215 protein-coding genes (2 of these 215 running past the window's edge) are annotated in these 222,268 nt (G+C 67.9%); 119 read left to right on the top strand and 96 right to left on the bottom strand.

Annotated features, from left to right (window positions below):
• Both AC3WMR_RS15810 and AC3WMR_RS15805 read left to right on the top strand, forming a co-directional pair.
• A protein-coding gene (locus AC3WMR_RS15810) for a DMT family transporter (protein ID WP_492264261.1) crosses the window boundary here: on the top strand, nt 1-455 show its 3' portion. It extends 436 nt beyond the left edge of the window; only the last 455 of its 891 coding nucleotides appear in the window; its start codon lies off the left edge, out of view; it ends in the stop codon at nt 453-455.
• A gap of 3 nt (nt 456-458) precedes the next feature.
• Nucleotides 459-1,199: a B3/B4 domain-containing protein gene (locus AC3WMR_RS15805; RefSeq protein ID WP_492264262.1), complete on the top strand. Its 741-nt coding sequence runs from the start codon at nt 459-461 to the stop codon at nt 1,197-1,199.
• A 7-nt stretch (nt 1,200-1,206) separates the two neighbouring features.
• Here the strand turns inward: AC3WMR_RS15805 and AC3WMR_RS15800 are convergent, their stop codons facing one another.
• Nucleotides 1,207-1,683: a MarR family winged helix-turn-helix transcriptional regulator gene (locus AC3WMR_RS15800; protein WP_183006063.1), complete on the bottom strand. Its 477-nt coding sequence runs from the start codon at nt 1,681-1,683 to the stop codon at nt 1,207-1,209.
• Between the two features lie 234 nt (nt 1,684-1,917).
• Between AC3WMR_RS15800 and AC3WMR_RS15795 the strand changes: the two genes are divergently transcribed.
• Entirely contained in the window at nt 1,918-3,270 is a 1,353-nt protein-coding gene (locus AC3WMR_RS15795; RefSeq protein WP_492264506.1) for an MATE family efflux transporter, read from the top strand.
• 36 nt (nt 3,271-3,306) lie between these two features.
• Here the strand turns inward: AC3WMR_RS15795 and AC3WMR_RS15790 are convergent, their stop codons facing one another.
• On the bottom strand, nt 3,307-4,197 hold the full coding sequence (locus AC3WMR_RS15790) for a LysR family transcriptional regulator (protein WP_492264263.1): 891 nt from the start codon (nt 4,195-4,197) through the stop codon (nt 3,307-3,309).
• A gap of 123 nt (nt 4,198-4,320) precedes the next feature.
• On the opposite strand from AC3WMR_RS15790, the gene AC3WMR_RS15785 reads away from it, so the two are divergent.
• Both AC3WMR_RS15785 and AC3WMR_RS15780 read left to right on the top strand, forming a co-directional pair.
• A complete protein-coding gene (locus AC3WMR_RS15785; RefSeq protein ID WP_492264264.1) occupies nt 4,321-4,737 on the top strand; it encodes a sel1 repeat family protein in 417 nt (138 codons plus the stop codon).
• On the top strand, nt 4,734-5,504 hold the full coding sequence (locus AC3WMR_RS15780; protein ID WP_492264265.1) for a sulfite exporter TauE/SafE family protein: 771 nt from the start codon (nt 4,734-4,736) through the stop codon (nt 5,502-5,504). The genes AC3WMR_RS15785 and AC3WMR_RS15780 overlap by 4 nt, the downstream gene beginning before the upstream one ends.
• 19 nt (nt 5,505-5,523) lie before the next feature.
• Here the strand turns inward: AC3WMR_RS15780 and AC3WMR_RS15775 are convergent, their stop codons facing one another.
• The 3 genes from AC3WMR_RS15775 to AC3WMR_RS15765 form a co-directional block, all read right to left on the bottom strand.
• Nucleotides 5,524-6,384: an SDR family oxidoreductase gene (locus AC3WMR_RS15775; RefSeq protein ID WP_492264266.1), complete on the bottom strand. Its 861-nt coding sequence runs from the start codon at nt 6,382-6,384 to the stop codon at nt 5,524-5,526.
• Nucleotides 6,385-6,591: 207 nt separating this feature from the next.
• Nucleotides 6,592-6,747: a hypothetical protein gene (locus AC3WMR_RS15770; RefSeq protein WP_492264267.1), complete on the bottom strand. Its 156-nt coding sequence runs from the start codon at nt 6,745-6,747 to the stop codon at nt 6,592-6,594.
• A gap of 145 nt (nt 6,748-6,892) precedes the next feature.
• Complete coding sequence (locus tag AC3WMR_RS15765) at nt 6,893-7,780, bottom strand: LysR family transcriptional regulator (protein ID WP_492264268.1); 888 nt, start codon at nt 7,778-7,780, stop codon at nt 6,893-6,895.
• A 113-nt stretch (nt 7,781-7,893) separates the two neighbouring features.
• On the opposite strand from AC3WMR_RS15765, the gene AC3WMR_RS15760 reads away from it, so the two are divergent.
• Nucleotides 7,894-8,784, top strand: a complete 891-nt coding sequence (locus AC3WMR_RS15760; RefSeq protein WP_492264269.1) for an alpha/beta fold hydrolase — start codon at nt 7,894-7,896, stop codon at nt 8,782-8,784.
• A gap of 13 nt (nt 8,785-8,797) precedes the next feature.
• Here the strand turns inward: AC3WMR_RS15760 and AC3WMR_RS15755 are convergent, their stop codons facing one another.
• The 3 genes from AC3WMR_RS15755 to AC3WMR_RS15745 are packed head-to-tail and all read right to left on the bottom strand — an operon-like array spanning nt 8,798 to nt 11,589.
• Nucleotides 8,798-9,988 (bottom strand): DUF3734 domain-containing protein, encoded by a 1,191-nt coding sequence (locus tag AC3WMR_RS15755; RefSeq protein WP_492264507.1) that lies wholly within the window; start codon nt 9,986-9,988, stop codon nt 8,798-8,800.
• A gap of 20 nt (nt 9,989-10,008) precedes the next feature.
• Nucleotides 10,009-10,794, bottom strand: a complete 786-nt coding sequence (locus AC3WMR_RS15750; protein ID WP_492264270.1) for a 3-hydroxybutyrate dehydrogenase — start codon at nt 10,792-10,794, stop codon at nt 10,009-10,011.
• Between the two features lie 54 nt (nt 10,795-10,848).
• On the bottom strand, nt 10,849-11,589 hold the full coding sequence (locus AC3WMR_RS15745) for an acetoacetate decarboxylase (RefSeq protein ID WP_492264271.1): 741 nt from the start codon (nt 11,587-11,589) through the stop codon (nt 10,849-10,851).
• Between the two features lie 393 nt (nt 11,590-11,982).
• Here AC3WMR_RS15745 and AC3WMR_RS15740 point away from each other — a divergent pair, with 393 nt between their 5' ends.
• Nucleotides 11,983-12,315, top strand: coding sequence for a hypothetical protein (locus AC3WMR_RS15740; RefSeq protein WP_492264272.1), 333 nt, complete (start codon nt 11,983-11,985; stop codon nt 12,313-12,315).
• 57 nt (nt 12,316-12,372) lie between these two features.
• Here the strand turns inward: AC3WMR_RS15740 and AC3WMR_RS15735 are convergent, their stop codons facing one another.
• Both AC3WMR_RS15735 and AC3WMR_RS15730 read right to left on the bottom strand, forming a co-directional pair.
• Nucleotides 12,373-12,909 carry a GNAT family N-acetyltransferase gene (locus AC3WMR_RS15735; RefSeq protein ID WP_492264273.1) on the bottom strand — a complete coding sequence of 179 codons (537 nt, stop codon included), beginning with the start codon at nt 12,907-12,909 and terminating at the stop codon, nt 12,373-12,375.
• 9 nt (nt 12,910-12,918) lie between these two features.
• Nucleotides 12,919-13,491 carry a helix-turn-helix domain-containing protein gene (locus tag AC3WMR_RS15730; protein ID WP_492281575.1) on the bottom strand — a complete coding sequence of 191 codons (573 nt, stop codon included), beginning with the start codon at nt 13,489-13,491 and terminating at the stop codon, nt 12,919-12,921.
• A 106-nt stretch (nt 13,492-13,597) separates the two neighbouring features.
• On the opposite strand from AC3WMR_RS15730, the gene AC3WMR_RS15725 reads away from it, so the two are divergent.
• The 3 genes from AC3WMR_RS15725 to alkB all read left to right on the top strand — a co-directional run bounded on the left by AC3WMR_RS15725 (nt 13,598) and on the right by alkB (nt 16,597).
• The gene (locus AC3WMR_RS15725) at nt 13,598-15,139 is read left to right on the top strand and encodes a phospholipase D family protein (RefSeq protein ID WP_492264275.1); all 1,542 of its coding nucleotides are present in this window, start codon (nt 13,598-13,600) and stop codon (nt 15,137-15,139) included.
• 101 nt (nt 15,140-15,240) lie between these two features.
• The gene (locus AC3WMR_RS15720) at nt 15,241-15,936 is read left to right on the top strand and encodes a 2OG-Fe(II) oxygenase (protein WP_492264276.1); all 696 of its coding nucleotides are present in this window, start codon (nt 15,241-15,243) and stop codon (nt 15,934-15,936) included.
• A 1-nt stretch (nt 15,937) separates the two neighbouring features.
• Nucleotides 15,938-16,597, top strand: coding sequence for a DNA oxidative demethylase AlkB (gene alkB / locus AC3WMR_RS15715; protein ID WP_492264277.1), 660 nt, complete (start codon nt 15,938-15,940; stop codon nt 16,595-16,597).
• A 55-nt stretch (nt 16,598-16,652) separates the two neighbouring features.
• Here the strand turns inward: alkB and AC3WMR_RS15710 are convergent, their stop codons facing one another.
• Complete coding sequence (locus tag AC3WMR_RS15710) at nt 16,653-17,195, bottom strand: carboxymuconolactone decarboxylase family protein (RefSeq protein WP_492264278.1); 543 nt, start codon at nt 17,193-17,195, stop codon at nt 16,653-16,655.
• A gap of 116 nt (nt 17,196-17,311) precedes the next feature.
• Between AC3WMR_RS15710 and AC3WMR_RS15705 the strand changes: the two genes are divergently transcribed.
• The 3 genes from AC3WMR_RS15705 to AC3WMR_RS15695 all read left to right on the top strand — a co-directional run bounded on the left by AC3WMR_RS15705 (nt 17,312) and on the right by AC3WMR_RS15695 (nt 19,727).
• The gene (locus AC3WMR_RS15705; protein ID WP_492264279.1) at nt 17,312-18,181 is read left to right on the top strand and encodes an AraC family transcriptional regulator; all 870 of its coding nucleotides are present in this window, start codon (nt 17,312-17,314) and stop codon (nt 18,179-18,181) included.
• 70 nt (nt 18,182-18,251) lie between these two features.
• Nucleotides 18,252-19,244 carry a formylglycine-generating enzyme family protein gene (locus tag AC3WMR_RS15700; protein WP_492264280.1) on the top strand — a complete coding sequence of 331 codons (993 nt, stop codon included), beginning with the start codon at nt 18,252-18,254 and terminating at the stop codon, nt 19,242-19,244.
• A gap of 96 nt (nt 19,245-19,340) precedes the next feature.
• Nucleotides 19,341-19,727, top strand: coding sequence for a VOC family protein (locus tag AC3WMR_RS15695; protein WP_025139259.1), 387 nt, complete (start codon nt 19,341-19,343; stop codon nt 19,725-19,727).
• Nucleotides 19,728-19,789: 62 nt separating this feature from the next.
• Here the strand turns inward: AC3WMR_RS15695 and AC3WMR_RS15690 are convergent, their stop codons facing one another.
• A complete protein-coding gene (locus AC3WMR_RS15690; protein WP_025139258.1) occupies nt 19,790-20,329 on the bottom strand; it encodes an MgtC/SapB family protein in 540 nt (179 codons plus the stop codon).
• 95 nt (nt 20,330-20,424) lie between these two features.
• Nucleotides 20,425-22,053, bottom strand: a complete 1,629-nt coding sequence (gene rtcR, locus AC3WMR_RS15685) for an RNA repair transcriptional activator RtcR (RefSeq protein ID WP_492264281.1) — start codon at nt 22,051-22,053, stop codon at nt 20,425-20,427.
• A gap of 200 nt (nt 22,054-22,253) precedes the next feature.
• Here rtcR and AC3WMR_RS15680 point away from each other — a divergent pair, with 200 nt between their 5' ends.
• The 3 genes from AC3WMR_RS15680 to AC3WMR_RS15670 all read left to right on the top strand — a co-directional run bounded on the left by AC3WMR_RS15680 (nt 22,254) and on the right by AC3WMR_RS15670 (nt 25,526).
• Nucleotides 22,254-23,483 carry an RtcB family protein gene (locus tag AC3WMR_RS15680; RefSeq protein ID WP_492264282.1) on the top strand — a complete coding sequence of 410 codons (1,230 nt, stop codon included), beginning with the start codon at nt 22,254-22,256 and terminating at the stop codon, nt 23,481-23,483.
• Between the two features lie 56 nt (nt 23,484-23,539).
• The gene (gene rtcA / locus AC3WMR_RS15675) at nt 23,540-24,577 is read left to right on the top strand and encodes an RNA 3'-terminal phosphate cyclase (RefSeq protein ID WP_492264283.1); all 1,038 of its coding nucleotides are present in this window, start codon (nt 23,540-23,542) and stop codon (nt 24,575-24,577) included.
• A gap of 175 nt (nt 24,578-24,752) precedes the next feature.
• A complete protein-coding gene (locus AC3WMR_RS15670; RefSeq protein WP_492264284.1) occupies nt 24,753-25,526 on the top strand; it encodes a short-chain dehydrogenase/reductase in 774 nt (257 codons plus the stop codon).
• A gap of 75 nt (nt 25,527-25,601) precedes the next feature.
• Here the strand turns inward: AC3WMR_RS15670 and AC3WMR_RS15665 are convergent, their stop codons facing one another.
• On the bottom strand, nt 25,602-26,291 hold the full coding sequence (locus tag AC3WMR_RS15665; RefSeq protein WP_492264285.1) for an HAD family hydrolase: 690 nt from the start codon (nt 26,289-26,291) through the stop codon (nt 25,602-25,604).
• 248 nt (nt 26,292-26,539) lie between these two features.
• Here AC3WMR_RS15665 and AC3WMR_RS15660 point away from each other — a divergent pair, with 248 nt between their 5' ends.
• The gene (locus AC3WMR_RS15660; RefSeq protein ID WP_492264286.1) at nt 26,540-27,184 is read left to right on the top strand and encodes a DNA-3-methyladenine glycosylase family protein; all 645 of its coding nucleotides are present in this window, start codon (nt 26,540-26,542) and stop codon (nt 27,182-27,184) included.
• The gene (locus tag AC3WMR_RS15655) at nt 27,181-27,858 is read left to right on the top strand and encodes a 2OG-Fe(II) oxygenase (RefSeq protein ID WP_492264287.1); all 678 of its coding nucleotides are present in this window, start codon (nt 27,181-27,183) and stop codon (nt 27,856-27,858) included. Before AC3WMR_RS15660 ends, AC3WMR_RS15655 begins: the two co-directional genes overlap by 4 nt.
• On the opposite strand, the gene AC3WMR_RS15650 is transcribed toward AC3WMR_RS15655, so the two are convergent.
• Complete coding sequence (locus tag AC3WMR_RS15650) at nt 27,842-28,840, bottom strand: Bug family tripartite tricarboxylate transporter substrate binding protein (protein ID WP_492264288.1); 999 nt, start codon at nt 28,838-28,840, stop codon at nt 27,842-27,844. The two genes, AC3WMR_RS15655 and AC3WMR_RS15650, sit on opposite strands and share 17 nt — an antisense overlap.
• An 85-nt stretch (nt 28,841-28,925) precedes the next feature.
• On the opposite strand from AC3WMR_RS15650, the gene acnA reads away from it, so the two are divergent.
• From acnA to AC3WMR_RS15635, 3 genes are read left to right on the top strand one after another with little or no spacing between them, the layout of a single operon-like run.
• The gene (acnA, locus tag AC3WMR_RS15645; RefSeq protein WP_492264289.1) at nt 28,926-31,631 is read left to right on the top strand and encodes an aconitate hydratase AcnA; all 2,706 of its coding nucleotides are present in this window, start codon (nt 28,926-28,928) and stop codon (nt 31,629-31,631) included.
• A 24-nt stretch (nt 31,632-31,655) separates the two neighbouring features.
• Nucleotides 31,656-32,552, top strand: a complete 897-nt coding sequence (locus AC3WMR_RS15640; RefSeq protein ID WP_492264290.1) for a GntR family transcriptional regulator — start codon at nt 31,656-31,658, stop codon at nt 32,550-32,552.
• 50 nt (nt 32,553-32,602) lie between these two features.
• Nucleotides 32,603-33,658: a lactonase family protein gene (locus AC3WMR_RS15635; RefSeq protein ID WP_492264291.1), complete on the top strand. Its 1,056-nt coding sequence runs from the start codon at nt 32,603-32,605 to the stop codon at nt 33,656-33,658.
• Nucleotides 33,659-33,715: 57 nt separating this feature from the next.
• Here AC3WMR_RS15635 and AC3WMR_RS15630 read toward each other — a convergent pair whose 3' ends face one another.
• From AC3WMR_RS15630 to AC3WMR_RS15600, 7 genes are all read right to left on the bottom strand, one after another.
• Nucleotides 33,716-36,178, bottom strand: a complete 2,463-nt coding sequence (locus AC3WMR_RS15630) for a TonB-dependent siderophore receptor (protein ID WP_492264292.1) — start codon at nt 36,176-36,178, stop codon at nt 33,716-33,718.
• Between the two features lie 183 nt (nt 36,179-36,361).
• A complete protein-coding gene (locus AC3WMR_RS15625) occupies nt 36,362-37,315 on the bottom strand; it encodes a FecR domain-containing protein (RefSeq protein WP_492264293.1) in 954 nt (317 codons plus the stop codon).
• Nucleotides 37,312-37,833 carry a sigma-70 family RNA polymerase sigma factor gene (locus tag AC3WMR_RS15620; RefSeq protein WP_492264294.1) on the bottom strand — a complete coding sequence of 174 codons (522 nt, stop codon included), beginning with the start codon at nt 37,831-37,833 and terminating at the stop codon, nt 37,312-37,314. Before AC3WMR_RS15620 ends, AC3WMR_RS15625 begins: the two co-directional genes overlap by 4 nt.
• Nucleotides 37,834-37,905: 72 nt before the next feature.
• Nucleotides 37,906-40,377, bottom strand: a complete 2,472-nt coding sequence (locus AC3WMR_RS15615; protein WP_492264295.1) for a TonB-dependent siderophore receptor — start codon at nt 40,375-40,377, stop codon at nt 37,906-37,908.
• 109 nt (nt 40,378-40,486) lie between these two features.
• Nucleotides 40,487-41,500 (bottom strand): FecR domain-containing protein, encoded by a 1,014-nt coding sequence (locus tag AC3WMR_RS15610; protein ID WP_492264296.1) that lies wholly within the window; start codon nt 41,498-41,500, stop codon nt 40,487-40,489.
• Nucleotides 41,497-42,006 carry a sigma-70 family RNA polymerase sigma factor gene (locus AC3WMR_RS15605; RefSeq protein ID WP_175191191.1) on the bottom strand — a complete coding sequence of 170 codons (510 nt, stop codon included), beginning with the start codon at nt 42,004-42,006 and terminating at the stop codon, nt 41,497-41,499. Before AC3WMR_RS15605 ends, AC3WMR_RS15610 begins: the two co-directional genes overlap by 4 nt.
• A 146-nt stretch (nt 42,007-42,152) precedes the next feature.
• The gene (locus tag AC3WMR_RS15600; protein ID WP_492264297.1) at nt 42,153-42,953 is read right to left on the bottom strand and encodes a LysR family transcriptional regulator; all 801 of its coding nucleotides are present in this window, start codon (nt 42,951-42,953) and stop codon (nt 42,153-42,155) included.
• A gap of 113 nt (nt 42,954-43,066) precedes the next feature.
• Between AC3WMR_RS15600 and AC3WMR_RS15595 the strand changes: the two genes are divergently transcribed.
• Entirely contained in the window at nt 43,067-43,801 is a 735-nt protein-coding gene (locus AC3WMR_RS15595) for an SDR family oxidoreductase (protein WP_492264298.1), read from the top strand.
• Between the two features lie 45 nt (nt 43,802-43,846).
• Here AC3WMR_RS15595 and fhuE read toward each other — a convergent pair whose 3' ends face one another.
• The 4 genes from fhuE to AC3WMR_RS15575 form a co-directional block, all read right to left on the bottom strand.
• Entirely contained in the window at nt 43,847-46,168 is a 2,322-nt protein-coding gene (gene fhuE, locus AC3WMR_RS15590) for a ferric-rhodotorulic acid/ferric-coprogen receptor FhuE (protein WP_492264508.1), read from the bottom strand.
• A gap of 208 nt (nt 46,169-46,376) precedes the next feature.
• A complete protein-coding gene (locus AC3WMR_RS15585; RefSeq protein ID WP_492264299.1) occupies nt 46,377-47,381 on the bottom strand; it encodes a FecR family protein in 1,005 nt (334 codons plus the stop codon).
• Between the two features lie 52 nt (nt 47,382-47,433).
• Nucleotides 47,434-47,937: an RNA polymerase sigma factor gene (locus AC3WMR_RS15580; RefSeq protein ID WP_025139237.1), complete on the bottom strand. Its 504-nt coding sequence runs from the start codon at nt 47,935-47,937 to the stop codon at nt 47,434-47,436.
• 154 nt (nt 47,938-48,091) lie between these two features.
• A complete protein-coding gene (locus tag AC3WMR_RS15575; protein ID WP_025139236.1) occupies nt 48,092-48,334 on the bottom strand; it encodes a hypothetical protein in 243 nt (80 codons plus the stop codon).
• Between the two features lie 306 nt (nt 48,335-48,640).
• On the opposite strand from AC3WMR_RS15575, the gene AC3WMR_RS15570 reads away from it, so the two are divergent.
• Complete coding sequence (locus tag AC3WMR_RS15570) at nt 48,641-50,716, top strand: PTS sugar transporter subunit IIC/EAL domain-containing protein (protein ID WP_492264300.1); 2,076 nt, start codon at nt 48,641-48,643, stop codon at nt 50,714-50,716.
• On the opposite strand, the gene AC3WMR_RS15565 is transcribed toward AC3WMR_RS15570, so the two are convergent.
• Both AC3WMR_RS15565 and AC3WMR_RS15560 read right to left on the bottom strand, forming a co-directional pair.
• Complete coding sequence (locus tag AC3WMR_RS15565) at nt 50,709-51,551, bottom strand: prohibitin family protein (protein ID WP_175191481.1); 843 nt, start codon at nt 51,549-51,551, stop codon at nt 50,709-50,711. The genes AC3WMR_RS15570 and AC3WMR_RS15565 overlap by 8 nt on opposite strands.
• Nucleotides 51,552-51,883: 332 nt before the next feature.
• Nucleotides 51,884-52,513, bottom strand: a complete 630-nt coding sequence (locus AC3WMR_RS15560) for a DMP19 family protein (protein ID WP_492264301.1) — start codon at nt 52,511-52,513, stop codon at nt 51,884-51,886.
• A gap of 383 nt (nt 52,514-52,896) precedes the next feature.
• Between AC3WMR_RS15560 and AC3WMR_RS15555 the strand changes: the two genes are divergently transcribed.
• Both AC3WMR_RS15555 and AC3WMR_RS15550 read left to right on the top strand, forming a co-directional pair.
• Nucleotides 52,897-53,961, top strand: a complete 1,065-nt coding sequence (locus tag AC3WMR_RS15555) for a M4 family metallopeptidase (protein WP_492264302.1) — start codon at nt 52,897-52,899, stop codon at nt 53,959-53,961.
• Complete coding sequence (locus AC3WMR_RS15550) at nt 53,958-54,296, top strand: protealysin inhibitor emfourin (RefSeq protein ID WP_492264303.1); 339 nt, start codon at nt 53,958-53,960, stop codon at nt 54,294-54,296. Before AC3WMR_RS15555 ends, AC3WMR_RS15550 begins: the two co-directional genes overlap by 4 nt.
• A gap of 101 nt (nt 54,297-54,397) precedes the next feature.
• On the opposite strand, the gene AC3WMR_RS15545 is transcribed toward AC3WMR_RS15550, so the two are convergent.
• Nucleotides 54,398-55,633, bottom strand: coding sequence for an MFS transporter (locus tag AC3WMR_RS15545; RefSeq protein ID WP_492264304.1), 1,236 nt, complete (start codon nt 55,631-55,633; stop codon nt 54,398-54,400).
• An 86-nt stretch (nt 55,634-55,719) separates the two neighbouring features.
• Between AC3WMR_RS15545 and AC3WMR_RS15540 the strand changes: the two genes are divergently transcribed.
• Nucleotides 55,720-56,529, top strand: coding sequence for an AraC family transcriptional regulator (locus AC3WMR_RS15540; protein ID WP_492264305.1), 810 nt, complete (start codon nt 55,720-55,722; stop codon nt 56,527-56,529).
• Between the two features lie 67 nt (nt 56,530-56,596).
• Here AC3WMR_RS15540 and tam read toward each other — a convergent pair whose 3' ends face one another.
• Entirely contained in the window at nt 56,597-57,361 is a 765-nt protein-coding gene (gene tam / locus AC3WMR_RS15535; protein ID WP_492264306.1) for a trans-aconitate 2-methyltransferase, read from the bottom strand.
• A 158-nt stretch (nt 57,362-57,519) separates the two neighbouring features.
• On the bottom strand, nt 57,520-58,518 hold the full coding sequence (locus tag AC3WMR_RS15530; protein WP_025139226.1) for a TerC family protein: 999 nt from the start codon (nt 58,516-58,518) through the stop codon (nt 57,520-57,522).
• Nucleotides 58,519-58,625: 107 nt separating this feature from the next.
• On the opposite strand from AC3WMR_RS15530, the gene AC3WMR_RS15525 reads away from it, so the two are divergent.
• The 3 genes from AC3WMR_RS15525 to AC3WMR_RS15515 all read left to right on the top strand — a co-directional run bounded on the left by AC3WMR_RS15525 (nt 58,626) and on the right by AC3WMR_RS15515 (nt 60,672).
• Nucleotides 58,626-59,519: a LysR family transcriptional regulator gene (locus tag AC3WMR_RS15525; RefSeq protein ID WP_492264307.1), complete on the top strand. Its 894-nt coding sequence runs from the start codon at nt 58,626-58,628 to the stop codon at nt 59,517-59,519.
• 87 nt (nt 59,520-59,606) lie between these two features.
• Nucleotides 59,607-60,008 carry a hypothetical protein gene (locus AC3WMR_RS15520; protein WP_492264308.1) on the top strand — a complete coding sequence of 134 codons (402 nt, stop codon included), beginning with the start codon at nt 59,607-59,609 and terminating at the stop codon, nt 60,006-60,008.
• A gap of 49 nt (nt 60,009-60,057) precedes the next feature.
• On the top strand, nt 60,058-60,672 hold the full coding sequence (locus AC3WMR_RS15515; RefSeq protein ID WP_492264309.1) for a hypothetical protein: 615 nt from the start codon (nt 60,058-60,060) through the stop codon (nt 60,670-60,672).
• A gap of 64 nt (nt 60,673-60,736) precedes the next feature.
• On the opposite strand, the gene AC3WMR_RS15510 is transcribed toward AC3WMR_RS15515, so the two are convergent.
• Nucleotides 60,737-61,138 (bottom strand): hypothetical protein, encoded by a 402-nt coding sequence (locus AC3WMR_RS15510; RefSeq protein ID WP_492264310.1) that lies wholly within the window; start codon nt 61,136-61,138, stop codon nt 60,737-60,739.
• A gap of 71 nt (nt 61,139-61,209) precedes the next feature.
• Here AC3WMR_RS15510 and AC3WMR_RS15505 point away from each other — a divergent pair, with 71 nt between their 5' ends.
• From AC3WMR_RS15505 to AC3WMR_RS15495, 3 genes are read left to right on the top strand one after another with little or no spacing between them, the layout of a single operon-like run.
• Nucleotides 61,210-62,556 carry an XAC2610-related protein gene (locus AC3WMR_RS15505; protein WP_492264311.1) on the top strand — a complete coding sequence of 449 codons (1,347 nt, stop codon included), beginning with the start codon at nt 61,210-61,212 and terminating at the stop codon, nt 62,554-62,556.
• 10 nt (nt 62,557-62,566) lie between these two features.
• Entirely contained in the window at nt 62,567-63,157 is a 591-nt protein-coding gene (locus tag AC3WMR_RS15500) for an ElyC/SanA/YdcF family protein (protein WP_492264312.1), read from the top strand.
• Between the two features lie 39 nt (nt 63,158-63,196).
• The gene (locus AC3WMR_RS15495; protein WP_492264313.1) at nt 63,197-64,240 is read left to right on the top strand and encodes a histone deacetylase family protein; all 1,044 of its coding nucleotides are present in this window, start codon (nt 63,197-63,199) and stop codon (nt 64,238-64,240) included.
• Here the strand turns inward: AC3WMR_RS15495 and AC3WMR_RS15490 are convergent.
• Nucleotides 64,228-65,127, bottom strand: a complete 900-nt coding sequence (locus AC3WMR_RS15490; RefSeq protein WP_492264314.1) for a LysR substrate-binding domain-containing protein — start codon at nt 65,125-65,127, stop codon at nt 64,228-64,230. The genes AC3WMR_RS15495 and AC3WMR_RS15490 overlap by 13 nt on opposite strands.
• A 143-nt stretch (nt 65,128-65,270) precedes the next feature.
• On the opposite strand from AC3WMR_RS15490, the gene AC3WMR_RS15485 reads away from it, so the two are divergent.
• Both AC3WMR_RS15485 and AC3WMR_RS15480 read left to right on the top strand, forming a co-directional pair.
• Nucleotides 65,271-66,599, top strand: coding sequence for an aspartate aminotransferase family protein (locus tag AC3WMR_RS15485; RefSeq protein WP_492264315.1), 1,329 nt, complete (start codon nt 65,271-65,273; stop codon nt 66,597-66,599).
• Nucleotides 66,600-66,648: 49 nt separating this feature from the next.
• Nucleotides 66,649-67,668: an amino acid ABC transporter substrate-binding protein gene (locus AC3WMR_RS15480; RefSeq protein WP_492264509.1), complete on the top strand. Its 1,020-nt coding sequence runs from the start codon at nt 66,649-66,651 to the stop codon at nt 67,666-67,668.
• A gap of 16 nt (nt 67,669-67,684) precedes the next feature.
• Here AC3WMR_RS15480 and AC3WMR_RS15475 read toward each other — a convergent pair whose 3' ends face one another.
• Together AC3WMR_RS15475 and AC3WMR_RS15470 are read right to left on the bottom strand one after the other, a co-directional pair.
• Nucleotides 67,685-68,074, bottom strand: a complete 390-nt coding sequence (locus AC3WMR_RS15475) for a hypothetical protein (RefSeq protein ID WP_492264316.1) — start codon at nt 68,072-68,074, stop codon at nt 67,685-67,687.
• Nucleotides 68,067-69,401 (bottom strand): MFS transporter, encoded by a 1,335-nt coding sequence (locus AC3WMR_RS15470; RefSeq protein ID WP_492264317.1) that lies wholly within the window; start codon nt 69,399-69,401, stop codon nt 68,067-68,069. Before AC3WMR_RS15470 ends, AC3WMR_RS15475 begins: the two co-directional genes overlap by 8 nt.
• Nucleotides 69,402-69,625: 224 nt before the next feature.
• Between AC3WMR_RS15470 and cyoA the strand changes: the two genes are divergently transcribed.
• From cyoA to AC3WMR_RS15440, 6 genes are all read left to right on the top strand, one after another.
• Complete coding sequence (cyoA, locus tag AC3WMR_RS15465; protein ID WP_492264318.1) at nt 69,626-70,669, top strand: ubiquinol oxidase subunit II; 1,044 nt, start codon at nt 69,626-69,628, stop codon at nt 70,667-70,669.
• 59 nt (nt 70,670-70,728) lie between these two features.
• Nucleotides 70,729-72,732, top strand: a complete 2,004-nt coding sequence (cyoB, locus tag AC3WMR_RS15460; protein WP_492264319.1) for a cytochrome o ubiquinol oxidase subunit I — start codon at nt 70,729-70,731, stop codon at nt 72,730-72,732.
• Complete coding sequence (gene cyoC / locus AC3WMR_RS15455; protein WP_175191214.1) at nt 72,725-73,366, top strand: cytochrome o ubiquinol oxidase subunit III; 642 nt, start codon at nt 72,725-72,727, stop codon at nt 73,364-73,366. Before cyoB ends, cyoC begins: the two co-directional genes overlap by 8 nt.
• Nucleotides 73,363-73,764 (top strand): cytochrome o ubiquinol oxidase subunit IV, encoded by a 402-nt coding sequence (gene cyoD / locus AC3WMR_RS15450; protein WP_492264320.1) that lies wholly within the window; start codon nt 73,363-73,365, stop codon nt 73,762-73,764. The genes cyoC and cyoD overlap by 4 nt, the downstream gene beginning before the upstream one ends.
• A gap of 4 nt (nt 73,765-73,768) precedes the next feature.
• Nucleotides 73,769-74,581, top strand: coding sequence for an SURF1 family protein (locus AC3WMR_RS15445; protein ID WP_492264321.1), 813 nt, complete (start codon nt 73,769-73,771; stop codon nt 74,579-74,581).
• A gap of 198 nt (nt 74,582-74,779) precedes the next feature.
• Nucleotides 74,780-75,886, top strand: coding sequence for a porin (locus AC3WMR_RS15440; RefSeq protein WP_492264322.1), 1,107 nt, complete (start codon nt 74,780-74,782; stop codon nt 75,884-75,886).
• On the opposite strand, the gene AC3WMR_RS15435 is transcribed toward AC3WMR_RS15440, so the two are convergent.
• The gene (locus AC3WMR_RS15435) at nt 75,883-76,671 is read right to left on the bottom strand and encodes an AraC family transcriptional regulator (RefSeq protein WP_492264323.1); all 789 of its coding nucleotides are present in this window, start codon (nt 76,669-76,671) and stop codon (nt 75,883-75,885) included. The genes AC3WMR_RS15440 and AC3WMR_RS15435 overlap by 4 nt on opposite strands.
• Nucleotides 76,672-76,761: 90 nt before the next feature.
• Here AC3WMR_RS15435 and AC3WMR_RS15430 point away from each other — a divergent pair, with 90 nt between their 5' ends.
• Entirely contained in the window at nt 76,762-77,943 is a 1,182-nt protein-coding gene (locus AC3WMR_RS15430; RefSeq protein WP_492264324.1) for a multidrug effflux MFS transporter, read from the top strand.
• A 72-nt stretch (nt 77,944-78,015) separates the two neighbouring features.
• On the top strand, nt 78,016-79,332 hold the full coding sequence (locus AC3WMR_RS15425) for a ParB/Srx family N-terminal domain-containing protein (protein ID WP_492264325.1): 1,317 nt from the start codon (nt 78,016-78,018) through the stop codon (nt 79,330-79,332).
• Nucleotides 79,333-79,361: 29 nt separating this feature from the next.
• Here AC3WMR_RS15425 and AC3WMR_RS15420 read toward each other — a convergent pair whose 3' ends face one another.
• The gene (locus AC3WMR_RS15420; protein WP_492264326.1) at nt 79,362-79,970 is read right to left on the bottom strand and encodes a glutathione S-transferase family protein; all 609 of its coding nucleotides are present in this window, start codon (nt 79,968-79,970) and stop codon (nt 79,362-79,364) included.
• A 119-nt stretch (nt 79,971-80,089) separates the two neighbouring features.
• Between AC3WMR_RS15420 and AC3WMR_RS15415 the strand changes: the two genes are divergently transcribed.
• Nucleotides 80,090-81,073 (top strand): helix-turn-helix transcriptional regulator, encoded by a 984-nt coding sequence (locus tag AC3WMR_RS15415; RefSeq protein WP_492264327.1) that lies wholly within the window; start codon nt 80,090-80,092, stop codon nt 81,071-81,073.
• A gap of 78 nt (nt 81,074-81,151) precedes the next feature.
• On the opposite strand, the gene AC3WMR_RS15410 is transcribed toward AC3WMR_RS15415, so the two are convergent.
• Complete coding sequence (locus tag AC3WMR_RS15410) at nt 81,152-81,520, bottom strand: hypothetical protein (RefSeq protein ID WP_492264328.1); 369 nt, start codon at nt 81,518-81,520, stop codon at nt 81,152-81,154.
• Nucleotides 81,521-81,695: 175 nt separating this feature from the next.
• On the opposite strand from AC3WMR_RS15410, the gene gvpU reads away from it, so the two are divergent.
• The 4 genes from gvpU (at nt 81,696) to AC3WMR_RS15390 (ending at nt 85,157) form a co-directional block, all read left to right on the top strand.
• On the top strand, nt 81,696-82,151 hold the full coding sequence (gvpU, locus tag AC3WMR_RS15405) for a gas vesicle accessory protein GvpU (RefSeq protein WP_492264329.1): 456 nt from the start codon (nt 81,696-81,698) through the stop codon (nt 82,149-82,151).
• Between the two features lie 53 nt (nt 82,152-82,204).
• Entirely contained in the window at nt 82,205-82,855 is a 651-nt protein-coding gene (locus AC3WMR_RS15400) for a response regulator (protein WP_492264330.1), read from the top strand.
• A gap of 30 nt (nt 82,856-82,885) precedes the next feature.
• Nucleotides 82,886-83,572 carry a pentapeptide repeat-containing protein gene (locus AC3WMR_RS15395; protein WP_492264331.1) on the top strand — a complete coding sequence of 229 codons (687 nt, stop codon included), beginning with the start codon at nt 82,886-82,888 and terminating at the stop codon, nt 83,570-83,572.
• A 172-nt stretch (nt 83,573-83,744) separates the two neighbouring features.
• Nucleotides 83,745-85,157, top strand: a complete 1,413-nt coding sequence (locus AC3WMR_RS15390; RefSeq protein WP_492264332.1) for a DUF2252 domain-containing protein — start codon at nt 83,745-83,747, stop codon at nt 85,155-85,157.
• A 1-nt stretch (nt 85,158) separates the two neighbouring features.
• On the opposite strand, the gene AC3WMR_RS15385 is transcribed toward AC3WMR_RS15390, so the two are convergent.
• The 3 genes from AC3WMR_RS15385 to AC3WMR_RS15375 form a co-directional block, all read right to left on the bottom strand.
• Entirely contained in the window at nt 85,159-87,399 is a 2,241-nt protein-coding gene (locus tag AC3WMR_RS15385; RefSeq protein ID WP_492264333.1) for a phosphocholine-specific phospholipase C, read from the bottom strand.
• A 40-nt stretch (nt 87,400-87,439) separates the two neighbouring features.
• Entirely contained in the window at nt 87,440-87,604 is a 165-nt protein-coding gene (locus AC3WMR_RS15380; RefSeq protein WP_492264334.1) for a hypothetical protein, read from the bottom strand.
• 155 nt (nt 87,605-87,759) lie between these two features.
• The gene (locus AC3WMR_RS15375; protein WP_492264335.1) at nt 87,760-88,737 is read right to left on the bottom strand and encodes a GNAT family N-acetyltransferase; all 978 of its coding nucleotides are present in this window, start codon (nt 88,735-88,737) and stop codon (nt 87,760-87,762) included.
• A 72-nt stretch (nt 88,738-88,809) separates the two neighbouring features.
• Between AC3WMR_RS15375 and AC3WMR_RS15370 the strand changes: the two genes are divergently transcribed.
• Entirely contained in the window at nt 88,810-89,622 is an 813-nt protein-coding gene (locus AC3WMR_RS15370; RefSeq protein WP_492264336.1) for a metallophosphoesterase, read from the top strand.
• A 58-nt stretch (nt 89,623-89,680) separates the two neighbouring features.
• On the opposite strand, the gene AC3WMR_RS15365 is transcribed toward AC3WMR_RS15370, so the two are convergent.
• From AC3WMR_RS15365 to nirB, 3 genes are read right to left on the bottom strand one after another with little or no spacing between them, the layout of a single operon-like run.
• Nucleotides 89,681-90,946 (bottom strand): nitrate- and nitrite sensing domain-containing protein, encoded by a 1,266-nt coding sequence (locus tag AC3WMR_RS15365; protein ID WP_492264337.1) that lies wholly within the window; start codon nt 90,944-90,946, stop codon nt 89,681-89,683.
• A 4-nt stretch (nt 90,947-90,950) separates the two neighbouring features.
• Nucleotides 90,951-91,364 (bottom strand): nitrite reductase small subunit NirD, encoded by a 414-nt coding sequence (nirD, locus tag AC3WMR_RS15360; protein ID WP_492264338.1) that lies wholly within the window; start codon nt 91,362-91,364, stop codon nt 90,951-90,953.
• Nucleotides 91,364-93,937: a nitrite reductase large subunit NirB gene (nirB, locus tag AC3WMR_RS15355; RefSeq protein ID WP_492264339.1), complete on the bottom strand. Its 2,574-nt coding sequence runs from the start codon at nt 93,935-93,937 to the stop codon at nt 91,364-91,366. The genes nirD and nirB overlap by 1 nt, the downstream gene beginning before the upstream one ends.
• Nucleotides 93,938-94,351: 414 nt before the next feature.
• Here nirB and AC3WMR_RS15350 point away from each other — a divergent pair, with 414 nt between their 5' ends.
• Nucleotides 94,352-98,284, top strand: a complete 3,933-nt coding sequence (locus AC3WMR_RS15350; RefSeq protein ID WP_492264340.1) for a bifunctional nitrate reductase/sulfite reductase flavoprotein subunit alpha — start codon at nt 94,352-94,354, stop codon at nt 98,282-98,284.
• Here AC3WMR_RS15350 and AC3WMR_RS15345 read toward each other — a convergent pair.
• The 4 genes from AC3WMR_RS15345 to dkgB all read right to left on the bottom strand — a co-directional run bounded on the left by AC3WMR_RS15345 (nt 98,278) and on the right by dkgB (nt 102,026).
• Complete coding sequence (locus AC3WMR_RS15345) at nt 98,278-99,051, bottom strand: hypothetical protein (protein ID WP_492264341.1); 774 nt, start codon at nt 99,049-99,051, stop codon at nt 98,278-98,280. The two genes, AC3WMR_RS15350 and AC3WMR_RS15345, sit on opposite strands and share 7 nt — an antisense overlap.
• A gap of 27 nt (nt 99,052-99,078) precedes the next feature.
• Entirely contained in the window at nt 99,079-100,128 is a 1,050-nt protein-coding gene (locus AC3WMR_RS15340) for an NADP(H)-dependent aldo-keto reductase (protein ID WP_175191234.1), read from the bottom strand.
• A gap of 133 nt (nt 100,129-100,261) precedes the next feature.
• Entirely contained in the window at nt 100,262-101,152 is an 891-nt protein-coding gene (locus AC3WMR_RS15335; protein ID WP_492264342.1) for an NAD-dependent epimerase/dehydratase family protein, read from the bottom strand.
• Nucleotides 101,153-101,222: 70 nt separating this feature from the next.
• Complete coding sequence (gene dkgB / locus AC3WMR_RS15330) at nt 101,223-102,026, bottom strand: 2,5-didehydrogluconate reductase DkgB (protein ID WP_492264343.1); 804 nt, start codon at nt 102,024-102,026, stop codon at nt 101,223-101,225.
• Between the two features lie 101 nt (nt 102,027-102,127).
• On the opposite strand from dkgB, the gene AC3WMR_RS15325 reads away from it, so the two are divergent.
• The 3 genes from AC3WMR_RS15325 to AC3WMR_RS15315 all read left to right on the top strand — a co-directional run bounded on the left by AC3WMR_RS15325 (nt 102,128) and on the right by AC3WMR_RS15315 (nt 103,867).
• Complete coding sequence (locus AC3WMR_RS15325) at nt 102,128-103,030, top strand: LysR substrate-binding domain-containing protein (protein ID WP_492264344.1); 903 nt, start codon at nt 102,128-102,130, stop codon at nt 103,028-103,030.
• 122 nt (nt 103,031-103,152) lie between these two features.
• The gene (locus AC3WMR_RS15320) at nt 103,153-103,512 is read left to right on the top strand and encodes a translation initiation factor Sui1 (protein WP_492264345.1); all 360 of its coding nucleotides are present in this window, start codon (nt 103,153-103,155) and stop codon (nt 103,510-103,512) included.
• Between the two features lie 4 nt (nt 103,513-103,516).
• Nucleotides 103,517-103,867 carry a DOPA 4,5-dioxygenase family protein gene (locus AC3WMR_RS15315; RefSeq protein ID WP_492264346.1) on the top strand — a complete coding sequence of 117 codons (351 nt, stop codon included), beginning with the start codon at nt 103,517-103,519 and terminating at the stop codon, nt 103,865-103,867.
• A 30-nt stretch (nt 103,868-103,897) separates the two neighbouring features.
• Here AC3WMR_RS15315 and AC3WMR_RS15310 read toward each other — a convergent pair whose 3' ends face one another.
• The 3 genes from AC3WMR_RS15310 to AC3WMR_RS15300 form a co-directional block, all read right to left on the bottom strand.
• Nucleotides 103,898-107,278 carry a hypothetical protein gene (locus tag AC3WMR_RS15310; protein WP_492264347.1) on the bottom strand — a complete coding sequence of 1,127 codons (3,381 nt, stop codon included), beginning with the start codon at nt 107,276-107,278 and terminating at the stop codon, nt 103,898-103,900.
• A gap of 51 nt (nt 107,279-107,329) precedes the next feature.
• On the bottom strand, nt 107,330-108,214 hold the full coding sequence (locus AC3WMR_RS15305) for a type III secretion system chaperone (RefSeq protein WP_492264348.1): 885 nt from the start codon (nt 108,212-108,214) through the stop codon (nt 107,330-107,332).
• Nucleotides 108,215-108,282: 68 nt separating this feature from the next.
• Nucleotides 108,283-109,173, bottom strand: a complete 891-nt coding sequence (locus AC3WMR_RS15300; protein WP_492264349.1) for a LysR family transcriptional regulator — start codon at nt 109,171-109,173, stop codon at nt 108,283-108,285.
• Nucleotides 109,174-109,327: 154 nt separating this feature from the next.
• On the opposite strand from AC3WMR_RS15300, the gene AC3WMR_RS15295 reads away from it, so the two are divergent.
• On the top strand, nt 109,328-110,494 hold the full coding sequence (locus AC3WMR_RS15295) for a mandelate racemase/muconate lactonizing enzyme family protein (protein ID WP_492264350.1): 1,167 nt from the start codon (nt 109,328-109,330) through the stop codon (nt 110,492-110,494).
• 13 nt (nt 110,495-110,507) lie between these two features.
• Here AC3WMR_RS15295 and AC3WMR_RS15290 read toward each other — a convergent pair whose 3' ends face one another.
• The gene (locus AC3WMR_RS15290) at nt 110,508-111,341 is read right to left on the bottom strand and encodes an AraC family transcriptional regulator (protein ID WP_492281574.1); all 834 of its coding nucleotides are present in this window, start codon (nt 111,339-111,341) and stop codon (nt 110,508-110,510) included.
• Between the two features lie 176 nt (nt 111,342-111,517).
• Between AC3WMR_RS15290 and AC3WMR_RS15285 the strand changes: the two genes are divergently transcribed.
• From AC3WMR_RS15285 to AC3WMR_RS15275, 3 genes are all read left to right on the top strand, one after another.
• Nucleotides 111,518-112,435: a hypothetical protein gene (locus AC3WMR_RS15285; RefSeq protein ID WP_492264352.1), complete on the top strand. Its 918-nt coding sequence runs from the start codon at nt 111,518-111,520 to the stop codon at nt 112,433-112,435.
• Between the two features lie 121 nt (nt 112,436-112,556).
• Nucleotides 112,557-113,807, top strand: a complete 1,251-nt coding sequence (locus AC3WMR_RS15280) for an FAD-dependent oxidoreductase (protein WP_492264353.1) — start codon at nt 112,557-112,559, stop codon at nt 113,805-113,807.
• A 32-nt stretch (nt 113,808-113,839) separates the two neighbouring features.
• Nucleotides 113,840-114,298, top strand: a complete 459-nt coding sequence (locus AC3WMR_RS15275; RefSeq protein WP_492264354.1) for a lysozyme inhibitor LprI family protein — start codon at nt 113,840-113,842, stop codon at nt 114,296-114,298.
• Between the two features lie 77 nt (nt 114,299-114,375).
• On the opposite strand, the gene AC3WMR_RS15270 is transcribed toward AC3WMR_RS15275, so the two are convergent.
• The 4 genes from AC3WMR_RS15270 to AC3WMR_RS15255 form a co-directional block, all read right to left on the bottom strand.
• On the bottom strand, nt 114,376-115,887 hold the full coding sequence (locus AC3WMR_RS15270) for a tripartite tricarboxylate transporter permease (RefSeq protein ID WP_492264355.1): 1,512 nt from the start codon (nt 115,885-115,887) through the stop codon (nt 114,376-114,378).
• Nucleotides 115,888-115,900: 13 nt separating this feature from the next.
• Nucleotides 115,901-116,329: a tripartite tricarboxylate transporter TctB family protein gene (locus AC3WMR_RS15265; protein ID WP_025139177.1), complete on the bottom strand. Its 429-nt coding sequence runs from the start codon at nt 116,327-116,329 to the stop codon at nt 115,901-115,903.
• A gap of 401 nt (nt 116,330-116,730) precedes the next feature.
• Complete coding sequence (locus tag AC3WMR_RS15260) at nt 116,731-117,291, bottom strand: CHRD domain-containing protein (protein WP_492264356.1); 561 nt, start codon at nt 117,289-117,291, stop codon at nt 116,731-116,733.
• 111 nt (nt 117,292-117,402) lie between these two features.
• The gene (locus AC3WMR_RS15255) at nt 117,403-119,250 is read right to left on the bottom strand and encodes a methyl-accepting chemotaxis protein (protein ID WP_492264357.1); all 1,848 of its coding nucleotides are present in this window, start codon (nt 119,248-119,250) and stop codon (nt 117,403-117,405) included.
• A 181-nt stretch (nt 119,251-119,431) separates the two neighbouring features.
• Here AC3WMR_RS15255 and AC3WMR_RS15250 point away from each other — a divergent pair, with 181 nt between their 5' ends.
• The 4 genes from AC3WMR_RS15250 to AC3WMR_RS15235 all read left to right on the top strand — a co-directional run bounded on the left by AC3WMR_RS15250 (nt 119,432) and on the right by AC3WMR_RS15235 (nt 121,917).
• Nucleotides 119,432-120,487 (top strand): GGDEF domain-containing protein, encoded by a 1,056-nt coding sequence (locus AC3WMR_RS15250; RefSeq protein WP_492264358.1) that lies wholly within the window; start codon nt 119,432-119,434, stop codon nt 120,485-120,487.
• 92 nt (nt 120,488-120,579) lie between these two features.
• Nucleotides 120,580-120,894 carry an ArsR/SmtB family transcription factor gene (locus AC3WMR_RS15245; protein WP_175218278.1) on the top strand — a complete coding sequence of 105 codons (315 nt, stop codon included), beginning with the start codon at nt 120,580-120,582 and terminating at the stop codon, nt 120,892-120,894.
• Nucleotides 120,891-121,247, top strand: a complete 357-nt coding sequence (locus tag AC3WMR_RS15240; protein WP_492264359.1) for an SRPBCC family protein — start codon at nt 120,891-120,893, stop codon at nt 121,245-121,247. The genes AC3WMR_RS15245 and AC3WMR_RS15240 overlap by 4 nt, the downstream gene beginning before the upstream one ends.
• Nucleotides 121,248-121,311: 64 nt before the next feature.
• Complete coding sequence (locus AC3WMR_RS15235) at nt 121,312-121,917, top strand: ATP-dependent Clp protease proteolytic subunit (RefSeq protein WP_492264360.1); 606 nt, start codon at nt 121,312-121,314, stop codon at nt 121,915-121,917.
• A 45-nt stretch (nt 121,918-121,962) separates the two neighbouring features.
• On the opposite strand, the gene AC3WMR_RS15230 is transcribed toward AC3WMR_RS15235, so the two are convergent.
• Complete coding sequence (locus tag AC3WMR_RS15230; RefSeq protein WP_492264361.1) at nt 121,963-123,213, bottom strand: MFS transporter; 1,251 nt, start codon at nt 123,211-123,213, stop codon at nt 121,963-121,965.
• Nucleotides 123,214-123,455: 242 nt separating this feature from the next.
• On the opposite strand from AC3WMR_RS15230, the gene AC3WMR_RS15225 reads away from it, so the two are divergent.
• Nucleotides 123,456-123,965 (top strand): DUF1993 domain-containing protein, encoded by a 510-nt coding sequence (locus tag AC3WMR_RS15225; protein ID WP_492264362.1) that lies wholly within the window; start codon nt 123,456-123,458, stop codon nt 123,963-123,965.
• Between the two features lie 68 nt (nt 123,966-124,033).
• Here AC3WMR_RS15225 and AC3WMR_RS15220 read toward each other — a convergent pair whose 3' ends face one another.
• Nucleotides 124,034-124,258, bottom strand: coding sequence for a helix-turn-helix domain-containing protein (locus AC3WMR_RS15220; protein WP_492264363.1), 225 nt, complete (start codon nt 124,256-124,258; stop codon nt 124,034-124,036).
• A 56-nt stretch (nt 124,259-124,314) separates the two neighbouring features.
• On the opposite strand from AC3WMR_RS15220, the gene AC3WMR_RS15215 reads away from it, so the two are divergent.
• On the top strand, nt 124,315-124,473 hold the full coding sequence (locus AC3WMR_RS15215) for a hypothetical protein (RefSeq protein ID WP_492264364.1): 159 nt from the start codon (nt 124,315-124,317) through the stop codon (nt 124,471-124,473).
• Here AC3WMR_RS15215 and AC3WMR_RS15210 read toward each other — a convergent pair.
• Both AC3WMR_RS15210 and AC3WMR_RS15205 read right to left on the bottom strand, forming a co-directional pair.
• A complete protein-coding gene (locus AC3WMR_RS15210; protein ID WP_492264365.1) occupies nt 124,458-125,465 on the bottom strand; it encodes a Bug family tripartite tricarboxylate transporter substrate binding protein in 1,008 nt (335 codons plus the stop codon). The genes AC3WMR_RS15215 and AC3WMR_RS15210 overlap by 16 nt on opposite strands.
• Before the next feature lie 137 nt (nt 125,466-125,602).
• Nucleotides 125,603-126,538, bottom strand: coding sequence for a 4-hydroxy-tetrahydrodipicolinate synthase family protein (locus AC3WMR_RS15205; protein ID WP_175191257.1), 936 nt, complete (start codon nt 126,536-126,538; stop codon nt 125,603-125,605).
• Between the two features lie 230 nt (nt 126,539-126,768).
• On the opposite strand from AC3WMR_RS15205, the gene AC3WMR_RS15200 reads away from it, so the two are divergent.
• Nucleotides 126,769-129,093, top strand: coding sequence for a molybdopterin-dependent oxidoreductase (locus AC3WMR_RS15200; protein ID WP_492264366.1), 2,325 nt, complete (start codon nt 126,769-126,771; stop codon nt 129,091-129,093).
• Nucleotides 129,094-129,138: 45 nt separating this feature from the next.
• Here the strand turns inward: AC3WMR_RS15200 and AC3WMR_RS15195 are convergent, their stop codons facing one another.
• The 4 genes from AC3WMR_RS15195 to AC3WMR_RS15180 form a co-directional block, all read right to left on the bottom strand.
• Nucleotides 129,139-130,014, bottom strand: a complete 876-nt coding sequence (locus AC3WMR_RS15195) for an alpha/beta fold hydrolase (RefSeq protein WP_492264367.1) — start codon at nt 130,012-130,014, stop codon at nt 129,139-129,141.
• Nucleotides 130,011-130,460 carry an acetyltransferase gene (locus AC3WMR_RS15190; RefSeq protein WP_199167011.1) on the bottom strand — a complete coding sequence of 150 codons (450 nt, stop codon included), beginning with the start codon at nt 130,458-130,460 and terminating at the stop codon, nt 130,011-130,013. Before AC3WMR_RS15190 ends, AC3WMR_RS15195 begins: the two co-directional genes overlap by 4 nt.
• A gap of 69 nt (nt 130,461-130,529) precedes the next feature.
• Entirely contained in the window at nt 130,530-131,405 is an 876-nt protein-coding gene (locus AC3WMR_RS15185) for an NAD(P)-dependent oxidoreductase (RefSeq protein WP_492264368.1), read from the bottom strand.
• Nucleotides 131,406-131,468: 63 nt separating this feature from the next.
• Nucleotides 131,469-132,137 carry an ArsR/SmtB family transcription factor gene (locus AC3WMR_RS15180; protein ID WP_492264510.1) on the bottom strand — a complete coding sequence of 223 codons (669 nt, stop codon included), beginning with the start codon at nt 132,135-132,137 and terminating at the stop codon, nt 131,469-131,471.
• Between the two features lie 97 nt (nt 132,138-132,234).
• On the opposite strand from AC3WMR_RS15180, the gene AC3WMR_RS15175 reads away from it, so the two are divergent.
• Complete coding sequence (locus AC3WMR_RS15175; protein ID WP_492264369.1) at nt 132,235-133,659, top strand: MFS transporter; 1,425 nt, start codon at nt 132,235-132,237, stop codon at nt 133,657-133,659.
• Between the two features lie 10 nt (nt 133,660-133,669).
• On the opposite strand, the gene AC3WMR_RS15170 is transcribed toward AC3WMR_RS15175, so the two are convergent.
• On the bottom strand, nt 133,670-134,641 hold the full coding sequence (locus AC3WMR_RS15170) for a D-2-hydroxyacid dehydrogenase family protein (protein ID WP_492264370.1): 972 nt from the start codon (nt 134,639-134,641) through the stop codon (nt 133,670-133,672).
• Nucleotides 134,642-134,731: 90 nt separating this feature from the next.
• Here AC3WMR_RS15170 and AC3WMR_RS15165 point away from each other — a divergent pair, with 90 nt between their 5' ends.
• Entirely contained in the window at nt 134,732-135,631 is a 900-nt protein-coding gene (locus AC3WMR_RS15165; RefSeq protein ID WP_492264371.1) for a LysR family transcriptional regulator, read from the top strand.
• Between the two features lie 101 nt (nt 135,632-135,732).
• On the top strand, nt 135,733-136,518 hold the full coding sequence (locus tag AC3WMR_RS15160; RefSeq protein WP_492264372.1) for a hypothetical protein: 786 nt from the start codon (nt 135,733-135,735) through the stop codon (nt 136,516-136,518).
• A gap of 19 nt (nt 136,519-136,537) precedes the next feature.
• Here AC3WMR_RS15160 and AC3WMR_RS15155 read toward each other — a convergent pair whose 3' ends face one another.
• Entirely contained in the window at nt 136,538-137,299 is a 762-nt protein-coding gene (locus AC3WMR_RS15155; protein ID WP_025139155.1) for a class II aldolase/adducin family protein, read from the bottom strand.
• 60 nt (nt 137,300-137,359) lie between these two features.
• Nucleotides 137,360-138,805 carry a MocR-like pyridoxine biosynthesis transcription factor PdxR gene (gene pdxR / locus AC3WMR_RS15150; RefSeq protein WP_492264373.1) on the bottom strand — a complete coding sequence of 482 codons (1,446 nt, stop codon included), beginning with the start codon at nt 138,803-138,805 and terminating at the stop codon, nt 137,360-137,362.
• Between the two features lie 176 nt (nt 138,806-138,981).
• Between pdxR and AC3WMR_RS15145 the strand changes: the two genes are divergently transcribed.
• The 10 genes from AC3WMR_RS15145 (at nt 138,982) to AC3WMR_RS15100 (ending at nt 148,199) form a co-directional block, all read left to right on the top strand.
• On the top strand, nt 138,982-139,722 hold the full coding sequence (locus AC3WMR_RS15145; protein ID WP_492264374.1) for a sulfite exporter TauE/SafE family protein: 741 nt from the start codon (nt 138,982-138,984) through the stop codon (nt 139,720-139,722).
• A 151-nt stretch (nt 139,723-139,873) separates the two neighbouring features.
• Entirely contained in the window at nt 139,874-140,749 is an 876-nt protein-coding gene (locus AC3WMR_RS15140; protein WP_492264375.1) for a glycosyl transferase, read from the top strand.
• 190 nt (nt 140,750-140,939) lie between these two features.
• Nucleotides 140,940-142,325, top strand: coding sequence for an LLM class flavin-dependent oxidoreductase (locus tag AC3WMR_RS15135; protein ID WP_492264376.1), 1,386 nt, complete (start codon nt 140,940-140,942; stop codon nt 142,323-142,325).
• A gap of 33 nt (nt 142,326-142,358) precedes the next feature.
• On the top strand, nt 142,359-142,901 hold the full coding sequence (locus AC3WMR_RS15130) for a carboxymuconolactone decarboxylase family protein (protein ID WP_492264377.1): 543 nt from the start codon (nt 142,359-142,361) through the stop codon (nt 142,899-142,901).
• A gap of 37 nt (nt 142,902-142,938) precedes the next feature.
• A complete protein-coding gene (locus tag AC3WMR_RS15125) occupies nt 142,939-144,159 on the top strand; it encodes an ABC transporter substrate-binding protein (protein ID WP_492264378.1) in 1,221 nt (406 codons plus the stop codon).
• Complete coding sequence (locus AC3WMR_RS15120) at nt 144,160-144,939, top strand: ABC transporter ATP-binding protein (RefSeq protein WP_492264379.1); 780 nt, start codon at nt 144,160-144,162, stop codon at nt 144,937-144,939.
• Nucleotides 144,936-145,679, top strand: coding sequence for an ABC transporter ATP-binding protein (locus AC3WMR_RS15115; protein ID WP_492264380.1), 744 nt, complete (start codon nt 144,936-144,938; stop codon nt 145,677-145,679). The genes AC3WMR_RS15120 and AC3WMR_RS15115 overlap by 4 nt, the downstream gene beginning before the upstream one ends.
• Nucleotides 145,676-146,536, top strand: a complete 861-nt coding sequence (locus tag AC3WMR_RS15110) for a branched-chain amino acid ABC transporter permease (RefSeq protein WP_492264381.1) — start codon at nt 145,676-145,678, stop codon at nt 146,534-146,536. Before AC3WMR_RS15115 ends, AC3WMR_RS15110 begins: the two co-directional genes overlap by 4 nt.
• On the top strand, nt 146,533-147,414 hold the full coding sequence (locus AC3WMR_RS15105; protein WP_492264382.1) for a branched-chain amino acid ABC transporter permease: 882 nt from the start codon (nt 146,533-146,535) through the stop codon (nt 147,412-147,414). Before AC3WMR_RS15110 ends, AC3WMR_RS15105 begins: the two co-directional genes overlap by 4 nt.
• A gap of 44 nt (nt 147,415-147,458) precedes the next feature.
• Nucleotides 147,459-148,199 (top strand): hypothetical protein, encoded by a 741-nt coding sequence (locus AC3WMR_RS15100; protein ID WP_492264383.1) that lies wholly within the window; start codon nt 147,459-147,461, stop codon nt 148,197-148,199.
• Here AC3WMR_RS15100 and AC3WMR_RS15095 read toward each other — a convergent pair.
• Nucleotides 148,162-148,773, bottom strand: coding sequence for a TetR/AcrR family transcriptional regulator (locus AC3WMR_RS15095; protein ID WP_492264384.1), 612 nt, complete (start codon nt 148,771-148,773; stop codon nt 148,162-148,164). The genes AC3WMR_RS15100 and AC3WMR_RS15095 overlap by 38 nt on opposite strands.
• A gap of 189 nt (nt 148,774-148,962) precedes the next feature.
• On the opposite strand from AC3WMR_RS15095, the gene AC3WMR_RS15090 reads away from it, so the two are divergent.
• Complete coding sequence (locus AC3WMR_RS15090) at nt 148,963-150,192, top strand: hypothetical protein (protein WP_492264385.1); 1,230 nt, start codon at nt 148,963-148,965, stop codon at nt 150,190-150,192.
• Nucleotides 150,193-150,197: 5 nt separating this feature from the next.
• Here AC3WMR_RS15090 and AC3WMR_RS15085 read toward each other — a convergent pair whose 3' ends face one another.
• The 3 genes from AC3WMR_RS15085 to AC3WMR_RS15075 form a co-directional block, all read right to left on the bottom strand.
• Entirely contained in the window at nt 150,198-151,559 is a 1,362-nt protein-coding gene (locus AC3WMR_RS15085) for a hypothetical protein (RefSeq protein WP_492264386.1), read from the bottom strand.
• A 12-nt stretch (nt 151,560-151,571) separates the two neighbouring features.
• Nucleotides 151,572-152,051, bottom strand: a complete 480-nt coding sequence (locus AC3WMR_RS15080; RefSeq protein ID WP_492264387.1) for a type III secretion system chaperone — start codon at nt 152,049-152,051, stop codon at nt 151,572-151,574.
• Nucleotides 152,052-152,191: 140 nt separating this feature from the next.
• Complete coding sequence (locus AC3WMR_RS15075; RefSeq protein WP_492264388.1) at nt 152,192-153,328, bottom strand: FAD-dependent oxidoreductase; 1,137 nt, start codon at nt 153,326-153,328, stop codon at nt 152,192-152,194.
• Nucleotides 153,329-153,400: 72 nt separating this feature from the next.
• On the opposite strand from AC3WMR_RS15075, the gene AC3WMR_RS15070 reads away from it, so the two are divergent.
• Nucleotides 153,401-153,841 carry a MarR family winged helix-turn-helix transcriptional regulator gene (locus tag AC3WMR_RS15070; protein ID WP_492264389.1) on the top strand — a complete coding sequence of 147 codons (441 nt, stop codon included), beginning with the start codon at nt 153,401-153,403 and terminating at the stop codon, nt 153,839-153,841.
• On the opposite strand, the gene AC3WMR_RS15065 is transcribed toward AC3WMR_RS15070, so the two are convergent.
• The 4 genes from AC3WMR_RS15065 to AC3WMR_RS15050 form a co-directional block, all read right to left on the bottom strand.
• Nucleotides 153,832-154,236, bottom strand: a complete 405-nt coding sequence (locus AC3WMR_RS15065; RefSeq protein ID WP_175191281.1) for a PRC-barrel domain-containing protein — start codon at nt 154,234-154,236, stop codon at nt 153,832-153,834. The genes AC3WMR_RS15070 and AC3WMR_RS15065 overlap by 10 nt on opposite strands.
• A 66-nt stretch (nt 154,237-154,302) precedes the next feature.
• Nucleotides 154,303-154,611 (bottom strand): ElaB/YgaM/YqjD family protein, encoded by a 309-nt coding sequence (locus AC3WMR_RS15060; protein ID WP_492264390.1) that lies wholly within the window; start codon nt 154,609-154,611, stop codon nt 154,303-154,305.
• Between the two features lie 143 nt (nt 154,612-154,754).
• Nucleotides 154,755-156,524 carry a thiamine pyrophosphate-requiring protein gene (locus AC3WMR_RS15055; RefSeq protein WP_492264391.1) on the bottom strand — a complete coding sequence of 590 codons (1,770 nt, stop codon included), beginning with the start codon at nt 156,522-156,524 and terminating at the stop codon, nt 154,755-154,757.
• Nucleotides 156,525-156,722: 198 nt separating this feature from the next.
• Entirely contained in the window at nt 156,723-157,322 is a 600-nt protein-coding gene (locus tag AC3WMR_RS15050; protein ID WP_492264392.1) for a TetR/AcrR family transcriptional regulator, read from the bottom strand.
• 193 nt (nt 157,323-157,515) lie between these two features.
• Between AC3WMR_RS15050 and AC3WMR_RS15045 the strand changes: the two genes are divergently transcribed.
• From AC3WMR_RS15045 to AC3WMR_RS15025, 5 genes are all read left to right on the top strand, one after another.
• Nucleotides 157,516-158,571 (top strand): sugar phosphate isomerase/epimerase family protein, encoded by a 1,056-nt coding sequence (locus tag AC3WMR_RS15045; RefSeq protein ID WP_492264511.1) that lies wholly within the window; start codon nt 157,516-157,518, stop codon nt 158,569-158,571.
• Nucleotides 158,572-158,609: 38 nt separating this feature from the next.
• On the top strand, nt 158,610-159,494 hold the full coding sequence (locus AC3WMR_RS15040; RefSeq protein ID WP_492264393.1) for an alpha/beta fold hydrolase: 885 nt from the start codon (nt 158,610-158,612) through the stop codon (nt 159,492-159,494).
• A gap of 3 nt (nt 159,495-159,497) precedes the next feature.
• Nucleotides 159,498-160,415 (top strand): alpha/beta hydrolase, encoded by a 918-nt coding sequence (locus AC3WMR_RS15035; RefSeq protein WP_492264394.1) that lies wholly within the window; start codon nt 159,498-159,500, stop codon nt 160,413-160,415.
• 166 nt (nt 160,416-160,581) lie between these two features.
• Nucleotides 160,582-161,226 (top strand): hypothetical protein, encoded by a 645-nt coding sequence (locus tag AC3WMR_RS15030; RefSeq protein ID WP_492264395.1) that lies wholly within the window; start codon nt 160,582-160,584, stop codon nt 161,224-161,226.
• A complete protein-coding gene (locus tag AC3WMR_RS15025; RefSeq protein WP_492264396.1) occupies nt 161,219-162,325 on the top strand; it encodes a hypothetical protein in 1,107 nt (368 codons plus the stop codon). Before AC3WMR_RS15030 ends, AC3WMR_RS15025 begins: the two co-directional genes overlap by 8 nt.
• Nucleotides 162,326-162,341: 16 nt before the next feature.
• Here the strand turns inward: AC3WMR_RS15025 and dmeF are convergent, their stop codons facing one another.
• From dmeF to AC3WMR_RS15005, 4 genes are all read right to left on the bottom strand, one after another.
• On the bottom strand, nt 162,342-163,394 hold the full coding sequence (gene dmeF / locus AC3WMR_RS15020; protein ID WP_492264397.1) for a CDF family Co(II)/Ni(II) efflux transporter DmeF: 1,053 nt from the start codon (nt 163,392-163,394) through the stop codon (nt 162,342-162,344).
• Nucleotides 163,395-163,477: 83 nt separating this feature from the next.
• Nucleotides 163,478-163,750, bottom strand: coding sequence for a metal/formaldehyde-sensitive transcriptional repressor (locus AC3WMR_RS15015; RefSeq protein ID WP_025139120.1), 273 nt, complete (start codon nt 163,748-163,750; stop codon nt 163,478-163,480).
• A 38-nt stretch (nt 163,751-163,788) separates the two neighbouring features.
• Nucleotides 163,789-164,070, bottom strand: a complete 282-nt coding sequence (locus tag AC3WMR_RS15010; protein ID WP_492264398.1) for a hypothetical protein — start codon at nt 164,068-164,070, stop codon at nt 163,789-163,791.
• A 55-nt stretch (nt 164,071-164,125) separates the two neighbouring features.
• Nucleotides 164,126-165,763 (bottom strand): ABC transporter ATP-binding protein, encoded by a 1,638-nt coding sequence (locus tag AC3WMR_RS15005; RefSeq protein ID WP_492264399.1) that lies wholly within the window; start codon nt 165,761-165,763, stop codon nt 164,126-164,128.
• 199 nt (nt 165,764-165,962) lie between these two features.
• Here AC3WMR_RS15005 and AC3WMR_RS15000 point away from each other — a divergent pair, with 199 nt between their 5' ends.
• The 11 genes from AC3WMR_RS15000 (at nt 165,963) to AC3WMR_RS14950 (ending at nt 180,229) form a co-directional block, all read left to right on the top strand.
• On the top strand, nt 165,963-168,110 hold the full coding sequence (locus tag AC3WMR_RS15000) for a hydantoinase/oxoprolinase family protein (RefSeq protein WP_492264400.1): 2,148 nt from the start codon (nt 165,963-165,965) through the stop codon (nt 168,108-168,110).
• Nucleotides 168,107-169,810 (top strand): hydantoinase B/oxoprolinase family protein, encoded by a 1,704-nt coding sequence (locus AC3WMR_RS14995; protein WP_492264401.1) that lies wholly within the window; start codon nt 168,107-168,109, stop codon nt 169,808-169,810. The genes AC3WMR_RS15000 and AC3WMR_RS14995 overlap by 4 nt, the downstream gene beginning before the upstream one ends.
• 61 nt (nt 169,811-169,871) lie before the next feature.
• Nucleotides 169,872-171,458: an ABC transporter substrate-binding protein gene (locus AC3WMR_RS14990; protein WP_492264402.1), complete on the top strand. Its 1,587-nt coding sequence runs from the start codon at nt 169,872-169,874 to the stop codon at nt 171,456-171,458.
• A complete protein-coding gene (locus AC3WMR_RS14985; protein WP_492264403.1) occupies nt 171,455-172,435 on the top strand; it encodes an ABC transporter permease in 981 nt (326 codons plus the stop codon). The genes AC3WMR_RS14990 and AC3WMR_RS14985 overlap by 4 nt, the downstream gene beginning before the upstream one ends.
• Nucleotides 172,436-172,505: 70 nt before the next feature.
• Nucleotides 172,506-173,393, top strand: a complete 888-nt coding sequence (locus tag AC3WMR_RS14980) for an ABC transporter permease (RefSeq protein ID WP_492264404.1) — start codon at nt 172,506-172,508, stop codon at nt 173,391-173,393.
• A 111-nt stretch (nt 173,394-173,504) separates the two neighbouring features.
• Nucleotides 173,505-173,831: a DMT family transporter gene (locus AC3WMR_RS14975; protein WP_492264405.1), complete on the top strand. Its 327-nt coding sequence runs from the start codon at nt 173,505-173,507 to the stop codon at nt 173,829-173,831.
• A 141-nt stretch (nt 173,832-173,972) separates the two neighbouring features.
• On the top strand, nt 173,973-174,362 hold the full coding sequence (locus AC3WMR_RS14970) for a BlaI/MecI/CopY family transcriptional regulator (RefSeq protein WP_492264406.1): 390 nt from the start codon (nt 173,973-173,975) through the stop codon (nt 174,360-174,362).
• A complete protein-coding gene (locus tag AC3WMR_RS14965) occupies nt 174,359-176,059 on the top strand; it encodes a M56 family metallopeptidase (RefSeq protein ID WP_492264407.1) in 1,701 nt (566 codons plus the stop codon). Before AC3WMR_RS14970 ends, AC3WMR_RS14965 begins: the two co-directional genes overlap by 4 nt.
• A 33-nt stretch (nt 176,060-176,092) precedes the next feature.
• Nucleotides 176,093-176,923 carry a class D beta-lactamase gene (gene blaOXA, locus AC3WMR_RS14960; RefSeq protein WP_492264408.1) on the top strand — a complete coding sequence of 277 codons (831 nt, stop codon included), beginning with the start codon at nt 176,093-176,095 and terminating at the stop codon, nt 176,921-176,923.
• 8 nt (nt 176,924-176,931) lie between these two features.
• Entirely contained in the window at nt 176,932-178,068 is a 1,137-nt protein-coding gene (locus AC3WMR_RS14955) for an acyltransferase family protein (protein ID WP_492264409.1), read from the top strand.
• A 79-nt stretch (nt 178,069-178,147) separates the two neighbouring features.
• The gene (locus AC3WMR_RS14950) at nt 178,148-180,229 is read left to right on the top strand and encodes a DUF8189 domain-containing protein (protein ID WP_492264410.1); all 2,082 of its coding nucleotides are present in this window, start codon (nt 178,148-178,150) and stop codon (nt 180,227-180,229) included.
• Between the two features lie 28 nt (nt 180,230-180,257).
• On the opposite strand, the gene AC3WMR_RS14945 is transcribed toward AC3WMR_RS14950, so the two are convergent.
• Both AC3WMR_RS14945 and AC3WMR_RS14940 read right to left on the bottom strand, forming a co-directional pair.
• Entirely contained in the window at nt 180,258-183,104 is a 2,847-nt protein-coding gene (locus tag AC3WMR_RS14945) for an autotransporter outer membrane beta-barrel domain-containing protein (protein WP_492264411.1), read from the bottom strand.
• A 304-nt stretch (nt 183,105-183,408) separates the two neighbouring features.
• A complete protein-coding gene (locus tag AC3WMR_RS14940; protein WP_492264412.1) occupies nt 183,409-184,374 on the bottom strand; it encodes an SMP-30/gluconolactonase/LRE family protein in 966 nt (321 codons plus the stop codon).
• A 308-nt stretch (nt 184,375-184,682) separates the two neighbouring features.
• Between AC3WMR_RS14940 and AC3WMR_RS14935 the strand changes: the two genes are divergently transcribed.
• The 12 genes from AC3WMR_RS14935 (at nt 184,683) to AC3WMR_RS14880 (ending at nt 194,824) form a co-directional block, all read left to right on the top strand.
• On the top strand, nt 184,683-185,228 hold the full coding sequence (locus AC3WMR_RS14935) for an RNA polymerase sigma factor (RefSeq protein ID WP_025141280.1): 546 nt from the start codon (nt 184,683-184,685) through the stop codon (nt 185,226-185,228).
• Entirely contained in the window at nt 185,225-185,896 is a 672-nt protein-coding gene (locus tag AC3WMR_RS14930) for an anti-sigma factor (RefSeq protein ID WP_492264413.1), read from the top strand. The genes AC3WMR_RS14935 and AC3WMR_RS14930 overlap by 4 nt, the downstream gene beginning before the upstream one ends.
• A 59-nt stretch (nt 185,897-185,955) precedes the next feature.
• Nucleotides 185,956-186,852: an alpha/beta hydrolase gene (locus tag AC3WMR_RS14925; protein ID WP_492264414.1), complete on the top strand. Its 897-nt coding sequence runs from the start codon at nt 185,956-185,958 to the stop codon at nt 186,850-186,852.
• Between the two features lie 2 nt (nt 186,853-186,854).
• Entirely contained in the window at nt 186,855-187,601 is a 747-nt protein-coding gene (locus AC3WMR_RS14920; protein WP_492264415.1) for a hypothetical protein, read from the top strand.
• Nucleotides 187,602-187,686: 85 nt separating this feature from the next.
• Nucleotides 187,687-188,616 (top strand): acyl-CoA desaturase, encoded by a 930-nt coding sequence (locus AC3WMR_RS14915; RefSeq protein WP_492281573.1) that lies wholly within the window; start codon nt 187,687-187,689, stop codon nt 188,614-188,616.
• 2 nt (nt 188,617-188,618) lie between these two features.
• The gene (locus AC3WMR_RS14910) at nt 188,619-189,884 is read left to right on the top strand and encodes an NAD(P)/FAD-dependent oxidoreductase (protein WP_492264417.1); all 1,266 of its coding nucleotides are present in this window, start codon (nt 188,619-188,621) and stop codon (nt 189,882-189,884) included.
• Nucleotides 189,881-190,657 carry a DUF1365 domain-containing protein gene (locus AC3WMR_RS14905; protein ID WP_492264418.1) on the top strand — a complete coding sequence of 259 codons (777 nt, stop codon included), beginning with the start codon at nt 189,881-189,883 and terminating at the stop codon, nt 190,655-190,657. The genes AC3WMR_RS14910 and AC3WMR_RS14905 overlap by 4 nt, the downstream gene beginning before the upstream one ends.
• The gene (locus tag AC3WMR_RS14900) at nt 190,654-191,928 is read left to right on the top strand and encodes a class I SAM-dependent methyltransferase (RefSeq protein ID WP_492264419.1); all 1,275 of its coding nucleotides are present in this window, start codon (nt 190,654-190,656) and stop codon (nt 191,926-191,928) included. The genes AC3WMR_RS14905 and AC3WMR_RS14900 overlap by 4 nt, the downstream gene beginning before the upstream one ends.
• Nucleotides 191,928-192,440, top strand: a complete 513-nt coding sequence (locus AC3WMR_RS14895; RefSeq protein WP_492264512.1) for a DUF2878 domain-containing protein — start codon at nt 191,928-191,930, stop codon at nt 192,438-192,440. Before AC3WMR_RS14900 ends, AC3WMR_RS14895 begins: the two co-directional genes overlap by 1 nt.
• Nucleotides 192,437-193,204, top strand: a complete 768-nt coding sequence (locus tag AC3WMR_RS14890) for a DUF1295 domain-containing protein (protein WP_492264420.1) — start codon at nt 192,437-192,439, stop codon at nt 193,202-193,204. The genes AC3WMR_RS14895 and AC3WMR_RS14890 overlap by 4 nt, the downstream gene beginning before the upstream one ends.
• Before the next feature lie 11 nt (nt 193,205-193,215).
• A complete protein-coding gene (locus tag AC3WMR_RS14885; RefSeq protein ID WP_492264421.1) occupies nt 193,216-194,298 on the top strand; it encodes an SAM-dependent methyltransferase in 1,083 nt (360 codons plus the stop codon).
• Between the two features lie 13 nt (nt 194,299-194,311).
• Nucleotides 194,312-194,824, top strand: coding sequence for a lipocalin family protein (locus AC3WMR_RS14880; protein ID WP_492264513.1), 513 nt, complete (start codon nt 194,312-194,314; stop codon nt 194,822-194,824).
• A gap of 10 nt (nt 194,825-194,834) precedes the next feature.
• Here the strand turns inward: AC3WMR_RS14880 and AC3WMR_RS14875 are convergent, their stop codons facing one another.
• From AC3WMR_RS14875 to AC3WMR_RS14855, 5 genes are read right to left on the bottom strand one after another with little or no spacing between them, the layout of a single operon-like run.
• On the bottom strand, nt 194,835-195,533 hold the full coding sequence (locus AC3WMR_RS14875) for an ABC transporter ATP-binding protein (protein WP_492264422.1): 699 nt from the start codon (nt 195,531-195,533) through the stop codon (nt 194,835-194,837).
• Nucleotides 195,523-196,296, bottom strand: coding sequence for an ABC transporter ATP-binding protein (locus tag AC3WMR_RS14870; RefSeq protein WP_492264423.1), 774 nt, complete (start codon nt 196,294-196,296; stop codon nt 195,523-195,525). Before AC3WMR_RS14870 ends, AC3WMR_RS14875 begins: the two co-directional genes overlap by 11 nt.
• The gene (locus AC3WMR_RS14865) at nt 196,293-197,273 is read right to left on the bottom strand and encodes a branched-chain amino acid ABC transporter permease (RefSeq protein WP_492264424.1); all 981 of its coding nucleotides are present in this window, start codon (nt 197,271-197,273) and stop codon (nt 196,293-196,295) included. Before AC3WMR_RS14865 ends, AC3WMR_RS14870 begins: the two co-directional genes overlap by 4 nt.
• Nucleotides 197,257-198,132, bottom strand: coding sequence for a branched-chain amino acid ABC transporter permease (locus tag AC3WMR_RS14860; RefSeq protein ID WP_492264425.1), 876 nt, complete (start codon nt 198,130-198,132; stop codon nt 197,257-197,259). Before AC3WMR_RS14860 ends, AC3WMR_RS14865 begins: the two co-directional genes overlap by 17 nt.
• 4 nt (nt 198,133-198,136) lie before the next feature.
• A complete protein-coding gene (locus tag AC3WMR_RS14855; protein ID WP_492264426.1) occupies nt 198,137-199,282 on the bottom strand; it encodes an ABC transporter substrate-binding protein in 1,146 nt (381 codons plus the stop codon).
• Nucleotides 199,283-199,467: 185 nt separating this feature from the next.
• On the opposite strand from AC3WMR_RS14855, the gene AC3WMR_RS14850 reads away from it, so the two are divergent.
• The 3 genes from AC3WMR_RS14850 to AC3WMR_RS14840 all read left to right on the top strand — a co-directional run bounded on the left by AC3WMR_RS14850 (nt 199,468) and on the right by AC3WMR_RS14840 (nt 203,152).
• The gene (locus AC3WMR_RS14850) at nt 199,468-200,805 is read left to right on the top strand and encodes an LLM class flavin-dependent oxidoreductase (RefSeq protein WP_492264427.1); all 1,338 of its coding nucleotides are present in this window, start codon (nt 199,468-199,470) and stop codon (nt 200,803-200,805) included.
• Nucleotides 200,806-200,837: 32 nt separating this feature from the next.
• Complete coding sequence (locus tag AC3WMR_RS14845; RefSeq protein WP_492264428.1) at nt 200,838-201,245, top strand: OsmC family protein; 408 nt, start codon at nt 200,838-200,840, stop codon at nt 201,243-201,245.
• Between the two features lie 170 nt (nt 201,246-201,415).
• Nucleotides 201,416-203,152, top strand: coding sequence for a cytochrome c biogenesis protein DipZ (locus AC3WMR_RS14840; protein ID WP_492264429.1), 1,737 nt, complete (start codon nt 201,416-201,418; stop codon nt 203,150-203,152).
• On the opposite strand, the gene AC3WMR_RS14835 is transcribed toward AC3WMR_RS14840, so the two are convergent.
• From AC3WMR_RS14835 to AC3WMR_RS14820, 4 genes are all read right to left on the bottom strand, one after another.
• Entirely contained in the window at nt 203,139-204,140 is a 1,002-nt protein-coding gene (locus AC3WMR_RS14835) for a hypothetical protein (RefSeq protein WP_492264430.1), read from the bottom strand. The two genes, AC3WMR_RS14840 and AC3WMR_RS14835, sit on opposite strands and share 14 nt — an antisense overlap.
• Before the next feature lie 12 nt (nt 204,141-204,152).
• Nucleotides 204,153-205,193, bottom strand: coding sequence for a hypothetical protein (locus AC3WMR_RS14830; protein ID WP_492264431.1), 1,041 nt, complete (start codon nt 205,191-205,193; stop codon nt 204,153-204,155).
• Between the two features lie 221 nt (nt 205,194-205,414).
• Nucleotides 205,415-206,128: an ATP-binding cassette domain-containing protein gene (locus tag AC3WMR_RS14825; protein WP_492264432.1), complete on the bottom strand. Its 714-nt coding sequence runs from the start codon at nt 206,126-206,128 to the stop codon at nt 205,415-205,417.
• Nucleotides 206,129-206,307: 179 nt separating this feature from the next.
• Nucleotides 206,308-206,766, bottom strand: a complete 459-nt coding sequence (locus AC3WMR_RS14820; RefSeq protein ID WP_492264433.1) for a MaoC family dehydratase — start codon at nt 206,764-206,766, stop codon at nt 206,308-206,310.
• A gap of 142 nt (nt 206,767-206,908) precedes the next feature.
• On the opposite strand from AC3WMR_RS14820, the gene AC3WMR_RS14815 reads away from it, so the two are divergent.
• The 3 genes from AC3WMR_RS14815 to AC3WMR_RS14805 all read left to right on the top strand — a co-directional run bounded on the left by AC3WMR_RS14815 (nt 206,909) and on the right by AC3WMR_RS14805 (nt 208,941).
• Nucleotides 206,909-207,739 (top strand): AraC family transcriptional regulator, encoded by an 831-nt coding sequence (locus AC3WMR_RS14815; RefSeq protein WP_492264434.1) that lies wholly within the window; start codon nt 206,909-206,911, stop codon nt 207,737-207,739.
• 56 nt (nt 207,740-207,795) lie between these two features.
• Nucleotides 207,796-208,203: a DUF2000 family protein gene (locus AC3WMR_RS14810; protein ID WP_492264435.1), complete on the top strand. Its 408-nt coding sequence runs from the start codon at nt 207,796-207,798 to the stop codon at nt 208,201-208,203.
• Between the two features lie 63 nt (nt 208,204-208,266).
• Complete coding sequence (locus tag AC3WMR_RS14805) at nt 208,267-208,941, top strand: ankyrin repeat domain-containing protein (protein WP_492264436.1); 675 nt, start codon at nt 208,267-208,269, stop codon at nt 208,939-208,941.
• A gap of 40 nt (nt 208,942-208,981) precedes the next feature.
• On the opposite strand, the gene AC3WMR_RS14800 is transcribed toward AC3WMR_RS14805, so the two are convergent.
• Nucleotides 208,982-209,431 (bottom strand): response regulator, encoded by a 450-nt coding sequence (locus AC3WMR_RS14800; RefSeq protein WP_492264437.1) that lies wholly within the window; start codon nt 209,429-209,431, stop codon nt 208,982-208,984.
• Nucleotides 209,432-209,678: 247 nt separating this feature from the next.
• Between AC3WMR_RS14800 and AC3WMR_RS14795 the strand changes: the two genes are divergently transcribed.
• The 5 genes from AC3WMR_RS14795 to AC3WMR_RS14775 all read left to right on the top strand — a co-directional run bounded on the left by AC3WMR_RS14795 (nt 209,679) and on the right by AC3WMR_RS14775 (nt 217,701).
• On the top strand, nt 209,679-213,095 hold the full coding sequence (locus AC3WMR_RS14795) for a response regulator (RefSeq protein WP_492264438.1): 3,417 nt from the start codon (nt 209,679-209,681) through the stop codon (nt 213,093-213,095).
• Between the two features lie 15 nt (nt 213,096-213,110).
• On the top strand, nt 213,111-213,950 hold the full coding sequence (locus tag AC3WMR_RS14790; RefSeq protein WP_492264439.1) for a CheR family methyltransferase: 840 nt from the start codon (nt 213,111-213,113) through the stop codon (nt 213,948-213,950).
• On the top strand, nt 213,947-214,588 hold the full coding sequence (locus tag AC3WMR_RS14785) for a chemotaxis protein CheB (RefSeq protein WP_492264440.1): 642 nt from the start codon (nt 213,947-213,949) through the stop codon (nt 214,586-214,588). Before AC3WMR_RS14790 ends, AC3WMR_RS14785 begins: the two co-directional genes overlap by 4 nt.
• On the top strand, nt 214,585-215,700 hold the full coding sequence (locus tag AC3WMR_RS14780; protein ID WP_492264441.1) for a hybrid sensor histidine kinase/response regulator: 1,116 nt from the start codon (nt 214,585-214,587) through the stop codon (nt 215,698-215,700). The genes AC3WMR_RS14785 and AC3WMR_RS14780 overlap by 4 nt, the downstream gene beginning before the upstream one ends.
• A gap of 369 nt (nt 215,701-216,069) precedes the next feature.
• Nucleotides 216,070-217,701: an NRAMP family divalent metal transporter gene (locus AC3WMR_RS14775; RefSeq protein ID WP_492264442.1), complete on the top strand. Its 1,632-nt coding sequence runs from the start codon at nt 216,070-216,072 to the stop codon at nt 217,699-217,701.
• Nucleotides 217,702-217,833: 132 nt separating this feature from the next.
• On the opposite strand, the gene AC3WMR_RS14770 is transcribed toward AC3WMR_RS14775, so the two are convergent.
• Nucleotides 217,834-218,052: a hypothetical protein gene (locus tag AC3WMR_RS14770; RefSeq protein WP_492264443.1), complete on the bottom strand. Its 219-nt coding sequence runs from the start codon at nt 218,050-218,052 to the stop codon at nt 217,834-217,836.
• A 51-nt stretch (nt 218,053-218,103) separates the two neighbouring features.
• Nucleotides 218,104-218,892 carry an AraC family transcriptional regulator gene (locus AC3WMR_RS14765; RefSeq protein WP_492264444.1) on the bottom strand — a complete coding sequence of 263 codons (789 nt, stop codon included), beginning with the start codon at nt 218,890-218,892 and terminating at the stop codon, nt 218,104-218,106.
• Nucleotides 218,893-219,077: 185 nt separating this feature from the next.
• Here AC3WMR_RS14765 and AC3WMR_RS14760 point away from each other — a divergent pair, with 185 nt between their 5' ends.
• A complete protein-coding gene (locus AC3WMR_RS14760; RefSeq protein WP_492264445.1) occupies nt 219,078-220,046 on the top strand; it encodes a Bug family tripartite tricarboxylate transporter substrate binding protein in 969 nt (322 codons plus the stop codon).
• The gene (locus AC3WMR_RS14755; protein ID WP_492264446.1) at nt 220,039-220,917 is read left to right on the top strand and encodes a PhzF family phenazine biosynthesis protein; all 879 of its coding nucleotides are present in this window, start codon (nt 220,039-220,041) and stop codon (nt 220,915-220,917) included. Before AC3WMR_RS14760 ends, AC3WMR_RS14755 begins: the two co-directional genes overlap by 8 nt.
• Nucleotides 220,918-220,939: 22 nt before the next feature.
• On the opposite strand, the gene AC3WMR_RS14750 is transcribed toward AC3WMR_RS14755, so the two are convergent.
• The 3 genes from AC3WMR_RS14750 to AC3WMR_RS14740 all read right to left on the bottom strand — a co-directional run.
• A complete protein-coding gene (locus AC3WMR_RS14750) occupies nt 220,940-221,281 on the bottom strand; it encodes a hypothetical protein (protein WP_492264447.1) in 342 nt (113 codons plus the stop codon).
• Nucleotides 221,278-221,775, bottom strand: a complete 498-nt coding sequence (locus tag AC3WMR_RS14745) for a hypothetical protein (RefSeq protein WP_492264448.1) — start codon at nt 221,773-221,775, stop codon at nt 221,278-221,280. The genes AC3WMR_RS14750 and AC3WMR_RS14745 overlap by 4 nt, the downstream gene beginning before the upstream one ends.
• Before the next feature lie 86 nt (nt 221,776-221,861).
• On the bottom strand, nt 221,862-222,268 hold the 3' portion of the coding sequence (locus tag AC3WMR_RS14740) for a TetR/AcrR family transcriptional regulator (protein WP_492264449.1). Its footprint extends 181 nt past the window's final position; the window shows 407 of its 588 coding nt (coding positions 182-588); the start codon falls outside the window, past its right edge; its stop codon occupies nt 221,862-221,864.

Below are 222,268 nucleotides of genomic sequence, written 5' to 3'. Positions count from 1 at the left end.
ATGGTGGCGGGTCGCTGGCCGGCAACCTGCTGGTGCTGGGCGCCGTGCTGTGCGAGGGCCTGTTCATCCTGTTGCACAAGCGCCTGCGCACGCCGGTACCGCCGCTGGCGCTATCGGCGATCATGTCCGCGATCGGCCTGGCGGTCTGTGCGCCGGCCAGCCTGGCCGAAGCCCCCTGGACGCTGGCGGTTTCCGCCCATGCGCTGATCGCGGTAGCCTATTACGCGCTGGTGCCGACCGTGGGCGGCTTCCTGCTGTGGTACGCAGGGGCGGCGCGTGTCGCCGGGTCGGACGCCGCATTGTTCACCGCTGTCGCGCCGGTGTCGGCCGTGCTGCTGGCGGCCGTGCTGCTGGGCGAACGCCTGTCGGCCGGCCAGTTCTGGGGCATGGCCTGCGTGCTGGGTGCCGTCTTCATCCTGGGTTGGGCGCGCAAGCCCGCCGCCGTCACGAGGTAAGCCATGCTGTTCCGTCATGCAAGCGCCATCTGGCGCGATTATCCGCAACTGTCCGCCGGCGCGTTGCACCTGCGCGGCGTGCATGCGCAAGCCGTGGTCGCCGCCCATGCGGAGCCGTTCATCGAACGGGGCCGCGCGCGGCTGGCACAAGGCAGCGAATCGGAGCTGCCCGAGATCCAGGCATGGCGCCGCGCCTTTGCCGGCATGGGCGTCAAGCCCACGCAATACCGCTGCGCCTCGGAAGCGCTGCTGCGCCGCCTGCGCAAGGACGGGCCGCCGCCGCCGCTGCATCCGCTGATCGACCTGTGCAATGCCGTGTCGATGGCCTACGCCATTCCCATCGCGGTGCTGGACCTGCGGCATGTCGGATCGGCGCTGGAAGTGCGCCCCGCCGACGGCACCGAAACCTACCTGACGTTCAGCGACGACACGGAATATCCCGAACCCGGCGAGGTGACTTACGCCGACCCCGAAGGCCGCGCCCACGCGCGGCGCTGGACCAACCGGCAAAGCGGCTTGTCCGCGGTGCGGGACGACACGCGGGAAGTGCTGATCGTGGCCGAAGCGCTGCATGCGGACGCGGCCGGTGATGTCGCGCGTCTGGTCGACGAGCTGCGCGAGGTCCTGGCCCGGGTCTGGCAACCGCCGCAGCGGCATGCGCTGTTGACGGCACAGGCGCCGGCTTTCGAGGTGCAGCGGGAGGGGACTGCGGGCGCGGCGATGGCCGTGCCCGTGCAAGCGTGACGCGGCGCTAGCCCCGGCTGAACGCCAGCGCGAATTCGTCGGAAAAGATATCGGCCAGCGAATGGCGCAGCGCCGCGGCGCGCTCGGCGCCGTAGGCGGCTTCGAAGCGCTGCTGCGCGTCTTTCCACAGGCGCTTGGACTCGGCCAGCTTGGCGCGTCCGGCATCGGTAAGCGCCACGCGGCGGCTGCGGCCGTCGCGCTCGTCGCGCGCCATGCTGACGTAACCGTCGCGCTCAAGCGGCTTGAGGTTGTGCGCCAGCGCCGAGCGGTCCAGCACCATGGCGCGCGCCAGGTCGGTCATGGACGGCGTGCCGGCGCGCGCAATGTGCACCAGGATCGAATGTTGCGAGACCTTCAGGCCGCAGGGCGCCAGCACGGTGTCGTACAACTGCGAGACGCGGCGGGTGGCCTTGCGCAGGGCGGCGCCATTGCAGATGAGCGGGTCCTGGGGGATGGCGGAAACGGTGGGATCGACGTCAGACATGGTGGATTCGGACGGCTGGGTGTGGGGGAAAGGATCGCCTGCGGTCGCGGCGGGGGCCGAGGCGGCCAAGCCCATTACGCTACTGCGGCGCGAGATGGGAGTCTAGCCGATTCTTGACAGATATTGGCATATGCACGTAAATTTTCCGGACTCTCCTCTTACGGTCATCCCGTCCCCATGTCCGCCACTGCTGCCGCGTCCTCCCCCCGCCCCGCCAACGCGCGCCTGCAGGCGATGCTGCATGCGCCCATTGCGCCCACGCTGGCCCGGCTGGCGTGGCCCAACATCCTGATGATGCTGGCGCAGTCGGCCACCGGGCTGATCGAAACCTGGTTCCTCGCGCGGCTGGGCACGCCGGTGCTGGCCGGCGTGGCGCTGGTGGTGCCGGTGCTGATGCTGATGCAGAACATGTCGCAGGGTGCGATGGGCGGCGGCATCTCGGCCGCGGTGGCGCGCACGCTGGGCGCCGGCCGGCAGCAGGAAGCCGACCAGCTGGTATTGCACGCGGTGGTGCTGAACGCCGCGCTGGGCGCGCTGTTCTGCGTGCTGCTGCTGGCGTTCGGCCCGCAACTGTACCGGGCGCTGGGCGCCGAGGGCGCGGCGCTGGACGCGGCGCTGGCCTATTCCAACGTCATCTTCGGCGGCATCGTGCTGATGTGGCTGATGAACGCCTTCGCCAGCGTCATTCGCGGCACCGGCAACATGCTGGTGCCGGGCGCGGTCATCTGCGGCGGCGCGCTGCTGCTGGTGCCGCTGTCGCCGTGCCTGATCTTCGGCTGGGGCCCCTTCCCCGCGCTGGGCGTGGCGGGCGGCGGCTGGGCGCTGGTCACCTACTACGCGGTGGGCACGCTGCTGCTGGGCGGTTACTGCCTGAGCGGCCGCAACGCGGCGCGGCTGACGCGCAGCCGCCTGCACCTGAGCCTGATGCGCAGCATTCTCAGCGTCGGCGCGCTGGCCACGCTCAATCCGCTGTTGACCAACGGACTGGTGGCGCTGACGGCCGCACTGGTCGGCGCCTACGCCGGCACGGCGGCGGTGGCCGGTTACGGTATCGCGGTGCGGCTGGAATACCTGATGATTCCGCTGGCGTTCGGCCTGGGCGCGCCGATGGTCGCGATGGTGGGGTCCAATATCGGCGCCGGCCAGCCCGAACGGGCGCTGCGCATCGCGCTGACTGGCGGCGCGATGGCTTTCGTGCTGGCCGAGATCATCGGCCTGGCGGCGGCGTTCTTTCCCGACGCCTGGCTGCGGCTGTTCGGCGCGCAGGACCACATGCTGGAAGCCGGCGCGGCCTACCTGCGCATCGTCGGTCCGCTGTACGGCTTCTTTGCGCTGGGCTTTTCCATGTACTTTGCGTCGCAGGGCGCCGGGCGCCTGAAGTGGCCGCTGTGGGCAGGCTTCCTGCGCCTGCTGATCGGCGCGGGCCTGGGCGGCGCGGCCCTGCATTTCACGGGATCGCTGACCGTGTTCTTCGCGATCGCCGCGCTGGCCATGTGCGTGTACGGGCTGATCATCCTGGTGGCGGTGGCATCGGGCTCGTGGTTCGAACCTGGGCACCTGCGCAAGCCGGGGCTGGCGCGACGCTGACGCGCGGCCCCGCGCATCGTCACACCCCCCGGCGCGTCAGGCCTTGGGCGCGTCGCGCAGCGCGTACGCCACCAACTGCTGCGCATAGGCCGGCAGCACGCCGCGCACGCACAGCACCAGGTCGCGCACGGCCCACTCGTCCACCAGTGCCACGCGCCGCACGCCGGCCGCGCGGCCATAACGCACGGCCGCCACCCGCGGCATGATCGCGATGCCCACGCCCTGCCCCACCATTCGGCAGACCGCGTCGAAGCTGCGCAGGCGCACGCGGTAGGCCAGCACCTTGCCGCCGCGGCGCGCCTGGTGCGTGATGTGTTCCTGCAGCGCGCTGCCCTCGACCAGGCCGACGAATTCCTCATCCGCCACCTCGGCCAGCGTGACCGTGTCGCGCCCGGCCAGCGGATGATCGGCTGGCACCACCAGCGCCAGCGGATCATGGCGAAAGCGCAGCACCTGCAAGCCGTGCAGATCGGTGGAATCGGCCAGCACGCCGATGTCGCAGGTGCCGGCGCGCAGGGCATCGGCGATTTCAAAGCTGGTGCGCTCTTCCAGGTCGACCGACACGCGCGGGTGGTCTTTCAGGAATTCGCCCAGCACCTGCGGCAGGTATTCGCTGAGCGCGGTGGTGTTGCACAGCACCCGCACATGTCCCTTGAGGCCCTGCCCGTAGTGGTCCAGCTCGCCGCGCATGCGATCCATCTGCGCCAGCACCAGCCGCGCATGGTGAACCAGCGTGTGGCCGGCGGGCGTGGCCTGCACGCCGCGATGTTCGCGCAGCAGCAGCGGCACGCCCAGCGTGTCTTCCATGCCGCGGATGCGTTCGCTGGCGGACGCCAGCGTCATGTGCGACCGCGCGGCGCCCGCGGTGATGGAGCCGGTTTCCTGCACGTTCAGGAAGAGGCGAAGGTCGGTCAGGTCGAAGCGCATGAAAAAAGCGTAGCACGGCAGGCTCAGGCTATTCCATAGGCCAGCTACGCAAGATCCCGATGCGGATTTCCCGCAGGCCGGGCGCAGAATTCCTCCATTCATCACCGATGAAGGAGATTTCCCATGAAAAACTCAATCGCGCGACAGCGGCTGGCGCTCTGGCCGATGGTATTGCTGGTGGCCGTGGCACTGCATTCCTCAGGCCGGGCCGAAGGCTCCGCCGGCCTGTCGGCCTACACCTCCGCGGTACAGAAATACGCGCTGGCGCTGGAAGCCCAGACCCAGGGCGACTACCCCGCCATGCTGACCTGGCTGCGCGCCGCGGCGCGCGACGGCCACGCGCCCGCCCAGCGCATGCTGGGCATCGCGTTGCTTGGCGGTCCGGCGCTGTACGGCGCGGCGCAACCGGCCGATCTTTGCGAAGGACGCCAGTGGCTGCTGCGCGCCGCACGGCAAGACCCCGGCAGCGCCAATGATGTCGCCTACGCCCTGTTCGGCCGTCCGCGCGACGCCATGACCGCGCATTGCGAGGCCGCATGAGCCCTGCCGATTGGCTGGCCGGCGGCACGCCGGCGCTGCTGTCCGCGACCGTGGCCGTGTTTGTCCTGGCCGGCGTGGTGAAAGGCGTGGTGGGGCTGGGCCTGCCCACCATTTCCATGGCCATGCTGGCGCTGGTGATGGCGCCGGCGCAGGCCGCGGCGCTGTTGATCGTGCCGTCCCTGATCACCAACCTGTGGCAGGCGCGGCCATGGCCGACCTTCATGCGGATGCTGCGCCGCATCGGCGCCATGCAGGTCGGCGTCTGCGTCGGCACGATTGCCGGCTCGCTGTGGCTGGGCGCGCCTGCGGGCCATTGGGCCAGCGTCTGCCTGGGGTTTGCCCTGGTGGCGTATGCGGCCTGGGGCCTGTTCGGCACGCCGCCCGTGGTGCCGGCGCGGCACGAAGGCGTGCTGGGCGCGGCGGTGGGCGCGATCACCGGCGTCATCACCGCGGCGACCGGCGTGTTCGTGATTCCCGCCGTGCCCTACCTGCAGGCGCTGAACCTGGGCAAGGACGGCTTGATCCAGGCGATGGGCATTTCGTTTTCAGTGTCCACCGTGGCCCTGGCGGCGGGACTGTGGCTGACCGGCAGCTACACGCCGGGCGCGGCCGGCGCATCGGCGCTGATGCTGCTGCCCGCGCTGGCCGGCATGGCGTTGGGCCAATGGCTGCGCGGCCGGCTGTCGGCGCGCACCTTCAAACTGTGCTTCATGATCAGCCTGGCGCTGCTGGGCGCCTACCAGGTGGTGGAAGGCCTGGCCGGATAGGCGCCCACAGCGTCAGGCCTCAGGCGGCCAGGCGCCGCTCGTCGGCAAGGCGTCCATCGACCAGGCGCCGTTCATCGGCGATACCGATGGACACCGACATCTCGCGCCACCGCGCCAACTCCTGCTGCACCGACTGGATCTTGCCGCGCGCCTGGTCGAAGGCATCGCGGCCCAGGAACAGATGCAAAGGCGCGTACTGCGCGTCGGCGGCCTGGATCAAGGCACGCGCTGCCTTGGCCGGATCGCCCAGCGCGGATGGCGCCGCGCCCGCCCCGGGATGGCCAGCCCCGGGATGGCCCGCCTGCGCCTGGCCTGCGTCTGCCCGCAGCGCGCCGGGGTAGACCAGCGACACGCGCACGCCGTGCGGCGCCATCTCGGCCGCCAGCGCCTCGCTCAGGCCGCTGACCGCGAATTTGGTGGCGCAGAAGGCGCCCCAGCCGGCGCAGCCGCCGTCAAAGCCCAGGATCGAAGAAATGTTGAACACGTGGCCCGCGCGTTGCGCCCGCAGACGCGGCATCACCGCGCGCACCACGTTCAGCACGCCGAAGACGTTGATATCGAAATTGCCGCGCAGTTCCGCATCGGACAAGGTCTCCAGCGCCCCTGCCAGGCCATAGCCGGCATGGTTGACCACCACGTCGATGCGGCCGAAGCCGGCGATGACCGAATCGATCGCGCGGCGCACGCTGCGTTCATCGGCCAGGTCCACCGCCAGCGGCAGGAAGCGGCCGTCGAGCTTGGCCCCCACCGCGTCCAGCAAGGCATCGACGTCGTGGGAAGTGGCCGCCACCTTGTGGCCCTGATCGAGCAGCATCCTGACCAGCGCCAGGCCCAGGCCGCTGGATGCGCCCGTCACAAACCAGATTTTTTCGGTGTTCATGCGATCTCCCTCTACTTGCGGCGGCCGGCAACACGCCGGCCGCCCGCCTGGGTCTACGGACTCACGCGGAATCCATCGACCCTGAGCGTGAAAGGGATATTAAGAATCGCGCGGTGAAGCGTACAGGCTCGTTCTTGCGTGAAACCTGCCTATTTCTACAGGCTTGCCAGAATCGCCCCGCGACGGCCTGACGCGGCGGCGCAAGGTTCAGCCCAGCGCGCTGCGGTAGTGCTCGCTGTCGAAATGCGGCGCGGTATCGGCGGGCGGGGCCTCTGCCAGGGCGGCGGGCGCGGACGCGGCGGCGGCGTCTACGCCAAAAAGGGAGAGTTCAGCGGTGACCAATGCAAGCAGGAAATTCGCCATGTTGATTCCTTTGATTCATATGCCAGAACCGGCGGCGGCTGCGCCGGTCTTATAGAAGACATAGGCCTCATCTTGCTGACGGCGACGCGGTGCGTCCATTTGCTTGTCTCAATCGCGGCGATTGAAACAACGCAAGCCCGCGGCATCAGCGCGCAAACCGGCGCCGCTGCCCCGTCTGGCGCACCGCCGCGACCAGCGCCTGCACCGCCGGTTCAGCCGATCGCAAGAATGCGAAGAAGCGGGCATTGGGCAGCGCCGGCATGCCGTCCTCGCGCGTCAGCGCGCGCAGGCCCGGCCGAAGCTGGCTGCGCGCCACCGGCGCCACCGCGAACCCTGCTTGCGCCGCCGCCAGGCAGCCCGCCATGCTGGCGCTTTCAAAGGCCGGCAGCCACGCACGCCGCGCGCGGCCCAGCGCGCCGATGGCCGCCTCGCGATATACGCAGGGTTCCGGAAACACCGCCAGCGGCACCTGTGGACCTGGCTTCCAGGACTTGTCTTCGCCCCAGGCCCAGACCAGCTCTTCTTCCCACAGCAGTTCGCCGTCGTCCTGTACCCGCGCGCATTGCTTGCCAAATACCACGTCCAGCTTGCCACGCGTTTGCTGGCGCAGCAGATCCGCCGTGACGCCCACCTTCAGTTCGATCGACGCTTCGGGATGACCGCGGTGAAAGGCCTGCAGCACCTCGGCCAGCCAGGCGCCGGCAAAGTCTTCCGAGGACCCGATGCGCAGCCGTCCCTTCAGGCGCGCGCCGTTCAACCGGGCACGCGCCTCGCGCTCCAGGTCGACGATGTTGCGGGCATAGGCATAGAGCGTTTCACCCGCGGCGGTCAGTTCGAAGCTGCGCGTGGTGCGCTCCAGCAGGACGGAACCCGCCACCATTTCCAGGCGCTTGATGTGGCCGCTGACCGCCGACGGCGTCAACGCCAGGGCGTCGGCCGCCAAGGCGAAGCCGCCGTTGTCCACGACTTCGAGGAAGGTGCGCAGCAGCGTCAGGTCCAGCACAGCGCCGGTGGGTTCGGCAAGGGTGTCCATGGGTGAGTTTCCGCAATACATGATTTGTTGATAATAGTCGCCGATTATTCACCAATCATGACCATGCGCGCCGCTATCGTGACAGTCCCGATCCCGCAAATGAAGAAAGCGCCATGAATCCCTACGCCACGATCCGCACCCCGCGACTGGACATCGCCTACCTGGAATGGAATCCCGCCGGCACGCGCGCCGCCGTGCTGCTGCACGGCTGGCCTGACAGCCCGGAATGCTGGCGCACCGTGGCGCAGCGCCTGGCGGACGACGGCTACCGTGTGCTGTGCCCGGCGCTGCGCGGCTTCGGCCCCACGCGTTTCCGGGATGCCGGCACGCCGCGCAGCGGCGAACTGGCCGCGCTGGGCCGCGACCTGCTGGACTTCATTGCCGCGCTGGGGCTGGACCGGCCGCTGCTGGTCGGCCACGACTGGGGCGCGCGCGCCGCGTCCAACGCCTGCGGCCTGCAGCCAGGCGTGGCCTCGCAGCTGGCGCTGCTGTCCGTGGGCTACGGCACCAACGATCCGTCGCAGACCCTGCCACTGCCACAGGTGCGCAATTACTGGTACCACTGGTTCATGGCCACGCCGCGCGGTGCCGCCGCCGTGCGCGAAGACGCCCAGGCGTTCACCCGCTACATGTGGGACACCTGGTCTCCGCCCGGCTGGTACACCGATGCAGAATTCGCCGAGGCCGCGCGCGCCTTCGACAACCCGGACTGGGCCGACGTGGTGCTGCATTCGTACCGCCATCGCTGGGGCTTCGAGAGCGGCGACCCGGCCTACGCGGACGACGCCGCACGGCTGTCGCCCGCGCCGGTGCTGGCGGTGCCCACCCTGGTGCTGCACGGCGGCGCCGACACCTGCAACCTGCCGGCCACGTCCGAGGGACGGGCACACTATTTCAGCGCGGGCTACGAGCGCCGCGTGCTGGATGGCGTGGGCCATTTCCCCCAGCGCGAGGCGCCGCAGGCGGTGGCCGACGCCATCCTGAAGTTCTGCGCGATCTGCTGACCCGGTTCAGGGTTCATGCTTGCCGGTGGATATCGTGCGTGACAAAGCCCGCGTCGTTATCAGGCGGTGCCAGGCCATCTTTTGCCAGCAGGGTCTTGCGGATATCGGCCAGACCGGCCGCCCAGTGGTCGCGCATGGTCGATATGCCAAACTGCACATCCTTGTACTGATGCTCGTATGGCTTTTGCTGGTAGATCAGGTGCTGCACGTTGTAGCGACGACCGCAAGACAATACCTCGGCCTTCTGGCACCAGGGATCATGCTTGCGCACTTCCGGCGGCACTTGATCAAGCACGCGACGCATTACATTGCGCGATCGCTGTTCGCGCTGCAGCGCGTCGGTGACAAAGCGGGTACGGCTGGAGTATTGGATGTCCTTGGCCCGTTCGGCCACTTCGTCCAACGACGCCGGCAATGGCCCGCGAGCGCTCCACAGATCGACTTGAAAGGCCAGGGTATCGCGGCGGGGCGTGGCTCGCAGCACCTCCATGAGGGGTGTGTTGGACACGACGCCACCGTCCCAGTAGAACTCGCCGTCGATCTCTACCGGCGAAAACCCGGGCGGCAGCGCCCCCGACGCCATGAAGTGCTCGGGACGCAGCGTGATCCGGGTGTTGTCGAAGTACGCGAAGTTGCCGGTGCCCACATTGACCGCGCCGATCGACACCCGCGTCTCACCGGCATTGATCCGATCGAAGTCGCACAGTTCGAGCAGCGTCTCGCGCAAGGGTGCCGTATCGTAATAGCTGACCTTGTCCGGGGTCGTCGTCATGCCGGGCAACGGCGGCGGATAACGCGGCGTGAAAAAGCCGCGCTGCCCCTGCATGAACGCGCTGGCGGTCTGCGTGGCAGTGAGCAGCGAGCGCAAGTGCTCATGGCTGTTGAACAGCATATGCTCGAACAGCGCGGGCAGCGCCGGAAAGAAAGCCGGGCGGCAGATCCTTTCCCAGAACTGGCGCAAGCGCTCGACGCGCAGTTCGGGCGGATTGCCGGCGATCAGCGCGGTGTTCAGCGCGCCTATGGAGATACCCGCAATCCAGTTCAGGGGTATACCTGCCTCGTGCAAACCTTCGAACACGCCGGCCTGGTACGAACCAAGTGCGCCCCCTCCCTGCAGGACCAGCGCGATGGTTTCGTACGGCAGATCACCCGACGCAGCCGGATGGGCCGCGCCGCAGCGTTCCACGGCGGCCAACGCTGGCATCTCAATACGGGCACCTGATGTCATTGCATGTACCAGCCGTGGCTGACCACGAATGACTGGCCCGTGAACGCGGCGCTGGGGAACGCCGCCAGGAACAGCACGGTCTGCGCCACATCTTCCACTGTTGTGAAGACGCCATCGACCGTGTCGCCCAGCATGACCTTCTTGACCACCTCGTCTTCGCTGATGCCCAGTTCGCGGGCCTGTTCCGGAATCTGCTTGTCCACCAGCGGTGTACGGACAAAACCCGGGCAAACCACATGCGAACGCACATTGTGCGGCGCGCCTTCCTTGGCCAGCACCCGCGCCAAGCCCAGCAGCGCGTGCTTGGCGGCCACATAAGCCGACTTCAGCGGTGACGCTTCGTGCGAATGGACCGACCCCATGTAGATCACCACCCCGCCGCGATCCCCCTGGTACATGTGCTTGAGCACCGCCTTGGTCGTTAAGAACGCACCGTCCACATGAATCGCCTGCATCTTCTTCCAGTCCGAGAACGCGTAGTTCTCGATCGGGTTGACGATCTGGATGCCCGCGTTCGACACCAGAATGTCAATGGCACCAAAATTCGCGGCCACCTTGTCGATACCGCTATTTACCGCGTCTTCGTTGGTCACGTCCATCACCACGCCGACTGCCCGCCCGCCGGCCAGTTTGATTTGCTCGGCGACCGCGTTGGCGCCGTCCCGATTCAGATCGGCGATGGCAACCGATGCGCCTGCCTTGGCCAGTTCCAGCGCGATTTCCTTGCCAATGCCACTTGCGGCGCCGGTGACAACCGCTACTTTTCCGTTCAGATTTTTCATGCTCAATTCCTGTGTAGTGGGATAAGGTCCCTGAAGCGCAGCGATGCCGCGGTGCTATTTCGCGAGATAGTCGTGGACCACTTCGCCCAGGCCCAGCGTCAGGTCCGCGACCAGATGACGGGCTTCGATGATTTCGAGCACGGGCAGGTCTGCGACCGGCGCCAACGCATGGGGCGCCAATTGCAGCGAGGCAGGGCCCGTCCATGCCCCTTTCATCGTGATGTCTTGCAGGTAATAGCGCACCAGTTCGCAGATACGCGGCGAGCCGTCCACGTGCGGAATGATCTTGAGCAGGAAATTGGCGCCAGCCATGCGCTTTGCCTGGTCGGCGCTGTCGATTGCCTGGTGCTTGTAGCCCATGGTGCCCGTCGCCACGCGTACCGGGCCGTAGTCGAGCGTGCCCAGCAAAGTGTCGATGTGCGTTTCGAGGGTGGGGCTGGCAAGCTTTTTCGGAAAGCCCCAGAGTTCGCGACCCGCGGCGATGGGAGGATGGTCGTTCAGGTACATCGCCAGCGTATACCCGCCTTTCTGGCCGTTGAATTCAACTGGAATCACCTGCCCGCTCTCGGTGTAGTCTCCAAAACCGGTCGAATCCGGCATCCGGATGAATTCGTAATGCACGTAAGGATCGGTGACCTTGAGCGGTTCAGGCACGATTTGGCGCAACAGATCCATGTCGGTGCGGTAGGTGATGATCAGGAACTCGCGATTGACGAAACGGTAAGGCCCCATGGGAAAAGCCGGGCTTGTCAGCGGCATCGCGAACGCCCGGGAGCGGACTTCGTGTGAATTCATGCAAATTTCCTTGGCCGCTGCAGGAGGAACGGTTGCCCCATCCTAGGCTTGGGCGAATCGATTGTGCAATGCCGCATATGGGAAAGACTATTTCGAAATTCGTGTCAGTGCGGCCGGGAAAATCGCGCTTTTTTTGCGTGCCACGATGGCATTTTCCCTGGGCGGCGTCGGCCATGCAGGGGGGCAGATCCCGCATGGTCTCAATCGGTTTGACAGGGCCTTTTTGCGTCAATGAAATTGGCAGGAGGGTCCGCGACAAGCGCCGAACCCGCGAGCGCGCCGCGCCCGGCCCGGCAGGAAAGCAGCGAATGACGGATAATCCCGGGAGTTTCCCGCCGCGTTGCCGGCGGTTTTTCCTCGGGCGCCTCTGCCCGACAGCATTCGGAGTCAGCTATGTATCGCGGCATTGAGGCGATTGAACACTTCATGGAATCGGTCGGCCTGACCTGGCGTCCCGGCGCCACCCAAGGTGCCGACCTGCGCGTCAGCTACCGCATCGGCAACACCCGCCCATTGGGCATTGATTGCACGCTGGTGGAATTCCATTGCGATGCCAAGCGCCCCAAGGTCTGGGTGCCCGAATTCTCGCGCACCAGTTTCCACCAATGGTTCGAGGTGCCCTTCCAGGAATTCGAATTCACGCCGGGCGGCTCGATGTTGAAGATCAAGGCCGCCGCGCGCGGCAACGCGCCGCCCTACAGCGTCGGCATCAAGCCGCTGGCCTGACGCCCGCGGCGCCGGGCGGCGGCAAGCCGCCCCTGGCGCCGCGCGCAGCCCCCCTCGCTACACTTTCTTGTACATGATGGTCGTGCCGTCCACCTTGGACGGATCGCGCGCATCGCGGCTGAATCCCGGTATCACCCCCACCGTCACGTAGCCCAGCGAGCCGTACAACGGCTCGGCGCTGTCGCCCGTGCGGGTGTCCAGCGTGATCAGGCTGCGGCCACATTCCACCGCCAGTCTTTCCGCGTCCTGCATCAGGCGCCGCGCAATGCCGCGCCGCCGGAAGTCCGGGTGCACCAGCAGCTTGCGGATTTCGGCGCGGTGCGGCTGGTTGGGCGGCGTATCGCAATCGAGCTGCACGGAACCGGCCACGCGACCATCCTGCACGGCCACCAGCAGCGAGGCTTTGCCGGCCGCCACCGACGGCAGCACCTTGTCGCGCCAAAAGCCCTGCGCGTCTTCCTGCGTATAGGGCAACACGAAACTGACGCTGGCGCCGTCCTGCACGCAGGCCTGCAGCAGCGCGGCCAGGCCGGGCAGCAGATCGCGGGCCTGGTCCGCAGAGGGGCGAAGATATTCAAGCGTGGCAAGGGACATGACGAGGTCTCAAACAATGAAAAGCAGGTAACGGGCGCCGCAATGCGGCGGGGTATCGAAAGCGCTGGCGCCTTGCAGCTGGTAACGCAGGCAGTCGCCCGGCGCCAACGTGTAGGCCTGGCCATCGACGGTCAGGGACAGCTCGCCTTCCAGCATCACCAGATGGTGTTCCATGCCGGCGCGCGGTGACTGGTCATAGCGAATGTGGGCATCGGCGGCCAGCTCGCAGGCCAGCACCTCGCCGGCCAGCTTCTGCGACGGCGGCGATACCGACCGGCGCGTGAAGCCCGTGCTGTCGTCCACCCACAGCGCCTGCGCGGCGGCGGGCACCAGCGGCGCAAAATCGTCTTCGACCATGCGCATCAGCCGCGACATGGTCAGGCCATAGGCGCCGCACAGCTTGCCCAGCACGTTGGCGGTAGGGCTGACTTCGGCGTTTTCCAGGCGCGACAGCGTGGCGCGGCTGACACCGGCGCGGCCGGCCAGTTCGTCCAGCGACCAGCCGCGCGCCAGGCGCAACGCCTTCAGCCGGCAGGCCAGGCGCTGGTCCAGGTCAGGGTCTTGGGTCGGGGTGCCCGACATCGATAAATTTTCCATATATGGGAATTTCTCCCAAATACGGAAATCCGTCAAGCCCTGCCTTGCGCCGCCCCGACCGCCTTGTCGACAATTCGGCACAATACGGCGTATGCATACCGCCCGATTCGTCTCCCTGACCGTCCTGTGCCTTGGCTTCCTGACGGGCTGCAGCCTGCCGCCCCTGGACCATCGCAACGCCTCGCAGGCGCTCACCCCGGAAGCCTCCCGCGATACGCCGCTGGGCCGCGCCATCGCGCCGCTGGCTGCCGAGCACCCGGGCAAATCGGGTATCCACCCGCTGGCCGATGCCTATGACGCCTTCGCCGCGCGCATGATGCTGGCGCGCGCCGCCCAGCGCAGCCTGGACGTGCAGTACTACATCTGGCATGGCGACATGACCGGCACCATGCTGCTCGAAGCCCTGCACGAGGCCGCCGACCGCGGCGTGCGCGTGCGCCTGCTGCTGGACGACAACGGCACCGCCGGGCTGGACACGGTGCTGGCGGCGCTGGAAGCGCATCCGAATATCGAGGTGCGCCTGTACAACCCGTTCGTGGTGCGCTGGCCCAAGTTCGTCGGCTACCTGACCGACTTCCGGCGCCTGAACCGGCGCATGCACAACAAGTCGTTCACCGCCGACAACCAGGCCACCATCATCGGCGGCCGCAACATCGGCGACGAATACTTCGGCGCGGCCAACGGCGTGCTGTTCACCGACCTGGACGTGCTGGCCATCGGCGCGGCGGTGAACGACGTGTCGACCGACTTCGACCGCTACTGGGCCAGCGAATCGGCCTACCCGGTGGATCGCCTGCTCAAGCCCGCCGCCCCCGATGCGCTGGCCGAACTGGAACGTTCGGCCAGCACCGTCGAAAAGTCGCCCGAGGCCGCCGCCTACGCCGAGGCGATGCGCAAGCTGCCCTTCATCCAGCAGCTGCTGCGCGGCGAATTGGCGCTGGAATGGGCCGACACCCGCATGGTCAGCGACGACCCGCGCAAGACGCTGGGCACCGCGCCGCCCGAAGCCATGCTGCCGCACCAGCTGCACGAGATCGTCGGCACGCCCAAGGTGGACGTGGAACTGGTGTCGCCCTATTTCGTGCCCACGGCCAGCGGCACCGAGGCCTTCGTGAAACTGGCGCAAAGCGGCGTGAAGGTGCGCGTGCTGACCAATGCGCTGGAAGCCACCGACGTGGCCGTGGTGCATTCCGGCTATGCGTCGCGCCGCCGCGACCTGTTGGCCGGCGGCGTCGAGCTGTTCGAAATGAAGCGCCAGGCGGGCGCCGAGCGCAACAAGAGCCTGGGGCCGTTCGGCAGTTCAGGGTCGAGCCTGCACGCCAAGACCTTTGCGGTGGACGGGCATAGCGTGTTCGTCGGATCGTTCAATTTCGACCCGCGTTCGGCGCGGCTGAACACCGAACTGGGCTTTGTGATCGACAGCCCGACGCTGGCGCGCCGCATCGCCGACGCCTTCGACAACGAGATTCCGCTCACTGCCTACCGGGTGTGCCTGGACGACAAGGGCGCGCTCTACTGGCTGGAGCAGCGCGATGGCAAGACGATCCGCCACGACACCGAACCTGGCACCACGGCCTGGAAGCGCTTTTCGGTGTGGTTCGTGTCGCTGCTGCCGATCGAATCGTTGCTGTAGACCCACGTCACGAAGGCAACTTACGGAGTGCCGCGCCGGTTGCCGCGGCGTAGACTGAACCGTATCCCGTATCTGCTGTAGCGCCCTTTGTTCTAGCCACCATGAGCAAGCTCGACACCCTGGACTGGACCCGCATCACCGCCGACCTGGACGCGCACGGCCATGCCGTGGCGGCCAGCCTGTTGACACCCGCACAGTGCCAGGCGCTGGCCGCCGCCTATGGCGACGACGAGCGCTACCGCAGCCGCATCGTCATGAGTCGCCATGGCTTTGGCCGGGGCGAATACAAATACTTCGCCTACCCCTTGCCAAGGCTGCTGCACAACCTGCGCACCGCCCTGTACCCGCGCCTGGCGCCCATCGCCAACCGCTGGAACAAGCAGATGGGCATTGCCGTGCAGTACCCGGACGACCACGCCGCGTTCCTGGCGCGCTGCCACCAGGCCGGCCAGCGCCGGCCCACGCCGCTGATCCTGCAATACGGCCCGGGCGACTACAACTGCCTGCACCAGGACCTGTACGGCGAACACGTGTTTCCGCTGCAGGTGGCCGTGCTGCTGTCGCAACCGGACGCAGACTTCACCGGCGGTGAATTCGTCATGACCGAAACCGACAGCCACGGCCAGCGCGCCGAAGTGCTGCCGCTGCAACAGGGCGATGCGCTGGTCTTCACCGTCAACCAGCGTCCCGTGGCCGGCGCGCGCGGCTGGCGCCGCGTGGCCATGCGCCATGGCGTCAGCGCCTTGCGCGAAGGGCGTCGCCATACGCTGGGCGTGATCTTCCATGATGCGACCTGACATGGGCCCTACCCTGGATCTGTTCGGCGACGACGAGACCCCGCAATCGGGCCGTGACATGCTGGGCGCGCAATCGATGGTGCTGCGCGGCTACGCCCTGCCCGACGCGGCGGCGCTGCTGGCCGGCGTGGACACCGTGACGCAGCAGGCGCCGTTTCGCAACATGGTCACCCCGGGCGGCTACACCATGTCGGTGGCGCTGACCAACTGCGGCCGCTTTGGCTGGACGACGGACGCGCGCGGCTATCGCTACAGCCGCAACGACCCGTTGTCGGGCCAGCCCTGGCCCGACATGCCCGCCGCCTTCGACGACCTGGCGCGGCGCGCCGCCGCCGAAGCCGGCTTTCCCGGCTTTGCGCCGGATGCCTGCCTGGTCAACCGCTACGAACCCGGCTCGCGCCTGTCGCTGCACCAGGACAAGGACGAGCGCGACTATGGCTGGCCGATCGTCTCGGTCTCGCTGGGCATGCCGGCGGTGTTCCTGTTCGGCGGCCACGACCGCGCAGACAAGAGCCAGCGCGTGCCGCTGTTCCATGGCGACGTGGTCGTCTGGGGCGGCGTGGACCGGCTGCGCTTTCATGGCGTGATGCCGTTGAAAGATCATCCGCATCCGCTGCTGGGAAGCCGGCGGATCAACTTCACGATCCGCCGGGCCGGCTGAGGACTGGCACGGCGTGGTGCCCGGCCGGGTCCTCAAACCGGCACCCACCGTCCTGTCAGGCCGCGCGCAGCGCCACTTTCGGAAAGTCCACCGGCACGTCGAACGCCACGTTGACGTAGTTGGTGAACAGATTCAGCGCCACGTGCGCCAACAGCTCGACGATCTGGCTGTCGTCGAAACCGCCCTGGCGCAACGCGGCGATGTCGGCGTCGCGCAACTGGCCGCGGTCGCGCACCAGCTTCAACGCGAAATCCAGCGCCGCCGCGGTCTGCGGGTCGTCGGCGCGGCCGGCTTGCGCGGCAGCCATCTGCTCGGCGCTGGCGCCGGCCTTCTTGCCCAACGCCGTATGCGCGGCCAGGCAGTATTCGCAGCGGTTGCTGTCGGCTACGGCCACGGCGACCTTCTCGCCCAGTTGCGCAGGCAGCACGCCGCCGCCCAGGGCGCCGAACGCGGCCCATATGCTTTGCAGGGCGGCGGGCGAGTTGGCCACCGCGCGGAACATGTTGGGCGTGGCGCCGAACGCGCCATGGATCTGGCGCAGGATGTCGCGGCTGGCAGCCGGGGCAGAGGTGGCATCGACAAGCGGAATGCGGGACATGAGGGGTTCCTTGGGGTTGAAGGGCCAGACCGGAATGGCTGCTGGCTGGAACCCAGTATTCCGCAATCCGCAGTAGCATTGGATACCTTTCGTCCACGAAACATACCTATTCGTCCATGCCCGCGCCACCCCTACCTGTCGACCGCCTGTCCGCCCTGCTGGAGCAGTTCCGTGCCCGCGCCCGGCTGTTCCACAGCGGTCCGATGTGCGGGCTGACCCGCTTTGCCCCCGAGACCGGCCGCGGTTTCCTGCACGTATTGCGGCGCGGCCAGATGGAAGTGCGGCACCCGGCGCGCGCGGGCCTGCCGCGGCGGCTGGCGCTGACCGAACCGACGCTGCTGTTCTACCCGCGCCCGGTGCGGCACGATTTCCACAACCCGCCACAGGACGGTTCCGACTTCACCTGCGCCACGCTGGATTTCGACGGCGGCGCGCGCAACCCGCTGGTACGCGCGCTGCCAGCGCTGATCGCGCTGCCGCTGGCCCGTGTGCACGGCCTGGAACAGGCGCTGGCGCTGCTGTTCGCCGAAACCGAATCCGTGCGCTGCGGCCAGCGCCTGCTGGCCGACAGGTTGTTTGAAGTGGTGCTGATCCAACTGCTGAGCTGGCTGATCGACCATCCCGCCGAAGCCGGCATCCAGGCCGGATTGATGACGGGCCTGGCCGACCCCAGGCTGGCCCGCGCCCTGGTCGCCATGCACCAGACGCCCGGCGCGCCCTGGAGCCTGTCCGACCTGGCCGGCCACGCCGGCATGTCGCGTAGCGCCTTTGCCGCGGCGTTCAAGGATGCCGTGGGGCAGCCGCCGGCCGATTACCTGGCCGACTGGCGCCTGGCGCTGGCTCAGTCGCGGCTGCGCGACGGCCGCCCGGTCAAGGCGATTGCCGCGGAACTGGGCTACGCCAATGCCTCGGCCCTGTCGCGGGCATTCAGCCGAAAACTGGGCGCCTCGCCGCGTGCGTGGCTGGATTCAGTGGTTCCCGAGTGAGGGTTCGCCAGGGCTGGCGGCAACGATGCCGGGGGCCTACTATCTGCGCTTTCCTTTCTTGCGGCCCGTCATGCGCCTACCCATCGCCCTGGCATTGCTCTGTACGCTGGCCACCGTGCCGGCCTGGTCGGCCGAACCGCCTGCCCTGGTCGAAAATTCTCTGGGCATGACCTTCGTGCATGTGCCCGCCGGCACATTCCAGATGGGCAGCGACGAAACGCCCGAGGCCCTCGCGCGCGACTTCCCGCAGTACCCGAAAGAACGCATCGCCCAGCTGTTCGACGAAGCCCCGGTGCACACGGTGCGCATCACCCGTCCGTTCTACCTTGAACGCACCGAGGTCACCGTGGGCCAGTTCCGCCGCTTCATCGAGGCGTCCGGCTATGTGCCCGAATCCGAGGCCGACGGCACTGGCGGCTACGGCTACAACGCCGCCTACGACCCCGACAAGACCGAACGCGGCGACGCCTTCGAAGGGCGCGACACGCGCTATTCGTGGCGTAATCCCGGCTTTGCCCAAACGGATGAGCACCCCGTGGTCAACGTCAGCTGGAACGATGCCACCGCCCTGGCCCGCTGGCTCAGCCAGCAGGAAGGCCGCGTCTACCGCCTGCCCACCGAAGCCGAATGGGAATACGCCGCGCGGGCCGGCGGCCGTACCCGCTATCAACACGGCGACGATCCCGCCGGCCTGCCTGGCGTGGCCAATACCTTCGACGCGGACGCGGCGCCGCTGTGGCCCAAGTGGCAGGCCTTCGCGGCCACGCGCAGCGACGGCCACACCTTCACCGCGCCGGTCGCCACCTACGCCCCAAACGCCTTCGGCCTGTACGACATGCACGGCAATGCCTGGGAATGGGTAGCCGACTGGTACGGCGAAGACTATTACGCCCACTCGCCCCAGGACGACCCCCAAGGCCCGGCCAGCGGCAATGTGCGGGTGCGCCGCGGCGGCTCATGGCACACCTGGGCGCTGTACGTGCGGTCGGCCTACCGCAACTGGAATACGCCCGAAACACGCTATCCGCTGGTGGGTTTTCGCCTGTTGCGCGAAACCGACTGATGCCCGCGCTGCGAGCGCACCGGGGGGCCGTGACAACAGCCGCCAGCGTATAGCGGTTAGCATAGCCGCACATACCACTACAAAGAGAGTCCTGACATGCATTCGCTGGGCCGTCTCGTCCTGCTCGTCAACGATTACGACACCGCCATTTCTTTCTACCAGGACAAGCTGGGCATGGAGGTGTTCGTCGACATGGCCGTGGGCCAGCAACGCTTCGTGCACCTGCGGCTACCCGAACAGCCCTCGGTGGGCGTGTGGCTGTTGCAGGCCCAGACCCAGGCGCAACGCGACCGTGTGGGCGACCAGACCGGCGGCCAGCCGGTAGGCGTGTTCTACACCGACGACGTCGTGCGCGACCATGCCCGCTTCGCCGCCCGGGGCGTGCGGTTCACGCGCGAACCGGTGCACGACAATTTCGCCGTGTATGCGCACTTCATCGACCTGTACGGCAATGAGTTCGTGCTGGTGCAGTTGAAGAAGTAGGCGCCCATCTGGCGCGGATCGTCGCCGCCTTCTCTGCGCAGGTTGGCCGCTGTCCAACCCCTTCAGGCCTTGTCGCGTTCGACCAGGCCTTTTTCGTTTTCGATCACGCGCTTGGCGCCCTTGCCGGCAATGCGCGCTTCGACCCGCCGCAACACGGCCAGCACGAACAGCGCCATCAAGGTGCTGGCCACGGCCGTGGCCTCGCGGCCCATGCCCGCGGCCACGCCGATGGCCGCCGTCATCCAGATGCTGGCCGACGTGGTCAGGCCGCGGATCTCGCGTTCATTGCTGAGCTTGATGATCGCGCCCGCGCCCAGGAAACCGATGCCGGCGATGACGCCCTGCAACACCCGGCTCAGGTCGCCCACCTGCATGCCGTTCTGCAGCGGCACCAGCACGAAGATCGCCGCGCCCAGCGCCACCAGCATGTGGGTGCGCAAGCCGGCCGCCTTGCCGCTGCGCTCGCGCTCATAGCCCAGCAGACCGCCCAGGATGACCGCCATGCCCAGGCGCAACACGATGCGCGTGGCTTCGCCGACATCCGGGATATCGGCGAATTCGCTGCGCAAGGTGGTCCAGACTTCCAACCAGATTTCCGACATCGCCGTCTCCGGGCAAGGGGGTGAACGCTGAATGGCGCGGCAAGGGGCATCGCAGTGCCGGCCGGAACCAGCATAGCAGCGACAAGGATCTGGCCCTATAGGGGCGCCACCCAGGCCGCGTCCGTCCGCAACTGTTCCCAATGCAGCCCATGCTTGGCCAGGTACTTGCGCAGGCGATCCGCATCGTTGACCACGCTGCGTTCGGTGCGGGACGCCTGGAACAGCCGGCGGCCGGCGTCCGACAGGTTGCGGGCCTGCACGCAGACCTGCAGCACCGCTTGCAGTTGCAGCTGGTCAAACAGATCCATGGCGTCGACGCGCGCATCGCCCAGCAAGGCGCGCAGGTCCGGCGCAGCCGGCGTGGCCGGTGCGTCCTGCCCGTCGCGTTGCCACAGCCAGCGCAGCCGGGAAATCTCGGCCGCGACCAAATCCAGGCTGATGCGTCCGCCTTCGGCCAGCGTGGCCAGCCGTGCGATGCTGGACGAAAGATCGCGGAAGTTGCCGCGCCAGGGAGCATCCGAACTTTGCGCGAAGGCCAGGTAGGCCTGGCGGGCCTCGACGTTGAAACGCGCGGCCCGGTGATGCTCGGTGGCGTAGGCCGCCAGCAGGTGGTCGATGTTGGGTTCGATGTCTTCGGCCCGCGCGGCCAGGCCGGGCAGGTCATAGGTCCACATATTGATGCGGGCGTACAGGTCTTCGCGAAAGCGCCCCGCCGCGACCTCGCGCCGCAGGTCGCGGTTGGTGCCGGCGATCAGCTGGAAGTCGCTTTCGACCTCACGGTCAGCCCCCACGGGGTAGAAGCGGCGCTCTTCGATGGCCTTGAGCAGCATGGCCTGTTCGTCCACGCCCAATTCGCCGATTTCGTCCAGGAACAGCACGCCCTCGTGGGCGGTGCGCAGCAGGCCCGCGCGGTCCGCAGCCGCGCCGGTGTAGGCGCCCTTCTTGTGGCCGAACAAGGCCGCCGCGGCCGTGTCGCCCCGCAGGGTGGCGCAGTTGACCTCGACAAACGGCCCGGCGATATGGTGCCGGGCCTTTTTCAGTTCGAACATGCGGCGCGCCAGGAACGACTTGCCTGCGCCGGTGGGCCCGGCCAGCAGGATGGGCGCGCGCGAGCGCAAGGCCACGCGCTCGATCTCGGTGATGAGCGCATTGAACTTGGCGTTGCGCGTGGCGATGCCGCGTTTCAGGAAGTCGACCGCATCGCGCTGCTCGTCGGCAAAGCGCTGGGCGATCACGTCATAGCGCGACAGGTCCAGGTCGATCAGCGCCAGGTCGCCCGGCTGGCCCGGGCGCTGCCGCCGCGGCGGCGCCGTCTGCACCAGCACGCCGGGCAACACGCGCGATTCCACCAGCAGAAACTGACAGATCTGCGCCACGTGCGTGCCGGTGGTGATGTGGGCCCAGTATTCTTCGCGCTCGACGTCAAACGGATAGGCCCGCGCCCACTGGTACAGGCAGTGGTAGACCTCGCCGAAGTCCCAGGGGTCGACCAGCGCGACTTCGATCAGGTTGACGACGGTTTCCGGCGACACGGCCGCGATGTCGGCCTGGATCAGCTCGGCCAGCCGGCGGTGGCGGGCCGTGTACAGCAGTTCCATGCGGGCAATGACCCGGTCCTCGTGCTGGGTAAGCGCGACGGTGGGACGCCATTTTTCCCAACGGGCCGGCCCCGCCCCGGAATCGAGCTGCGTGCCGATGAACCCCACGACCACGATCGATTTCATTTTCTATATTTCTAGCTATATTTATAAGTTATCAGGATTCTAGACAGTCACCCCGCCGCAGGCAACCCCGCCGCAACACACATCAATCCCTTTCACATCAAAGGCTTGCAAGATTCATGCAGGCTATTTTCAAAAGCTGGCACGACGATTGCATAGATAGAAGCAGGCGGCGCGCAAGGCCCGCCGCCCCTCACTATGCAATGGAGAAGAACATGACGTACAAGCTGCACCAAGGCGCCCAGGGCGTTCCCGTGAAGATGTGGACCGAGGGCGTGCCGGTCGAGGCCGAAGCCCTCCAGCAACTGGAAAACGCCGCCCGCCTGCCCATCATCTACAAGCACATCGCGGCCATGCCGGACGTGCACTACGGCATCGGCGCCACGGTGGGTTCGGTGATCCCGACCATCAAGGCCGTGATTCCGGCCGCCGTGGGCGTGGACATCGGCTGCGGCATGATGGCGTGCAAGACCACGCTGCACGCCAACGACCTGCCGGACAACCTGGGCCCGCTGCGCGCGGCCATCGAGAAAGCCGTGCCGCACGGCATCTCGCCGCGCCGCGGCGGCCGCGACCAGGGGTCGTGGGAAACACCGCCCGATGAAACCGATATCGCCTGGCGCGCCCTGTCGCCCGAATTCGAGGCGCTGTGCCAGGACTACCCGCGCCTGCGCAACACCAACAACTACAAGCACCTGGGCACGCTGGGCACCGGCAACCACTTCATCGAGGTGTGCCTGGACGAAGCGGGGACGGTGTGGTTCATGCTGCACTCGGGGTCGCGCGGCGTCGGCAACGCCATCGGCACGATGTTCATCGAGCTGGCCAAGAAAGACGCCGAACAGCACCAGCGCAACCTGCCCGACCAGGACCTGGCGTACTTCGAGGAAGGCTCGAAGTACTTCGGCGACTATGTGCGCGCGGTGGGCTGGGCCCAGAAGTTCGCGCGCGCCAACCGTGAAGTGATGATGCATCGCCTGGTGGGCGCGGTGCGCTCGGTGATCAGCAAGCCGTTCGAGGCGCACATGGAAGCGGTGAACTGCCACCACAACTATGTCAGCCGCGAAACCCACTTCGGCGAAGAGGTGCTGCTGACCCGCAAGGGCGCGGTGAGCGCCAAGGCGGGCGAGCTGGGCATCATTCCGGGCAGCATGGGCGCCAAGAGCTACATCGTGCGCGGCAAGGGCAACCCGGAAAGCTTCATGAGCTGCAGCCACGGCGCCGGCCGCAAGATGAGCCGCACCAAGGCCAAGAAGCTGTACACGGTAGCCGACCAGGTGGCCGCGACCGAAGGCGTGGAATGCCGCAAGGACGCCAACGTGATCGACGAAATCCCGATGGCGTACAAGGACATCGACGCCGTGATGCAGGCGCAGCAGGACCTGGTGGAAGTGGTCTACACCCTGAAGCAGATCGTGTGCGTGAAGGGTTGAAAAAAACGGGGCTGAACCCGCCCGGTTGAACAAGACGTTGAACAAGAAGAATGGCAATGATTGAACTGGATGGTTCCGAAGGAGAAGGCGGCGGGCAGGTGCTGCGCACCGCGCTCGCGCTTTCCATGATTACCGGCATGCCGCTGCGCATCGAGCGCATCCGCGCCAAGCGTGCCAAGCCCGGCCTGATGCGCCAGCATCTGGCCTGCGTGCAGGCGGCGATGCAGATCAGCGGCGCCGAGTGCGAAGGCGCGGAACTCGGCTCGCAACAGCTGCGCTTCACGCCGGGCCCGATACGCGCGGGCGATTACCGCTACGCGATCGCCAGCGCCGGCAGCTGCATGCTGGTGTTGCAGACCGTGCTGCCGGCGCTGCTGCGGGCCGACGGCCCCAGCCGCCTGGAACTGCAGGGCGGCACGCATAACCCGCTGGCGCCGTCGTTCGATTTCCTGGCGCACGCCTATGCGCCGCTGGCGCGCAAGCTGGGCGCTGGGCTGGCGCTGGACCTGCGCCGCCGCGGCTTCTACCCGGCCGGTGGCGGCATGGTGATGGCCGAGATCACGCCTGCGGCAGGCGGTCTCGCGCCGGTGAATATCGCGCAGCGCGGCGCGGCGCAAAGCCTGTCCGCGGAATGCATCGTGGCGGGCCTGCCACGCGCCATTGCGCGGCGCGAACTGGACGTGCTGGCCGAGCAACTGAACTGGACGCAAGACCAGCTGCTGGTCGCCGCCTCGCACCAGAACGAAGGCCCTGGCAACGCGCTGACCGCGACGCTGGCGTACACCGACGTAACCGAGGTGTTCACCGCGTACGGCGCCAAGGGCGTCAACGCGGAAATGGTGGCTGGCACGCTGGCGCGCGAGGTCGGCGCGTATCTCGCCAGCAATGCGGCGCTGGGGCCGCACCTGGCCGACCAATGGCTGTTGCTGCTGGCGCTGGCGGTGCACGACAGCGGCCAACCGGCGCATTTCACCTGCACCGAGATCACGGGGCATACCAGCACGAATGCGTCGGTGATCGAACGCTTCCTGCCCGTGGCCATCCGCCATGCCGCGCAGGCGGGCGGGCATCGCGTCGATATTGCGCCGGCCTGAATGCCGGTGCAGACGGCATCCTGAATGCCGGCAGGCAGTTGCCTGGCAGCGGCCACGGCTGTTCCGGCAACAACATCTGGTTTACAACAGCGCTGTACGACACCGGGTTGCCCGGGGTCGATTTCCCACCGCGCCCCGGCATGTCGTCCGCGGACGCGACCGCGAGGAGCTTCGGATGGATTTGCAGCTGCAAGGCAAGCGCGTGCTGGTGACAGGCGCATCCAAGGGTATCGGCCTGGCCTGCGCCACGGTTTTTGCGCGCGAAGGCGCCGAGCCGATATTGGTCGCGCGCGACGCCGCGGCGCTGCAGGCTGCGGCCCAGGCGATCCAGGCGCAGACGGGCAAGGTGGTACGCACGCTGGCGCTGGACCTGGCCCAGGCGGGCGCCGCCGCGCGGGTGCTGGATGAGGCCGGCGCCGTGGACATCCTGGTCAACAACGCCGGCGCGGTGCCGGGCGGCGCGCTGGACCAGGTGGCCGATGACCGCTGGCGCGCAGGCTGGGAACTGAAGGTGCACGGCTACATCGACCTGGCCCGCCACTACTACCCGCTGATGCGGCAGGCCGGCGCGGGCGTCATCGCCAACGTCATCGGCATGGCCGGGTCGGCCCCGCGCGCCGACTACATCTGCGGCGCGGCCGCCAATGCCTCGCTGATCGCCTTCACGCGTGCCCTGGGCGGCGATGCGCCGCGCCACGGCGTGCGCGTGTTCGGCGTGAATCCGTCGCGCACCCGCACCGACCGCGTGCTGACGCTGGCCAAACAGCGGGCGCAAGCCCGCTGGGGAGATGAATCGCGCTGGGAAGAAACCTTGTCCGACCTGCCCTTCGGCCGCCTGATGCAAGCCGAGGAAGTGGCCGACATGGTGGTGTTCGGCGCATCGCCCCGGGCGGGGTATCTCAGCGGCACGGTCATCGACCTGGATGGCGGCGAGCAGTACGCCCGCTGATCCCGGCGGGCAGATCGATGGCCTGGACGGCGGCGCCACCCTGAGCGGGCGGGCTGCCGGATTTCACCCGGCGCGTCAGCGCGCCGCGGCCCAGCCGGCCAAGAGGGCCGGCAATTGCTTCATGTCGGTGAACACATGCGCCACGCCCACGCTGCGCAGGGCCTCGGGGCTGCTGTGGCCGTTGGCGTCCGGGCTATAGCCGAATACCGTCGCACCCGCCGCCACGCCGGCCGTGGCGCCGGTGACGGTGTCTTCGACCACCGCGCAGCGCGTCGGGTCCACGCCCAATGCGCTGGCGGCTGCCAGGTAGACGTCGGGAAACGGCTTGCTGCGCGGCATTTCATGGCCACTGAAGACTCGCTCGCCAAAGCAGTCGGCGATGCCGACCTTGGCCAGCTGCAATTCGACCTTGCGGCGGTCGGCACCCGAGGCGACGGCGATGCGGCCATCCAGCGCCTGGTGCAGGGCCCGCACCGCGTCCGGCGCGCCGGGAATTTCAAGCAGTTCGCGGTCCAGCGCGCCGTTACGGCGTTCGCGGAACTGCGCGAACCAGTCGGGCGACAAGGCCACGCCGGTCTTCGATTGAATCAGGGGTAGCTCGTCACGCACGGCCTTGCCGGTGAAGATGCGGGTGGCCTCTTCGAACGTGATCGCCCAACCCAGCTCGTTGAGCATGTCGGTCAGGACGCGGGCGGTGATGGGCTCGGAATCGACCAGCACGCCGTCGCAGTCGAACAGCACGGCGTCAAAAGGAAAATCAGTCATTGCGGGCAGCAGGGAAAAGGGTCCGGGAAGCCCTAGAGCATACTGCACCGCAGCAGACGGCCGCGATGGCAAGCACCGGAGTGCCAATTCCGGCGCGGGCCGCTATGCTGTCCTTCCCCTGCCACAGCCCGTCGTCCATGACGCCTCAGAAACCCACCCCCGCTGCCTCGCCGCCCAAGCCTGCCCGCCGACCTGCCCGCCTATCCGCCCGCAAAACGCCCGCAGCCGTTGCCGCCGCGGCGCCCCCGATGCCGCCGCCGCCTACCGCCCTGTACAGGCGTGCCGCCAAACATCTGGCTGCCCTGGACGACGACTGGGCCCGCCACGTCGCCGCCATCGGCCCGTGCCGCCACGAATCGCGGCCGGCGCGCGACCCTTACGAAGCCCTCGTGCGCGCCATCGCCTATCAGCAACTGCATGCGCGTGCCGGCGACGCGATCCTGGGGCGATTCCTGGCGCTGTATCCCGGCCGGGCGTTTCCGCCGCCCGCCAGGCTGCTGGGCACCGACCCGCAGGCCCAGCGCGACTGCGGCTTTTCGGCCTCCAAACTGGCTACCATCCGCGGCATCGCCCAGGCGGCGCTGGACGGCGTCATTCCCGGCCGCGACGAAGCGCTGGCGATGACGGACGATGCGCTGGTCGAACGCCTGGTGGCGCTGCGCGGCGTGGGCCGCTGGACGGTAGAGATGCTGCTGATCTACACGCTGGAACGCATGGACATCCTGCCGGTGGATGACTACGGCGTGCGCGAGGGCTATCGCCGCCTGAAACGGCTGGACAAGGCGCCCTCGCCCGCGCAGATGCGCACGATCGGCGAGGCCTTCAGCCCCTATCGCACCATCGCGGCGTGGTATCTGTGGCGCATGCCGGCAACGCCGACGGAGGCCGCATGAGCGCGATGGCTCAGGGCCTGGACCGCTACGACTGGGCACGCATCGAACAGGCGCTGGAAGCCGAAGGCTGGGCACTATTGCCCGCGCTGTTTACGCCAGCCCAGGCACGGGAATTAGCGCAGCGGCTCGACGACCCAAAGGGCAACGACAAGGCCGGCGGCCTCCACCGCTTACCTACCCCCGCCGGGCAAGGCGAACGCGCCTCGCTTGATGCGCCCTTGCCCACGGCGCTGGCAGGATTGCAGGCGGCGCTGCACGCGCGGCTTGAATCACTGGCGCAGACCTGGGCGCAGCGGCTGGGGCGCGACACGCACAGCCTGCCGCCGGCGCTGCCGAACCCCGCCGTGATCCACCGCCTGCGCGAAGGCGATTCCCATCCCTTGGAATACGACGCCGATGAATCGGCCTTTCCGCTGCGGCTGGTCGCCCTGCTGACCGCCCCGGGCCACGACTTCACGGGCGGCGAATTCGTCATGACCGAGCAACGCCCCCGCCAGCAATCGCGCCCCCTGGTGCTGCCGCTGGCCCTGGGCGACGCCGCCCTGATCACCGCCGCGCACCGCCCCATTCGCGGCGCGCAGGGCGACTACCGCGCGACCTTGCGCCACGCCATCAGCCGCGTGCGCAGCGGGGTGCGGGTGGGGCTGGAATTGGACCTCAATTCTCCGCCGTGATATGCCCGTCTGCCACGACCTTGGCGAACACGGCGGTCTGGGCCTGGATGAAATCGCGGAACGCGTCCGGCGTCATCGGCTGCACCTCGCCGCCCAGTTCGCGCAGGCTGGCCACCAGTTTTTCATCGCGCAGGCAGCGGTCGATGGCGGCGGCCAGTTGCTGGCGCACCGCGACGGGCGTGGCGGCCGGCACGAAAATGCCGAACCAGTTTTCCAGCGCGTAATCCTTGAGCGGTGCATATTCGGCCACGGCGGGAATGTCGGGCGCGAACGAGGCCCGCTTGGCCGACGTGACGGCCAGCGGCTTGACCTTGCCGCTCTTGATGAACGGCAGCGCGCCCGCCAGGCTCACGAAGGTCAGGTCGACACTGCCCGCGGCCACGTCCACCAGCTGCGCCGAGGCGCCCTTGTACGGCACGTGAACCATCTTGATGCCGGCCAGCGATTGCAGCAGTTCGCCGTTCAGGTGCTGAGGGTTGCCAACGCCGCTGGTGGCGTAGGTCAGGCGGTCCGGGTTGGCGCGGCCATAGGCCACCAGCTCCTGCACCGTGGCCACCGGCAGCTTGGGGCTGGCTACCAGCACGTTGGGCACGCGCGCCACCAGCGCAATCGGCGCCAGGTCGCGTTCGGGCTGGTATTGCATCTTGGCCTTGAACACCAGCGGATTGATGGCGGTTTCGCCTGCCGAGCCCAGCAGCAAGGTCGTGCCGTCGGGCGCTGAGCGCACCACCGTCTGCGCGCCCAGCATGCCGCTGGCGCCCGGCTTGTTCTCCACCACCACGCCCTGCGGCAGTTCGGCCCGCAGGCGTTCGGCCAGCAGGCGGCCCATGCCATCGACGCCGCCACCCGCGGCGAATGGCACGATCAGGGTGATGGGCCGGCCGCTGCCGACGCCTGGTGCGGCGGTGTCGGCGGCATGCAGCGGCGCAACGGCCGCCACGGTCAGGGCCGCGCTGGCGGCAAGGGTGCGGATGAAGGACATGTCTGTCTCCTGGGTGGCCTGCGTCGTGGCGGCCGGGTTTTTCCTTAATTGCATTTTATGCACTCAATATGCAAAACTGGCAGCTATGGAAAACACCAATGCTTCGCCGCGCCGCACCGGTTTCACGCTGGACGGCGTGGCCTATACCCATATCGATTCAGCCGCGACGGTCGGCCCCGACTACCACCGCCTGCCGGTGGTGCTGCGGCTGCTGCTGGAAAACGCGCTGCGCAACATGCAGGGCGTTGAGCGCGACGAGGCCGTGGCCGCGCTGATGGCCTGGCTGGCGCGCGGCACCAGCGAAGCCGAGATCGCGTTCCAGCCCGGCCGCGTGCTGATGCACGACACCACCAGCACGCCCGCGCTGGTCGACATCGCCGCCATGCGCGATGCGCTGGACGAGGCCGGGGTCGACCCGCGAGTGCTCAACCCGGTGCTGCCGGTGGACGTATCGGTGGATCATTCCCTGGCCGTGCAGGCCTATGCGCAGCCCGATGCGGCCACGCAGAACCTGGCGCTGGAACTGCGCCGCAATGCCGAGCGCTACCGCTTCCTGCGCTGGGCCTCGAAGGCCTTGTCGAACGTGCGCATCCACCCGCCCGGCACCGGCATCATGCACACCATCAACCTGGAGCAACTGGCCACCGTCGTGTGCCATGACGCCGGCGTGCTGCACCCGGACATGATGATCGGCACCGACAGCCACACGCCGATGATCAACGGCATCGGCGTGCTGGGCTGGGGTGTGGGCGGGCTGGAGGCGCAGACGGTGATGTTCGGCATGCCGACCCTGCTGCGCATTCCCGACGTGATCGGCGTACGCCTGACCGGGAAGCTGGACCCTGGCGTCACCGCCACCGACCTGGCGCTGACGGTGACGCAGCGCCTGCGCGCCATCCAGGTGTCGGGCGAATTCGTCGAATTCTTCGGCCCGGGCGTTGCGACGCTATCGGCCGGCAGCCGCTGCGTGGTCGCCAACATGGCGCCCGAGTACGGCGCCACCACCGGCTATTTCCCCATCGACGGCGCCACGCTGGACTACCTGCGCCAGACCGGCCGCGACGAGGCCCACATCGCGCGGGTGGGCGCCTACGCCGAAAGCGCCGGTATCGCGCTGGACCCGGCGGCCCACCCCCGCTATACCCGCGAGATCGAGATCGCACTGGACCAGGTGCAGATGCATGTGGCCGGCCCCAAGCGGCCGCAGGACCTGCACCCGTACCGCCAGACGCGCGAGATCCTGGCCGCGCTGGAGTTCCAACCGCAAGGCGCGCCGCAATCCGCGTCGTCAGCCGATCGCGCATCCACGCCGCCCGCCAATCCCGCATCCGCCCCAGCCCCCGCGCTGCCGCGCCACGCCATCGCCATCGCCGCCATCACCAGCTGCACCAACACCTCTGACCCGCGCCTGTTGATCGCCGCCGGCCTGTTGGCGCGCAAGGCCCGCCGCGCCGGGCTGACGGTGCCGGCCTGGGTCAAGACGTCGTTGGGCCCCGGCTCGCCCGCGGCTGCCGACTACCTGGCGCGCGCCGGCCTGGTGGACGACCTGGCCGCCGTGGGCTTTGACATCGTCGGCTACGGCTGCACCACCTGTATCGGCAACTCGGGCCCGCTGCCCCAGGCTGTGCAGGACGCCATGGCTGCCGGCGCCATCCACCCGGTGGCCGTGCTGTCCGGCAACCGCAATTTCACCGGCCGCATCCATCCCGACCTGGACCTGGGTTTTCTGATGTCGCCGCCGCTGGTCATCGCCTTTGCGCTGGCCGGCGATGCCGAACGCGATCTGTCGCGCGAACCGGTGCAGGTCGCACCCGACGGCCACGCCGTGTACCTGCGCGACCTGTGGCCCGACGACGCCGAGATCGACGCCGCGCTGGCGCAGGGCCTGCGGGCCGACGACTTTGCCCGCGCATTCCGGATAGCCAGCGCCAACCCGGAATGGCAGGCGCTGCAATCGCCGGACACACCGCGCTTTCCTTGGGACCCGGCATCGACCGCGCTGCGCCGCCCGCCCTTTGCCGCCGCCGGCCCCGCCAGCCAGTTGGGCCGCTACGCTGCCTGGCCGCTGCTGGTGCTGGGCGACGACGTCACCACCGACCACCTGTCGCCCGCCAGCGCGATTCCGCCGGACAGCCCGATCGCCGATTTCCTGGTCGCGCAAGGCGACGACCGCGACGACCTGAACGTGTTCGCCTCGCGCCGCGGCAACTGGGAAGTGATGATGCGCGCGGCCTTCTACAGCAAGAGCCTGGCCAACCTGCTGTGCCCCGGCGCCCCGGCAGGCCATACGCTGCACGCCCCCAGCGGCCGCCTCGAACCCATCTGGGAAGCCGCCGACCGCTATCGGCGCGACGGCGACGCGGTGGTGCTGCTGGCCGGCGAACGTTTCGGCACCGGCTCGTCGCGCGACTGGGCCGCCAAGGGCCAGCGGCTGCTGGGCATCCGCGCGGTGCTGGCAGTGAGCTTTGAACGCATCCACCGCTCGAACCTGATCGGCATGGGCATCCTGCCCCTGCGCCTGCCCGCGGGCGTCACGCCGCAGACCCTGAATATCCAGCCCGGCGACCGCATCGACATCGACTGCCCCGCCGACACCCTGGCGCCGCGTCAGGCCGTCGCGGTACGCGTGCTGCGCGCCGATGGCCGTCAGGAACCGCTGACCGCCACGGCCGCCGTGGAAACCCAATTGGAACTGCGTCTGTTGCGAATGGGCGGGGTGATTCCCGCTATCCTAGCGGATACCCTCGGCGCCCATGGACAGGCGCCGGCCGAACCGGGCCCAGGCAGCTGAGGCCCCCGCAACCCGGGCCATCCCATGAGCGCGCAGACCAACACCGTAAGCAAGATCCTGGAGCTGATCCGGCAAGACCGCCTGCCCGGCGGCGCCCATCTCACGGCGCAGAAACTGGCGGATCGCCTGCGCCTGTCGCGCTCGCCGGTCAATGACGCGCTGGGCATCCTGGAACAGCACGGCATCGTGGCGCGCAAACCCAACCGCGGCTACTTCCTGCTGCATGCCTATGACGCCCTGGCACAGGCGCCGATGGACCTGGCCCCGCCCGCCGCCGACGACATCGTCACGCAGCGCTATTTCCAGCTGGCCGACGAGCTGCTGCGGGGTGAACTGCCCATGCAGTGCAGCGAGGCGCTGCTGCGCAGCCGCTACGCGCTGACCCAGGCGCAGACCCAGGCCTTGCTGGCGCGCGTGGCGCAGGAAGGCTGGGCGCAGCGGCGCCCGGGCTACGGCTGGGAATTCTCGTCCATGATGACCACGCCTGACAGCCTGTTGCAGTCGTACCGGCTGCGCCTGGCGCTGGAGCCCGCGGCGTTGCTGGAGCCTGGCTTTCGCATCGACAAGCCGGTGCTGGAACGCTGCCGCGCCGCCGAACGCCACCTGCTGGACGGCGGCATCGCCACCGACACGGCCGACCAGCTGCACGACCGCGGCGTGCGCTTTCATGAGTCGCTGGTCGAGGCCTCGGGCAATCCGTTTTTCATCGACACCATCAAGCGCGTCAACCGCGTGCGCCGGCTGCTGTCGTACCGCTCGATGCAGGACCGCAGCCGCTACAAGCAGCACTGCGACCAGCACCTGGAAATTCTCGACCTGCTCGAACGCGAGCGCAACGAAGAGGCCGCCCAGGCGCTGGCCGCCCACCTGCGCAGCACGCTCGACAACCTGACCCGCATCAGCGGCATCCTCGCTTCGTAGGGCCTGCCTGGCATGGCCTTTTTCTTGTCTTACCGGAACAGGCCCTGGCCATGCACGTCTACATCGGTTCCCGCACCACCCGCGAACGCCATGCGCGCGGCGATGGCATCAGCGTCTTCGACTATGCGCCGGACACCGGCGCGCTGACGCCCACGCAGGTCGTTGGCGACCTGGTCAACCCGTCGTACCTGCTGCCGCACCCGTCGCTGCCCGTGCTGTACGCGGTGCACGGCGACCGCCGCGAGGTCAGCACGCTGCTGCGCGATGCGCGCAGCGGCCGGCTGACGCGTTGGCGCAGCCAGTCGTGCGACGGCCTGAACCCCGTGCACCTGGCGCTGGCGCCCTCGGGCCGCTACCTGATGGTGTCCAACCACCTGAGCGGCACGCTGGCCGTGCTGCCCGTGGCCGCCGACGGCAGCCTGGAGCCGGTTGCGCAGCAGATCGCCATGCCGGGCGAGCCGGGGCCGCACCGCAAGGAGCAGCCCCACGCCAAGCCGCATTACAACCTGGTGGACCCGACCGGACGTTACGTGATGGTGCCCGACAAGGGCCTGGACCGCGTGTTCCTGCATGCCTTGCACGACGACCGCGTGGGCGATCCGGCGATTCATGCCGCCACTGCGCGCGAAGGGGCTGGCCCGCGGCACGCGGTGTTTCATCCCTCGGCGCCGTGGGCCTATGTCATCAACGAACTGGACAACACCGTGACGGCCTACGCATTGGACGAACAGGCGCTGCGCCCCTTCCAGGTATTGCCTTCATTGCCCGATACGTACACCGGCAACAGCCGCGCCGCGGGCATCGCGATCGACGCGCGCGGCCGCCACCTGTATGTGTCGAACCGGGGCGACGACAGCATCGCGGTGTTCAAGGTGAATGCGCAGACCGGGCGCCTGGCCCCGGCGCAGCACGCCGCCACGCACGGCAGCACGCCGCGCTTTTTCACGCTGGCCCCCGACGGCCGCTTCCTCTTCGCGCTGAACGAAGACAGCGATACGCTGGAACGTTTCCGCGTGCATCCCGACGACGGTACGCTCGCCCATGACGGCGGCACACAGCCGGTCGGCAGCCCTGTCTGCATGGTGTTCGCGCCCAGATTGGCGTGAACACCATGGCGGGGTGCAGGGCGTCGAAAAACAGGGCCGGCCAGGCCCTGCACGCGCCTAGAAATCCATCGACGCCGACAGCATCAGCGTGCGCGGCACGCCTTGCGAAATCGTGCCGTACGACGCCACGCCGGACCAGTAGCCGCGATTGAACACGTTGACCACGTTGGCGCGCAGTGTCACGTCCTTGCCCTGGACCTTCGTCGCATAGCGCGCGCCCAGGTCGAAGGTGGTCCACGACGGCACCGATTGCGTGTTGGCCTGATTGACGTATTCCTTGCCGGTGTGAATCACGCCGCCCGTCACCGTCAGCCCCGCCACCCACGGCGTATCCCATTCGGCGCTCAGGTTCGCCATCACGGGCGGCACGCCCACCGGCTGGTTGCCCAGCACGGCGCGATTGCTGGAACGCGTCAATTCCGCGTCCAGCAGCGTCACGCCGCCCAACAGACGCAAGCCGCGCAGCGGCTCGCCCGACAGGTTCAGTTCCAGGCCGCGATTACGCTGCTCGCTGTCGGCAGCGTACACGTTGCCGGTCAACTGGCCGCTGGGCTTGGTGATCTCGAACGCGCTCAGGGTCAGCATGGCGCTGTCCAGGTCGACCTTGATGCCGACCTCTTTCTGCTTGGCCTTGTAAGGCTTGAACACCTGCCCCGCATTGCTGGCGGTAGCCGGCGCCACGTCGCCCTTGCTCAGGCCCTCGATGTAGTTGGCATACAGCGACACATTGCTCCACGGCTTGACCACCAGGCCGGCCAGCGGCGTGGTGGCGCTTTCGTCGTAGCTGAGCGTGCGCGCGCCGGTAGTGGCGTTGAAGTTGCGCGACTCGATGCGTTGCTGGCGCACGCCCAGCGTCAGTTGCGCGCGGTCGCCCAGGATGCTCATGGTGTCGGCCAGCGCGAAGCCGGTCAGGTCCGACGACGACACCTTGGGCAGGTTGGCGGGCGCGGGAATGAACTGCTCGGGCCGCGTCACGGGATGGTAGATGTTGGACGACAGCGGCGTGCCCTGCACGCTGGCCTGCAGGTTGCGGTCGCTGTACAGGCTGCCCATGAAACTGATGGCGTGGCGCACCGGCCCGGTGTCCAGCTTGGCGCGCAGGCCTGCGTTGTAGGTGCTGCGGTCGATCTGGAATTTGGAGTTGTTGGGCGTCACCAGCGTGTCGCCGGCCGCGTTGACGATGGTAGGCGTCTGGTCGGACAGGCGCGTCACGTACGTATCCGATCCCCCCGCGTCCGCGAACACGGTCAGGCGGTCGCTGATGTCGTATTCCACGCGCAAGAGCGCCGACTGGCCGTCGGACTTCCACCAGCCCCAGGGCTGGGTCGCATTGCGACGGCCATCCGGCGCATCGGGCACTTGCAGGCCCGAGGCCACCAGGAAGGGCCGCGTCGGCGCATCGACCTTTTCGTTCTGCATCAGCACGTCCAGCGACGCGCGCAGCCGCGTGCCCTGGTAGTCCAGCGACAAGGCGCCGATGTCCGTACGCGAATGCAGGTTATCCAGCGGCGTATCGCCCTGGCGGTGCATGGCGTTGACGCGCACGCCCCATTCGCCGTCATTGCCGAAACGCCGGCTCAGGTCCACACGGCCGCCGAACTGGGACGAGCCCACGTAGTCGGCCGACAGGCGCGTCAGGTCTTCGGGCAAGGCGCGCTTGGGCACCATGTTGATCACCCCACCCACGCCGCTGTTGGGCGACATGCCGTACAGCAGCGCCGCAGGGCCCTTCAATACTTCGACGCGTTCGATGTAGTCGGTGAACACGTGGTAGTTGGGCGCCACGCCATAAACGCCGTCGAAGGCGATCTCGCCCAGGTTGCCTTCGCCGATGGGAAAGCCGCGGATGTAGAACGAATCGGTCACGCCGCCGATCTGTCCGGTGAAGCGCACGGAAGAATCCACGTTCAGCGCATCGGCCAAGGTGACGGCCTGGCGGTTGGCCAGCAGGTCAGCCGTGTAGTTGGTGACGCTGAACGGCGTATCCATCACGTCCTGGTTGCCCAACAGGCCCAGCCGGCCGCCGCGCGCCACCTGGTTGCCGGCGTATTCGACGGGCAGGCCCGAGGGGCTCACGCCCGCCGCGGCCACGGTCACTGCGGGCAACGTCGTCACGCCGGCTTCCGGCGCCGGCAGCTTGCGCAGCGAATAGGCGCCGCCCCCTTGCTCGGCCAGCGCGTAGCCGGACCCGGCCAGCAGGCGTGCGAAGCCGTCGCGCACCGTATAGACGCCGTTCAGGCCGCTGCTGCGCTGCCCCGCCAGCACGGCCGGGTCGAACGACAGCGGCACGCCCGCCGCCGCGGCGAATTGCGCCAGCACGTCACCCAGCGGACCGGCGCCGATGGCGTAGGCCTTGCCGGCCGGGGCGCTGGCGGCATCGGCCGCGCGCACGGACGGCGCCGCGGTGGCTGCGAACAGCAACGCCACCCCCAGGCTGACGGCCCGCACCGCGCTCACCGCGGGCGATGGCGCGGCCGGGGTACGGTAAACGGACTGGGGATGCGAGCTTCGGGAAACCATGTGACGATCCTTCGTTAGGGGCTGGGCGTCGCGGCCGGGCCGCGATCATTCACCCGGTACACCGGACGAAGGCGAAAAAAGTGTCAGGAAATCGGCGATTAATTTGTAACGGGCCACCCGGCGTACCGGGCCGCTGCGCCATCAGCCGGCCCGCGCCTGGCGCGGCCTTGCCGCGCGGCCGGGTCAGCGCGCCGTGACGCTGACCCAGTACGGCGTGACCCGGCTGATCCGCACCGGCAGCGTCTTTTCCAGCAGGCGCAGGCCGGCGTCGATGTCGTGCAGCGGAAAGGCGCCCGACACCCGCAAATCGGCCACGGCCGGATCACAGCGCATAAAGCCGCGGCGATAGCGCGCCAGCTCGTCCACCAGATCGGCCAGCCGCCAGTTGGTCGCGGCCAGCATGCCGTGCTCCCACGAGGCCTGTCCGGCATCCGCGCCGGTGGCCGCGGCGACGTGCCCGGCATCGAACACCGTCTGCTGCATGGCCTGCAGCACGCGATGCGCGCCGCCGCCCGCCGGCCCGATATCCACGGCGCCTTCAAACACCGCGACGCGCACGCGGCTGCCTTCGTCGCGCACCAGGAAGCGCGTGCCCAGCGCCTGCACCGTGCCCTGCGCCGTGCGCACGATGAAGGGCCGGTGCACCGGCGACGGGTCCTTGCCGGTCGTCAGCAGGATTTCACCCGCCCGCAGCCACACGACACGCTGATCCGCGGCGTACAGGATGTCCACCGCCGTGGCGGTGTTCAAGATCAGTTGCGTGCCGTCAGCCAATTGCAGGCGGCGCTGCTCTCCGGCGGCCGTGCGCGCATCGGCCGCCCACTCGCGCCACGGCAGTTCACGCCAGGCCAGCCACGCGGCCGGCCCCAGCACCAGCAGGCCCGCCACGTTGCGCAGCACCTGGCGACGCCCCGGCCGGTCCAGCCCCCGCAAGGCCTGCGCCCCCAGGGCGGGCGGCACCTGCCCGAAACTGCGCAGCATGTCCTCGGCGCGGGCCCAGGCCGCGGCGTGCGCCGCGCTACGGCCGCGCCAGCGTTCAAAGGCGGCGTGGTCCGACGCCGACAGCGCTTCCGACTGGAACCGCACCAGCCAGCCGGCGGCCTCTTCCAGCAGTGCGCGGTCCGGCGCCGCCGTCATGCTGCGCTCGCGTGATAGGCTACCAGGCAGGCCGTCAGCGCCTTCTGCATGTGGCGCTTGACCGTGGCCAGCGACATGCGCTGCACCCGCGCGATGTCGGCATAGGCCATGCCGTCGAATTGCGAGGCCAGGAATATCTCGCGCGTCTTGGCGGGCAAGGTGCGCAGGGTGGCGTCGATGGCGTAAAGGGTTTCGAGGATCAGCGCCCGCACTTCCGGCGACGGCGCCTCGCAAGGCGGCAACTGCGCGGCGGCCGCCTGGTAGGCGTCTTCCAGCGCGCGGCGGCGCCAGTGATCCACCACCAGGCCCTTGGCGATGTGCGTCAGCAGCGCACGCGGTTCGGCCCCGCCGCCCTCGCGCACGCGCGCACCCATCAGGCGCACGAAGGTGTCATGCGCCAGGTCGGCGGCATCGAAGGAATTGCCTAGCTTCTTGCGCAGCCACCCGGACAGCCAGCCGTGGTGGTCGCGGTAGATCTGCGTGACAGCGTCGTTGGGCAGGGAGTCGGTCGAGGACACGGCGCGGCTCGCGATGAAATCTAAATGGGAATAATTATTATTTTATCCCATCGCGGCCGCCCCGCCCCCGCGCTACAGTTTCGGCGCGTAGCGCACCGTCAGCATCACATTGCGGGGCTCGCCGTAGTAGTTGTTGCTGCTGATCGTGTTGTAGGACGGCACGTAGTACTTCTTGTCGAACACGTTGTTCAGGTTCAGGCCGAAGCTGAGCTCGGACGTGGCCTGGTACCCCACGCGGGCATTCCACACGGAAAAGCCCGCCAGCGCGAACTTGCGGTCCGAGCTCAGCGTATGCGTCTGCGTGTTGACGCCGGCGCCCACGCTCAGGCGGTTCCAGTCACCCGGCAGCTTGTAGTTGGCCCACAGGCGCAGCATGTGCTTGGGCGTCCACGTGTTGAAGATCTTGCCCTGGTTGTCCGGGTCTTCCAGGTACTTGGTGGTGTTGTAGGTGTAGCCGGCGAACAGTTGCAGGCCCTGGATCACCTCGCCCGACACTTCCGCCTCGAAGCCCTGGCTGCGCACCTTGCCGGCCGCGCGCGAGCAATACCAACCGTCGCAGGCAAAGCCGTTGTCGTAGTCGGTCACCGAGCGGTTCTTGTGGTCGTAGCGGAACACGGCCAGCGCCACGTTGACGCGGCCATCGGCCAGCTCACCCTTCACGCCGGCTTCGTAATTGGCGCCTTCCACCGGCTTGAGCAACGCGCCCGATACGCTGCGATCGGTCTGCGGCTCGAACACGGACGTATAGCTGGTGTAGATCGACCAGTCGCGACTCAGGGCGTAGACGATGCCGGCGTAGGGAATGAAGCGGCCGGATTCCGTCGTGGCCGAGGTCTCGCCGGCCGACCGGTAAGTGAAGTCATACCAGCCCACGCGGCCGCCGCCGATCAACGACAGCGACTCGGTGGGCTTGACGCGCCACGTGCCGTAGATGCCCTTCTGCCGGATGTCGTAGGCGCTGCGGCTGTCGTAGCCGCTGGCGGCTGCGATGCTGTCGATATCCTGCCACGGCCGGTTGTGGTCGATGTCGAAGATATTGCCGTCGCTATTGCTCCAGGCCCGCGTGAAGCGGTCTTGCGTCGTGAGCTTGGAATAGTTCGCGCCCAGCACGACTTCCTGCTTCATGCCCAGCGCCGTGAAATCGCCGCTGACCGACATGTCCAGGCCGCGCTGCTTGCTGTCGAAGTCCACGCCGAAATTGCCATACGACAAACCGCTGCCATCGCGCTGCACGGCATTGGCCACGCGCTGGTGCACGGTGGTGTTCTTCTCGTTCATGGCAACGCCGCCCAGCTTGAAGCGCCAGGCCTCGCTGAAGCGGTGTTCCAGGTCGGCGTAGAACACGGTCTGGTCATTCTTGGCGCGGTTCCAGGTCGACCCCGTGTAGGTGGAACGCGGCAGGTCGATGTCGCCGCCATCGGCAAAGCGCGGAAAGCCCACGAACATGGGTCGCGAGCGGCTGAAGCGGTTGCTGACCGCGATGCCGGCGGTGGTGTCGGGGCTGATGTCGTAGTCCAGCGCCGCGTACAGGTTGCGGGTCTTGTCCCACACGTAATCGGTGTACGAATGGCTGCGGTCATCGTCCAGCACCACCCGGCCGCGCAGCGTGCCGGCTGCGTTCAACGGGCTGCCGGCGTCCAATTGCAGGCCATAGCGGTCCCACGAACCGACCTTGCCCGTGACCACCACCGACGGTTCGGCGCCGCCGCGTTTGCGCACCAGGTTGACGGCGCCGCCCGGGCTGCCGGCCCCTTGCAGCAGGCCGGCCGCGCCGCGCAGGATCTCGACGCGGTCGTAGAACACCAGCGAATCCTGTTCCCAGTTGCCCAGGCTGTAGTTATTGCGCAAGAGCGGCACGCCGTCGTATTGCAGCATGTCCACCGGAAAGCCGCGCGAGTTGATCGCGATGCCCGGACCCACGCCTTGCACGCCCACCATGCCGGTGGTGTTGTTGATCGCGTCCGGCAGGCTGGTCATGTCCTGGTCGTCCATGCGCTGGCGCGTCAGGATGGTGATGGACTGGGGAATGTCCTTCAACGCCTGCGTGGTCTTGCCGATGGTGGCCGCGGGCGAGGTATACGACCCCGTGCCATCGGTGGTGGCCTGATAGCTGCCGGTCACGGTCACCGGCGCCAGCGTCTGCGCCTGGCCCGTCCCTGCCTGGCGCAATCGATAGCCGCCCTCGCCGCGCGCCACGGCCTGCAATCCGGTCCCTGCCAGCAGGCGCGCAAGCGCCGCATCCACGGAATAGGCGCCCGACACGCCATCGGTGCGCGCGCCCTGCGTCAGCGCCGGGTCGGACGCCACCATCACGCCCGCCTGCATGCCGAAGGCGCCGAGCGCCGCGCCCAACGGGCCAGCAGGCACATTGAAGGACACCGTGCGCGCGGCCGGGGCGGCCTGGGCCTGGACGGACGCGGCGGGCCACACCGCCGCGACCAGCGGCAGGGCCAGCGACAGCGTCACGCACAGCCGCGTGCGCGGCAGGACGCCGCGGCGGGCGGCATTCGCGGCGCGGGCCGCGGAAAGGGGTTGGCAAGGCATGAAGAAGTCCTGGTTCACGAGGGAGGAATGCGGCCCGTCGAGCGGGCTGCTTTCCCTACATGAAGCGTGAGAACGCCGATCACGCCGTTCCGGTTACAAATCAATCGCGTCAGGCCAGGTGCACGTTGACCCAGTAGCGTGTGTAGCGCTGCACCCGCACCGGCAACACGTCCTGCAGCATCGACAGGACCTGGTCCGTGTCGGCCACCGGAAACGCGCCCACCACTCGCAGCGGCGCCGCCTCCGGCGCACAGCGCAGCACGCCGGGGCGGTAACGCCCCAGTTCGCGCAGGAAGTCGGCCAGCGGCATGGCATCGGCCAGCAGCATGCCATCCAGCCAGGCCGAGACGCCCGGCGCCAGCGCCGCCGGCACGAAATCGCCCGCGGCGGAAAACTCGGCCTGCCCGCCCGCCGGCACCCGCCGCAGCGCCGCGCCGGCCTGGCCGTTCGCGACATCCACCGCCCCTTCCAGCACGGCCACCCGGCCCCGTCCCGCGCCCAGGTCGCGCACCAGGAAGCGCGTGCCCACCGGCGTCAGCACGCCGGCGCGCGTACGCACAGTGAAGGGACGGCCCCGCGGGTCCTGTCCGGTGGCCACCAGGATTTCCCCTTCGCGCAGCACCAGCTCGCGCCGCGTATCCGTGTAGCGCAGGTCCACCGCGCTGTCGGCATTCAGTTCGACGCGGGTGCCGTCAGCCAGCACCACGCTGCGTCGTTCGCCCGTGCCGGTGCGCAGGTCGGCTGCCAGATTGCGCAGGGCCTCGCGGTCGTTGACGGCCCAGGCGCCCAGCCCGACGCCGGTCGCCGCCATCATCCAGCGGATGGCGTTGCGCCGCGCACGGATCAGCGGCGCCTGCTGCAGGGTGCGCGAGGCGACATCGGCGCCGGCCTGCTCGGCGCCCAGGGACACGCCCCGGGTCAGCGCGCCCAACCGTTGCCAGGCCAGGTCGTGGGCAGGCTGCGCCTGGCGCCAGCGCTCGAAGCGATCGCGCTCGGTGGGCGTTGCGCCATCGCGCAGGCGCGCCCACCAATCGGCCGCCTGGCGGATCACCTTGGGGTCGAGCTTGCCGGCTTCCGGCGCCAGCGGCCGGAGCAGACGGACGCTATCCAGCGGGCCGCTCACCCGTAGACCGCCGCGTAGCAACGCACCAGCGCTCGGGCCAGCGATTTCTGCACGGCGTTGGGCGTCAGGCCCAGGCGTTCGCCGATCTCGATGTTGGACAAGCCGTCGATCTGCGCCATCAGGAAAATGCGGCGGCTGGTCATGGGCAAGGTATCCAGCAGTTCGCAAACCTGTTCCAGCGCCTCGAGGATCAAGGCGCGCGACTCCACGGACGGTTCCACCGCCGCCGGTTGCAGGGCCAGGGATTCGGCATAGGCCGCTTCCAGCGCGGCGCGGCGCGCGCGCCCGATCAGCAGGCGATTGGCGATGGTGCGCAGGTAGGCGCGCGGCTCGCTCAAGGGCTGGGCGACGTTGGCGCGGATCAACCTTTCGAACGTGTCGTGGGCCACGTCGGCGGCATCGGACGCGTTGCCCAGCTTGCGATGCAGCACGGTGCGCAGCCAGGAGTGGTGCGCCTGATAAACGGACTGCACCTCGGCGTGAGGCGCTAGGGAAGTGGAGTGCATGACGGCCCGGCCCCAGCCGGGACCACCAGAGACGCGAATGTAATGGAAACCATTCTCATTATAGTCCGGCCGGACGCCTTGAACAGATCCCCCGCCGCAACCCGTGGCGCCAGTCTCGTGCGTCGCCGGCCAGACGGCCCGGGGGTTCAGGCCCGGATCGCGTTGCCGAGCTGCTCTGCAAGCAGCGCCAGCGCGGGCGTATCCAGCGCCTGTGCGGCAAAGCACAGGCCGACGCGGCGCGACAGCGCCAGGCCGTCCAGGGCGCGCGCCGCCACCCCGTCCTGCTGCTCCACCAGCGAGCGCGGCGCGATGCAGGCGCCCACGCCGGCCCCCGCCAATTCCAGCGCCAGGCGCAGGGACGCCGCCTGTGCGGCGGGCGTATTGGCGGCGGCGCCGTAGTACGGCAACAGGCGCTGATGGCTGGGGTGGTCGGGGCAGACGATCCAATCGGGCGCGACATCGGCCGGCGCGCCGACCGGGGACGCAATGGCGTACGGGTCGTTCCACAGCGGCAGGAACAGTTCGTCTTCGCAGCGCTCGTCTTCGGTGGCCAGCCGGGCATCGCCCGCACACCCCTCCAGCAGGCGCAATTGCAGGTTGGGCACGGCCTGCCGCGCCCGCGCCACGAAGGCGCGGATATGGGCGCCGGCTATCTCGCCTTCGATGCCGATGCGCAGTTCGGCCACGCGGGCATCCTGCCGGAACTGACGGGTCATGGATTCGGTCTGCGCCACCAGCCGGCGGGCCTGCGGGTACAGGATGCGGGCCGCGTCCGTGACGGACACGCCGCGCGCCTGGCGCTCGAACAACTGCGCGCCCAGCAGGCTTTCCAGGCTTTTGATGGTGCCCGACAAGGCCGGCTGGCTCAGGTGCAGGCGTTGCGCGGCGGCGGTGATGTTACGCTCTTCAAACACGGCAATGAAGGCGTTCAGCTGGCGGCTATCCATAAGTTTTCCCGATTGATGCGAGAAGAATAAACCATTTTTCAAGCGGGAAAAGCCGCCATACACTGGTTTTCAGTCATTCTGACATACGAATTACCGATACCTGGAGCCCCACCATGACCCCCCCCAAACTTCCTCTCGTCGTTGTCACCGGCGCCAGCTCGGGCATCGGCCAGGCCACCGCCCGCCTGTTCTCGTCCCACGGCCATCCGCTGTTGCTGCTGGCCCGCCGCCTGGCGCCGATGCAGGCCCTGAACCTGCCCGACACCCTGGCCCGCCAGGTCGACGTGACCGACCGCCAGGCGCTGGCCGCCGCCCTGCGCGAAGCCGAAGCCCAATACGGCCCGGCCGACGCCATCGTCAACAACGCCGGCGTCATGCTGCTGGGTGACATCACCCGCCAGGACCCGGAACAATGGGACCGCATGCTGGACGTCAACGTCAAAGGCCTGTTGAACGGCGTACATGCCGTGGCGGCCGGCATGGCCGAACGCGGCCGCGGCACCATCATCAACATCAGCTCGGTGGCCGGGCGCAAGACTTTCCCGAACCACGTGGCGTACGTAGGCACCAAATTCGCCGTGCATGGCTTGTCGGAAAACCTGCGCGAAGAACTGTCGCCGCACAACGTGCGGGTGGTCACCATCGCCCCCGGCGCGGTCGAAACCGAACTGCTGGGCCACACCACCGACGACGGCATCAAGAGCGGCTACGAGGCCTGGAAGGCCGACATGGGCGGCAAGGTTCTCGCAGCCGAAGACGTGGCCAACGCGGTGTACTACGCCTACTCGCAGCCCCCCGGCGTGTGCATCCGCGAGATCGTGCTGGCCGCGACGCGGCAGCAGGCGTAGGCCCTGCACCCGCGCCGGCCTGGCTGGCCGGCGCCTCTGCAAACGCTAGAACGTCGCCTTCAGGTTCAGGAACACGCTGCGCGGCTCGCCGTAGTACACCTGGTTGGCCACGCCGCCCAGGTAGTACTTCTTGTCGAACAGGTTGTTCACGTTCAGCTGCGCCGACAGGCGCGAATTGAAGTCGTAGCGCGCCATCAGGTTGAACAGCGCCGTGGCCTTCTGCTTGGCGGTCACGCTGCCCTCGTCCAGCTCGACGGTGCTGTACGTGCTGATCTGCCAGTTGACGCCGCCGCCGACGGTCAGCTTGTTCCAGGCGCCCGGCAGGCGATAGGTGGTGAACAGCATGGCGGTCGCGCGCGGGCGTTCGGTGTTGACCGACACGCCGTGCACGTCGCGGCTGGTGTAGTACGTGCCGCCCAGCGTGGTGTTCCAGCCCGGCGCCAGCTGGCCCGTCACTTCCATTTCAATACCGCGCGTGGTGACGCCGTCGGCCGTCTTGTAGGCGCCGTCGGTGGACCCCGGCACCATGTAGCCCGGGTCCGGCACACCGGTCTTGCTTTCCTTCACCTTGAACAGCGCCACCGACGCATTGAGGCGGCCGTCCAGGTATTCGCCCTTCACCCCCACTTCGTAGTTCTGCCCTTCCACCGGATCCAGGTAGTTGCCGCTGCGGTCACGGTAATCCTGGGGCTGGAAGATGTCGGTATAGCTGGCGTAGGCCGAATACGTGCTGTTGATGTCGTAGACGACGCCCGCGTAGGGAATCAGACGCGAGTCTTTCTGGTCGCGGGTCGGCGAGCGCGATTGCCACGTGGCATAGCGGCTGCCGGTGATCAGCGTCAGGCTGTCGGTCAGCGACCAGCGCGCGGCGGCGTACGCGCCGCGCTGGTGCGTGATGGTGTCGCGCAGCGTGGTCGTCGTCCAGTTGGGCTGCGCGTACGAGCCGTCCCAGTCGTAGAACGAGCCCGTGTCGGGCATCGCGCCCTCGCGGCCATAACTGTAGAAGTCTTCGCTGTAGCGGCTGCGCATGGCGCCCAGCACCAGCTCGTGGCGGCGTCCCAGCAGCTGGAACGGCCCCTTGACCTGCAGGTTCAGCGAGGTCTGCTGCGCATACGAATTCCAGTAACCCGGCAACGCCCCCAGGCCCTCGCCGGTGTCGCGGTCCGGCTGGCCGTACAGGTACAGCAGCTTGGCGTCGTACTTGCTCTTGCGCAGCGACCAATCGGCCTTGGCTTCCCAGTCATTGTCAAAGCGATGCGACAGCGACGCAAAGGTAGTGCGCTGCGTCGTGTGCCAATAGGTCCAGTCGGCCGCGGTGGTCTTGGACCGGCGCCAATCGGTCGGCGTCCCGTCGCTGAATACCACCGGCAGACTGCCCCAGGTGGTGCCGCGCGGCCGCTTGTCCTGCGAATCCATGCCCACGCTCAACGTGGTGGACGGCGTCAGGTCCGCATCGATCACCCCGTAGAACACCTTCTTGTCGGTGTGGTACAGGTCGATGTACGAATCCTTCTTCTGGTACAGCGCCACCATGCGTGCACGCACCGTGCCTTCCTGGTTCAGCGGCGTGCTCAGGTCGACCGAGCTGCGGAACTGGTTCCAAGAGCCCACGCCGGTGTTGATCGAGCCGGTGAATTCGCGGCTGTTGGCATGCTTGCGCACCAGGTTGATCGAGGCCGACGGATTGCCCGCGCCGGTCATCAGCCCCGTCGCGCCGCGCACCACTTCGATGCGGTCGTAGATGATCGAATCGTTGTCGGATTCGCCGTACATCGACAGGCCGATCGTGGTGGGCACGCCGTCGTACTGCAGGTTGTCGATGTAGAAGCCGCGCGACCAGAAATCGGTGCGGTCGCTGTCTTCGGCCACCACTTGCACGCCCACCACACTGCCCATCACCTCGTCCAGCGACCGCAGGTTCTGGTCGTCGATGCGCTGGCGCGTCACCACCGACACCGACTGCGGCGTTTCGCGCAGCGACAGCGACAGCCCGGTCGCGCTCGCCGTCGCCGGCGTGGTGTAGGACCCGGTTCCCTCGGTCACGGCCGGATCGCGCGCGCCCAGCACCGTCACCGGCGCCAGGCTGGCCACCTCGCCGTCGCGTGACAGGATGATGCTATCGCCCTGCCAGCGGTAGGCCACGCCCGTGCCTTGCAGCAGGCGGGCCAGCGATTGCTCGGGGCTGCCGCTCATGCGCAGGCCGGGGCTGCGCAATCCCGCGACCACCTCGGGCGCGTAGAACACGCGCTGGCGGGTCTGCGCGGCCCATTGCAGCAAGGCATCGCCCAGCGGCAAGGCGGCGATGTCCACCGCCACGGCCTGGGGTGGGGTTTGGGCTTGTACGGCGGAGCTGGCACCGAGTGCCATGGCCAGCGACAGCGTCAGGGAAGACAGGGCAAAGCGGGTGGCGGCGCGCGCGGGGCGCCAGACAGGAAGGTTCACGGTCAGCTGCGGATTCGGTTCAACGGCAAGAAGGAAAGTCCCCGAAGCGGGAACGCGGCGCGACGCGCCTTCTCACCTAGAACGATGCAGCGGCGAAAAAACCTGAATGCTTCGTCCGATTAATTTGTAACGGTCAACGCGCCGACACGTCGATCACGCCGTCTGCGGCGGGCGCCAGCTTCACCGGCGCCACCGCCGGCAAGGCGTCCAGCAGCGCTTCGGGGCGGTCCAGGCTGAACGACGCGGACACGCGCAGGCGCCCCGCCCGGCTGTCGGCCACGCGCAGAGGCGTGGCCAGGTAGCGGTTCATCTCGCTGACCACCTCGGTCAGCGGTGCATTCTTGAACACCACGCGCCCCGTCTGCCAGGCCAGCGCCGTGTCGACGTCGGTGGGCGCCGGCACGCCGATGGCGCCGCTGCCGGGCACGCGGATGCCATGGCCGCCGCGCAGCACCGCCAGGCCCAGGTTCCACCAATGGCCGCCGCTGACTTCCACCGTGCCGGAACGCACCAGCACCGTGACGACGTCCTCGTCGCGCCGAACATCGAACACCGTGCCGGTCACGCGGACCTCGCCGCTGCCGGCACGCACCAGGAATGGCCGCTCGGCATCGGGACTGACGGAAAAGAGAATCTCGCCGCCCTGCAATTCAACCTCGCGGCGGCCGGCGTAGAACTTGACCTCGGCCAGCGTGTTGCCGTTGATCTCGAGCACCGAGCCATCAGGCAGCGTGACCTGCTTGCGCTCGCCGCGGTCGGCACCGACCACGGTGGTGAAGGACGGCGCCTCGCCGGGCAGGCTCCACCACCCCGCCAGGGCCACCAGCGCCAGCAAGGCGCAGGCGAAGCCCACGCGCAACGGCGCAGGCAACGGCAACCATCGGCGCACCTTGGGCCGGGCCGGCACGGCCCCGCCCAGCAGGGCCTGGACGCGGTCTTGCGGCAGCCGCTCGGCCGCCTGCCCCAGCTGCTGCATGCGGTCGAAGTCGCGCGCGGCGTCCGGCTGCTCGCGGCGCCAGAGCGCGAAAGCGCGGCGCTCGCGGCGCGTCATGTCGCCCGAATGCCAGCGGGCAAACCACCAGGCGGCGGTAGCGGGCTGGCGCGGGTCGTCGGCATCGCGGGTAAAGGACTCGGTCATCGGTGGCTGCCGTCCGCGTCCGGGCGCGGATCCGTAGTGAAGGAAACCTGCGTCACGGCGCGTGCTCGCGCAGACGCTCCTGCACGTATTCGATCGCCCGCATGACGTAGCGTTCAATCATATTCTTGGATAGCCCCATGTAGGTGGCCACCTCGGCCTGGGTCCAGCCTTCGATGCGGTTCAGCACGAACGCTTGGCGGCACTTGGGCGGCAGTTCCGCCAGCACGCGGGCCAGGTCATCGGCCAGGCGCGCGGCGCGCAGCGGCGCATCGGGGTCGGACGCGGCCGGCTGGTCGTCTTCGGCCAGGTCATCGAGCGGCACGTGCTGCTCGCGCCCCTGGCGGCGCCAGCGGTCGATCAGGCGGTGCCCGGCCACCTGGAACAGATAGCCGCGGGCCTTGGCCGCCACGCTGCCGTCCGCCTTGAGCAGATGCTCGATCGCGTCGTGCGCGGCGTCTTCGGCGTCGTGCCGGTTGCCCGACCGGCGCGTCCAGGCGCCGATCAGCTCGTCATAGCAGGCGAGCCATCCGGGGCGGGACGAGGCGGGGCGGGACATGGGGCGATCCGGTAGCGTAGGGTGGGAACGCTGCGGATTTTACAAATAATTCTCATTATCGCAACTAGCGCCCGCGTTCCGCGCCCGCTACGGGCCGCTCGCACCGGTCATGTCACCCAGGGAAATCAGACGCATCTGATCTGGCGATTCAGTCCTAATAATCCATCGGCACATGGCTCTGGGCCGCACGCAGCTCCTGGATGTGCCGTTCGGCCTCTTCGCGTTCGGCCGCCGGCGGCAAGGCGCGCCAGCTCACCATGTTGCCCGGCGCCTTGGCCGGCATCCATCCCAGCACGCTGTACAGCGAAATCGCGGTACCGCCCGTGTCCAGCCTGGTCTCGTAATAGCCCTGCCGCTCCGGCGTCTTGTCGCCGGGCACCCACTCCAACTGAGACATCTTGTCGTCCTCTCGGTAACGCCCTTGCATGACACCGCCGTTCCCACGAAACGGACGCCGTCGAATTGATCGTATAGCGCTGCCTGCCTCCTGATAAGCGCACGATGCGCCGCCTTTTCAATTCTTGACAGAGGGGAATCCCTAGGATTTTTTCGAAACGCGATTGCTAAAGCGGGAACTCAGGCGCTAGGATGCCGCAAAGCATTCTTACAAAGCCCAGGTCGCCGGCACGATGCGGCCCCTGGGACAGCCCTCCCTCGGTTGCGGGCTTTTAAGGGCGACACCGGTATGCCGACATCGAGCTTCATGCGCTATCCGAAAGATCGGCTGGCGGCCCTGGCCGGCGCAAGCGCGCTGCGAGCCATCCGCGAAGGCCTGCTCTGGACGATGCCCTGCCTGCTGGTGGCCGCGCTGTTCCTCGTGCTGGCCATCGTGGCGCGCCAGCTGGGGTTGCCGCCCCACGTCGCCGATGTCCTGTCGGGGGTGCACGACAAGCTCAATGCCGTCATGCCAATGCTGGTCAGCACGTCGATCGGCTACATGCTGTCCATCCGCTACCGCGTGCCCAACCTGCCGGCCGCCTTCCTGTGCCTGTCGTACGTGGTGATCGCCGAGGGGTTGCTCGCGCCCTACCCGCACGCCGCCGCCACGCTGACCCTGTTCATCGCCATCATCGCGCCGCTGGGCACGGTGCCGCTCATGTCGTGGCTGCACCGGCGCCGCTGGACCCGCCTGGCGCCCGACGGCCTGATCGGCGAAAACGTGCGCGGCACACTGAACATGGTGATACCGGGACTGCTGGTCGCCGGGGTCGTCGTGCTGGTGCTGAGCGCGGTGCTGCGCGTGCCCGGCGTCACGCAGTTCAACATCCCTGTCGACCTGGCCTCGCTGGACAGCCCCTTCACCACCGGCCCGATGATGGCCGCGATGAACTCGATCTTCTGGTTCTTCGGCATCCACGGCTATCACGCCATGGCGCCCATCCTGGACGTGCTGGACCAGGCCACGTCGCTCAACGCCGCCAGCGCCGCCGCCGGCTATCAGGGCATGTATGCGCTGAACAGCACGCTGCTGGGGGCCTTTGCCTTCATCGGCGGCGCCGGCGCGACCCTGTCGCTGGTGGCCGCGATCCTGCTGTTCTCGCGCAGCGAATCGCTGCGCCTGCTGGCGCTGGCCAGCATCCCGGTGTCGCTTCTGAACGTCAACGAGATCCTGCTGTTCGGCCTGCCCCTGATCCTGAATCCGCGCCTCCTGATCCCGTTCGTGCTGGCGCCGGTGTGCAACGTCATCATTGCGCTGGCCGTGGTGCAGCTGGGCTGGCTGGACCCCGCCACCGTGACGTTGCCGCTGACCTCGCCGGTATTGCTCAACGCCTACCTGGGATCGGGCGGCCACCTGGGCGGCGTGGTATTGCAGGTGTTCCTGATTGCGCTGGGCACCTGCCTGTACGCGCCCTTCGTGGTGGCACTGGAACGCCAGCGCAAGGCCGATGCCACGGTCTATTTCAAGTCGCTGGACACCACCTTTCCGCGCCTGCAGGAAGAATCGCTGCTGTTCGCGCACGACCCCGTGGTGTCGACCTACGCCAACCGCGCGCGCCGCAGCGCCGAGATCTCGCGCATCCGTACCATCAGCGAATACGACTTCTATCTGGAATATCAGCCCCAGGTGTCGCTGCGCACCGGCCAGTGCACCGGCTGCGAGGCGCTGCTGCGCGCCACCGGCCCCGAAGGCACGCAGCAGGCGCCGCTGGAATTCCTGCGCTGGCTGGCGCAGGCCGACCTGATGCGCGAGGTGGACCTGTGGGTCGCCAAGCAGGCGGTGCTGCAATGCCAGGCCTGGCGCCGGGCCGGCTTCACGCTGCCGCTGACCATCAACGTCACCAGCAGCACGCTGACGTCGGCGTCGTACCTGGACAAGCTGGTGAAGGTGCTGGAACAGGCCCGCGGCCAGGTCTCGGTGGAACTGACCGAAGACGCGCTGGTGGAAGACGCCGAGGCGCTGCACACGGCGTTCGGCCGCCTGCACGGCATCGGCTGCCGCATCTACATCGACGACTTCGGCACCGGCTATTCGGCCCTGAGCTACCTGCACCAGTTCGAGATCGACGCGGTCAAGATCGACCGCAGCTTCGTGCTGGCCCAGCGCAGCGAACGCGGCGCGCAGGTGATGAGCGGCCTGCTGCGCTTTTGCGAAGCGCTGGACCTGCAGATCATTGTCGAAGGCGTGGAAACGCAGGAACAGATTTCGGCGCTGGAATCCAGCGCCGAAATCATCGTGCAAGGCTGGTTCTACAGCCGCGCGCTGCCGGGCGACAGCGTGGTGGAATTCGCGCGGCAGCGCATGCAGGTCGCCGCGCAGGACGCAGCCGCGCCTACTTGATGCCGATGAACGGCATGGCCGAACCGGGCACCTGCGTGGCCGGCAGCACGCCATCCCACTTCTCGACGGCGTTCAGGCTGACCAGGTTGGTGTTGGCGGCCAGGGCCTCGGCCTTGGCGCGGATGGACGCCGCTTCGGCTTCGCCGCGCATGCGGATGCCGTCGGCTTCGGCCGTGAACTGCTGGCGGCGCGCATCGGCTTCGGCCTTGGCCTTGACCACCTGGATCTCGGCGTTGATCATCGCCGTTTCCTTTTGCTGGCGCGTGGTTTCGATCTGCACCTGGGCCAGCATGCGCTGCTCGATGGAATGTTCGTAGGCCTGCGAGAAGCCCACTTCCTCGATCTGCACGCCCACCACCTGCACCGGCGCGCCTTCCATCGTCTTGAGCACGGCGTTGTTCACGTCCAGGCCCAGCTTCTGGCGTTCCTGGATGGCGCGCACGGCGGTGTACTGGCCGAACACGTTCTTGACCGCGTCGGGCGTCTTGCGTTCCAGCACGCGCATCTGCAGGTTGCCGATGGTGCCGTATTCGGAATACAGCTCGGCCACGTGTTCGGACGGCACGCGGTAGGTGACCGACACGCGCAGCGTGGCCGGTTGCTGGTCATAGCTGTAGGCTTCCAGCTTCTCGAACACGAAAGTGTGGTCGCGCACCGACACCATCATGACGCTGTCGATGAACGGCGTCTTGAAATCCAGGCCCGGCTCGGACACACGCACCAGCTTGCCGTTGCGCAGCACCACGCCACGTTCGCCCTGGTCCACCTGAAACCATGAGCCGAACGCGATGAACAGGATCAGCAGGAACAGCACGCCGGTGACCACGGCCACCATCAGGCTGCGCGGCTTGGCGGATTTGACGATCTGCAGGTCGGTCGGCTTCACTTGGAGTCCCTTTCTGATTTATTGCGTTTACGGTCCGAGAGCACGGCGGCGATGCCACGCGCGAGCAAATAAGCGACCACGGCCGCCCCAACCAAGATCAGGAAATAACGCATCTGGCATCCCCCCCCGGGATAGAAGCCAGCGATTCTAGCGCGACTCCGTCCCCGGAAATCGACAGAAAAGTTACGGTTGTTTCATCTTGTCAAAAGAGGATTCGAGGGCGCCGCAGGCAGGCCTGACAGGCGCGGCGCGGTGGCCAACACATCCCCGCGCAGGCGCAGCTAGGCGCCGTAATGCGCCAGCCCCAACCGAGCCAGATTGTCCGGGTACTCGAAATACGCCTCGTCCAGTTCCTGCATGCGCGCCTGTTCGTCTTCGGTCATCGCGCCGTAGATGTCGTTCAGTTGCACCACCTCGGGCGATTCCTCGAAGCGGTCGATCAGGCCACGCATGTCCGCCAGGATGGCATGCGTGCGCTCGGCCCCGATCTTCTTGAGCGCGCCCAGCGCCAGTTGGCAGGTGGGGTCGCCCCAGTTGCACAGGAACTGCATGAAGCCGCCGTTGTTGATGTCGGCTTCCATGCGCCACAACGCCACCAGCTCCTGGTCGCGCCGCGACAGGCGGTCCAACTGCCATCCGGCCGCCTGCAGCGTGGCCAGCGCGCGCTCGTAGACCGCATCCCACAGCAGGTCGCGCACGTTCAGCATGCCTTCGGCCGACGGCGCCAGCAGCGCCGGCCAGACCACGCCGTGGCCGTCGTCCACCAATTGCCACTGCGCGCGCTCGGCCGGGCTGCCTTTGTCCAGCCGGATGTGGCGGCGAATGGGTTCCTGCAGCGTGCGGCCATTGGCCAGGGTCAGGATGATGTGAGTGTCGGTCAGCGAGAGATCGCGGATGCGGTAGTCGGACATGCGGTGAATTCCTGAAAGGGGCAACATGGGTGGCGCGGGTTCGCCCGCGCGATTGCCGATACTTTGGCACAATCGCGGCGTATCAAGTTGCCGGACAGCGACTTCGGCGCCATGGAATTCTCTGCGCTCACCAACACCATTGCGATGCAGGCCGCGCGCAGGAAGGTGCTGCGCTTGAACCGCGTGCTGGAAGGCGATTAGGCGCCCGCCGTCGTCCACGCCGCACGGCCGCTGACCCCGGCGTCGCGAGGCTCATCGTTCCTCGCATCGCGCCGCACACTGTTACGCCTGTGCCCCGCCGCCCTCTGCTACCGTAAAGCGTGGGCCGAGCGCCCGCTCGCAGGCCGGGCGCCCCCCGCCCGGTCCTCAGACGGAGACCGACGATGCCCCGACCTTCCGAGTCCGCGCCGCTGATCGGCGTGATCCCGCCTTACGTGTTGGACCGTCTGGCGCAGCACGCCGATGCGCGGGTCAGCATGCCGGCGGTCAAGACCCTGATCATCGACCAGCAACAACGCGGCCTGCGCGAAATGGCCGAGCAGCCGCCGCGCGCGCGCCTGACCGAACCCCGCCCCAATGCCGCCGCCGGCACCCCGCAGCGCGCGGTGCATACGGCCGAAAACGGCACCACCCTGCCCGGCCGGCTGGTGCGCGCGGAAGGCGTGCCGGCCAGCGGCGACGCCGCGGTGGACGAGGCCTATGCGCACCTGGGCGCCACCTACAAATTGTTCTGGAACATCTATCACCGCGACTCCATCGACGGCAGCGGCTTGCCGCTGGTCGGCAGCGTGCACTACGGCGAAGACTACGACAATGCATTCTGGAACGGCGCGCAGATGGTGTTCGGCGACGGCGATGGCGAAGTCTTCAACCGCTTCACGGTCGCAGTGGACATCATCGGCCACGAGCTCACGCACGGCGTGATCGACACCGAAGCGGCGCTGGCCTATCAGGGCCAGTCCGGCGCGCTGAACGAATCACTGTGCGACGTGTTCGGCGTGCTGGTCAAACAGTACGCGCTGGGCCAGAACGCCCGCGAAGCCGACTGGCTGGTGGGCCAGGGCCTGTTCCTGCCCAAGGTGCAGGCGCGCGGACTGCGCTCGATGGCCGAACCCGGCACCGCCTATGACGACCCGATGCTCGGCAAGGACCCGCAACCCGCCCACATGAGCGCCTACGTCGACACGCCGCGCGACAACGGCGGCGTGCATATCAATTCCGGCATCCCCAATCGCGCCTTCTACCTGGCCGCCACCGCGCTGGACGGTCCGGCCTGGGCAGTGGCCGGCCGCATCTGGTACGACACGCTCTGCGACAAGCGGCTGCGCCACGATGCCGACTTCGTGGCGTTTGCGCGCCTGACCGTCGACATTGCCCGTACCCGCCACGACACGGCGGTCCACAAGGCCGTAGCCAGCGCCTGGGCCGCGGTGGGAGTACAGCCATGATCGACCTGCCCCCGCTGGAATTCGCGCTGCGCGTGAGCTTGACCCGTGAAGGCGGCCTGGCCTACCTGCCCGGCCTGGCGCAGCCGCGCAGCATCGACCTGGCCGCCTGCCCGCCCGGCCTGCGCGCACAGGTCTGCGAAGCGCTGCAACGCGCCGCACCGGTCGCGTCGCCGGAGTGCGGCGCGCAGGGGGGCGACCAGCGCTACTTCCATGTGGAATTGGTATTCAGGGATCCGGCCAATGGCGCGACCGCCAGCCTGGTGTTCGACGTCCCGGAAGCCGAGGCGCCCGACACCCTGGTGCAGCTTTGGCGCGGCCAGGGCGCCAGACCGTGATGGGGCGGTAGACCCGCCCGCGAACGGGTTGCGGGATCGACCCGGGGTCCGCTCCCGCGTGGCCCCGGCCACGTCCTCGGCATGTGTCTACACGCGTGTCGCTACCCTTGGCGCGCGTCGGCCTTCGCCGCCGCGCCATGCGGACGGAACTGCCCGATCTGAATGGCGCGGCCCGCCAGCAGCCCGCAGCCCGCCATCGCCAGGCACAGCGCTGCGCACAGGCCCAGCGCGACCGACCAGCTGCCCGACTGGTCATGCAGGGCCCCGACCAGCGCCGGGCCGCAGGCCGCGAACAGGTAGCCCACGCACTGTGCCATGCCCGACAACGCCGCCGCCTGCTGCGCGTGGCTGGCACGCAGACCGACGAACATCAGCCCCAGGATGATGCCGCCGCCGGTGCCCAGGCCCAGCAGCACGATCCACAGCACGGCCCAGGCGGGCGCCAGGATCAGGCCCGCCAGCGCCACGAAGGACGCGCCCGCCGAGCAGACCGCCGCGGCGCGCTGGTCTTTCATCCGGCGCACCACCGGCGCCAGGAACAGCGCCGGCCCCGCGGACATCAGTTGCAGCAGCCCATGCAGCGAGCCCGCCCGTTCGGCCGAATAGCCCGCGTCGCGCAGAATCGCCGGCAGCCAGCTGACGGCCACGTAGAACACGAAGGAATTGATGCCCAGGTACAGCGTCACCTGCCAGGCCAGCGGCGAATGCCACAGCCGCGGGCCATGTGGCGCATGCGCCGTGGTGGCCGCGGGTGGCGTGTGGTTGGCCAGTTGCGGCAGCCACAGCAGCACGCCGGCCAGCGGCACGACCAGCAGGCACAGCGACGAAAAGCGCCAGTCGCCACCGGCCAGGTTGGCCAGCGGCACCGCCAGCGCCGACGCGGCGCCGGCTGCGATGCTCATGGTCAGCACATAGGCCGAGGTCAGCCCGGCCACGCGCTGCGGGAAGTCGCGCTTGAGCAGGCTGGGCAACAGCACGTTGCCGATGGCGATGCCGGACCCGATGACGGCAGTGCCGGCGTAAAGCGCCCAGGCGGCGCCCTGGCTGCGCAGCGCGATGCCTGCGCCGATGATGACCAAGGCGGCGAACAGCGTGCGTTCCAGGCCGTAGCGCCGCGCCAGGCTGGCGACCCCGAGCGAAACGATGGCGAACGCCAGCAGCGGCAACGCGATCAGCATGCCGGCGGCGGACGACGACAGGCCGATCTGCTCGCGGATCAGGCCGATCAGCGGCGCGATGCCGGTGAACGGCGCGCGCAGGGCCATGGCGATGAAAAGAATGCCCACGATCAGCAAGACGGGGCGTTGGGAAGCGAGAGAGGGGGCAGGAGCATTCATGGCGACTAGCTTAAGCAATGGCGCCTCTGCTGAATTTCGAGATAATGACAAAATATCCTTAAATTCTGCCAAGCCCCCCCCGCGCCATGTATCCGCCTGATCAGCACAGTCCCTACTTCGACCCCGACACCCCGTCGCAATGGACCTATGCGATGCGGGTGGATGCGGCCCGCAACGAGCACGAATCGCCCACCCACATCCACCGCATGGGACAACTGGTGCTGTCGCTGCAAGGCGGGGTCACCAGCTTCGTGCCGCAGGGCCTGTGGATGGTGCCGCCGGGCAGCGCGGTCTGGATTCCGGGCGGCGTGCCGCACAGCAACCGCGTGACCGACAACGGCCGGGTCTGCTTCCTGTTCGTGCCGGCCGATACGCCCGGCCTGCCCGCCCGATGCTGCACGCTGGCGGTGACGCCGCTGGTGCGCGAAATGGTGGCCTACCTGGCCGACCTGCCGCCCGCCGCCACGGGCGAACCCGCCAATCGCCGGCTGGCCGGCGTGCTGGTCGACTTGCTGGCGCAGTTGCCCACCGAACAGCTGCACCTGCCGCTGTCCGACCACCCGCGCTTGCAGGAAATTGCGGCCGCCCTGCGCGCCGATCCCGCCGACCGCAGCACCGTGGCCGAATGGGGCCGCCGCCTGGCCATGAGCGAGCGCACGCTCGCGCGTCTGGTGCAGCAGGAGGTCGGCATGAGCTTCGGCCGCTGGCGCCAGCAGATGCACATCGTGATGGCGCTGCAACGCCTGTCATCGGGCGTGTCGGTGCAGCGCACGGCCGAAGACCTGGGCTATGAATCGGTCAGCGCCTTCATCACCATGTTCCGCAAGGCGCTGGGGCAGACGCCGGCGCGCTATTTCTCGGACAAGGCAGAAGAGCGCGGCGCGATGCAGGCGTAGGCACCGCAGTGCCAGTGGCCCGCAAATCGGCCATGCCGGGGCGCCAGCGCGGCGCCGCGGGCAGGCCTTACTTCGGCCCCGCCACCAGGAACAGCCGCGGGAACGGCAACAGCACGGTGCCGTCCGCCAGCGCCGGGTAGGCGCGTGAGATCTCGTCCAGGTAGCGCGCGAGGAAGGCCGCCTGCTCGTCGGCATCCAGCCGGTTCAGGTAGGGCCGCAGCGCCGTGCCCTTGAACCATTCCACCACCGCCTGCGCGCCCGCCAGCGGGTGCATGTAGGTCGTGCGCCACACATCCAGCCGGCCGCAATGCGGCTTGAGCAATTCGTAGTACCAGGCGGCGCTGTGGCGCGGCGGATGCTTGACCGTGCCGATCTTGGCGGCCCAGGGGCCGTCGGCAGCCACCTGGCGCGCCAACCGGTGGGCGGGTTCTTCCAGGTTGTCCGGCGTCTGCACCGCCAGGCTGCCGCCGGGGGCCAGCTTGCTGACCAGGCGCGGGTACAGCGTCGCGTGGTCGGGCACCCATTGCAGCGCGGCGTTGGCCAGGATCACGTCGTACTGTTGCGGCGGATTCCAGGTTTCGATGTCGGACAGTTCGAACGCGATGCCGGGCAGGCGCTTGCGCGCGGCCTGCACCATGTCGTCGGAACTGTCCATGCCGGTCACGGCGGCCTTCGGGTAGCGGCTGGCCAGCACTTCGGTGGAATTGCCCGGGCCGCAACCCAGGTCGACCGCGGTGGCGATGTCTTCATTGGGCAACGCGGCGACCAGGTCGCGCACCGGGCGCGTGCGTTCGTTTTCAAAGGCGGAATACTGTTTGGCGGACCAAGTCATGACGGCTCCTTGCGTGGGTCTGTGTACGCCCAGCACTCTACGCCGCACGATTCCATATGACAAATATATAGTCGACACATAATCAATATCGAACCGATATGACAAAAGCCCCGGGGCCCGCCAATTGGCGGGCCCCGGGGCGTTGACGCCTATCGCGATTACTCGGTCTTCAATTCAGGCTGCGACTGCCCCGAGCGGGTTTTCCACAGCGAGAACAGCACGCCGCCCGCGATCAAACCGAAGGTCACCGACAGCGACACCACCGCGGGGATCTTGCCGATGAAACCCACCAGGAAGATCTTGGTGCCGATGAACACGAGTACCAGCGACAGCGCGTACTTCAGGTAGTGGAAGCGGTGGATCATCGCCGCCAGCGCAAAGTACAGCGCACGCAGGCCCAGGATCGCGAAGATGTTGCTGGTGTACACGATGAACGGGTCGGTGGTGATGGCGAAGATCGCCGGCACCGAATCCACCGCAAACAGCAGGTCCACGAACTCGATCAATACCAGGGCCAGGAACAGCGGCGTGGCCCAACGCACCGGCTTGGACGTCGCCGGATCCGGCTCGCGCACCCAGAAGGCGTTGCCGCGCAGCCCGTCCGTCACCCGCATGCGGCGCTTGAGGAACTTCAGGATCGGGTTGGTGGCGATATCCGGCTCTTGATCCGCGATCATCCACATCTTGATGCCCGTGAACACCAGGAACGCGCCGAACAGATACATCAACCAGCCGAAGTTGCTGACCAGCGCGGCGCCCAGGCCGATCATGATGGCGCGCAGCACAATCACCCCCAGGATGCCCCAGAACAGCACGCGATGCTGGAACTGGCGCGGGATGGCGAAGAAGCTGAAGATCAACGCGATCACGAAGACGTTGTCCAGCGACAGCGACTTCTCGATCAGGAAGCCCGTGTAGTAGGCCATGCCGCTGGTCGGGCCCATCTGCCACCAGACCCAGCCGCCGAACAGCAGGGCAGCCGTGATGTAACCGGCCGACAGCAGCAGGCTTTCCCGCACGCCGATCTCGCGATCGTCCTTGTGCAGAACGCCCAGGTCAAAGGCCAGCAGGGCCGCGACGATGCCCATGAAGAGCAGCCAACTCCAGGCCGGCGTGCCGACGAAGTCGGTATGTAGAAAAGAGAGCAAGGCTTCCATGATGTTCCCGCTTGTGTTCGAAGGCACCCATGATCCGGATCTCGGCCCGCCGGAGAAATCAGCCTGAAAGTGAGTTATGGTTCGAAAAAACCGAAGTGAACTCCGCCATGCTCAATTACCGTCACCTGTATTACTTCTGGATGGTCGCCAAGGAAGGCGGCTTTTCCCGCGCCGCCGAACGCCTGGACATGGCCATCCAGACCATCAGCGCCCAGGTGCGCGAACTGGAAAAGAACCTGGGCCACCAGTTGCTGCGCCCAGCCGGCCGCGGCGTGGCGCTGACCGACGCGGGCCAGGCTGCCTTTGCCCGCGCCGAGGAAATCTTCCAGATCGGCCAGGAACTGCCGCAGGAAGTGCGCGCCGCCGCCACCAAGCCGGTCATCCGGCTGTCGGTGGGCCTGTCCGACGGCATTTCCAAGCTGGCCGCCCACGCGCTGCTGGGCCCCGTGCTGGATACCCCCGACCTGCGCCTGACCTGCCACGAAGGCGAGGTCGAGGAACTGCTGGGCGAACTGGCGCGCCATCACCTGGACCTGGTGCTGGCCGGCCAGGGCGCGCCGGCCAACCCCAACCTGCGCCTGACCAGCGACCGGCTGGTGTCTTCGCCGGTGGATTGGTACGGCCCCGCCCGGTGGGTGCGCAAGGCCGACACGCAGGACTTCCCGCGCTGCCTGGAACGCCTGCCCGTGCTGCTGCCCACCGGCCATTCGGTGCTGCGCCAGACGCTGGACCGCTGGTTCAATGAACAGGGCCTGCGGCCCAATGTGGTGGGCGAATTCGAAGACAGCGCCCTGATGTCGGTGTTTGCGGCCCGCGGCCTGGGGGTGTTTCCGCTCAGCCGCCTGGGCGGCGACGACGTGGGCCTGTTGCGCGGCCTGCGGCCGCTGGCGCGTTGCGACAGCGTGCACGAGGAAATCCACGGCATCCGCAACCGCCGGGGCCAGCATCACCCCCTGGTCCAGCAGATCCTGGCGCACGCCAAGACTTCGGTTTTTTCTTAATGATTGTCACAAAGACGCTGGTTTTTCGGGAAGGCAATCCGCTCTATCGTTGAGCTTCTTTTTTTGAATCCTCGGAGTACCACTGCAATGAAGAAAATCATCTGGCTCGCTTTCGCCGTGCTGGCCGCGCTATGGACCGGGCTGGTGGCGATCACGCTGCAGCTGGCGGACTGGGTGCTGGCCACGATCGCCACCGCGCAGGTGCCTGGCGCCGCGGCGCTGCAATCCACGCCCTGGCAGGCCCCCGCCTGGGCCGCGCCATGGACCGACGCCGGCCTCATCCAATCGCTGCAGGACAGCCTGGTCTGGCTGGTAGGCGCCCTGAACCAGGTGCTGCCGGCCGCCGGCAGCCTGGGCACCTGGATTGCCGTGCTGGGCTGGATCTTCTGGGGCTTCATCATGGCGGCCCTGCTGGTGCTGGCCCTGATCCTGCACTGGCTGGCGGGCAAGCGGGCGCAGGCCGACGGCCCCGGCCGCCAAGTGGTGTAATAAGGCAGGCGACGCGGCATCCCGGCGCGCTGCCTCCCAGGAGCGTACCGTGCCGTCCCGACTTGCCCGCGCCGCCAGCTTGCCCGCCGCCATCCTCATCACCGCGTTCGCGCCGGCCCACGCCAGCACGGGCGCCACGCCCTACGGCGTCGAGGTCTGCACGCTCACCGGCACGTCAGGGCAGTACAGCGTGCGGGTGCGCAACACCGGTACGGCGCCGCTGGCCCGCGCCGACGTCACCGGCGTGACACTGGACGCGGGCGGCCAGGCCCGGGGCAACATCAGCGTCAGCCTGACTGCCATTCCCCCCGGCAAATACGAAACCGCCATCCTGGCCCGGCACGGCGAATCGGCCGCGCTGGTCAGCATCGCCACCTACCAATCCGTCAACGGCGTCGAGACCCGGCAGCAGGAATTGTTTGCCGGCAAGGTCGCGCACGTCTCGCCCGGCTCGGCGCTGCAATACACGCTGGCGCCGCTGGCGGTGCGCGGCTGGACGGTGGCCTATGGCGGCCCCAATACCCCCAAGCTGGACGCGGGCAGCGCCGTGCTGCTGGCCTATCCGGCGCGCAGCGGCAAGAAAATGGATACGCGGCCGGAGACGGGCCGTGCGCCGGCCGAGGTCGTGCCCCTGGCGCCCTGCCCCGCGCCGCGCGGCAAATAGCGCACGCCGCCTAGTGCCGCTGTGGCGGCGGTAGGCGGCCTGGGCGGTGGCCCCGCCCGTTTGCCTACGTGCCGCTCAGCAGGTCGCGCTCGTTCAAGAGCGCATAGACGATCTCAGGGGTGTTATCGAAGCCGCGCCGGATGGCGGCCGGGATCGATGCGCGCGTCTTGCGGCACAGGCCGGGCTGCGCGTCGAGCTGGATGGCGATGCCGCGCGAGGTGCGCACTTCGTTGTCGCTGGGCGTGATGCGCACCACGATGCCCAGCTGCGCCTCGATGCGTCCCTGCATGGCACGCAGGTCTTCCAGGCTGGTGATGTTTTCCAGCCGCGCCACCAGGCGCTTTTCTTCTTCGCGGGTCAACTTGAGCACGCGCACGTCCGCCGCTGGATCGGCCAGCAGCCGTTCGCGGTCGCACTCACAGGCGCCTGGCGGGCATTCTTGACGGATGGGAAACGGAAAGTTCATGGCATACCAAACGCTATCCGTTGATTCTACAAGGCATAATTCGCCGAAACGAAAATCCGGGAGGCGGTATCTTGAAGACGTTCCTGCTCGCGGCCGCCCTGGCCACCCTCGGCGCCCCTGCCTGCGCGCGCGATATCCCCTACCCCATCAAGCCGGACCTGCCGGCCGTCGTCAGCATCACCGGCACCGGCAGCCAGACCGTCAGCGTGCGCGTACGCGGTGGCGCCCCGCAGACGCTGGCCACACTGGACGACGAGGCCGTCGACCAGATCCAGACCCGGGACATCAACCACGACGGCTACCGCGATCTGGTGATCGGCCAAAGCGGCGGCAGCACCCAGGTCTATGCGCGTCTGTTCCTGTATCGCCCGCAAGACGGCACCTTCCAGGAAATCCGGCATCCGGCGCCCGACGCCAGCCCCTGCCACCAGTTCGTCAACCCCGAATTCGACGCCAAACACGCCGCCTTCTCGGTGGGCTGCCGCTATGGCGCAGACAGCTATGGGTCCGAAGACTACGTGCTGCGCGCCGATGGCACGGCGCGTCCGGTGCGCTGGATGAGCCGCGCGCTGTTCGACCTGGAAGACGCCTCCTTCGACGTCAATACCCGTTTCGATGAACAGGGCGCGGTGGCGCACATCCAGATCGATGGCGAAGGCTCGCCCCTGGATGGCGACAGCCGCGTGCCGGTCAGCCGGCTGGACCTGTACGACGAACCCGACGTCAAGGCGCCGGCCGCGCAGACCGCCCAGGCCGGCGAACCGCTGAAGGTGGTGGCGCTGCGGCCACAGTGGCTGCAAGTGCGCTATCCAGCAGACCGGGCGGACGCGCCCCTGAAGTGGGTGCGCTACGCCGACCTGAAGATCGACAAGCATGCCTACGTGCCGCAGCAGCGCATGCCCACGCGCGGGTTGCAGCTGTCGGTGCGCGGCCACCTGGGCACGCAGCTTTACGAAGCCGGCGGCCGCTTCACGCTGTACGTGACGAACCTGGGCCCGGGCGCGGCCACCCTGGCATCGCCGCGCGTCTGGCTGCTGTTCAGCGATGCACAAGGGCGCCGCACCTTGCAGCCCTTGTACTCACGCCCGGCGGTCACGCTGGGACCGCCTGCGCCGCCGCCGGCCCCGGCTGTTGACCCCTACGCATCCCAGGCCGAAGACCGCCCCGCACCGCCGCCCGTGGCCGCGCCGCGCCACGTGGCGGACTGGGCCGACGACCCCGTGGTCTGGCGCGCGGGCGAAGACGGCAAGCCCCAATACCAGGTCAGCGCAGGCAACGGCCAGTATGTGCCGTTCTTTCCCGACCTGGCGCCGGGCCGCTACCGCCTGGCCGTCGTGCTGACCGACCCGGGCCTCCCGGAACCGGTCTATTCGAACGAGATCGAAGTCGACTACCCGTTCCCCAAACGCCCGTCTTGATGCACCGACCATGAACCGCAACGAGAAGACGGGTGCGATGCGATGGCTGTGCCGCGCCCTGGCCGCCGGGGGGGCCGTCGTGCTGATCGCCGCAGGCGCCGTGATCGCCACCGGCCTGCTGGCCAACGCCCCTGCCGCCGACGTCGCCGTCGTGTTGGGCAATACCGTTGCCGCTGACGGCAAGCCGTCGCCGCGCCTGGCGGCCCGGCTGGACCGCGCCTGCGACTGCGTGGCCGCCGAGCGCTGCAAGATCGTTTTCGTCAGCGGCGGCGTCGACCCGGACGGCCACGACGAGGCCGTCGTGATGCGCGACTACCTGCTGGCGCGCGGCGTCCCCGCCGCCCGCATCGTGGTGGACAGCCTGGGCAACGACAGCTGGGCCACGGCGCGCCATGCCAGCGCCTATATGCGCGAACACGGCTACACCAGCGCCCTGGCGGTGACGCAGTACTTCCACGTGCCGCGCACCATGCTGGCGCTCAAGCGCCAGGGCGTGGCGCAGGTGGGCGGCGCCTCGCCCCGGTTCTTCGAGGCGCGCGACCTGTATTCGATCCTGCGCGAGCTGCCGGCCTTGGCCTGGTACGCCGTCCGGCCGCTATAGTTTCGTTATTCCCTTCCCTTTTCTTGCGCAGGCAACCCCGTGCATATCTTCCACAACCCCGTCCACAGCAAACACGATGGCCGCCAGGAAATGTTCCGCGGCAAGCTGGTGCCCTGCCACGAAAAGCCGGCACGGCTGGAATATGTGCTGGACGCCCTGCGCCAGCGCGGCATCGGCGCGTTGCAGGCCCCGTCAGCGGCCGACATGGACCTGATCCGGCGCGTGCACCGCCCGCGCTACGTCGACTTTCTGCAAAGCGCCTGGGCCGACTGGATCGCGCTGGACCCGGCCAACGCCGACCTGGACATCCTGCCGTCGGTCTGGCCGGTGCGCGGCTTTCGCCACGACATCTCGCCCACCAACTTCGCCGCCCGCGTCGGCCTGTTCTCGTTCGACAGCGGCAGCCCCCTCACCGCCGGCACCTGGGAAGCCGCCACGGCGGGCGCGGCCTGCGCCATCGACGCCGCGCGCGCCGTCTCGGCCACCGGCGGCCCGCGCGCGGCCATGGCCCTGACGCGTCCGCCCGGCCACCATGCCGGCGCGGATTTCTTTGGCGGCTATTGCTTCCTGAACAACGCGGCCCTGGCCGCGCAAGCGCTGCGCGACGCTGGCGCCCCGCGTGTCGCGGTGCTGGACGTCGACTATCACCACGGCAACGGCACGCAGAGCATCTTCTACGAGCGCGGCGACGTGCTGACGGTCTCGGTGCACGGCGACCCCACCACCGAATATCCGTTCTTCCTGGGCTATGCCGACGAAGCCGGCCAAGGCGACGGCGCCGGCTGCAACCTGAACCTGCCGCTGGCTGCCGGCACCGACTTCGCCAACTGGACGCAGGCACTGGACACCGGCATCGACGCCATCCGCCGCTTCAAGGCGGACGCCGTCGTCATCGCCCTGGGCGTGGACACCTACGAAGGCGACCCGATCTCCAAGTTCAAGCTGCAAAGCGCAGACTACTTCCAGGTGGGCGCGCGGCTGGCGCAGCTGGGCCTGCCGGCGGTGTTCACGATGGAAGGCGGCTACGCGGTGGCCGAAGTCGGCATCAACGTCGCCAACGTGCTGGAAGGCTACGCGGGCTGAATGCCCGCGCGCATCCGCTGCCACAGCGCGTCGACCGCCGGACGCGCGTCGCTGCGGTCCCTGAACGCCAGGATCGCCACCTCGATATCCCAGGCGCGGTTGGCCAGCGGTTGCAGATCGGCGGCCGCCAGCCGCTGCAGCGCGCTGTCGGCCAGCCAGGCCACGCCCAGGCCCTGCGCGGCCATGTCGCCCAGCACATCCGACATCTCGGCTTCGAACAGCCGCACTCCGTGCAGCGGCTCGGGTCCGTTCTCAATCGCGGCATCGATCAGCCGTGCGAAATAGACGCCGGGCGAATACATCAACAATGGCACCGGGCGGGCAATGCTGCCGGGAAAATCCAGGCCGTCGCGGGCAATCAAGGCTGGCGACGCGTAGGGGCGAATCAGCTCCGTGCCCAACGCCAGGCTTTCGTAGCGCGCCAGGTCCAGCGGCAGGGGCTGCGCTACCTGGTGAAAGCAGATCAGCAGGTCGGCCGTGCCTGACGTAAAGGCCGACACGGTATCGTGCACGTTGCCCGTCTGCAGGCTGCAACTGAGCTGCTGCCCCGCGCTCCAGTCGCGCCACCACGTTGGCAGGTGCGTGGTCGCCAAGGCATATGACGTGGCCAGGCGCAACTGGTTGCGGGCCGGCACGGTGGCGATGCCGGCCCGCGCCTCGACCAGTTGATTGACCAGTTCGATCGCCGCGACGCGAAAGCGCTCGCCGGCCTCGGTCAGCTGGGTGGGAAATGCGGAACGATCGATCAGGCGTGCGCCGGCCCAGTTTTCCAGGCTCTGGATGCGGCGGCTGAATGCGGCCTGCGACAGATTGCGGGCCTCGGCCGCGCGCGTGAAATTGCGCAGCTCCGACAAGGTGATGAAGTCCTGCAGCCATCGGGTATCCATACTGATCCTTGCGCGATTCACATGGCCCATGCGTGCCATGCATGGCGGCGCATGCGTACTTCGCATTGGACGCCCGCGCCGCGCCGCCAGACACTGCGCCGGACGGTTCCGCATTGGAACCTGCCCACCGCCGGAGTGTAAACATGGATCAAACCCTGCGTGCCGCAGCTCGCGAATACCTCATCCGCTACGGCGGCGACACCTTTCCCAACCTGTTCAAGTCGGCCAAGGGCACGGTCGTGCGCGACGACACGGGCCGCGAAATCCTGGACTTCACGTCCGGCCAGATGTGCGCCACCATCGGCCACAACCACCCCGCCATTGTCGAGGCCGTGCACCGCGCGGGCGAAACCGCCTTCCACTTCTTCAGCGGCATGATCCCCGAGGCCGTGGCGCAACTGGCCGCGACGGTGGCGCGCGACTGGATGCCGACGGGCCTGACCAAGTCGATCTTCGTGAACACCGGCTCGGAAAGCAACGAGATCGCGCTGCGCATGGCCAAGATGTACAAGAGCGGCTTCGAGATCGTGGCCGTCGGCGGGTCGTGGCATGGCGTGACCAGCGGCGCCGGCTCGGTGTCGTATGCCAGCGACCGCAAGGGCTATGGCGTGCCGCCGGCCGGCGTGTTCGTCATGCCCGAGCCCAATACCTACCGGCCCTACATCGCCGGCCTGGACGGCGAGCAATCTGCCCTGGCCTGCCTGGAGATCGGCCTGAAGATGTTCGACATGGCGTCGGCCGGCCGGCCCGCGGCCATCATCGTCGAACCCGTGATCAGCGCAGGCGGCGTGCTGGTGCCGCCCAAGTCGTACATGCAGGCCTTGCGCCGCGCCGCCGACGAACGCGGCATGCTGCTGATCTTCGACGAAGCCCAGACCGCCTTCGGCCGCATTGGCCGCCGCACGGGCGCTGATCATTTCGACGTCACGCCCGACATCATCAGCGTGTCCAAGACCCTGGGCGGCGGTCTGCCGCTGGCCGCCACCATCACCACCCCGGCCATCGAGCAGGACGTGCACGAAAAGGGCTTCACCTTCTACACCAGCCACGTGTCGGACCCGCTGCCGGCCACCGTCGGCCTGGCCGTGCTGGAGACCCTGCGGCGCGAGCACCTGATCGAACGCGCCCGCCAGCAAGGCGATTACCTGCGCCGCGGCCTGCTGGAACTGCAGCAACGCCACGAAGCCATCGGCGACGTGCGCGGCCTGGGCCTGCTGCTGGGCGTGGAACTGGTGCGCGACCGCGGCACCCGCGAGCCCTACCACGAGCTGGGGGCCTTGACGACACAGCGCTGCTTTGAACTGGGCCTGTCGATGAACATTCGCCGGCGCCCCGAACGCGGTTCGGTGTGGCGCATCGCCCCGCCCCTGACCGTGAGCAACGAGGAAATCGACCGCGCCATCGCGATCCTGGACCAGGCGCTGACCGAAAGCCTGGATGCGATTGCCAAACCCCGCGCACTGACCGCGTAAACCGCCCTTGTGGGAACCGGGCCAGGCCCGGCAGGAGAATGCAATGCCGATGTTCCAATCTGTGTTCCGAACCACGGCCGGCGCCCTGGCGTTGGCCGTGTCCTGCCTGGCCCACGCCGGCCCCACCCTGGACACCGTCAAGAAGCGCGGCTACGTGCAATGCGGCGTGTCCACCGGCATCCAGGGTTTTTCCGCCCCCGACAGCAAGGGCAACTGGCAAGGCCTGGACGTCGATCTGTGCCGCGCCATCGCCGCCGCCGTCTTCAACGACGCCAGCAAGTTCCGCCTGTCGCCGCTGACCACCCAGGCCCGCTTCACCGCCCTGCAATCCGGTGAAGTGGACGTCCTGACCCGCAACGTCACGCCAACGCTGGCGCGCGACACCACGCTAGGCCTGCTCAGCGTGGCGGTCAACTACTACGACAGCCAGGGCGTGATGGTGGCCGCCAAGCTGGGCGTCAAGACACTGAGGGAACTGGACGGGGCCACGATCTGCGTGCAGCCTGGCACGGTGACCGAACTGGCCCTGGCCGACTGGTTTCGCGGCAAGAACCTGCACTTCAAGCCCGTGGTGATCGACAAGTACGACGAAATCGTGCGGGCCTTTTCCGCCGGTCGCTGCGATGCGTTCACGTCAGACAAATCTCAGTTGGCCGCCTCGCGCACCACGCTCGAGAATCCCGACAGCTACGTGATCCTGGACGAGAACATCGCCAAGAGCCCGCTCGGCCCCATGGTGCGCCAGGGCGACGAGAACTGGCTGAACGTGGTCCGCTGGACCTTCTATGCCTCGCTGGAAGCGGAAGAATTCGGCCTGACCTCGGCCAATGTGGACAGCCAATTGAAAAGCGCCAATCCCAACGTACAGCGCATCCTGGGGGTCACGCCCGGCATGGGCCGCAACCTGGGGGTGGACGACAAGTGGGCGTATTCGGTGATCAAGCAAGTCGGCAATTACGGCGAAAGCTACGAGCGCAACCTGGGCAAGGCCAGCGCCATGAAATTGCCGCGCGCACTCAATGCCCAGTGGCATGAGGGCGGGCTGATGTACGCGTGGCCGGTGCGTTGACGTCGGCGCTTCCGGGTCAAGCGGCGCGCGCCCCGCGCCGCCACCACAGCGCCTCGAACAGCCACAGCAACGGCCAGGCCAGCAACAGCACGGCCAGCAGGGTCGGCATCCAGGGCACGGCCGTGCGGCCGCCCTGCAACAGGGCCGGGCTGTAGAGCAGAAAGGCCGAGACAAAGCCGCGCGACCAGATATCGCGAAAGCTCGGGCCGCGGCCCAGCGCCGCGGCCAGCATGCAGACCAACACGAAGATCACGTCGCCCGCGCCGAGATACCAGGCAGGCAGCACCTGGGCATCGAGCGCACGGGTGCAGGCGATGGCTGCCAGGATCGCGCCCAACACCAGGGCGCGCGCCAGCCGCAGCGATGAGCCGGCGGGGCGGGAGGTCGTCGCCCCCGGATCAGTCACGCGTTTCCAGCGCTTTGTTGATGCGCAGCGCCAACAGCGTGCAGGCCGTGCCGGACAAGAGATAGATACTGACCGCCACCAGCCCGAAGCGCGCCGACAGCCCCAGCGCCACCAGCGGCGCGAAGGCCGCGCCGATCAGCCAGGCCATGTCGGTGGTGAGCGCCGCGCCGGTGTAGCGAAAGCGCTTGCTGAAGTTGGCCGTGACGGTGCCGGACGCCTGGCCATAAGACAGGCCCAGCAGCGCGAAGCCGATCAGGATGAAGGCATCCTGCGCCTTGGGGCTGCCCCCCAGCAGCCAGGGCGCGAACAGCGCGAACACGCCGATCAGCCCCGCCAGCAGCCCCAGCGTCGTACGCCGCCCGATGCGGTCGGCGATCAGCCCCGAGGCGATGGTGCCCAGGATGCCGACGAACGCGCCGATGATCTGCACGATCAGCACGTCGGATATCTGTTGCGTGGCGCTGACGGCGATCCAGGACAGCGGAAACACGGTCACCAGGTGGAACAGCGCATAGCTGGCCAGCGCCGCAAACGCGCCCAGGAACAGGTTGTAGCCCTGCTCGCGAACCATCTTCGTGGTGCTGATGGGTTCAAGCTCACCCTCTTCGAGCAGCTGGGTGTATTCCTCGGTCAGCACCAGGCGCAGTCGCGCGAACAGCGCCACCACGTTGATGGCAAACGCCACGAAGAACGGATAGCGCCAGCCCCAATCAAGGAAGTCGGCTTCGGTCAGGGTGATGTGCAGGTACAGGAACAAGGCGCTGGCGATCATGAAGCCGATAGGCGCGCCCAGTTGGCCCAGCATGGCGTACCAGCCGCGGCGATGCGGCGGCGCATTCAATGCCAGCAGCGACGGCAGGCCGTCCCAGGAGCCGCCGAAGGCCAGGCCCTGCAAGCAGCGGAACACGGCCAGCAGCACGATGGCATGCGCGCCGATGACGTTGTAGCCGGGCAAGAACGCCATGCCCACCGTCGCCGTGCCGAGCAGGAACAAGGCGGTGGTGAGCTTGGTGCCGCGGCCCCAGCGTCGCTGAATCGCCATCGACAGCGCAGTGCCGATAGGCCGCGCAATGAAAGCAAACGAGAAGATGACGAAGGCCCAGAGCGTGCCTTCCAGCTGCGGCTCGAACGGAAAGAAGACGCGCGGAAACACCAACACGCAGGCGATGCCGAAGACGAAGAAGTCGAAATACTCAGAGGCGCGTCCGATGACGACGCCGACGGCGATCTCGCCAGGCGCCACCTTGGCGTGGCTGGGCGCGGCGCCCGCCGACCCCGGCAGGGGCAAGGGGGAGACGTGACCGGGAACCTGCGTGGTGGTCGCCATGTGATTGCTCGCTGAAAGGAAGTTTGAAAGACGCCTTGTCTACGCTTTTGCAATACACCGGTATGCACGGCCGCCAAAGGCTTTGCAGGCCGCGGCTCGACAGTGCCCGGCCCCGCCCCGCACGCCTTTGACGTGCATACTTTTGCTCTTTTTACCCTAGATTTTTCGCGGCTTCCAGCGTAGTGTTGCGTTTACCTCCCACGGTTACGTTTCGAGGTATGGCCATGCCGTCTTTCCCCAGGCTTAGTGGATTGATCCTGTTTGCCGCCCTGCCATTGCTCGCCGGATGCAATGCGGTGTTGCTCTCGCCATCGGGCGACGTCGCGCTGCAGCAGCGCAACCTCATCATCATCTCCACCGGCCTGATGCTGCTGATCATCGTGCCGGTGATCTTCCTGACCTTCCTGTTTGCATGGCGCTACCGCGCCAGCAACCGCGACGCCCACTACGACCCGGACTGGAACCACTCCACCATGCTGGAGCTGCTGATCTGGGCCGCGCCGCTCCTGATCATCATCGCGCTGGGCGCCCTGACCTGGGTCAGCACCCACCAGCTGGATCCTTACCGGCCGCTGGCGCGCCTGTCCGAAGGCCGCGAGGTGCCGCCCGGCACCAAGCCGCTGGTGGTCGAAGTGGTGGCGCTGGACTGGAAATGGCTGTTCCTGTATCCCGAACAGGGCATCGCCACCGTCAATGAAATGGCCGCCCCCGTCGACCGCCCGATCCAGTTCAAGATCACCTCGTCGACGGTCATGAATTCGTTCTTCGTGCCTGCCCTGGCCGGCCAGATCTACGCCATGCCCGGCATGCAGACCACGCTGCACGCGGTGATCAACCACCCCGGCGACTACGAAGGCCTGTCGGCCAACTACAGCGGCGCGGGCTTCTCGGGCATGCGTTTCCGCTTCCATGGGGTGGACGCGCAGGGTTTCGATAAGTGGGTTGCCGATGCGCGCGCCTCGGGCAACGCGCTCAGCCGCGAAACCTACCTGAAGCTTGAGCAGCCCAGCGAACGCAACCCCGTGCAGCGCTACGCCAGCGTGGCGCCCGGCCTGTTCGACGCCATCGTCAACCGCTGCGTCGAACCCAACCGCATGTGCATGAAAGACGCCATGGCGATCGACGCGGACGGCGGCATGGGCATTCCTGGCGCGCACAACATCGCCAGCCTGGATGCCGCCACGCGCGAACGCCTGGGCCTGACCGACACGCCGCCGCGCAAGTACGTAGGCGCGATGTGCACGTCAGCCGCCGAATTGACGATGTAAGGCCGGCCCGGCGCACCGGTCCGGCCGCATGAAATCAAGGTCTTCACCCTGGAACCGAGATGACTGATCAACCAGACCTCACCAAGCTGATCTTCGGTCGCCTGACCTGGGATGCCATCCCCTTTCACGAGCCCATCCTGCTGATCACCTTCCTGATGGTGGCGGTGGGCGGCGTGGTGGTGCTGGGCGCCATCACCTACTACAGGAAGTGGGGCTACCTGTGGCACGAATGGTTCACCAGCATCGACCACAAGAAGATCGGCATCATGTACATGATCCTGGGCATCGTGATGCTGCTGCGCGGCTTTGCCGATGCCATCATGATGCGGCTGCAGCAGGCCGTGGCCTTCGGCGATTCGACCGGCTACCTGCCGCCGCACCACTATGACCAGATCTTCACCGCCCACGGCGTGATCATGATCTTCTTCGTGGCCATGCCCCTGGTCACGGGGCTGATGAACTACGTGGTGCCGCTGCAGATCGGCGCACGCGACGTGGCTTTCCCGTTCCTGAACAACTTCAGCTTCTGGATGACCACCGGCGGCGTGGTGCTGGTGATGATGTCGCTGTTCGTCGGCGAATTCGCCCGCACCGGCTGGCTGGCGTATCCGCCTTTATCAGGCATCGCGCAAAGTCCCGACGTAGGGGTCGATTACTACATATGGGCCTTGCAGATCGCGGGGGTCGGCACATTATTGTCAGGGGTGAACCTGCTGGTCACCATCGTCAAGATGCGTGCGCCGGGCATGTCGCTGATGCGCATGCCGATCTTCACCTGGACCGCGCTGTGCACCAACGTGCTGATCGTGGCGGCCTTCCCGGTGCTGACCGCGGTGCTGGCGCTGCTGTCGATGGACCGCTACGTGGGCACCAACTTCTTCACGGCCGACTTCGGCGGCAACGCCATGATGTACGTGAACCTGATCTGGATCTGGGGCCACCCCGAGGTCTACATTCTGATCCTGCCGGCGTTCGGCATTTTCTCGGAAGTCGTGGCCACCTTCTGCAGCAAGCGCCTGTTCGGCTACGCGTCGATGGTGTACGCCACGGTCGTGATCACGGTGCTGTCGTACCTGGTGTGGCTGCATCACTTCTTCACCATGGGGTCCGGGGCGAGCGTGAATTCGTTCTTCGGGATCACGACAATGATCATCTCGATTCCCACCGGGGCCAAGATCTTCAACTGGCTGTTCACCATGTACCGCGGCCGCATCCGCTTCGAAGTGCCGATGCTCTGGACCATGGGCTTCATGGTGACCTTCGTGATCGGCGGCATGACCGGCGTGCTGCTGGCGGTGCCGCCCGCCGACTTCGCGCTGCACAACAGCCTGTTCCTGATCGCGCACTTCCATAACGTCATCATCGGCGGCGTGCTGTTCGGGCTGATGGCCGGCATCACCTACTGGTTCCCCAAGGCCTTCGGCTACAAGCTGGACCCGTTCTGGGGAAAGTGTTCGTTCTGGTTCTGGCTGGTGGGCTTTTACTTCGCCTTCATGCCGCTGTACGTGCTGGGGCTGATGGGCGTGACCCGCCGCGTGAACCATTTCGAGGACATGTCGCTGCAGATCTGGTTCCAGGTGGCCGCGTTCGGCGCCTTCCTGATCGCCATCGGCATCGCCTGCTTCCTGATCCAGCTGGTGGTCAGCTACCGCCGCCGCGAATCGCTGCGCGACCTGACCGGCGACCCCTGGAACGGCCGCACGCTGGAATGGTCGACGTCATCGCCGCCGCCCAACTACAACTTCGCCTTCACCCCGCGCGTGCATGACCAGGATGCGTGGTGGCAGATGAAGCAGCACGGCTACCAGCGCCCGCAGAACGGCTTCATTCCCATCCACATGCCCAAGAACACCTGGGCGGGCATCGTGCTGGCGGGCATCAGCGTGGTGATGGGCTTTGCGCTGATCTGGCACATGTGGCCGCTGGCGGTGCTGTCGTTCGCCGCGCTGATCATCGTGTCCATCGTCCATACCTTCAACTACAAGCGCGAGTACTACGTGCCGGCCGACGAGGTCGTGCGCACGGAAGACGCCCGCACCCACTTGTTGGCGAAACATGTCTGATACCCTGGCCCCCACCCTGCCTGGCGGCGCCACGCCGCCCCCGGAGCCCGTCTTCCACGTGCCCGGCGAACACCACCCGAAGAACGGCACCCTGCTGGGCTTCTGGGTCTATCTGATGAGCGACTGCCTCATCTTCGCCTGCCTGTTCGCCACCTACGGCGTGCTGGGGCGCAACTACGCGGCCGGGCCGTCGGGCGCCGACCTGTTCGACCTGCCGCTGGTGGCCGTGAACACGTCGCTGCTGCTGCTGTCGTCCATCACCTACGGTTTCGCCATGCTGGAAATGCGGCGCAACCGGGTGGGCGCCACGCAGGGCTGGCTGGCGGTCACCGGCATCCTGGGGCTGGGCTTCCTGTGCCTGGAACTGTATGAGTTCGCGCACCTGATCCACATCGGCGCCGGGCCCCAGCGCAGCGCGTTCCTGTCGTCGTTCTTCACGCTGGTGGGCACGCACGGGCTGCACGTCACGTTCGGCATCGTCTGGCTGGTGACCATGATGGTGCAGGTCCGCATGCATGGCCTGATTCCCGAAAACCGGCGCCGGCTGATGTGCCTGTCGATGTTCTGGCACTTCCTGGACCTGATCTGGGTCGGCGTGTTCACCTTTGTCTACCTGATGGGAGTGCTGCCATGACCGCCCATGCCAACCACGCTGGCCACGGCGGCCACGGCCACGACCACCACGACGACGATGACGGCGCCGCCCACGGCACGCTGAAAAGCTACGTCACCGGCTTCGTGCTGGCGGCCATCCTGACGGCGATTCCGTTCTGGCTGGTGATGGGCCGCGTGTTCGACAGTTCGCGCACCACCGCACTGATCATCCTGGCCTTCGCGGCGGTGCAGATCGTGGTGCACATCGTGTACTTCCTGCACATGGACGCCAAGTCCGAAAGCGGCTGGAACATGTTGGCGTTAATATTCACCCTGGTGCTGGTCGTGATTACGCTCAGCGGATCCATCTGGATCATGTATCACTTGAACTCCAACATGATGCCCATGTCCATCCACGACATGCGGAATATGCCCTGATGTGATGGCGGCAATAAAAGACTCTTCCCTACCCGGCGACACCCCCCGCAATCCCCGCAAGGCAACCACCCTGGTCGTACTCGGGGTGATTGCCGTTGCGCTGTTCGCGGGCCTGTGCGCCCTGGGCACCTGGCAGGTGCATCGGCTGGCCTGGAAACAAGGCCTGATCGCGCAGGTCGACCAGCGCGCCCATGCGGCCCCCACGCCCGCCCCCACGCGGGCCGACTGGGCCGCCCTGAATTCCGACAACGCCGAATACCGCCGTGTGTCGGCCTCCGGCGTCTACCACTACGACAAGCAGACGCTGGTGCAGGCAGCCACCGAGCTGGGCAGCGGCTACTGGGTCATGACGCCCCTGCAGCTGGCGGATGGCGGCGGCACGGTGCTGGTGAACCGCGGCTTCGTGTTGCCCGAGTGGCGCAAGAGCCAGGCCGCCGGCCAGGCGCAAGCCCAGGCCGAGGCCGCGGCGGCCCCGGTGCAGGTCACCGGCCTGCTGCGCATGGGCGAGCCGGGCAGCGGCTTTCTGCGCAACAACGATCCGGCGTCCAACCTCTGGTATTCGCGCGACCTGCCAGCCATTGCAGCGGCGCGCGGGCTGACGGCGTCGGACGTGGCGCCCTACTTCATCGACGCGGATGCCGCCCCCGGCGCCGGCCGCGATCCGGCCAAGGCGCCCGTGGCCGGCCTGACGGTGCTGACCTTCCCCAACAACCACCTGGTGTATGCCATTACCTGGTACGCCCTGGCCGCCATGATCATCGTGGGCGCGGCCATTGTCGTGCGGGAAGAACGACGCCTGCGCGGGCGTCGCGGCTAAGGCAAACGCGACCGTCTCCGCGCCCGTGGCTGGGCGCTCAGACCGAGCTGGCAATTGCCGTAAATAGCCAGAAATTCGACCAAATTGCCGGAAAATAGACCGAACTGGTCTACACTAGAGTCTGGGAACACCGCTGGGCGCCTCGCCTAACGTGCTGTTCCCTTTGTTTTTTCCACCCATACTCTAGGAGTTTTCCGGATGAAAAAGACGTTGCTCGCAGCCGCAATGTTGACCACCTTTGCAGGCGTCGCTCAGGCAGAAACGTCAGTCACTCTCTATGGTGTCATCGACACCGGCCTCGGCTACAACAAGATCAAGGGCGATGGCTATGACGGCAGCAAACTCGGCATGATCAACGGCATCCAGGCCGGCTCCCGCTGGGGCCTGCGCGGATCCGAAGATCTGGGCGACGGCCTGCGCGCCGTGTTCAAGCTGGAAAGCGGTTTCGATTCGGGCAACGGCTCGCGCGCCCAGAACGGCCGCCTGTTCGGCCGCCAGGCCACCATCGGCCTGACCAGCGACGCCTGGGGCACCGTGGAATTCGGCCGCCAGGCCACCGTGGGCTCGAACTATCTGGCCGACATCGACCCCTTCTACACCAGCTACACCCAATCCAACCTGGGCCTGGGTTTCAGCGCGGCCAACACCATGCGCTGGGACAACATGGTCATGTACCGCAGCCCCTCGATGAGCGGCTTCGAGTTCGCCGCGGGCTACTCGTTCAACGCGGACGACACCAACGCCAACGAAACGGGCTTTCGCACCGCCGACAACTCGCGCGGCATCACCGTCGGCGCGCGCTACGTGCAGGGCCCCCTGAACTTCACGCTGACCTACGACCAGCTCAACGGCTCGAACCGCGCCGCCATCGACCACGATGCCACCCCGCGCCAGTACGCCGCCGGCATCTCGTACGACCTGGAAGTCGTGAAGCTGGCCGCCGCCTACGGCCGCACCACCGACGGCTGGTTCGTCGGCCAGGACTTGCCCGGCGGCACGCCGTTCAGCGATGAATTCGGCACCAACCGCTACGTCGACGGCTTCAAGGCCAATGCCTACATGCTGGGCGCGACCCTCCCCGTAGGTGGCGCCAGCAGCGTGTTCACGTCGTGGCAGCACGTGTCGCCGTCCAACGACCGCCTGACCGGCGGCGATGCCAACATGAACGTCTGGAGCGTGGGCTACACCTACGACCTGTCCAAGCGCACCAACCTGTACGCCTACGGCTCGTACGGCAAGGACTACGCGTTCATCGACGGCCTGAAGAGCACCGCGGCCGGGGTCGGCATCCGCCACGTGTTCTAAAGCGCCATGGCGCGCCTGTGCAGCCTTCGTCCCGGAGGCTCGCCATAGGCGCGCCGAAACATCGCAATGAAGGCGCTGTCGCTGGCATAGCCCACCGAATGCGCCACTTCCGTCACCGAGACACCCTCGGCCAACCGGGCCCGCGCGATCAGCAAGCGGCACTGGGTGCGCCAGCGGGTGAACGGCAGCCCCGTCTCGGCCAGGAAGGCCCGCGCCAGGGTGCGGCCGCTGGCGCCCACCTGCCTGCCCCAGTCTTCGATGGACCGCGGGCAGGCCGGGTCGGCCAGCAGCGCTTGCGCAATCGGCGCCAGCCGCCGGTCGCGCGGCATCGGCAGATGCAGCGGCGCCGTGGGCGCCGCCGCCAGTTCATCAAGCAGGGTCGCCACCAGGCGTTGCCGAACCACGTCCAGCGCCTGGTCCGACGGCCATTGCGTGATGCGCACAATCATCTCGCGCAGCAAAGGGTTCACGTCCAGGATGCCCGGCTGCCGCGGCAGATTCGGAAAGACATCCACGTCGAAATACAGGCTGCGATAGGCGAACGCGCCCTGCATGACCGTGCGGTGCAGGCATCCTGCCGGCAGCCAGGCCGCCTGCAGGGGCGCCAGTTGCCCCACCCGATCCGCCAGATACAAGGTCACCCCGCCCTGCACCTGATACAGCAGTTGCGCGCGCCGATGGGCGTGCCAATCCGAGGCATGGGCCCGGGTATCGATGGCCTGGCCCACGACAGGACAGACGACGCTGTCGGGATCTTCGACTGAAGTGGGGGAATAGACAGGCATGTCCGATTGGCGATGTTTTATGGCGAGATGTCGTGATTTTGCGCAAAGCCGGCCCGATACGCTAGGGTCCTTTTGCCGCACCGCTTCGCCATGCCTCACACCGCTACCCCTTCGTCCGCGCCCGCACTGCCCCCGCGCTGGCTCATCATCGCGCTACTGGCCCTGCCCCAGATCGCGGAAACCATCCTGGCCCCGGCCCTGCCGGATCTGGCGCGCCACTGGCGCCTGGACGCGGCCGCCACCCAACCCGTCATGGGCATTTTCTTCGTGGGCTTTGCCTGCGGCGTCCTGGTATGGGGCCAACTGGCCGACGCCTGGGGCCGCCGCCCGGCGTTGCTGACCGCGCTGGCCATCAGCCTGGCGGGCACGCTGGGCGCCGTAGCCGCGCCGACCTATGCGTGGCTGCTGGCCGGGCGCTTCGTCCAGGCGTTCGGCCTGGCCGCGTGCTCGGTCGTCACGCAGACGCTGCTCAGGGACTGCCTGGCCGGTGAGCGCCTGACGCGCTACTTCGTGACGCTGGGCGCGGTGTTGGCATGGTCTCCCGCCGTGGGGCCGCTGACGGGGCAACTGGTGGCGCAGCGCCAGGGCTATGCGGGCGTGCTGGCGGTGATTGCATTGGCCATTGCCGGGCTGTTGCTGTTCGCCGTGCGCCACTGGTGCGAAACCCGCCCGGCTGTCACCGCCGCGGTGCCGCTGGCGACGCTGGCGCGCCAGATGCTGGCCGACGCCGATCTGCGCCTGGCCGTGCTGCGCGTGGCGGGCCTGAACCTGCTGGTGTTCTCTTTCTATGCCGCGGGGCCGTTCATGACCGGCGAACTGCCCGGCCTGGGATTCGGCTGGGTGGGGCTGGGCGTTGCCCTGGCCGGCACGCTGGGCGCGATGCTGAACCGCGTGATGCCCGCCGCCATGACGGCGGCCACGCGGGTACGCCATGGCCTGCGCGGCGTGGCGCTGGGCGCGGTGGCGCAAGCCGTGGCCGTGTGCTGGCGGCCGGAACCGGGCTGGCTGTGGGCGGCGGCGGCGCTGCCGATCTTCGTGGGGGTTGGCCTGGCTATTCCCAATCTGCTGGGGCCCGCCTTGCGCCGCTATGGGCATTGCCTGGGACGGGCCGGCGCGCTGTTCGGGCTGGCCTATTACAGTTTGCTGGGCCTGGGGCTGGCAGCCAGCGCGTGGCTGCCGTTCGACACGCCGCGGCCGCTGTCGGCCGCCTGGGTGGCCGTGGCCCTGATACTGATGGTGCTGCGCGCGCCGACAATTTTGTCGCGCACATGACACGTGCAATGATCACGCAACACGGTTCCGTCATCATTGGATACTTCTCTGATCAATCCCCCCTCGACGCCCATGTCCCGCACGCCTTCCCCCGTTGCTCCCTTGCCCTTTGCCGCGCGCTGGCGCCCCGCCCTGCGCGTGCTGGCGCTGGCCTCGTTGCCGCTATGGCTGGCCGCCTGCAATGGCAGCAGCGACGATGACGACGCCCCGGCCCCCACGCCTCCCGTCGCGGAAACCCCCGCGCCGCCGCCTGTCGACACCCGCAACCAGGCCTACCTGACCGCCAAGACGGGCGACGTGCTCAAGGTGCGCATCGAAGAGCTGCGCCCCACCCAGGCGGCCATCGGCTACGACCAGATCTACTACAAGCTCGGCCGCTGGCAGGGTGACTTCGCCCGCCCCACCTGGGCCGGCAACGCCGTCAACCAGCTGGACTATGTGAACCGCACGGTCGGCAAGAAATTCAGCGACTACTGCGAAGACATGGGCGGCACCACGGCCGTCGCATTCACTTCGGTCGCCCAGGCCCAGGCCGCCCGCCTGGACAAGCCCGACAGCTTCGGCTGCACCGCCGCCCCCGGTAGCGACCCCACCAACCTGAAGACGGTGGTGATCGGCTGGGATGGCAATCTGTACCTGACGGACGGACACCACACGTTCTCGTCCTTGCGTGAAATCTTCGACGGCGGCCCCAAGCTGCCGGTGTGGGTCAAGGTCAGCGCCAACTACAGCACCTTGGGCACGTCCTCCGCGTTCTGGCAGCGCATGGTCGACGAGCGCCGCGCGTGGCTGCGTGATGGCCAGAACCAGCCGATCACGGTGGACCAGTTGCCGTCGCGCGTGGGCATCGCCAACGCCCAGGAAGCCGGCGGCATGCAGGAAGACCGCTACCGCTCGCTGGTGTATTTCACCCGCGACATCGCCTACAGCAACGGCAGCCTGCCGGAATTCGCCGAATTCCTGTGGGGTGACTGGCTGCGCCGCCAAGTGGCAGGCGGCCAATTGGCCGGCCTGGACGCGTACGCCATGGTGGCCCCGGCCACGCCCGCGCAGATTCTGACGGTCAGCACGCTGAGCGCGGCGCTGGCGCCCACCGGCGCCAACGATGGCTACGCCGCCGCCGTGCGCAATGCCGCCTTGAAGATGACCGCGCTGGCCGACACCGACATCGTGTTCCAGGACAGCACCGCCGCCAGCCTGGGCCGCATTGTGCTGGTGGCCGGCGCCGCCAGCGGCACGCCCACCAAGGCGGCGCGCGACGCGCTTGAAGAACTGCCGCGCAACGACGTCAAGACCAACGGCGACCCGCGCACCGCAGGCAAGCTCTGGTATTCGGTGAACTACCGCGCCTGCGGCAAGCCCGCCGCCGGCACCTGCTGGGGCTGGTAGGCGAGCGGCCTGGCGCGGCGTTTTCACATTCAGACTTCGCCCTGCATCGCGGGGCGGCTCTTGACCTTGCCCAGCCAGGCCTGCACCTTCGGGTGCGCGGCCACCGGCGCGCCCACCATGGCGGAATACCCGACCACCGACCCGACCACCAGGTCCGCCAGCGAGTAATCGCCGCCCAGCATCCAGGGCTGGCGCGCCAGATGCGCGTCCAGCAGCCCCAGCAGGGAATCCAGGTCGGCGGTGGCGCGCGCGCCCTGGCCGGCATCACGGATCTGTTCATCGCCGTAGGTCGTGAGGAACAGGCGCGACAGCACCGCGCCATAGGTCACGTAGGCCCAGGCGCACCACGACAGGGCGGCCAGCCGCTCGGGCGTACCGGCGACGGGCCACAGGCCTTGCTTGACGCCCCAGTTCTCGCCCAGCCACAGATGGATCGCCAGGGCCTCGAACATCGGCGCGCCGTCCACCGTCAGCGTGGGCACCTTGCCATTGGGATTGAGGGCCAGGAATTCGGGGCGGCGCTGTTCGCCCGCGCGGATATCCACCTTGACGCGTTCGTGCGGGACCTGCAATTCGGCCAGGGCGCAGGCAATGGGGGAAGCGCTGGACTGGGGGTGCCAATAGAAAACGATAGACATGGAAAAGGCTCCGGATTTCGGGGGTGAGTGCCGCGGCCCCATGGCCGCTGACGACGGACGAACTGTAGAATCCATTGCGGACAGTTTCCGCCCTCGATACGAGGTATCGTCGCCTCACCATGCTCAGTTCCAGCAACCGCCTGCTCCGCCTGCTTTCCCTGTTGCAGACCCGCCGCCATTGGGCCGGCGCCGACCTGGCGCAAGCCTTGGCGGTGCACCCGCGCACGCTGCGGCGCGACATCGATCGGCTGCGCGAACTGGGCTACCCGATCCAGGCCAGCAGCGGCGTGGCGGGCGGCTACGCGTTTCGCGCGGGCAACACGCTGCCGCCGCTGCTGCTGGACGATGACGAGGCCATGACGGTGGCCATCACGCTGCGCACGGCGGCCACCGGCTCGGTGGGCGGGGTGGAAGAAGCCGCGCTGCGCGCCCTGGTCAAACTGGAACAGGTCATGCCCACGCGGCTGCGCCACAAGCTGGATGCGCTGCGCTCGGCCATCGTGCCGCTGCCGCGCGCAGGCCCCTTGGTGGACGCCGGCCAGCTGGCCACGCTGGCGGCGGCCTGCCGCGATCAACTCCGCGTGAATTTCGACTACGCCGACAGTCGCGGCCAGGCCAGCACAAGGCAGGTCGAGCCGCAAGGGCTGGCGCACACGGGATGGCGTTGGTATCTGGTGGCGTGGGACCCGGCGCGCGACGACTGGCGCACTTTCCGGCTGGACCGCATTGCCGGCCCCGTGGCGCTGGGCACGCACTTCGCGCCGCGGCCGCCCCCTGAAGGCGGCGACCTGCGCGCGTATGTGGCGCGTTCGGTAGGCCAGGCGCCCAATGCCGAAGAAGCCCGCATCGTGTTGCACGCGCCGCGCGCGGTGATGGCGGCGCGCATTCCGGCATCGGCCGGCCAGGTCGAGGCGCTGGACGACGACAGCCGCTGCCTGCTGCGCTGCACAGGGCAATCGCTGGAATCGCTGACGTACTGGCTGATGGCGCTGGAAGTGGAATTCGAGGTGCTGGCGCCCGACTCCCTGGCGCAGCGCTTTCAGGCGGCGGGCGAACGCGTCGCCCGCATGCTGCAACGGCGCGAGACGGGCGGCCCGACTTGAGCGCGCAGCCGGCTTGCCGACATGGGGCTGACGTCGTGCCGAAAGGCGAAACGGACGTGTCGTCGCCCCGTCAGGAGGTCAGCTGGCCAGCTTGGCCTGGTCGGCCTTGGACAGCTGCTGCATCATCAGCGCGACCTTCTCGGCGACCTTCAGCTTGTCGGCGGCCGACATCGCGTCGTAGTCTTTCTTGGAAATGCCCAGCGACGCCAGGGCGGCATAGAACATCTTGTCCTGCAGCGACATGGACGCGTAGTCCATGAATTCCTGCTCGGCCGCGGAAGCGGCTACCGGGGCCGCGCCCTTCACGCCGCCGGCCAGGGCCGAGGCGTTGCGTTGCTGCGCGTCGGCGAACGCCGTGCGGAAGGCGCCGCCTTCCGCCCCGTTGGTGGCGCTGGTCTTGCGGGCGTCCGCGGCAGTGGCGGCGGTCGACGAGTTCACAATGGTCATGGTCTGGCCGGATCGGTCAAAGTCTCGATTCTCCGAAAGTTACTCCTGCGCCGCCGCCCTCGATTGGCCGGACTGCTGCCCGATCCGGCGCCTTATCCGCCGATTGCGCCTGATGCGCATTCGGCGCCGTTCGAGTATCTTGTGACTCCCTCGCATTCACCGGAGCGCTCTTGCCATGAGTCTCGACCCGACCCCCGATACGCCCGTTTCCCCCGTCGCCGCCAATCCGCAGGCCGACGTGTTCCTGCAATTCCTGGTGAACCTGGTGAACAACGGCGGCCAGCTCAAGAGCATCGGCGTCACGTTGCAGATGGGCGGCATGCTGGTGTCCGGCTCGATCGTGTCGGGCGCCGAATACTTCGACCGCTTCGCCGAGAGCTTCGCGGATTCGCTGACGGACATGGAATCGGCAGGCCGACTGACGGTGCGCAATTCGCTGGCCGAGCTGGGCGACGTGTTCCGCCTGCCGCAACCGGCCGAACCGCTGCCCAATTACATCCACCTGGCCGACGCCCTGTTCTTCACCGCCGATGGCACGCCGATTGCCGGCCAGCCCACGCTGTGGCGCGGTCGCAGCAATGCGGTCGATGGCTTCATCCTGGGCCGCCTGCAGGCCGAGCAGATCGGCTGAGCGCGCCGCTCGATCCCGCCTGCCCCTCTGCCCCCCACCTGACCGCGTCCCGCATGCAAAGACTCCGCATCGTCCTCGCCGATGACCATCCGCTGGTGCTGATGGGCATGAGCGACCTGCTGGGCAAGGACCTGAGCTTCGATGTCGTGGCCATGCTGTCCAGCCCGACGGCGTTGGTCGAACACCTGGCCCGGGATCTGCCGCAGGTCGTCATCACCGATTATTCGATGCCCGGCGACGAGACCTACGGCGACGGCATCCGCCTGGTCAAGTACCTGATCCGCCACTACCCGACCACGCGCATCGTGGTGCTGACCATGGTGTCCAACCCCATGATCATCTCGGCGCTGTACGACGCCGGGGTCGCGGCGGTGGTGCTCAAGCGCGACGACCTGGCCGAAATCGTCACCGCGCTGCACACCCTGCAAGCCGGCCGCCGCTACTATCCACCGGACTTCCAGCGCGACGGCAGCGCGGCGGCGCGCACCCGCTTCCTGGGCGAACGCATCAACAGCCTCACGCCCAAGGAATTCGAGGTACTGCGGCACTTCGTGCGCGGCGAATCCATGATGCAGGTCGCCGACACCCTGAAGCGCAGCGTCAAGACCGTCAGCGGCCAGAAGATATCGGCCATGCGCAAGCTGAACGTGCAGACCGACCAGGAACTGGTGACGTTCTGTGCCGAAAGCGGCATGTTCCAATAGCGCCTGTCGCAACCCCCAAGAGAAGATGGCATGACGCAGCCCCCGATAACGGGCCTGGCGCTGGACCGCAAGGCAATGCAGGCGCTGATCGAACAGGCACAAGAGCGCCCCCTGGTCTTCGAAGACTGCGATTTCCAGGACGCCGACTTTTCCCGATTGGACCTGCGCGGCGCGCGCTTCACCGCCTGCGCCATCGCCGACGCCTCATTCCAGGGCGCCACGCTGGCCGATACCGAATGGCTGCGCTGCCGCGGCGGCCATGCCGTGTTCGCCTCGGCCGATGCCAGCGATGCGGTGTTCTCCGGCTGCGACCTGAACAACTCCAACTGGCGCCGCGCGCGCCTGGCCACGGCCCGCTTTCGCGGCTGCAAGCTGACGGGGTCCGACTTCGACGGCATCGCCTGCCTGGGCTGGACGCTTGAAGAATGCCTGCTGGTCGGCGCGCTGGTGCGCGGCATTTCGTTTCGCAAGACCGACCTGCACCAGCTGGATTTTTCCGATGCCGACCTGACCGGCTGCGACTTTCGCGATACGGTGTTCCACGGCGGCAGCCTGCGCAACGCCACGCTGAAGAACGCGCGCTTCGAAGGCGCCGACCTGCGCGAGGCCGACCTGGGCGGCATCGACCTGTCGGCGGCCGCCCGGCTGGCCGGCGCCGCCATTTCCAAGACCCAGGCAGCCACCCTGCTGGCCGAGCTGCGCATCACCGTGATCTGACGCGGCCGCGCAGCCGCCCCTCGCGCCCCGCCGTGACGGGGGCCATAGCCAAGCCGCCGCCCGCCCCGTACACTTGCCCGATCAGGGCCTGCCGACGTCCAGGGCGACCTGCCTTGCGTGCCCGCAGGCCCTGCCAGCCGTCGACATCTGTGTATGACCCGGGAGCTTCCCCATGCTCGAGACAGACAGCATCCAGGCGCGCAAGTCCAACGGCCAGAAGGCCCGAGAACACGCCAGGCGTTCTTCCCATGCGGCGGTCGGCAACGTCGACCGCGATCCGATCAAGCTGCTGCGCATCAACAGCGCTGGACGCGTCAAGGCGCTGATTCCGCTGCGCTACGGCCGCATGGCCGCATCCCCCTTCACCTTCTTTCGCGGCGCTGCCATCCTGCAGGCGCACGACCTGGCCGGCACGCCCCACACCGGTATCTCCATCCCCATCTGCGGCGACGCGCACCTGCTCAATTTCGGCGGTTTCGCCACGCCCGAGCGGCAGTTGCTGTTCGACCTGAACGACTTCGACGAAACCGCCACGGGCCCCTGGGAATGGGATGTGAAGCGCCTGACCGCCAGCCTGGCGGTGGCGGCGCAGCACATGGGATATGGCCGCGGCGACACGGCGGGCATCGTCATGGCGGCCGCGGCCGAGTACCAGCGCCGCATGACCGAGTATGCGCAGAACAGCACGCTGGACGTCTGGTATGAAGGCCTGACCTTCGAACGCATGCTGCAGGATGCCGAAACGCCGGAAGGCCGACGCCTGATCCAGCGCGCCATGGAGAAGGCCGCCGGCCGTACCAACGAGAGCATGCTGCGCAAGATGGCCTGGCAGGACGAAGGCCGCTGGCGCATCCGCGATGCGCCGCCCGCCCTGTTCCACCCCACCGGCCCGGCCACGCTGCTGGGTCCCGGCGAGCACTGGCCCGACACCGCCGCCTGGAAAAAGAAGATGGGCAAGTGCTATGCCGGCTACCTGGACAGCCTGGCGCCCGACCGGCGCGCGCTGCTGGCGCACTTCACCGTGCAGGACGTGGTGTTCAAGGTCGTGGGCGTGGGCAGCGTCGGCACGGTCTGCCTGGTGATGCTGATGGTGGACAGCTGGGGCAATCCGCTGTTCCTGCAGGCCAAGGAAGCCCGCCAGTCGGTCATTGCGCGCTATACCCGCAACAAGGCGCCGCCGCACGACGGGTTTCGCGTCGTGGCCGGCCAGCGCCTGCTGCAGGCTGCCAGCGACATATTCCTGGGCTGGTCGACGGGGCCCCGCGCACGCCAATACTACTTTCGACAACTGCGCGACATGAAGGTGTCGGCCGATGTCGAGAGCTTCAACCAGAAGATCCTGACCGGCTATGCCCGCATGTGCGCCCGCGCGCTGGCCCGGGCGCATGCCAAGGCCAGCGGCCACTCGGTGGAATTGGCGGCCTACATGGGCCGCTCGACCCAGTTTCCCGAAGCGCTGGTCGCCTACGCCCAGACCTATGCGCGGCAGAACGAGAAAGACTACCGCCACTTCCTGGACGCGTGCCGCGCGGGCAGGCTGCCCATGCGTACCGACGAAGACATGGCGGCGGACTTTCGCGTTTGAGTCACGCCGTCACCACGCCCATGGCCGGATCGCTGACCGTGTGCGCGCCGGTTTCCACGCGGCCGGCGAAACGGCGATAGAACGCCGGATCGCTGGAACACGTGACGGCAAAGTCGTACCACTGCCCGCTGGCGGCCAGCGCCCAGTTCATCGACGCCTTGCCGCCGCCCTGCACCGACTGCGGCCAGGGGCCGTCCTGCCGGTACGCCACCGGCGTAATGGTGAAGGTGCAGGCCTTGCCACCGGTGTTCAGCAGTTCGGTGTAGACCTCGCCATTGGCAATGTCGTAGCAGACGCGGATCTCGGGCAGCGAGCCGCTGTCCGTGATGCGGTTGGTGTCACCCTTGAAATGGCGCAGGTAGCCATTGGGACCCAGCACCCACAGGTCGTACATGCCCAGGTTGTCGGCCAGCGCGTTCCAGGTGTCATCCAGGGTCTTGCCCGGCTCGACCGCATAACGGCGCGGCAGGCGATCCAGGTGGTAGCGGTCGTAAACGTGGAACACCGCGCCCTGCGTACCGGTGTTGGCGAACACCAGCTGCACCGTGCCGGCCGCGTCGCAGCGGGCGCTGGTGTGCAGCTCGTACGGCAAGGCGCGCGAGGGCCGCGTGCCGCTGGCCTGGATCGGCAGCTGCATGTCGGTGGGCAACGGCATCTGCGGTAGCGCTTCCTGCGCGGTACGCAGCTGGTCCGCCGCGCTGCGGGTGGCGCGCCCGGCCAGGGTCGGCAGCGATTCCGTGTTGGGCGTCTTGAAGTTGAAGGCGCTGGTCAGGTCGCCGCAGATGGCGCGGCGGAACGGGCTGATGTTGGGCTCGGCCACACCGAAGCGCGCTTCCAGGAAACGCAGCACCGAGGTGTGGTCGAACACCTGCGAATTGACCCAGCCGCCGCGGCTCCAGGGCGAAATCACGTACATCGGCACGCGCGGGCCGGGGCCGTACACGCGGCCGTCCGGGGCGGGTTGGCTGGTGCTGCCGGTGGGTGCGGGGTGGTTGAAGTATTCGAACGCCATGTCGGCCGCGGGCAGCGTCGTCTTGCCCGCGAAGGCGCCGCCGCCTGCCGGCGCCGGCGCTGATGGCGATGGCACGTGGTCGAAGTAGCCGTCGTTCTCGTCGAAGTTGATCAGCAGCACCGTCTTGCTCCAGACCTCGGGCACGGCGGTCAGCGCGTCCAGCACCTCTTGCAGGAACCAGGCGCCCTGCACGGGGCTGGACGGGTCGGGGTGTTCGCAATAGATCGACGGCGCGTTCATCCAGCAGACCTGCGGCAGCTTGCCTTCGCGGATGTCGCGCTTGAAGGCATCCAGGTACTGCTCGGGCGCCGTGCCCGGCAGCGTGTTGGCGATGCCCTTGTAGAGCGGGTTGGCGGCGTTGTCGGTGGCCGGATCGTAGGCCTTGTACGGCAGCGCCTGGCCGGTGTTGGCGTACGGCGAACCGGGCGAGCCGCCGCTGGACACCGGAAAGCCCGAGGCGATGTTGGCCTGGCGGAACTGGCGAAATGCGCCCAGCATGTTGTCGCCCCATTCGTCGGGCATGTTCTGGTACGAGATCCAGCTGACGCCGGCCGCTTCCAGACGCTCGGCGTAGGTCTTCCAGGTGTAGCCCTTGTTGACGCCGGCTGGCAGGCCGTCGATCCAGTCCCATTCGTTGTTGACGAAGGCGGTGTTGGTGGCCGTGGCGCCATTGGTGCCGGTCAGGTGGAACGAGCGGTTGGCGTCGGTGCCGGTGTGCATCGCGCAGTGGTAGGCGTCGCACAGCGTGAAGGCGTTGGCCAGCGCGAACTGGAACGGAATCTCACGCTCTTTGAAGTAGCCCATCGAAATGTCGGTTTTGGACGTGGGCCACTTGGCCATGCGGCCGTGGTCCCAGGCGTTCTGGCTGTCATTCCAGCTATGCGGCGTGCCGTTGGCGCGTTGCGCGTTGTTGGCGCTGCCGTCCAGGTGGAAAGGCGTCAGCACGGCGCCGTTGCTGCGCTGCTGCTGCCAGACCTTGCGGCCGTTGGCCAGCGGAATGGTGATGCGGTCGCCAAAGCCGCGCACGCCCTTGAGCGTGCCGAAGTAATGGTCGAACGAGCGATTCTCCTGCATCAGGATGATCACATGCTCGACGTCCTTGATGGTGCCGGTGGCGTTATTGGCGGGAATGGCGAGCGCGCGGCGGATGCTGGGCGGAAAGGCGGCCAGGGCGGCGGCGGCGAAGCCCGCGCCCGTGGCGGTCTGCAGGAAATTGCGGCGGGTAGTCATCAGGTGTACTCGGGATCGTTGAGGACGGCGCAACCGCCGCTTACGGTGCGCAGCGCAGCTGGGGCGCGGGCTTGGGCTGTTCGGTCACCGGCGGCGTGGGCTGCGCGGGATCTTCATCGGAGGAATCGTCACCGCCACAGGCGGTGAGCGTGACGGCCGCGAGCAGGACCGCGGCAAGGCTTCTTGCAAGACGCTTGGAGGGCATGGGGAGGTTCTTCAGAAAGGGAGAGACCGACCTTGCCGGGCAGTACCGGCAAGACCCCAGCGAGTCTAGGAACGGGAAGTGACAGCGCCGTGAAAGGTTGCGTGTTCAAGCGGGCCGCGGCGGGTTTGCGCGGCCCTTTAGTGTGTCCAGATGCGTCAGCGCGCGGGTCGGCTGAAGCGCTGCTCGACCACCACGCCGCCCCACTGCGTGCCCTCGGCTTCGTCGGTCAGCACGAAGCCGGCGGACTCGTACAGGTGCCGCGCGGCGTCCAGCCCCTTGAAGGTCCACAGATACGTTTCGTCAACATCGAGCGTGTCGGCAAAACGCAGCGCGCGCGCCAGCAACGCGCGCCCCACGCCCACGCCGCGCAGCGATTCGTCGACGATGAACCAGCGCAGGTGCGCGGTGCGCGCGGCCGGGTCGCTGTCGATGGCGATCGAGGCCAGCGTGCGCGTGCCGTCGGTGTAGCGCCACAGGTTCTTGCCGGGCGCGGGCAGCGCTTCGGCAAAGGCGGCCAGCCCCGTGGCCACCAGGCGTTCGAACACCACGCCGAAGCCGGCGGCTTGCGCGTAGTAGCGGGCATGCAGGCTGGCCACGTCGCCGATGCAGCCGGGCGCGTAGCCTTCCTGGATCTGCGCGTCGATGGCCTCGGCGGCCTGGGCGGCGCGGGTGTTGGGGTTCTCGCGGGCCAGCGCGTCGGCATACAACGACAGGTAGCGGATCAGCGCTTCCTGGTCGTGCGGCGCCAGTTGGCGCAGCGCCTTGGACACCTGGTCGGTGGCGAACTGGTCGATGCGCTTGCGCAGTTCGACCCCGGCCGGGGTCAGCGACAGGCGCGAGGCGCGGGCGTCGCCGCTGTCGGTTTCGCGGCTGACCAGGCCGGCCGCTTCCAGCTTGGCCACCTGGCGGCTGGTATTGGATTTGTCCAGCCGCAGGATCAACGCCAGGTCGCGCGCCTGGATGCCGGGTTGCAGGCCGATCTCGATGATGGCGTGCACGGCGGACGGCGCCAGGTCGCTGTCGGCCAGCGAGGCGCGCATGAAGCCCAGCTCGCGCACCAGCTTGCGGGAGAATTCCCGCAGGTCGCGGATGGTCTGGTCACGGGATCGGGCGGGAAAGTCGATAACATCCATGATGGCGCGTCCTGAAGTTGCGGGTCGCAACCAATATACTTGCGTGTCGCAACCAAAACAAGCCCCCGGCCCATGAAAATTCAATTGCTGTCCGACCTGCACCTGGAGAACAACCCCACGTTCGTTGCGTCCCCCACCCCGGGGGCCGACCTGCTGGTGCTGGCGGGCGACATCGGTTCGTACCAGCAGCGGTCCAGGCTGACCACCGATGACTTCGGCCTGGGCACCTATTCGCCGCGCAACGGCTGGCCGACACCGGTGGTCTATGTGCCGGGCAACCACGAATACGACAACCTGGATTTCGACGAGACGCATGACCGTCTGCAGGCGCTGTGCCACGTGCTGGACATCCAGTGGCTGGAACGCGAGACCCGGGTCATCGACGGCGTGCGGCTGGTAGGCACCACGCTCTGGACCGACTTCGACGCGCTGGCCGCGCCCGGCGACACGCTGACGCAGGCGCTGAACAAGCGCGGCAAGGCATTTCGCGCGGCGGACTTCTACCTGGAAAAGGCGCAGATGCGGCGCCACGGCGCGCCCTTCATGGCCGAGCAGATGCGCGAACAGGGCCTGGCCTGTCAGGCCTGGCTGGAAGACGCGCTGCGCACGCCGTTCGATGGCCCGACGCTGGCCATCACCCACTTCGCGCCGTCCCTGGCCAGCGCCGACCCGCGCTATGGCGTCACGCCCGGCACGGCGGGATTCTGCAATGCACTGGATGCGCTCTTGCCGCTGGCCGACGTGTGGATGCACGGCCACCTGCACTGCGCGCTGGACTACGTGAAGGACGGCTGCCGCGTCATCGCCAATCCGCTGGGCTATGCCAAGAAGGGCGAACAGGAAGGCTTCCTGCCGGACGCGTTGTGGGAGGTGCCGGCGCGCTGATGCCTCGGGAGGGAATGGCGCCGACGTGCGCCGATACGGCGGCTGATGATTCCCCCGTTCAAGACGCCGCCTCCAGCTCGGCCAGCACCTGCCGCGCGATCTCGTCCAGCGACCGCCGCTGGTCCATCGCGGCGCGCTGCAAGCGGTCGTGCGCGGCCTGCTCGCTGACGCCATAGCGGCTGACCAGCAGCCACTTGGCGCGTTCCACCCGCTTGCGTTCTTCCAGCGCGCCGCGCGCCAGCGCCAACGCGTCGTCCGATTGCCGCAGGCGCAGTGCCTGTTCGCGCATCAGGTCCAGGATGGACCGTTCCATTTCCTCGCCCACGCCGTCTTCGGGCGGCGCGTCCAGGATGCGGCCTTGCAGCTTGAACAGCATGGCGGGGGCGTCGTCGCGGGCCTGGTCAGCGAAGCGGTTCAGCAGCAGGCGATGGTTGTCGAGTTCAGCGCGGGTTTCCACGATGCGGCGGTGGCACTGTAGCGTCAGCGCTTCGGCCAGCAGGCTTTCCACCGCGCGCATGGCGTCGATGCGTTCGGTGCAGACGCCGAACCACACCTCGGCCAGACCCGCGTCCACGCGCGCGGCGTCCGACGTGCGCAGCGCCATGTCGCGCAGGCGCTGCACCTGGCCAGCGCCGGGCGCCAGTTGTTCCCAGGCCGCCAGGGCGTCGGGCGCGGCGCATTGCGCAAAGCCGTCGAAGCAGCGCTTTTGCAGGTCGGCCAGTTCCAGCAGGCGGGCCTTTTGCGGTTCGGTGAAAAAGCCCGCGGTGTAGCCCATGACGCCGTGCGCCCTTTCCTGGCCGCACAGTTCCTTGCCCTGCATGAAGTTCAACAGCGCCACCAGCAGCTGCGTCACGCCCGCGTCCAGCGACGAATCGGCGGCCTCGAACACCAGCGCGAACAGGCTGGCGATCAATTTCGTGAAGGCCGCGCCGGCCTCCTCGGCCACCACCCGCCGGTCACGGATGCGGCCGCGCAGGCGCGGCAGTTCGTCCAGGCGGTACAGCGCATAGGCCACGCAATTCAGCAGCCGCGCCTTGCCGGCGCTGTGGGTGACGTCCGGTTCGAGCCGGTCGAGAAAGCGGCGCACCTCTTCTTCGACGGCAGAGGCGTCCGAGCTCAATCCGGACAGCGTCTGGCGCAGCGCATCCTGGCCCCCGCACAGATACAGGTTGGAGCAGCCGCGTTCCTTTTGCAGCACGTGGGCCAGCTTGCTGACGCGCGTGGCCAGCTCACAGGTGCTGGCCAGCGTTTCCAGCCCGTGCAGTTCGCTGCGGCGGGCGGCAAGCAGAAAGCGCAGCGTGGGCGGCATGGTGTAGGAACTCATCGTTTCACGCCGCCGCGGGCGGCGCAATTTCCACCGCGTCGCCGTTGAAGCGCGCGGGCCAGGCGCGCAGCGACTGGTCGGGGTATTCCACGCAGCCCCCATCGCGCAGGCGAAAGTGCTGCTTGTACAGCGGCGAGGCCACCACCAGTTCGCCGCCCAGGTGGCCCACGATGCCGCGGCCGATCACGTTGGCGCCGGATTTCGGGTCGCGGTTGTCGATGGCGTACAGCGTCGGGCCATCGGCGTCTGGCAGGTAGAACACGGCCACCTGGCAGCCATCGACCAGCGCCACGACGCCGGAATGGGCGACCAGGTCGCGGCGCGTGCAGGCTGGCTTCCATGCGGCGTCGTCAAGGGTCGGCGCAGCGGACGTGTCAATGGGCGGCACAGCCGCGCGGACAGCGGTTTGCGGGGGCATCAGGCGATCTCCTCGTTGATGGGAATGACACGTGGACGCTCGGCGGCGTCCGGCGCCATGGGCGCGGGGCGCGGCTGGCCGCGCTCCTGCACGAAGCGGATATCGGGATCGCCCCCCGCGCGATTGACGAAGGTGCGAAAGCGCTTGAGCTTTTCCGGGTCGGACAGGGCGTTGGCCCATTCGCATTCGTAGCGGTCCACCACGGCCTGCATCTGCGCTTCGAGTTCGGCGCCCAGGTTCAGGCTGTCGTCGATGACGACCGCTTTCAGGTAGTCCAGCCCGCCTTCGAGCGACTCGCGCCACACCGAGGTGCGCTGCAACTTGTCGGCGGTGCGGATGTAGAACATCAGCAGGCGGTCGATATAGCGGATCAGGGTGGCGTCGTCCAGGTCCTGCGCGAACAGTTCGGCGTGGCGCGGGCGCATGCCGCCGTTGCCGCACACGTACAGGTTCCAGCCGTTTTCGGTGGCGATGACGCCGATGTCCTTGCTTTGCGCCTCGGCGCATTCGCGGGTGCAGCCAGACACCGCGAACTTGAGCTTGTGCGGCGCGCGCAGGCCCTTGTAGCGGTCTTCGATGCGCAGCGCCATGGCCACGCTGTCCTGCACGCCGTAGCGGCACCAGGTGCTGCCCACGCACGACTTCACGGTGCGGGTGGACTTGCCGTAGGCGTGGCCGGTTTCGAAGCCGGCGGCGATCAGCTCGGCCCAGATGTCGGGCAGCTCGTGCAGTTGCGCGCCGAACAGGTCGATGCGCTGTCCGCCGGTGATCTTGGTGTACAGCTGGTACTTCTTGGCCACGGCGCCGATGGCGATCAGGCCGTCGGGCGTGACCTCGCCGCCCGGGATGCGCGGCACCACCGAATAGGTGCCGTTCTTCTGCATGTTGGCCATGAAGGTATCGTTGGTGTCCTGCAGCGGCACCAGGTGCGGGTCCTGGATCGGCCGATTCCAGCACGAGGCCAGGATCGACGCCACCGTCGGCTTGCACAGGTCGCAGCCGACGTGGCCGCGGCCGTGGCGCGCCAGCAGTTCCTCGAACGATTCGATACCCTGCACCCGCACAATGGCGTACAGCTCCTGGCGGGTATGGGCGAAGTGTTCGCAGAGGCTCTTGTCCACCGCCACGCCGCGACGCGCCAGCTCGTGTTCCACCACTTGCTTGAGCAGGGCCGAGCAGCCGCCGCAGCCGGTGGCCGCCTTGGTGCAGGCCTTGACGCCGCCCAGGTCCGAACAGCCGGCGTCCAGCGCGTCGCAGATCGCGCCCTTGCTGACGTTGTGGCACGAACAGACGGTGGCGGCCAGGGGCAGCGCATCCACGCCCAGTGCCGGTGCGCTCTGGCCCACGGGCAGGATCAGGCTGGCCGGGTCCTTGGGCGGGGCGATGCCGTTCTGCGCGTATTGCAGCAGCGTGTCGTAGTAGCGGTTGTCGCCCACCAGCACGGCGCCCAGCACGCGCTTGCCGTCTTCGGACACCACCAGGCGGCGGTACGACGCGCCGGCCTCGTCGATATAGCGGTAGCTGCGCGCGCCCGGCGTCACGCCGTGCGCGTCGCCGATCGAGCCCACGTCCACGCCCAGCAGCTTGAGCTTGGTGGACATGTCGGCGCCCTGGAAGGCCGCGGCATTGTCGCCGCACAGGTCCGCAGCCGCGGTGCGCGCCATCTGGTAGCCGGGCGCCACCAGGCCGAAGATGGCGCCGTTCACGGCCGCGCATTCGCCGATGGCGTAGATGTTCGAATCGCTGCTGCGGCATTGTCCATCCACCGCGATGCCGCCGCGTTCGGCCACCGCCAGGCCTGCGTGGCGCGCCAACGCATCCTGCGGCCGGATGCCGGCCGAGAACACGATCAGGTCGGTTTCCAGCGGCGCGCCTTCGGCAAAGCGCATGCGATAGCGGTACTGCGTGCCGCCCTTGATTTCCTGGGTGGCGCGCGACAGGTGCACGCCCACGCCCAGCGACTCGATGCGCGCCTTGAGCGCCGCGCCACCGGCTTCATCCAACTGCACCGGCATCAGGCGCGACGCGAATTCCACGACGTGCGCCTCCAGCCCCAGCGACTTCAACGCGTTGGCCGCTTCCAGCCCCAGCAGCCCGCCGCCCACCACCACGCCACGGCGCGCGCCATCGGCCGCCTCGCGGATGCGGTCCAGGTCGTCCAGCGTGCGGTAGACCAGCTTTGAGGCGCCCTCGGCGCCCGCGATCGGCGGCACGAACGGGTACGAGCCCGTGGCCAGCACCAGCTTGTCGTAGTGAAGGCTGCCATCTGCCGTGACCACCTGGCGCTGCTGGCGGTCGATGCGCAGCACCGGCGTGCCCAGGCGCAGCGTCAGGCCCGGCTGTTCATAGAAGGCAGCCTCGCCCAATGCCATGGATTCGGCATCGCGTCCGTCCATGTATTCCGACAGGTGCACGCGGTCGTAGGCGCGGCGAGTCTCTTCGCCGAACACCACGATGCGCCAGCGTGCGAGCGCGCCGCGTTCCACCAGTTGCTCGACGCAATGGTGGCCGACCATGCCGTTGCCGATCACGATCAGGGTCTGCATGGAATTCGGAGAAGTCGCTGTGCTCATGGTGTGTCGGCTGCCGTTGGGGTTTCGAAAAGACAAACGGCGCCCAGGACTGGAGGGTCCGGGCGCCGTTGCCTGCACTGCATGCGTTGTCTGGCCGGACTCGGGCCCGGTATGGGTTTCAAAGCAATAAGCGTGCCATCGGCATGGCGCCCGCCTGGGTCCCGCTGCGCCGCTGCGTACGCTGCTGCACCCGCCGCTGCGCACGCCCCCAAAAGAGTGCGTTGCCGCACCATCGCGGTGCAGTCGCGCACCGCCCTGCGCGCGCCGCGTCCGGGCCTCCAGGCGAAACCCCACTGGCATGGAACTTGCATCGAATGCCATATCGACCCGGCGACGCCGGGCAACAGGGCAATGGCGCCCTGCCCGTCCGGCCCCGCGGCCGCACCGGCAGGGCGCTTTTTTTTGGAAGCGAGCATGAGCGGCAACCCGCGCACCGTGGATACCGTCTGCCCCTATTGCGGCGTGGGCTGCGGCATGACCCTGCACGTCGAGGGCGAACAGGTGGTGAAGATCACCGGCCACCGCGAGCATCCCGGCAATGCCGGCCGCCTGTGCACCAAAGGCGCGTCGGCCCACGTGGCGTTGCGCCAGTCGGGGCGGCTGGAACACGCCTATGCGCGATGGCAACGCGACCAGGCCCCGGTGCCGCGCCCCCTGCGCGAGACCGTGCAGGGCACCGCCCGGCGGCTGCGCGCCCTGATCGATACCCACGGCCCGGACGCGGTGTCGCTGTATGTGTCGGGGCAGATGTCGATCGAAGCGCAGTACCTGGCCAACAAGCTGGCCAAGGGGTTCATCGGCACCAACAATATCGAATCGAATTCGCGCCTGTGCATGGCCAGCGCCGGCAGCGGCTACAAGCTGTCATTGGGTGCGGACGGGCCGCCGGGCGCGTATCAGGACATCGACCGCGCCGACCTGTTCCTGGTCATCGGCGCCAACATGGCCGACTGCCATCCGATCCTGTACCTGCGCATGATGGACCGCGTGAAGGCCGGCGCGCGCCTGATCGTGGTGGATCCGCGCCGCACCGCCACGGCCGAGAAGGCCGGGCTGCACCTGGCTATCCGCCCCGGCACCGACCTGGCGCTGCTCAATGGCCTGCTGCACCTGCTGCACCAGGCAGGCAAGACCGATACGGCCTTCATCGCCGCGCATACCGACGGCTGGGATGCCATGCCCGCCTTCCTGACGGACTATGCCCCCGAGCGGGTCGAGGCCATCACCGGCCTGCCGGCGGCGCAACTGCGCCAGGCGGCCGAATGGATCGGCGCGGCGCGGGAATGGATGAGCTGCTGGACCATGGGCCTGAACCAGAGCACCCACGGCACCTGGAACACCAACGCGCTGTGCAACCTGCACCTGGCCACCGGCGCGATCTGCCGGCCGGGCAGTGGCCCGTTTTCGTTGACCGGCCAGCCCAACGCCATGGGCGGCCGCGAAATGGGCTACATGGGGCCGGGCCTGCCGGGCCAGCGCACCGTGCTGTCCGCCGACGACCGCGCCTTTGTCGAACAGCGCTGGGGCGTGCCGGCCGGCACGTTGCACACGCGCCTGGGCAAGGGCACCATCGATCTGTTCCAGCGCATGGCGCAGGGCGAGATCAAGGCCTGCTGGATCATCTGCACCAACCCGGTCGCCAGCGTCGCCAACCGCCAGACCGTGGTGGCGGGCCTGCGCGCGGCCGAACTGGTGATCACGCAGGATGCCTACCTGGATACCGAGACCAACCGCTACGCCGACGTCCTGCTGCCCGGTGCGCTGTGGGCCGAGGCCGACGGCGTGATGATCAATTCCGAGCGCACCCTGACGCTGATGCCGCAAGCGGTGCCGCCCCCGGGCGATGCCCTGCCTGACTGGCGCCTCATTGCCGACATCGCCTGCGAGATGGGCTACGGCCACGCCTTCACCTATGCCAGCGCGGCCGAAGTGTTCGAGGAAATCACCGGCTTCTTCAACCCCGCCACCGGCTACGACCTGCGCGGCGCCAGCCATGCGCGGCTGCGCGACACCCCGCTGCAATGGCCCTGTGCACGACCGGACGGCCCCGTGCGCAATCCGATCCGCTACCTGAACGATGGCGTCAGCCAGACGCTGCGTGAGGACGCGGACGGCGCGCGCCCGCGCCTGGCGTTCGCCACCGCCAACGGCCGGGCGCAGTTCTTCGCGCGACCGCACGTCGACCCGGCCGAGCTGCCCGATGCCGATTATCCCTTGATGCTGAACACCGGGCGCGTGCAGCACCAGTGGCACACGCTGACCAAGACGGGCAAGGTGCCGATGCTGAACAAGCTCAATCCCGGGCCGTTCATCGAGATTCACCCCGACGACGCCCAGGCGCTGGGCATCGACGCGGGCGACAGCGTCGAGGTGCGTTCGCGCCGTGGCCGCGCGGTGCTGCCGGCCACGATCACCGACCGGGTGCAGCCAGGGCAGTGCTTTGCCCCCATGCACTGGAACGACGTGTACGGCGACGACCTGTGCATCAACGCGGTCACTCACGACGCCATCGATCCGTTGTCGCAGCAGCCCGAACTGAAATGCTGTGCGGTGGCGCTGTGCCGGGTGGCGGCTGCCAAGCCCAAGGCCGTCGCGCGGAGCGATGCGGCCGACGCGGCCTTGGCCGACACCGAGGCGTTGGCCGTCGGTGCCGTCCACATCGTCGGCCCCCGCCCCCGCGTAACGCTGCTATGGGCCTCGCAGACCGGCAACGCCGAAGCGCTGGTGGAAAGCCATGCCAATGCCTTGGCCGAAGCCGGCTTTCAGTTGCGCACGGCCTGCATGGCCGATGTGACGGTAGAGGCGCTGACGCGCAACCCCTACCTGCTGCTGATCAGCAGCACCTTCGGCGATGGCGACGCGCCCGACAACGGGCAGGACCTGTGGCGCGCGCTCTCAAGCGCCGATGCGCCGTCGCTGGCATCGGTGCGCTACGCGGTGCTGGCACTGGGCGACAGCAACTATGCCGCGTTCTGCGGCCACGGCCGCAACCTGGATGCACGGCTGCAAGCGCTGGGCGCGCAGCCACTGCTGGCGCGGGTCGATTGCGATACGGATTTCCAGGCGCCGGCCGATGCCTGGCTGGCGGACGTGGTGGCCGCCATACGCACGGCAGAGGGCAGCCAGCCTGCGCATCCCGCGCCGCCCGACGCCATGGCCGACGCGTTGGCGGCCGAGGATGACTGGCCCTCTGCCGCGGCGCCTGGCAACGCCGAGCCGTCATCGTCGGCCCCCTCCAAAACCCGACCCGCCCTGGCTCGCCTGGTCCGAAACCTGCGCCTGAACACGCCCGGCGGCGCCAAGGACACGCGCGCCTTCGCGCTGGATATCGGCGCGACCGGCCTGGCCTACGAGGCCGGCGACGCGCTGGGCGTATGGCCCGAGAACTGCCCTGAACTGGTACTGGAACTGCTGGCGCAGACCCGCCTGCCGCCCGACACCGTGGTGACGGTGCCGGGCGTTGGCGACATGCCGCTGGCCCAGGCCTGGGCCCAGCATTACGAGATTGCGCGGCCCGCGCCCGCCGCGCTGGCGTTGATCGCCGAGCGCACCCGCGACGCGGGCCTGCGGCAGTTGCTGGACGCGGCGCATCGCGCGGACCTGCAACACTGGCTATGGGGCAAGCAGCTGGCCGACGTGTTGCACGCCTACCCGGCAGCGCTGTCCGCCCACGAATGGCTGGGTGTGCTCAAGCGCCTGCAGCCGCGGCTGTATTCCATTTCGTCCAGCCCCAAGGCGCACCCCGGACAAGTCCACCTGACCGTCTCGGCGGTGCGCTACGACAACGGCCGACGCGCCCGCAAGGGGGTGTCGTCCACATTCCTGGCCGACCGCGCAGGCAACGTGGATGTGCCCGTCTTCGTGCAACCCACGCGTCACTTCCGCCCGCCGCAGGGCAGCGATACGCCGATGATCATGGTGGGCCCGGGCACCGGCGTCGCGCCGTTCAGGGCGTTTCTGCAAGAGCGCCAGGCACGCGGCGACCGGGGCCGCAATTGGCTGTTCTTTGGCGAGCAGCATGCGGCCAGCGATTTCTACTACCGCGAGGAATTGCAGACGTTGCAGGGCCAGGGCCTGCTCACCCGGCTGGACCTGGCTTTTTCTCGCGACCAGGCCGCTAAGGTCTACGTGCAGGACCGCATGCGCGAACATGGCGCGCAGCTGTGGGCCTGGCTGGATGCGGGCGCGCACTTCTACGTGTGCGGCGATGCCGGCCGCATGGCCAAGGACGTGGACGCCGCGCTGCGGCAGGTGGTGGCGGAACAGGGCGGCCTGGACGCCGACGCCGCCGCGGCCTATGTGGCGCAGATGGCGACGGACAAGCGGTACGTGCGGGACGTCTACTGACGCGCGCCGTGGGGCTCCAGCGGATCGACGGGATCAACGGCTTCGTGCGACGTCTCGGCCGTGCGCCCGGCGCCCAATCCCATCCCCACGCCCATGCCGGCCGCGGCCCCGCCACCGGCCCCTGCGCCACCGCCCTTGCCGCCCCCGCGCGCCTCGCCGCGGGCGTTGCCTTCGCTTTTGCCGCGCGTGCCTGCGGGCCGGGTCGGGCCCTGCCGGGGAATCTCCAGCCCCACCGGCACGGGTTCCAGATCCAGCACGCCCCGGATGAAGTCGCGCAGCGAAATCACCAGTTCGGCGGTCTGGATGCTGCGTCCGGCCGTCAGGTCCGACGCGGCGCGCGCCGCCAGCCGCACCTGTTCTTCGGTGCCCAGCAGGATGATGTCGGACAGCGCGGCCTCGACCGCGTCGCGCACGCGTCTGCGGCGCTCGCCGCCTGGCAAATCACCGCCCGAGAGGTCGGCCCCGGGTGCGTCGATCCCGTCAGGGTCGGCATCAAGGTCCGCCTGCGCCACGGGCACGCCGCGGCGCAGGTCGCGCAGATGGGTCGGGTCCACCGCCAGGTTGCCAGTGAACGAGCCGCCCAGCGTCTTGTAGGCCGCGATCAACGTGCGCAGGCGCTCGTTGATCTGGCGGTTCTCGCGCTCGCGGCGCTGCTGGATGGTCTGCATGACCAGCAGGCGAATCCCCACCCCGATCAGGGTGATGACCGCCAGCCCCAACAGGGTGGACAGCACGGCTTGCCAGGAACTGAAGTCGAGATTGCGCATGCGTGTCCTTGTTCCCGCGCGGCGGGATCAGGGCGCCGGATTCGGGTGGCGCACGTGGATCTGGTCAATGGCCTTGAGCACGTCGGCGGACAGTTCCACGTCGACGCTGTCGATATTTTCCTTCAATTGATCCAGGTTGGTGGCGCCGATCAGGTTGCTGGTGACGAACGGGCGCTGGTTGACCCAGGCCAGGGCCAGGTGAGTGGGCGACACGCCGTGCTGGCGCGCCAGTTCGACGTATTCGCGGGTGGCGGCCTCGGCCTGCGGGTTGCTGTAGCGCGTGAAGCGCGTGTACAGCGTCAGGCGCGCATTGGCCGGACGGGCGCCGTCCAGGTACTTGCCGCACAGCATGCCCATCGCCAGCGGCGAATAGGCCAACAGGCCCACGCCTTCGTGGTGGGTGAATTCGGACAGGCCGATTTCATACACGCGGTTGAGCAGGCTGTAGGCGTTTTGAATGGACGCGATGCGCGGCAGGCCCAGGTTGTCGGACGCCTTCAGGAATTGCGACACGCCCCACGGCGTTTCGTTGGATACGCCCACGTGGCGCACCTTGCCGGCGCGCACGAAATCCTGCAAGACCGACAGGGTTTCTTCGATCGGCACGGTGTGGTCGTCCTTGACCCACGGATACGACAGCTGGCCGAAAGTGGCGGTGGTGCGGTCGGGCCAATGCAGCTGGTACAGGTCCAGGTAGTCCGTCTGCAGGCGCTTCAGGCTGGCGTCCAGCGCTTCGGTCAGGTTCTTGCGATCCAGGAAGGTCTTGCCGTCGCGGATGTGGCCGGGGCGCTTGGGATCGCGCACCGGGCCGGCCACCTTGCTGGCCAGCACGATGTCCTGGCGACGCTTGCTGCGCGCCAGCCAGGTGCCGATATAGGTTTCGGTCAGGCCCTGGGTTTCGGGCTTGGGCGGCACGGGATACATCTCGGCCACGTCGACCAGGTTGATGCCGCGCTCCAGCGCGTAATCCAGCTGCTGGTGGGCTTCGGCCTCGGTATTCTGCTCGCCCCAGGTCATGGTGCCCAGGCCGATCAGGCTGACGTCCAGGTCGGTACGGCCGAGTTTGCGGTATTTCAAGTTCTGCTCCGTGCGGTGTCACTGAAGGGGAACGGTTACCTTACCGCAACTCGGTTGGCGTTTTGCTGACGGCGGCCGGCCGTTGGGCCATCCCGTGGACGGCCGGGCCGCCAGGCATGGGGCGCGCCCCGCCTTACGCGATGGCTTCGCGCACCCAGGCGATCACGTCGCCGTGGCGCGGCGCCCAACCCAGTTCCCGGCGCGCCTTGCCCGACCGTACCCGGCTGTTGGACCCCAGGGCATAGGCGCCCAGGTCCTGCCCCCAGTACGCCACCGCCTGGACGGGGTCCCACGCCTGGGCCGGCCCCAGCTTCAGTGCCTGGGCGATGGCGCCCACCAGGTCGACAAAGGCCGTTTCGCCGTTTTCGACAAAATAGAAGCTGCCCGCCGGCGCCTGGGCCAGCGCCAGGTGGTACAGCTCGGCCACGTCCGCAATGTGCACGTTGGACCAGCGGTTCAGGCCCCGGCCCACGTGGCGCGCGATGCCGCTTTCGCGGGCCTGCGCCACCAGCGGCGGAATCTGCACGCTCTGCGCGCGCGGCGCATCGGTGGAACCATAGATCAGGCTGTGGCACAGCACGACGCTGCGCACGCCCGGCGCGGCGCCCAGGATCAGGTCGTTGATGGCAATGCGCGCCACCTTGCCGGGCACCGGTTCGACCGGCGTGGTTTCGTCGAACACCGCGTCCCCCGGCTCGCCCAGCGCATCGTCGCTGACCAGGCTGCTGCCGCTGGTGTGGACGAACGCCTTGCCGCTGCCGGCCAGCCCGTCCAGCAGCGCTTCGACCGCGCCGCGGTGGTCGCTGCTGGCCGCGTTGATGACGGCATCGGCGGCCTGCGCTTCGGCCTTGAGCAGTGCGGCGTCGTCCAGCGTGCCCAGCACGGGTTCGATGCCGAATCGGCGCAGTTCGTCCGCACGGTCCGGGTTGCGGATCAGGCCGCGGACCTGATGGCCGGCGCGGGCCATCGAGGCAGCCACCGCGCCACCGATGAAACCGCTGGCGCCTGTGATGAATAGCTTCATGATGCGTTGCTCCTTGCGTGCCGCGTCCGGGGCCAGCCCCGCGGACGCGGCGGTTCAATCGTGGCGGAGATCAATCCCACGCGGCGGCCAGGCCGTCGGGGCTGACTTCGCGGCCGTTGCGATCCAGCGCGGCGATCTGCGCCATGTCGTCCTCGGTCAGGCGCAGGTCGCGGGCCAGCAGGTTGCTGGCCAGGTTGTCGCGCTTGGTCGACGACGGAATCACGGCAAAGCCGCGCTGCAACGCCCAGGCCAGGGCCACCTGGGCCGGCGTGGCGTTGTGGCGCTGCGCGATCTGGCCGATCACGGGGTCCTTGAGCACCTTGCCGTAGGCCAGGGTCATGTACGAGGTGATGTGAATGCCCTGATCCTGCAGGAAGCTCACCAGCGTGGGGCTTTGCAGGTACGGGCTCAGTTCGATCTGGTTGGTGGCGATGGCGTCCTTGCCCACCGCGGCGATGGCCTCGCGGGTTTCGGCGATGGGGAAGTTGGAAATGCCGATCTGGCGCGTCAGGCCCTGTTCGCGGGCATCGGCCAGCGCGGCCATGAATTCGGCCACGGACACGCCGTTGCCGGGCGCGGGCCAATGGATCAGGGTCAGGTCGACGTAGTCGGTGCGCAGCTTGGCCAGGCTTTCCTTCAGGCTGGGCACCAGTTTCGCGCGGCTATAGTGGGGCACCCAGATCTTGGTGGTCAGGAACAGGTCGCCACGGGCCACGCCGCTGGCCTCGATGGCCTGGCCGACCTCGGCTTCGTTTTCATAGATCTGGGCGGTATCGACGGCGCGGTAGCCCACGTCCAGCGCGTTGCGCACCGAATCGATGACGACCTGGCCCTGCAGGCGGAAGGTCCCCACGCCAAAAGACGGAATGCTCATGTAAAAACTCCGGATAAGTGTTGGAATGGGTTCAGTGTGCCTGCGCGATACTTGCGGAATAAGCCCTGTATTGGCGAAATACTTTTGATATAACGTCAAATATGAAGACGACACTCGACGAAATGCAGGTCTTTATCGCCATCGTGGACAGCGGCTCGATCACCGCCGCGGCCGATGCGCTGCAGCAGACCATTTCCGCCACCAGCCGCACCATGAGCCGGCTGGAGGAAAAGCTGCAGACCACGCTGATGCGCCGCACCACCCGCCGGCTGGAACTGACCGAAGAGGGCCGCGCCTACCTGGAGCAGGCCAGGAAGATCATCGCCGCCGTCGAGGAAACCGAAGAACTGATGACCGCGCGCCGCAACCAGCCGGCCGGCCGCCTGCGGGTCGATGCGGCCTCGCCCTTCATGCTGCACGTCATCGTGCCGCTGGTGCCGGGCTACCGCGCGCGCTATCCCAAGGTCGAACTGGAACTGAACAGCAACGAAGGCAACATCGACCTGCTCGAACGCCGCACCGACCTGGCGCTGCGCATCGGCAGCCTGAAGGATTCGTCGCTGCACGCGGTGCCCATCGGCCGCAGCCGCGTGCGGGTGCTGGCCAGCCCCGCCTACCTGGCCGCGCAGGGCACGCCCAAGCGCATCGACGACCTGCAGGCCCATACGCTGCTGGGCTTCTCGCAGCTGGAAGCGCTGAATCAATGGCCGCTGGCCGACAGCACCGGCGAACCCTTGCACATCCAGCCCGCCATCCGCTCGCACAGCGGCGAAACCCTGCGGCAACTGGCGCTGCACGGCGCCGGCATCGTCTGCCTGTCCGACTTCATGACCCGCGGCGACCGCCAGTCGGGCGCCTTGCAGCAGCTGTTTGCGCGCCAGACGCTGGACGTGCGCCAGCCGATCAACGCGGTCTACTATCGCAATACCGCGATCTCCTCGCGCATCAAGTCGTTCATCGACTACCTGACCGAAACCCTGGGCCCGCGCGGCTTTGAGGAGTAGGCGGCGGGCGGTCCCGCGGCGGGCGATCCCGCGGCGGGCGACCCCGCGGCGGGCGACCCCGCGGCCGGCGCACCGGCGGTGCGGCATAATGGCCGCTTGACCCCGCAACACCGCGCAACACCATGAAGAACAGCTCCAAAGGCGGACTCGTCTATTCCACCGACGGCGGCCGAATGTGCCCGGATTGCCGGCGCTCGCTTGCCGATTGCCAATGCCAGGCGCCAGCGCGCCCTGCCCCGGCCCCCGGCGGCGTGCGCGTGATGCGGGAAACCAAGGGCCGCGGCGGCAAGGCCGTGACCGTGGTGAAAGGCCTGCCGCTGGACGCCGACGCGCTCGCCGCGCTGGGCAAGCAATTGCGCACCACCTGCGGCTCGGGCGGCACCGTCAAGGACGGCATCATCGAAGTCCAGGGCGACCACTGCGACCGCATCCTGGACGCACTCAACAAACTGGGCCACCGCGCCAAACGCGCCGGAGGCTGACGCCATGACCCTGAACCCCGAACTCGTCGACAGCTGGCACGCCCACGTCTACTTCAACGCCGACAGCCGCGACGCGGCCTGGGCCCTGCGCGAACAGGTCATCGCGCACTTCGGCGACACGGTCGACATGGGCCGCTTCCATGAGCGCCCGGTCGGCCCGCATCCGCAATGGAGCTACCAGATCGCGTTCGCGCCGCCCGCGCTGCATCAGGTGATCACGTGGCTGACGCTGAACCATGGCGCATTGGACGTGTTCCTGCACCCCAACACCGGCCAGTCACTGCGCGACCACCGCGACTGCGCCGTATGGATCGGGCATAGCCATGTGTTGAACCTGGCGGCGCTGGGCGGCTAGGCTGCCGGCGGCCAGGCGCCCGCGCGCCGGCTATACCTTGAACAGCCTGCTCACAGTGGCTTCGGACAGTGCGCTACGCAGCGACAGTCCGCAACCAGCCAACGCCTCATCCAGCCTGCGCACCGACGCGTCATGCGCCGTCAGTCCGCTGATGTGCAACTGCTGGCCATCGTCTACTGACAACAACGGTGTTGCGACCTTCTTGTCACTACGCACCTGGGCAAGTAACGCGTCAAAGAATTCGTCGCCTTCGCGGAACAGATTGGCCATCTGCGCAGGTGTCGCGCCCAGATTGCGGGCCAATCGGCCGGCCAGGTCCAGCGCAACCAGGATATCGCGCACAGCGACCAGGCCCTTCTCAGGCTCCAGCCCTAGCGTCAGGCGCAGCTTGGCGTTTTCCACCCCCAGGATGTCGGAAATATTCAAGTGAGGAAAGCCGAAACTGGGACGATCACCGCAAGGCAGGTCATTGGCCACCGCCAACCGCTGGAACCTTCCCATGACCTCGCGCAGGCAATTGTCACGGTCGGCGGGTAAAAATGTCGCACTGATCGGCGACCGGATATCCAGAAACACCGCATTGGGGTCGGTGCTGGGCGCCAGTTGCAGCATGGCGTCACCCGCCAACGTTTTTTCATTGCCCATCCCGATCAGCGCACGCGGCAATCGGGCCGAATTGAGCGGTCCGATAAGACTCCGGTTGGCGTTGGCTATGGCTTGTCGGTACGCGTCCAGCTTATCCCCGGCATGCATCTCCAGGTGGATCATGCCTTGCAACGTGGTCGCCGATGGCTCGAACGACGCCTCCCGGGTGCCGGCGTTATACGCGGCAAACCGCGTCGGTTCGTTGTAGGTAGCCATCAAGCCGGCATTCAGGTGATCCATACCCCCCATGTCGAACTTCTGGCCGCTACGGAACAACACCACGTTAAGACGACCGCTGCCGACTTGCTGCTTGACTGCATCCAGGAATTCGGTGATGTCAGACTGGCTGGAGAGGTTCATGGTCGTATCGATGGCGATGGTGCACGAGTCCGCCAGCACGCCGCTGTCCAGCAGATTGCCGACCTGCATGGCAAGATTTTCCGGGGTATAGCGATTGTCATCCGTGGTGACGTTGTGATGAAACTCGGCGACAAACAGATCCAGCTTCACGTCGCCTGAGAGTTTTTCCTTCAAGGCGGCGACGCCGTTCGTGAGATCACGGCCGTCGAACGCGAATTGCTGGTAACGCGCAATCTCTCCAACCGCATAGGCGGATTCTTCGTAATAGCTGCGACGCTGCATCAGCACGTTCAGCTGTGTGGTGCCTTTCTGGGCCTGCACGCCGCTCAGCACCATGCTCAGCGCGTTCATTCCGCCATTGGCGATGGCGTACCTGGGTTCGATGGCCTGCGGCATGCCATGCAGCGTCGGCAATTCCAGCTTCAGTTGATCACGGCGGTAAGGCCGCAGAAGCGTCAGCGCCGTCGTGATTTCCTCGTTGACCAGATGCATGGCGTCCAGAAATTGGATCTGTGAATCTTTCGCGGCGTTAGCATTCCCGATGTGGCCCACGATGCGATTGCACAGATAGGCGAGCACGAGGTCGCCGGGCGCCTCGAAGGCATTCTGCGGCAAGGCATCCAGCTGTGCGAGCATGATGCCTCCCAGCAGATGAATATACGGCTTGCCGAAATCGTGCGGCTGGTAGACCAGCCCCTCCGTGTCCGACGCCGGTACGAAGCCGCCCGCCAGGGGATGCGTGGATGCCGAAGCCTGCACGAGCTTGCGGAATTCACTGATCACGGCGTGATCCTTCAGATCGGCGAAGGAGCCGTACTCTCGCAGGCCGGACTCCGGCGCGCCAAGCTCCACCAAATCCGCATTCATGGCAGCCAATGTCTTGCCCGATATGCATTGATGGATGCGCTCGGGCGATTCGGATTGCGCCCAGTTCTCCAGTATCTGCTGCGGTCCGGCGTTCATGCCTCGGCCGCTCATCAGTCCCGTCAATGTCTCGAATGCCACGACTCGCTGAAGCTGTGCGGTATTCCTCAGCGTAGCCAGGATCAATGCCGGTTGCTTGCCAACCGTCGTCATGTCTATCAGGGCCACCGTCTCGTCGAGCCGCTTGAACAACTCTTCCACGCGCGTCGATGCGTCGGGATCAGTTCCGACGTATTGCTTCAGCTGTTCGTTGACGACCCCTTCAAGCGTATTCTGCACTTTCTTCAACGCCGCCGCGTAAGCGGTCGATGTCAGGTCGCGTGGCATCAGCCCCCTGATATCGATCAAGACCGTTCCGCCCTCGGGATCCATCAGCCACTTCACCGCGGCAGTACAGATGGACGCTACATCCAATGCGCTTGCAGACAGCAGCGTATGTCCAGGCCCAAGCGCACTGAACTTCAACTTGGCGACTTCGAACGCATCCAATGATGCGACGGGGTATGCGGTTGCGCAGTTTTCTCCGCACAATTGAACTCGCTTCAGATGCTGGCCTGGGAAAACGTTCTTGCCGTGAAATCCCAACGACAGATCCAGTTCGGCACGGAAATTTTCTGCGATCATGCCGCCGGTTCGGTGATAGACGTGCGGCTGGGTCAACGGCGTGGTCTGCAGCTCGGACAGCGACTCGCCCGGCGTCGCATACTTGTACAGGTAGCCCAGCGAACGCTGGCGCAACGCCGATTGGAGCTCCCCCTGATTGCCGGAATCCAGGCCGTTGGCGAACTGGTTGAGCATGACGAAATTGGTATACCAATCACGGTGTTGGTCGTTGACTTCCGGCAGCAAGGTCCGAAAGAAATTCGACGGGCTTGCCATGTCAGTTGGCTTGGCCTGCAGCGCCGCGATGAATCCTTCCCACCCTTCGACGGTAAAACCTCCATCGGGATATCTTGGAATCTCTGGCGCTCCCTCCTGCAGCGATATCACAGCATCACTTTCGCCGGACGGTGAATGCAAAGCCAATACCCGGTCGACCGCGCGTGCCAGCGTGAACGCCGAAGGCGGCAACGCCAGCGCGTCCACGGCGCCACGCACCTGCTCCGCCAACTGCTCGAGCAGCACGGGCGGGACTGCACGCCCTTCCAGTTCGGTGCGAATCTGGCCGCGCACGGCGTCCCCGTCCAGCAGCAGCCGATGGGCATCGGTCAAGGCCAGCCGGACCTGTGCATAGGTTTCGGTGGTCAGCGGCGTGGCCAGCGAGTCCAGTACACGCCATGCCTGCATCGCGGCCAAGCCATCGTACTCGGCCGTGACCGCCGCCAGAAAAGCGTTCTTGAGCTTGCGGTTGTCCTGCTCCGTCAGGGTGTTCGCCCGATCATCCGACCGTAGCTCCACACCGCCATTGCCGTCCAGGACGAAGACGCTGCGATCGGCGCGGCCCCCCGCCGCCGTTTGAAAATTGCCCAGATTGATCGTCATGCCGCACCTCGAAGCAGTCCCGGATGCCGGTTCCGGGCGGTTGGCCCGAGGTCAGACGAACACGAAAGACCCCGGGGGCAAAGCGCGATCGGCAGGTTCGGCGGATCGTGAAAGCGCGTCTCTCGCCCGCAATGCGTGGCGATGGAACCCTTCCAGGTAGTCAAGCCAATCCCTGCTGAGTAACCGGTTCAGGTCGAAAGTTCCAGCCAGGATCAGTTCGCCGCTGAGCGCTTCGATGGAGAAATGCGGGCCGCTCGTCGGCATGCGCGCGTTGACCGCGGCCAGATCCCCGCAGATCCGGTCCAGCGCGGCCGCATCGCCGCCGATCCGGCAGACGGCCATGAGCGTGTCCGTCCAGGCGCCATGCCGCAGCTGGATGTCCAGGTCGTCCAGCCGCAACAGCAGACGTTGCGGCGCCCACTCATGCAGCCGCTCGGCGCCATGGCGGTCGGCCAAGGCGTCGATGGCCTGCTGGTACGGCGTCAGGTCTCCATCGGGCCGCGGCGTCGCCGTGGCCGCCACGCCCGGGCGCCAAGGCGGCGCGTCAGGCGCCTGCAACGCCGCGGCGCCGTCCGCAGCGATGGCGCCGAAGTGCGCCAGCCATTGCGCATAGCGCGCCGCCTCGTAACGGTGAGCCGGCAAGCGCAGGCTCAACACCCATTGGTCGGTCGCCGGTTCGTGGGACACCGCCGGAATCCATTCCGGGCAGGGATAGCCCAGGGTCAGCAGCGTGCGCCAGAAATGTGCCGGCGGCGTCGCGGGCGCGCGCCCCAGAGCGCTGAAGAACAACATGCTGTCGCTGCCTTCCACATAAGCCGCATGTACCGGCCAGCCCGAGGGGCGGCACAAGGCGCTGCCATCGGCATCCCATTGCACCGGCTCGGGCGACGCCTGGGCGTATTCCTTCAGGCAATCTTCATGGTTGGATCTGGGCATGGCGGTTCCTGGCAGGCGCCAACGGAGCGATAGCCGGCAAAAATAATGCAAACGGCGCGCGGCCGCAATCAGGCGAACCGCGCCATCAGGAAATCGATGAACGCGCGCGTGCGCGCCGACAGGTTGCGCTTGCTGGGGTAGTACACGAACAGGTCGGCCGACGGCAGGATGAAATCAGGCAGCACCACGCGCAGCCGGCCGCTTTCCAGGTACTTGGCCAGATCCCATTCAGAACGAATCAAAATGCCGTGGCCATCCAGCGCCCAGTTCAGCACGATGTCGCCGTCGTTGCTGGACAGCGCGCCGTGCACCTTCACGGTGTCGGCGCGGCCGTTGCGGGTGAAGCGCCACACGCCATAGGCGTCTTCGTTCTGGCGGTGGATGATGCACTGGTGCCGTTCCAGGTCTTTCAGGCTGGCGGGTTCGCCATGCTGCGCCAAGTAACGCGGCGCCGCGCACAGGAAGCGCCGGTTGGACAGGACGCGCCGGGCCACCAGGCGCTGGTCGGGCAAGGCGCCGAAACGGATGCCCAGGTCCACCCCGCTTTCGACCAGATCGATGGGGCGGTCGGTGACGTCCAGCTGCACCTCGACCTGCGGATGGCGCGCGGCGAACTCGGACACGATGGGCGCAATGGCGGTGCGGCCAAAGCCCAGCGTGGCATTGATGCGCAGCAGGCCCTTGGGCACCGAGCGGCTGGACGACACCACGTCTTCCATCTCGCGCACATCGGCCAGGATGCGCGTGGCGTAGTGCAGGTAGGTTTCGCCTTCGGGTGTGAGGCTGACGCTGCGCGTGGTGCGGTTAACCAGCCGCACACCCAGCCGCGCTTCAAGCTGGGCCAGGCGCTTGGTGGCGGCGGGCGGGGTCAGGTCGAGCATGCGCGCCACCGCCGACAGATTGCCGTGGCGGGCCAGCAGCACGAAGAATTCCAGCGAAGACGCCAGGTCGTGGTTCATGGAAAGCCCTTGCCCGAAGGCGCGTTCGCACCCGATGCCTGGCGCGGATTTATTCACTTAAAGTTAATAAAGATGTGATTTCCAGCGAATCATAATGCGAGGCGGCGCGAATAATCTACGGTTTTCCCTTCCGCCGCCCGGCCCAGGAGACAGCATGAAAATCATCGAGATTCGTGAGAAGACCGTTCCCATCAGTTCGCCCATCCGCAACGCCTACATCGACTTCAGCAAGATGACGCTGAGCCTGGTGGCGGTGGTGACCGACGTGATGCGCAACGGCAAGCGCGTGATCGGCTACGGCTTCAATTCCAATGGCCGCTATGGCCAGGGCATGCTGATGCGCGAACGCTTCATTCCCCGCCTGCTGGAAGCGGCCCCCGCCAGCCTGTTGAACGACGCGGGCGACAACCTGGATCCGCACCGCATCTGGAACACGATGTACACCAACGAAAAGCCCGGCGGCCACGGCGAACGCTCGGTGGCCATTGGCACGCTGGACATGGCGGTGTGGGACGCGGTGGCCAAGATCGAAGGCAAGCCCCTGTTCCAGCTGCTGGCCGAACGCTACGGCAACGGCCGCCCCGACCGCCGCGTGTTCGTCTACGCGGCCGGGGGCTACTACTACCCGGGACAGGACCACGCCAAGCTCAAGGACGAAATGCGCAGCTACGTCGACCGCGGCTACACCGTGGTCAAGAAGAAGATCGGCGGCGCCTCGCTGGACGAAGACCTGCGCCGCATCGATTCGATCCTGAGCGTGCTGGGCAACGGCCGCAAGCTGGCGGTCGACGCCAATGGCCGCTTCGACCTGGACACCGCCATCCGCTACGCCAAGGCGCTGTCGCAGTACGACCTTTTCTGGTTTGAGGAAGCCGGCGATCCGCTGGACTACGAGCTGCAAGCCACGCTGCGCAACTACTACGACAAGCCGATGGCCACCGGCGAGAACCTGTTTTCCATGCAGGACGCGCGCAACCTGATCCGCCACGGCGGCATGCGCCCGGACCGCGACTGGCTGCAATTCGACTGCGCCCTGAGCTACGGGCTGGTGGAATACCTGCGCACACTGGCCATGTTGCACCAGCACGGCTGGTCGGCCAGCCGTTGCATTCCGCACGGCGGCCACCAGATGTCGCTGAACATCGCCGCCGGCCTGGGGCTGGGCGGCAATGAATCCTATCCGGACCTGTTCCAGCCCTATGGCGGCTTTCCCGACGGCGTGCGGGTCGACAACGGCTATGTCACGCTGCCGGACTTGCCGGGCATCGGGTTTGAGGGCAAGTCGGATCTGATCGCCGAAATGCACAAGCTGGCGCAATGATGCCGGGCGGCGGCTATTCCAGGACCGTGGCCTCTTGCAGATATCGTCCGGGCGTCATGCCATAGGCGCGCTTGAACATGGCGATGAAATTGCCGGGCGTGGCGTAACCCAGTGCATCGGCCACCTGGGCCACGGGCTGGCCGAGGCTCAGGCGTTCCAGCGCGTGGATCAGGCGCAATTGCTGGCGCCATTGCGCAAAGCCCAGGCCGGTTTCCTCGGCGAACAAGCGCTGCGCGGTGCGCGGCGCCAGGCCGGCCTGCGCCGCCAGTGATTCCAGTGACCGGTTGTCGGCCGGGTCATCGGCCAGGGCCCGCGTCAATCTCGCCAGACGCCGGTCGCGCGGCCACGGCAGGTGCAGGGGTTCCTGCGGGGCGGCTTCGATCTCGTCCAGCAACACTGCCGCGAAACGCGACTGCGCCGCGTCCAGCGACAGCTTTTTCGGCCAGTCGCCCGCGCGCCGCACCATGCCGCGCAGCAGGCTGCCGACACCCAGCACGCAAGGCGCCACCGGCATGCCCGCGGCGGCGTCGGGATGCACCAACGCCACCCAGCCGCTGGCGGCGCCCGCCACGCTGACCTGATGACGCTGTCCGGGCGGAATCCAGCCCGCCCGCCGCGGTGGCAGCAACCACGACCCCGCGTCGGTATGCACGCGCATCGAGCCGCTATCCAGGCCGAACAACTGGCCGCGCGCATGCACATGCCAATCGTAGTCGCGCGAGCCCAGGCGAAACTCGTTGCCCGGCGCGTCCGCGCCGTGAAAGACGTACAGCGCGGGGCCGTCCAGCAGTTCGCTGTAGTCGGGGCCGGCGGACTGGGAAAGCACAAAGGTTGACGACGCTGACACGCCACGCCTTTCCAAAGATTTAGAAAGTTCTTAGATACACCTGCGCGGGCGGAGAGGTCAACTCGAATCAGGGCGCGTCTTTTTCGCGCCTGAGCAAGAAGGGTAGCCTGCGTTCGCACCGCGATGCCCGCCACACCGATCTTCCGACACAGAGAGCGCACAGCCAAGGAAGGGATATGCCCACGACCCCACACCAAACACGACTCGACGACATGCTCAGGCAAGTTGCCGTATGGGCGCAGGACAATTGGCCCCCTACCGGACTGCTGGAGCAATACCTGTCCGGCGCCGGCAGCCTCGGGCAGGCGATTATCGAGCTATCCACCATGGGTATGCGCAAATGCGGCCAAGGCCTGCTCGATGCCAGGCATGAGCAGCCGGCCAAGGCCATTCTGAATCTCGCCTCCGGCTTTGCACGCCGAGCGATCTCGGGAACCCTCTGCATCGAGTGCCTCAAGGGGACCCGACGCATGTCCACCAGTGACCTGGACACCCTCACCAACCTGGCGCTGGGTTGTCTCGCGCTGGGGCACCCCGGCCTCGCCGTGCTGGTGCATCAGTCGGTCATGGCTGGCCTGCGCGGCGGATACGGCGTGCGCGACGGCCACAACCATCACAATCGAACCACGCTGCGGTATTCGGCCTTCGGGCTGGGCTTGATCGGCGACTGGCTCGGCCAACCGCTGGATCTGGCGCAACATGCGCTGCCTGCCGATCCGACATGGCAACCGCTGGTTTCGCTGTGGCGCGAGCCGGACCTGGGCAGGCTGCTGCCTGCCCTGTTGATGGCTTGCGACGCCCACATCGCCCGCATCGGGCATACCGAACGCGAAGCGGAATCGAAAGACTTCGAGTTCTGCACACCGCTACTGGCCGTCCATCCCACGGAAATCCTCGCCATCCTGCGCCTGCGCGATCAGCTGGACCTGCCCAATCCCGAGCGCATTTCACATCCCCTGATGCAGACGCCCTACGCACGGATTACGTGCCGGGCGGCCGATCTTGTCCACGCCAACAAGCCCGACGCCTTGCTGGACCGCTTCCTGGAAGTCGCGCGCCAGCGCGATCCGGGCGCCCTGCCGGCGGGCTTGTAACCCCGGCCGACCCAGACTGGCGCAATGGCATGATTTGTCGGCGCGCCGTCATTACCGGAGAGGCACCACCAGGCGTCAAGCTTCAAGGGTGCCGGCGCCGCCGGCTTGCCTTGAGGACATCATGCAGAATCTCCACGTTTCCATCATCGGCGCCGGCCTGGGCGGCCTCTGCCTGGCGCAGGGCCTGGCGCGCGCCGGCATCGACTTCGACGTGTACGAACGCGATGCGCGCACCGACAGCCGGGTGCAGGGCTACCGCCTGCGCATCGACGCCACCGGCCAGGCGGCGCTGGCGCACTGCCTGCCGCCCAAACTCAACGCCCTGTTCCAGCAAAGCTGCTCGGTCCACGACGGCCCCGGCGCCATCCTGGATGCCCGCTTGCAGCCCCTGCCACAACGCGCCGCCGGCACCTGGCGGCTGGACGACAACGCCAATTCCGCGCCCGACCGCTCCGCGCACCGGCAGACGCTGCGCGAGATCCTGTTGTCGGGGCTGGGATCGCGCGTGCATTTCGACAGCCGGGTGATCAGCCTGAATGCGGCGGGTCCAAGCCTGGAGGGTGCGCCTGCGCGGCCCGACACGCTGGTGATCGCGGCCGATGGCGTGCATTCCGCGCTGCGGCGCCAACACCTGCCACAGGCGGCCCCCATGGATACGGGCACCGTCACGATTTTTGGTATGGCGCCCGCGGGCATCCTCGGCGAAACCGTTGAGGCCGCGGGCGCGGTCGAGCCTGAGCGGCGCCCGGATAGCCTCCCCCCAGTCTTACAGGCCGGTGCGGGCGTCGTCTTCGGCCCCGGCTACGCACTGGTGCTCGATGCCATGCGGCTGCCGGCGCTGGCGCAACTGGCCGAACGCCTGGCACCCGGCGCGCGATTGAGCGATGTGCCCAGCTACCAGTATTGGGCGGTGATCGGTGAGCGCACCGCGGTGTTGGGTGAGCTGGCGGCAGAGGCAGACTGCGCCGCCCCGGCGCACGCCACGGCCGAAGCAGACGTCGGCCTTCGCTTGCAACGCTCCACCGCACGTCTCCTGGCCACGGTGCATCCCGCGCTGGCCGCCATGGTGGCTGCCAGCGATCCGGCGGGCATCGCCTTGAAGATTGTCTACCGCGCGCCCGCCCTGCCTCGCTGGGCGCAGCCTGGCCTGACTTTCCTGGGCGACGCCGTGCACGCGATGAGCCCCGCAGGCGGACTGGGCGCGAACACGGCCCTGGCCGACGCGCAATCGCTGGCCAGCTTGCTGGCGCAGACGCGACAAGGCCTGCCGCTGGGGCAGGCCTTGCAACGCTATGAGGAAGATCTGCGACGACGAGGGGATGCCGCCGTACAACAATCCACGCTGGCCGCCGCGCGCATCATGGGTCGCTGACGCCTTGGGTCGGATGAACGATAATCAGCGGCTTGAAGTTGCCGTTCGGCACCCGGCCCACCTCCCATCCCACTGCCAACATGCGCCTGCGTTCGACACTTTGCCGTAGCCTATTTGCCACGCTCGTCCTGAGCGCATCGTCCATCGCGCAGGCACAAGACTGCAAGGCGGACGACTACTCGCCGATCTGTACCGACATGCGGGCACAGGCCGCCTACGAGCAGGCGGATGGCGACCTCAACAGGGTCTATCAGCAGGTGCTGAAAAGGCTGTCACAGCCTCGCAATGAATATATTGACTACCCCGCGCTCAAGACAAAGTTCACCGAAGCCCAGCGACATTGGGTCCGCTTTCGAGACAGCGAGTGCGATGCCTGGTACGGGGTCAACCAGGCCGGTACCGGACGCAACGCAGACCAGATGGCCTGCCTGCTCAAGAGAACGCAACAGCGTACCCAGCAGTTACAGGAGTGGCAGGCCTATTTGCCCTGACGCGTGCGAGGCACGCGCCAGGGCAATCCGACAGGCCCTGTCCACCCGGCAAGCCGTGCCGACAGGGCCACGCGGCATCAATGGTCCGCGGCCTGCGGTTCCAGCGCCGGCGCTTTGCGCGCCTTGCGCAGGAACACCACCAGCTGCCACACCACCGCGGCGCCGATCAGGCCCAGCAGCGTGCCGCTGATCGGACGCGAGAAGAACGTACCGAACTCGCCGCGGCTGAGCAGCATGGCGCGCCGGAAGTTCTCTTCCAGCATCGGGCCCAGGATGAAGCCCAGCATCAACGGCGCCGCTTCCATGCCCAGGCGCAGGAACAGGTAGCCGATCAGGCCGAAGATTGCCGTGATGTAGATGTCGTCCAGGTTGTTGTTGATGCTGAACGTGCCGATGCAGCAGAAGAACAGGATCGCCGGGAACAGCACCGTGTACGGGATCTTGAACACCGACAGCCAGTAGCGCACCAGCGGCACGTTCAGGATCAAGAGGAAGCAGTTGCCCACCCACATGCTGGCCACCAGGCCCCAGAACAGGTCCGGGTGGGTGGCGATCATGTTGGGGCCGGGCTGGATGCCCTTGACGATGAACGCGGCCAGCATCAGCGCCATGACGGCGTTTTCGGGAATGCCGATGGCCATCAACGGAATGAAGCTGGTGCGTGCGGCCGCTTCGTCGGCGGCGGCTTGACCGGCCACGCCTTCGATGGCGCCGCTACCGATTTCGTCGCGATACTTGCTGAAGCGCTTGTCGGCGGCATAGGCGGCGAACTGCGCGATGGTGGGGCCGCCGCCGGGCAGGATGCCCAGCACCGAACCGACCACGCTGCCGCGCAACGCGCTGGGGATGATGCGCTTGAACTCGGGCCACGTCGGAATCAGCTTGATCTTGCCGTTGAACGGCGTCAGCGTATTGCGGTTGTCCAGGTTCTTGACGATTTCGGCGATACCGAAGCAGCCCAGCGCGATGCTGATCAGCCCCACGCCGTCCTGCAGGAAAGCCAGGTCCATCGTGTAGCGCGCCACGCCGCTGTTCACGTCGGTGCCGATCACGCCCAGCAGGATGCCGATCATGGCCATGGCCAGGCCGTTGAGCAGGCTGCCGCTGCTGACGAAGCTGACGCAGAAAAAGCCCAGCAGCATCAGCGCGCAGTAGTCGGCCGGACCGAACAGCAGGCCCACTTCGCCCAGCGCCGGCGCCATCGTCGACAACACCACGATGGCGACCGTGCCGCCGATGAAGCTGGAGACGCCCGCGGTGAACAAGGCCAGGCCGGTCTTGCCCTTCAGGTTCATCTGGTAGCCGTCGATACACGCCACGATACTGCTGGCATGCGGGATCTTCATGGTGATGGCGCTGACACTATCGCCGTATTGGGCGCCGTAGTAGATGCCGGCCAGCATGATCAGCGCGCCGCCGGTGGGAATGGAATAGGTCAGCGGCAACAGCAGGCTGATGGTGGACAGCGGGCCCAGGCCCGGCAGCAGGCCGACCAGGGTGCCGACCACGCAACCGATGGCGCAGTACATCAGGTTCTGCAGCGTCAGCGCGTGTTCGAAACCGAACGCGAGGTTGTTCAGGATTTCCATGGTTGTCGCTCTTTCAGAACAAGGGCAGGTTAAGGCCGAGCAGATTCCGGAAGGCAAATGCCACCGCGATCAGGCCCAGGGAAATCTTGATGTTGCGCACCACCGAATACGAGGTGCCGGCCAGCGTCGAGCAGAACACCAGGAAGATGATGCCGACGATCATGTTGATGAAACCGGACACCACCGCAAAGCCGCACAGGCTGAGCATGATGATCGCGATGTTCTTGAAGCTGTAGCTGAGCGGCACCGGCGGCACGAAGCGCGAGCGCAGCACGGTAATCAGGCCGATCACCCCCAACAGCGAACTGACCATCAACGGGAACAAGCCCGGTCCGGATCGGCTGAACGTCCCCAATTGATATTTCGTGGCCGCCAATCCGAACAACAAAGCGAAGGCGATCATGAAGAGCCCCGCGACGAAGTTTCTATTGCTTAGATACATAAGACACGCCCTCCCAGGCGATGCATTTTTTGCTTATTTTTTCTGCCCGGTTCTCACACCGGCCAGCTTTGCTCGCCTGTCTTCCCGCTGAAAATTTCGGTGCTGCGGACGAGTTCGGCAGATAGTAGAGATCGACACTTCCAATCTGCTTTCGCTTTTTGCGCCGGAACGCGCCAAACACTTATCGCTTTCCCGTAGGTCGCGTGACATGAAGCTGACTGATTTCTGAATGCATGTAAAAATTCAGGAAGCCGTCAGGCACGACCCCATTTTCAGCAAGATGAAAACCCCGCGCGCAGGGCGATCCGACGCTGCGGACAACGGCAGCGGGAGGGGAAAAATGGGATGGAAACCCAGGCGAAAAACCCGGGTGGAAAGCGGTGCTGAAAAGCGGCGCGCGATCAGCCGCCGTGTACCCCGCCCCGATAGGTCTTGATCTGCCCGCGCAGTTCGCCATCGGGATGCGCCGCGGTGGATGCGCTGACATACCAGCGCTCGGCGATCAGGTCTTCGATCTGCGCCGGGGTCAACGTGCTGCGGCCCTGCAATTCACGCGCGCCACGGTCTTCTTCCAGCACGAAGGGCGGCAACACGATGACGGCGGGTGCGTTCTCGCGTTCGGTCGCGGGCCCGTGAAAGGCCGCCTGCGTTTCAGGCCCGGTCATGCGGGCCAGCGTCACGCGCCATTCCAGCACGCCGGTGGCGGTGTACAGCGTGGCGCGCATCGAGCCGCCCGCCGGGGCCTTGACCGGCGGCACCACGTACGCGGCATCGATCGAGGCATCGAAGAACATGAACTCGGGCCGTGGCGCCGCGCCCCCCGCCTGGGTCGACGCGCCGCGTTCGGATGCGGTCGGCGCCACGCCGAAACCGCCTGACCAGGCGGCGCGCGCCAGGGCAAGCCCTGCCGTGCCCGCGGCCAGCCTGAGCAATGCGTGAAGGGTCTGACGTCGGCTGAACATGGGTATCCTTTTTTAAGGACCAACAGGGAAGAAGAGGGAGATAAAAAAAATCCCGCCGGACTGCGGCGGGACTATCGTAGCGCGGGCCAGCCGTGCGCAGACGGCGGCCGGTCAGGCGTGCGCCAGGGCCAGGCGCGGCTGCCCGGCGCCTTGCGTATTTTCGCGCAGCTTGAACAGCGCCACCGTGCCGGCCAGGGCGCGCGCCTGGTCGCTCAGCATGGCCGAGGCGGCGGCCGACTCTTCCACCAGCGCGGCGTTCTGCTGCGTGGCCTGGTCCATGTCCGACACGGCGCGGTCGATCTGGCTGATGCCCACGCTTTGTTCGGCCATGGCGCCGTGAATCTCGCTGACCAGGCGCTGCACGCGCGAAATGCCGTCGACGATCTCGCCCATGGTCACACCGGCCGCCTGCACGCGTTCAGTGCCGCTCTTGACGTTCTGCACCGAGGTCTGGATCAAGCCGCGGATCTCTTGCGCCGATGCCGCGCTGCGTTGCGCCAGCGTGCGCACTTCGCCCGCCACCACGGCAAAGCCGCGGCCCTGTTCGCCCGCGCGGGCCGCTTCCACCGCGGCGTTCAGCGCCAGGATATTGGTCTGGAAGGCAATGCCGTCGATCACGCTGATGATCTCGGTGATGCGCTCGGACGACTGCGAGATCGCGCTCATCGTGGTGACGGCGTCCGTCACCACCTGACCGCCGCGTTCGGCGGCCGAACTGGCTTCGGTGGCCAGGCGCGTCGCCTGTTCCGCGGTCTCTTCCGTCTGGCGCACGCTGGAGGTCAGCTGCGTCAGCGCCGACGACGTCTCCTGCAAGGAGCCGGCCGACGTTTCCGTGCGCTGCGACAGATCGCGGTTGCCCATTTCGATTTCGCTGGTGGCGGCGGTCATGGAATGTACGCCGGTGCGCACATCCAGCATGACGTGGCTGATCTTGTCGACAAACGCGTTGAACGATGCCGAGATCTGCGCCACTTCATCATGGCCCACCACCGACAGCCGATGCGTCATGTCGCCGTCGCCCGAGCCGATCGTGTCCATGGCGTCGCGCACCGCCGACAGGCGCTTGAAGGCGCGCGAGGTCACCACGCTGGCCAGCAGCACGGCCACCAGCGTCAGCACCACCACCGACACCAGCGTGGCATTGAGCACCTGCGTGAGGCCGGCGGTGGCCTCGGCCCGGTCCAGCGCGATCACCAGGAACCAGTCAGTGCCCGGAATGGCGCGCGCCTTGAGCAGCTTGGGCACGCCGGCCAGCGTCACCGCCACCGGCGCCGCGCCGTCATGCGCCATGCCGGCCAGGACCGCGGGCGTAAGTTCGGCGGCCACGTCGGTGGACGGCTTCAATGCCAGCTTGTCGTCCACGTGCGAGATCACCTGGCCATCGGCGGCCAGCACGAATGCAATGCTGGACGGCGTGGGCCGGATGGCCTTGATGATGGCCTGGATGCCGTCCAGCGGCACGGCGCCGCTCAGCGCGCCGACGGTCTGGCCGCTACGCACCATGGGCGTGGTGAAGGCCACGTACAGCTTGCCCGTGCCCGAATCGCCATAGGGCTTGGTCACGGTCAGTTTGCCCGCGGCCACCGCGCTCTTGTACCAGGGGCGCGCCGTGGGGTCGTAGTCGGCGGCCGTCTGCGTGGTCGACAGATAGCTCTTGTCCGACCAGCCGATGGTGGTGATGGGAAAGCCGTTGGTCTCGCCCATCAGCTTGGCCAGGCCGCGCGGGTCGCCCTTTTCGACGACGGCGGCGGTGGCGGTCACGGCCTGAGCCTTGTCGGCAGACCAGCGTTCGATGGCGCTGGCATTGCCGGCGGCGATGGCGTCCAGGTCGGCCGAGATGGTCGCCATCATGTTGTCGCGCACGATCTGGTACGTGACGATGCCCGAGAGCACCAGCGCGCCGATGACGGTGACGCAGGTAATCAACAGGATCCTGTTGCGCAACGAGGTGATTTTCATGCTTGCCTTCTGACTGCAACTGCCCATGCCGGAGGGCACGGGTATCCAGGTACACGGCGCTTGCGGCCGCGTCACCCTGGCTTACGGCAGTGCAACATGGGACTTTAGGGGCAAGGCATAATGGTGCGACCGTCGGCCGCAGGCCGGCGTCGATACGCCAGCGCTTTCCTGGGAGCTTTCGTTGGACCCCATTCTTGCCGAACTGTCGGCGTCGCTGCAGGCCGCCAAGTCGGTCGAGCAGTTGACCCGCCCCTTACTTGACATGCTGGGCACCGTGACGGGCCTGGAATCCACCTACCTCACGTCGATCGACCCGGACGCCGACCAGCAGCACGTGCGCTACGCACGCAACGTCGGCGCCTTGCAGATTCCCGAAGGCCTGTCGGTGCCGTGGTCCGACACGCTGTGCAAGCGCGCGCTGGACGAAGGCCGCATGGCCACCAGCGACGTCGCCGCCTGCTGGCCCGATTCCGACGCGGCGCGGCAACTGGGCATCCAGACCTACGTCAGCGCCCCCATCCGCAGCGACGACGGCCTGCTGCTGGGCACGCTGTGCGGCGCCAGCGCTCGCCAGCAGGCCGTGGCGCCGCAGGCCGAATCCATCCTGCGGCTGTTTTCCAGCGTGATCGCCAATTTCATCGAACGCGAACAACTGGTCGCGGAACTGCGCCAGGCCAATGTGCAGCTGATGGCCTACGCGCTGACCGACCCGCTGACCGGCCTGCCCAACCGCCGCGCGCTCTACGAAGAACTGGACCGCCTGCGCAGCCGCGCGCTGCGCGATGGCGACAGCGTGCTGGTGGGCGTGGTCGACCTGGACGGTTTCAAGGGCATCAACGACACCTACGGCCACCAGCAGGGCGACGTCTTTCTGCAGGAAATTGCGCGGCGCCTGGCCATGGCCGTGCGCACCTCGGACATGGTCGGGCGGCTGGGCGGCGACGAGTTCGTGTTGATCGGCCCCGGGCCCGCGCTGGCGCGCGGCGATGCTGCCCCGGGCCAGGACGCCGAACGCGGCGACGCCCAGGAAGCCGCCCGTTCGCTCGAAGACCGCGCGGCCGCCGCCACCATCGGGCGCTATCAGCTGGGCGACACCGCCCTGCCCTACGAAGGCGCCAGCGTCGGCGTCGTGGCGCTGGACCCGCGCGGCCTGGCCGCCGAAGAAGCGGTGCGGCTGGCGGATGCGCGCATGTATGAGATCAAGCGCGCGCGCAAGGCGGCGCGCACGATTCACTGAAGCCGGATCCCGCCCGGACCCGGACCTTCCTGCCGCCACCGCCTCGATACGCGGGGCTTGCACAACACATAAGCATTTGCTAATGTGTTGCCATGCAAGAAAACGACGTCTTCAAGGCCCTGGCCGACCCGACCCGCCGCGCGATCTTCGACAAGCTCGCCGCAGGCAGCATGAACGCCAGCGCGCTGCGCGACGGCATGGCCATCAGCCAGCCCGCCATCTCGCAGCACCTGGCGGTATTGCGCCAGGCGCGGCTGGTGCGCGAGGAACGCCAGGGGCGCTTCGTCAACTATGAAGTCGACCCGGACGGCCTGGCACTGCTCGCCGGCTGGCTGGGCAAGTACCGCGCCTACTGGCCGGCGCGGGTCGACGCGTTGAAAACGCTGCTCAAGGACATGGACCAATGAATGCCACGGAATCCGAGCTGGATACGACGCTGGTGCTGGACTACGAGCTGGACGCCCCGCCCGAGAAAGTCTGGCGCGCCCTCAGCATCCCGGCGCTGCGCGACCAATGGCTGCCCGGCCGCGACCTGGCCGACGCCGAGCCGCTGGCCGCCACCCCCGGCGTCGAGGTCCGCTACCGCCTGCGCGACACATTGCCGCCCTGCCTGGAAAGCGTGGTGACCTTCCAGCTGCACCCCACCGCCGACGGCGGCACCCGCCTCACCATCATCCACACGCCCGACGACGCCCGGCTGGCGCGGCCCGTGCCGCAGGCCGCCAACGGCCCCTGGCAGGCGTTCAAGCTGGCCGCCTGAGGCCACCCTTTTTTCGGTTTTTCAATGCGCGGCCGTTCTGCGGCCGCCTGACAGGAGCTCGCCCATGCGCGACACGATGCAGCTCGTCCCGATGGTCGTGGAACAGTCCGGCCGCGGCGAAAGATCCTTCGACATCTACTCGCGCCTGCTGCGCGAACGCATCATCTTCCTGTCCGGCGAGGTCAACGACGCCGTGTCCGCCCTGGTGTGCGCGCAGCTGCTGTTCCTGGAAGCCGAAAACCCCGGCAAGCCGATCCACCTGTACATCAACTCGCCCGGCGGCGTCATCACCAGCGGGCTGGCCATGTACGACACCATGCAGTTCATCAAGTCGCCGGTGCACACGCTGTGCATGGGCACCGCGCGGTCGATGGGCTCGTTTCTGCTGATGGCCGGCGAACCCGGCCAACGCGCCGCGCTGGCCAACGCCAGCCTGCACGTGCACCAGCCGCTGGGCGGCTTTCAGGGGCAGGCGTCCGACGTGCTGATCCATGCCGAGGAAATGCAGCGCACCAAGCAACGCATCATCCGGCTGTACGCCGAACATTGCGGACGCAGCTACGAAGACGTCGAACGCAGCCTGGACCGCGACCGCTACCTGAGCGCCGAGGAAGCCGTGCAATGGGGCCTGATCGACCGCGTGATGGACCCGCGCACGATGGGAAATTGATCGGGCCGCCCGGCAGGCCGCGAGGCTCGCCGGGCCGACGTCACGCTAGGCCTGGGCCAGCGGCCGCTGGTGGCGCGCACGCAGCACGGCGTTGACGGCAGCCCCCACGGCCAGCAGCGCCGCGGTCCCCAGGAACACGGCCGGCATGCCGAAATGGCCGCCGATGAAACCGCCCAGCACGGGGCCTGCCACCTGGCCCACGTACTGCGCCGAAATCGACAGCCCCAGCACATTGCCGCCCACGCCGTCGGGCACGTTGTGGCGGATCACGCTGGTCACGCAGGGCAGCAGCCCGCCCAGCGCCAGGCCCATCAGGAAGCGCAGCGCCACCAGTTGCCAGCCCGCGGTCACGAAGGCCTGCGGGATCAACAGCAGTGCGGCCACGGCCAGCGCGCCGACGATCACCGTCCAATGGCCCACGCGGTCGGCCAGCCGGCCCAGCCGCGATGCCGACAGGATGGCACCCAGCGCCGCCGCCGACATCACCACGCCCGATACCAGCGTGACGCGGGCCGGATCATCCACCAATTCACCCACGTAGACCGTGATGATGGGTTCGATCGACATGGTGGCGAACATCAGCAGCATGCCGGTCGCCAGCATGGCGGCCACGGGCCGCTTGTCTGGAATCTGCGCCCAGCCGCCCTTCCTGGGCCCGGCCGCCTTGGCGGGCCTGGCCGGACGCGGCATTTCCTTGATGAGGAACACGGTGGCCAGGAAAGCCAGGAAGATCACGCCGCCGGCCAAGAGGAACGTGGCGCGGATGCCGATCAGCGGCGGCAGCGCGCCCCCGATCAGCGGCCCCACCAGGTTGCCCGCCATGATGCCGGCCGACAGCACGCCCAGGGCCCAGCCCGACCGCGCCTTGGGCGCCTGCATCGCCACCAGGATGGTCGAGCCCGACGCATACCCGCCCGCAAAACCCACCAGCAGCCGCAGCAGCACCAGTTGCCACACCGACTGCACCATGCCCGTCAGCGACATGCAGATCGCCATGCCCAGCGAGGCGCGCACCAGCATCAGCTTGCGGCCGTAGCGGTCGCCCAGCCGGCCCCACAGCGGCGCCACCAGCGCGGCCGCGAAAAACGTCGCGCCATAGGCCACGCCCGACCACTGCACGATGGCGGCATGGCCCACCGCGCCCAGCTCTTCCACATACAGCGGCAGGAACGGCAGCAGCAGCGTCATCGCCACGATGGTGCTGAACGAACCGGCGAAACAGACCGCCAGATTGCGCCGCCAGTGGACGTTTTCGTCCGGCGAGGCGGGCGCGGCGCTGGCCGTGGGGGAAGTCATGGAAGCAATCCTTGTGGGGGTGTCGGTAAAAGCGCGCCATGCGCGCATCCCGGATTGTTACCAGCCGGCCGGCCAGCAACAAGACCAGCCCCGATACCGGTATTGCGGCTACCCCCCACCGGCGCATCCGCCTGCGCGCGGCAGGGGGGGCCCGCCCCGCCGGCCGGCTGTCACAGGAATGCTGTTAGTCTTGCAGCGCCGCGCGGCATCTTCCGCGTCCCTTCTTTTTCCGCGAGTCCCCCATGACCAGCCCCCTGTACCAAGCTTCCGTGCCCGTTCTCACGCAGATGCTGACCGCCCTGTCCGGCGTGCTGCAGAAGGCCGAGGCCCACGTCGTCGCCAAGAACATCGACCCCAACGCGCTGCTGCAGGCGCGCCTGTTCCCCGACATGTTCCCGCTGGTGCGCCAGGTGCAGATCGCCTGCGACTTCGCCAAGGGTATTTCGTCGCGCCTGGCCGGCGCCGAAGTGCCGTCCTGGCCCGACAGCGAAACCACGTTTGCCGAGCTGCAAGCGTTGATATCCAAGGCCCTGGCCCACGTCGGCTCGTTCCAGCCGGAGCAGTTCGCCCAGAGCGAAGGCCGTGAAATCGTGCTGCGCCCGGGTACCCCCAAGGAAAAGAAGCTGAGCGCCAGCGCCTACCTGCTGCACTATGGCCTGCCGCAATTCTTCTTCCACGTCACCACCGCCTACGACCTGCTGCGCCACAACGGCGTGGAAATCGGCAAGCGCGACTACATGGGCGCGTACTGATCCGCGACGGCGGGTCAAACGCTCAAGCGGCCGGGCGGCTCATGCGCCCGGCCCGAGACCGGCGCCGGTCAGGCGCCGCGCAGCCAGGCCTTGGGCGTCGCCCCGTGGTGCGCCTTGAACGCCTTGATGAAATGGCTGAGGCTGGCAAAACCGATGCGGTAGCCGGTTTCGGTCACCGAGCAGCCGCGCGCCAGCAGGCTGGCCGCCGCATCCATCCGCGCCTGCAGCAGGCAGGCGTGCACCGACCGGCCGTATAGCGCCATGAAACCGGCCTGCAGGCGCTTTTCGCTCAAACCCACCGGCCGTCAACCCCGAAGAGCAAGGCATCGCCGCCGGTTCGGTCACCGCCGTGCAAGGCATGGCGATGGTGGTGGCGCCGCTGGCGTGCACGCTGCTATATGGCGTGCGGCCCTGGCTGCCGTACGTGGCCGCCGCCAGCCTGTTGCTGCTGCTGGCGCTGGCGGCGGCCACGCATCTGCGTCGTGCGCGGGGCTATTCCGTGATCTGAATCTTGGCCTGGTCGATGATGACCTGATAGCGCTTCATCTCGGCATCGATGAACTTGGCGAACGCCGCCGAGTCCTTCACCGATGGTTCAAAGCCCAGGCCGTTCAACTGCTCGGCCACCTTGGGGCTGGCCATGACCTTGGCCGACACCGATTCCAGCTTGCGCAGGATCGGCTGCGGCAGGTTGGCCGGGCCCCAGACGCCATACCAGGAATAGAACTCGAAGTTCTTCTGGCCCTGTTCCTTCATGGTGGGCACGTTGGCCAGCAGCGGGCTACGTTCGGCGCCGGTCAGCGCCACGGCGCGCAGCTTGCCCGCGCGCACCATCGGCAAGGACGACAGCATCGGGTCGATCAGCCCCTGCACCTGGCCGCCCACCATGTCCGACAGGGCCGGGCCGCCCCCGCGATACAGCACGATGGGAATCTGGTCCAGGCCGTTGTCGTGCAGGAACGAGGCCGCGGCCAGGTGGCCGGCCGAACCGAAGCCGGTGGTGGCAAACGAGTATTTCTGCGGGTCCGCCTTCAGCACCTTGACCAGCTCTTGCACGTTGTTGGCCGGCACCTTGGGGTTGACGCTGAAGATCAGCGCGCCCTGCGCCAGCTCGCTGATCGGCGTGAAGTCCTTGACCGAATCGAACTTGATGGTCTTCTTGTACAGCAGCGGATTGATCGCGTGGATCGACGCGTTCAGGTACAGCGTGTAGCCGTCGGGCGCCGCGCGCGCCACGTAGGCCGCGCCGATCATGCCCGAGGCGCCGGCGCGGTTTTCCACCACCACGGACTGGCCCAGCTCTTTGCCCAGCTGCTCGGCATACAGCCGCGCCACGCCGTCGACGGAACCGCCGGGCGGGTGCGGCACCACCAGCGTGATGGGACGTTGCGGATAGGCGTCTTCGGCCAGCGCGGCAGCGCCGGACAGCGCCCCCACCGCCAGCAGGGCGACGCTGAGCAGCCGCTTGAGCGGCGTGGGGCGGGACAGGAATCGGGACATGATGGTCTCTCTAGGCGATGGGCGCAGTCATTTCGAGCGCGCAGCAGCGGTCCACGCCATCGGACGCGATGCGCGCGTCCGCCATGCCGTGGATCGTCAGGATGGGTCCGGCGGCCTCATGCCGCCGGACGGGGAAATCAGGCCGCCTTGAGCTGCGCGGAGCTGAAGCCGTACTTGGTATCCAGCCCCAGTTCGCGCACGATGCGCAGCCCCTTGGCCAGGGCCTCGCCCTCCAGGCCGCGCAGCGGACGGCGCAGGTCGCCCACCGGCAGGCCCACCGCCTTCATCAGCGACTTGATGGCCACCGGGTTGATGGCCGAGTACGAGTAGTGCAGCATCGGCAACAGGCCCAGATAGCCTTCGCGGAAGCTGACCGACACGTCGGGCGTGTCCCACGGACGCGAGATGTCGGCCATTTCAGCGGGCGCGATGTTGCCGGTCATGTTGGCGGTGCCGTGGCCGCCCAGGCTCATGGTGGGCACCACCAGGCCCAGGTTGGGCGAATCGCAGCACATCACCGACACGTCGGGACGGCCGCGCAGCACCTGTGCCACCTGGCCCACGCGGGTGGTCGACTCCTTGTGCACCACGTAGTTCGGGTGCTTGAAGATGCGCAGCAGCTGGTCCCAGTGCAGGTCGCTCTTGACCCGCGGCGGGTTGTTGTAGATGCCCAGCGGGAGGTCGGTGGCGTCGGCCACTTCCAGGAAATAGGCTTCCGTATCGGCTTCGGACGCGCAGATGTAGGCCGGCGCGGCCAGGATCGCGCCATCGGCGCCGTTGGCCTGCGCGAACTTCAGGTACTCGATGGTGCTGTCGGTGTTGTTGCCGGTGCAGCCGTAGAACAGCTTCATCTTGCCGCTCTTCATCTTGGCCGTCTCGACGATGACCTGGCGGCGTTCTTCCGGGGACAGCAGCGACACCTCGCCGGTGGAGCCCATGATGAGCACCGCGGCGGTGCCGTTGTCCTCCTGGAACTTCAGCAGGCTGCGAAAGGCGCTGAAATCGACGCTGCCGTCGCGGTTGAACGGCGTCACGATAGCGACGAAGGACCCCTGGATTTTCATTTTGCTCATGAACCACTCCACATGCGGAAGGACTGCTCGACAAAAAAGCCAGGGGCGCGCGTGATCGGCGCTACCACCTGACCATTCCCCTTGTTGCATACGCAGTATAGGAAGAGCGGCCCCGAAAATTTTTCTATTTTCCACACTTTAAGCGGGTCCGAAAGACAAAGAATTTCTAAGGCAATGCGTTTAAGTTATGAGGATTTCCATAACAATACGTTTTTGACTGCGTGCCCCTCATGTCCGAAGCGACCTCTCGCCATCCGTCCCTGTCTCATTGGGGCGCCTACACCGCACTGGTACGCGATGGCCGCGTGGTGGGCTGCGAACCCTTCGCCCACGACCAGGCTCCGTCCCCGCTTATTCACTCGATGCCCGACATGGTGCATTCGCCGCTGCGCATCGCGCGGCCCAGCGTGCGCGCCGGCTGGCTCAAGCATCGCGGCGCGTCCGAACTGCGCGGCGTGGACGGCTATGTCGAAGTCGATTGGGATACGGCCCTGGATCTGGTGCATGGCGAATTGCAACGGGTGCGCGCGCAACATGGCCCCACCGCGATCTTCGGCGGCTCGTATGGCTGGTCGTCCGCCGGGCGCCTGCACCATGCCCGCACGCTGACGCACCGCTTCCTGTACGCGGGCGGCGGCTGCGTCGACCAGTCGGGCAACTACAGCTGGGGCGCGGCGCAGTTCCTGCTGCCGCACATCATCGGCACCTATGCGCCCGTGACCGGCCGCATCACCGACTGGAACAGCGTCGTCAACCACACCCGGTTGCTGATCGCGTTTGGCGGCATCCCCTTGCGCAACACCCAGATCGCCTCCGGCGGCGCCGGCGACCACAGCGCCCCGGGCTGGCTGGCGCGGGCGCGCCAGGCCGGCATGCGCAGCGTGGTCATCAGCCCCACCCGCGCCGACGCGCCGGACGCGCTGGCGGCCGAATGGATCCCCATCCGCCCCAACACCGACGCCGCGATGATGCTGGGCATGGCGCACACGCTGCTGGCCGAAAACCGCCACGACAGCGCGTTCGTGGCGCGCTATTGCAATGGCTTCGACCAGTACGCGGACTATGTGCTGGGCCGCAGCGACGGCCAGCCGAAATCGGCCGCCTGGGCCGAGGCCATCTGCGGCGTGCCGGCGGCCACCATCCGCGAACTGGCGCGGGCCGCGGCCGGCTGCCGCACGCTGCTGTCGTGTTCGTGGTCGCTGCAACGCGGCCATCGCGGCGAACAGCCTTACTGGGGCAGCGTCGCGCTGGCATCGCTGCTGGGCCAGATCGGCCTGCCGGGCGGCGGCTTCGCGTTTGGCCACGGGTCCATGAACGGCGCCGGCAATCCGCGCCCCGACCTGCCCGCCCCCGAAATGCGCGCCGGCCGCAATCCGGCGGCCACGTCCATACCGGTGGCGCGCCTGACCGACATGCTGCTGCAGCCGGGCCAGACCTACGAATTCAATGGCAAGACCGGCACGTATCCCGACATCCGCCTGGTCTACTGGGCGGGCGGCAACCCGTTCCATCATCACCAGGACCTGAACCGTCTGGCGCAGGCCTGGACACGGCCCGAGACCATCATCGTGCACGAGCCCTGGTGGACGCCCACCGCGCGCCGCGCCGACATCGTCCTGCCCGCCACCACCACCCTCGAACGCAACGACATCGGCGGCTCATCGCGCGACCGCTATATCCTCGCGATGCACCAGGCCGTGGCGCCGGTGGGCCACAGCCGCAACGATTTCGACATCTATCGCGAACTGGCCGCGCGCGGCGGTTTCGAGCAGGCCTACACCGAAGGCCGCGACGAGATGGCCTGGATCCGCCACATCTACGAGCAGATGCGGCCGGCCTGGGAGGCCGCGCAGCTGACGCTGCCCGCGTTCGATGCATTCTGGGAACGCGGCCATATCGCGCTGCCCCCGCCCGCGCGCGACTTCGTGCTGTTCGAGCAATTCCGCCAGGACCCCGACGCGCATCCGCTCAAGACCCGCTCGGGCCGCCTGGAGCTGCACAGCACGGCCATCGCCGAATTCGGCTATGACGATTGTCCGCCGCACCCGGCCTGGTTGCCGCCGGTGGAATGGTTGGGCGCCGACCGTGCCGCGCGCTGGCCGCTGCACCTGGTGACCTGCCAGCCCGCGGACCGGCTGCACTCGCAGCTGGACTCCGCGCCCGCCACCCGCCAGAACAAGGTCGCCGGCCGCGAAGCCGTGCTGCTGCATCCGATTGACGCCGCCGAACGCGGCATCGCACAAGGCGATGTGGTGCGCATCTTCAACGACCGCGGCGCCTGCCTGGGCGGCGCGCAGCTCACCGCCGACCTGCTGCGCGGCGTGGTGGTGATACCCACCGGCGCGTGGTTCGATCCGCAAGGCGCAGCGCTGGAGCGCCACGGCAATCCCAATGTGCTGACGGTGGATGTCGGCACCTCGCGCCTGGCGCAAGGACCCAGCGCGCTGTCGGCGCTGGTGCAGGTTGAACGCTGGCAAGGCGCCGCGCCCGCGGTGCAGGCGTTCGAGCCGCCGGCGCTGGAAACGCTGGCGAACAGCGCCACGGCCACGCGCTAACGGACGCTGCCGGAACCGATTACGCTCCGGACCGCGCCGTCTGCGTCATGCCACGGCCGCGATCGGCGTGGATGCGCCTTGCAGAAAGGCAAACACGCGTTCGTTCTGGCCGCGCACGAAGTGGCGCTCTTGCGGCAACACCGTCACGCAGGCCTGCGGCAGCAGGCGTTGCAGGCGGTCGCGGGTGCCATGCGAATCCAGCATCACGTCGCGCCCTCCCACCGCCACGAACAGCGGCGGCGCCAGCTGGCGCAATGCCTCGTCGCTGAATACCGGAATCCTGCCGAAGCGGGGCCGAAAACCCCGGTCGATGGCACGCAAAAGGTCGAACTGGGCGCGATCGGCGGGCGGCGGATCGGCCGGCAACGCGCCGATGATGCGGCGCCGTACCAGCGCCCGCCCCGCCGGGCCCAGCATCAATAGCGGCAAGACCCACGGCAGAATGTTTTTCTGCCGGCCGATGCCCGACGGACACAGCAGCGCCAGGCGCGCCACCCGGGCTGGGCGGCGCAGCGCGAAGTCCAGCGCCATCCAGGCACCCAACGAGATGCCGCAGAACGCGGCGCGCCTGACGCCCAGGCCGTCCAGCACTGCCTCCAGCCAGGCCGCATGCGCATCGCCATCGAGTGGCAGGCGCGCGGGCGCGCTCAGGCCCGCCTCGCCGATCAGATCGATGGCATAGATACGGAATTTCCCCGCCCACGCGGCGGCTTGCCGTTGCCAGCTGGCCGCCGCGCTTTGGGCGCCGTGCAGCAACACCAGTGGCGGGGCGTCTTCACGCCCGCATACCAGCACATGCGTATCACCGGCGGGGGTAGGCACCGTCTTGCGCATCAGCCCTTCTGGCCAGTACGCCAGCGCGGCGTCGTAAGCCGCGTGCACGGCATACGCGTGACGCTCGGACTTGTAGACCGGTTTCATGCTTGCGCGCCGCCGCGATGGCGCAGGTGGATCAGCGGATAGGGCCGGCCCTGGCTGTCGCGCTCGGACCGGCCGGTGCGTTCGAATCCCAGCCGTTCGTAGAAACCCACGGCTTGGCTGTTCTGCTCGTTCACGTCCGTGGCCAGGCGGGGATGGCGCCGCAATGCGTCGGCCACCAGCAGACGGCCGACGCCCGCGCCGCGATGGTCCGGGTCCACGAACAGGGCTTGCATAGCATCGCCGTCCAGCAGCATGAACGCGACGGGGCGATCGGCCTCGTCCACCGCCAGGTCCAGCGTGGCGGCGGGCAGGAAGCCCACGACTTCGGCGTCGATGGCGAGGCGGTCTTCGGCGGTCAGGAAATGATGCGTGGCATCGACGGCCCGGCGCCAGATGTCGACGACGCGCGCGCCGTCGGCGGGGGTGGATTTTCTAAGTGTGAACATGATTCAAAGGGAGAGGCATGAAAAGAAAGCGGCGGGAAGGGCGAACGCACCTTGCGCCAGCGCCGCGGCTCAACCCGCCGCGGTGCGTTGCTCGATGGCGCGGATCACCGCCACCATGTCGGAAGTACCCAGGCCCAGCGCCTCGGTTTCGCCATACAGCGCATGGCTGGCGTCCAGCAGCGGCGAGGCGATGCCCACGCTGCGCGCGGCCTCGGCCACCAGGCGGCTGTTCTTGAGCACGTCGGTAATGGCGGCCTGCACCGAGTAGTCCTGCGTGACCAGCTTGCCCAGTTTCACGCGGGACACGTCGCTGGCCATCGGCCCGGCGTTCAGCACGTCGGCAAACAGCGCCAGGTCGATGCCCTGGCGTTCGGCGAAATGCACGGATTCGGTCAGGCCGGTGACCATGGTGATCAAAAACAGATTCACGGCCAGCTTCATCGCCAGCGCCGACGGCACCGCGCCACAGACGAAACTGTCGCGGCATAGCGGCTGCACCAGCGTGCGGATCGCGGCCACGTCGTCGGGCTCGCCGGCCAGCATCACCACCAGTTGGCCCGCTTCGGCGGGCTTGCGCGAGCCGGACACCGGCGCTTCGACATAACGGCCGCCGGCCGCCCGGATGTCCGCGCCCAGCTGGCGCGAGACGTCCGTCGACGTGGTGCCCATGTTGACGATCAGGTGCCCTTGCACTCGCGTGGCAAAGTCTGGCGTGCCACGGCCCAGCGTGGCGTCGATGGCGGCGTCGTTGGCCAGCATCAGGATGACCGTGCGGCATTGCGCGTAGACCTCATCGATCGTGTCGGCAATGTGGGCGCCCGCCGCGCGCAAGGCGTCGAAGCTGCCGCCCGAACGGCTCCAGGCCACCAGCGGCGTGCCGGCGCGGGCCAGGTTCAGCGCCATGGGCGTCCCCATGACGCCCAGGCCGATGAATCCGATAGTCATGTGTGTCTCCTGCGTGTTTCTGGTGAGGAAAAGGGTTGCGCGGAAAGCGGCCTTGCACCCGTCTCAATGCGGTGCGGACTCGACCCGCAGGCCGGCTGCCTTCCAGGCCGGAAAGCCATCGCCCAGCCGCTGCGCCTGGAAGCCGCGGGCGCGCAACAGCGCCACGGCGCGCATCGACAGCACGCAGTAACGGCCGCCGCAGTAGGCCACGATGGCCTGGTCGCGCGGCAGTTGCGCCAGATGGGCCTCCAGCGCTTCGGTAGGCAGGTTGACCGCCCCCGGAATGTGACCGGCGGCGTAATCGTCGGGCGAGCGCACATCCAGCAGCAGCGCGCCGTCGTCCAGCTTGGCGACCAGCGCCTCGATGGACACGGCTTCGAGCTGCTCGGGGCGGTTCACGCTGTCGGACGCCACGCGCTGCATCTCCTGGCGCTGGTGGGCCAGGTAATCCTGCAAGGCCGACAGCACTTCGGACACGGGCCCCGCGCCGCCGCGGTACAGCACGTGCTTGCCGTCGCGGCGCGACTGGATGAAGCCGGCGCGCTTGAGTTGCTGCAAGTGTTGCGACGCGTTGGTGATCGACAGGCCGGACAGCAGCGCCAATTGCTCGACCGTGCTTTCGCGTTGCAGCACGGCTTGCAGCAGGGCCAGGCGGTGGGGATGCCCCAGTGTCTTGGCGGCGTCGGCCAAGTCGTCGAGCGAGTCGGCGGGGTCGGCCAGGGGCAAGGGCATAGACGGGGACGGCGGCAGGGTCTTCATTGACGGGAACATAGCATCTTCCTATCATTCCATCATTTGTTGGATTGATAATTTTAAAGGAGACACGTCCATGTCATCGAGCCCGAGCCTGACGGCGGCGGAACCAGCGTCCGCGTCCTGGGGCGACCTGCTGCGCGGCCGCAATGGCCTGCGTTCGATCGCCCTGGCCGGCGGCGTGGCGCTGCACGCCGTCAACATCTACGTGGTCACCACCATCCTGCCCACGATCATCCAGGAGATCGGCGGCCTGACGTATTACGCGTGGAACACCACCCTGTTCGTGGCCGCGTCCATCGTCGGGTCGGCGCTGTCGGCCAAGCTGATCGAGCAACTGGGGCCGCGCCTGGCGTACCTGGTGGCGCTGGCGGTGTTCTTGATCGGTGCGGTGGCCTGCGCGATGGCGCCGTCGATGCCGGTGCTGTTGCTGGGGCGCACCGTGCAAGGCCTGGGCGGCGGCGTGCTGTTCGCGCTGAGCTACGCGCTGATCCGCGTGGTGTTCGACGCCCGGCTGTGGCCGCGCGCCATGGCGCTGGTGTCGGGCATGTGGGGCGTGGCCACGCTGGGCGGCCCCGCCATCGGCGGCATGTTCGCGCAAAGCGGCCAGTGGCGGCCGGCGTTCTGGGTACTGGTGCCGGTGGCGCTGCTGCTGGCGCTGATCGTGGCCAGCCAATTTCGCGGCAAGGCCGCGGCCGACGCGCCGCCCGGCCGCGTGCCGTGGCTGACCATCGCGTTGCTGGTGCTGTCGGTGCTGGCGATTTCCGCCGCCAGCCTGTCGCAGCGGCTGGTCTGGAATGCCGCCGGCATCGCGGCCGGCGTGGTCATCGCCGCCCTGATCGTGCGCATCGACAGGCACGCCCGCGCCCGGCTGCTGCCCACCGGCGCCTACTCGCTGCGCGCACCGCTGGGCGTGCTGTACGCCGTGATGAGCCTGCTGGTGGCGGCGCTGACCACCGAGATCTTCGTGCCGTATTTCCTGCAAGTGGTGCACCAGCAGACGCCGTTGGCCGCGGGCTACATGACCGCGATGATGGCCGGCGGCTGGACGGTGGCGTCGGTGTACAGCGCCGGCCGCAGCGCCCTGCAAGCGCATCGGCTGATCCGGATCAGTCCGTGGGTGGTCTTCGCCGCGATCGTGGCGCTGGCCGCGACCATGCCGGTGACGGCCTGGAATCCGGCGTGGTTCGGCACGGTCATCTACTGCGTGGCGCTGACCGCGGTGGGCTTTGGCATCGGGCTGGCCTGGCCGCACCTGCTGACGCGCGTATTCTCGGCCGCCGCGCCCGGCGAGGAAAACCTGGCGTCGTCGTCGATCACGACCGTGCAGCTGTATGCCACCGCATTGACCGCCGCGCTGGCGGGCGTGGTGGCCAATGCGGGAGGGCTGACCGAACCCGGCGGCGTGGAGGGCGCGCGGACAGCGGCCCTGGCGCTCTTCGGCGTGTTCGCGCTGGCCCCGGCGCTGGCGGCCATGCTGGCGGGGCGCCTGGCGCGATAGGACCAGTACGTCAGCCAAGCACAGCCGGGTTGACCACGTGTATCGGCTTGCCCGCCGCGTACGACACGATCTGGTCGAACACGTCCGAGAACTGCGTTTCGTATTCGTCCTCGGTGACGTAGCCGATATGCGGCGTGCAGATCGCGTTGGGCAAATGCAGCAGCGGATGCTGCGGATCACGCACCGGTTCTTCTTCGAACACGTCCACCGCCGCTGCTCCCGGGCGGCCCGCGCGCAGCGCCTGCACCAGCGCGCCGGGTGCGATCAGACCCGCGCGGCTGGTGTTCACCAGCAGGGCCGACGGCTGCATGTGCGCCAGATCCTCCGCGGTGACGATGCCGCGGGTGGCCGGCACCAGGCGCATGTGCAGCGACAGCACATCGCTGGTCGCAAAGAACGTCTGCTTGTCGGGCGCCACGGCCCAGCCGTCGTCGCGGGCGCGCTGGCGCGAGGCCTCGCGGGCCCACACCTGCACCTTCATGCCGAAGGCCGCGCCGTAGCGCGCCACCTCGGCGCCGATGCGGCCATAGCCGTAGATGCCCAGCGTGCGTCCGCGCAGCGTGCGGCCCATGCCCGTCTGCCAGACGCCTTCCTTTAACGCCTGCACCTGTTGCGGAATGCGGCGCATGCCGGCCAGCGCCAGCGCCCAGGTCATTTCCGCGGCGGCGTACGACGGCGTGCCGGCGTGCTGGTTCGACGACACGATGACGCCGTGCTCGGTGCAGGCGTCGATGTCGATGTGCGGATAGACGCTGCGCTGGCTGATCAGCCGCAGCTTGGGCAGCCGGGCGATCAGCGGCGCGCGGATCTGGGTGCGCTCGCGGATCAGCACCAGTATCTCGGTGTCGCGCAGGCGCTCGGCCAGGGCATCCACGTCCTGCACGTGATCGTTCCAGACGGTCACGGCGTGCCCGTCCAGCTTGCGAAAACAGGGCAAGCCCCGCAGCGTGTCGAAATAGTCGTCCAGAATGGTGATGTTCATGATCTGCCTGCCTCCTCGGGAACGAGCATTGTGAGCGCCGACCTGCCGGCCGTAAAATGAGATTAATTCGCTCATTGATGCGTTTTCCTCATGAAAATAGACGTGCTCGGCGTGCAGGCCTTTGTCGCCATCGCGGACCACAAGAGCTTTCGCCGCGCCGCGAGCGAGCTCAGCATCACCCAGACCGCGCTCAGCCGGCGGTTGCAAAACCTGGAATCTTTCCTGGGCGTGCGGCTGGTGGAACGCACCACCCGGTCCGTCGCGCTGACGCCGCCCGGCGACAGCTTCCTGCCGCAGGCGCGGCGGCTGTTGGCCGACCTGGCCGCGGCGCTTACCGAAATCCGTGAAACCGGCAAGGCCCAACGCGGCGACGTGACGCTGGCCTGTGTGCCGACCATCGGCGTGCACTACCTGCCGCAGATCCTGCAACGCTACAGCGCCGAACACCCGCAGAACCGCGTGAAGGTGCTGGACCATTCCTCGGGCGCGGTGGCGCAGGCGGTGCTGACGCGCGAAGCGGAATTCGGCATCAACATCGCCGAATCGCATCCGCCCACGTTGCAAAGCATTCCGCTTCTGCAAGACGATTTCGTGCTGATCTGCCGCGACGACCATCCCTTCGCCCGCCGCCGACGCCTGCCCTGGAAACAACTGGAAGGCCACCGACTGATCTTTCCCGGCGCCAGCAGCAACAACCGGCCGCTGCTGGACCATGCGCTGGCCGATCAGGCCTTGCAGCTATCGGCGTTCTATGAAGTGCAGCGCAGTTCCACCGCGGTCGGCCTGGTGGCGGCCGGCGCCGGCATGGCCGTGGTGCCCCGGCTGGCGTGGCAGGCGGGTTCGTATCCGTCGTTGCGGGTAGTGTCGCTGCACACGCCGGTCGTGGGGCGCACGTTTTCGCTGCTCAGCCGCAAGGGCGCGCACCTGTCGCCCGCCGCGCAGGCCCTGTACGACCTGATCCTGCGGCACCGCGAAGACCTGCCGGCCTGAGCGGCCGCGCAGGATTCGAAGCGTTTTAAACAATTGGTGACGCCTTGTCCGGCAAATCGGGTAACAATGCGCCCGCGCCCATCCGCCACAAAGGAATCACCATGAATAAAGCGTTTGCGTTGCTGATCGCCGGCCTGATGCCCCTGGCCGCCGTCGCGGCACAGCCGGACGTCGAACCCCTGACGCTGAACCCGCAGAACAAGCTGTACTGCAACGCCCAGACCGATTGGTGCGTCGGCATCAAAACGGACGGCTCGATGCAGGAAAACGGCCCCTTCGCCACCAGCCGCACCCTGCGCGCCGAATGGCCGTTCTGGGACCTGCCCGACATTCCGAATTTCGCGCATTTCACCGTCTGGCCGCACCTGATCCGCCTGGACGAAGAACGCGCGCTGGTCGGCGTGATCGGCCCGACCGAGCCGGACTACAAGGAAGAAATCCAGTTCTCCGGCGGCAGCTTCGCACGCAAGGACCTGTACCTGTTCATGGTCAACCTGGGCGACAACGTGTCCGGCCTGGTGCAGGTGATGCCCTACACCGCCAACGCCCGCATCCGCGCCTGCTTCAATGACACGGACCAGACCCGGCGGGAAGGCAACTGCATCGATACCTATCGCTTCCAGACGGCCCTGAAGGCGCTGCCCGGCGGCAAGTATCCGGACCTGCAGGTCACCACCCATGCCACCCGTGCGCCGGCCGGCGCCAGCCGCTATGCGGATTCGAGCAAGCTGCCAGCGCCCACCGAGGCCCAGAAGGCACCGCAGACCGACAAGCAGTGCAGCTACACCGTGACCTATAAGTGGCACGAAGACACGTCGGTCTACCGGCCCGCGACGCCGGTGCCGGATTGCGCCGAGTTCCTGCAAGCGCAGCCCAAGAAGCGGTAGACCGGCCAGGCAGCCCGCGTCAGTCGGCGTAGCCCGGGTTGCGCCGGTCCAGCCGGCGCAGCAGGCCCGGCCAGGCCAGCGCGGCCTTGTGCGCGCGGTCGGCCGGGGACTCGACCGCGGCGCGCGCCAGGATCTCGGGCGGGATGTAGGTGAGTTCGCCCCCCGCCTGGGCCCGCACCTGCACCATGCAGGCCGCCTCCAGCCGGTGCATGGCCTGGAAGGCCTCGGCCATGGTCTGGCCCACCGTCAACAAGCCATGGTTGCGCAGGATCAGGTAGTTGTTGCTGCCCAGGTCGCGCACCAGCCGCGGCTGCTCTTCGGGGTTGAGCGCCAGGCCTTCGTAGTCGTGGTAGCTGAGCGAGCGCAGCGCGATGAACGCAAACTGCGACAGCGGCAGCAAGCCGCCCTTCTGTGCCGACACCGCCACGCCGTTGATCGAATGCGTGTGCAACACGCACATGGCATCCTTGCGGGCCGCGTGGATACAGCTGTGGATGGTGAAGCCGGCCGGATTGATGTCGTATTCCGAATCCATCACCTTGCGGCCGTCCAGGTCGATCTTGACCAGGCTGGACGCGGTGATTTCGTCGAACATCATGCCGTAGGGGTTGATCAGGAAGTGCTCGGTGCCCGGCACCTTGGCCGTGATGTGCGTGAAGATCAGGTCGTCCCAGCCAAACAGCGCCACCAGCCGGTACAGCGCCGCGAGATCCTTGCGGACCTGCCATTCCGTTTCGCCGACCTGTTCGCGCACGCTGGCGCCCTTGCCTACCGTATCCATGCTGTCTCCCGTTATGGTGTTCTGCCCGCGGCATCCGCGCCACGGGTGCCTGGCACTGTACTACCGCGCCGCGCCGCGCAACATGGCCGCCAGCGCCTGCGCCAGGGCCTCGCAGCGCGCGGGCGTGCCTTGCGCGATGCCGAACACCAGCCCTGGCACCGGCGCCGCGAGGCAAAACTCGGAAAATGTCCGGGCGCCGTAGCCGCGTTCGGCCAGCGCCTGGACCACGCGGCGATCGTCCACGCCGTGGTCACGCAGCCGTACCGCCAGCTTCAATCCGCCGCCGCCATCGGCCACATCCAGCCAATCGCCGCAGTGCTGCGTCAGCGCGCGCACCAGGTTGTGCATGCGTTCGGCGTACACGCCGCGCATGCGGCGGATGTGGCTGCGAAAGTGACCGTCGTTCAGGAAATCGGCCAAGCCCGCCTGGATATGGATCGGCACGTCGCTCTGGCGCAGGGCCATGTCGGCATGGCAGGCGGCCACCAATTCCGGCGGCAGGATGGCATAGGCCACGCGCAGCCCCGGCGCCAGTGTCTTGGAAAACGTGCCGACGTAGGCCACGCGCTGGCCGGTGTCGATGCCTTGCAGCGCGGCGATGGGCCGGGCGTCGTAGCGGAATTCGCTGTCGTAGTCGTCTTCGATGATGAAGGCGCCGTGCCGCTGCGCGGCGTCCAGCAGCGCCAGCCGGCGCGGCAGGCTCATCGTGACGCCCGTGGGGCACTGGTGCGAAGGCGTCACGTAGATCAGGCGCGGGCCGGCGCCCGCTGCGCGCGACAGGTCGATGCCGTCGGCGTCGCACGGCACCGGCACCAGCTGCGCGCCCGCTCGCAGCAGCAAGGCGCGCGCGCGGGGCCAGCCCGGGTCTTCGATCCAGGCCGTGTCGGCTCGAGGCGCCAAGGTCACGCGGGCCAGGGTATCGATGGCGGCAGCCGCCGACGGAAACACCGCCACCTGATCCGCTTGCGCCACCACGCCGCGCGCGGTGCTGGCGTGCGCCAAGATGGCCGCCCGCAGCGCCGGCAGGCCGGCCACCGGCCCGTAGCCCAGGTCGTGGATGCGCAAAGACTTGATCCGGCCGCCCACGCAGCGCGCCCACGCCGCCGCCGGAAAACTCTTCAGGTCCGGCACGCCGGGCTGGAACGGCAGGGCGCGCGGGGCGGGCGTCGTGGGTGCGGGCAACGATTCGGCTGGACGCTTGCCCGCCGACGCGGAGGCACGGCCGCGCACGGCCCCCGCCAGCGGCCGGGGCCGCGCCGTCGACACCCGCGTGCCCGACCCGCGCACGGTCTCGACATAACCTTCGGCGCGCAGGCGTTCGTAGGCCTGCACCACGGTCGACCGGGCGATGCCCAGCGACAGCGCCAGCGCGCGAGTCGACGGCAACGGTTCGCCCGCGCCCAGCCGGCCGGCGCGCACCCGTTCACGGATGGCGCGGCACAGCTGGCCTTCGAGATCGCCCTGGGGCCGGTCAAGCACCAGCCAGGTCACGGCTTGGGAAGTCATGGGCAAGGATGCAAAAAATGCGCGCGCATCGCGCAGCGGGTCAGCAGGAATTTTAGGGGCAACGCCGCCTCGCAGGCCCGTCACTGGTAGGACGGACATCGGCAAAGCGGACGGTTCGCGCGCCGAGGATCGGCGCTACAACGAGGTCCCCGACCCGCCTCTCAAGCAGATTCCGCGTGCTGACCTCTACCCTTCTTATCACCGGCGGCGCCCTGGCCGGCGGCCTGGTGTCCGGCTTGACCGGCTTTGGCACCGGCCTCACGGCGCTGCCGATCTGGCTCCTGGCCCTGCCCCCGGCCCTGGCTTCGCCGCTGGTCATCATCTGTTCGGTGACGTCGCAGTTGCAGACGCTGCCCTCGATCTGGCATGCCATCGACCTGCGCCGGTCGGCCCCGTTCATCGTCGGGGGCCTGCTCGGCGTGCCGGTAGGCGTCGCGGCGCTGCCTTATGTGTCGCCGCGGCTGTTCGAAGGCGGACTGGGCGTGATCCTGGTGACGCTGTGCGCCATGCTGCTGCTGAACGGCCAGGCGCGCCTGCCGCGCACGCACCCGCGGATCACGCTTCTCGCCGACGGCCTGGTGGGGTTGGGCGGCGGCCTGCTGGGCGGCATTGCGGGCCTGTCCGGCCCCCTGCCCACCTTGTGGGCCGGCCTGCAGGGCTGGACCAAGGACGAGCGCCGCGCGGTGTTCCAGTCGTTCAACCTGTCGATTCTGGCCGTGGCGCTGGTCTCGCAGGCCATATCAGGCCTCGTCACCGCCGAGGTCGTCTCGCTGGCCTGGCAGGCCCTGCCCGGCACGATCGTCGGGTCGTGGCTGGGGCGGCGGCTTTACCACCGCATCAATGTCGTCGTCTTCAACCGCATCGTGCTGCTGACGCTGTTGGCGGCGGGGGCCAACATGATGCTGCGCGTGCTGTAGCGCGTCTTGCGCCCGCGACACATTAGGACAGATTTACGCAAAAACTCGACACTTCTTAACGTGTATTGGCTCTGATTCCCCTACAATTCAGCAATAATTCAGGTTCGCCGGCCTTGAGGACCGGCGCCATTGCCAGGGATGACGAGACAACATGCACAACGCCATCAGGATTTTCGTCGGCTGCGACCCCAACGATTGCGACCTGGAACAGATGATGGTGCTGGAATACAGCGCCCGCAAACATGCATCCCGCCCGGTCGAAATCACCTGGATGCGCCTGTCGCGCGACCCCGCCAGCCCCTGGTATTGCGACCCCGCGCGCGGCCGCGGCTGGCGCACTGAAAAATGGTCCACGCCGTTCTCGGCATTCCGTTGGGCGGTACCTGCCGCCGCCGGCTTCCAGGGCCGCGCCTTGTACATGGACGCCGACATGCTCGTGCAGTGCGACCTGGCCGAGCTCTGGGACCTGCCCCTGCACGGTGATGCCATCGTCGCCGGCCGCCGCGATGGCGATGGCAACGGCTGGCGCTCATGCGTGGCGCTGTGGGATTGCGAACGTGCACGCGCCCATCTGCCGTCCTTGGAAGCGCTGCGCGCCAAGCGCCACGCCAACCGCGAAATGAAGCACTACTTCGCCGACCGGCCACACCTGGTGCAGCACCTGGACGCCCGCTACAACAGCATCGACGGCGAAGGGCTGGCCGCAGACGACATCCGCATCCTGCATTACTCCGACATGGGCACGCAGTTCTCGCACCGCTACGCGCTGCCGCGCCTGCGCGCCGAAGGCCGCCAGCACTGGTTCGACGGCGAAGTCGTGCCGCACGCGCGCCACGACCTGACCGAACTGTTCGATCGCTACTACCGCGAAGCCATCGCTGCCGGCTACACACCGGACACCTACCGCAACGCCGTCCCGTTCGGCGACGTCATCAAGGCTTCGCAGAAGGACTACACCGGCAACCGGCCACGGCCCGAGCGCCGCTCGTGGTTGCAGCGGCTTTGGGCCGGCGCGGCGCGCAGCTAAGGCATGCCCGGCCTCCTGTAAAGCCCCCGGCACGCGAACGTCCAGGATGTGTTTATAGCCAATCCATATTGGCGGCGCGGCGGCGCGCTGCCTACACTGGGTTCACGCGATTTCGGCTTTGTCTCCGTATCACACGTTCCAGCCGGCTTGCCCTGCAAGCCGGTTATTTTTTCGCCGCCGCTTTCCCCCGATGCCCAAGATCCTACGTTTCAATGCCTTCCTGATGAACTGCGCAGGCGGGCACCTGGCGCCGGGACAATGGCGGCATGGGCCGGATGCCGCGGCCTCGTATCTCGACGCCGAACACTGGACGAATCTCGCCCGCCTGCTGGAAGCCGCTTGCTTTGACGCGCTGTTCCTGGGCGACGTGCTGGGCGTGTATGACGTCTACGGCGGCAGCGCCAACGCGGTGCTGCGCTCGGGTGCGCAGACGCCGATGAATGATCCGTTTCCGCTGGCCGCCATCATGGCGGGCGCGACCCGCCACCTGGGGTTCGGCATCACCGCGTCTTCTTCGTACGAAGCGCCCTACGTGCTGGCGCGCCGCTTCACCACGCTGGACCACCTGTCGCGCGGCCGCATCGCATGGAACGTCGTAACGTCGTACCTGGACAGCGGCGCGCGCAGCCTGGGGCGCGACGCCTTGATGTCGCATGACCAGCGCTACGACCTGGCCGATGAATGCCTGGATATCTGCTACCAGCTGTGGGAACGCAGCTGGGACGACGCCGCCGTGGTGCATGGCGCCCGCGATGGACTGTATGCGGACCCCGCGCATATCCGCCCCGTGCGCTATCGCGGCCGCTACCTGCAATCCGAAGGCGTGTACCAGTGCGAGCCTTCGCCGCAACGCACGCCAGTGCTGTTCCAGGCCGGCGGCTCGGCGCGTGGGCTGGCGTTCGCCGCGCGCCACGCCGAATGCGTGTTCGTCGGCGCACCGACGCTGGCGGGCACGCGCAAGGCCACGGCCCAGGTACGCGAGGCCGTGGCCGCCGCCGGCCGCGACCCGCGCGCCGTCAAGATCTACGCCATGTTCACCGTCATCGTCGACGCCGACGATGCCGCCGCCCAGGCCCGCCTGGCCCGCTACCAGGCGCAGGCCGACACCACCGGCGCAGCCGCCCTGCTGGCCGGCTGGACGGGCGTGGACCTGTCGCGCCACGCGCTGGACGATCCGCTCGAATACGTGGACACCATCGCGGGCCAATCCGCGCTGGCGGCGTTCAGCAAGCTGGACCCGTCACGCCGCTGGACAGTGCGCGATGCGATCGACTATGTCGCGCTGGGCGGACGCGGACCGGTGATTGCCGGCGGCCCGGCCACGGTGGCCGACGCGCTGCAAGCATGGGCCGACGAGGCCGACCTGGACGGCTTCAATCTGGCCTGCGCCGAAACGCCTGGCACCTACGCCGACATCGCCCGCTACCTGGTGCCCGAGCTGCAACGCCGCGGCGCCTACCCCACGGACTACGCGGCCGGCACGCTGCGCGAAAAGCTCGGCGCCGCCAGCCCCCGCATCGACGCGGCACACCCGGCCGCCCGCATCGCCGCCGACATCGACCGCCTTGCCGACTGATTTCCCCCTTTCATCGATCCACTGGAACCGACCATGCCCCGTGTTGCCGAACGCGCCCCCGACACCCTCGACCCCGCCCTGCGCGCCCTGTACGACAGCTATACGCAGGGCGGCACGGTGTTCGCCGACCAGTTCTCGGTGCTGGCCCAGGTGGACCCGGCCGCGCGCCACCTGTACGGCATGCTGGCCGAACTGAAGACGCGCGCCGCGGTGCCATATCGCTACATCGAAATCGCCATCGTGGTCGTGTCGTTGCTGAACGACTGCCCCTATTGCGTGGCCAGCCACGCGCCGCGCCTGGCCGTCGAAGGCATTACCGAGGCCGGCGCCAACCGCCTGCTGGACTACGCCGACCACCCCGAACTGACCGACGTCGACAAGCTGGTCGTGCGCTACGCCATCGAGGTCACGCAGTCGGCCCAACGCGTGCCCGACGACCTGTTCGACGCATTGCGCGTGCATTTCACCGAAAGCCAACTGGTCGAGCTGACGCTGCGCATCGCGCTGTGCGGCTTTTTCAACCGCTTCAACCAGGCCCTGCAGATCGGCGAACACGCGTCCGACGTGCACGCCTGATCCCCTCTTCTTCACGCCCCCTTACGCCGCCATGTCGATGCCCACGCTGAACCGCCGCCACTTCCTGTCCCTGTCCGCTGCCGCCCTGGCGCTGCCGCTGATCCCGCGCCTGACGCGCGCCGCCACCGGCGAGCCCGTGCGCATCGGCGTGTTGGCGCCGCTGACCGGCGGCGGCGGCCCCTATGGCCAGGGCATGGCGAACGCGGCGCAAAAGGCCGTCGAGACCATCAACGCGGCCGGCGGCGTGCTGGGCGGACGGCCATTGGAAGTGGTGGTGATCGACGACGAAAGCAACCCCACGGCCGGCGTGGCCGCGGTGCGCAAGCTGCTGGACGTGAACAAGGTGATCGCGATTGCCGGGGTATGGAGCAGTGCCGTCGCCATGGCCATCAAGCCCATCACGCTGGAGCGCGGCGTGCCGCTACTGGTCAGCGGCTCGGGCGATGAAGTGACGCAGGGCGACAACAAGGGCCTGGTGTACCGTTTCCAGGCGCGCGGCAGCGACTGGGGCCCGGTATTTGCCCGCGCCATCCACAAGGCCGGCGGCCGCCGCGCGTCGGTGCTGGCCTTGCAGACGCCGTTCACGCTGAGCCTGGCCAACCCCTTTGCCGAGACCTTCAAGGCGCAGGGCGGCGAAATCCTGGACGTGGTCTATTACAACCCCAACCAGGCCTCGTACCGCGCCGAAGTGGAAAAGGTCTTTGCGCGCAAGCCCGACGCCGTGTTCGTGCCGAGCTACCTGCCCGACCTGTCGGCGATTGCCCGCGAGGTCTACCGTTCCGGCTTTGAATCGCCGATCTACGCCAACTCGTCCGCGGCCGACGCCGAAGGCGCCTTCATCAAGGCCGTGGGCCGCGACGTGGCCGAAGGCATCCACCACATCCAGTCGATTCCGCCCATCAATTCGTCGGCCTACAAGCGCTTTGCGCAAGCCGCCGGCATCGACCCCGCCACGCTGGCGATCTTTCCATCCAATGTCTGGGACCAGATCTCGGTGCTGGCGCTGGCGATCGAACAGGCTGGCAGCGCCGATCCGGCGCGCTACGCCGCGGCCATCCCGCTGGTGGCCAATGGCCAGGGCACCAGGGTGGAATCGCCAGTCGACGGACTGAAGGCGCTGCGCGCCGGCCAGGCCGTGGCCTACAGCGGCGCCGGCTCGCAGTTCACGTTCACGCCCAACGGCGACCAGCTCAACCGCGAGTTCGGCCACTTCGTCATCAAGAACGGCGCCAACCAGCTGCTCGAGGTCTTGCATTAATTGACGCCGCCCCCCGCTTCCCCGCTGCTGCGCGCCGATGACGTGGTGGTGCGCTTTGGCGGCGTCACCGCGGTGAACGGCGCCAGCCTGGCCATTCCCGCCGGCGCCATCACCGGCATCGTGGGCCCCAATGGGGCCGGCAAGTCGACCTTGTTCGACGTGCTGGCCGGCGTGCGCCGCCCTGACGCCGGCCGCATCCAGTTCGACGGCCACGACATCACCCGCACGCCGCTGCACCAACGCGCCGGCCTGGGCCTGGCGCGCAGCTTCCAGATCGCGCGCGAACTGGACAGCCTGACCGTGCTGGAAAACCTGCTGATCGCCTCGCCCGGCCATCCCGGTGACGCTCTGTGGCGGGTGTTTCTGACCCCCGGCCACGTACGCCGCCACGAGGCCGCGCTGATCGCGCGGGCCGAGGCGCTGCTGCGGCGCGTGCGGCTGGACGCTCACGCCGACCGCCCGGCCGGCGCCCTGTCCGGCGGGCAGAAGAAACTGCTGGAGATCGCCCGCGCCCTGATGCTGACGCCACGCCTGGTGCTGCTGGACGAGCCCGCGGCAGGCGTCAACCCGGCGTTGATGGACGATCTGTGCGACCTGATCCTGGCGCTGCGCGGCGAAGGCGTGGCGTTCGCCATCGTCGAACACAACATGGACGTCATCGCCGCCCTGTGCGACCAGGTCTACGTGCTGGCCGAGGGCACTGTCCTCACGCGCGGCAGCTTTGCCGAGGTCACCGCCGACCACCGCGTCATGCAGGCCTACCTGGGAGAACCGGCATGAGCGCCGCCCCCGAACATAGCGGCCTGGCACTGCGCGGCATCGAGGCCGGCTATGGCGCATCCACCATCCTGCACGGCGTCGGGCTGGACCTGCCGGCAGGGTCCGCGCTGACGGTCGTGGGCCCCAACGGCGCCGGCAAATCCACCTTGATGAAGACGGTCGTCGGCCTGCTGCGACCCGGGGCCGGCCAGGTCTGGCTGGCCGGACGCGACGTGACGCAACTGGATGCGCCGGCGCGGGCCCGCGCCGGCATGGGCTACGTGCCGCAGGAAGCCAATGTGTTTCGCAATCTGAGCGTGCTGGAAAACCTGCGCCTGGGCGGTGAATTCCTGCTGGACCGGCGCGCCCGCGCGGGCTGGCGCACGCGGGTCGAGGAAGTCCTGGCGCTGTTCCCCGAGATCCGTCCGCGGCTGGCCACGCCGGCCGGGTTGCTCAGCGGCGGCCAGCGGCAGATGGTGGCAATGGCCGCGGCGCTGATGCCGCGCCCGGCCCTGCTGGTGCTGGACGAGCCGTCGGCCGGGCTGTCGCCGCGCAACGCCGGATTGCTGTTCGAGGCCATCGCGCGCATCCGCATGGACGGTGCCACGCTGCTGCTGATCGAACAGAACGTCAAGCTGGGGCTGTCGGTGGCCGAACGCGTCGCGGTGCTGGCCGCGGGACAAGTGCGGCGCGTCGACACGCCGCAGGCGCTGCTGGCCGATCCCGATTTCCAGCGGCTCTACATGGGGGTCGCGACGTGATCCAACTGCTGTTCAATGGCCTGGTGACAGGCCTGCTGGTGGCGCTGCCCGCGCTGGCGCTGTCGCTGACATTCGGCGTGCTGCGCTTTGCCAACTTTGCCATCGGCGCCATGCTGACGGCAGGCGCCTATCTCATCTGGGCCTTCAACGCGCTGGCCGGTTGGCCGTTGCCCGCGGCCGTGGCGGCGGGCGCCGCCGGGTCCGCGCTACTGGCCCTGGCCGCGGACTGGCTGGTGTTTCGCCCCCTGCGCGATCGCTCCGGCGTCGCCTTGCTGGTGGCATCGATGGGCCTGGCCTTCGTGCTGGAGAACGCCGTGCGGCTGGTGGCCGGCGGCGCCACCCGTGGTTATGAGGTGGCCGCCTCGCGGCCCATCCGGTTGGCCGGCCTGCGCATCAACCAGGAACAGGTGCTGACGCTGGCCGTCACCGTGGCAGCGCTGGTGGCCGTGTGGCTCCTGCTGCGCCACACCCGGCTAGGACGCGCCATGCGGGCGGTGGCCGACAACGCGCCGCTGGCCGCCGTGCGCGGCATCTCGCAAGGCCGCGTGGTCGCCGCCACCTGGGCCGTGGCCGGCGTGCTGACCGCCTTGGCCGGCCTGCTGGTCGGGCTGGACATCGGTGTCGACCCGCTGATGGGCTGGAACTACCTGCTGCCCGTCTTTGCCGCCGCGATCCTGGGCGGCATCGGCCAGCCCTTGGCCGCCGTGCCGGGCGCGCTGCTGCTGGGCGTGGCGGCCGAACTGTCCACGCTGTGGCTGCCGCCGCACTATCGCGCCGTGGTGGCCTTTGCGCTGATGGCGCTGTGCCTGCTGCTCCGCCCTGCCGGGCTGTTCGGTTCCCGTTGGGTAACGCGATGACTCCCTACCTGATTTCGATTCTGACGCTGGTGTGTCTGGCCGCCATTCCCGCGCTGGCCCTGAATTTGCAATGGGGCCTGGCGGGGCTGGTGAACTTCGGCCTGTTCGGCTTCTACATGCTGGGCGCCTACGTGGCTGCCTTGCTGACCCAGGCGGGCTGGAATCCCTGGGCCGCGCTGGCCGCGGCCGTGGCCGCCAGCGCCGGGCTCAGCGCGCTGGTCAGCCTGGTGTCGATCCGGCTGGCCGACGACTACCTGGCCATCGTCACGCTGGGCTTTGCCGAAAGCCTGAAACTGATCGCCATCCACGAAGACCGCTGGACCCGCGGCAGCCTGGGCATCTCGGGCATCGCGCGGCCGGTCGAGGGCGACGGCGCCTTCCTGGCCGTGGCGGTCGCCGCGCTCGTGGTCGTGTTCATCCTGGCGCAGATCCTGACCCGTTCGCCCGTCGGCCGCACCGCCCGCGCCTTGCGCGACGATCCGGTGGTGACCGCCACGGCCGGCAAGAACGTACTGGGCTTTCGCATTCGCCTGTTCGCCGCGGGCGGCGCAGCCATCGGGCTGGCGGGCGGGCTGCACGCCTACTACTACCAGTACATCGACCCGACGCAATTCGGCGCCATCATCACCGCCTATGCCTTCATGGCCGTCATCATCGGCGGCCGCGGCAGCCATGTGGGAGTGTTGGCCAGCGCTTTCACGGTGGTATTGCTGCTGGAGGGCACGCGGTATCTCGACGCCTACACAACCTGGCTGACGTCCGCCCAGCTCGCTGCCCTGCGGCTGATGCTGATCGGCGCGGCGCTGATCGCGGTGCTGATCTTCCGGCCCCAGGGCATGCGGCAACCTTACCGGCTGCAGCGCGGGCCCAGGACCTGATGACAGGGCGGGGCCGCCCCCGGGCACCCGCCCCAGGCGGTAACATGGTCGCCGCCATGCCCGCCCTCTTTCCTTCCCCGCAAGCGCTGACCTCCTATTTCTGGAGCGGCGACGTCATACGCAGCCGCAGCGTCAGCGCCCGCGTGGCCACGGCCACGCTGGACGTGCCCGAGCCCCCCGCCCGCCTCGCAGCCGACTGGACCCGCGAAATCGAGTCGCGGCTGGCGCTGGAACCCGGCGATGTGGAACAGATGCCCCTGGCGCGCACCATGACGCGCTGGCCCGACTACGGCCTGTGCCTCAAGGCCATGCGCGAATGGACCGCCGCGCTGGGCCTGGGCGACGTGCTGGCAGCCAGCGACATCGCGCTGATGGCCTGCCGCGGCGCGCGCTATCACCACGACGGCATGCAGTACGGCAGCGCGGCCTTCTGCAATCTGTTCATCAGCGAAGACAAGGGGCTGGACCTGATCTACCCCGGCACGGGCCAGCGCATTGCGCTGACGCGAGGCACCGCCGTGCTGTTCGATACGTGCCAGCCGCACGGCGTGGTGCCGCGCGGGGCCAGCCGCTTTAACGAGGCGGATTTTCCCGATGCGCGGGACCTGTCGCAGGTGTTCCTGACGTGGGAATTGCCGATCGAAGACGCCCGCGTGGCAAGCGCGCTGGGCATCGCATTCGATGTTGCCGCCGACGCCCCGCAGCAAGGTGAAGAACAGGTGCGCGGCGACGGCGTGCGCCTGGGGGTCAGGCCGGAGTGCGGGGCGTGGGAACCGGCAGGCTAGCGGCCGGTCGCAGCGCGTCCATGGTGGTCTGCACGATGTGGGCGCGCCATTCGCGCGTCAGACCCGCGCGCACGGCCTGCATCGCCGTCATGCCCATGCCCGAGAATGCACAGGTCACCCGCACGATGCGTTCCATGTCCAGCTGCTTGACGTCGATGCCCAGCGCTTCGTACGCGATCATGCCGATCTCGACCAGTTGCGGATCGCCATCAGGTTCGCTGTCGGCAATGCCGCTGGACAGGGCGGATACGCCGGGCCAGTCGTAGGTGAACTGCACGCCCGCCTCGACCACGGCGCGGTCGCGCTCGGGGCCGACGGGCAGGTCGCGCACGTCGGCCAGCACCTGCCGCATGTGGGCGCGCAGCGTGTCGATGGCGGCTTCGTAGAGGGCGAACTTGCTGGCAAAGTGCGTAAGCAGGGTTTCGCGGGATTGCTTGGCCGCATCCGCGATCTGCTGCATCGAGGTCTGGTCGAAGCCGCGCCGGGCGAACAAGGCGGCGGCATGGTCGATGATGTCGGCGGGGATGCCGGACGGGAGTTCGGCGCGGGAGTCGGGTTGAGAAAGCGTGGGCATGCCGTTGCGGTTCCGTTGAGGCGCTGACGTGGCCGCCAGGTGACGGTCGCGTCGCAGGCGATTTCCGCATGATAAACCATAACGGTCTATTTTCAACCGTATTGGTTGGCTTTTTATCTATCGCGTTATGACGCGATCGGCCGGCTCTTGTATATTGATCCGACCCCCAAACTCCTGGACGGCGATCCGATGTCCCGCTTCTCGACCCGTTTGCACGGCTCACTGCTTGCCGCGCTGGCCTGCGTGGCCCTGGGCAACGCCCATGCCGCCCCGAAGATCGTCTACACCGGCACGCTGCAAGGCGCCGGCGAGGTCGTGATGGAACTGGACGCACAGGCGGCCGCGAACGGCGTGCTGAACGGGCGCTATTTCTACCCGAAGACGGGCGTCGACATTCCCCTGCACGGCACCGCGCAGGCGCTGGCGGAACCGCCGCCCTTCTGGAAACGCAATCAACCGGGCAATACGGCAGCGGCCGAGACGCCGCCCACCGCGGCCACCTGGCAAGGCACGCTGGATGCGCAGGGTTACCGCGGCACCTGGACGGATGCGCGCAGCGGCAAGCCGCGCGCATTCGAACTGCGCCGCGTGGCCGCATACGACCCCAAGGCACGGCCGGCCACCGAAGTCCACAACGGCATTGCCACCTTTCCCGAGATCAATGCCGCACAAGCCCCCTACGACACGCTGAAGCTGACCGGCCACGCCGAACCGGTGGGCGATGAAATCAGCCAGGGCGCGGTGGCCTATCGCATGTGGCGCGATCCGCGCACGCAGTTTCCGTATCCGCGCCTGACGCGCCACCCGGATGAACAGGTCCGCGCGCGCGTGAATCACCTGCTGGAACAGCGCCATTGGCGAAAGAGCCTGGGCGCGCTGCAATGCAAGGCCGAGGCCTATACCCGCATGGGCGATTCTCCCAACGCGGGCACGCTGGGCAATTTCGACGATGAGGTCATCACCGTCACCTGGCTGTCGCACGCACTGATGACGGTGACCGAAAGCGGCAGCCTGGATTGCGGCGGCGCGCACCCCGACAACCATTTCGAGCCCTACACCTACGACCTGCTGCGCGGTGAATACCTGGACTGGAACCGCGTCTTCGACGCCTACGCGCCCGGCGGCCGCGGACGGCCCCAGGCCAGCGCAACCCTGGTGGACATCGCGGCCACGGTGCAACGCACGCTGGCCGCCGCCGAAGCCGAAGGCACCACCAAGGACCCCTCCAAGGACGGCTGCGCCAGCCTGTGGCCCGACAACCTGGTGCTGGGCACCCAGGCGCCCGGTGCGCTGAGCCTGTCGGTGTCCGGCGTGGGCCATGCGTCGGGCATCTGCCTGGGCACGCTGGCGCTGGTGCCGTTCAGCGATCTGACGCCCTATCTGAAACCGGGCGGGCAGGCGTACCTGGTCACGGACTGAGCCCGTCAGGCCGACAGCAACGCGGCGTACTGCGCCTGCCCTGCCCGGATGAAGCCGACGATCTCCTGGATCGAATGCATGTCCAGCACATTGGGGTCCTTGAACAGCGCTGGACTCATGTCGTTCTGCAGCAGCAGCTTGTTCAGCGTCAGGAACGCGGCGGTGCGGATGTTGCCGTCGGCGAAAAGGTGATGCTGGTCCAGATCCTGGCAACACTTGGCGATGCAGGCCAGCTTGGCGTCTTCGTTCTGCGCCAGGGCAAGCTCATCGTGATAGGTCTGGATGATGGCGGCCGCCTTCTCCCGGCATTGCTGCGCCGGTTTGGCCTGCGCCACCACATAGTCCACCCCTTGCTGGGGATGCGTCCGAATTCGTACCCAGGCCTCGGGATCGCTCGCCTTGCTCGAAGCCTCGAATTCCAGCCTTCCATCCGCGGACCAATTGTTCAGGCCCAGGCCGAACATGACCCCCTCGTTATCCCGATAGCCCTGCTGAAACAGGCTGCCCGTTCCCATCTGGTCGCGCTTATGCACGCCCGCCACCGCGGTATCGTGCAAGGCCTCGTAGCTGTCCGCGGTCAGTGGTTGGGTCACTTCATCCAGCATCAGGTTCAGGGCGCTCAACATGCCCGCCATGTAGCCGCGTTCGTTCTCGAAGTAGGCCGCGCCATAATCGTGGTGTTGCCCGTCCATCACCAGTTTGTAGGCGTCGCCGGCGGCATCCTCCAGTTTGCCCAGTCTGGTGTCCGCCAGCTGTTGGGCTCGTTCCCCGAACCGCACTTGCTCCAGGCGCATGCGCAGCACCGAATCGGTCTTGTCGCGAATTTCCGGGCCGATTCCCTGCGCATCGCGCAGTTCGGCAATCATGTCAGTGATTCCCTGCCGCATCTGCCCAGGCGTGGCGTCGACGCCGAACTGCGTGATCAGCCGATTCATCATGACAATGTCGAGTTCACTGTGGAACGCATAACCCAGGTCGGTACGCGGCGACAAGACGTTTGTCTGGCCGATGGCGTCCCACTTGCGGCATAGCGCCGCGCAATCCGGCGGCGCGAAGTCCTCGGCCACGTGCAGCGCTTGATGCACCAGCGCGGACGTCAGCGGCAGGCCGCTATCACGCGCACGCTCCAGCAGATCGCGCAGCACGCCCATCGCCTGGTCGGAATGCCCCGCGCCATGCAACGCCGAGAACAGGTTGTCGAATGCCTGCTGATTGTGAATCGCGTAGTCGGGCACGGTGTGCGGCGCATTCAGGCCGTGGACGCCGCCGCTGCCGTTCAGCACCACCCGCGTCGTGTCGCCCGCTTGCGCGATCTGACGCCATTGTTCAAGCCCGACGGGATTCTGGATATTGCTTTCGATGCCCATGTCTCGCTCTCCTCAGGCCCGGTTGATCAATGCGCCCGGATCGCCGGGCCTTGAATCGACCGCCGCGTCCTCAGCGGCGCCTTGCCGCGCGGCGCGCTCGGCCAGCCGCGCGGTCCAATAGGTCGCCATGCCGCTGAAGGACTCGAACACGGCGCCAAAACGCTGCGCGTGCAAGGCCTCCAGCGGTTCGTGATAGCAAAAGGTGATGGCGTCGGTCAGCTCGCTCACGCCGAAATAGCCGCCGCCGGTCAGTGCCCCCTGCATGTTGCAGCGAAGCAGATGCCGCAACAGCGATGCGTTGCCCGGACCGGCGGCACTGCCCACCAGCGCGGTCCAATGCACCCGATCCTGCCCTTCGTTGTAGCTGATGTGCACCCAGCATGATTCGTTCACCTGAACCGAGCAGACCTGCGCGTCGCTGACGGGCAGGTCCGGCGTTCCCAGCCGCTGACCCAGCTCGGCGACACGTAGACGGAAGACTTCGGCACGCATGGTCCTCTCCCTGCAGTGGGGTGCGCACGTCGGCGCACTGGAGCCACCGCCCTGATGGCGCTGGCGGTCCAGGCGTTAGTAACCGGCACGGCCGCCTGGTTCCATCGCCGCCGACGCTTCCTGCCCGCTCTGACCCGCCGCTAGCGACGGTGTGCGTCCAACTGCGCCTGCAAGGCCTGCCCGCCCTCTTGCTCGAACATTTCCTCGAACGACTGCGCGCATTGCGCCGCGATCTCGGCCGCGCGATCCAGCATGCGGGCTTCGTAATGCTGCTGCGCGGCACGCCAGTCGTCGCCGCCGACCAGCGCTTCGGCCAGTTCCGCCGCATCCAGCATGGCCAGGTTCACGCCCACGCCCAGCGGCGGCATGACATGGGCGGCATCGCCAACCAGGGTCAGACCCGCGCGGTGGGGCCAGCGCGTGCCCGGCGGCAAGGCGACGATGGGCCGCAGCGCCGCGATCCGGTCCGCCTGGCGGATCATGGCCAACAGCGACGGCGCCCAGCCGGGAAAGCGCGCCAACAGGTCTTCGCGCGTCATGCCGGCGAGCGCCAGATCGGGGCGGTCGGTTTCTTCGGGGCTTGTTCGGATCGCCGCATAGACGCGCAGGGTGGCGTTGCCGTTGCGCTGCGCGACGATGCCCGCGCCGCCATGCATCGAAAAATAAGTGCCGTGGCCCACGCGCCGGGCGATCTCGGGATGACGCCGGTCGACATCGGTGAGCCACAACTCGACGAAGGTGACGCCGGTGTAGGCCGGCTGCACGGGCGTCAGCGCGGCGCGCACCCTGGACCAGGCGCCGTCCGCGCCCACCACCAGATCGTAGGGGCCTGCCAGGCCGCCCTGGCATCGCAGGTCATAACGGCCATCGCGCCGCGCCACGACCTCCTGCAAGCGTGCGCCCCAACGCACCGCGTCCGGCGGCAAGGGGCGCAGCAGCAGTTCGCGCAACACCACGCGGTCGATTTCCGGATGATCGCCGGCGCCGGGTTCAGGGATTTCCTCGCGCAGCAGCTCGCCCGTGGCATGGTCGGCCAGGCGTTGTTCCTGGTCTTCGTGCCGGGCAGCCGCCATGAAGGCGTCGAACAGGCCCGCCTTGTGCAACGCCAATTGTCCTTCGCCGGGATGCAGGTCCAGCGATCCGCCCTGATCGCGGGCGTCCAGGGCGGCGTCGGCCTCGAAGATGTGGGCGCGCCAGCCGTGGCGTTGCAGCACGTTGGCGACGGTCAGGCCGGCGGGGCCGGCGCCGATGATGGCGATGGCGAGGGGTTGCGGCATGGCGGCATTTCCTTTAACTTCATAGGTGCCTATCTATATTACATAGGTGCCTATTAAATTAAAAGGACATTCATGGCCGCCCCCGTCGATTGGCAATCCCGGCAGATGCCAACCCTGCTCATCAACCAGTACGCCCGCGTCATGGCCAAACAGGTCGACGAGCGGCTGCGTACGCTGGGCGTGACGGCGTCACAATTGCCGGTGCTGGTGGCATTGAAGGGCGGCGGCCGGCTGACGCAGAAGGAATTAGCCGAAACGACATGGGTCGAGCAACCCAGCATGGCGCAGTTGCTGGCGCGCATGGAACGCGACGGGCTGGTGCGGCGCGAACCGTCGCCGACCGACGGGCGCAGCAGCCTGGTGTCGCTGACGCCCGCGGCGATGCGCAAGCTGGAGCCAGGCCGCGCCGTCCTGAAACAGATGGACGACGAGGCCTGCGCCATCTTCGAGCCGGCGGAACGTGAACTGCTGGCCCGCCTGCTGCTGCGCCTGGTGGAAAGCGCCTACCAGTAGATGTCCTGGTTGTAGTACTTGTGCAGGTCGCGGGCCCAGGTTTCATCGGCCATGCGCGGCCAATTATCCTTGTCGAAACCCGGCGCGTTCTTCAGGGTTTCCTTGTCCACGTGCAGCACGAAGCACTTGCGGTCGGTATCCAGCTTCAGGGCGGCCCACGGAATGGCGAAGAGCTTTTCGCCCATGCCCAGGATGCCGCCGCGCGACAGCACCGCGTAGGCGACGCGCCCGCGCGGTACGTCGATCATGATGGCCTTGATGTCGCCCAGCGTGTCGCCTTCGGCGTTGTAGACGTCGTTGCCTTCCAGCGTATTGGCCGCCATCACTTCCGGGCCGGGCCCCTGGGCCGAGGTCTTCGGGCCGCCAACGATATTCGTGGTTTGCTGTTGTTCCATCGCTACTCTCCTGTGCGGGGGATTCCCGCGCTGTCCATCATGAAATAGGGAACTGCCGAAGCGGCGCTAGCGGCGCCGGTATTCGGACATCAGGCACAACCCGGCCAGCGCACCCACCAGCGCCGCCCCGGCAATGCTCTTCCAGGCGTTTTCATGCACGTAGCCGTCGGTGGCCTCGGACACGTCCTTGGCGCGCCGCCAGGCGCGCTTTTTCAAGCCCCGGGCCTCGGCCCGCGCGGAATCGAGCTGGTGCTTCAGGCGATCGCGAGCCGCCTCGACCTCGGCGCCGCTGTAGCTGGCCGTGCTGCGCAGCAGGTTCTCGGTTCCGGAAATCAGTTCGCGCAACGTCGTGCCGTCGCCGTTTCGTGTAGTCATGGCACCTCCTTGAAGAAATGACCGGTTCAATCAGGCCTGTGCCGGCCTGTCCCCGGGCGCGATGACTGCCCCGGGGCCTGACCTCTCCGCAAGTCCCGTTCCAGGGGTACCAAGCCCGCTGCGGTTGCCGCGCGTCGCGGCGCTCAGCTCGCCCACCATTGCTTGATCGTGGCGCGCAATGCCGCCGCCCCGACCGCGGGGTCTTCCTTGCGCAAGGCGGCCATGTACGCGCCAAACTGCTTGAGCGAGATGTGCGGCGGCATCGGCGGCATGTCGGGGTCGGTCACGATTTCCAGCACGGCCGGGCGGCCTGCGCCCAGCGCCCGGTCCCAGGCGGCGCCGACGTCGTCGGGCGACGTCACGCGGATGCCCTCCAAACCCAGCATGCGGCCGTAGTCGGCATAGGAAAACGAGGGCAGCCATTGCGAATCGCCAAAACGGGGGTCGCCGCCCATGACGCGCTGCTCCCAGGTCACCAGGTTCAGGTCGCCGTTGTTCAGCACCATCACCACCAGGGTCGGATCGCTCCAATCCTTCCAGCGGTGCGCGATGGTGATGAGTTCATTGATGCCCAACATCTGCATCGCGCCATCACCCACCAGCGCAATCACCGGCCGGCCCGGATAGGCCAGCTTGGCCGCCACCGCATAAGGCACGCCGCAGCCCATGCTGGCCAGGCCGCCGGACACCGAGCCCATCATGCCTTCGCGCAACTGCACATCGCGGGCATACCAGCTGGCGGCCGAGCCGGAATCGCAGGTCACGATGGCGTGCGGCGGCAGGCGGCTGGACAATTCCAGGAACGGCCGCTGGGGATTGACCGGCCTGGCCTGCACCATGGCGCGGGCCGTGACGGTCTCGTGCCAGCGCTGCACGTGTTTTTCGATGCGGTCGCGCCAGCGGCTGGACGCCTTGGGTTCAAGCAGCGGCAGCAGCGCTTCCAGCGTCAGCCGGGCATCGCCCACCAGGCCGACCTCGACGGGATAGCGCAGGCTCAGCTGGCGCCCATCCACGTCGATCTGTACCGCGCGCGCCTGGCCTTCGCGCGGCAGGAATTCCGCATAGGGAAACGACGTGCCCACCATGAGCAGCGTGTCGCATTCGTTCATCATCTCCCAGCTGGGCTGCGTGCCCACCAGGCCGATCGCACCGGTGACATACGGCAGCGCATCGGGCAGCACGGCCTTGCCCAGCAGCGCCTTGGCCACGCCGGCCCCCAGGCGCTCGGCCACCGCACGCACTTCGTTGCCGGCCGCCAGCGCGCCGGCGCCCACCAGCATCGCCACGCGTTCGCCGCGATTCAGGATGTCGGCGGCATTGGCCAGGGCGGCCGCCTGCGGCACCGCCGCATGCGAGGTGATGCCGATGCCGGTGTGCACGGTGCCGTGCTCGCGCGGTGGCGCCGGCACGGCCTCCAGGTCCTGCACGTCATTCGGGAAGATCAGGCACACCACGCTGCGCCGCTCCATGGCGATGCGCATGGCGCGGTCCACCATGTGGCGCGCCTGCAAAGGCGAGGTGACCATGTGCACGAAATCATGGGCCACGTCCTTGAACAGGCTGACCAAGTCGACCTCTTGCTGGTAGTCGCCGCCCAGCGCGCTGCGGGCCTGCTGCCCCACGATGGCCACCACGGGCTGGTGGTCCAGCTTGGCGTCGTACAGGCCGTTCAGCAGGTGGATGGCGCCCGGCCCCGATGTAGCCAGGCAGACACCCACCTGCCCCGTGAACTTGGCATGGGCGCACGCCATGAAGGCCGCGCCTTCCTCGTGCCTGGCCTGCACGAATTCCAGTTTGCCATTGCGGCCGAAGGCGCCGATCAAGCCATTGATGCCGTCCCCCGGATAGCCGTAGATGCGTTGCACGCCCCACTGGCCCAGCCGGTCCAGCACGAAGTCGGATACGGTTTCCACGTCGGTTCTCCTTTGCGCTTGCCTGGGTCAATCCCGGAGCTGCGCAACTACCGTTCCTGGCCGTGGCGGGGCACTCACCGCAAGCAGGCAGTGCGCCCTTTACAAAAGCGGCAACAACGACGCATGGCGCACCGGATGGCCGCCCGCATGAGGAGGGTCGACGCGGGTGATGACGTTCGCGGGCCTGGCGGGGAAAGCCTAGCGGCGCGCCGTGGCCTCGGCCAGCGGCGCCATGGACGGCCCGATCAGGGCCAGCAGGCGCGCGCGGCTGACGCCATCGCGAGCCTGCACCGACAGCCCGTGCAGCACGGCCGCGTAGTAGTCGCCCAGGGCTTGCACATCGGTGCCGGGCTTGAGCTCGCCGCTGCGTTGCGCAGCGTCCAGGCGGTCGATGATGGATTGCGTGCGGGCCTTGCGGTGCGACGTCAGCCAGCGCATGACGGGCTCGTTGTCGGCCGCGTAGTTGGTGGCGGCGGTGACGACCATGCAACCTTGCGGACGGCCCCGGCGCGTGTAGGTGGCGACGGCATCCTGCAGCATTTTTTCGACGGCTTCGCGCACGTCGGCGGATTGCAGCGCGGTTTCGGCGAAGCTGCCGTCGCCGGTTTCGTAGCGTTCGACGGCTTCGCGGAACAGGGCTTCCTTGGAGCCGAAGGCGGCGTAAAGACGCGCCGATGCCAGCCCCGTGGCGGCAACCAGATCGGCCATCGACGTACCTTCGTAGCCATGTTGCCAGAAGGCCAGCATGGCCTGTTGCAACGCGGTGTCACGGTCGAATTCGCGGGGTCTGCCTGCCATGTCGTGCCTGAAAGGTGAATGATTTTTCGTAGTGTACCGCCGCGCTTGGCGATGGCGGCTCGCACGACGGCGCTTGCGTGCATACCTGCTTTCGGTCTATTCTTTGTCAGTCGACAAACAATTGCATCTGCCGATCCACGGCGGATCACGGACTGAAATCATCATGCACACGCCCCCCAAGCAAGCCCCCGCCCTGCAAACCCTCAAAGGCCCCAGCATCCACCTGGCGCAATTCAGCGACGCGGCCGCACCGTTCAACAGCTTGTCCGCCGTGGCCGAATGGGCCGCCGGCCTGGGCTTCAAGGCGCTGCAAGTGCCGGCCTGGGACGAGCACTTTTTCAATGTGGAATTGGCCGCGACCAGCCAGGACTATTGTGACGAGATCACCGGCATGCTGGCCGGCCACGGCCTGGTGATCAGCGAACTGACCACGCACATCTTCGGTCAGTTACTGGCCGTGCACCCGGCCTATGACGCGATGTTCGATACGTTTGCCCCGGTGCAGGTGCGCGGCAATGCGCAGGCGCGCACCGAGTGGGCCCGCCGCAACCTGCTGCTGGCGGCCCAGGCCTCGCGCCGGCTGGGCTTGACGGAAATGGGCACGTTCTCGGGCTCGTTCGCATGGCCCTACCTGTTTCCGTTTCCGCAGCGCCCCGAAGGCCTGATCGAAACCGCTTTCGACGAACTGGCGCGCCGCTGGCTGCCGGTGCTGGATGCGTGCGACGAACAGGGCGTGAACCTGTGCTTCGAGATCCATCCCAGTGAAGACCTGCACGACGGCGTGACGTTCGAGATGTTCCATGAACGCGTCGGCGGCCACGCCCGCTGCGGCATTCTGTTCGACCCCAGCCATTTCGTGCTGCAACAGCTGAACTACCTGGATTACCTGGACATCTACAAGGACCACATCCGCATGTTCCATGTGAAGGATGCGGAATTCAATCCGACCGGGCGCCAGGGCATCTACGGCGGCTATCAATCGTGGGTGAACCGCGCCGGTCGCTTTCGCTCGCTGGGTGACGGCCAGGTGGACTTCAAGGCGATCTTCTCCAAGCTGGCGCACCACGGCTATCAAGGCTGGGCGGCACTGGAATGGGAATGTTGCCTGAAAGACCAGCAGACCGGTGCCCGTGAAGGCGCGGCCTTCATCAAGCAGCACATCATTCCGGTGACCGACAAGATCTTCGATGACTTCGCCGGCGCCGCGATCGATCAGCGCCAGATCAACACCTTGCTCGGCATTGCCTGAATTCACTCTCCAACCGTAACGAATCTGGACACGCAGTCATGACCCATCCCCACGACGCCTACCTTCCCGCGGGCGCAGACTTTTCGCATCGCTATCTCATCGTCAACGGCGCGCGCGTGCATTGCGCCATCGCCGGCACTGGCAAGCCCGTGCTGCTGATTCCCGGCTGGCCGCAGACCTGGCTGACCTGGCGGCACGTGATGCACGCGCTGGCCGCCCAGGGTTACATGGCCATTGCCGTGGACCCGCCGGGCACCGGTGATTCGGACCACCCTTCCTGCGGCTACGACACCGGCGCCATCGCTGCCACGCTGCATCAGCTGATGACGCAGCTGGGCCACGCGCGCTACCAGGTGGTGGGGCACGATATCGGCATGTGGGTGGCCTATGCGCTGGCCAGCGATTTCCCGGGCGTCGTCTCGCGCCTGGCACTGACCGAGGCCGTGATTCCCGGCCTGGCGCCCGAACCGACGATCTTCGCGCCGCCGGCCGACAATGTGTTCCTGTGGCATTTCATGTTCAACCGCCTGCCCGACTTGCCCGAGGCGCTGATCGCCGGCCGCGAACAGGCCTACCTGACGTATATGTTCGACAAGTGGTCGCACCGGCGCGACCGCGTGGCGGCGCAGGCGTACATCGATGCGTATGCGGCGCCGGGCGGGCTGCGCGGCGGCTTCGCGTATTACCGCGCGATTCCCGAGACGGTGCGCCAGAACACCGAGCGCGCCCTCACGCCGTTGTCGATGCCGGTGCTCGCCATCGGCGCCGAACATGCCACCCGCGACGCGCCGCTGGTGACCATGCAGCGCGCGGCCACGGACGTGCGCGGCGCCATCATCCCGGACTGCGGCCACTTCGTGACGGAAGAGTGCCCGGATGAATTCCTGGCGCACCTGCTGCCGTTCCTGTCACGCGAGGGCTGAGCGATGCCGTTGGATCCCCGCATCAATACCTATCTGCGGCGCCTGTCGTCGGTGGCCGCGCCGCTGGACCTCTCCGCCCGCCGCGAGGCCGCCGAGATCGGCTTGCGTGAACTGCACGGCCCGCTCGAAGCGGTGGCGGACATCGACACCTGGACGGTGCCCGGCCACGAGGGCCATCCGATCCGCGTGCGCGCCTATACCCCTGAGGGCGCGGCGCCCGATGCCGTGCTGCCGGCCCTGGTGTTCGCACACGGCGGCGGCTGGTTCCAGTGTTCGCTGGCGCTTTACGACAACCCCTGCCGCGCGCTCGCCAACGCGACGCAATGCAAGGTGCTGTCGGTGGACTACCGGCTGGCCCCGGAAAGCAAGTTCCCGATTCCGCTCGAGGACTTCTACAGCGCGCTGGTCTGGGTGTCCGAGCACGCGCATCGCCTGGGCATCGACCCCGCCCGCATTGCGGTGGGCGGTGACAGCGCGGGCGGCAACCTGGCCGCGGCCGCCACGATCATGGCGCGCGATCGCCAGGGTCCGGCCATTGCTCACCAGTTGCTGTGCTATCCGGTGGTGGACCACGACTTTTCAACAGCGTCCTACCAGGCGTACGGCCAGAATTTCTTCCTGACCGAAGAAGTGATGCGCTATTGCTGGTTCACCTATCTGGTGAACGAGGACGACGGTGCATCGCCCTATGCCTCGCCGCTGCGTGCCGACCTGGCCGGCCTGCCACCCGCCACGCTGCTGATCTGCGAATACGATCCGCTGCGCGATGAAGGGCAGGCCTATGCCCGCAAGCTGCGCGAGGCCGGCGTGGACGCGCGCGACCACCTGCTGCCCGGCATGGTGCACGCCTGCATCCATATGCTGGGGCTGACGCCCGGCGCGCGCCGGCTGTTCGATCTGGCGGGCGAGGCGCTGGCGTAGCAAGCGTGGTGATAGTGGCAGGCGTGGCGCTGTCTTTCCCTACGCCGTCTTTCCCTATAATCCCCGCATCCTCCGCGAGCCCGACCGCGGCGGATACGGTTCTGATGCGACACAACACCCAGCCATAACAGCCAGACCCCCACAACGCCCACCCGGAGGCCCCGGCATGCCCTTCACGTTTCCCGTGCTTGCGTGGCTCACGGCATGCCGCCTGCGCACGGCCGCCTGCCTGACCTTCATGCTGTGCAGCCTGGCGCTGGCGCCCGCGGCCCAGGCCTTTGACCGCCAGGTCGCGACCCAGCGCTACCAGCAGTGGGTCAAGGACTTCGAAAACGACCTGACCCGGCTGGCCGCGGTGCGCGACCCCAGCGACGCGGATATCGAACGCCTGTTCGCCAATACCGTGGTGCCGTCATCACGCGCCGTGGCCTTCGTGCGGCAACTGGCCGCGCAGCCGGGCGGGTCGGTATCGGGCGGCATCGCCTTCCAGGGCGTCGCCCGCCTGACCGTGGGCGTCTTGCGCCAGGCCGTGGTGGCAGGCGATGGCGGGCCCTACACCGACACGCCACCCGGCAAACCGCCGCTGACGCTGCGCGCCTGGTATCTGCACATCGACGGCGGCGGCCGGCTGGAACGCCTTTTCAACGACCCTGACCGCGTCAAGCCCTATCACCTGCCGCCGGATGGCACGCTGGAGCGCGATGCCTATCCGTTCCTGGTGTTCGAAGACGGTCCGCGGCTGCGGCTGGGCGCCATCACCCGGGAATTCTGGGACGTCGTGCGCTTTCTGGATAACGCGCAACATGGCTGATCCGATGCGTGACCTGACTCCCAAGCTGGCCCCGGCGCTGGCCGCCACGCTGCTGGCGCTTGTCCCGATGCTGAGCTGGGCCGCGTGCCCGCCGCTCACCACGCCGTTCAACACCGACCCTGCCGCCGAAGGCCTGCGCGCCCAGCCCCTGGCGTTGCTCCTGGACGGCGAAGGCATCCTGCTGGGTCTGCGCGGTGAACGCGTGCCGGCTCGTGCGGAACTGATCTCGGTCGCCAACGACGGCGACCCCACTCCGCGCTTCTGGACCGAGGACGTGGACTGGGGCGTCTACGCCAGCGCGGCCGGGCAGCCCGCCCGCGCCGTGCTGCAACGCGACGCCGATGGCCGCCTGTGCCGCATCGACCGCAACGAGATCGTGCGCGGCCGCCTGCTGGATGCCGGCGGCTACCGGCTCGCCTATGACACCCAGGGGCGCCTGTCCGCCTATGCCGAATTCTCGCCCGGCCACCACCTGGTGCGCCAGGCCTGCGTGACCCGCGACGCGCACGGCGCCATCCGCGCCGTGTACGCCGACCAGTGCGATACCACCCCCACCCGCCCCGTCTATTTCGTGCGCAGCGAAGCAGGCCAATTGCTGCGCACCATCGACCTGCGCGCGGGCGCGGCGGGCGCCGTGGTGCGCGACCTGAATGCGGATGGCAGCTTGCGCGCCTTGTACCGTTCGCGGCCCGATCCCGACCGGCCCGGCGCCCTGCTCACCTATGCCGTGCCGCCCTCCCAGGCAGACCGCGTGCTGGTGGTGCCGGCTGGCGCCTCGCCGGTCGTCACCACCGAGATCCCCGACGAACCCTGGCGCGTGGTGCGCGTGCCGGCCGACACGCTTGAAGACGACGCCTTGCCCTCCTGGGACCCCGCCGTGCAGACCGTGCTGATGCAAGGGCGCAGCAATACGCAGGGCCAGGTCGTGTTGGCCCCCGGGCAGATCGCGCCCTTTCACCAGGCGCTGCGCGAAACACCCGGCCGGGTGTTCCTGTATGTGCATGACATGACCCGCTTCCTGCCGGTCACCGCGCTTGGTGACAAGACCTGGCAGGCATGCATCGACCCGTCACGGCGCGACGCCCAGGCCTGCGAGTAGAGTCTTGGGGCTCGCGTCAGACGGCCTGGGTTTCGACCGTCAGGTGCGACAGCCCGGTGATGTGCGCCAGCCGCGCCTTGTAGTACGCGCTGTCGCGGGGCTGGCGCGCCGCCAGCGACACGATCGCCGCGAAGTGTCCCGGCCCGACCTGCCACACATGCAGGTCGGCGATCTGGCAGTCGCCCGCCTGTAACGCCTGGTCGATCTGCCGGCGAATTTCACCGCCCTCGGCCGGCGCGTCCAGCAGCACATTACCCGCGTCCCGGATCAACGACCACGACCAGCGCGCGATCACCACGGCGCCGACCACGCCCATCGCCGGGTCGGCCCATTGCCAGCCGTAACTGCGCCCGGCCAGCAGCGCGCCGATGGCGAGCACCGAGGTCAGTGCGTCGGCCAGTACGTGGACGTAGGCGGCGCGGAAGTTGTTGTCGTGGCCGGATTTTGCGTGGGTGTCTGCGTGGCCGTGTGCGCGGTGGTCGTCGCGGACGTGCGCGTCGGCATGAGCGTGGTTGTCCTCGTGAGCATGGACGTGCTTGTCGTCATGAGCGTGCCCATGATCATGCGAGTGCACCTGCGACCGCGCATGGGCATGTCCATGCCCGTGCCCGTGATGCGCCCCGTGCGATCCACGCAGCAACCACGCCGACACCAGGTTCACCGCCAGCCCGGCAGCCGCCACGGCGATGGCTTGATCAAAGTCGATATTCACTGGATTGGCCAGCCGCACCACGCTTTCCCAGCCGATGAACAGCGCGATCAGCGCCAGCACCACGGCGCTGGCAAACCCTGCCAGGTCGCCCAGCTTGCCGGTGCCGAACGTGAAGCGCGGGTTCCTGGCCTGCCGACGCGCGTAACCGTACGCCAGCGCGGTGATCAGCATTGCCCCCGCATGCGTGGACATATGCCAGCCGTCGGCGACCAGCGCCATCGACCCGTAGAGATTGCCGGCAATGATTTCGACGGCCATCATGGCGGCCGTCAGCGCGATCACGAACCACACCCGGCGTTCGTTGCGTTGGTGGTCCTGGCCCAGGAACAGATGTTCGTGTGTGGGGGTGGGATGCATGGGAGGCTCCTGGTGTCCGCGCCGCACCGCATTGAAGGCGGGCGCGGCGCGCGTGGGGACGGCTGCCAGGTCAGCGGCAGCCGCTATTTCATGTAGGCCCGGATCACGTCCATCATTTCCGCGGCGCCCTGCTCGCGCTCTGCCTCGGTGGCCGCATGGACGACGTGCTCGTCCAGGTGCCCCTGCATGACTTCGGCCGTCAGGCCGCTGAGCGCGCCGCGGGCGGAGGCCAGTTGGCGCAGGACTTCGCCGCAGGCCGTTTCGGCCTCCAGCGCCCGCTCCAGGCCGTCCAGCTGGCCTCGGATGCGGCGCACGCGCGCAATCAGCTTTTCCTTCTGGCGGATGGTGTGTGCCATGGTCTACCTGTTCAATATAGTATGGGGGACTATATTACCTAGGCACAAAAAAAACCGCAATTCCCGGATCGTCGCCAGTTCGGCCCTACCATCACGCCCAAGCCATCATTCGAGTTGGTGCAGTTGGGCGCCGCGGGCCGACGGTGCTTGCGCGTCGCTGTGCCCGCTGCTGCGCCAGCTACTGCGCCCGCCCTATTCAGGTACGCCTGGCCGCCGATCTCGATGATCTGCTCTTCGCTCAGGCGGCGATGCCAGTGGGAATACAGCACCTGCCGATCGGACGCGAGGCCGATCTCGTGCTTCAGGTAGTGATGGATCACCCGACTGATCCTGCAGGCCACCGGCCGGCCGGGCTGAACCCGGCCACGCGAGAGATCAAGCCGCCTGCCGGGCCGCCGCCGCGTCCGGATCCCACCGGCGGCCGGGTACCGCGGCAAGCAACGCGCGGGTGTAGGGATGCACGGGGGCCGCAAAGACCTCCGCGCACGGACCTTGTTCGACCACCTGGCCGTTCTTCATGACGGCGATGTGGTCGCACACCTGCGCGGCCACGCGCAGGTCGTGGGTGATGAAGACGATCGACAGGCCCAATTGTTCGCGCAGGCGGGCCAGCAGGGCCAGCACCTGGGCCTGCACCGACACATCCAGCGCCGATACCGGTTCGTCGGCGATCAGCACCCGCGGCCGCATCGCCAGCGCGCGGGCCAGCCCGACACGCTGGCGCTGGCCGCCGGAAAACTCGTGCGGATAGCGGCGCAGGGCGTCCGGCGACAGGCCCACCAGTTCGAACAATTCGCGCGCCAGGGCCCAGGCCTCGCGCCGCGGCATGCCATGCACGATGGGACCGCGCGCCACGATCTCGCCCACGCGCTGACGCGGGTTCAACGACCCATAGGGGTCCTGGAACACCATCTGCACGCGCCGCGCATGCTCGCGCCGCGCGCGGCTGCCATTGAACGTCACGGTGTCGCCGGCCAGCGTGATGGCGCCGGCATCGGGCGCCAGCAAGCCCAGCAGGGTGCGCGCCAGGGTCGATTTGCCCGAGCCGCTTTCACCGACGATGCCCAGCGTGCTGCCTTCGCGCAGCGCCAGCGTCACGTCGTCCAGCGCATGCGTGACGCGGCCCGGCTGGCCGAACCAGCCACGCTTGCGATAGGTCTTGGACAGGGCCTGGGTGGTCAGGATGTTGGGGGCGTCCGCCGCCACGGCTTGTCGGCTGGCGGCGGGCGCCAGCGGCGGCACGGCGGCGATCAGTGCGCGGGTGTAGGGATGGCGCGGGCGTTCGAGCACCTCGTCGGCCGCGCCGCTTTCCACCAATACACCGCGCTGCATGACGGCAACGCGGTCGGCAATTTCCGCCACCACGCCGAAGTCGTGCGTGATGAACAGCACCGCGGTGCCGCGCCGCCGCTGCAAGTCGTGAATCAAGTGCAGGATCTGCGCCTGCGTGGTGACGTCCAGCGCGGTGGTCGGTTCATCGGCGATCAGCAGCGCGGGCTCCAGGGCCAGCGCCATGGCAATCATGGCGCGCTGGCGCTGGCCGCCGGATAACTCATGCGGGTAGGCGCCCAGCGCGTGCGCGGGATCGGGCAGGCGCACGGATTCCAGCAGTTCCAGCGTGCGGCGGCGGATCTCGGCGCCGGGAAGGCGGGTATGCGTGCGGAACACTTCCGCAATCTGGTCACCGATGGTGCGCAAGGGGTTCAGCGCCGTCATCGGTTCCTGGAAGATCATGCCGATGCGATGGCCGCGCAGGCGCCGCAATGCGTCGGGCGGCAGGCGCAGCAGGTCCTGCCCTTGCCACAGCACCTGGCCGCCGCTGGCGCGCACGCCCTGCGGCAAGAGCCCCAGGATGGCGCCCGCGGTCAGCGACTTGCCCGACCCGCTTTCGCCGACCACGCAGACGATTTCGCCGGCGTTCACCGACAGGGACAGGTCGTGCAGCGCGTGCGGGCGGTCGGCGCCCGCCGGCAGGTCGACGGTCAGGTTCTGGATGCGGAGCAGTTCGGTCATGAGACGGCGATGGTAAGACGCGGGCCGCATGCGTCTAACGACCGTTCGGCGATAAGCAAATCACCGCTCGGAATTCGCATATCGACATGCGGAAAACGTCCTTCTAGCCGGCACGCGGAGTGCTTAGGATCAGGGTTTTGCACACCAGACGCCTCCGGGCGCCTCGCGTTTCCTCTTCGCATTCTCTCTTTCCGCCCCCATGTCCCTATCCCCTTCCGAGACCGCCTCGACGGCGCCGGTTCGCGTTGCCGTCGACGTCGGCGGCACGTTTACCGATATCGTCCTTGAACAAGAACCCCGCCGCTGGTCCGCCAAGCTGCTGACGACGCCGGACGCGCCCGAAACCGCCGTGCTGCAAGGCATCGAAGAGCTGCTGGACCAGGCCGGGCTGGCCTGGCCGCAGGTCAGCCTGCTGATCCTGGGCACCACGCTGGCCACCAATGCCCTGATCGAACGCAAGGGCGCGCGCACCGCGCTGCTGACGACGGCCGGCTTTCGCGACCTGGTCGAGATCGGCCTGGAAGACCGCTTCGCGCAGTACGACATCTTCCTGGACAAGCCCGAACCGCTGGTGCCGCGCCCCTGGCGCCATGGCATCACCGAACGCGTCGACGCCCAGGGCCAGGTGCTGACGCCGCTGGACGAGGCCCAGGTGGTCGCGCTGGCCGGCGAGCTGACCCGTGCCGGCGTCGAAAGCGTGGCCGTCTGCCTGCTGCACAGCTACGCCTACCCCGACCACGAACGCCGCATCCGCGAGCTGCTGCGTGAACACGCGCCGCAGCTGTGGGTGTCGCTGTCATCCGACGTGTGCGCCGAAATCCGCGAGTATCCGCGCCTGTCCACCGTCAGTGCCAATGCCTATGTACAGCCCCAGGTGTCTGGCTACCTGCGCCGCCTGAACGAGGCCGCACGCCAACGCGGCCTGCGCGGCGAACCGTTCCTGATGACCTCCGGCGGCTCGATCGCCACCTTGCAGACCGGCGTCGACGAACCGGTGCGTCTGGTCGAATCCGGCCCCGCGGGCGGCGCGATCCTGGCGCAGCACATTGCCGAGCAGACCGGCGCGGCCCGCGCGCTGTCGTTCGACATGGGCGGCACCACGGCCAAGATCTGCTACATCGACGACTTCGAACCGCAAGTGAGCCGCAGCTTCGAATTCGGCCGCGTGCACCGCCACCTGAAGGGCTCCGGCCTGCCCATCCGCATTCCGGTCATCGAGATGGTCGAGATCGGCGCAGGCGGCGGCTCGATCGCGCGCGTCAACCACCTGGGCGTGGTGCAGGTCGGCCCCGACAGCGCCGGCTCGTCGCCGGGCCCGGCCGCCTATGGCAACGGCGGCGAACTGCCGACGGTGACCGATGCGCATGCCTTGATCGGCACGGTCACGCCCGACCGCTTCGCCGTGGGCAAGGTCAACCTGCAGCCCGAACGCGCGCGCCACGCTATCGAGACCCACCTGGCCGCGGCCGCCGGCCTGGACGGCCCGCAGGCCGCGCAGGCCATCATCGACGTGGTCACCGAGAACATGGCCAACGCCGCCCGTGTGCACGCATCGGAACTGGGCAAGGCCGCCGAGGAACACACCCTGATCGCCTTTGGCGGTGCGGCGCCGCTGCATGCCGCGCGGCTGGCGCGCAAGCTGGGCATCGGCCGCGTCATCATCCCGGAATCGGCCGGCGTGGGCTCGGCGGTGGGCTTCCTGTGGGCGCCCATTGCCTACCAGGCCGTGCGCAGCTTTCATCAACGCCTGGCCACGATCGACCACGCCGCCGTGCAGCGCCTGCTGGACGAACTGACCGCGGGGGTGGACACCGTGGTGCGGCGCGCCGCGCCCGATGCGCCGCTTAGCCACAAGCGCGTGGTGTTCATGCGCTACAGCGGCCAGGGCCACGAGATTCCTGTCGACCTGCCGGACGGCCCCTTCGATGCCGCCGCCAGCCGCCAGCTGGACGTCGCGTTCGCCGAACGCTATGCGCAGCTCTATGGCCGCAGCCTGCCGCACGTGGCGCCCGAAACCGTCAGCTGGTCGGTCGCCGCCCAGGCCGGCGCGCGCCGCGAACGGCCGCGCGACCATATCGCCAGCGGCCCGGCCACCGCGGCGCGCTCGTCCGGCACGCGCGCGCTGTACGACTTCGAGCAGAACCGCTGGGCCGACGTGCCCACCTATGAGCGCCAGGCGCTGGACGCAGAGCAGAAGCTGAGCGGCCCCGCGCTGGTCGTCGAAGACGAGACCACTACCTTTGTGCCCGCGGGCTTCGAGGCGCGGCGCAGCCGGCTCGGCTCGCTGGTGCTGGACGATATCCAGGCGGCCTCGGCGCCGCGCGCTGGAAAGGAACACGCAGCATGAGTACGCACCAACACACGCCCCAGGAACGCATCCGTTTCCAGCTGGCCTGGAACCGCCTCTTGTCGGTAGTGGAAGAGCAGGCCCAGGTCCTGATCCGCTCGGCCTTCGGCACCGCCACGCGCGAGGCCGGAGACTTGTCAGCCGGCGTTTTCCTGCCGGACGGCCGGATGATCGCCCAGGCCGTCACCGGCACGCCGGGCCACGTCAACGCCATGGCCGAATCGGTCAAGCACTTCCTGAAAGTGTTCCCGCCCGACACGCTGAAAGACGGCGACGTGCTGCTGACCAACGACCCCTGGAAAGGCACCGGCCACCTGTTCGACATGACCATGGTGTCGCCGGTGTTCCATGAGGGCGCGCTGGTCGCGCTGTTTGCCTCGACCCTGCACGTGATCGACATCGGCGGCATCGGCAGCAGCGCCGACGGGCTGGAGGTCTATCACGAAGGCCTGTTCCTGCCGATCCTGCGGTTCTTTCACCAGCACCAGGTCGACCCCGGCGTGCTGGCCATCATCCGCGCCAACGTGCGCGAACCCGAACAGGTCGAAGGCGACCTGTATGCGCTGGTGGCCTGCAACGACATCGGCGGACGCCGCCTGAAGTCGCTGCTGACGGAATTCCAGCTGGCCGACCTGGACGCGCTGGGCGGCTACATCGTCGAGCAGTCGGCGCAGGCGATGCGCCTGGCGATCTCGCAATGGCCCCAGGGCACCTGGCACAACACGCTGGTGATCGACGGCTACGACGCCCCCATTACGCTGCAGGCCAGCGTCACCGTGCAGGCCGGCAAGATCCTGGTGGACTTCGACGGTACCTCGCCCAGCGTCACGCGCGGCATCAACGTGGTCAAGGCCTACACCGACGCCTACACGTCGTTCGGCATCCGCTGCCTGATCGGCGCCGACGTGCCCAACAACGCCGGCTCGCTGTCGCTGGTGGAAGTGTCCGCGCCCGAGGGCTCCATTCTGAACGCGCGCTTTCCCGCCGCGGTCACCGCTCGCCACATCATCGGGCAGATGCTGCCCGACGTGGTGTTCGGCGCCCTGCGCCAGGCGCGCGCCGACCAGGTGCCCGCCGAAGGCGCCTCGTCGCTGTGGAACCTGCACCTGGTGGGCGGCGAGCCGCTGGCCGGCGCCACGCAGGCAGAGCAGCAGAGTCTCTTGGCCGGCCGGCGTTTCAATGCCACCAGCTTTTCCACCGGCGGCACCGGCGCGCGGCCCGGCAAGGATGGCCTGTCGGTCACGTCCTACCCCAGCGGCGTGCGCAACGTGTCGCTTGAAATCCTGGAAAGCGCCAACCCGCTGGTGTTCGAGCAAAAGGAATATCGCCAGGATTCCGGCGGCCCAGGCACGGTACGCGGCGGCCTGGGCCAGACCATCGTGGTGCGCCACGCCGATCCGCAGGCCGGCATGATCATCGCCGCCGCCTTTGACCGCGTGGTGCATCCGGCCCGCGGCGCGCTTGGCGGCCAGGCCGGGGCCGGCGGCCGGCTGGAACTGTCGTCCGGCGCCGTGCTGCGCGCCAAGGGCCGCCAGCTGATCCCGGCCGGCGAACGCCTGGTGGTGCACACCCCCGGCGGCGGCGGGCTGGGCGATCCTGCCGAACGCCCCGACGCCCGCCTGCAACGCGACGTGCAGTACGGCCTGGTCAGCGCCGCGCAGGCCGAAGACGCCTACGGCCGCCCCGTCGCCCCCACCTGATCCCTTGAACCCCGGCCCGGCGCCCTGCGCGTCGGGCGTCCCCCCCTCTTTGCCGACGACCATGAAACCGCTCCGCCGCCCCTTCCTGAAACTGCTGTTCTCCGGCCTGCTGCTGGCCGCCGCGCCGTACGCCCACGCCGAACCCGCTCGCGGCGGCACGCTGACGCTGCTGCTGCCTTCCGAACCCACCGCGCTGGTCACCGTGGGCAACGTCGCCACGCCGATCCTCAGCGTCAGCGCCAAGGTCACCGAAGGCCTGTTGAAGTACGACTACGACCTGAAGCCCGAGCCGCAGCTGGCCACCGCCTGGACCATCAGCCCAGACGGCACGGTGTATACCTTCACGCTGCGCCAGGGCGTGAAATGGCATGACGGCAAACCGTTCACCGCGGCCGACGTGGCCTTCTCGATCGACCTGCTCAAGAAGATCCATCCGCGCGGACGCAACACCTTCGCCAACGTCACCGCCATCGAAACGCCCGACGACCATACCGTGGTGCTGCGCCTGTCCAAGCCCGCGCCCTACCTGATCCGCGCCTTCGTCGCCACGGAAACGCCGATCATCCCCAAGCACATCTACGAAGGCACCGACCCGCTGACCAACCCGGCCACGTCTGCGCCGATCGGCACCGGCCCCTACAAGTTCAAGGAATGGGTGCGCGGCAGCCACATCGTGTATGAACGCAACCCCGACTACTGGGACAAGCCCAAGCCCTACATCGACCGCCTGATCGTGCGCGTGGTGGCCGACCCCGCCGCCGCGGCCATCGCCTTCGAGACCGGCACGGCCGACCTGGGCTACCGCACCCCCGTGCCGCTGGCCGACCTGGCACGCCTGAAGGCCGTGCCCACGCTGCGCTTCGAGACGAAGGGCAACAGCTATTCCTACAATGTCACGCGGCTGGAATTCAACCTGGACGATCCGTTCTTCAAGAACGAGAAAGTGCGCCAGGCGGTGGCCCACGCCGTCGACCGCAACGTCATCCTGAAGGTCGTGAACTACGGCGTCGGCCAGGTGGCGTACTCGCCCATCGCGCCCGGCCTGAAGACGTACAACGACCCGGCCATCACGCCCTACCCCTTTGACCTGAAGCGCGCCAACGCGCTGCTGGACGAAGCCGGCTACCCCAAGGGCGCCGACGGCGTGCGGTACCGCGTGACGCTGGACTACAACCCGATCGGCGCCGACGGCCCGCGCCTGGCCGACTACCTGCGCACCACGCTGGCGCGCGTCGGCATAGCCGTCACCGTCCGCGCGCAGGACGCCTCGGCCTTCATCAAGCGCGTCTACACCGACCGCGACTTCTCGTTCACCACCAACGGTGCCAGCAACCTGTTCGACCCCACTGTCGGGGTGCAGCGCCTGTACTGGTCAAAGAACTTCATCAAGGGGGTGCCCTTCTCCAACGGCACGCACTACAACAACCCCAAGGTGGATGAATTGCTGGAAGCCGCCGCCGTCGAAAACGATCCGGCCCGCCGCGTGCAGCTGTTCAAGGAATTCCAGCAGATCGTGGCCCGCGAGGTGCCCGACCTGAACCTGTACCAGCCGGAATTCATCACCATCGCCAACCAGCGCGTGCACGACCACTCGCTGACCGCCGACGGCGTGGAATCCAACCTGGCCGACGTCTACCTGCAACCATGAGCGCACGCACCCTGCGCGTCCTGGGACGCTCGCTGCTGCAGGCCGTGCCCACGGTCATCGGCGTCGTCCTGCTCAGCTTCTTCCTGCTGCAGGCCGTGCCGGGCGATGCCGCCGACGTGATCGCGGCCGAGTCCGGCTCGGCCACCGAGGCCAGCATGGCGGCGCTGCGCACGCACTTCGGACTGGACCAGCCCGTGCTGCAACAGCTGGGCGACTACCTGCGCAACCTGGCCACGCTGAACCTGGGGGTATCGCCGCGCTATAACCTGCCGGTGTCGGACCTGATCTTCAGCCGGCTGGGCAACACCGTGCTGCTGATGGGCAGCGCGCTGGCCTGCGCCCTGGCCGCCGGCATCGCGCTGGGCGCGCTGATGGCCAGCTTTGCCGGCCGCTGGCTGGACCGTGCCTTGTCGCTGGCCGCGCTGCTGCTGTATTCCACGCCCGGCTTCTGGCTGGGCCTGATGGCCATCATCCTGCTGTCGGTCAAGCTGGGCTGGCTGCCGCCGGGCGGCGTCTCCACCATCGGCTCGGGCGCCACGGGTTTTGCGCATGCGCTGGACGTGGCGCGCCACCTGGTGCTGCCCACGCTGGCGCTGGCCAGCTTCTATGTCGCCATCTTCGCGCGGCTCACGCGCGCCTCGATGCTGGAAGTGAACCGCCAGGACTTCGTGCGCACCGCCCACGCCAAGGGCCTGACGCCGCGCGCGGTGGCGCTGCGCCACGTGCTGCGCAACGCCCTCATTCCCGTCACCACCGTGGCGGGGTTGAACGTCGGCACGCTGCTGGGCGGCGCGGTGGTGGTCGAGACCGTCTTCAGCTGGCCCGGCCTGGGCCGCCTGGCCTATGACTCCGTCATGGGTCGCGACTACGTCGTGCTGCTGGGCATCCTGGTGCTGTCGTCGCTGCTGGTCATCGTGGCCAACATCCTGGTCGACCTGCTGCAGACCATGCTGGACCCGCGCATCCGCGCGCGCTGAACGGCGTCTGCTGCCTGCCTGAGTCACGCATGCCTGCTCAAACGACGCCGCTTCTTTCCTGAGTTCCCTCATGTCCGCTCCTATCGAATCCACGCTGGGCGCCCCGCCCGCCCGACTGCCCTGGCGCCGCCGCGGCGCGCTGGGCCGCCTGCTCGCCAACCCCGCCGCCGTCGCGGGCGGCGTGCTGCTGCTGTTGATCCTGCTGGCGGCGGTGACCGCGCCGTGGGTATTTCCGAACGACCCGCTCGACATGGTCGGCCCGCCCATCCTGTGGCCCGGCCAGGACCCCGGCTTCTGGCTGGGCACCGACACCATGGGGCGCGATGTGGCCGCCGGTCTGGCGCACGGCGCGCGAGTATCGCTGACCGTGGGCTTCACCGCCGCGCTGCTCAGCCTGGTCATCGGCATCGCGGTCGGCGCGGCCGCCGGCTATTTCGGCGGCTGGGTCGACATGGCGCTGATGCGCGTCACCGAACTGCTGCAGACCATTCCGTCGTTCCTGCTCGTGGTGGTCATCGTCGCCATCGCCCGGCCGTCGGTGGCGGTGATCGCGCTGTCCATCGGCGTGGCGTCCTGGCCCGTGATCGCGCGGCTGGTGCGCGCCGAATTCCGTACCCTGCGCGAAACGGAATTCGTGCAGGCCGCGCGCAGCCTGGGCTACAGCCACGCCCGCATCGCCCTGCTCGAAATCCTGCCAAACGCCCTGCCGCCGGTCATCGTGACGACCTCGGTGCTGGTCGCCAACGCCATCCTGATGGAATCGGCGCTGTCATTCATGAACATGGGCGACCCCAACGCCGTGTCGTGGGGCAGCATGATCGGCAGCGCCCGCGAAATGCTGCGCACCGCCTGGTACCTGACCGCGCTGCCGGGCGTGTCCATCATCCTGACCGTGCTGTCGCTGAACCTGCTGGGCGATGCGCTGAACGACGCGTTCAATCCCCGGCTGGCGCGGTAATGCGCATGAACGCTGCGTTTGGCGGGCGCTCCGGGCGAATGGGCCTGGCGCCGCTCGCGCATTGCCCTCCGGTATATTTCCCCTTTTGTGCAGAGCAATAAGGGGAACGGCATGGGATGGATCTATCTGGCGCTGGCCGGCGTCGCGGAAGTCTTCTACGCGGCGGCCATGCCACGCACCGACGGCTTCACCCGCCTCGGCCCCAGCCTGTTCTGCATCTTCTTCATCGGCGTCAGCATGTATCTGCTGTCGCTGGCCACGCGCACCATTCCCGTGGGCACGGCCTACGCCGTCTGGGTCGGCATCGGCGCCGTCGGCACCGCCATCTACGGGTCGCTCTTCCTGGGAGAAGACCGCAGCTTCATGCGCGTCATGTGCTTTGTCCTGATCATCTCGGGCATCGTCGGCCTGAAGGCGCTTTCGCCGGCCAGGGACTGAGCGGCGTCTGCGCGCCCGCTCCCGAACGCTCCAATTCCCAGGCTCGTGGCAGGATCGCGGCAAATCCAAGTAGACTTTTTTTTCTAGAAAAACTATTCTAGAAAAATAGTTCTATCAACGTTTCTGTCCACGTCCGCCTCGATGCCCCCCACGCCTGCGCCCGCCGCCAAGCCCACCAGCGCCGAACTCGATGTGCTGCGCGCGCTGTGGGAAACCGGCCCCGCCACCGTCAAGCAGGTCCACGCCGCCATGGCCGCTCAGCGCGACGACCTGACCTACGCCAACGTGCTGCGGCAGATGCAGCTCATGCACGGCAAGGGCCTGCTGACGCGCGACGAAAGCGAGCGTTCCCATGTGTATGCGGCGGCGCAGACCCAGGCGGCCACGCAAGGCGGCCTGGTCAAGGACCTGATCCGCCGCGCCTTCGCCGGTTCGGGCAAGGCGCTGGTGCAGGCCGCGCTGCGCGATGGCCACGTCAGCAAGAAAGACCGCGCCGAAATCGAAGCGCTGCTGCGCAAAGACAAGCCGTGAACGCGTTCCTGCTCGCCACGGCCTGGGCCATCGGCGGCAGCCTGCCGGCCGTGGCCTGGAAGATCCTGTGCCTGCACGCCGCCACGGCGGGCCTGCTGGCGCTGACCCGACCTGGCGACAATCGCTTGCGTTATGCGCTGCTGTGCGCCGCCCTGTGCGCCTGCGTGGCAGTGCTGGCGGCCGATGTGGCCTCGGCCTGGCGCGCGTTGCCGGGGTCGACGGGTGGGGACCCTGCCGCGCCGGCCGCCGCCCGCTGGCCGCTGTGGCTGGCGTTGGCCTGGCTGATCGGCAGCCTCGTGGCGTCGGTGCGCGTCTTGCTGGGCATCGGCTGGCTGCGCGGCCAATTGCGCCGCAGCCACGCCTGGGCCGACCCGGTCTGGCAGGCCCGCGCCGCCGACCTGTCGCGCCGCCTGGGCCTGGCACGCGGCGTCAGCCTGCGCGTGGCGCACCACCTGGCCACGCCCGTCACCGCCGGTTGGCTCAAGCCCGTGGTGCTGATGCCCGCCACGCTGGTGACCGGCATGCCGGCCGACCTGCTGCAAGCCCTGCTGGCGCATGAACTGGCGCACGTGCGGCGCCACGATTACCTGGTGAACCTGTTGCAGCACGCCGCCGAGGCGCTGCTGTTCTTTCACCCCTCGGTGTGGTGGCTGTCGCGTCGCCTGCGCATCGAACGCGAGCGCATTGCCGACGCCATGGCCGCCTCGATGCTGCCCAGCCCCTTGACGCTGGCCCGTGCCTTGCATGGGTTGAGCGACGCCCGCCGCCCACCCGCGGCTGTCGCCCCCGGCGCACGCGATGGCGATCTGCTGGACCGCATCCGCCGCCTGGCCGCCCCCGCCAGCGTCCCGGCGCGGCGCACGGCCGCCGGGCCCATCCTGGCGATGACACTGGCGTTGGCGGGGTTCATCGCCTGGCCCGCGCTGCAAGCGGCCCGGCCCGGTCAAGCGCCCACGGCCACCGAAGCCCGCCACATCCTGGCCCAGCTACCCGGCGTCCAGGCCCTGATCGCCTCCAGCGGCGCCACGCACGTGCTGCTGCAGGACGACGCGTCCGGCGCCACCCTGCTCGGCCGCGCCGAGAACGACGCCGTGCCCATCGCGTCGCTGACCAAGCTGATGACCGCCATGGTCGTGCTGGACACCGCGCCCGACCTGGACCGCCGCATCGTGATCGACGAACAGGATGCGCAGGCCACCGCGGCATCCGCCTCGGCGCTGCCGGTGGGCACCGCCACCACGCTGCACACCCTGCTGAAACTGGCGCTGATGTCTTCGGACAACCGCGCCGCCCATGCGCTGGCGCGCAGCTACCCGGGCGGTCAAACCGCGTTCCAGGCCGCCTTGCAGCGCAAGACCGCCGCACTGCATCTGCAACACACCACGCTGGAAGAACCCACCGGCCTGTCGGGCGCCAACCGCGCCAGCGCCGTGGACATCGGCAAGATCATGGCCGCCGCGTCCGCCTATCCGCAGATCGCCCGCGACACCACCGCGCTCGCCGAAACCGTTGCCACGGCCGGCGCGTCGCTGCACTACCGCAATACCAATCCACTGGTCGGCGCGCAGGGCTGGGACATCCGCCTGTCCAAGACCGGGGCCTCGACCGAGGCGGGCCGCTGCCTGGCCATGCGCCTGCATATCGACGACCGCGACCTGACGCTGGTTCTGCTCAATGGGCGCACGCCGCGCGCCTGAGTGTTGGCTTTTTCCTTGATGACTGCATCGATCATGACCGTTCGACTCTTGCCCCACGCCCTGGGCGTCGCCTTTTCCCTGACGGCACTGGCCGCCGCGCCAACCCAGGCGCGTGAACTCTGCACCGTGGTGGCCGACGCCGCCACGGGCAATATCGTGTTCCAGCAAGGCACGGCCGAGGCCTGCGGCACACGCTACACGCCGGCGTCGACCTTCAAGCTTGCCATCGCCCTGATGGGTGCGGACGCCGGCATCCTGCAAGGCCCGCACGCGCCGGTGCTGGACTACCAGCCTGACTACCCCGACTGGGGCGGCGACGCCTGGCGCCAGCCTACCGACCCGGCGCGCTGGATCACGTATTCCGTGGTCTGGTATTCGCAGCAGGTCGCCCAGCGCCTGGGAGCACAGCGCTTCCAGCAGTACACGTCCGCGTTCCGCTACGGCAATGAAGATGTGTCGGGCGAACCCGGCAAGCACAACGGCATGCAAGGCGCCTGGATCATCTCGTCGCTGCGTATCTCGCCGCTGGAGCAGTTGGGCTTTCTGCGCCAGGTCGTCAACCGGCAACTGCCCATCAAGGCCGGGGCCTACGCGCTGGCCGACACCCTGTTCGAGGCCGGCAGCGCCGACGGCTGGCGCATTTACGGCAAGACCGGCACCGGGTCGCCCGGCAATGCTGGCGTCTACACCCCCGCCAACGCCTACGGCTGGTTCGTCGGCTGGGCCCGCAAGAATGGCCGCCAGCTCGTGTTCGCCCGCCTGATTCAGGACGAACAGGCCACCCGCCCCAATGCTGGCCTGCGGGCCCGCGATGAACTCATCAGCCAGTGGCCGGCGCTGACGGCCCCGGCGGCACAAAAGTAGCGCCCGCCATGCTGACCGATGCGCGCGATGGCGGCATCGACACGCTGCGCGGCGTGTCGATCCTGCTGGTGCTGCTGCACCACTTCAACATCGCCTATCCCCTGCAAGACACCCTGCTTGCCAGCCTGTTGGGCTGGCCGTTGCCGCACGCCATTGCGCGCAACGGCAACTATGGCGTGACGATGTTCTTCGTCATCTCGGGGTATCTGGTCACGCGCAACGCGCTGGACCGCTGGGGCAGCCTGGGCGCCGTGCGGCTCGCGCCATTCTACGGGCTGCGGCTGGCGCGCATCGTGCCCACGCTGTTGCTGACGCTGGCGGTGGTGAACGCCCTGGCGTGGGCGGGCGTGGCATTGTTTGGCAACCGCACGGACGCCGCCGTGTCGCTGTGGACGACCAGCCTGGCCGCGCTGACGGGCTGGATGAACGTGCTGGTGATACGCGAGGGCTGGCTCAACTATGCCCTGGGCGTGATGTGGTCGCTGTCGGTCGAGCTGGCCTTCTATCTGCTCTTTCCACTCGCGTGCCTGCTGCTGCGCCGCGCGTGGATGCGCGGCGCGCTCGCGGCGGCGCTCATCATCGCCGGCCCGCTCTATCGCCTGGCGCACCAGGATGGCAGCGAGGCCTATCTGTATGGCTATCTGGCCTGCTTCGACGCCATCGCCATCGGTGGCGTCGCCGCCGTCCTGGCCCGTCGCCATCCGCCCGCCTTCCTGCAACGGCGGCTCGTGCACGCAGCGGTCGGCATCGCCATGCTGCTCTTCTACCTGGCCTGGCCCATCAGCGCCAGCAATGTACTGGGCGCCAGCGCGATGGCGTTGGGCACGGCCGTGCTGCTGCTGCGTCGGCCGGCGACCGACTGGCCGCCCACCGGCTTGGCGCAGCGCCTGCTTGGACGCTGCGGCCGCGACTGCTACGAGATCTACCTGCTGCATCTGGTCGTTCTGGGCCTGCTGCGCACGGCCTGGCCGCCCGCCCTGACACCCGGCGATGCCAGACTGGCCTTGCTGTGCGCCTATCTGACGGCCTCCTGCCTGATCGGCGCCGTCGTGGCGAGCGGCTATTCCAGCCCGGCGAACCGGGCGCTGCGGCGGGTTTTCGGCGTGACGCGCGCCGTCGCCGTTACGTCCGGCACAAAAGCGTAACGGCCATGACGAACGCCGGCACGGCATATCCGCTATAAATAAGGGTCTAAAAATAACGGGGCCAGACTGCCCCTACGCCATGCCCCGACGACCGGACCTGTTTCGCCCCCTTGGCCGGATACTGCTTTTCGCCCTGGCCGCCCTGACCAGCCCCTGCGTGCTTGCCGCGCCGCCCACGCTGGCGCAATGCCACGGCATCAAGGACCTGGCTTTCGTCGCCCACCTGGATGACGACCTGCTGTTCATGAACCCCGATATCGCCTCGAACGTGGCGGCGGGCGGCTGCGTGCGGGTGGTCTACCTGACCGCCAGCGACGCGGGCGAAGGCGACACCTACATGCTGGGCCGCGAGCGCGGCGTGCGCGCCGCCTACGCCTACATGGCCGGCAAGCCCGACCAATGGAAGGAAGACACCGGCATCGTCGCCGGCCGCCGCATCGCGCGCTTCACCCTGGAAGGCGACCCCCGCGTGCAGCTCTGGCACATGCGTTTGAAGGACCCCTGGCTGGGCAAGGGCTGGGGCAGCCTTACGCCGCTCAGCCGCACCGAATCCGAACCCGGCCAAAGCGTCGACACCCTCGGCCCCTACCCCGAGACCTACACCCGCGAACAACTGGTCGACACGCTTGCCGAACTGATCCGCCAGTACGCGCCCACCACCGTGCGCCACCTGGACGACACCATCGCCGTGCCCTACACCCAGCTGTGCTGGCGCTGCGCCGGCCACGGCCATCCCGATCACATCGCCAGCGCGCGGCTGGTGCGCGCGGCCATGCTGCGCGTGCCAGGCAACTACGCCGAAACCGGCTACATCGACTACCCCAGCCAGGAACGCGCCACCAACCTGGCCGACGCCGAGATCGCCAGCAAGTCGGTGATCTTCCAGCACTACGCCTGGAACGACTATCACTATTGCGCAGGCCCCACCGGCTGCAAGGAACCCGCCGGTCCCGCTGCCGCCTGGGTCCAGCGCGCCTACTACGTGTCGCGCCAGGACATGCCGCCGCAAATCTATCCAGACGGGCGCGGCGGCCTGGTCGTGTTTGCGGCGGGCGAGACCAATGCCGCCGTCAACCGCTGGGACGCCGGCCAACACCGCTGGCAGAGCCTGGGCGGACGCACCAGCGGACCGCTGGTGTCATTCACCCACGCCGACGGCACCGCCGGCCTGATGGCGCGCGACCCGCTGGGCGGCGTCTGGGCCAACAAGCAGCGCCATGACGGCACCTGGCAAGGCTGGCAGGCGCTGGCCGGCATCCGCGTCACCCAGATTCCGGCCGTGGCGCCGCGCGGCGAAGCCGCCGCCGTGGCGCTGGGCTACGACGGCCGGCTGCACTGGATCGCGCCCACCGGCATCGACGGCAGCTGGAGCCCCTGGCAGGAACTGCCGCCGCTGGACGGCGCCACGGGCGCGCCCGCGGTCGTGCGCGGCGACGATGGCCGCTACATCGTCTTTGCCTCGGCCGGCGCCGGCCAACTGTTCTACACGCGCCAACTGCCGGCCGCCAAAGGCCAACGCCCCGACTGGCAGCACTGGCGCCGTATCCCCGCCCCCGAAGCGGCCGGGGGTCTTGCCGCGATCCGCAATCACGAACACCGCGTCGAACTCTACTTCCGCCAACGCACCGGCAATCACCTGACGCGCCTGGAGGAAACCGGCGACACCACGGACCTGGACATTACCTTCAGCGCCCCCACGGACCTGGGCGTGCCCTACATCGGCCGCCCCGCCATCGATGCCGATGCGCAAGGCAACGTCGTGCTGGCCATCCTGGAACGCGCCAACGGCCCGCTCTGGCTGGTCGAACACGGCAAGCCCGCCAAACTGGACGCCGAGGCCGCCTCGCCGCCCGCGATGCACCTTATCGATGGCACGCTCTATATCGTCGCCCGCACCGCCGGCGGTCCACAGCGCTACCAGGTACTGTCCCGGCGCGATGGCCAATGGGCCACCGCCCTGACATTGGACGGCGTGCCCGCCAGCGGCGGCGGCCCATTCGCCAGTGCCGCCCCGCGCCCGGCGGACTTGCCCAACCTGGGCGCCAACCCACCCGGCAACACCGTGGTGGTGCGCCCGTCGCCCGACGCCCCCGGCACGCTGACCCAGGAGCGCATGCCGACGCAGACCTCGCGCACGGCAACGCCGACGCACGTGCAATGAGTGAAATGAACGCAGCCGCTGACGCCGTCTACCAGGTATAGCGATAGCCCACGTTGACCGCCCAGGGCGATTCAAAGCGGCTGCCTTTCTTGTATTCGTAGTCCGCATACAGCCGGTGATCCTTGCCCAGCGCCGCAATCACGCCGGCGCCAAGCTCGGCGCGTCCGCCGGACACGTCCGTGCGCGTGCCGATGCCATTGGTGCGCACCACGCTCTTGCCATCGAATTCCTGCGACCAGCCGATCTTCACGTAGGGCTGCACGGTGTTGCCATTGCTCATTTCCAGGCGGCGGCCCACCAGCGACCCCATGCGCAACAGCACCGAACTGCCCCCTTCGGCCGCGACACGCATGCCGTTGTTCAAGCGATAGCGCGCGCTGTTGGCACGAAACACCGCCAGTTCGGCCTGCGGTTCGATGAACCAGCCATTGGCCAGGCCCACTTGACGGCCCGCTTCCACGGACACGCCCACGCCCTGGTTCTTGTAGTTGCCCTTGATCATCGCGCCGTCGGTGGCCTCTACCTTGAAGTCGTGCTTCATATGATTGACCTTGGCCACCGTATCCACGTACCAGCCGCTATTCGCGATATAGGTCGCGTAGCCGCCCACGTGATAGCTGTCGGTGCCGCCATTGCCTTCGTCGGCGAACTTGCGGTCGGCGCGGCTGTAGCCGGCCATGGCGCCCAGATACCAGCGGCCATTGGAGGTGCTTATCCGCGAGTCGGCGCCCAGTTCCGTGCCGCCGACGTTCTGTCTGAACCCCCGGCCGCCTTGGTTATTGATCAACTGCCGCTGGCGATAGGCTCGCGCCCATGGGCCGCCCTGGTCGTTACCCAGCCGCAGTTCGCCCAACCTTTTGACCAGGGCATTCATCTCCGCGTACCAGATGCTCTGGGCCGAACCGATGCCGCCCGTGTTGACGGCGGCGTTCGCGCCCGTGGACAGATCATCCCCCGGCTGCAACACCACCGGTACGATTTGACCAGGTTGCAGCGGCACCACGGTGGGCACCTGGCCCACATGGACCAGGCTCCAATCGGTGCTCCGGCCCCCCACCGTATCGCTGGTCTGCAGCCGGTAGCGATAGGTGCCCGCGTCTACGACCTGACCACGGTTGGCCAGTGAAAAGCGGGCGTCGCCGCCCTCGGTACGCACGATCTCTTGATGCTGATTACCCGCCGACGGCTCGCCGCCGGCGTTGTGAACCAGGATCTGATGCGAGCCCGTCGCGGAGCCGCCTACCGTCAGCAGGTCCGAGCGTCCTGCCGCCAGATCGGTGTTCATCTCGAACAGCCCGCTACCCGTCAGGTCGCCGCGCACCGTGAGTGTGTTGAACGCGCCGGGCGCGAACGCCACCGTGCCCGAATTGTTCAGGGATTGCACATCAGACGAGCTTTGCATGTGCCATTGGCTACCGCTTGCAAGAGACAGGTGATTGATGCCCGTACCCGTGCCTTGCCACTGCGAACCATCGGTCAGATTGAAATCGGCCACGTACCCTTGCGCCACCTGGATACTGCCTTGCATGCGCGAATGGCTGGCATTGAGCACGCTGGAACCACTGTTCCCTCCCGTGGTGAAGAACGATCCGGCGGCGCTGGTGACGTCGCTGTTCGTCAACGTGATGACCGCGCGGTTGGCGTCCACCGCCATGAACGCCGAGCCACCCGCGCTCAGCTGGCTGTCGGTGATGGTGATGGCATTGACACGTCCCCGGGTCGTTCCGGTCACCATGATGCCCTGCCCCGACGCCTGGACCCGGCTCGCGGCGATCGAGAGCGTGGCGCCATCCTTGACCTCCGCGCCGGTGCCGCTTCCCAGCGTGGTGAGTTCGACATTGTTGAGATGGGTGGCGCCGTTCAGCGCGGTCAGCACGCCGGTGCCGTTGATCCGCATGCGGGTGCCGTCGAGAGACAGCACGGCGTTGTCCGAAACGTTGGCGCCTTTCGATCCCGCACCCGGCGCGTCAATACTGCCACCCTGAAGATTGACGACGGAGGCATCCTGCGTGACATCCAGGCCCACAGCACTGGTACCGCGCATGACGATATCCACATCGCGGGCCTGGACCGTGCCACCGATAGCCGCCACGATCCCCCTGCCTTGGGGGGCCAGGACGTCGACCGTCGAATCGCTGATGTCAACCTCGCCGCGCCATCGCGCGGCGATCCCCCAGTTGGTGGACTTGATGTGAACGCGGGACGCCGTCGCAAGGGATTTCGTGCCGTCAGGTGCCGCGCTGCCTACGTTGATCCCCATCAGCCGGCCATCGATGTCCGTATCGCTTACCGTAACTTGCCCGCCTTTATCGACATGGATGCCCTCATCGGTGCCCTTGAGGGTGCTGCCGGAAATCTCCGCGCGATGCTTGCGCTCGATATAGACCGCGGAGCGCTTTCCCGAAATGCTGCTGTTGACCACCGTGGCGGTGGCTGCCACGCCGGGCAGCCCGTCCGTCAGCGTCAGCCCATCCCCATCATTCGCGCTCGTCTCCAACGTGGCGCCCTGGATCACGGCGCTGCCCCCCCTCAGCGTCACCGCGGAACCGAAGTTGGTCGTCGCCGTGGCGCCATGATCCATGCGTAGAACCGCCCCATAGCTGGCGATGACACTGCCGATGGCGCCGCCATCGGTGACCCACAAGCTGGCGCCATTGCTCACGCCCCAGTTTTCCAGGGCCGTATTGCCGTCAACCGTCGCCGATTGATCCGCTCCGTTCAGGCTGGCGGCCAGCGCGGACGACGGGTAGGCCGGAAACAGGCTGGCGACCGCGACGGCCAGGGCCAGACCGCGTATCGGGCCATGCCTGCCCGGGGTCGGCGATGCCGGCCGACAGAGTCGGCCGGTGTATTGCTGTAGGGGGGATACAACCATGAAAACACCTCGCGAATTGATGACACTCGTCGATCAAACGAGGTCGAATCAAATGCAAGGCGTGCACTGGATAAACGTCAAAACTCGCTCAAGAGAGTGATTGACCGCGGCGGCCGACGGCGGCGGCGCGGTAGTACCTCCTGAGTATGCGAGGGGCGCAGTATTGAAAGAATTGGAAGTTTCTGATTATTATTTTGTTGCAAATCAAGGCCACCCTGACGGGCTGATTTTCCAAATCACGCCCCATCACGGCCCACGTCTTCCTGCATCGAAATGTTCAGACGGGATCTGACAATCTTTACCCTCAGGGCCGACTTGGCGGCAAGGGATTGGGCAGCTTGAAAATCTGGCCGGACGCCCCCGACAAGGCCGTCGCGTACAACGATTTCCGATCCCGCGACAGCGCCAGGTTCGAGTGGTGCTCGCCCGGCAGCGCCACCGTGGCCTGGAGTCCACCCTGCTCATCCAGCACCCACAATCCGCCGCCGTTATACAACGCCACGAATAGATGGCCGTCAGCATCGCTGCGAATGCCGTCCGGCGTATGGCGGAAGGCTTGCCCGCTGGGCGCCAGCGCGTCCAGGTCCGCGAACGGGGTGCGCGCGACCAGCGTGCCATCCCGATGCACCTCGTATCGCAGGATGCTGTCGGTGGTGCTTTCGCCAACGTACAAGAGGTTGCCGTTGGGCGACAAGGCGATGCCATTGGCATTGCGGATGTTGTCGGCCACGGCCACGGGCGCGGTGGCCTGCGGCGCCAGATAGAACACCTTGCCCAGCCACGAGTCATCGCCCGACGCGGTGAAATACATGCCGCCCCGCGTGTCGGTGACCAGATCATTGGGGTGCAGGAACGGTTCTCCCTTCGACCCGCGGTCATACGCCCGCTGACGTACGCCATTCATCGATATCTGCTGCACGGCGCCGCTGTCGTAGCAAGCCACCAGCAACGTGTCGTTCAGCACGGCCAGGCCGTTGGCGCCGCAACCCGGCAAGCGAGCAACGACGGCCTGACCAGAAGGCGTCAGCCGGTTGACGGTCGAAGCCTGGTAATCGACGAAGTACAGCGTGTCCTGCACCAGCACGGTGCCTTCCGGAAAACCGATATCGTCCGCCACCTGCGTCGCGCTGGCCGCGGCATCGATGTCCAGCGGCGTCTTGTTGGCCGCGGCGTCGCTCGTCACGAGCGCCGAGTTGGCGAAAGCCTCGTCCGCCCACGCGGAAACAGGCGATGCCAGGAAAAATGCGATGACTGCCGCGGATAGCCGCATATTCAGGTCCTTTACGGGCGATCGACCCCGGCCGCGCACACCGCGATGCGGCGCATCGCTTTCCGTTTGGCGCAAGCCACCTGATCGCCTGGCATCCGACTCCCGTGCGGGCGACGAAGTTCCTGGCTGGCGACGCTTTCGCCACTGAACCGCCACCGAAGTAACCCGTACAAACCCGGCCTTTGCCCGTGCCAGCCCGCCCGGCGCTTGCCTGTATTATTTGGGGGCCACAGCCTTTCCCCAGCCGTGGTTAATGCCTCTTCCCGTCGCCTCACGCGGCTGCACCTCTCCGACCCCGGATATCCGCCATGGCTGATCCGCTTCGTCTGCAGGCTCTGATACAGGATTGCGCGCGCGGCCAGGAATCCGCGCTGGCCGAACTCTATCGCCAAACGTCCCCGCATCTGTTTGCGCTTGCCGTACGTATATTGCGACGAAGCGACTGGGCGGAAGAGGTCCTCCAGGACAGCTTCATCAATATCTGGCGCAATGCCGCCCGCTATTCTTCGGAACAGAGCCAAGTCATGACCTGGATGACCCGCATCGTGCGCAACCGCTGTATCGACCTGCTGCGCAGGCCGGACCTGGAGCGCCCGGACGCCGACGGCGAATTGACGCTGGCGTGGGCGGACGACGCCCCCGGCCCGTTCGAACGGCTGCAAACGGACCAGGACGCCCGCCGGCTGGCCGACTGCCTGAAACAACTCGAAGGGCAGCAACGCGCCGCCATCGCGCTGTCCTTCTTCGATGACCTGAGCCACAGCGAAATCGCCCAGCGCATGCAGACGCCGCTGGGCACGATCAAGAGCTGGGTGCGCCGCGGCATGGAACGGCTCAAGAGGTGCCTGTCATGAACTACCGCGATCCGCAGTTGCGCGCCCGCCTGGCGGCCGACTATGTCGCTGGCGCCATGCGCGGCGGCGCCCGCCGTCGTTTCGAAGGGCTGATGGCGGCCGACGCCAACCTGCGCCGCCAGGTGCGCGAGTGGGAAAACGACATCTATCCCCTGCTCTGGTCGCTGCCGGCCAAGACGCCGCCCGGCCGCGTCTGGCGTGCGATCCAAGCGCGCCTGCGCCCCGGCGCCGGGCCGTGGTGGCAAGGCCTGGCGTTCTGGCGCGTGGCCAGCGGCGCGCTGGCGGCCCTGCTGGTGGCCGGCGTGGTCTTCTACCCCATGCAGGTCGACCGCGCCGCGCGGGCGCAACTCATGGCCGTGCTGCAAAGTCCCGAAGCGCAGGCCATGCTGGTGGTGCGCGCCGACGAAGCCGGCGGCCTGCACATTCATGCATTGCAGAACCTGGCGACGCGTGCGGGCGACAAGGCCCTGGAACTCTGGGCCATTCCGCCCGGCCAGGCGCCGCAGTCGGTCGGCCTGGTGTCACCCGAAGGCCTGACCGCGCTGCGGCGCGCGCAGGGCCTGGCCGGCGTACAGCAACTGGCCATCACGCTGGAACCGCCGGGCGGCTCGCCCACCGGCAAGCCCACCGGCCCGGTCATCATGAGCGGCGACGTGCTGAAGATCTAGGCTGCATCCAGTACGGGCCGCGGCCCGTATAGAGGGGTGTCCCCGTTGCGGAGCACCCCATGTCTTCCTGGATCGGCCCCGGCCCGCGTGGCCTCTTGGAAATCCTGCTGGTCGCCGGCCTGGCGCTGGGCCTGCTGGCCGCCTGCTCGCCCCTGACGCTGCTGAACGGCGCCATTCCCGACGGCGCCAGCCAGGCCACGCAGGGGCTGGCCTATGGCACGCTGCCACGCCAGCGCCTGGATATCTACGCGCCGCCCAATGCCGCTCACGCCCCCGTGGTGGTGTTCTTCTACGGCGGCAGCTGGCGCAGCGGCGAACGGGCCGACTATCGCTTCGCGGGCGACGCCCTGGCGTCGCGCGGCATCGTCGCCGTGATCGCCGACTACCGCCTGTACCCCGAAGCCCGCTATCCCGCTTTTCTGGAGGACGCCGCGCAAGTGGTGGCCTGGACCCAGCAGCACATCGGCGCCTATGGCGGCGACCCCGGGCGGGTCTTCGTGGCCGGCCACAGCGCGGGCGGCTACATCGCCGCCATGCTGGCGCTGGATGCGCGCTGGCTGCACGGTGCCGGCACCGCGCCCGCCACCCTGGCCGGCTGGATCGGCCTGGCCGGCCCCTATGACTTCCTGCCCATCGTCGCGCGCGACGTGCGGCCGGTGTTCCTGTTTCCCGATACGCCGCCCGACTCGCAACCGATCCATCACGTCAGCGCCGCCGCGCCGCCGGGCCTGCTGCTGGCCGGCGCCGCCGACAGCACGGTCGACCCGCAGCGCAACAGCGTCAGCCTGGCGCTCGCGCTGCGCGCGGCCGGAGCCTGCGCCCGCCTCGTCGAATACCCCGACCTGAGCCACAAGCTGTTGGTCGGGGCCTTGTCGCGGCCGCTGCGCTGGCGCGCGCCGGTCCTGGACGACGTCAGCGCATTCGTGGCCGCGCCCTGCGCGGCGCAAGGGGAATGACCATGCGTTTGCTGCTTGTGCTGCTACTGCTTGCGGCGCCGTGGGCCGCCCAGGCGCAGAACGAACATTACGTCGGCATCGCCTACGCGCCGCACGGCGGTGCCGAACGCTATCGCGAAGAACACTGGGTGGTGCGCGACAACGCCCAACAAGAACGGCTGGTGCTGTACCGCTGCCCCGACGGCGCGGCCTTCGCACGCAAGTGGGTACGCGGCGCCCTGGATGACCCGGCCCCCGATTTTGCGCTGTTCGACCAGCGCGAGGGCTACCGCGAAGGCGCCAGCCTGCGCAACGGCGAGCGCTACGTCTACGTGCAAGCCCGTGCCGGCGCAGTCATGCAAAGCCAGAAGCTGCCGGCCGCGGCAGACCCGGTGATCGACGCCGGCTTCGACGCCTGGCTGCGCACGCATTGGGAAGCGCCCGCCGCCCCCTTGCAGTTCCTGCTGCCCAGCCGGCTGGCCTGGGTGCCGCTGGAAGTCCAGGCGCGCGATCTGCCCGACGCCCGGGAACGCACCTTCCGCCTGCGGCTGGACGCCTGGTATGGCTTTGCCGCGCCGCCCCTGCGCGTCACCTACGACCGCGACAGCCGCCGCCTGCGTCGCTTCGAAGGCGTGAGCAACCTGCGCGATGGCAATGGCGGCACGCAGACCGTGCGCATCGAGTTTCCGCCGGAGGCCATCCTGCCCCCGCCCACCAGACAGGACCTGGACGCCGCGTCGGCCACGCCGCTGACGGGCCGTTGTGACTAGCGCATGCCAGGCCAGGGTTTACCCCAATGCATCCGCTGCGCCGCCCCGCCCGTATATCCCGGCAAGGCTTGAACAGGACACGATGATGCGCCCCGAATTCACTGGCTGGACCGCTTCGATACGCCGCTGGGTAGACACCCAGGCCCAGGGCGTGCCCGCGGGCAACCCCGACCGCATCGACTGGGCGCGGGCCCTGCCCTTCGCGCTGCTGCACCTGGGATGCCTGGGCGCGCTGTGGACCGGCGTGTCGCCGGTGGCCCTGGCCGTCGCCGTGGCGCTGTACGCGGTGCGCATGTTCGCCCTGACCGGCTTCTACCATCGCTACTTCTCGCACCGCACGTTTCGCACGTCACGCGGCATGCAGCTGGTGTTTGCCATCCTGGGCGCCTCGTGCGCCCAGCGCGGGCCGCTATGGTGGGCGGCGCACCACCGCCACCACCACCGCCATGCCGATGACGAGCAGGACCTGCATTCGCCGGCCCGCCACGGCTTCTGGTGGAGCCACATGGGTTGGTTTCTGACGCCCCGCGCCTTCGCCACCGACCTGGCCCGCGTGCCGGACCTGCGCCGCTATCCCGAACTGCGCTGGCTGGACCGTTTCGACGCCGCCGTGCCCATCGCCCTGGCGCTGCTGTGCTACGGCCTGGGCGCACTGCTCGAACACGTGGCGCCCGGTCTGGGCACCACCGGGCCGCAGATGCTGGTGTGGGGGTTCGCCATCTCGACGGTGGCGCTGTTTCACGCCACGGTCACCATCAATTCACTGGCGCACCGCTACGGCAAGCGCCGCTACGACACGGCCGACGACAGCCGCAACAACGCCTGGCTGGCGCTGCTGACCTTCGGCGAAGGCTGGCACAACAACCACCACTTCTATCCCGGCTCGGCCCGCCAGGGATTCCGCGCCCGCGAAATCGACATCACCTGGTACGGGCTGCGCCTCTTGGCGGCCGCCGGCCTGATCTGGGACCTGAAAGCCGTGCCGGCCTGGGTGCTGGCGCGCGCCAAGGAATAATCATGCGCATCGCCATCATCGGTTCGGGCATCTCGGGGTTGGTCTGCGCCTGGAAGCTGGGCCGCGACCACGAAGTGACCTTGTACGAGGCCAACGACTACCTGGGCGGCCACACGCATACCCACACGGTCGAACAGGACGGCAAGACCTTCGCGGTGGACAGCGGCTTCATCGTGCATAACCCGATGAACTATCCGCACTTCACGGCCCTGCTGGACGAGCTGGGCGTGGCCTCGCAGCCCACCACCATGAGTTTCTCGGTGCACAAGGCCGACGGCGGCCTCGAATACAACGCGACCACGCTGGACACGCTGTTCTGCCAACGCCGCAATCTGCTGTCGCCGCGCTTTCTGGGCATGGTGCGCGACCTGATGCGCTTTTATCGCGAAGCGCCGGCACTGCTGGCCAGCCAGGCCCCCGGCCCCACGCTGGGCGACTACCTGGAACAGAACCGCTACGGCAACGCCTTTTGCAACGACCACCTGATCCCGATGGCGTCGGCGCTGTGGTCGGCGCCCGCGGCACGCATCCTGGACTTTCCGGCGCGATACCTGGTGCAGTTCATGGCCAACCACCAGATGCTGCAGGTCAGCCAGCGGCCCGAATGGCGCGTGGTGCAAGGCGGTTCCAGCCGGTATATCCACGCGCTGCGCGACCGCTGGAATGTGCAGGTGCGCCTGAACTGCCCGGTGCATGCGGTGACGCGCCAGGCCGGCGGCGTGGTGGTGACGTCCTGCGATGGCCAACCGCACTACGACGAAGTGATCTTCGCCTGCCACAGCGACCAGGCCCTGAAGCTGCTGGCGGACCCGACGCCGGCCGAACGCCAGGTGCTGGGCGCCATCCCCTATCAACACAACGACGTCGTGCTGCACACGGATGCCCGCCTGCTGCCGCGCCGCCGCAAGGCCTGGGCCGCCTGGAACGCCTATGTGCCGGCCGACCCGTCGGCGCCCTGCTCGGTCAGCTACTGCATGAACCTGCTGCAGGGCCTGTCGTCGCGCCTGCCGTTCATCGTGACGCTCAACCGCAGCGAGGCCATCGACCCCGCGCACGTGCTGGCCCGCATGCGGTATCACCATCCCGTCTACACCCTGGAATCGGTGGCCGCGCAGACGCGCCGCGACGAGATATCCGGCCCGCACCGCTGCTGGTACGCCGGCGCCTACTGGGGCTGGGGCTTCCATGAAGACGGCGTGGCCAGCGCGCTCGATGTCGTGCGCGGCATCCAGTCGCGCGCCGCGCCCCTGACCCTGGCGGCCGCATGAACTACCACAGCGCCGTCTATGAAGGCCGCGTGACGCACCAGCGCCACGTGCCGCATGCGCACGGTTTCAGCTACCGCATGGCGCAGCTGTACCTGGACCTGGACGAGATCGACCAGGTATTCAAGAACCGCTGGCTGTGGTCGGCCCGCCGGCCCAACCTGGCCGAGTGGCGGCGCAGCGATTACCTGGATGGCGCTGCGGGCCAGCCGCTGGCGCAAGCCGTGCGCGCCCGCCTGCGCGCCGCGCTGGCCGAAGCGCCCCCCGGCCCGATCCGGTTGCTGGCGCACCCGCGCTACGCCGGCTACGTCTTTAACCCGGTCAGTTTCTACTATTGCTTCGAGGCGGACGGCGTGACACTCGCCGCCATCGTCGCCGACATCACCAATACCCCCTGGAAGCAGCGCCACTGCATCGTGCTGCCGGCGGCCACCGCCGAACGCCACGGCCTGTCGCTGGCCTGGCAATTCGATAAGCGCTTCCATGTGTCGCCCTTCATGCCGATGGATTGCGCCTACGACTGGCGCTTCAGCCCCCCCGGCGACGACCTGCGCGTGCACATGCGCGTCAGCCGCCACGACCAGGTGCAGTTCGACGCCCACCTGGCATTGCAACGCCGCGAGCTGGACGGCGCGGCGCTGGCGCGGCTGCTGTGGCGCTTTCCGCTGATGACGCTGCAGGTGATCGGCGGCATCCATTGGCAGGCGCTGCGCCTGTGGCTCAAGCGCAACCCCATCCACGACCATCCCCGCACGCCCAACGGAGAACCGCAATGAAAGCCATGACGCCATCCGAACACGCCGCGGTCGCGGCAAGCCGCCCGGTCGGCGCGCTGGACCGCCTGCTGCGCAAACGCCTGTTCGCCAGCCTCGAGCAACTGGCCGGCGGCCGCCTGGCCATCGAAGACAGCCTGGGCGGCGCCACGCTGGGCCAGGGCTCGGCCGTGGTGCGCCTGACCATCCGCGACATGGCCTTCTACCGGCTGGTGGCCACGCAAGGCAGCGTGGGCGCCGGTGAAGCGTTTGGCGACGGCATGTGGACGTGCGATGACCTGGTCGGCCTGGTGCGCCTGCTGGTGCGCAACCGCGACACGCTGGACGGCATGGAATCGGGCCTGGCGCGGCTGGCCGGCTGGGCGCTCAAGCGCTGGCACGCCGCCAACCGCAATACCCCGGAAGGCAGCCGCCGCAACATCGCCGCGCACTACGACCTGGGCAACGACTTCTTCTCGCTGTTCCTGTCGCCCGACCTGATGTATTCGTCGGCGCTGTGGACCGACGCCGACGATACGCTGGAAGAGGCCTCGCAGCGCAAGCTGGACATCATCTGCCGCAAGCTCGACTTGCAGGCCGGCGACCGCGTGGTGGAAATCGGCAGCGGCTGGGGCGGCTTTGCCATCCATGCCGCGCGCCACCATGGCTGCCACGTCACCACCGCCACCATCTCGCGCGAGCAGCACGACCTGGCCACCGCCCGCGTGCGCGCCGCCGGCCTGCAGGACCGCGTCGACGTGGTGCTGCAAGACTATCGCGACCTGCAAGGCCAGTACGACAAGGTCGTGTCCATCGAGATGATCGAAGCCATCGGCGCGCAGTATCTGGAAACCTATTTCGGCAAGGTCGCCAGCCTGCTGGCGCCGCGGGGCCGCGCGCTGATCCAGGCCATCACCATCGAAGACCATCGTTACCAGCAGGCGCTGGGCTCGGTGGATTTCATCAAGCGCCACATCTTCCCGGGCAGCTTCATTCCGTCCATCGACGCCATGCTGCGCGCCAAGACCCGCGCCTGCGACCTGGCGCTGGTGCACCTGGAAGACTTCGGCCATTCCTATGCCCTGACCCTGCAGGCCTGGCGCGAACGCTTCCTGGCGCACCTGCCCGAAGTGCGGGCGCAGGGCTTTGACGCACGCTTTTGCCGCCTGTGGGAGTTCTACCTGGCCTATTGCGAAGGCGGCTTTCGCGAGCGTTCCATCGGCGTCTCGCACCTGCTGCTGACGCATCCTGCCGCGCGCAGCGCCGGTGAACGCTGGGTTCAAGGGGACGCGTGATGCGCTTCTGGGCCAACCTGCTCGGCTACCAGGCGGTCTGGTTCAGCGCCGTCATCGGCGCCGGCCGCGGCCTGGCCTGGCCGGGCGTGGTGGCGGCGCTGCTGTTCGTCGCGGCACAGCTGGTCTGGTCGCGCACCTGGCAGGCCGACGTGAAGCTGGCGCTGGCCGCGCTGCTGTGCGGCTGCCTGCTGGACGGCAGCCTGTCGGCGCTGGGCTGGTCGGTCTATGCCGCCAGCGACTGGCCTGCGCCGCTGTGGATCCTGGCGCTGTGGGCCGCCTTCGCCCTGACCTTGAACCATTCCCTGGCCTACCTGCGCCCGCGCCCCTGGCTGGCCTGCGCGTTCGGCGCCCTCGGCGGGCCCCTGGCCTACTGGGGCGCGGCGCGCGGCTGGCAGGCCGTGCAGTTCGACGCGCCCGCCTGGCGCGCCACGGCCGCACTGGCGCTGGGCTGGGGCCTGATCCTGCCCGCGCTGACCACCCGCGCCTGGCGCTGGACCAAGGAGGCCCCATGACTCCCTGGCACCAATGGCTGGTGATTGCCGCCGGCATGATCGTCGCGATGGCACTGGCCTGGCGCTGGCAGCGTCGCCATGCCAACGCCGGCATCGTCGACGTGGTCTGGGCGCTGGGCATGGGCGCCAGCGCCGTGCTCATCGCCGCCACCGGCACGGGCGCCGCCTTGCCCCGCGCGGGCCTGGCCGTCATGGCAGGTGCCTGGTCGCTGCGCCTGGCGTCGCATCTGTGGCGCCGCGTGCGGCAGGAAGAAGACGGACGCTATCGCGCCCTGCGCGAACGCTGGCACGGTCACCAGGGAAAATTCTTCGGCCTGTTCATGTTCCAGGCGGGTCTGGTGATGCTGTTCTGCCTGCCATTCCTGGCGGTGGGCGTCAGCCCGGCGCAGGGCGGCGCGGTGGCCCTGGGCATGGCGATCTGGCTGGCCGCGCTGACCGGCGAAGTCATCGCCGACCGGCAGCTGGACCGCTTTCGCGACGACCCCGCGCATCGCGGCCAAACCTGCCGCGCCGGCCTGTGGCGCTATTCGCGCCACCCTAACTATTTCTTTGAATGGTGCCATTGGTTCGGCTACGTGGCGTTGGCCTGGGGCTCGCCCCTGGCCGGCTTGGCGTGGCTGGGCCCGGTGCTGATGTTCGTGTTCCTGCGCTGGATCAGCGGCATCCCCTTCACCGAACAGCAGGCCCTGCGCACGCGCGGCGACGACTACCGCGACTACCAGCGCCGCACTTCGGCCTTCTTCCCGTGGTTTCCCAAATCCTGACGAGGCTCGCCATGACGACCGCCACCTTGCAAGACGCCCTGCTCGCCGCCGACCGCCCCGCTCCCGGCCTGCTGGGCCTGGCCGAACGCGGCCTGGTGCCCGATGCGCTGCTGCGCCTGGGCATCCGCCGCCTGTGCGCCCAGCGCCTGGCCGCCGAATATGCCGGCGGCATCGACGCCTGGACCGCGCGTGACCAGCAACTGATCGCACGCCTGCGCACGAGCCCCGTCGCCATCCACACCGATGCCGCCAACGCCCAGCACTACGAGCTGCCCACCGCCTTCTTCCAGCTGTGCCTGGGCGCCCGCATGAAATATTCCGGCTGCTACTACCCCACCGGCGCCGAAACGCTGGATGAGGCCGAAGCCGCCATGCTGCGCCTGTACGGCGAACGCGCCGAAATCGCCGATGGCCAGGACATCCTGGAACTGGGCTGCGGCTGGGGCTCGCTGACGCTGTGGATGGCCGAGCACTACCCCAACGCCCGTATCACCGCCGTGTCGAACTCGGCCACCCAGCGCCAGCACATCGAAGCGCGCTGCCGCGAACGCGGCTGGCAGCACGTGCGCGTCATCACTTGCGACGTCAACGTGCTGGCGCTGCCCGCCAATGCCTACGACCGTTGCGTGTCGGTGGAAATGTTCGAGCACATGCGCAACTACCAGGACCTGATGGCCCGCATCGGACAATGGCTGCGGCCCGGCGGCAAACTGTTCGTGCACATCTTTGCCCACCGCGAACGCGCGTACCCGTTCGAGACCGAAGGCGCCGACAACTGGATGGGCCGGCATTTCTTCACCGGCGGCATCATGCCCGCCGCCGACACGCTACTGCACTTCCAGCGCGACCTGCAACTGGAAGAAAAATGGTTCGTGGACGGCACCCACTATGAACGCACGGCCAACCATTGGCTGGCCAACCAGGATGCCCAGGCCGCCACCGCCCGCGCCGTGCTGAGCCAGGCCTACGGCCCGCGCCTGGCCGACCTGTGGCACCAGCGCTGGCGCATGTTCTGGATGTCCTGCGCCGAGCTGTTCGGCTACGAGGCCGGCCAGCAATGGGGCGTGGGTCACTACCGGTTCACACGCCCTTGAGGAGACGACCATGATGCGCGCCTTGTCCGCCGCCCTGGCAGCCATCCTGACCGGCTGCGCCGCGCCGCCGCCCATGCCGCCGGTCAGCCACGTGGACCTGGACCGCTTCATGGGCGATTGGTACGTCATCGCCCATATCCCCAGCTGGCCCGAACGCCACGCCTACGACGCCATGGAAAGCTACCGCCGCTTGCCCGACGGCCGCATCCAGACCGACTTTCGCTACCGCAAAGGCAGCTTAGCGGCCGACGTCAGCACGATGCACCCCGTGGCCACCGTCCGGCCGGATACCGGCAACGCGGTGTGGGGCATGCAGTTCATCTGGCCGATCCAGGCGGAATACGTCATTGCCTACCTGGACGATGCCTACCAGACCACCATCATCGGCCGCTCCAAGCGCGACTATGTGTGGATCATGGCGCGCGTGCCGTGCCTGAGCGACGAGACCTACGCGGCGCTGGCCGCCAAGGTCACCGAACTGGGCTACACGGAAAGCTTGCGCAAGGTGCCGCAGCGCTGCGGCTGAGCGGCCGGAATCAGAGGCCCAGGTAGGCCTGCTGCACCGAAGGGTCGTCGGCCAGCGCGCGGGCGCTGCCGGCCAGCACGATGCGGCCTTCGCGCAGCACATAGCCGGTCTGCGCCACCCGCAGCGCCATGGCGGCGTTCTGCTCGGCCAGCAGTACCGACGTGCCCGCCGCCACCAGTTGCCCGATGACCTCGAAGATTTCCGCGACCACTTTGGGCGCAAGTCCCAGCGACGGCTCGTCCAGCAGCAACAGGCGCGGCGAACTCATCAACGCGCGGCCGATCGCCAGCATCTGCTGTTCGCCCCCGGACAGCGTGCCGCCCAGTTGCCGCAAACGGCTTGCCAACTTGGGAAACACCGCCAGCACGCGCTCCAGTTCACGCGCACCGTCGCGCCGGGCATAGCCGCCCATCAGCAGGTTTTCCCGCACGGTCAGCGGCGCGAAGATCTGCCGACCCTCGGGCACCAACGCCAGGCCCACCCGCACGATCCTGTCGGCGCGCAACCGCGCCAGGTCCGTACCGTCATACAGGAGGGATCCGCCCACGGGCCGCAGCAAGCCGGCGATGGCGCGCATCAGGGTCGACTTGCCGGCGCCGTTGCTCCCGATCAGGGCCACGGCCGAGCCGCTCGCCACGTCCAGGTCCAACCCGTGCAGGATGCGCACGGCGCCGATGTCGGCCGTCAGGCCACGCACTTCAAGCGGCATCGGCCGGCACCCCCAGATAGGCTTCGATCACGGCGGGGTCCTGGCGTACCTGCGCTGGCGCGCCTTCGCTGATGCGGCGGCCGTTGTTCAGCACCACCACCCGGTGTGACAGGGCCATGACCACGCGCACGTTGTGCTCGACCAGCAGCACCGCCACGCCAGCCTGATTCAAGCCCCGAATCGCTTCGACGACGCGAGCCACGGCGTCAGCCGGCAGACCCGCCATGGGTTCGTCCAGCAAGAGCAGCAGCGGCTCTGACGCCATTGCCCGCGCAATCTCCATCAGCTTGGCATCGCCATAGCTCAGGCTGCCCGCACGCTGCCCGGCGCGCGGCGCCAGTCCCATGCGGGCCAGGTTGGCCATGCCGATGTCGATATCGGCCTCGCGTTCGCGCCGCACCGCCGGCGTGCCCAATATCCCCTGCAGGAAGCCGCTGCGCGTGCGGGCATGACGCCCGACCAGCACGTTTTCCAGCACGGTCAGTTCGGGAAATATCTGCAGGTTCTGGAAGGTTCGCGCCATGCCGCGCGTCACGCGCAGATGTGAAGGCAGCGGATCGATGCGCTCGCCATTCAAGGTGATGGTGCCGGCATCGGCCCGCGCCACGCCGGTCAGGACGTTGAACAGCGTGGACTTGCCGGCGCCGTTGGGGCCGATCACCGAATGGATCTCGCCAGGCTGGACCGTCAAGGCCACGTCGTCCAGCGCCTGCAATCCGCCGAATGCCAGGCTGATGCCCTGCGCTTGCAACAGGGCCGTCATGGCGCGTCCCCGCGCCGCTTGCGCAAGCCTTCCAGCGCACCCGCCAGGCCGGCTGGCAGATAGCCCACCACCAGGATCATGGCCACGCCGAACACCAGCAGTTCGGCATCGTGGATGCTGCGCATCAGCTCGGGCAGCGCGGTGTAAAGCAAGGCGCCCAGAAATCCGCCCCAGTACCGGCCCAACCCGCCGATGGCGGCCATGACCAGCAGCAGCACCGAATTGAAGAATGAAAACGTCTCGGGCGACGCGTAGTTGTTCTGGTGCACGTAGAGCGACCCCGCCACGCCGGCCAGCGCCGCGCTCAGCGCAAACACGGTCAGCTTGTAGCGCAGCACCGGCACGCCCATGCAGGCTGCCGCGATATCGCTGGCAGCCAGCGCCCGCAGGCCCCGCCCGGCTCGGGCCTGCGCCAGGTTGCGCAATCCCAGCATCGCCAGGCCGGCCACCGTCCAGGCCAGGAAGAAGAATGCCGCCGGCGCGCCCAGGTCCAGCGACCCCACTGCAAAAGACGGCACGCCGATCAGGCCGTTGGGCCCGCCGGTCAGGCCGACCAGCCCCACGAACAGCACCGACAGGATGGCGTTCAAGCCCAGGGTTGCCATGGCCAGGTAATGGCCGCGCAGCCGCAAGGTGGGCACCCCAACGACCCCGGCGACGGCGGCGCACAGCAGCGGCGCCGCCAGCAGGCCGGCCCATGGACTCCAGCCCAACTGGGTCGCCAGGATACCGCTGGCATAGGCGCCCAGGCCGAAGAAGCCCGCGTGCGCCAGCGAAATCTGGCCGGCATAGCCCACCAGCAGGTTCAGGCTCAGCACCAGCAGCAGGTTGATGAAGAAGCTGCCGCCCAGGCTGACCAGATAGTCATTGGGCGCCAGCCACGGCCAGACAGCCAGCGCCAGCCAGGTCAGCCCCAGCACGCGCAGGCTGGCGCCCGCCGCCCGCGCGTCCAAGCGCGCATCAGACCTTGACGACATCGGGACGCCCCAACAGCCCCTGCGGGCGCACGGTCAGAATCAGAAGCAGCACCAGGAAGGCCGCGCCATCCTTGAACTGTGTGGTCAGGTAACCACCGATCGTGGTTTCCAGCACGCCCAGCAGCAAACCGCCCAGCAGCGCGCCGTACAGATTGCCCAGCCCGCCCAGCATGGCTGCGCTGAAAGCCTTGAAGCCCAGCATGGCGCCACTGTCGTAAGACATCAATGTCATCGGCGTGATGATGGCGCCGGCCAGTCCGCCATACAGCGCGGCCAGCGCGAACGATGCCGCGATGGCGCCACGATGGCTGATGCCGACCAGGGCAGCGGCGTCGGGGTTGGCGCAGGCCGCGCGCAGGGCCGTACCGTAGCGGGTATGCGCGAAGAAGAGATGGGTCAGCAGCATCAGCACCAGCGTGATCGCCAGGATCCACACGGTCTGCGCCTCCACATGCGCGCCCAGCACATCCAGCTTGCGGTCGCCGGAAAGGCCCGGGTAGCCCTGCGGGTTCTTGCCCAGGGTCAGCATCACCAGGCTCTTGCTGGCGATGGCCAGCCCCACCGATACCAAAGTCAGGGTCAGCGGCGTCGGGTTGCGCAGCGGCCGGATCACGATGCGGTCAGACAGCCAGCCCACCAGGGAAACCGCGGCAGTGGCCAACAGGCAGGCCTGCCACACCGGCAGGTCAGCAGCAGCTACGGCGGCGAACAGGCCGCCCATCATCACCCATTCGCCCTGGGCGAAATTCAGCGCGCCGGTGCTTTTGAAGATGATGTTGAAGCCCACCGCGACCAGCGCGTAGATGCCCCCTGTGCCCAGCCCTGCCAGCAGCAGCTGGATCAATTGCGCGTCGGGCATGGCGTCAGCGGTAGTCGGCCAGGTGAAAGCGCCCGTCTTTCCAGTTGATCAGCACGATGTCGCTCTTGGCCAGACCCGAATGGCTGTCGGCCGAGAAATTGAACACACCGCCCACGCCGGGGTATTGCTGCGTGGCTTCCAGGGCGCCGCGTACCTTGGATTTTTCCGGCCCTTGCGCCAATGCGCGCGCGGCCAGGTTGATGGCGTCGTAGGTCTGCGCCACGAACTGGTTCGGCGCACGCTTGAACCTGGCCTGGAATTTTTCCGTCAACGCCGCGATGCGGGCCTTGAGCGGATCGTCGTCCGGCAGGTCGGCGCCCACGGGGAATTTCACCGACACCAGCAGGACGTTGTCGGCATCGGCGCCCGCCAGTTCCATGTAGCGCTGCGACACGAAGCCGTAGCTGTGTATCAATTTGCGGTCGGCCAGGCCCAGTTGCTTGGCCTGGCGCATAAAGATGACACCGGCCGGCGTCACCGTCCAGCACAAAATGGCCTGCGTGTCGCTGGCGCGAATGCGCGTGAGCTGCGGCGTCAGGTCGGTGTCCGACGGCGCGAACGCCTCGTAGCTCACTTGCAGGTCATGGCCCGGGGCAAAGGCGCGCAACGCGTCGGCGGCGGCCTGGCCGAAGCCGCTGGTGTCGTGCAGCAGGGTAATGCGGGTGATGCCGTTCTTCTTGAAGTAGTCGGCCAGGCGCGCGAACACCTGGCTGTCGTCCACCGTGCTCTTGAAGACCCACTCGCGCTCCTTGGCGGGGCTGGCGATGGTGGCGGCGCCTTCGGTGGAAATGAACGGCGTGCGCGCCTGCTGAGCCAGCGGCACCATGGCCTGCGCGATGCCGCTCATGTTGCCGCCGCCCACCAGGATGTCGACCTTGTCCTGCGACAGCAGGCGGCGCGTCGCGGCCAGGGCCTTGGCGGTCTGGCTTTCGGCGTCGTAGAAGACCCAGTCGATCTTCTTGCCGTTGATGCCGCCTGCCGCGTTGATCTCGTCGATGGCGATCTGCATGCCATCTTTCATGTCTTCGCCCAGGAAGGCGGCGGGTCCGGTGGTGGAAAGAATGGTGCCCAGCTTGATGCTGTCGGCGTGGGCGCTAGCCGCGCACAGAACCAGGCTGGCGGCAAGCGCACGGCGCAAAGATTTGAACATGAAGGGGCAACCAGGCAAAGAAAACACGGCGCTGCGCTTGCAACGCGAAAGGCGCCAGTGTCGCGCCTGGCGCACGCCGACGCAAAGACTGCTGCGTTATTCGCTAATAGCCGGAAGACATGTTTTTCATCCCTATAATTTTCAGCGCAGTTCCTCTTCCTGTCTCTACGCGCACACGCCGCCCCATGTCCCACTATCAATCCCAAGGCCAGATGCACCTGGCCGCCTTCGTGCAGGCCGGCCCCGTGTCGGGCAACCATGGGGGCTGGCGTCATCCCGATGCCGACACCGACATTCTTTCGCCGCGCTACTACGCCAAGCTGGGCCGCCTGCTGGAAGCCGGCAAGTTCGACCTGCTGTTCCTGGCCGACATCCTGGCGGTGCCGCAGCGTTTTGAAGACAGCCTGGACAGCCAGCTGCGCTACGGCGCGCTGGGCGCCTTGCGGCTGGAACCGCAGATCGTGCTGGCGACCGTGGCTGCGGCCACGGAACGGCTCGGCCTGGCCAGCACCATTTCCACCTCGTACTTCGAACCCTTTGCCGTGGCGCGATCCCTGGCCACGCTGGACCACCTGAGCGCGGGTCGCGCCGCCTGGAATATCGTCACGTCGTTCCAGCAGGCCGAAGCCGCCAACTTCGGCCGCAGCGAACAGCTGTCGCGCGAAGAACGCTATGACCGCGCCGACGAATTCGTCGACATCGCCTGCCAGCTGTGGGACAGCTGGCAGGATGGCGCGGTGGTGCGCGACAAGGCGGCGCCGCTGTTTGCCGACCCGGCCAAGGTGCGCGCGATCCACCACGAAGGCGCCTATTTCCGCGTGCAGGGCCCGCTCAACGTCAGCCGCCCGCCGCAAGGCCGGCCGGTTTTCATCCAGGCCGGCGCATCGGGCCGCGGCCGCGACTTCGCCGCCAAATGGGCCGACGTGATCTTCGTCAACCATTCATCGCTGGAATCCGCGCAGGCGTTCTACCAAGAGATGAAGGCGCGTGCCGTGTCGCACGGACGCGACCCCGGCCATCTGAAGATCCTGCCGGGCATCGTGCCGATCGTGGGCGCGACCGCCGCCGCAGCGCAAGCCACCGACGACCTGCTCAATCAACTGTCCACGCCGCAAGCCGGCCTGTCGACGCTGTCGTACCACCTGGACATCGACCTGTCGCAATTTCCGCAAGACGAGATCCTGCCCGACATGGAAGTCCCCGGCGTTCAGGGCCACTACAAGGAAGTCGCTGAACTCACGCGCAAGCAGGGTCTGAGCCTGTCGCAGCTGGGTCACCGCTATGGCGTGGGCACCCTGCGCGACTTCATCGGCGATGCCGCCACGGTCGTCGACCGCATGGAGCAATGGTTCCGCGCCGACGCCTGCGACGGCTTCATGGTCCAGGCACCCTACGTGCCCGGCAGTCTCGAAGACTTCGTAGGGCTGGCCGTGCCCGAACTGCAGCGCCGCGGCTTGTTCCGCACCGACTACGAAGGTGAAACGCTGCGCGACCACCTGCGCCTGCCGCGTCCCGCCGCCTGACCCCTCCCGCTTCTTGCTCCCAAGGCCACGCCATGCCTCACGTATCCAGCACCACCATCGGCCAGGCCGGCCGCTATCTGCTTTCCGCGCGCGACCAGCACCTGGTCGCCGACGCCACCGCCTCGCGCGGCGGACCTGGCCAGGCCTGGCTGGCCGGCGAACTGCTGCTGGCGGCGCTGGCCACCTGCGCGCACGCCGTGATCGAGTCGCATGCCAAGGAACAAGGCTGGCCCCTGGCGGGCGTGACGGTCACCGGCGCCTCGGAAACCGAGGGCGCCGAACCGGGACACTATGCGGGCATCGACCTGACCTTCACCCTGACGGGCGTGAGCCAGGCCCGGGCCGACGCGCTGGTCGGCGAATACCTGCGCATCTGCCCCATCTATGGCTCGGTCTCGCGCGGCGCGCCGGTACACGTGCGCATCGTCGCGCAGCCGTAATCCAGACCCCCGTCCGGCAGGCGGCGAGCCGCCGCAATCTTCACGAAAATTTTAGATTTGCGTGAAAGTCCCGGTACGGCTGCGATCTTATGCTGTGGCAAACGCGGCGGCATCCTGATGGATGCCGGCGTCCCGCAAGCCATAACCTTCGATCACAAGCCGGACCGACCATGCTGCTGTTTCTCCTTGCCTACCTGGGCGGCGTGCTGACCATCCTCAGCCCCTGCATCCTTCCCGTACTGCCCTTCGTTTTCTCGCGCGCCGGCCAATCCTTCGTGCGCAGCGGGCTGCCGCTGCTGGCGGGCATGGCCGTCACCTTCGCCCTGGTGGCCTCGCTGGCGGCCGTGGGCGGTGGCTGGGTCGTGGCCGCCAACCAATATGGCCGCTGGCTGGCCCTGGCGCTGGTCGTCATCTTCGGGCTGACGCTGCTGTTTCCGCGCCTGGCCGAACGGCTGACGCATCCCCTGGTCAATGCCGGCAACCGCCTGACCAGCGCGGCGGGCAACGAGACCGAACCCCACCCCAGGACCTCGTTCCTGCTGGGCATCGCCACCGGCCTGCTGTGGGCGCCCTGCGCCGGGCCGATCCTGGGGCTGGTGCTGACCGGCGCCGCCCTGCAAGGCGCCAGCCTCAGCACAAGCTTGCTGCTCTTGGCCTACGCGCTGGGTGCCGCCACGTCGCTGGCCTGCGCGCTCTTGCTGGGCGGCAGAGTCTTCGCCGCCATGAAGCGTTCGCTGGGCGCGGGTGAATGGATCCGGCGCGGCCTGGGCGTATTGATGCTGGCCGGCGCCGCGGCCATTGCACTGGGCTGGGACACCGGCGTGCTGACGCAGCTGTCAACCGCGTCCACGGGCAATCTCGAACAGGCCCTGATCGGCCGCCTGGGCGCCGCCCCCGATTCGGCTGCGCCCCGCACCACGGCAAGCACCGGCGATACGCTGCCCGTCGAAGGCACCCTGCCGCCGCTGGAAGGCGCGGTGCAGTGGTTGAACTCGCCGCCCTTGTCGGCCGAGCAACTGCGCGGCAAGGTCGTGCTGGTCGACTTCTGGACATACTCGTGCATCAACTGCCTGCGCGCGCTGCCCTACGTCGAAGCCTGGGCGCAGAAGTACCGCGACCAGGGCCTGGTGGTCATCGGCGTGCACGCCCCCGAATTCGCCTTCGAACGCGACATCGGCAACGTCACGCGCGCTACCAGGCAGCTGGGCGTGACCTACCCCGTCGCCATCGACAACAACTACGCCATCTGGAAGGCCTTCGGCAACCAATACTGGCCGGCGCACTACTTCATCGACGCGCAAGGGCGCATCCGCTATCACCACTTCGGTGAAGGCGAATACGACCAATCCGAACGCGTGATCCAGCAGCTGCTGCGCGAAGCCGGCGCCTCCAACGTGGATGCGGGCCTGGCGACCGTGCAGGCGCAAGGCATCCAGGCGTCGGCCGATTCGGCCGAGGTCCGTTCACCGGAAACCTACCTGGGCTACGACCGCGCCGAAGGTTTCGCAACCCGCGACAAGTTCGTCGCCGACACGCCGGTCGCCTACACCGCGCCGGCCGAGCTGGCCCTGAACCACTGGGCGCTCGACGGCGCCTGGCGCATCGGCGCCGAACGCTCGACGCTGGCCCAAGGCAGCGGCCGCCTCGTCTACCGCTTCCACGCCCGCGACCTGCACCTGGTGCTGGGCCCCGACGCCGACGGCAAGCCGGTACGCTTCAAGATCACCATCGACGGCAAGCCGCCCGGCAACGACCACGGCATGGATGTCGCCGCCGACGGCACCGGCACCGTGACCGAGCAGCGCCTGTACCAGCTGGTCCGCCAGCAGGACGCGTCGGCCGACCACACATTCGCCATTGAATTCCTGGCCCCGGGAGTGTCGGCGTATGCGTTTACGTTTGGTTGATGGCCGGCCCCGCTTCGTCTTCCACCCGAAAAAACAACGGATGCAGGCCGGCCTTGCCCATGTCCAGGAATTCGAACGCCACGCGCTGCCCGGGCGGCACCGGGTCGCCGCCGTACGAAGTCTCGTACAGCACGCCACCAATCCGGTAGTTGTGCACGATGAGCGGCGTGGACGTGCCATGCCGCAGGCGGTAGACCAGGCTCTCCTCGACGACGCCGCGCACGCCATGCTTGTAGACGGCCCGCTTGAGCCGGGGGCTGGGCATCCCCAGAATCAGCCCCAAGATAAAAAGAACAGGCACGGCCAGGATCAGGGGACCGACGAACACGCTCGCGCCCAGCATGGCCAGGGCGGCCCAGTTGAACAGCTTGCGCAGCAACAGCTCTTCCTGCCGCACTTCCTGGCGGTCGGCGTCGCTCACGGCCTCGATGGCGAGGGTGGCCGCCGCGCTGCACGGATACTCCGCCCGCAACAGCAGCGGCGGGCGTTCCGGCAGCAACGTCAGCAGATGCAGGCGCACCGGCACGCCGATCAACCCGGCCGCGAAGGCGGGCCGGGCGCCGCGGCCCGTGTCGGCCACGACATCGTTCCATCGCGGCACGGCGACGTCCACGCGTTCGGCGCCGAAACCGTAGCTGACGCCTGGGCGCTCGGCAACGCCGAATGAAGTCACCACCCCCGACACAATCTGCTTGGTCACGTGCCCCCGCAACGCCAGCTTGACGCGCCGCCAGGACCGCGGCAGCCGCAGCAGGTAACGCGCACAGGACACCAGCAGCGCGAGGGTCGCCATCAGCATGCCCGCCAGCACCTCGCCTGCCTGTCGGCGGATGCCGCTGTCGAGCAGACCCATGACGCAGGCGATGACCAGCGCGAACAGCAGTCCGAGCATCAGGACATTCATCCCTGCCGCCAGCCCCTTGAAGCGGCCGGCCAATCGCAGCAGCCGCTTGTCTTCCTCGTCAAGCGGCGCGTTCTCGGTATGCACGGACGCGCTCATCTACTTGCGCGACAGCGGCACGCCCCACACCGGATCCTGCATGCCCTGCTTGCCCAGCGGCGTGATCTGCATGGGAATCATCCGGGACAGCATCTCGCGCTGCGGGTCACTGATGTTGGTGCGCTGAGAAAAGAGCTTTTGCGCAAAGTCCATCGGCGCCGGCCAGGTGTAGACGGTCAGGTTTTCCAGTGGGCACTCGATCATCTTGGGATCGACCGCGCGGCAGCCCGACTGCGTGTACTGGTAGCTGGGCGTCTTCATGTGCATGCGCTGGCTCAGCACCAGTTGGCCGCCCTTGAGCGTGAAGCTGGCCAGGGCCTGCTTGGGCGGAATGCGCGCTTGCACCTTGATGGCGGGAATGTCCCGGTACGCCGTGTCCTCGTAGTACCCCGCCTGCACGCCCGGCGTGGTTTCGGTGTATTGCTCTTCGCCCCAGGCCACGCACGCGCCCGAACCGCGGTGCACGGCGGTGCAGACCGTGCGTGTCTTCAGTTGAGACCCCGTGGACCCTTCATGCCAGTTGGTCTCTTTGTAGAACTCGCGGTACAGCTCGGGCGACAAATAAGCCGTGCCGTTGGCGCCACGGCCCGAACCGACCGCGCCACGCGGGGCGCCCACCTGGTCCAGCAGAGCATTGAGCTTGTAGTCGTCGCCGCCGGTCAGCAGGTACTTGCCGGGCGGCAGGATGTGCACCTCGAACGACCTGAACAGATAGGTTTCCGCCTTGTCCCGTTTCAGCGAGTTGTTCTGGAACTTGCGGCCGAACGTGATTCGCGGGTCTTTCTCGAACATCCAGACCGTGTTGCCCGTCCACTGGGTCATGGTCATGGCGTCTTTCAGGGAGGCGTGCGGCATCAGGTCGGCCACCAGTACCACGGCCATGTCGTCCTTGAGCGCCTCGTTGATCAGGTCCAGCAGCTGCCCATAGCGCGGATCGTCCATGGTGCCTTCGCCGTTGGAGTTCGGCAGGTTCACGCAGCCGGACAGGGCAAGCGTAAGCGCCAGGGCGGACAGGGCAAGGCGCGGGCGCGATGGCATCATGGTTCGGTCCTTGAAAGAAAGCTGAATGGAGCCGGCATACTACTGATTCGAGGTCGGATCGCAATAGCTCGCCTGCCTGCTGAAACAAGATCCGGCGCCTGCCACCGGGGCAGCGGCAGGGTGCATAGCCGCCGTCCAGGCCCGACACGCCAATGCGTCTGCGGCCCACACCGGGGTTCGCTCCTTCGTGGCCGTGATGGCACGCGGCCGAGAGCCGAAAATTATTGTTGCGATTGTTTCCAGTCGTGGCCCCGCCCCACGCCCAGCAACCGCCATCCGTCGGCCGTCGCCACCAATTGGTCCGTCAGGGCCAGATTATCCAGGAACGCCGTGTCATGCGAAGCGACCAGCATGGCGCCCGGATAGCGCAACAGCATCTTCTCCAGCGCTTGCAGCGACGGCAGGTCCAGATGGTTGCTGGGTTCATCCAGCAGCAATAGCTGCGGTGCCGGGTCGGCATACAGCACGCAGGCCAGCGCGGCCTTCAGGCGCTCGCCGCCGCTCAGCAGATGGGCCGGCGTCTGCGCAGCCAGATGCGCCAGGCCGTGCTGTTCCAGCGCCCGCCGCAGTTGCCGCGCGACGTCCCAGCGATCACCGACCGCATCGTAGTCTTCGGGCGCCGCGCTGCCGGCCTCGATGCGCCGCAGCGCGGCAAGCACGCGGTGCACGCCCGCCAGGTCGGCCACGGTGGCATCGTCCGCCACGGCGTCGACCTGTTGGGCCAGGTAGTGCACGCTGCCGGCCGCCACGCGGCGTCCTTGTGACGGTGTCACCTGCCCCGCCAGGATGCGGGCCAGGACGGACTTGCCCACGCCATTGCGCCCGACCAGGCCGGTATGGCGCAGGTCGAAGGTGTCGTTCAGGTCGGAAAAAAGAGAAATGCCATCCGGCAAAGCGTATGAAACGCCTTCCAGGGCGAGATGAAAATTCGCCATGCGTAGGGGGTTTCCAAAGATGCAAAGAGCTCCCCCGCGGTTGGGGGCAGTGGAGATTTGCCGTCATGACAACGGCCGCATCAATGGCGCATGGGAAGAGACCCTCGAACAAAAGAAGTGATCGTGAATTGTACCCAGTACAGGCATCACTGCAACCGTGATGCCCGTGCCATCGCAGGCTACTTGCGGCGAAAGCTCACCACCTTGCTCGTCAGCTTCTGCACTTCATCGCCGTCCTGGTTGAACGTCACGCTTTCCACCAGCACGATGCCGCGGTCCGGCTTGCTGCGCGACGGCGTGATGGAAAGAATCGTGCTTTTCACGTGCAGCGCATCGCCCGGCCGTGTCGGGCGGGCCCAGCTGATCTCAGCCCCCGCGCCGATCACGCCATCGGCCAGCGGCATGCTGTCGACCAGCAGGCGCATGGTGATGGCAACGGTATGCCAGCCGCTGGCCGCCAGCCCCTGGAACAGGGAATGGCGCGCCGCGTCCTCGTCCAGGTGGAACGGCTGCGGGTCGAATTCCGAGGCGAAGCGCCGTACCTGATCAACGTCCAGCTGATGCGTCGCACTGGTGAATGTGTCCCCCACTGACAGGTCGTCCAGATACAGCGCCGTGGGGTTGCCGGGGATTGCCATGTACCGTCTCCTTGCTTGCCTTGAGGCATGTCGCGGATGCGTGCCGCCTCGATTATTCAAGTAATCTACCCGGCGAACAAGCCGCCGGGCAGCCACGGCGCTCATGCGCGCCAAGACTGCTTTCGGGCAGGGAATTTCCGTTATGACGACTCAAGACGACTGGATCCGGGTACGGCGCGATGCCGCGACGGGCATCGAGGTGGTGCATGCCCATTTTCGCGGGCACGCCTACGATCCGCACGACCACGATGAAATGCTGGTGGGCGTGACGCTGCAGGGCGTGCAGCAGTTCCAGTGCGCCAGGCGCATCGTCACCAGCACGGTGGGCAATGCCATGCTGATCGAACCCGGCGCCGTCCACGACGGCCATGCCGGCAGCGAGCAGGGGTTCACGTATTCGATGCTGTACCTGCCCCTGGCCTGGGTCGATGCCGCGATGCAGCGGCGCGAACGCAAACCCGGCCGCCAGGCTTTCTCGATGTTTCGCGCGTCGCTGTCCAACGAGCCCGCGCTGATCAACGCCATCGTCGCGGCCCTGCACAGTTTCGAGCCGGACGACCCGCGCCTGGCGCGCGACGAGGCCCTGGATGCCCTCATCGAGCATTTGGCCGGCGACCACGAACGCCTGCTCATCGCCCCGGCCCGCCCCTCGCCTACCCGCGCGCGCCGAGCCCAGGAATACATCGATGCCCACATGGCGCTTGATCTCAGCATGGACCAGGTGGCCGAGCATTCCGGCATGGACCGCTACGCCCTGGCCCGCCAGTTCCGCCGCGAATTCGGCTTGGCGCCCCACGCCTACCTGGTGAACGCCCGGCTGCGGCGGGCGCGTGCGCTGCTGGCCCGCGGCATCGCCCCAGCCGAGGTCGCCGCCCAGGTCGGCTTTGCCGACCAGAGCCACCTGGGCCGCTGGTTCAAGCGCGCCTACCGCATCACCCCGGCGAAGTACCGGCACAGCGCACAAACGTTCTAGACCCTCGCGGGGGCACTGCGCCACCATGGGCGCTTTTCCCCTAGCGGAGTCTTGACGTGTTTGATACCAAAGTTGCCATCATCGTCCGTAACGACCTGGCCACGTGGCAGCGCCTGAATGTGGTGGCCTTCCTGTCCACCGGCCTGGCGTCCGCCGCGCCCGAGATGCTGGGCGCGCCCTACGTGGACGCCACGGGGCACCCCTATGCCAGCATGTCGGTGCAGCCGATCCTGGTGTTCGAAGGCGACCTGGCCGGCCTGCAAGGCGCGCACCGCACGGCCCGCGAACGCGAACTCACGGTCGTGCCCTTCATCCAAGCCATGTTCGCCACGGGCCACGACGAAGCCAACCGCGAGGTCTTCCGCGCGGAAGACGCTGCCAACATGAACCTGGTCGGCATCGCGGTGCGCGGGCCCAAGAAAGCGGTGGACAAGACGGTGAAGGGGATGGCGCTGCATCCGTGACACTGCGCGCCGTGACGGCATAATCGAGGGCACGATTCAGTCATCACAAGGAGGCTCGCCCGCATGTCCATCATCCGTTCCTGGCGCACATTCATGGCGGCTGCCCTGCTGGCGGTCGCGGAAAGCGGCGCGGCAGCGCCGGGCGACGCCGGCGTCGACCTGCTGCGGGCCGCGGCCGACGGCGACGCCGTACGGGTCAAGGCCCTGCTGGCGCAGGGTGCGCCACTGGAAGCGCGCGACGGCGAGGGCAATACGCCCCTGCTGCGCGCCACGCTGGCCAACCACGAGGCCGCGGCCACCGCGTTGATGGACGCGGGGGCCGACGTCAACGCCAAAAACCGCATGCAGGACAGCGCCTATCTGTATGCCGGCGCGCGCGGCCACAACGGCATCCTGGCGCAGACGCTGCGCCATGGCGCCGACCTGCGCAGCACCAACCGCTATGGCGGCACCGCGCTGATTCCCGCGTGCGAGCGTGGCCTGGTCGACACCGTGCGGATATTGCTGCAAGCCGGCGTCGACCCCGATCACGTCAACCGGCTGGGTTGGACCGGGCTGCTGGAAGCCATCATCCTGAGCGACGGCGGGCCGGATCACCAGGCCGTGGTGGCGCAGTTGCTCAAGGCCGGGGCCAACGTGAACCTGGCCGATGGCGATGGACGCAGCCCGTTATGGCATGCCCGCCAGCGCGGGCAGGACGCGATCGCCAGGCAGCTGGAAGCCGCCGGCGCTCGCTGAGCGCCGTGAAGAAAAGTTGCAAGTTCGCCGGGCTGGCGCGCTAGGCGACCAGCACCGCGGGGCCATTGGCCGCGTGGCCGGCGGCGCTGGCCAGGATGTCCGGGCGGGCGCGATGACGCGACGGCACCACGGCTTCCGGCAGCAGGCGGCGCACGGCCGCCAGCACATCCAGCGGCTCGGCCGGCTTGCGCATGAGGGTCGCGCGATCGCCGCAGGCCGCGGCAATCTCATGTTCGGGGCGACCGCTCAGCACCAGCACTGGCGTCTCGCTGAGATAGGCGTTCTCGCGCATGGCGGTCAGCAGGGCGCCGCCATCCATGCCGGGCATCGAGAAATCGGTGATGACCAGGTCCGGACGCAGGCTCAGCATCTGCTGCAGCGCCGTCAGGCCGTCGGTATGCGTGGTGACGGCATAGCCTTCGCCGGTGAGGAATTCGCCCATGAGGGCGACGAGGGCGGGCTGGTCGTCGACCAGGAGGATTTTTTTCATGATGGTTCTGTGGCCGGCACTGCCGCGTTGGCACGTCTGGGCGTCCTGGCGGCAGGCACTAGAGATTGGTGGGGCGTGAATGGGCGAATGCTAGGTCACGCTCGTCGTTCATGTGTGTAGTAATTGTATCCGGACGAAACTATCACGTCCGTCCCCTGTATATTTCATGGGGCTGCCGATTGTTGCGACGCCGTCCCTACAATCGTTGCGCCCACCGCCCCCCTTCCCTGCCCGGTCACCCGTTCCCATGCCGAATTCGTCTCAGTCTGTCCGCCGCTATACCGTTCCCAAGACCTTGATGGTCGGATTCGTGACGGCGGCGCTGGCTACCATCGTCATCGCCTTCGTCAATGTGCGGTCGGCGGACACGCGGGTGCAGGCCGTCAACGCCATGAACCGCGTCACCGAGACGCTGCGCCAGCTCAGCCTGTTCAACTCGGCGCTCAAGGATGCCGAGGTTGGGCAACGCGGCTACCTGCTGACGGGCGACCTGACCTATCTGCAGCCGTACGTGCGGTCGCTGCCCCTGATCGATGAACGCCTGGCCTTGGTGAAAGAGGCCACGTCGACGGACTCGGCGCAGCGCCGCATCGTCAACGACATCTCGGCCATCACGCAGCAAAAGCTGAGCGAACTGCGCGAGACCGTCGAAATGCGCAAGGCTGGCGACGTCGAAGGCGCCATGGCGGTGGTGCGCACCGATGCCGGCAAGGATGCGATGGACCGGTTGCGTGACCTGGTGGGCGACCTGTACACGCGGCAGATGGGCCAATTGGAAGACGAGCGCGAAGCCTGGTCCGCGGCCGCCGCGACGTCGGCCTATTACTCGTGGGGCGGATCGCTGCTGCTGCTGGTGCTGATCCTGGCGTCGGCCGCCATGACGATCCGCGAATACCGCGCCAAGGCGCGCCAGGCCTGGGTCACCACCGGCCTGTCGGGCCTGAGCCTGAGCCTGCGGGGCGACCTGCGCCTGGACGAGATCGGCAAGCGGGCGCTGGACTTCCTGGCGCAGTACCTGGATGCCAACGTCGGCGCCGGCTACGTGGTCAACGGCAGCGGCGACGAACTGGAACTGTTCGGCGGCTACGCCCTGCCGCCCGAACGCCTGGCGCAGAAGATCCCGGCGCCGCAGGGCCTGGCGGGCCAGGTCGCCGCCTCGCGCAAGCTGATGCACGTGCGCAACGTGCCGGCGGGCCACTTCGAAATCACCTCGGCCACCGGGCGGTCCAACCCGGCCGAACTGGTGCTGGCGCCCGCCATCCAGAACGAGCGCGTGTATGCCGTGATCGAGCTGGGGTTCAACCACGCCGTGGGCGATGCCGAGCGCAACCTGCTCGAAGGCGCCTCGGAAATGCTGGCGTCCGCGATTCGCGCGGGCCTGGACCGTACCCGACTGGAATCCCTGCTGGCGGAAACGCAGCGCCAATCCGAAGAATTGCAGACCCAGCAGGAAGAACTGCGCGTCAGCAACGAAGAGCTGGAACAGCAAAGCCGTATCCTGCAAGAGTCGCAGGCGCGCATGGAGCTGCAGCAGACCGAACTTGAACAGACCAACGTCAACCTGGAATCCCAGGCCGAACAGCTGCTGCGGGTGCAAGGCGCGCTGACCGACAAGGCGCGGCTGCTCACCCAGGCCAGCCAGTACAAGAGCGAGTTCCTGGCCAACATGAGCCACGAATTGCGCACGCCGCTCAATTCCACGCTGATCCTGGCCAAGCTGCTGGCCGACAACAAGCCGGGCAACCTGAGCCCCGACCAGGTCAAGTACGCCCAGACCATCCACGCCGCGGGCAGCGACCTGCTGGCACTGATCAACGACATCCTGGACCTGTCCAAGATCGAGGCCGGCCAGGCCACCGTCGACGTCGAAGAAGTCTCCATCGCGTCCGCGCTGGAGCGGCTGCTGGACCCGCTGCGGCCCATGGCGCAGGAAAAGCGCCTGGCGCTGGAACTGGACATCGCCCCGGACGTGCCGGCCACGCTGCACACCGACCCGCAGCGCCTGGGCCAGGTGCTCAAGAACCTCTTGTCCAACGCCCTGAAATTCACCGAGCAGGGCACCGTGGCGCTGAAGGTATCGCGCGCGCCGCGCAACATGCTGTCGTTCGCGGTGCAGGACACCGGCATCGGCGTCGCGGCCGATCAGCAGGAACTGATCTTCGAGGCCTTCCGCCAGGCCGACGGCAGCACGCACCGCAAGCATGGCGGCACGGGCCTGGGCCTGTCGATCTCGCGCGACCTGGCCAAGCTGCTGGGCGGCACGCTGTCCCTGGTCAGCGCGCCCGGCAAAGGCAGCGTGTTCACGCTGCTGGTGCCGCTGCGCCTGCAGGCCACATCGCCGGTCCAGACGGCGCCGGCGCCGTTCGAGGTTGCCATGCCGAGGGCCGAGCCTGTCGTGCCGGCCGCCATGCCGACCACTGCCCAGACGGCAGCGGACACGATCCCGGCGCCCATCGCAAGTGCAGGCCCGGCTTCCGGCCGCACCATCCTCGTCATCGAGGACGACGAACGTTTCGCCGACATCCTGGGCGACCTGGCGCGCGAAATGGGCTTTGGCCACCTGGCCGCCCACACGGCCAACGACGGCCTGGCCCTGGCGGCCCAGCACCGGCCGGATGCCATCGTGCTGGACATGAACCTGCCCGATTTCTCGGGACTGGGCGTGCTGGACCAGCTCAAGCGCAATCCCAACACCCGCCACATCCCCGTGCACATCGTGTCGGTGGCCGATTACTCGCAAGAGGCCCTGGGCCGCGGCGCCGTCGGCTACGCGCTCAAGCCGGTCAAGCGCGAAGAGCTGATCCATGCGCTGCAACGCCTGGAAGCCAAGTTCACGCAGAACGTGCGGCGCGTGCTGGTGGTCGAGGACGACGACCGCCAGCGTGAAAGCGTGCGCGAGCTGCTGGCGCGCGACGGCGTGCAGATCGTACCGGCCGCCACCGCCACCGCCGCCTTGAACCTGCTGCGCGACACCACCTACGACTGCGTCGTGATGGACCTGAACCTGCCCGACATGAGCGGCTACGACCTGCTGCAGCAAATGGCCGAGCAGGACAGCGTGTCGTTCCCGCCCGTCATCGTGTACACCGGCCGCGCGCTGTCGCTCGACGAAGAGCAGCACCTGCGCCGCTTTTCCAAGTCCATCATCATCAAGGATGCGCGCTCGCCCGAGCGCCTGCTCGACGAGGTCACGCTTTTCCTGCATCAGGTCGAAGCCGACCTGCCGCCGCAGCATCGCCAGATGCTTGAGCTTGCCCGCAGCCGCGACACCGCGCTGGAAGGCCGCACGGTGCTGGTGGTGGAAGACGACGTACGCAACGTCTTCGCGCTGTCCAGCATCCTGGAACCCACCGGCCTGCACGTGGAGATCGCCCGCAATGGCCTGGAAGCCCTGTCTGCCCTGGAGCGCGCAGGCGCCAACGGCCACCGCACGATCGACCTGGTGCTGATGGACATCATGATGCCCGAGATGGATGGCTACACGGCCATGCGCGAGATCCGCACCCGGCCCGAATGGCGCCGCCTGCCGATCATTGCGCTGACCGCCAAGGCCATGAAGGACGACCAGGAAAAATGCCTGGCGGCCGGGGCCAACGACTACATCGCCAAACCGCTGGACGTGGAACGCCTGCTGTCGCTGGTGCGCGTCTGGATGCGCAAATAACGGGCGGCCACGACCATGCCTCACCGGAACCGTGCCCATATCGAAGACATCGAGCAGCGGCTGCTGCTCGATGCGATCTATCACCAGTACCACTACGATTTCCGGGCGTATGCCCAGGCCTCGCTCAAGCGGCGCCTGCGCAGCGCGTTGAGTCAGTTCGGCTGCAAGACCCTGTCGCAGCTGCAAGATCGCGTGCTGCACGAACCGGCGGTTTTCACCGGCCTGCTGCAGTTCCTGACGGTGCAGGTCAGCGACATGTTCCGTGACCCCAGCTATTTCCTGGCGCTGCGCGACGAGGTGATTCCGATCCTGCGCACCTATCCGTCGATCAAGGTGTGGGTGGCCGGCTGCAGCGCGGGCGAAGAGGTCTATTCGCTGGCCATCCTGCTGCATGAAGAAGGCCTGCTGGACCGCACGCTGATCTACGCCACCGACATCAACCCGCATGCGCTGCGCGCCGCCGAACAAGGCGTCTACGACCTGGAACGTGTGGCTGCCTTCACCGCGAACCACGCCCAGTCCGGCGGCCGCAGTTCGCTGTCCGACTACTACACCGCGCGCTACGGCCGGGTCATGTTCGACAAGGCGCTGCGCGAACACATGGTGTTCTCCGACCACAGCCTGGCCACCGACAGCGTCTTCGCCGAAGTGCACCTGGTGTCCTGCCGCAACGTGCTGATCTATTTCGAACGCGACCTGCAGAACCGCGCGCTCGGCCTGTTCCACAATGCGCTGGTGCATCGCGGTTTCATGGGCCTGGGGTCACGCGAGTCGATCCGCTTCTCGGCGCAGGCCGGGAACTTCGACGACTTCGTGCCGCAGGACCGCATCTATCGCAAGAAGGCCGGCCTGTGAGCTCGAACGCGGCCGCCCCCCTGCCCCAAGTGCCGTCCGACGGTCCTTGGGACGCGATCGTCATCGGCGGTTCGGCAGGGGCCATCGACGCCTTGAACGTCCTGCTGCCTGCGCTGCCCGCCGGCCTGCGGGCCGCGGTGATCGTCGTGCTGCACCTGCCGCGCGACCGCCGCAGCCTGCTGGTCGAGATCTTCCGCGACCGCTGCGCCCTGCCCGTGCAGGAAGCCGAAGACCAGCAGCCGCTGCTGGGGGGCCATCTGTATTTCGCGCCGCCCGACTACCACCTGCTGGTGGACACGGGTCCGCGTCTGGCGTTGTCCATCGACCCGCCGGTGTTCTTCTCGCGGCCGTCCATCGACGTGCTGTTCCATTCCGCCGCCGACTGCTATGGCCGGCGGCTGCTCGGCGTGCTGCTGTCGGGTGCCAACGAAGATGGCGCCGATGGCCTGGCCGCGATCCATGCCGTGGGCGGCCACGCACTGGTCCAGGCGCCGGCCACGGCGTTCATGCCGACCATGCCCGAGGCCGCCCTGGCGCGTACACCGGGGCTGCCCGCCCTGACGCTTGAGGAAATCGCCACGTTGTTCACGCAGTTGCCCACGCATCGGCCTGACCCCCAACCCCTTCTGACATCATGATCCTGACACCTGCCAAAACCCCGGACGCCCGTATCAAGTGCCTGCTGGTCGATGACGTGCCAGAGAACCTGATCGCGCTGGAAGCCCTGCTGGCGAGCGACCGCGTCGACGTGCTGAAGGCGCAGTCCGGCCCGCAGGCGCTGGAGCTGCTGCTGACCCATCCGGACGTGGCGCTGGCGCTGCTGGATGTGCAGATGCCCGACATGAACGGCTTCGAACTGGCCGAATTGATTCGCGGCAGCGAACGCACCCGCCACATTCCCCTGATCTTCATCACCGCGGGTTCGCGCGAGCACAACTGGCAATTCCGCGGCTACGAAAGCGGCGCGGTGGACTTCCTGTACAAGCCCATCGACCCGTACATGCTCAAGACCAAGGCCAACGTATTCTTCGAGCTACACGAACGCCGGCGCGCGCTGGCGCAGCAGCTGGAAGAGCGCACCGAGGCGCTGCGCGTGAACGAGATGTTCATGGCCGTGCTGAGCCACGACCTGCGCACGCCGCTGCAAGCCATCGTCATGGGCGCATCGCTACTGCAGCGCCAGAGCGATGACGTACGCGTGGCCCGCCTGTCGCAACGCATGCTGCAAAGCAGTGAACGCATGAGCCGCCTGATCGAAGACCTGCTCGACGTGACCCGCATCCGCCAGGCAGGCGGCCTGACGTTGGCCCCCACGCGGTTCGACCTGGAAAGCCTGGTCAATCGTACGCTGGACGAACTGCGCACCGGCTTTGCCGAGCGTCAGATCGAATCGAGCTTCAAGGGCGACCTGAGCGGCAACTGGGACGGCGAACGCCTGGCCCAGGTGCTGGCCAATTTGCTGGGCAACGCCCTGCACCACGGCACCCGCGAGGCGCCGGTGCGCGTCGACGTGGACGGTACGGCGGCGGACGAAGTGGTCGTCACCGTCAGCAATGGCGGCACCATCCCGCCCGAGCTGCTGCCGCACCTGTTCAACCCGTTTCGCAGCGGCGCGCGTCCGGCCAGCGGGCACCACGGCCTGGGCCTGGGTTTGTTCATCGCCCAGCAGATCGTGCTGTCGCACGGCGGCCGCATCAACGCCGAATCGCGCGACGACATCACCCGGTTTTGCGTGGCGCTGCCGCGCTGAGCGGCCTCTTTCCCCTCATCAATAAAAAGCCTTGACTCTAGAGTGACTCCATAGTTTGCAATCGCGCAGTCGTCGTAAAGGGCGACCCAACCTGCCTTCTTGCGCGGGTTGTGCACACCAGGAGATCTATGTCAGACGATGACAGTCGTCGATTGTCAATTTCGGCGCCATTGATTGCAGGGCTTTCAGATACTGCCTCGTGCACGGTGTTCCATCGCCGTGCGCGCGGTGGTGCGCGAGCGGAGCGTCGCGGGCAATCCCATAACCGGGAGATGCGAGCGCGATAGCCCCCCTTTTGCTGGACGAATCCCCATTTCCCTGCATGACGTGGCATTAGATGCAGCAGGTAAATGCTTGGGAATGTGATTCATGTTGAAGAAAGCGAAAGACGTCGCGGTCCTGGACGACGCGCATATCGGTGATATTCGAGGGGCCTTCGGCACCATCAAGGAAGGCGACGTCGCCCGCCGCAAGAACTGGTGGCACCGGTTCCGAACGCTGCTGGCCATTCTGGGGCCAGGCCTGATCGTAATGGTTGGCGACAACGATGCCGGGGCGTTCAGCACCTACGCACAGGCCGGCCAGAACTACGGCACGACACTGCTGTGGACACTGGCGCTGCTGATACCCGTGCTGTATGTGAACCAGGAAATGGTGCTCAGGCTGGGCGCCGTCACGGGGGTGGGCCACGCTCGCCTGATCCTGGAACGGTTCGGAAAATTCTGGGGCGCCTTCAGCGCCATCGACCTGTTTGTCCTGAATGCGTTGACCATCGTCACCGAATTCATCGGCATCACCCTGGCGCTGGATTTCCTGGGCATCCCCAAACTGCTCGGCGTGGCCGCGGCAGCGGCATTGGTCATGCTGGCGGTCAGTACCGGCGACTTCCGAAAATTCGAGCGCTTTTCGCTGGTCCTGGTTTTCGGCAGCCTCTTGCTGGTGCCCCTGCTTCTCATGGTGCATCCGCCCGCCGCGCAGATCGGACGGGACTTCCTGATTCCCGGATTGCCCGAGGGCGGCAAATTCAGCGATGTCATGCTGCTCATCATCGGCATCGTCGGCACCACCGTCGCCCCGTGGCAATTGTTCTTCCAGCAAAGCTACGTCATCGACAAGCGCGTGACGCCCCGCTTCATCTCGTATGAGCGCGCCGACCTGTGGCTGGGCATCGCGCTGGTCATCATCGGCGCGATCGCGATCATTGCCGTTTCGGCCGCGACCTTTGCCGGCAGCCCGGATTTCGGCAACTTCCAGGATGCGGGCGCGGTCGCATCGGCCATCGCTAACACGCACGGCCGCCTGGCCGGCGTGCTGTTCGCCGTCACCTTGCTCGATGCCAGCCTGATCGGCGCGGCGGCGGTCTCGCTATCCACCGCCTACGCCGTGGCCGACGTGCTGAGCCTGAAGCATTCCCTGCACCGCAAGCCCACCGACGCCAAGGCTTTCTATGCCGTCTACGGGCTGTTGATCGCGGGCGCCGCGGCGCTGGTGCTGATCCCCGGCGTGCCGCTGGGGCTGCTGACCAACGCCGTCCAGACCCTGGCGGGCGTGCTATTGCCCAGCGCCTCCGTGTTTCTCCTGCTGCTGTGCAATGACAAGGCGGTGCTGGGGCCATGGGTGAATTCGCGCATCACCAATCTCTTTACCGGTGTGATCGTGTCGGTGCTGGTAATGCTGTCCATCATTCTCACGGCCGCCGTGATGTGGCCCGACATCTCGGGGCGGGTCATCACGTGGATCCTTGCCGGCGGTTCGGCCGCAGGCGCCGTGGTCACGGTCGCCGCCCAGTTCTTCGGACAGCGGACCCGCCGCGATCGCGTCCCGGCGGACCCGGCCGTCAGCAAAGCCCTGCGCAATCACTGGCGCATGCCGCCGCTGCATCAGCTCAAACCGCTGTCCCTGTCCGCCACGCACCGCCTGTGGATGGGCGTGCTGCGCGCCTACCTGCTGGTGGCGGTGGGCATGGTGATCTACAAGGTCTTTGAGCTGGCCACCGGCTGACACGACGCGTCTTGCGTACCGGCCTCATCCGCCTGGGCGACGGCCGGCTTGTGCATGAAGCCGCCGCGGGGATCGTCCTCGTACGGGCCAAACGGCCCGCGCGGGCGGCCGCCCAGCCGGGCGTACTGGGCGTCAGGGCGCCGGCCCGTCGTCTTCGCGCCGCTCGGCCTCTTCCTGCGCCTGCACGTCTTCCAGCTTGACCCGGCTGGTGCTGCCATGGGTGGCCGCGCACTGGCCGGGATTGCCGCTGCTTTTGACGCACTCGGCGAACGCCAGCGCCGCATCCACCGTGGCGAAGTGGTACGAGTGGCCGTCGGCGAATGCGATCTTTCCTTCGACTGAACAATCCATGGTGCCTCCTGTTGATGGGAAGGCTCATCCTAGCCGTTGTCGCAGCCGAAGTCAGCCGGCTTCACATTTTGAAAATTCGACGTGGGTATCCACGGCGCGCAGCAGGCGGCCCAGGTGGCCGCTGCTGGCAAACCCCATTTCGGCGCTGACCCGCGCGGCGGGTTCGCCCAGCGCGATACGCTGGCGCGCGGCCTGCGCCACCAACGTCCGGCGCACGGCAACGGGCGGCAGGCCAAACGCATCCAGGCAGGCGCGTTGCAAGGTACGGCTGGACACCCCCAACGCCATCGCGGACTCGGCCACAGACGGCGGCGGCAGGCCGTCTTCCAGGCACTGCCGCAGGGATTGGACCCACCGGTGCGCCAGGTTCGGCGGTGGTGCGGCCAGCACCTGGACCGGGCGGCTGCTGTCGAGCTGGGCGATGAGGGCGGATATCAACGCGGGCTGCGCCTTGGCCGATAAGGCTGGCTTCCATAACGCATCCAGCATGGCCTGCGCCGCACCGTCCAGCTGCAGCACGCCCAGGGCGCGGCAGGCGCGCAGCAGGTCAGGCGACAGATAGAGCTCGCCATGCTGCTGCGCGATGCTCTGGGCGCGTGTGCTGTGCTCGACATGTGAAGGCAACAGCAGCGCCTGCCCCCGCACCAGCCGGCCCCGGCGACAGTCGCCGTCGGGATCGCGCCAGGCGCTGTCCAATGCGCCGGCGCGCGGCCACAGCAGCATGGCGCAGTCGTGCTCGTGCCAATGGAAGGCATAACGCGGCTGGCGGCTGGCGGCCATGGCAAAGCCGGTCTGGGCGATCAGGTCCAGTTTGGACGACAGCGGGAAGGGGCGCGTCATGGCGGGATGCCCGGCAAGGCAGGCAGCGGGAAGGAGCAGGTCGAACCAGTATCGACGCGCGCCTGCGTTATTGCAAGACCAGGCGCCGTTGTCGCGTTTTGGACGGCATGCTGTCGCGCCACGGTTCGCCCGCGACGCCAACGGTCCCTACGATCATGGCACCACACCACGACAAGGGGAACCTCATGCCACGCCTGTTTTCGTCCCTCCTGCTGCCCTGCCTGGCCCTCGCCCTGGCGCCTGCCGCCACCCTGGCCCAGCCCGCCTGGCCGGACAAGCCCGTCACCCTGATCGTGCCTTTCCCGGCCGGCGGCGGTACCGACCTGGTCGTGCGCACGCTGCAACCGGCGCTGACGCGACACCTGGGCCAGACGCTGGTCATCCAGAATGCGGGCGGAGCCGGGGGCACGGTGGGGTCGGGCCAGGCCGCGCGCGCCAAGCCCGACGGCTACACCGCACTGGCCGTCACTACCAGCACCATCGCGCTGAGTCCCAGCCTGTACAAGAACCTGCCGTATCGTCCTGCCCAGGACTTCGACTACATCGGCTTCATCGGCACGTCGCCCTATGTGCTGGCCGTGCATCCGTCCCTGAAGGCCACCACGCTGCCCGCTCTGGTGCAAACCCTGAAGCAGCGCGGCCGCGGCACCTACGCCTCGGTCGGCGCGGGTACGCTGTCGCATCTGCTGGGCGCGATGTTCGCCAAGGACCAGCAGGTCGACCTGACCCACGTGCCCTATCGTGGTGCGGCACCCGCCTATACGGACCTGGTCGGCGGCCAGGTCGACATCATGTTCGACAACCCCATCGGCCTGGCGCCGTTCGTGCAAAGCGGCAAGGTGGCCGCCGTGGCCATCACCCAGCCCAGCGCTATCCTGCCCGGCGTACCGACCTTCGCGGCGCAGGGCATGCCGGCCTACACGCAATCGCTCTGGTACGGCCTGGCGTTTCCCAAGGGCACACCGCCGGCCATCGTCGCGCGCATGAACCAGGCCTTGAATGCCACGCTGCAAGACCCTGCCATCGCCGCCGATCTGGCGGCCAAGGGCGTCGATGTCAAACCCGATACGCCGCAGGCCCTGACCGGCGCCGTGACCCACGACCTCGCCTTCTGGCGCGACCTCATCACCACTGTTGGAGTCCAGTTTGACTGAGCTTTCTTCCGCCCGCCCCCAGACCCCGCCCGCCGGCAAGGTGGCGCTGCTGCGCGTCTTCGTCGATCCCACCGCCGGCCAGGCCGGCGGCAACCCGGTACCGCTGGTGCTCGATGCCCGCGGCATGACGGCGGCCGACATGCAGGCGCTGGCCGCGCACCACGGCCACGAATCATCGTTCGTATTTCCCGCCGACGGGCCCGGCCCGTTGTGCCGCCTGCGCTTTTTCGTGCCCGGCCACGAAATGGAAATGTGCGGCCACGCCACCGTGGGCACGCTATGGGCGTTGCGGCAATGGGGCCGCTGGACGACACCGACTGCACAAGTGCAGACCCACAGCGGCCCTGTCGATGTGCAATGGGACGAAGCCCGCGGCTGGACCTGGATCTCGCAGCCGGCCGTCACCACCCGCGAGCTGACGCCGGCCGAGACGCGCGCCATCGCCGACGTGCTGCGCATCGACCCGGCACTGCCCGGCCTGCACGCCATCAATGCCAGCACCAGCCGCGTGAAGACGCTGGTGCGCCTGCCGGACGCGGCCGCGCTGAACGCCCTGGCGCCCGACTTCAACGCCATGCGCGCGCTGTGTGAAGCGCTGGATTCCACCGGCCTGTACCCCTATGCAGTGGCAGGCGGGGACGTCTACGCGCGGCAGTTCCCCAAGTCTTCGGGCTACCCCGAAGACGCGGCCACCGGTATCGCGGCCGCCGCCTTGTGGGGGTACCTGGACCAAGTGGGCGCGGTACCCAAGGGCCGCATCTGCACGGTGCGCCAGGGCGTGGCCATGGGCTCGCCATCGGCCATCCAGCTGCGCGCGCGTACCGATGCGCCAGGCTGCTGGCTGAGCGGCGAAACGCAGTGGATGGACTGACGACGCGGCCGGCGCGGTGGCGTCACGCGCCGTCGAATTCGTCCCCCCCATTGCGCGGCCGCGGCGGGGGCAGGCCCACCGCGTAGCGCTGGCCCTGCAGCGCCAGCACGCCCTGGATCGTGCCCAGGTCATTGGCCGCCTGGGCGCGCACCTGCAGCGCGGTCTGCGCGTCCCGCTGGGCCTGGTTCTCGGCCACGGATTGCGCATTCAACCGGTCCAGCTGGGCATGGAACGCCTGCGCGGCGTTGCGCACGCAGTGGGCCGTGTAGGATTCGCGCGTCGGCTTGACCGCGGCCGCGCGGTGCGCCGCCCACACGTCATGCATGCGCGTGGCCCCGATCGGATCGATCGCGCGGGTACTCATGCTGCCCGCCTTTGCCGCGACCGGATCCAGAACTGCTGCACGGCCGCGCCGACCAGGAACACCGCGAACCAGGCCCCCAGCGCACCGCGCACGAGCGGCGACTGCGGCCCGTCGGCCAGCGGATGCGATACCGGCAGCCGCGTCAGCGTTTCCGCAATGCCCGGCACCCACATCAGGAAGAAACTGAAGGCGAAGCCCAGCTGCGTCAGGTAGGGCTGCGCGCGCGGCAGCCATCGCACGCGAGAGACCAGCAAGGCGCCCGAGACCGCAAGCAGCGCCAGGATGCCCAGCGCATGGCCGGCGTTGAAGCCGCCGGAACTGGACAGCCCGAACGACGTGAGCACGGCCAGCAGCAGCCCGCCCAGGTAGACCTTGCCGGTGGGGGTCGCGGGATCGATGCCGCGATAGCGCACGAAGCTGTACAGGCCCACGATGGCGGGCACCAGGCTGATGAGGGTATGCGCGGCCCCCAAGGTGGAAATGGGATGTGGCATGGATAAGACTCCTGTTGGCAACCAACTAGTTGATCGGTACTGCGAAACAAAAAAACGCGCGCCTACCCGTGCGCGCCCTGCTGCATTCAGCCTGCGGCGGCCAGCTGGCCGATGGCCGCCCGCGTGATCGAGACAAAGACCTCGGGATCGCCCGACGCACGGGCGGTCAGCATCGCCCCGTGCACGGTCGACATGAACGCCTGGGCCTCGACCTGCACCGTTTCGCGCAGCCGGAACTGCCCCTGGGCCACGCCACTGTCCAGCACAGCCGCGATCCAGCCCGTCAGTTCGCCAAAATAGGCGCGAACCTCTTGCGCGACCGCCTGCGGCACCGCGGGCAGTTCCGCTGCCAGCATCGCGCAGATGCACATGGGCATCGAGCCGTCACGCAGGCATCTGGCCCAGTAATCGACGTAAGCGGTCAAGCGGGCCTGCGGGTCCGGCACATGTTGGTTCAGCGCCGCCAAGCCCGTGCGGGCCTGGTCGCGATGCA

This window comes from Achromobacter sp. FW305-C-28 (genome assembly GCF_058783235.1).
The sequence above is the reverse complement of the archived record's forward strand: the minus strand, read 5'-3'. Positions and strand labels throughout refer to the sequence as shown.

What these genes read in the sequence shown, in the direction of transcription:
- AC3WMR_RS15785 (WP_492264264.1), top strand. Translation starts at nt 4,321, where the DNA reads ATGAAAAACTCAATCGCGCGACAGCGGCTGGCGCTCTGGCCGATGGTA.
- AC3WMR_RS15225 (WP_492264362.1), top strand. Translation starts at nt 123,456, where the DNA reads ATGACCAGCCCCCTGTACCAAGCTTCCGTGCCCGTTCTCACGCAGATG.
- AC3WMR_RS15790 (WP_492264263.1), bottom strand. Translation starts at nt 4,197, where the DNA reads ATGCGCTTCGACCTGACCGACCTTCGCCTCTTCCTGAACGTGCAGGAA.
- AC3WMR_RS15800 (WP_183006063.1), bottom strand. Translation starts at nt 1,683, where the DNA reads ATGTCTGACGTCGATCCCACCGTTTCCGCCATCCCCCAGGACCCGCTC.
- AC3WMR_RS15255 (WP_492264357.1), bottom strand. Translation starts at nt 119,250, where the DNA reads ATGAAAATCACCTCGTTGCGCAACAGGATCCTGTTGATTACCTGCGTC.
- AC3WMR_RS15485 (WP_492264315.1), top strand. Translation starts at nt 65,271, where the DNA reads ATGGATCAAACCCTGCGTGCCGCAGCTCGCGAATACCTCATCCGCTAC.
- AC3WMR_RS14890 (WP_492264420.1), top strand. Translation starts at nt 192,437, where the DNA reads ATGACTCCCTGGCACCAATGGCTGGTGATTGCCGCCGGCATGATCGTC.
- AC3WMR_RS15195 (WP_492264367.1), bottom strand. Translation starts at nt 130,014, where the DNA reads ATGAAACCGGTCTACAAGTCCGAGCGTCACGCGTATGCCGTGCACGCG.
- AC3WMR_RS15280 (WP_492264353.1), top strand. Translation starts at nt 112,557, where the DNA reads ATGCAGAATCTCCACGTTTCCATCATCGGCGCCGGCCTGGGCGGCCTC.
- cyoB (WP_492264319.1), top strand. Translation starts at nt 70,729, where the DNA reads ATGACTGATCAACCAGACCTCACCAAGCTGATCTTCGGTCGCCTGACC.
- AC3WMR_RS15660 (WP_492264286.1), top strand. Translation starts at nt 26,540, where the DNA reads ATGCCGCCGCCGCCTACCGCCCTGTACAGGCGTGCCGCCAAACATCTG.
- AC3WMR_RS15100 (WP_492264383.1), top strand. Translation starts at nt 147,459, where the DNA reads ATGGTCGCCGCCATGCCCGCCCTCTTTCCTTCCCCGCAAGCGCTGACC.
- AC3WMR_RS15560 (WP_492264301.1), bottom strand. Translation starts at nt 52,513, where the DNA reads ATGTCCGACTACCGCATCCGCGATCTCTCGCTGACCGACACTCACATC.
- AC3WMR_RS14780 (WP_492264441.1), top strand. Translation starts at nt 214,585, where the DNA reads ATGATCCTGACACCTGCCAAAACCCCGGACGCCCGTATCAAGTGCCTG.
- AC3WMR_RS15665 (WP_492264285.1), bottom strand. Translation starts at nt 26,291, where the DNA reads ATGACTGATTTTCCTTTTGACGCCGTGCTGTTCGACTGCGACGGCGTG.
- AC3WMR_RS14845 (WP_492264428.1), top strand. Translation starts at nt 200,838, where the DNA reads ATGCCTCACGTATCCAGCACCACCATCGGCCAGGCCGGCCGCTATCTG.
- AC3WMR_RS14800 (WP_492264437.1), bottom strand. Translation starts at nt 209,431, where the DNA reads ATGAAAAAAATCCTCCTGGTCGACGACCAGCCCGCCCTCGTCGCCCTC.
- nirD (WP_492264338.1), bottom strand. Translation starts at nt 91,364, where the DNA reads ATGCCCCCGCAAACCGCTGTCCGCGCGGCTGTGCCGCCCATTGACACG.
- AC3WMR_RS15580 (WP_025139237.1), bottom strand. Translation starts at nt 47,937, where the DNA reads ATGTCCCGCCCCGCCTCGTCCCGCCCCGGATGGCTCGCCTGCTATGAC.
- AC3WMR_RS15780 (WP_492264265.1), top strand. Translation starts at nt 4,734, where the DNA reads ATGAGCCCTGCCGATTGGCTGGCCGGCGGCACGCCGGCGCTGCTGTCC.
- AC3WMR_RS15775 (WP_492264266.1), bottom strand. Translation starts at nt 6,384, where the DNA reads ATGAACACCGAAAAAATCTGGTTTGTGACGGGCGCATCCAGCGGCCTG.
- AC3WMR_RS14990 (WP_492264402.1), top strand. Translation starts at nt 169,872, where the DNA reads ATGAAACCGCTCCGCCGCCCCTTCCTGAAACTGCTGTTCTCCGGCCTG.
- AC3WMR_RS15035 (WP_492264394.1), top strand. Translation starts at nt 159,498, where the DNA reads ATGCCGTTGGATCCCCGCATCAATACCTATCTGCGGCGCCTGTCGTCG.
- AC3WMR_RS15245 (WP_175218278.1), top strand. Translation starts at nt 120,580, where the DNA reads ATGCAAGAAAACGACGTCTTCAAGGCCCTGGCCGACCCGACCCGCCGC.
- AC3WMR_RS15670 (WP_492264284.1), top strand. Translation starts at nt 24,753, where the DNA reads ATGGATTTGCAGCTGCAAGGCAAGCGCGTGCTGGTGACAGGCGCATCC.
- AC3WMR_RS15305 (WP_492264348.1), bottom strand. Translation starts at nt 108,214, where the DNA reads ATGCCCAGATCCAACCATGAAGATTGCCTGAAGGAATACGCCCAGGCG.
- AC3WMR_RS14985 (WP_492264403.1), top strand. Translation starts at nt 171,455, where the DNA reads ATGAGCGCACGCACCCTGCGCGTCCTGGGACGCTCGCTGCTGCAGGCC.
- AC3WMR_RS14850 (WP_492264427.1), top strand. Translation starts at nt 199,468, where the DNA reads ATGTCCCACTATCAATCCCAAGGCCAGATGCACCTGGCCGCCTTCGTG.
- AC3WMR_RS15425 (WP_492264325.1), top strand. Translation starts at nt 78,016, where the DNA reads ATGTCCCGCACGCCTTCCCCCGTTGCTCCCTTGCCCTTTGCCGCGCGC.
- AC3WMR_RS14945 (WP_492264411.1), bottom strand. Translation starts at nt 183,104, where the DNA reads ATGGTTGTATCCCCCCTACAGCAATACACCGGCCGACTCTGTCGGCCG.
- AC3WMR_RS14790 (WP_492264439.1), top strand. Translation starts at nt 213,111, where the DNA reads ATGCCTCACCGGAACCGTGCCCATATCGAAGACATCGAGCAGCGGCTG.
- AC3WMR_RS15090 (WP_492264385.1), top strand. Translation starts at nt 148,963, where the DNA reads ATGTCCCGCTTCTCGACCCGTTTGCACGGCTCACTGCTTGCCGCGCTG.
- AC3WMR_RS14980 (WP_492264404.1), top strand. Translation starts at nt 172,506, where the DNA reads ATGTCCGCTCCTATCGAATCCACGCTGGGCGCCCCGCCCGCCCGACTG.
- AC3WMR_RS15415 (WP_492264327.1), top strand. Translation starts at nt 80,090, where the DNA reads ATGCTCAGTTCCAGCAACCGCCTGCTCCGCCTGCTTTCCCTGTTGCAG.
- AC3WMR_RS15435 (WP_492264323.1), bottom strand. Translation starts at nt 76,671, where the DNA reads ATGCCTGTCTATTCCCCCACTTCAGTCGAAGATCCCGACAGCGTCGTC.
- AC3WMR_RS15490 (WP_492264314.1), bottom strand. Translation starts at nt 65,127, where the DNA reads ATGGATACCCGATGGCTGCAGGACTTCATCACCTTGTCGGAGCTGCGC.
- AC3WMR_RS15155 (WP_025139155.1), bottom strand. Translation starts at nt 137,299, where the DNA reads ATGGATACGGTAGGCAAGGGCGCCAGCGTGCGCGAACAGGTCGGCGAA.
- AC3WMR_RS14930 (WP_492264413.1), top strand. Translation starts at nt 185,225, where the DNA reads ATGAACTACCGCGATCCGCAGTTGCGCGCCCGCCTGGCGGCCGACTAT.
- AC3WMR_RS15295 (WP_492264350.1), top strand. Translation starts at nt 109,328, where the DNA reads ATGAAAATCATCGAGATTCGTGAGAAGACCGTTCCCATCAGTTCGCCC.
- AC3WMR_RS15300 (WP_492264349.1), bottom strand. Translation starts at nt 109,173, where the DNA reads ATGAACCACGACCTGGCGTCTTCGCTGGAATTCTTCGTGCTGCTGGCC.
- AC3WMR_RS14920 (WP_492264415.1), top strand. Translation starts at nt 186,855, where the DNA reads ATGCGTTTGCTGCTTGTGCTGCTACTGCTTGCGGCGCCGTGGGCCGCC.
- AC3WMR_RS15430 (WP_492264324.1), top strand. Translation starts at nt 76,762, where the DNA reads ATGCCTCACACCGCTACCCCTTCGTCCGCGCCCGCACTGCCCCCGCGC.
- AC3WMR_RS15605 (WP_175191191.1), bottom strand. Translation starts at nt 42,006, where the DNA reads ATGCACTCCACTTCCCTAGCGCCTCACGCCGAGGTGCAGTCCGTTTAT.
- AC3WMR_RS15510 (WP_492264310.1), bottom strand. Translation starts at nt 61,138, where the DNA reads ATGAACTTTCCGTTTCCCATCCGTCAAGAATGCCCGCCAGGCGCCTGT.
- AC3WMR_RS15285 (WP_492264352.1), top strand. Translation starts at nt 111,518, where the DNA reads ATGCCCACGACCCCACACCAAACACGACTCGACGACATGCTCAGGCAA.
- AC3WMR_RS15445 (WP_492264321.1), top strand. Translation starts at nt 73,769, where the DNA reads ATGGCGGCAATAAAAGACTCTTCCCTACCCGGCGACACCCCCCGCAAT.
- AC3WMR_RS15525 (WP_492264307.1), top strand. Translation starts at nt 58,626, where the DNA reads ATGCTCAATTACCGTCACCTGTATTACTTCTGGATGGTCGCCAAGGAA.
- AC3WMR_RS15040 (WP_492264393.1), top strand. Translation starts at nt 158,610, where the DNA reads ATGACCCATCCCCACGACGCCTACCTTCCCGCGGGCGCAGACTTTTCG.
- AC3WMR_RS14795 (WP_492264438.1), top strand. Translation starts at nt 209,679, where the DNA reads ATGCCGAATTCGTCTCAGTCTGTCCGCCGCTATACCGTTCCCAAGACC.
- AC3WMR_RS15640 (WP_492264290.1), top strand. Translation starts at nt 31,656, where the DNA reads ATGAGCGCGCAGACCAACACCGTAAGCAAGATCCTGGAGCTGATCCGG.
- AC3WMR_RS15400 (WP_492264330.1), top strand. Translation starts at nt 82,205, where the DNA reads ATGCAAAGACTCCGCATCGTCCTCGCCGATGACCATCCGCTGGTGCTG.
- pdxR (WP_492264373.1), bottom strand. Translation starts at nt 138,805, where the DNA reads ATGACTTCCCAAGCCGTGACCTGGCTGGTGCTTGACCGGCCCCAGGGC.
- AC3WMR_RS15440 (WP_492264322.1), top strand. Translation starts at nt 74,780, where the DNA reads ATGAAAAAGACGTTGCTCGCAGCCGCAATGTTGACCACCTTTGCAGGC.
- AC3WMR_RS15065 (WP_175191281.1), bottom strand. Translation starts at nt 154,236, where the DNA reads ATGGAACAACAGCAAACCACGAATATCGTTGGCGGCCCGAAGACCTCG.
- AC3WMR_RS14765 (WP_492264444.1), bottom strand. Translation starts at nt 218,892, where the DNA reads ATGACGCGCCCCTTCCCGCTGTCGTCCAAACTGGACCTGATCGCCCAG.
- AC3WMR_RS14860 (WP_492264425.1), bottom strand. Translation starts at nt 198,132, where the DNA reads ATGCCCGACGCGCAATTGATCCAGCTGCTGCTGGCAGGGCTGGGCACA.
- AC3WMR_RS15480 (WP_492264509.1), top strand. Translation starts at nt 66,649, where the DNA reads ATGTTCCAATCTGTGTTCCGAACCACGGCCGGCGCCCTGGCGTTGGCC.
- AC3WMR_RS15385 (WP_492264333.1), bottom strand. Translation starts at nt 87,399, where the DNA reads ATGACTACCCGCCGCAATTTCCTGCAGACCGCCACGGGCGCGGGCTTC.
- AC3WMR_RS15160 (WP_492264372.1), top strand. Translation starts at nt 135,733, where the DNA reads ATGAATAAAGCGTTTGCGTTGCTGATCGCCGGCCTGATGCCCCTGGCC.
- fhuE (WP_492264508.1), bottom strand. Translation starts at nt 46,168, where the DNA reads ATGGCACTCGGTGCCAGCTCCGCCGTACAAGCCCAAACCCCACCCCAG.
- AC3WMR_RS15170 (WP_492264370.1), bottom strand. Translation starts at nt 134,641, where the DNA reads ATGAACATCACCATTCTGGACGACTATTTCGACACGCTGCGGGGCTTG.
- AC3WMR_RS15615 (WP_492264295.1), bottom strand. Translation starts at nt 40,377, where the DNA reads ATGCCTTGCCAACCCCTTTCCGCGGCCCGCGCCGCGAATGCCGCCCGC.
- AC3WMR_RS15390 (WP_492264332.1), top strand. Translation starts at nt 83,745, where the DNA reads ATGCTCGAGACAGACAGCATCCAGGCGCGCAAGTCCAACGGCCAGAAG.
- AC3WMR_RS15310 (WP_492264347.1), bottom strand. Translation starts at nt 107,278, where the DNA reads ATGACGATCAATCTGGGCAATTTTCAAACGGCGGCGGGGGGCCGCGCC.
- AC3WMR_RS15500 (WP_492264312.1), top strand. Translation starts at nt 62,567, where the DNA reads ATGAACCGCAACGAGAAGACGGGTGCGATGCGATGGCTGTGCCGCGCC.
- AC3WMR_RS14825 (WP_492264432.1), bottom strand. Translation starts at nt 206,128, where the DNA reads ATGGCGAATTTTCATCTCGCCCTGGAAGGCGTTTCATACGCTTTGCCG.
- AC3WMR_RS14900 (WP_492264419.1), top strand. Translation starts at nt 190,654, where the DNA reads ATGAAAGCCATGACGCCATCCGAACACGCCGCGGTCGCGGCAAGCCGC.
- blaOXA (WP_492264408.1), top strand. Translation starts at nt 176,093, where the DNA reads ATGACCGTTCGACTCTTGCCCCACGCCCTGGGCGTCGCCTTTTCCCTG.
- AC3WMR_RS15265 (WP_025139177.1), bottom strand. Translation starts at nt 116,329, where the DNA reads ATGTATCTAAGCAATAGAAACTTCGTCGCGGGGCTCTTCATGATCGCC.
- AC3WMR_RS14840 (WP_492264429.1), top strand. Translation starts at nt 201,416, where the DNA reads ATGCTGCTGTTTCTCCTTGCCTACCTGGGCGGCGTGCTGACCATCCTC.
- AC3WMR_RS15230 (WP_492264361.1), bottom strand. Translation starts at nt 123,213, where the DNA reads ATGACTTCCCCCACGGCCAGCGCCGCGCCCGCCTCGCCGGACGAAAAC.
- AC3WMR_RS15630 (WP_492264292.1), bottom strand. Translation starts at nt 36,178, where the DNA reads ATGGTTTCCCGAAGCTCGCATCCCCAGTCCGTTTACCGTACCCCGGCC.
- AC3WMR_RS15770 (WP_492264267.1), bottom strand. Translation starts at nt 6,747, where the DNA reads ATGGCGAATTTCCTGCTTGCATTGGTCACCGCTGAACTCTCCCTTTTT.
- AC3WMR_RS15795 (WP_492264506.1), top strand. Translation starts at nt 1,918, where the DNA reads ATGCTGCATGCGCCCATTGCGCCCACGCTGGCCCGGCTGGCGTGGCCC.
- AC3WMR_RS14750 (WP_492264447.1), bottom strand. Translation starts at nt 221,281, where the DNA reads ATGAGTACCCGCGCGATCGATCCGATCGGGGCCACGCGCATGCATGAC.
- rtcA (WP_492264283.1), top strand. Translation starts at nt 23,540, where the DNA reads ATGATTGAACTGGATGGTTCCGAAGGAGAAGGCGGCGGGCAGGTGCTG.
- AC3WMR_RS15325 (WP_492264344.1), top strand. Translation starts at nt 102,128, where the DNA reads ATGAAGACGACACTCGACGAAATGCAGGTCTTTATCGCCATCGTGGAC.
- AC3WMR_RS14820 (WP_492264433.1), bottom strand. Translation starts at nt 206,766, where the DNA reads ATGGCAATCCCCGGCAACCCCACGGCGCTGTATCTGGACGACCTGTCA.
- AC3WMR_RS14885 (WP_492264421.1), top strand. Translation starts at nt 193,216, where the DNA reads ATGACGACCGCCACCTTGCAAGACGCCCTGCTCGCCGCCGACCGCCCC.
- AC3WMR_RS15135 (WP_492264376.1), top strand. Translation starts at nt 140,940, where the DNA reads ATGCCCAAGATCCTACGTTTCAATGCCTTCCTGATGAACTGCGCAGGC.
- AC3WMR_RS14805 (WP_492264436.1), top strand. Translation starts at nt 208,267, where the DNA reads ATGTCCATCATCCGTTCCTGGCGCACATTCATGGCGGCTGCCCTGCTG.
- AC3WMR_RS15725 (WP_492264275.1), top strand. Translation starts at nt 13,598, where the DNA reads ATGCATACCGCCCGATTCGTCTCCCTGACCGTCCTGTGCCTTGGCTTC.
- AC3WMR_RS14975 (WP_492264405.1), top strand. Translation starts at nt 173,505, where the DNA reads ATGGGATGGATCTATCTGGCGCTGGCCGGCGTCGCGGAAGTCTTCTAC.
- AC3WMR_RS15190 (WP_199167011.1), bottom strand. Translation starts at nt 130,460, where the DNA reads ATGTTCACACTTAGAAAATCCACCCCCGCCGACGGCGCGCGCGTCGTC.
- AC3WMR_RS15205 (WP_175191257.1), bottom strand. Translation starts at nt 126,538, where the DNA reads ATGAGCAAAATGAAAATCCAGGGGTCCTTCGTCGCTATCGTGACGCCG.
- AC3WMR_RS15105 (WP_492264382.1), top strand. Translation starts at nt 146,533, where the DNA reads ATGACTCCCTACCTGATTTCGATTCTGACGCTGGTGTGTCTGGCCGCC.
- AC3WMR_RS15735 (WP_492264273.1), bottom strand. Translation starts at nt 12,909, where the DNA reads ATGTCCCTTGCCACGCTTGAATATCTTCGCCCCTCTGCGGACCAGGCC.
- AC3WMR_RS15365 (WP_492264337.1), bottom strand. Translation starts at nt 90,946, where the DNA reads ATGAGTTCCTACACCATGCCGCCCACGCTGCGCTTTCTGCTTGCCGCC.
- AC3WMR_RS15005 (WP_492264399.1), bottom strand. Translation starts at nt 165,763, where the DNA reads ATGACCGAACTGCTCCGCATCCAGAACCTGACCGTCGACCTGCCGGCG.
- AC3WMR_RS15260 (WP_492264356.1), bottom strand. Translation starts at nt 117,291, where the DNA reads ATGTTCAGCCGACGTCAGACCCTTCACGCATTGCTCAGGCTGGCCGCG.
- AC3WMR_RS15540 (WP_492264305.1), top strand. Translation starts at nt 55,720, where the DNA reads ATGTATCCGCCTGATCAGCACAGTCCCTACTTCGACCCCGACACCCCG.
- AC3WMR_RS15000 (WP_492264400.1), top strand. Translation starts at nt 165,963, where the DNA reads ATGTCCCTATCCCCTTCCGAGACCGCCTCGACGGCGCCGGTTCGCGTT.
- AC3WMR_RS15175 (WP_492264369.1), top strand. Translation starts at nt 132,235, where the DNA reads ATGTCATCGAGCCCGAGCCTGACGGCGGCGGAACCAGCGTCCGCGTCC.
- AC3WMR_RS15210 (WP_492264365.1), bottom strand. Translation starts at nt 125,465, where the DNA reads ATGTCCCGATTCCTGTCCCGCCCCACGCCGCTCAAGCGGCTGCTCAGC.
- AC3WMR_RS14855 (WP_492264426.1), bottom strand. Translation starts at nt 199,282, where the DNA reads ATGTTCAAATCTTTGCGCCGTGCGCTTGCCGCCAGCCTGGTTCTGTGC.
- AC3WMR_RS15200 (WP_492264366.1), top strand. Translation starts at nt 126,769, where the DNA reads ATGTCCGAAGCGACCTCTCGCCATCCGTCCCTGTCTCATTGGGGCGCC.
- AC3WMR_RS15240 (WP_492264359.1), top strand. Translation starts at nt 120,891, where the DNA reads ATGAATGCCACGGAATCCGAGCTGGATACGACGCTGGTGCTGGACTAC.
- AC3WMR_RS15575 (WP_025139236.1), bottom strand. Translation starts at nt 48,334, where the DNA reads ATGTCTCAGTTGGAGTGGGTGCCCGGCGACAAGACGCCGGAGCGGCAG.
- AC3WMR_RS14955 (WP_492264409.1), top strand. Translation starts at nt 176,932, where the DNA reads ATGCTGACCGATGCGCGCGATGGCGGCATCGACACGCTGCGCGGCGTG.
- AC3WMR_RS15085 (WP_492264386.1), bottom strand. Translation starts at nt 151,559, where the DNA reads ATGGGCATCGAAAGCAATATCCAGAATCCCGTCGGGCTTGAACAATGG.
- AC3WMR_RS15420 (WP_492264326.1), bottom strand. Translation starts at nt 79,970, where the DNA reads ATGTCTATCGTTTTCTATTGGCACCCCCAGTCCAGCGCTTCCCCCATT.
- AC3WMR_RS15565 (WP_175191481.1), bottom strand. Translation starts at nt 51,551, where the DNA reads ATGGTGGCCGTGGTCACCGGCGTGCTGTTCCTGCTGATCCTGTTCATC.
- gvpU (WP_492264329.1), top strand. Translation starts at nt 81,696, where the DNA reads ATGAGTCTCGACCCGACCCCCGATACGCCCGTTTCCCCCGTCGCCGCC.
- AC3WMR_RS15015 (WP_025139120.1), bottom strand. Translation starts at nt 163,750, where the DNA reads ATGGCACACACCATCCGCCAGAAGGAAAAGCTGATTGCGCGCGTGCGC.
- AC3WMR_RS14870 (WP_492264423.1), bottom strand. Translation starts at nt 196,296, where the DNA reads ATGACGGCCCTGTTGCAAGCGCAGGGCATCAGCCTGGCATTCGGCGGA.
- dmeF (WP_492264397.1), bottom strand. Translation starts at nt 163,394, where the DNA reads ATGCATCCCACCCCCACACACGAACATCTGTTCCTGGGCCAGGACCAC.
- AC3WMR_RS14815 (WP_492264434.1), top strand. Translation starts at nt 206,909, where the DNA reads ATGACGACTCAAGACGACTGGATCCGGGTACGGCGCGATGCCGCGACG.
- AC3WMR_RS14745 (WP_492264448.1), bottom strand. Translation starts at nt 221,775, where the DNA reads ATGCCACATCCCATTTCCACCTTGGGGGCCGCGCATACCCTCATCAGC.
- AC3WMR_RS15740 (WP_492264272.1), top strand. Translation starts at nt 11,983, where the DNA reads ATGTATCGCGGCATTGAGGCGATTGAACACTTCATGGAATCGGTCGGC.
- AC3WMR_RS14770 (WP_492264443.1), bottom strand. Translation starts at nt 218,052, where the DNA reads ATGGATTGTTCAGTCGAAGGAAAGATCGCATTCGCCGACGGCCACTCG.
- AC3WMR_RS14830 (WP_492264431.1), bottom strand. Translation starts at nt 205,193, where the DNA reads ATGATGCCATCGCGCCCGCGCCTTGCCCTGTCCGCCCTGGCGCTTACG.
- alkB (WP_492264277.1), top strand. Translation starts at nt 15,938, where the DNA reads ATGGGCCCTACCCTGGATCTGTTCGGCGACGACGAGACCCCGCAATCG.
- AC3WMR_RS15530 (WP_025139226.1), bottom strand. Translation starts at nt 58,518, where the DNA reads ATGGAAGCCTTGCTCTCTTTTCTACATACCGACTTCGTCGGCACGCCG.
- AC3WMR_RS15165 (WP_492264371.1), top strand. Translation starts at nt 134,732, where the DNA reads ATGAAAATAGACGTGCTCGGCGTGCAGGCCTTTGTCGCCATCGCGGAC.
- AC3WMR_RS15635 (WP_492264291.1), top strand. Translation starts at nt 32,603, where the DNA reads ATGCACGTCTACATCGGTTCCCGCACCACCCGCGAACGCCATGCGCGC.
- AC3WMR_RS15720 (WP_492264276.1), top strand. Translation starts at nt 15,241, where the DNA reads ATGAGCAAGCTCGACACCCTGGACTGGACCCGCATCACCGCCGACCTG.
- AC3WMR_RS15235 (WP_492264360.1), top strand. Translation starts at nt 121,312, where the DNA reads ATGCGCGACACGATGCAGCTCGTCCCGATGGTCGTGGAACAGTCCGGC.
- AC3WMR_RS15765 (WP_492264268.1), bottom strand. Translation starts at nt 7,780, where the DNA reads ATGGACACCCTTGCCGAACCCACCGGCGCTGTGCTGGACCTGACGCTG.
- AC3WMR_RS15750 (WP_492264270.1), bottom strand. Translation starts at nt 10,794, where the DNA reads ATGAAAAATCTGAACGGAAAAGTAGCGGTTGTCACCGGCGCCGCAAGT.
- dkgB (WP_492264343.1), bottom strand. Translation starts at nt 102,026, where the DNA reads ATGAGCATTCCGTCTTTTGGCGTGGGGACCTTCCGCCTGCAGGGCCAG.
- AC3WMR_RS15115 (WP_492264380.1), top strand. Translation starts at nt 144,936, where the DNA reads ATGAGCGCCGCCCCCGAACATAGCGGCCTGGCACTGCGCGGCATCGAG.
- AC3WMR_RS14875 (WP_492264422.1), bottom strand. Translation starts at nt 195,533, where the DNA reads ATGCCGCTTGAAGTGCGTGGCCTGACGGCCGACATCGGCGCCGTGCGC.
- AC3WMR_RS15180 (WP_492264510.1), bottom strand. Translation starts at nt 132,137, where the DNA reads ATGCCCTTGCCCCTGGCCGACCCCGCCGACTCGCTCGACGACTTGGCC.
- cyoD (WP_492264320.1), top strand. Translation starts at nt 73,363, where the DNA reads ATGACCGCCCATGCCAACCACGCTGGCCACGGCGGCCACGGCCACGAC.
- AC3WMR_RS14865 (WP_492264424.1), bottom strand. Translation starts at nt 197,273, where the DNA reads ATGTCGTCAAGGTCTGATGCGCGCTTGGACGCGCGGGCGGCGGGCGCC.
- cyoC (WP_175191214.1), top strand. Translation starts at nt 72,725, where the DNA reads ATGTCTGATACCCTGGCCCCCACCCTGCCTGGCGGCGCCACGCCGCCC.
- nirB (WP_492264339.1), bottom strand. Translation starts at nt 93,937, where the DNA reads ATGAGCACAGCGACTTCTCCGAATTCCATGCAGACCCTGATCGTGATC.
- AC3WMR_RS14775 (WP_492264442.1), top strand. Translation starts at nt 216,070, where the DNA reads ATGTTGAAGAAAGCGAAAGACGTCGCGGTCCTGGACGACGCGCATATC.
- AC3WMR_RS15140 (WP_492264375.1), top strand. Translation starts at nt 139,874, where the DNA reads ATGCACAACGCCATCAGGATTTTCGTCGGCTGCGACCCCAACGATTGC.
- AC3WMR_RS15030 (WP_492264395.1), top strand. Translation starts at nt 160,582, where the DNA reads ATGCCCTTCACGTTTCCCGTGCTTGCGTGGCTCACGGCATGCCGCCTG.
- AC3WMR_RS15755 (WP_492264507.1), bottom strand. Translation starts at nt 9,988, where the DNA reads ATGCCAGCGTTGGCCGCCGTGGAACGCTGCGGCGCGGCCCATCCGGCT.
- AC3WMR_RS15690 (WP_025139258.1), bottom strand. Translation starts at nt 20,329, where the DNA reads ATGTCGGAAATCTGGTTGGAAGTCTGGACCACCTTGCGCAGCGAATTC.
- AC3WMR_RS15470 (WP_492264317.1), bottom strand. Translation starts at nt 69,401, where the DNA reads ATGGCGACCACCACGCAGGTTCCCGGTCACGTCTCCCCCTTGCCCCTG.
- AC3WMR_RS15705 (WP_492264279.1), top strand. Translation starts at nt 17,312, where the DNA reads ATGCCCGCGCCACCCCTACCTGTCGACCGCCTGTCCGCCCTGCTGGAG.
- AC3WMR_RS15345 (WP_492264341.1), bottom strand. Translation starts at nt 99,051, where the DNA reads ATGCGCAATCTCGACTTCAGTTCCTGGCAAGCCGTGCTGTCCACCCTG.
- AC3WMR_RS15320 (WP_492264345.1), top strand. Translation starts at nt 103,153, where the DNA reads ATGAAGAACAGCTCCAAAGGCGGACTCGTCTATTCCACCGACGGCGGC.
- AC3WMR_RS15050 (WP_492264392.1), bottom strand. Translation starts at nt 157,322, where the DNA reads ATGGCAGGCAGACCCCGCGAATTCGACCGTGACACCGCGTTGCAACAG.
- AC3WMR_RS15710 (WP_492264278.1), bottom strand. Translation starts at nt 17,195, where the DNA reads ATGTCCCGCATTCCGCTTGTCGATGCCACCTCTGCCCCGGCTGCCAGC.
- AC3WMR_RS15595 (WP_492264298.1), top strand. Translation starts at nt 43,067, where the DNA reads ATGACCCCCCCCAAACTTCCTCTCGTCGTTGTCACCGGCGCCAGCTCG.
- acnA (WP_492264289.1), top strand. Translation starts at nt 28,926, where the DNA reads ATGGAAAACACCAATGCTTCGCCGCGCCGCACCGGTTTCACGCTGGAC.
- cyoA (WP_492264318.1), top strand. Translation starts at nt 69,626, where the DNA reads ATGCCGTCTTTCCCCAGGCTTAGTGGATTGATCCTGTTTGCCGCCCTG.
- AC3WMR_RS15095 (WP_492264384.1), bottom strand. Translation starts at nt 148,773, where the DNA reads ATGCCCACGCTTTCTCAACCCGACTCCCGCGCCGAACTCCCGTCCGGC.
- AC3WMR_RS14995 (WP_492264401.1), top strand. Translation starts at nt 168,107, where the DNA reads ATGAGTACGCACCAACACACGCCCCAGGAACGCATCCGTTTCCAGCTG.
- AC3WMR_RS15395 (WP_492264331.1), top strand. Translation starts at nt 82,886, where the DNA reads ATGACGCAGCCCCCGATAACGGGCCTGGCGCTGGACCGCAAGGCAATG.
- AC3WMR_RS15130 (WP_492264377.1), top strand. Translation starts at nt 142,359, where the DNA reads ATGCCCCGTGTTGCCGAACGCGCCCCCGACACCCTCGACCCCGCCCTG.
- AC3WMR_RS14915 (WP_492281573.1), top strand. Translation starts at nt 187,687, where the DNA reads ATGCGCCCCGAATTCACTGGCTGGACCGCTTCGATACGCCGCTGGGTA.
- AC3WMR_RS15805 (WP_492264262.1), top strand. Translation starts at nt 459, where the DNA reads ATGCTGTTCCGTCATGCAAGCGCCATCTGGCGCGATTATCCGCAACTG.
- AC3WMR_RS15550 (WP_492264303.1), top strand. Translation starts at nt 53,958, where the DNA reads ATGATCGACCTGCCCCCGCTGGAATTCGCGCTGCGCGTGAGCTTGACC.
- AC3WMR_RS14940 (WP_492264412.1), bottom strand. Translation starts at nt 184,374, where the DNA reads ATGCGGCTATCCGCGGCAGTCATCGCATTTTTCCTGGCATCGCCTGTT.
- AC3WMR_RS14880 (WP_492264513.1), top strand. Translation starts at nt 194,312, where the DNA reads ATGCGCGCCTTGTCCGCCGCCCTGGCAGCCATCCTGACCGGCTGCGCC.
- AC3WMR_RS15270 (WP_492264355.1), bottom strand. Translation starts at nt 115,887, where the DNA reads ATGGAAATCCTGAACAACCTCGCGTTCGGTTTCGAACACGCGCTGACG.
- AC3WMR_RS15745 (WP_492264271.1), bottom strand. Translation starts at nt 11,589, where the DNA reads ATGAATTCACACGAAGTCCGCTCCCGGGCGTTCGCGATGCCGCTGACA.
- AC3WMR_RS14925 (WP_492264414.1), top strand. Translation starts at nt 185,956, where the DNA reads ATGTCTTCCTGGATCGGCCCCGGCCCGCGTGGCCTCTTGGAAATCCTG.
- AC3WMR_RS14910 (WP_492264417.1), top strand. Translation starts at nt 188,619, where the DNA reads ATGCGCATCGCCATCATCGGTTCGGGCATCTCGGGGTTGGTCTGCGCC.
- AC3WMR_RS15375 (WP_492264335.1), bottom strand. Translation starts at nt 88,737, where the DNA reads ATGGATGTTATCGACTTTCCCGCCCGATCCCGTGACCAGACCATCCGC.
- tam (WP_492264306.1), bottom strand. Translation starts at nt 57,361, where the DNA reads ATGACTTGGTCCGCCAAACAGTATTCCGCCTTTGAAAACGAACGCACG.
- AC3WMR_RS14760 (WP_492264445.1), top strand. Translation starts at nt 219,078, where the DNA reads ATGCCACGCCTGTTTTCGTCCCTCCTGCTGCCCTGCCTGGCCCTCGCC.
- AC3WMR_RS14905 (WP_492264418.1), top strand. Translation starts at nt 189,881, where the DNA reads ATGAACTACCACAGCGCCGTCTATGAAGGCCGCGTGACGCACCAGCGC.
- AC3WMR_RS15545 (WP_492264304.1), bottom strand. Translation starts at nt 55,633, where the DNA reads ATGAATGCTCCTGCCCCCTCTCTCGCTTCCCAACGCCCCGTCTTGCTG.
- AC3WMR_RS14970 (WP_492264406.1), top strand. Translation starts at nt 173,973, where the DNA reads ATGCCCCCCACGCCTGCGCCCGCCGCCAAGCCCACCAGCGCCGAACTC.
- AC3WMR_RS15760 (WP_492264269.1), top strand. Translation starts at nt 7,894, where the DNA reads ATGAATCCCTACGCCACGATCCGCACCCCGCGACTGGACATCGCCTAC.
- AC3WMR_RS15370 (WP_492264336.1), top strand. Translation starts at nt 88,810, where the DNA reads ATGAAAATTCAATTGCTGTCCGACCTGCACCTGGAGAACAACCCCACG.
- AC3WMR_RS15695 (WP_025139259.1), top strand. Translation starts at nt 19,341, where the DNA reads ATGCATTCGCTGGGCCGTCTCGTCCTGCTCGTCAACGATTACGACACC.
- AC3WMR_RS15655 (WP_492264287.1), top strand. Translation starts at nt 27,181, where the DNA reads ATGAGCGCGATGGCTCAGGGCCTGGACCGCTACGACTGGGCACGCATC.
- AC3WMR_RS15700 (WP_492264280.1), top strand. Translation starts at nt 18,252, where the DNA reads ATGCGCCTACCCATCGCCCTGGCATTGCTCTGTACGCTGGCCACCGTG.
- rtcR (WP_492264281.1), bottom strand. Translation starts at nt 22,053, where the DNA reads ATGAAATCGATCGTGGTCGTGGGGTTCATCGGCACGCAGCTCGATTCC.
- AC3WMR_RS15070 (WP_492264389.1), top strand. Translation starts at nt 153,401, where the DNA reads ATGGCCGCCCCCGTCGATTGGCAATCCCGGCAGATGCCAACCCTGCTC.
- AC3WMR_RS15125 (WP_492264378.1), top strand. Translation starts at nt 142,939, where the DNA reads ATGCCCACGCTGAACCGCCGCCACTTCCTGTCCCTGTCCGCTGCCGCC.
- AC3WMR_RS15730 (WP_492281575.1), bottom strand. Translation starts at nt 13,491, where the DNA reads ATGTCGGGCACCCCGACCCAAGACCCTGACCTGGACCAGCGCCTGGCC.
- AC3WMR_RS14935 (WP_025141280.1), top strand. Translation starts at nt 184,683, where the DNA reads ATGGCTGATCCGCTTCGTCTGCAGGCTCTGATACAGGATTGCGCGCGC.
- AC3WMR_RS14950 (WP_492264410.1), top strand. Translation starts at nt 178,148, where the DNA reads ATGCCCCGACGACCGGACCTGTTTCGCCCCCTTGGCCGGATACTGCTT.
- AC3WMR_RS15520 (WP_492264308.1), top strand. Translation starts at nt 59,607, where the DNA reads ATGAAGAAAATCATCTGGCTCGCTTTCGCCGTGCTGGCCGCGCTATGG.
- AC3WMR_RS15025 (WP_492264396.1), top strand. Translation starts at nt 161,219, where the DNA reads ATGGCTGATCCGATGCGTGACCTGACTCCCAAGCTGGCCCCGGCGCTG.
- AC3WMR_RS15650 (WP_492264288.1), bottom strand. Translation starts at nt 28,840, where the DNA reads ATGTCCTTCATCCGCACCCTTGCCGCCAGCGCGGCCCTGACCGTGGCG.
- AC3WMR_RS15410 (WP_492264328.1), bottom strand. Translation starts at nt 81,520, where the DNA reads ATGACCATTGTGAACTCGTCGACCGCCGCCACTGCCGCGGACGCCCGC.
- AC3WMR_RS15680 (WP_492264282.1), top strand. Translation starts at nt 22,254, where the DNA reads ATGGAGAAGAACATGACGTACAAGCTGCACCAAGGCGCCCAGGGCGTT.
- AC3WMR_RS15380 (WP_492264334.1), bottom strand. Translation starts at nt 87,604, where the DNA reads ATGCCCTCCAAGCGTCTTGCAAGAAGCCTTGCCGCGGTCCTGCTCGCG.
- AC3WMR_RS14895 (WP_492264512.1), top strand. Translation starts at nt 191,928, where the DNA reads ATGCGCTTCTGGGCCAACCTGCTCGGCTACCAGGCGGTCTGGTTCAGC.
- AC3WMR_RS15080 (WP_492264387.1), bottom strand. Translation starts at nt 152,051, where the DNA reads ATGCGTGCCGAAGTCTTCCGTCTACGTGTCGCCGAGCTGGGTCAGCGG.
- AC3WMR_RS15625 (WP_492264293.1), bottom strand. Translation starts at nt 37,315, where the DNA reads ATGACGGCGGCGCCGGACCGCGCACTGCTGGAAGAGGCCGCCGGCTGG.
- AC3WMR_RS15060 (WP_492264390.1), bottom strand. Translation starts at nt 154,611, where the DNA reads ATGACTACACGAAACGGCGACGGCACGACGTTGCGCGAACTGATTTCC.
- AC3WMR_RS15075 (WP_492264388.1), bottom strand. Translation starts at nt 153,328, where the DNA reads ATGCCGCAACCCCTCGCCATCGCCATCATCGGCGCCGGCCCCGCCGGC.
- AC3WMR_RS15315 (WP_492264346.1), top strand. Translation starts at nt 103,517, where the DNA reads ATGACCCTGAACCCCGAACTCGTCGACAGCTGGCACGCCCACGTCTAC.
- AC3WMR_RS15570 (WP_492264300.1), top strand. Translation starts at nt 48,641, where the DNA reads ATGCGCTATCCGAAAGATCGGCTGGCGGCCCTGGCCGGCGCAAGCGCG.
- AC3WMR_RS15350 (WP_492264340.1), top strand. Translation starts at nt 94,352, where the DNA reads ATGAGCGGCAACCCGCGCACCGTGGATACCGTCTGCCCCTATTGCGGC.
- AC3WMR_RS15335 (WP_492264342.1), bottom strand. Translation starts at nt 101,152, where the DNA reads ATGAAGCTATTCATCACAGGCGCCAGCGGTTTCATCGGTGGCGCGGTG.
- AC3WMR_RS15185 (WP_492264368.1), bottom strand. Translation starts at nt 131,405, where the DNA reads ATGACTATCGGATTCATCGGCCTGGGCGTCATGGGGACGCCCATGGCG.
- AC3WMR_RS15585 (WP_492264299.1), bottom strand. Translation starts at nt 47,381, where the DNA reads ATGACCGAGTCCTTTACCCGCGATGCCGACGACCCGCGCCAGCCCGCT.
- AC3WMR_RS15555 (WP_492264302.1), top strand. Translation starts at nt 52,897, where the DNA reads ATGCCCCGACCTTCCGAGTCCGCGCCGCTGATCGGCGTGATCCCGCCT.
- AC3WMR_RS15600 (WP_492264297.1), bottom strand. Translation starts at nt 42,953, where the DNA reads ATGGATAGCCGCCAGCTGAACGCCTTCATTGCCGTGTTTGAAGAGCGT.